This is a genomic window from Hydrogenophaga sp. (genome assembly GCF_965657535.1).
Taxonomy (GTDB): domain Bacteria; phylum Pseudomonadota; class Gammaproteobacteria; order Burkholderiales; family Burkholderiaceae_C; genus Hydrogenophaga.
The window spans coordinates 137693-368378 of sequence record NZ_CBFHOP010000005.1 but is presented as its reverse complement, the minus strand read 5'-3'; the positions used below and the strand labels follow the sequence as shown (position 1 = coordinate 368378).

The window sequence follows — 230686 nt, the reverse complement described above, 5'->3', positions numbered from 1 at the left end:
GCTGGAAGTGAACGACGTGGGCCCGGTGGTGGCGCAAAGCATTCGCACCTTTTTTGACCAACCCCACAACCGCGAGGTGGTGGAGCAACTGCGCGCCTGTGGCCTGCACTGGGAAGAGGGCGCACCCGCTGAACGCGCCGCCCAGCCCCTGGCCGGCAAAACCTTCGTGCTCACCGGCACCTTCCCCAAGCTCAGCCGCGACCAGGCCAAAGACCTGCTGGAGGCCGCAGGGGCCAAAGTGGCTGGCTCAGTGAGCAAAAAAACCGACTACGTGGTGGCCGGTGCAGAAGCCGGCAGCAAGCTGGACAAAGCGCAGGCGCTGGGGGTGGCGGTGATTGACGAGGCGGGGATGATGGGGTTGCTTGCCTAAGTTTGCGGAAAAACTGCACCGGCTTGTGGATACGAATCGTTGCACTGAAAAATCAGCCCAAGCCATTTGTGATGATGGGTTGGTACTGAAACGTATCGGCTGATTGCCAGTTTCTGCAAAAGCTGCGGACCCTTGGCGCCCTGCTTGCACCGGCACCAGCGCGGCAAACTCAACACCGCTTCTGGTCGCCCTCTGTGGCCATTCCACGAGGCACGCCTCCAAGAACTCGCTAAAACGCGCTTCCGCATCTCGGTCAGTCCATGCGCCCACAGCCATCTCCAGATGGCTCGTTATTTGAACTTGTAATGGTCGCGGTTGAGTACCGCCGCCACGTCGTTCACTTCTTCGGGAAACAGGCCCAGATTCATGCTGGTGTTGCACATCTCAACCATGCCGCGCAACAGGCCGGCGGTATTGATCTTGCCCAGCGGCTTGTACATGGCGCTGCCGTCGCCGCCCACTTTGCTGACGTGGCAGGCCACGCACTTGTGTTCGGCGATGAGTTTTTCACCAAGTGCCAGGTTGGCGTCTTTGAAGATTTCGGCCCCTTGGGCGCTGGCCTGGGGGCTGAAAAAAACCAGCGATCCGCCCAGCAGCAAGGCGGTGGCGACCCAGCGCAGCCGGTTAGAAAGGGGGAACAGCGATCGAACGCGTGTTTGCATGGAAAATCCTCCGAAGCGGTTCAAAACTGCACTTTATAGCGGCCTGGCCCAACACCCCACGGGGTAATCCATAACCCCTCATGCACCTCCATGACCATTCACACCATCTTGAAAATGGGCGACCCGCGCTTGCTGCGCGTGGCCCAACCCGTGGCTAACTTCAACACGCCCGAGCTGCACCGCCTGGTAGCCGATTTGCTGGAAACCATGGCGGCCGCCAACGGCGCGGGTCTGGCGGCGCCGCAGATTGGGGTGGACCTGCAGGTGGTGATTTTTGGCACCGACGCACCCAACCCGCGCTACCCAGATGCACCCGTGGTGCCGCGCACGGTGTTGGTGAACCCGGTGATCACGCCGCTGGGCGACGAAGAGGAAGAGGGCTGGGAGGGCTGTTTGTCTGTGCCGGGCCTGCGTGGTGTGGTGCCGCGGTTCAGGCGCATTCGTTATCAGGGGTTTGATGCGCTGGGCCAGGCCATTGATCGCGAAGCCGAGGGCTTTCATGCCCGTGTGGTGCAGCACGAGTGCGACCACCTGTGGGGCAAGCTGTACCCCATGCGGGTGCGAGACTTCACCCGCTTTGGCTTTACCGAGGTGCTGTTTCCTGGGCTGGATGCGGGTGACGATGATTGACGGGAGCTGAAAAGGGGCTGTGGCTCCGGTTCCGAGGTGTTGGAAGACCCTCACCCCGGCCATCCCCCGCAAGCGGGAGAAGGCGTGCAGGCAAAACCGGGCCGAATGCCTGGCAAGCCGGAAGGGCTCAGCCTTCCAGCGTCTCCAGCAGCTCGGTTTCAATCTCGATTTGCCGTTTGTTCACCTGCAACTGCGATCCGCTGATGAGGAAGGTGTCTTCCACGCGCTCGCCCAGGGTGGTGATTTTGGCCAGTTGCACGCTGATGTCGTAGCGCGCCAGCACCCGTGAAATGCAATACAACAGGCCGGCGCGGTCGCTGGCCGACACACTGAGCAGCCAGCGTTGCGCTTTGTCGTCGGGTCGCAGGTCCACCCGGGGCGTGACGGGGAAGCTTTTGACCCGGCGCGACAGGCGGCCTTTGCTGGGGGCGGGCAGGGGGCCGCGTTCGTCAATGGTCTGCGCCAGGTTGTTTTCAACCATGGCGATGAGTTCGCGGTAGTGCTCTGACAGCGTGGGCGCCACGACCTGGAAGGTGTCGAGCGCGTGGCCGTTTTGGGTGGTGTGGATGCGCGCGTCCAGAATGCTGAAACCCGAGGTGTCGAAGTAACCGCAGATGCGGGCAAACAGGTCGTGTTGGTCGGGTGCATACACCAGCACCTGCAGGCCTTCGCCTTCGGGTGAGAGGCGGGCGCGCACGATGCAGTGTTCGCCCGGCACGGCGACCGACGTGTCTGCATCGCCTGCACTTGCTGGCGGCGCGGGTCGTTTGGCAGCGGCGCGGGCATTTTGCGTGGCCAGTTGGGCGCTGGTTTGCGCGGCGCTTAGAGCCAGCTGTTTGGTCAGCACCCGGGTGTGCCAGGCAATTTCGTCGGCCTGGTGGCGCATGAAGTAGCTCACGTCCAGCGTGTCCCATAGCGCTTTGTGCGCCAGGTGGGGCAGGGCGTGCAGCGCCAGCAGAGACAGGGCTTCGCGTTTGCGGGCTTCCACCACCGCGCCGGGGTCGGGCGCGCGCCCGCCGAGTGCGCGCAGTGTGTAGCGGTACAGGTCTTCCAGCAGCTTGCCTTTCCAGGCGTTCCACACCTTGGGGCTGGTGCCGCGTATGTCGGCCACGGTGAGCAGGTACAGCGCGGTCAGGTAGCGTTCGTTGCCCACGCGTTGGGCAAAGGCGTTGATCACGTCTGGGTCGCTCAGGTCTTCCTTTTGCGCCATGCGGCTCATGGTCAGGTGCTCAGACACCAAAAACTCGATGAGCTGGCTGTCTTCGCGGGCCATGCGGTGCTGGCGGCAGAAGGTGCGCACGTCTTTGGCGCCCAGGTCGGAGTGGTCGCCGCCACGGCCTTTGGCTATGTCGTGAAACAGCGCGGCAACGTAGAAGATCCACGGCTTGTCCCAGCCGGCGGCCAGCTGCGAGCAAAACGGGTATTCGTGTGAGTGCTCGGCAATGAAGAAGCGGCGCACGTTGCGCAGCACCATCAAGATGTGCTGGTCCACGGTGTAGACATGGAACAGGTCGTGCTGCATCTGCCCGACGATGTTGCGGAACACCCAGAGGTAGCGCCCGAGCACCGAAGTCTGGTTCATCAGCCGCATGGCGTGGGTGATGCCTTCGGGCTCTTGCAAGATGCGCAAGAAGGTGGCGCGGTTGACCGGGTCGGCGCGGAACTGAGCGTTCATCAGCGGCCGCGCGTTGTACAGCGCGCGCAGAGTGCGGGCCGACAAGCCCTTGATGCCCACCGTGGTCTGGTAGATCAAAAAGGTTTCCAGGATGGCATGGGGTTGCTGCACATACAGGTTGTCGTGCGCCACCTCCAGCATGCCACCTTTGTCAAAAAAGCGTTCGTTCAGCGGGCGGCGGCGGTCCACGCCGGCGTCGTCGCTGCTCAGGCGCTCTTCAATGTTGAGCAGCAAGATCTGGTTGAGCTGGGTGACCGCTTTGGCTGCCCAGTAATAGCGCTTCATCAGCGCTTCGCTGGCGCGGCGCATCCCTCGGGCTGCGGGTGGCGTGTGCGTGCCTGGCCCGCTGGGTGTGATCACGGCGGGTACTTGCGCCTTGAAGCCAAACGACTCGGCCACGGCGGTTTGCAGGTCAAAGACGAGACGGTCTTCGCGGCGGTTGGCCAGCAGGTGCAGGCGGGCGCGAATCAGGCTGAGCAGGGCTTCGTTGGCCTTGATTTGCCGGGCCTCCAGCGGTGTGGCCAGCCCTTTGCGGGCCAGTTCGTCCCAGCTGCGGCCCAGGCCGGCTGCTTTGGCCACCCACAAGATGATTTGCAGGTCGCGCAAGCCGCCGGGCGACTCTTTGCAGTTGGGTTCCAGCGAATACGGCGTGTTTTCAAACTTGTTGTGGCGCTGGCGCATTTCCAGTGTTTTGGCCACAAAAAAGGCTTTGGGGTCCATGGCTTCGTTCAGCTGGCCCACCAGGGCATTGAACTGCGCCTTGCTGCCGCAAATGAGGCGGCATTCGAGCAGCGAGGTTTGCACCGTCACGTCTTTGGCTGCTTCTTCCAAGCAGTCGGCGCCGGTGCGCACGCTGGAGCCAATTTCTAGGCCCACGTCCCAGCAAGACCCAATGAAGCCTTCCAGCCGGGCTTTCAGGGTTTCGTCTTGCTCGGGCTGGCTGCCGTCGGGCAGCAGCACCAGCACGTCCACGTCGGAAAATGGAAACAGCTCGCCGCGCCCGTAGCCTCCCACGGCCATCAAGGTGTAGCCGGGGCCAAAGCCAGCTTGGCTCCAGAGCGCGCGCAGGGTCTGGTCGGTCAAGCGCGTGAGGCGCTGCAGCGCGCTGCGCACGCCGCGCGACGACGAGCCCTGCACACCGAGGCGTTCTAGCAGGGCCGATTTTTCACTGCGGTAATGGAGGCGCAGCGCCCCAACGTCGCCTTTGGGGTCGCTCATGGCGTTCTCCTGGTGGCCGGGTAGCCGGTCAGACGGTGGCTGGGGTCTGCGTCACAAAGGCCGGTACCGGCGGGCTGCCCGCCGACAGCGTGAGCACCTCGTAGCCCGTGGGCGTGACCAAAATGGTGTGTTCCCACTGGGCAGAAAGCGAGCGGTCTTTGGTCACGATGGTCCAGCCGTCGCCCATTTCCTTGATGTCGCGCTTGCCCGCGTTGATCATGGGCTCGATGGTGAAGGTCATGCCGGGCTTGAGCTCTTCCAGCGTCCCGGGGCGCCCGTAGTGCAGCACCTGCGGGTCTTCGTGAAATTTTTGCCCAATGCCGTGGCCGCAAAACTCGCGCACCACGGTGTAGCCGTTGCTTTCGGCAAAGGTTTGAATGGCGTGGCCAATGTCGCCCAGGCGCACGCCCGGTTTGACCATGGCAATGCCTTTCCACATGGCTTCAAAGGTGACGTGGCACAGCCGCTTGGCCTGGATACTGCAGGCAGCTTCGCCACCAACGAGGAACATGCGACTGTTGTCGCCGTACCAGCCCTCGGGCGTGATCACGGTGACGTCAATGTTCAGGATGTCGCCTTTTTTCAGCGGCTTTTCATTGGGAATGCCGTGGCACACCACCTGGTTGATGGACGTGCACAGGTGACCAGGGTAGGGCGGGTAGCCGCTGGGCTGGTAGCCAATGGTGGCCGAACGGGTGCCCTGCTGCTTCATGTATTCTGCCGCCAGCCGGTCGATTTCCAGCGTGGTCATGCCGGGCTGGATCAGCGGTGTCAGGTAGTCCAGCACTTCGGAGGCCAGTCGGCCCGCCACGCGCATGCCTGCTATGCCGGCTTCGTCTTTGTAGGTGATGCTCATGGGGCTGGATTATCCCACCGCAGATGGCGCCCCTCAGGCAGAACAGGCGGGTAGCCCGGGTAAAATCGCGGGTTTCCACCCACTCTCTGGGTTCACGCACCCCAGGCTCCCACCGTGTCCCTGCACCTGCGCTTTTTTGATGGCGGCAACGCCATCAGCGACTTCAAAGTCCAGCAAATTTTGCCCCGCCTCATGGCGGTTTCCGACAAGATCAACGGGCTCACGGCGCGCTTTGTGCACCTGGCGTCGTTTGACGCCGAGCCCGACGCCGCCACGGTGGAGCGCCTGGGCCAGCTGCTGGCCTACGGCGAGCCTTGTACCGAGGCACACCAGAAGCTGGTCGACACCGGCGTCCCGGCCCTGGTGGTGATGCCACGCATGGGCACCGTGTCGCCTTGGGCGTCCAAAGCCACCGACATCGCGCACAACTGCGGCCTGGCGCTGCACCGGGTGGAGCGGTTGGTTGAATTCCGTCTGCATCTCAAAAGCGGCCTGTTGGGCAAAGCCAGCCTCAGCGCCGAACAGCTGCAGGCCGTGGCCGACAACCTGCACGACCGCATGACCGAAAACGTGTCGCTCGACCGGAGCCAGGCCAACGCCCTGTTTACCGAGCTGCACGCCGCGCCCATGGCGCATGTGGATGTGCTGGCGGGTGGCCGCTCGGCCTTGCTGGAAGCCAACACCACCTGGGGCCTGGCCCTGGCCGAAGACGAGATCGACTACCTGGTCAACGCCTTCACCGGCCTGCAGCGCAACCCGACCGACGTCGAGCTGATGATGTTCGCGCAGGCCAACAGCGAGCATTGCCGCCACAAGATTTTCAACGCCCAGTTCACCATTGACGGCGTGGCGCAGGACAAGAGCCTCTTTGGCATGATCCGCCACACGCACCAACTGGCGCCACAACACACCGTGGTGGCCTATTCGGACAACGCCTCCATCATGGAAGGCAACCCGGTGGAGCGCTTCGTGGCCCGCGCGGGCGGCAATGCAGCGCCAGCCTACGCCGCCGAGGCTGCCACGCACCACATTTTGATGAAGGTGGAAACCCACAACCACCCCACCGCCATTTCGCCGTTTCCCGGCGCGTCCACCGGCGCGGGCGGCGAGATTCGCGACGAGGGGGCCACCGGCCGGGGCTCCAAGCCCAAGGCCGGCCTCACCGGTTTCACTGTGTCCAAACTCTGGGGTGGCCTCTCCGACCAGCCGGGCGGCAAGCCCGAACACATCGCCAGCCCACTGCAGATCATGACCGAGGGGCCGCTGGGCGGCGCCGCGTTCAACAACGAGTTTGGCCGGCCCAACCTGCTGGGCTATTTCCGCGAATACGAGCAGGCCGTGGACGGCGTGCAGCGCGGCTACCACAAGCCCATCATGATTGCCGGCGGCCTGGGTGTGATCGACGCCGGGCAGACCCACAAGATCGAATTCCCTGCGGGCTCGCTGCTGATTCAGCTGGGTGGCCCCGGCATGAAGATCGGTATGGGTGGCAGTGCCGCCAGTTCCATGGCCAGCGGCACCAACGCCGCCTCGCTCGACTTTGACAGCGTGCAACGCGGCAACCCCGAGATTGAGCGCCGGGCGCAAGAGGTCATCAACCACTGCTGGCAGCAGGGCGACAAGAACCCCATTCTGGCCATTCACGACGTGGGCGCAGGCGGCTTGTCCAACGCCTTTCCCGAACTGACCAACGACGCCGGCCGCGGCGCCCGCTTCGACTTGCGAGCCGTACCGCTGGAAGAAAGCGGTCTGGCGCCCAAGGAAATTTGGTGCAACGAAAGCCAGGAACGCTACGTGCTGGCCATCGCGCCCGAGTCGCTGGCGCAGTTCCAGGCGTTTTGCGAGCGCGAACGCTGCCCGTTTGCGGTGGTGGGCGTGGCCACCGAAGAGCGCCATCTGGTGGTGGGCGATGTGGATTTGCCCCTTCCTGTGACGCATGGGGAACCGGACACCAGCGGCGTGCGCAGCGCAGGGCCGTCCCAAGCAAGCACAGCCCCCCTGGGGGGCAGCGACGTACACGAAGTGACGAGCGTGGGGGCACCAGTCAACATGCCCATGAACGTGCTTCTGGGCAAGCCGCCCAAAATGCACCGCGATGTGAAAACGGTGCAGCGCGCTGAAAAACCCATGGACCTGACCGGCGTGGATCTGCAAAAGGCCGTGATCGACGTGCTGAGCCACCCCACGGTGGCGTCCAAGCGTTTCCTGATCACCATTGGCGACCGCACCGTGGGTGGCCTGAGCCACCGCGACCAGATGGTGGGCCCGTGGCAGGTGCCGGTGGCCGACTGCGCCGTGACGCTCGCCGACTTCTCTGGCTTTGCCGGCGAAGCCATGGCCATGGGCGAGCGCACGCCGCTGGCTTCGCTCGACGCCGCTGCTTCGGGCCGCATGGCGGTGGCCGAAGCCATCACCAACCTGCTGGCCGCGCCCATTGAGCTGCCCCGCGTGAAGTTGTCCGCCAACTGGATGGCCGCCTGTGGCGAACCCGGCGAAGACGCCGCGCTGTTTGACACCGTGAAAGCCGTGGGCATGGAGCTGTGCCCGGCGCTGGGTATCTCCATCCCGGTGGGCAAAGACAGCCTGTCCATGCGCACCCAGTGGCAAGACGGCGCCGACAAGCAGAAGGTGACTTCGCCCGTCAGCCTGATCGTGACCGCTTTTGCCACGCTGGCCGATGTGCGCGGAACGCTCACCCCGCAGCTCGACCGCACCACGGAAGACACCACCCTGGTGCTGATTGACCTGGGCAAGGGCCAGCACCGCATGGGCGGCAGCATGTTGGCACAGGTGCTGGGCCAGCCTGGCGGCGCCGTGCCCGATCTGGACGACCCGCAAGACCTCGTGCGGCTGGTCAACGCCGTGAACGCGCTGCGCGCCGAGGGCAAGCTGCTGGCCTACCACGACCGCAGCGACGGTGGCCTGCTGGCCGCCGCCGCTGAAATGGCCTTTGCCGGCCATGTGGGCGTGGCGCTGAATGTGGACATGCTCGTGACCGAGGGCGACGGCATTGCCGACAGCCGCATGGACAGCGGCGATGCCAAGAATTGGGCGACGCAGGTCAGCGCCCGCCGCCAGGAACTCACGCTCAAGGCCTTGTTCAGCGAAGAGTTGGGTGTGCTGTTGCAAGTGCGCACCGCCGAGCGCAACGCCGTCATGCAAACCCTGCGCGAACACGGCTTGAGCAAGCACAGCCACTTTGTGGGCAAAACGCGCCCCGAGTCGTCCGGCATGGACGTGGGCAAAGGTCAGCTGCAGGTCTGGCGCGACACCAAGGCCGTGTTCAGCGCCAGCCTGTTTGACCTGCACCAGGTGTGGGACAGCGTGAGCTGGCGCATCAACCAGCAGCGCGACAACCCCGCCTGTGCCGACAGCGAGCACGCGGCCGCCGGCCTGCCAGCCGACCCAGGCATGCATGTGTCGCTCAGCTTCGACCCGCTGGACAACGTGGCCGCGCCGTTCCTGAACCTGGCGCGCCCCAAGGTCGCCATCTTGCGCGAGCAGGGCGTGAACTCGCATGTGGAGATGGCCTACGCCTTCACGCAGGCGGGCTTCGAAGCCTATGACGTGCACATGACCGACCTGCAGACCGGCCGCGCGAAGCTGGAAGATTTCCAGGGTGTGGTCGCCTGCGGTGGCTTCAGCTACGGCGACACGCTGGGTGCCGGCATTGGCTGGGCGCGCTCCATCACCTTCAACCCCTTGCTGTCCGAGCAATTCCAGGGTTTCTTTGCCCGCAAAGACACCTTTGGCCTGGGCGTGTGCAACGGCTGCCAGATGTTTGCCGAGCTGGCCGACATCATCCCCGGCACCGACGCCTGGCCGCGCTTTACCACCAACCAGAGCGAGCGCTTTGAAGCCCGCCTGTCGATGGTCGAGGTGCTCGAATCGCCCAGCCTGTTCCTGCAAGGCATGGCCGGCAGCCGTTTGCCGATTGCTGTGGCGCACGGCGAAGGCTTTGCCAACTTCAAGCACCGCGGCAACCCCGCGCAAGCCATTGCAGCCATGCGCTTCGTGGACAACGCGGGTGGTGCCACCGAGCAGTACCCGTTCAACCCCAACGGCAGCCCCGGTGGCCTCACCGCCGTGACCACCGCAGACGGCCGCTTCACGGCCATGATGCCGCACCCGGAGCGGGTGTTCCGCAACATCCAGATGAGCTGGGTTGATGTTGACAAAGCCGGTGGCCAGAGCGCAAACAGCCCCTGGATGCGCATCTGGCGCAACGCGCGCAAGTGGGTTGCCTGACAGGCGGGCCATGTTCATGCCCCGCCAGCACCCGTTGTCTAGCGACACCGTCGCGGCCTATGCCCTTGACGGTGCGGTGGTGCTGCGCGGTGTGCTCAGCGCTGGCGAACTGGGCACCCTGGAGCGGGGGATTGAGCACAACCTGACCCATCTGAGCCCGCTGGCGCTCGTGGCCAGCGAGCCAGACGACCCAGGCCGCTTTGTCGAAGACTTTTGTACCTGGCAAAACAACCCCGCTTACAGCGAAATTCTGCGGTCATCGGCACTGCCCCATATTGCCGCGCAGCTCATGCAAAGCGAGACCGCGCGGGTGTACCACGACCACCTGCTCGTCAAGGAGCCGGGCACCCGCCAGCCCACACCTTGGCACCAGGACCAACCGTATTACAACGTGGCAGGTCGGCAAAATGTGAGCTTCTGGATACCGGTGGATCCCGTGCCGCTGGCCAGCACGCTGCGCTTTGTGGCTGGTTCCCACAGCGGGACCTGGTACATGCCCCGCACCTTCCGCGACAGCCAGGCCAAATGGTTTCCCGAGGGCGCACTGGCTGAGTTGCCTGCCATCGAAGCCGAACCCGACCGGTACGCACAACGGGCCTGGGCCTTGGAACCGGGCGATTGCGTCGCTTTTCACATGCTCAGTCTGCACGCCAGCAGCGGCGTGGGGCCTGGGGCCCGCCGAAGGGTGTTTTCCGCCCGCTACCTGGGCGACGATGCCGCGCACGCGCTGCGTCCCTGGCGCACCTCACCGCCATTTCCGGGCCTCGAACAGCGTCTGCCCGACGGCGCACCCATGGACGATCCCTTGTTTCCGCTTGTGTGGCCGGCCGGTGCCTGAACGCAGGTTGCGCGGGCGCCTTGCGGTGCAGGCTGCCACTGTCTGTTGAATCTCTTTTTAGAAAGCCGCCATGGCCACCAGTCTTTTGATGCTGCTCGACGACATCGCCACCGTGCTGGACGATGTGGCTGTCATGACCAAAGTGGCCGCCCGCCAGGGCATGGCCGCAGCCGACGACGTGGCCGCGATGACGCAGCTGGCGGCCAAGAAAACCGCCGGTGTGCTGGGGGACGACCTGGCACTCAATGCGCAGCAGGTCACTGGCGTGAAGGCCGACCGGGAATTGCCCGTGGTCTGGGCCGTGGCCAAGGGCTCGCTCTTGAACAAAGCCATTCTGGTACCGGCAGCGCTGGCCATCAGCGCCATTGCGCCCTGGGCCATCACACCCTTGCTCATGCTGGGCGGCTTGTTTCTGTGCTTTGAAGGGGCAGAAAAACTGCTGCATGCCTTTTTGCACAAGAAGCCGGAAGACGACGCGCGCCACGTCGAGCTGGTGAAAGCCGTTGCCGACGAAAGCGTGGACCTGGTGGCGTTTGAAAAAGAAAAAATCAAAGGCGCGGTGCGCACCGACTTCATCTTGTCGGCTGAAATCATCGTCATCACGCTGGGCACCGTGGCCGCCGCGACGTTTGCCAAACAGTTGTCGGTGCTGGTGGGTATTTCCATCGTCATGACCGTGGGCGTTTATGGCCTGGTGGCCGGCATCGTGAAACTGGATGACGCCGGCCTGCACCTGAGTCGCCAGAATGCCACCTGGAAACAATCGCTGGGCCAAGGCATTCTCACGGCTGCGCCCTGGCTGATGAAAGCCCTGTCGGTGGTGGGTACCGCCGCCATGTTTTTGGTGGGCGGTGGCATCTTGTTGCACGGCGTGCCTGCCTTGGGCCACGCGGTAGACGCTTTTGCCGGCGGCCTGGGCTGGCTGGGCGCTGTTGTGCCCAGCTTGGCCGGCGCCGTCGCGGGGTTGCTGGCCGGCGGCGCTGTGGTGTTGCTGTTGACCGGCTGGCAGCGCCTGCGCGGGCGCAGCGCTGCGGTCGCGCATTGATGGACAAAGCAGGCAGGCTTGACCTGCATCAAGGCCAACGCGCTGGCAATCTCTAGACTGGCATCCATCAATCGTGAGTGTGCTGATGGTTCTTCGGACACTCTGGTTGAACACCCACAACAGGAGCCAGACCATGTCCGCCACCCCCACTGCCGCTGCAACGGTTGCTGCAGATGCCCCGCTGACCAACTTCACCAACTGCCACAGCGGCATCATCAAGCGCCTGAACGCGCTGGACGAATTGCCCGCCTTGCTGGCGCCCGCTGCCCGGGCGCGGCAAATCGCAGAACAGTCGCTCGAATTTTTTCGCGAAGCGATTTTTGAACACCACCTTGAGGAGGAGCGCGAGCTGTTCCCCGCCGTCATTGCCAGCGCCACCCCGGGCGAAGAGCTGCTGAAAGTGAAGGCCATGACCACCCGGCTCACGCAAGAGCACCGCATGGTGGAAGCGCTGTGGAAGACGCTGGAAAGCGGCTTGAAACGCGTGGCCAAAGGCCAGAGTACCGACCTGGATGTGTCAGAAGTCCAGCGCTTGGTGAGCGAGTACACCGCCCACGCGGCCTACGAGGAGGCCGAGTTTTTGCCGTTGTCCGAAAAAATCTTGAGCCGCAACAGCAACCACATGGCCGCACTCGGCCTGAGCCTGCACATGCGGCATGTGAAGCCGGTCAACGCCTACATCTGAACGGCTGAGCCGTCTCACTCGCCTACCCACACGCTCGCCGCTCTGGGCAGTGGTGCCATGCCCACACGCACCGCAGAGCTCAGCGGCAAGCACCAATGGCCCCGCAGCATTGCCGGCAACAGCCCCGGCCAAACCCCCGGGCTGGACGACCACCGCCGCCGCGTGCGCCCGGAAGCCAAGCACGCTCTGAGCATCTGGCCGTCGCTGGTGGCGGCGCGGGAAGCGTTGTAAAACGGCAAAACGCTGCTGCCTCCCTGGTGTGGCGGGTGTGGGCAAACCCCACCACGCAGCAGAGCCGGGCAGGGCAGGGCAGGGCAGGGCACGCTACCCCGTATGATCCTCTTCAGAAACGGGGAGCCAAAATGAACCACAGCGCAGAAGCGGAAAAGCGCGTCGCCGTCTTGGTGGACTGCGACAACACAACACCCGAAATACCCGAATACGCGCTGCGCGTCGTGGCCCAGTTTGGGCGGGTGGTTTTGAGGCGTGGCTATGGCAACCACACCACCTTGGCCAACAAATGGCCGGAGGCTCTGGTCAGGCAAGCCTTCACGCCCTGCTTGCAATACCAATACGCGTCAGGCAAAAACACCGCCGATATCGCGCTGGCGCTCGATGCCATTGAGGCCCTTCTTGACAACCGCGCCGATACCTTTTGCCTCGTCACCAGCGATTCCGACTTCGCCTACCTCTGCCGCAAGCTGCGAGAGCGGGGCGCCACGGTGCACATCGTGGGTGAGGCGAAAACGCCGGACGCCTTGCGCAACGCGAGCGACCAGTTCTTTGAATGGCAGAAGCCTCAACCAGCGGCGGCGCTGGCGCCCGAGCCAGCCGTCGAGCTGGCGGGAGCGACCAGGCAGGCCACGCCCAAGCCAGAGCCGTCCAACAAAGCGGAACCCGCCAAGCCTGCGCCCAAGCGCCGGCCCAAGTTCGTCATTGAAGCGGTGGACTTGCTGGCCGGTGATACGCCCGAAGGCAAAGTCGGCCTGGGGCCATTGGACGCCTACCTCAAGCGCACCGACCCCGCCTTTTCGCCGCAAACCTACGGCCACTCTGGCTTGCTCGACATGATCAAGACCTACGATCTGCTGCTGGCCAAGCAAGAAAGCGGCGGCCATTGGTCGGTGAGGATCGTCCCCAAGCCTGACGAAGCAGCAGGGCAAAATGCCCCCGGGGCTGCCGACCACTGAAGCACAAAAGCCACAACAAGAAGCCCAACAAGACAACCAACAAAAACGCATGCTCGACGACATTAAGAAAACACTCTGGGCCACCGCAGACAAGCTGCGCGCCAACATGGACGCCGCGGAATACAAGCACCTGGTGCTCGGCCTCATCTTCCTCAAATACGTCTCTGACACCTTCACCGCCCGCCGCGTCGAAGTCGAGGCCCGGCTCAAAGACCCGGCCGACGATTTCTTTTTTGCCGATGCCACGCCCGAAGACCTGACCACCGAGCTGGAAGACCGCGATTACTACAAGAGCGCCAACGTCTTCTGGGTGCCAGAGGGTTCGCGCTGGGAAACTATCCGCTCCATGGCCAAGAGCCCGGAGATTGGCAAGTTCATCGACAACGCCCTGACCCTCATCGAGGCCGAGAACCCCAAGCTCAAGGGCATTCTGGATAAGCGCTACGCCCGCGCCCAGTTGCCCGACGGCAAGCTCGGCGAGCTGGTTGATTTGGTCTCCACCATCGGCTTTGGCGACAACCCCTCAGTGGCCCGCGACATTCTGGGCCAGGTGTACGAATACTTCCTGGGCCAATTCGCCAGCGCCGAAGGCAAGCGCGGCGGGCAGTTCTACACCCCGGCCAGCATCGTCAAAACCCTGGTGGCCGTGCTCGCTCCGCACCAGGGCAAGGTGTACGACCCGTGCTGTGGCTCGGGCGGCATGTTCGTCCAGTCTGAGAAGTTCATCGAAGCCCATGGCGGCAAGCTGGGCGACGTGTCCATCTACGGCCAAGAAGCCAACCCCACCACCTGGCGCCTGGCCGCCATGAACCTGGCCATCCGCGGCATCGACTTCAACCTCGGCCGCGAACCCGCCGACACCTTCACCCGCAACCAGCACCCCGACCTGCGAGCCGACTTCATCCTGGCCAACCCGCCCTTCAACATTTCAGACTGGTGGCACGGCAGCCTGGAAGGCGACCCGCGCTGGGTACACGGCGACCCGCCCCAGGGCAACGCCAACTACGCCTGGCTGCAGCACATGCTGCACCACCTCAAAGACAGCGGTCGCGCCGGTATCGTGCTGGCCAACGGCTCCATGAGCTCCAGCCAGAACAACGAAGGCGTCATCCGCGCCGCCATGGTCGAAGCCGACGTGGTGGAAGTGATGATTGCCCTGCCAGGCCAGCTCTTCTTCAACACCCAGATACCGGCCTGCCTGTGGTTCCTGGCCAAGCAGAAGCGGCGCAAAGGCGAGGTGCTGTTCATCGACGCCCGCAAGCTGGCCAAGATGATTTCGCGCGTGCAGTGTGAGCTGGACGACGAAGCCATTCAGCGCATTGCCGAAACCGTGGCTGCATGGCGCGGTGAGGTGGAAGCCGGCGCAACCATCACCGACTACCAGGACCAACCGGGTTTTTGCCGCAGCGTGCCCCTGGCCGAAATCGCCCAACACGGCCATGTGCTCACCCCCGGCCGCTACGTGGGCGCCGAAGAAGTGGAGGACGACGACGAAGCCTTTGACGAAAAGATGCGCAAGCTGACCGAAAAACTGGGCGAGCAGATGGCCAAAGGCGCGGAACTGGACTCGCTGATTCGGCAGAAGCTGGGGGGGCTGGGGTATGAGTTCTGAGCGCTCTTTGGAGTCCAGAACAGGTGGTCGTGCTGCGACTACTGGTGTTATTCCTGGCGAGTTCGCTATTTCAGTAGGTAATCCTGGGTCGCCACTTCCTGTTGGTTGGAATTGGACGCTGTTGACTGATGTGGCAAGGTTGGAAACTGGGCATACACCAAGTAGAAAGCAACCAGAGTATTGGGATGGGGATGTTCCATGGATAGGCATCAGGGATGCAACAGGCAACCATGGTCAGACCATCTATGAGACTGCTCAATACACAAACGAGCTGGGCATTAGAAATTCTTCAGCCCGGATATTGCCCGCACACACCGTTTGCTTGTCGCGCACAGCATCCGTCGGTTATGTTGTAGTCATGGGCGTTCCCATGGCGACGAGCCAGGACTTCGTGAACTGGGTATGCGGTCTCGATTTGGACTACAGGTATCTGAAATACATCCTATTGGGGGAGCAGAACAGTTTCTTACGTTTTGCCTCAGGGACCACTCATCAGACGATTTACTTTCCTGAAGTCAAAGCCTTTCACGCCGCGCTACCACCGGTTGAGGTGCAAAGCGGAATAGCTGATGTGTTGGGAGCACTAGACGACCGCATCACCCTCCTGCGCGAAACCAACGCCACCCTCGAAGCCATCGCCCAGGCGCTGTTCAAGTCGTGGTTCGTTGATTTCGACCCCGTGCGCGCCAAGATGGAAGGCCGCGCCCCCGAAGGCATGGACGAGGCCACAGCGGCGCTGTTTCCGGATGCGTTTGAAGAAACGGAGTTGGGGTTGGTGCCGAGTGGGTGGCGGGTCATGCAAGTTGGCGATGCGGTCGATGCAGTTGGTGGGGCAACGCCGGACACGAAGTCTCCGGCTTTCTGGGAGCCCGCGACTCACTGCTGGACAACCCCCAAAGACCTTTCCGGCATACCTGCTCCCGTGCTGCTGGACACCGAGAGAAAGCTGAGTGACTCGGGGCTAGCAAAGATTGGTTCTGGCTTGCTACCGGTGGGTACCTTGCTGCTTTCGTCGAGAGCGCCTATTGGTTACTTGGCTCTGGCCCAAGTGCCTTTGGCCATCAATCAAGGGTATATCGCCATGCCGCCGGGTGGCGTGTTGCCTCCGCTGTACATGCTGTTTTGGTGCCGCGAAAATATGGAGGGTATCAAAGGCCGCGCCAACGGCTCGACGTTCATGGAGATCAGCAAGAAGGCGTTTCGACCAATTCCCGCTTTGGTGCCCCCTCCCGAAGTTGTGCAGGTTTTTGCTGAGGCCGGTGGTGCTTTGTTTGAGCGATTGATTGAAAACGAAAAGCAAGCCAAAACTCTCATCACCCTCCGAGATACCCTGCTACCCCGCCTCATCTCCGGCCAGCTTCGCCTGCCCGAAGCCCAAAACCAACTGGTGGCAGCTCTCGCATGACCAATGACCTTACCACCTCGGCGGTGGCTCGCAGCAATGTCCTCAACAACCGCTACGCTCTGAGCAAGCTGGAAGAGCATTTGGCGCTGGGCGGCTTGCGCATCGAGGGAGAAGTCGTTTTCTTCAAGGTGCACGTGGCCGAGTTGTTGGACATCGACGAGCGCACCATTGACCGTTACCTGGCCAGCCATGAGTCAGAACTCAAACAGAACGGTTACCGTGTCCTCAAGGGAAAGTCTTTAAAAAACATGAAGTTAGCTCGAGTCGACGACATCAATGTCGTCGACTTGATCGGTGCCAAGGTCCCTGCTCTGGGGGCGTTCTCGTTTCGGGCTGTTCTCAACCTAGCCATGTTGGTGACGGAGAGTGAGCGGGCCAAGGCCATCCGAAGCCGTATGCTGGACATCGTGCTGGATGTGGTGGCTGAGCGCACGGGCGGCCACACCCGCTTCATCAATCAGCGTGACCAGGATTACCTGCCCTCGGCCTTCATGGAGGACAGCTACCGAAAGCAGTTCACCAACGCCCTGCGTGACCACGTCGACATGGGCAACCACAAGTACGCGGTGTTCACGGACAGGATCTACCAGGCGGTTTTTTGCGAAAACGCCCGTGAGTACAAGCAGGTACTGCGCCTGGCCGATGGCGACAGCACGCGCGACACCATGTATGCCGAGGTACTGAATACCCTGGCTGCCTTTGAGAGTGGCCTGGCCGCCAGCATTCAGCAGCGGGCGCAGCAATTGGGGCGCAAGCTCAAGTCAGCAGAGGTCGATGCGTTGCTGGCCGAGGCCGCCGCCAGCCCTTATTTGAAACCGTCAATCGAAAATGCCCGCACCCGCATGGCCAGCCGTGATCTGGGCTTTCGCGAGGCGCTTCACCAGAAACTGGAGGCCTACGTTCAAGCCGTACCGGAAGCGGACTTCGAGCGCTTTCTGGGTGAGCGCAGCCAGGCACTCGAAGACCGACTGTCAGACCCCAAGCTGCTGGCGGTGCTCAAACGGCTGAAAGACCGTTGACGCCATGGCAGACCTGACGCTGTATTTCGATGCGCAGCATGCGGTGGATGTGCACGACTGGATCATTGAACACTCTGGCGGGCTGCCGGGGTTGAAGGACCTGGGGCAGCTGGAAAGTGTTCTGCAGCACATTCAGAACGATGACTACTACCCGACCTTCGATGCCAAGCTGACGCATTTGATTTTTGCCGTCAACAAGTTCCATGCGTTCAACGATGGCAACAAGCGATCCAGCCTGACATTGGGGGCCTATTTTTTGACCCTGAATGGCTATGACTACTGTGTGCAGCAGTACATGCTGCAGATGGAGAACATTGTGGTGGCCGTGGCTGAGGGTTCCATCAACAAGGACTTGCTGCACCGGGTTGTCGTGTCCCTGATCGAGGACGATGACTTTTCGGACGGACTCAAGCTGGACCTGCTTCAAGCCATGGGACGCGGCAATTTTCCGGATGATCCGGGCGGTGAATGAACAACAACATGACCGAAGACCAACTCGAACAGGAAGCGCTGGGCTGGCTGGCCGAGTTGGGCTATGCGGTGCACTTCGGCCCCGACATCGCCCACGACGGCGCCAACCTGCAGCGCGCGAACTACCGCCAGGTGCTGCTGCCGTTTCGCTTGCGCGAGGCCATCCAGCGGCTGAACCCCGATGTGCCCACGGCGGCCCGCGAAGACGCGCTGCAGCGCGTGCAAGACCTGGGCATTCCGGCGCTGCTGTCGGCCAACCGGGCGTTTCACAAGCTGCTGGTGACTGGGGTGCCGGTGCAGTACCAGCGCGATGGCGAGACGGCGGGCGACTTTGTGCGCCTGGTGGATTGGTCTAACTCGGCGCGCAACGAGTTCTGGGCGGTCAACCAGTTCACCATCCAGGGGCCTCAGCACAAGCGCCGGCCCGACATCATCCTGTTCGTCAACGGCCTGCCGCTGGTGCTGATTGAACTGAAGAACCCCGCCGACGAAAACGCCGACATCTGGAAAGCCTACGACCAGATTCAGACTTACAAAGAGCAGATTCCGGACGTTTTCCAGACCAACGAGCTGCTGGTGATTTCCGATGGGACGGACGCTCGGATGGGCAGCCTGTCAGCCAATGCCGAACGCTTCATGCAGTGGCGCACCATCGATGGCGTGAACCTGGACCCGCTGGGCGAGTTCAACGAACTGCAGACGCTGGTGCGCGGCGTGCTGGACCCGAAGGTGCTGCTGGACTACCTGCGCTACTTCGTGCTGTTCGAGGACGACGGCAACCTGGTCAAAAAAGTGGCGGGGTACCACCAGTACCACGCGGTGCGCTCGGCCATCGAGCATGTGGTGGCCGCTTCGCGCACAGACAGTGCGGCGAATGTGCGCGGCAAAGGCGGGGTGGTATGGCACACCCAGGGCAGCGGCAAGAGCATCACCATGACCTGCTTTGCCGCCCGTGTGATGCAAGAGCCGGCGATGGCGAACCCGACCATAGTCGTCATCACCGACCGCAACGACCTGGACGGCCAGCTGTTCGGCGTGTTCAGCCTGGCGCAAGACCTGCTGCGCGAACAGCCGGTGCAGGCCAGCACCCGGCAGGAACTGCGCCAGTTGCTGGGCAACCGGCCCTCGGGCGGCATCGTGTTCGCCACCATCCAGAAGTTCATGCCCGGGGAAGATGAAGACATGTTCCCGGTGCTGTCCGCCCGGCACAACATTGTGGTGATTGCGGACGAAGCCCACCGCACGCAGTACGGCTTTGAGGCCAAGCTCAAGACCCGAAAGGTCTCGGGCGCAGCTTCAGGCTCGGCCAGTTTCGGGGCGCTGACCAGCAGCGATGGTGAATACGTGGCGCCCGCAGGCACGGCCGACCTGGCCCTTCCCGAATACAAGACCAGTTACCAGGTGGGCTATGCCCAGCACCTGCGCGATGCATTGCCCAACGCCACCTTTGTGGCCTTCACCGGCACACCGGTCAGCAGCACCGACCGCGACACCCGGGCTGTGTTCGGCGACTACATCCATGTGTATGACATGCAGCAGGCCAAGGAAGATGGCGCCACCGTGGCCATCTACTACGAAAGCCGCCTGGCCAAGTTGAAGCTGAAGGAGGCCGACCTCTCGCTGATTGACGACGAGGTGGACGAACTGGCCGAAGACGAGGAAGAGGGCACTCAGGCCCAGCTCAAAAGCCGCTGGGCGGCGCTGGAAAAGGTGGTGGGTGCCGAGCCGCGCGTGGCCAGCGTGGCGGCCGACCTGGTGGCGCACTTTGAAGAACGCAACAAAGCCCAGGACGGCAAGGCCATGGTCGTGACCATGAGCCGTGACATCTGCGTGCACCTCTACAACGAAATCGTCAAACTGCGGCCCGATTGGCACAGCGACGACCCGGAGCAGGGCGCCATCAAAATCATCATGACCGGCAGCGCCAGCGACAAGGCACTGCTGAGGCCGCACATCTACAGCGGCCAGGTTAAGAAACGGCTGGAAAAGCGCTTCAAAGACCCGGCCGACCCGCTGCGTCTGGTCATCGTGCGCGACATGTGGCTCACCGGCTTTGACGCGCCCTGCGTGCACACCATGTACGTAGACAAGCCCATGAAGGGCCACAACCTGATGCAGGCCATCGCCCGCGTCAACCGGGTGTTCAAAGACAAGCAGGGTGGTCTGGTGGTGGACTACATCGGCATCGGCAACGAGCTGAAAGCCGCCATGAAGGAATACACCGCCAGCAAAGGCAGGGGGAAGCCCACCGTGGACGCGCACGAGGCGCTGTCTGTGCTGCTGGAAAAGCGTGACGTGCTGCACGCCATGCTGCATGGCTTTGACTGGAGCGACTTCAAAACCGGCGGCCACAAGACACTGGCCGGGGCGGCCAACCACGTGCTCGGGCTGAAGTCTGAGACCAAGGACAAAACCGGCAAAGGCCAGCGGGACGGCAAGAAGCGTTTCGCCGACACCGCGCTGGCCATGAGCAAGGCCTTCAGCCTGTGTTGCACGCTGGACGAGGCCAAGGCTGTGCGTGACGAGGTGGCCTTTTTGCAGGCGGTCAAGGTCATCCTGACCAAGCGCGACATCAGCAGCCAGAAACGCACCGACGAACAGCGCGACCTGGCCATCCGCCAAATCATCAACCAGGCGGTGGTGAGCGAAGCGGTGGTCGACATCTTCGACGCCGTGGGCCTGGAGAAGCCCAACATTGGCCTGCTGGACGACGAGTTCCTGGCCCAGGTGAAAAACCTGCCCGAAAAGAACCTGGCCGTGGAGCTGCTGGAGCGCTTGCTGGAGGGAGAAATCAAGAGCAAGTTCGCCACGAACGTGGTGCAACAGCGCAAGTTCAGCGAGCTGCTCAGCAGCGTCATTACCCGGTACCAAAACCGCAGCATCGAGACGGCGCAGGTGATGGAAGAACTGGTCGAGATGGCCAAGAAGTTCCGCGAAGCGGCAGGCAGAGGAGACCAGTTGGGCCTGTCCGATGACGAGGTGCGTTTCTACGACGCACTGGCTAGCAACGAGTCCGCGGTCATTGAGCTGCCGGACGAGACGCTCAAAAAGATTGCCCACGAACTCACCGAAAACCTGCGCAAGAACATCACTGTGGACTGGGCCCAGCGCGAGAGCGTGCGCGCTACCCTGCGGCTGATGGTCAAACGCATTCTGCGCAAGTACAAATACCCGCCCGATTTGCAGGAGGCTGCTGTGGAGCTGGTGCTGCAGCAGGCGGAGGTGTTGGGCAGTTCTTGGGGTTGAGCCCATCTATTGATGCTTTGCGCCCCGCCATCAAGCCCCGGCCACCGGGCGTGTCCGGTAAAACTTCAGCGGGCTGCTTTGCCCGGCTTTCAATACCGACGGCTTCATCTTGCCGACCACGTGCATTTCGCAGGGTTTGCAGTCAAAGCGCAGGGTGAGTTTTTCGTCGCCGTGCACCAACGACATGGGCTCGGCGCGCACCGTGCCTTGCACACCGGTGACGCCTTTGGCCTGTTTGGGGCACAGGCTGAGCGAGAAGCGCACGCAGTGCTTGGTGATCATCAGGCTCACTTCGCCCGCTTCTTCGTGGCTCTCGTAGGCGGCGGCGATCACCTTTACCCCGTGTTTGGCGTAAAAGTCGCGCGCCTTCTGGTTGAACACATTGGCCAGGTAGGTCAGGGTGTCTTCGGGGTAGGGTACTGGCGGTTGCACCGCCTGGGCGCGCGGCAGGCGATGCCAGGCGGCGGCGCGGGCGGCTTCCAGCTTTTCAATGGCTTCGCGGCGCAGCGGGTTGAGCTGGGATGCGGGCACGAACCAGGGTTGTGAGAGGTTCAGCGACACGTCGAGGGGCTCAAAAATCGTGTCGCCCAGCCGGGCCAGGGCTTCGCGCAGTTTTCTCTGCGCCTGGGTCGCGTCTTTGGCGGGTTCCAGGGCGCAGGGCAGGGTGGCGGTGGCGCTGTGGCCGTCTTCGTCGGTGGCGGTCAGGCTCAGGCCTTGTGGCGTTTCGCTCAGGTTGAGCCAGGCGCCGATGCGCCGCTCGGCCGATTTTTTCTCCAGGTTGCGCACCCAGTCCATGTCGCGGTTGCGGTTGACCACGGTGTTCTTGCGCAGGTCCTTCAGGGTGTCGATGGCGTCTTTGGGGTAGACGCGCCAGCGGTTTGGCGCGGGCAGGCGTTCGGCGCGGTTGATCTGCAGGCCGGTCAATTCTTTCTGCAGGTCCAGGTAGCACAGGCCGTCGCCGTTGTGGATGACGGTGGCCGGGTCGTCGGTTTCCAGTTCAACGAAGTTGGTGCCGACCTGGGTGACGTAGCCAATGGGGCGGCCGGGGTTCTTGGGGGTGTCAAAAGCGCCGATGTCTTCTTTGCGGCCCTGCACAAAGTAGTCGGTGAACTCGCGGTTGAAGTTCTGGTCCGGGTCGGGTGTGAAGCCGAAGGTGCAGCGGCCGCTGGATGAGCGGGCCAGTGGGTTTGCCGAAGATTGGCGGTCTTCCAGGATCTCGTCGAGCAGCACGCGGTAGTGGGCGGTGATGTTTTTCACGTAGCCCATGTCCTTGTAGCGGCCTTCAATCTTGAAACTGCGGGCGCCCGCGTCAACCAGGGCGCGCAGGTTGTCGCTCTGGTTGTTGTCTTTCATCGAAAGCACATGTTTTTCGTGCGCCACGATGCGGCCTTGGCTGTCTTTAACCTCATAGGGCAAGCGGCAGGCTTGCGAGCAGTCGCCCCGGTTGGCGCTGCGCCCGGTGTGGGCGTGGCTGATGAAGCACTGGCCGCTGTAGGCCACGCACAGGGCGCCGTGCACAAAAAATTCAAGCGTGCAGCGCTCGGGATCGGTGGCGGCGCGAATGGCGGCGATTTGCTGCAGCGTGAGTTCGCGGGCGAGCACTATCTGGCTCAGGCCAGCGTCTTGCAGAAAGCGGGCTTTTTCGGGCGTGCGGATGTCGGTTTGTGTGCTGGCGTGCAGCTGTATGGGGGGCAAGTCAATTTCCAGCAGGCCCATGTCTTGAATGATGAGCGCGTCCGCGCCGGCATCAAACAGCTGCCAGGCCAGCTTGCGCGCGGGCTCCAGTTCGTCGTCACGCAAAATGGTGTTCATCGTCACAAAAATGCGGCTGCCAAAGCGGTGCGCGTACTTCGCCAGGCGAGCAATCTCCTTCACCGAGTTGTCGGCACTGGTGCGGGCACCAAACGATGGCCCGCCGATGTACACGGCGTCGGCCCCGTGGTTGACGGCCTCAATGCCAATGTCGGCGTCGCGGGCGGGGGAGATCAGTTCCAGGTGGTGGGGCAGCATGGGCGGTGTCCGGGCAAAATCGGTGGCGGCGAAAAAACCAACGCGGTATTGTCCAGGAGAACACCCATGCATGCACCTGCCCCTTTCAACGAAAGCGCCCCACCGGCTGTGGTGCTGGTGCATGGCGCGTGGCACGGCGCCTGGTGCTGGCGGCGGGTGCTGCCCTGGCTGCGCGGTGCGGGGGTGGAAGCGCATGCGGTCACCCTCACGGGCGTGGGCGAGCGGGCGCACCTGCTGAGCCCCGCCATTGACCTGCACACACATATACAAGACGTGATTGGACTGATTGAGGCCGAAGAGTTGCCGCGCCTGGTGCTGGTGGGACACAGTTATGCGGGCATGGTGATCACCGGCGTGGCCGACCGGCTGCAGCGCGAGCGCCCGGGTCTGCTGGCGCACCTGGTGTACCTGGACGCGGCGCTGCCGTACCCCGGCGACAGCTGGAGCAGCCACCACACACCTGAAACGAAGCAGGCGCGCATGGACGCTGCCCAGTCCAGCGGGGGCCTGAGCTTTCCACCACCCGACGCGGCGCTGTTTGGGCTGCAAGGCGCCGACCGCGACTGGGTCAATCGCCGCCAGACGCCGCAGCCGTTCAAGCTGTACCAGCAGCCGCTGGACTTTGACGCCGAGCGTGTGGCCATGGTGCCGCGTACCTTCATTGATTGCACGCAGCCTGCGCTGGCCACCATCGCACCGTCGCGCGTGCGGGTGCGCAGCGAGCCGGGCTGGCAGGTGCTGGAGCTGGCCACCGGCCACGACCCGATGGTGAGCGAGCCGCAGGCGCTGGCTGACCTGTTGCTGGGCATCCAGCGCCGGGCGGTTTGAGCATGGGTGCTTTTGTGCATACCGGCGCAAGCGGGCGCCTGAACCGCATCGATCTGCTGCGAGCCGCCGCCATGCTGTGGATGACGGCTTTTCATTTCAGCTTTGACCTGAACCACTTTGGCCTGATTCAGCAGAATTTTTACAACGACCCGTTCTGGACCTGGCAGCGCACCGCCATCGTCAGCGGATTTTTGTTCACCGCCGGTTTGTCGCAGGCGGTGGCGCTGCACCAGGGCCAAAGCTGGCCGCGTTTCTGGCGCCGCTGGGCGCAGGTGGCTGGGGCGGCGTTGCTGGTCACGGCCGGCTCGGTGCTCATGTTTCCCAACAGCTTCATTTACTTTGGCGTGTTGCACGGCATTGCGGTCATGCTGATCGTGGCCCGGCTCACCGCCGGCTGGGGTGTCTGGCTGTGGCTGCTGGGCGCGCTGGCTGTTGCGCTGAAATGGGCAGCGCCCTGGCTGATAGGCGCCATGCCCGCGCTGGAGGTGTTCAACACGCCGTGGCTCAACTGGCTGGGTTTCATCAGCCGCAAGCCCATCACCGAAGACTATGTGCCGCTGCTGCCGTGGCTGGGCGTGGTGTGGTGGGGTCTGGCGGCGGGGCAGTGGGCGCTGAAGCACCGGCCGGCCTGGCTGGGTTCGGCCGATGCACCCACAGGCGGTTTGCGGCGCGGGTTGGTCATGCTGGGGCAGTGGAGCCTGAGCTACTACCTGCTGCACCAGCCGGTGCTGATGGGCCTGGTGGGCGCGTTTGTGTGGCTGCGCGCGGGCTGATCAAGCCGCGCAGAACGGCCGCAAAAATTGCCCGGCCACAAACAGATCGCACTCAATCGCGCGTCGCACCCCCGCGCTGTCGCGCTGCTGCAGGGCGCTCATCGCATCGCTGTGGGCATGGTTGAGCACCCGCGCTGCGCCCGCGGCTTCAAACAGCCGGTTCGACAGCGGCCCCACCTTGAGCCACACGGTTTCAATCAGAGCCATGAGCGTGGGCGAGGCGGCGGCCTGGTACAGGCGCAGGTGAAACAGCTCGTTGGCGTCCAGGTAGGCTGTGGTGTCACCGGTGGCCAGCGCTTCGCCCATGCGCTGCTCCAGCACGGCCAGCTCGGCCAGACCGGCTGCGTCGATGCGGTGGGCGCCGCGTTCGGCGGCTTCGCCTTCGAGCAGCAGGCGCATTTGCAGCACATCGTCGAATTCGGCCACTGAGAGCCTGGGCACCAGCATGCCGCTGTGCGGCACATTGACCAGCGCGCCTTCGGCGGCCAGGCGCTGCAGCGCGGCGCGCACCGGCATCACACCGGCGCCCAGCTGCTGCGCAATGTCGTGAATCTTCAACCGCTCTCCAGGTAGAAACCGGCCCACGGTCACCCACTGGCGCAGACGTTGGTAGGTGCTGTCTTGCTGGGTGGTGGCAGGCGGGCTTTTCATGCGAATGGGGCCACCGCTGTGATCTCGCTCAGCACCGCGTCCAGCGCAGCCAGCAGCCGGGCCACGTCGGCCGGGGTGGTTTGCGGGCACACCAGCATCATGTTGTGGAACGGCGTGATCATGACGCCCCGGTTGAGCAGGCCCAGGTGGATCAAGTGCTCCAACTCGCCGTCGAGCGCACGGTCGGCCTCGCTGCCGTTGGTGGGCGGGGTGGTGCAAAACTGGAACTCGGTGCGCGCGCCCACCTGGGTGACGCACCAGGGAAGGTGGTGCTTTTTCAAGACGTGTTCCAGCCCGCTCGCCAGCGCACTGGCCTGGGTGAGCATGTGGGCATGAGCGCTGGGCGTCATCACCTCGGTGAGCGTGGCGCGCATGGCAGCCATGGCGAGCATGTTGCCGGTGAGCGTGGTGCCGATGCCGCTGTGGCCAGGCGGGGCGTCTTGCTTGGCCTGCATGGCGCGCGCGGCCAGGCTAGCGCTCATGCCGTACACCGCGCACGGCACACCGCCGCCCACGGGTTTGCCCAGCACCAGGGCGTCGGCTTGTATGCCGTGGGCACGCGCGTAGCCGCCGGGGCCGGTGCTGATGGTGTGGGTCTCGTCCATCACCAGCAGGGCGCCGTGTTGTTTGATCAGGGCCTGCGCGGCGGCCCAGAAGCCGGGTTCGGGGAGCACCATGCCGATGTTGGTCATCACCGGCTCGGCCAGCACACAGGCCACGTCGCCTTGCTGCAACGCGGCTTCCAGCGCAGGCAGATCGTTGAATTCGACCACCACGGTGTGTGCGGTGAGGTCGTGCACCTGACCCATCAGGCTGTTGCGCTGCACCGGCTGGCCGTTCACCAGGTCCACAAACACGTCTTCAATGGTGCCGTGGTAGCAGCCGTTGAACACCAGCAGTTTTTTGCGGCCAGTGGCGGCGCGAATCCAGCGCACGATGTAGCGGTTGGCGTCGGTGGCGCTCATGGCGAACTGCCAATAGGGCAGGCCAAAGCGTTCGCTCAGGGCCTCGCCCACTGCGGCTGCGTCTGCCGTGGCCAGCATGGTGGTGTAGCCTTTCGCGGCCTGGTTCACCAGGGCTTCCGCCACCGGTGCCGGCGCATGGCCAAACATGGCGCCGGTGTCACCCAGGCAAAAATCCACCAGCGTGTGGCCGTCCACGTCGGTCACCAACGCGCCCCTGGCGTGGGCCACGTGCAGGGCGAAGGGTGTACCCCAGTCGCTCATCCAGTGCAGCGGCACGCCAAACAGGAGGTGCTGCTGCGCCTGTGCCGCCAGCGCTGCCGATTGCGGGTTGCGCGCGGTGAAGTGGGCACGTTCACGGATTAGAAAGGCCTGGGCGCGGGGCCAGTCAATGCCGGTGCGGGGATGGGTTTCGTTTTGCATGGGACTTCAATCGTGGTTTCAAGCGGGCATACCGTTTGGTTTCAGGCGCACGTGCCTTCGTTCCAGGGCACCCGTGGAACCGGCTTCGCCAGGCCACCAGGTGCGTCCCCCTCCCGCCGAAGGCGAGAGAGGGGGAAGCCGCGCAGCGGCGCAGGGGGTGATCCTCAACTCACACCAGCAGCAAGAGGTGCTCGCGTTCCCACGAACTGATCACGCGGTTGTAAGTGGCGTATTCCAACTCTTTCACCGCCAGGAACGCATCGACAAACGCAGCGCCCAGCACCTCGCGCAACGGCTCGCAAGTGCGCATGCGGCGTATCGCGTCTTCCAGGTGGTTGGGCAGCTCGTGGTCCATGTCCCAGGCGCTGCTGCGCATGGGTTCGGTGGGTTCCAGCGCTTGTTCCATGCCCAGGTAACCGCAGGCCAGTGTGGCCGCCATGGCCAGGTAGGGGTTCACGTCCACGCCGGGCACGCGGTTTTCCAGCCGGCGGTTGGCGGCGTCGGACTCGGGCACGCGGATGCCGCAGGTGCGGTTGTCAAACCCCCATTGCACGTTGATGGGCGCCGACATGTTTCGCGACAGCCGGCGGTATGAGTTCACATAGGGCGCCAGCATGGGCATGACCAGCGGCACATAGCGCTGCAAACCGGCAATGTAGTGGCCAAAGGCCGGGCTCACCGAGCCGTCGGGCAGGCTGAAGATGTTGTGGCCCGTCTCAGCGTCCAGAATGCTCTGGTGGATGTGCATGGCGCTGCCGGGCTCGGCTTCCATCGGCTTGGCCATGAAGGTGGCAAAAATACCGTGGCGCAGGGCGGTTTCGCGCACGGTGCGCTTGAACAAAAACACCCGGTCGGCCAGGTCCATCGGGTCGCCGTGGGTGAAGTTGATCTCCATCTGGCCCGCGCCGGCTTCGTGAATCAGCGTCTCAACGCCCAGCCGGTGGACTTCGCAAAAGCGCGACAGCTCCAGAAAAAAGGGGTCGAAGTCGTTCACCGCGTCGATGGAATACGACTGCCGCCCGGCCTCGGGTTTGCCGGTGCGACCGAGTGGGGGCTGCAGCGGCTCGTGCGGGTTTTGGTGGCGGGCCACCAGGTAAAACTCCATCTCGGGCGCCACCACCGCTTGCCAGCCACGCGCCTGGTAACGGTCCAGCACGCCACGCAACACGCTGCGCGGCGACAGCGAAACGGGGCTGCCGTCAAACTCTTCGCAGTCGTGAATGATCACCGCCACCTGCTCCGCCGCCCAGGGCACCACCCGCGCCGTGCTCAGGTCGGGCACACACACCATGTCGGGGTCGGTGTCGCCGACAAAGGCGGTGTTGTCGGGTTGCTGGCCGTTCACGGTGTTCAGCAACACGCTCTTGGGCAAGCGCATGTGGCCCGACTTCAAAAACAGGTCTTTGGGCAAAATTTTGCCGCGCGCGATGCCCGTCATGTCCGGGATCACGCACTCCACTTCCTGGATGCGGTGCTGGGTGAAAAAGTCTTTCAGCGAGTCTGTGCTCATCGGTGGCCCCTGGTTTGGCTGCACAACCCATAGGTTGCACATATTTGATCAAACATATGGTTGATTATGGCTTGTTGGCCATTATGTTTTTGTATTTGATCAAATATGAGAGGCTGTGAGCGCCTTCAACGGGCGAAAAAAAACGCGGCCAGGCCGCGTTCTTGGACGGTGCAAAGCGCTGCTTGGCAGCGCCAAGCTCACTCCACCTTGGCTTTTTCGCGCAGGTTTTGCTGAAATTCAGACAGTCTCTGCTGCTGCATTTGCTGTGCAATTTGCGGCTTGACTTCGTCAAAGGCCGGCAACTGGGCCTGGCGCACGTCGTCCACCCGGATGATGTGCCAGCCAAACTGGCTCTTCACCGGGGCGTCGGTCATCTGGCCCTTGTCCAGCTTCACCATGGCCTCGGAAAACTCGGTCACGTAGCTGCCAGCAGCCGCCCAGTCCAGGTCGCCACCGTTGGCGCCGGAGCCAGGGTCTTTGGACTGCTTCTTGGCAATGTCTTCAAACTTGGCGCCGCCCTTGATGGCCGCAATGATGGCCTTGGCTTCGTCTTCCTTTTCCACCAGGATGTGGCGGGCGCGGAATTCCTTGCCCGCGTTGGCGGCGGCAAACTTGTCGTATTCGGCCTTGATGTCGGCGTCGGTCACTGGATTTTTCTTTTGATGGTCGGCAAACAGGGCACGAATCATGATGGATTGGCGGGCCAGTTCCATCTGGGTTTTGTATTCTGCGGTGGCTGCAATGCCGCGCTTCTGGGCTTCCTGCATGAAGATTTCACGCAGCACCACTTCCTCTTTCAACTGAGCGCGCACCGTATCGTCCACCGGGCGACCCGAGGCAGCCACTTGCTGGGCCAGGGCCTCCACGCGCGCGATGGGCACGGCCTTGCCATTCACGATGGCCACGTTTTGGGCTGCAGCCCAGGGTGCCGTTGCAATCAAAGCGGCCGCGGTCAGGGCCGACAGGGAAAATTTCATGGTGATCCTCGGGGTGAAAAAAGATTGGAGCCGCCGCACAGGGCCGGGTTTCAGCAAACAGGTATCCAAACGTAGGCAAGCATTTCAGACCATGGAGCGCGTTTAAAAGCCCCGCTGGCCATGGCCAAAACAGGGCTCAGGCCTTGATTTCAATCGCCAGCGCGTGCAGGCCCGCATCGGTGAATTTTTGCAGCGCATCATACACAAGGCGGTGCTGTGCCACGCGGCTGCGCCCGGCAAACGCTGGGCCCCCAATGCGTACCCGAAAGTGGGTGCCGTAGCCCAGCCCGTTCGCGCCTGCATGGCCGGCGTGGGCAGCGCTTTCGTCCAGCACTTCCAGCAGCGTGGGCGACAGTGCTTCACGCAGGCGGGCTTCCAATGCAGGGGCCGTTGGAACGAAGTCTTGATCGCTCATGATTTTTTGGCCTCGTTGCTGTCGTCTTTGATGTAGCGCGCAATGTAGAGGCCCTGGCCAATGATGAACACGACCGGGAATATGTAACCCCAGAGCTTGAAGTTCACCCAGTCTTCGGTGGAATAGTAGGCCGCTACGTAGCCATTGATCGCCGCCATGAACAAGAAATAAGCGACCCAGATCACCGTGAGCCGGCCCCACACCGCCGTGGGCAGGGTGAGCTGGCTGCCGAGCAAAATTTGCAGGAAGTTTTTCTTCCAGCCCCAGAGCGCTGCGCCCAGCACGATGGCCATGCTGGCGTAAAGCACCGTGGGTTTCCATTTGATGAAACGCTCGTCTTGCAGCACCAGCGTCAGCACGCCAAACACCAACACCAGCACCAGCGTCACTTTCTGAAGCGTTTGCAGCTTGCGGTCAATGCCGTAAATGATGCCGGTCTGCAGCACGGTGGCTGCCATGAGAACCGCGGTAGCGGTGTAGATGTCGTGCAGTTTGTAGGCTGCGACAAACAGGGCGATGGGGAAAAAGTCAATAAGGAAACGCATGGCTGGATTATCGGGCTTGCGCGGTTGGCCGCATGTGGCGCCCAAGATGGGCCCACAGTTTGCCCAGACGCTGCCGATAAGAAAAGGCATTGGAGCCCGTGTCTGGCCGAACGCCGGCGCACGGCACATTTTTTGTTCCCTTGTGTAAAGGCTGTTTATGAGCGACGACGACCAGTTTGAGAGTTTCAAAGTGTCCCTGGCTGGCTTTCTGGGCCAGACCAATGCCTTGGTGGACCGGGTGCTGTCAGACGAGGCGAGCAAGTCGCACCTGATGCCGCTGGTGCCCTGGGTGAGCGAAGTCATGTCGGCTTCGCTGGAGACCGACTTCATGGAAAAGGTGGCGCTGGCTTACTGGTCGCGCATGGGCATGACGTCGACGTCGACCCCGGCACGCCTGAAGATCCTGGAGCTGGACGGTCTGGCGGTCGCCATTCGCCAAAGCCTTGCACCGGCGGTTGAGTCGGCCGACGGCACGTCCACCTTTGCCCAGATCCACCTGCTGAGCGTGTGCAGCCTCACGGTGGGCAGCCTGCTGGACGCCATTGGTGAGATGTTTCCGCTGGTTCGGGGCATTTTGCGCTCCACCCAGGACGCGATTGACGTGGCTCGCAGCTGAAAACCGACCCATAACTCGGCCCTGCGGAACTTGGTAACGCGGCTGGGCTCAACTGCACAGTTCGTCAACCCAACACCACCGCAAACATGAATACCCAGGAACAAAAAGCGATTCTTTCTGTGGCCTTGCTGGCCGCATTTGCCGACGGCCACAAGGCCGACACCGAGCGAGAGGCCATTCGCCGACTGGCCGACACACTGGGGCACGAGTCGGGTGGGGCTGGGCTGGCCCAGCTGTACCAGGACGTGTTGCTGCAGCGCGTGGCGCTGGCCGACGCCGTTGCCGGCCTGAATGGGCCGGGCCAACGCCAGCTGGCTTATGAAATGGCGGTTTGCGTGTGCGACGCCGATGGGCGCCAAAGCCCGGCCGAGGCCACTTTTCTGGCCGACTTGAAAGCGCGCTTGAAGTTGGATGCGGGTGAGGCGCAGGCTTTTGAAGCGGAGGAACACGCCTTGCTGAGCGCCACAGATGCGGCCGTGCCCGTGGTGGTTCAAACAGCGCCCGCAGCGACCAGCACGCCCTTGGCACAGGCACCGGTACAGCAGGTGCAGGCCGCTTTGGACGCCGATCTGGACAAGTCCATTCTGAAATACGCCATGCTCAATGGCGCGCTGGAACTACTGCCGCAGTCGTGGGCGTCGATGGCCATCATTCCGCTGCAGGTGAAGATGGTCTACGGCATTGGAAAGGCCCACGGCGTGGAGCTGGACCAGGGGCACATACGCGAGTTCATCGCAGCGGTGGGCGTGGGCCTGACATCGCAATACCTGGAGCAGTTTGGCCGCAAGCTGCTGGGTGGGCTGCTGGGCAAAGCGGCGGGCCGCACGGTGGGCCGACTGGGTGGCGCGGCCACCGGCATGGCCTTTTCGTTTGCCACCACCTACGCGCTGGGCCAGGTGGCCAAGCGCTATTACGCGGGCGGTCGTGTCATGAGCACGGCATTGCTGCGGGAAACCTTCCAGGGCCTGCTCGGGCCAGCGAAGCAGATGCAAGCCCAGTACTTGCCGCAGATCCAGCAAAAAGCCCAGACACTGGACGCGGCCCAGGTGCTGGCCATGGTGCGGGGTGCCTGACAAACACCGAGGCGCTGGCGGTGCCAACCGCCGGCTTCGTTGTCAAGCGCTTCAGTGGGCCGCCACCAAGGCCTCGCCCGCCATGGCGGCAGCCGCAATGCTCAGCGAGCGCAGCCGCAAAGCGGGTTCATACACGTCGCTCACCAACATGAACTCGTCGGCTTCGGTCGCTTGCGCCAACGCGGTGAAGCCTTCGCGCACCGTGTCGGGCCCACCAATGACGGCGGCGGCCAGAAAGTCGGCAATGCCGGCACGCTCTTGCGGGTGCAGTTGCTGCATGAAGCCATGCACCGGGGGCGGCAGCTGGCCGCGCCGCCCGGTGAGGATGCCCAGCACGCGCTGGTAGGTGCTGCTGGCCAGGTAGTCGGCTTCGTCGTCGGTGGGGGCGGCAATGAGCGGCACACCCACAACCGCGTATGGCTGGGCGAGCGTTGCCGAAGGCCTGAACTGGCTGCGGTACACATCGAGTGCCTGCAGCAGCAAGCGCGGCGCAAAGTGCGACGCAAAGGCGTAGGGCAAGCCGCGCTGGGCCGCCAGTTGCGCTGAAAACAGGCTGGAGCCCAGCAGCCAGATGGGCACGTTGGTGCCCGCGCCGGGCATGGCAATGAGGCGCTGACCGGGTTGTGGCGGGCCAAGCAATTGCTGGAGTTCGGCCACGTCGCGTGGGAAGTCGGCTTCGGTTTCCACCCGGTCGCGGCGCAGGGCACGCATGGTCAGGGGGTCGGTGCCGGGGGCACGCCCCAGCCCCAGGTCGATGCGACCCGGGTACAGCTCGGCCAGGGTGCCAAAGGCTTCGGCCACCACCAGCGGCGCGTGGTTGGGCAGCATGACGCCGCCCGAGCCCACGCGGATGCGCTGGGTGCCGCCCGCAATGTGCCCCACCAGCACGGCAGTGGCCGAGCTGGCAATGCCGCTCATGTTGTGGTGTTCGGCCAGCCAGTAGCGCTTGAAGCCCAGCGCTTCGGCGTGCTGCGCAGTGCGCAGCGCCACGGCCAGGGCGTCGGCCACGCTGCGGCCCTCGCGCACGGCCACCAGGTCGAGCATGGACAGGGAAATATCAGCCAGTGTTTTCATCTTCAAATCTCCATGGCTCCGGAGAGCCGCCCGCCACGCACGAAAAAACGCCACCCAAGGGCACCGCCGGGCTGGCTTCGCCAGACGGCCAGTGCCGCCCCCCTTGAGGGGGGTGACGCGAAGCGGCGCGGGGGGTGCATCTTCACCCTGGCAGGAAGCCGTCCACCGACAGGTAACGTTCGCCGGTGTCGTAGTTGAAACCCAGCACCACGGCGTTGGCCGGCAAGTCGGGCAGTTTTTGGGCGATGGCGGCCAGTGTGGCCCCGGACGAAATGCCCACCAGCATGCCCTCTTCGCGGGCGCAGCGCCGCGCCATCTCGCGGGCGGGTTCGGCGTCTACCTGGATCACGCCGTCGAGCAAGCTGGTGTTCAGGTTGCCGGGAATGAAGCCAGCGCCAATGCCCTGAATGGGGTGCGGCGCCGGGCTGCCGCCAGAAATGACGGGAGATGCCACCGGCTCCACCGCATACACCTTGAGCTGTGGCCAGTGGGCTTTGAGCACCTGGGCGCAGCCGCTGAGGTGGCCGCCGGTGCCCACGCCGGTGATGAGGGCGTCGACGCCCTCGGGAAAGTCGGCCAGGATTTCTTGCGCGGTGGTGCGCGCATGCACGGCGGTGTTGGCGGGGTTGTTGAATTGCTGCGGCATCCAGGCGCCGGGCGTGGCGGCCACGATCTCTTCGGCGCGGGCAATCGAGCCCTTCATGCCTTTTTCGCGCGGCGTGAGGTCAAACGAGGCACCGTAGGCCAGCATGAGGCGGCGGCGCTCCACCGACATGCTGTCGGGCATGACGAGGATGAGCTTGTAGCCCTTGACGGCGGCCACCATGGCCAAGCCAATACCGGTGTTGCCCGAGGTCGGCTCGACGATGGTGCCGCCGGGCTGCAGGGCGCCGCTGGCTTCGGCGTCTTCCACCATGGCCAGGGCGATACGGTCTTTGATGGAGCCGCCGGGGTTGCTGCGCTCGGACTTGATCCACACCTGCTGGGTGGCGCCGGCAAACAGCCGCTGCAGGCGCACATGGGGCGTGTTGCCAATGGTTTGAAGGATGTTCTGGGCTTTCATGGGGGTGTCCTGTGTGGGTTGGCCGCTTATTCGCCGCTGATGGCCTGGTGTTCCAGCGAGGCCGAGTTCATGCAGTAGCGCAGGCCAGTGGGGGCAGGGCCGTCTTCAAACACATGGCCCAGATGAGCGCCGCATTGGCTGCACACGGTTTCAACGCGGGTCATGCCCAGGCTGCGGTCGGTGATTTCGGTGATGGCGCCGGGAATGGCTTGCGCGAAACTGGGCCACCCGCATCCAGCGTCAAATTTGGTGCCGGCGTCAAACAGGTGGTTGCCGCAGCAGATGCAGTGGTAGCTGCCGTCGGCCCAGACCTGTTCGAACTTGCCGGTGAAGGGGCGTTCGGTGGCGGCTTGGCGGGTGACTTCAAACGCGTGGCGCTCGGCGCCCTTGCTGGACAGCAGCTCGCGCCATTCGGCTTCGGTTTTTTGAATCGGGTAGGTCATGTCCATGTCCTTAGGGGAATCGGTGCGGGGCGCAAAGGGTCAGGGTAACGCAAGGGCGGGGCCGCTTCAAGACGAGCAACTGATTTCAATCTGTGCGGCCCAGTCGGGCGGAAAGTCGGCCAGGTCGTCGCAGCCGGGCAGGGCGTCAAAGGGTTGTTCCAGCGCCGCCTGCAAACGCTGCAGGCGGGAAAAGTCGCCCTCGCGGGCGCGCTGAATGGCGATTTCGCCCAGGTGGTTGCGCAGCACCACGTGCGGGTTGGTGCGCAGCATGCTGGCCTGGGTGGCCAGTGGGTCAAAGCCAGGCTGGCCCTGCAGCCGGCTGCGCCAGGTTTGCGCCCAGGCATTGAAAGCGTCACGCTGTAAAAACAGGTCTCGCACGGGCTCCAGGGCGCGGCGCGCGTCGGCCTCTGCGGCACCCGGTGCCGCAAAACCCGCCACCGCTTGGCTCAGGCGGCGCCAGGCGATCGTGAAGTCCACCGCGTCTTTCGCCATGAGTTGCATGAACGCCTCGGTCAGCGCTTCGTCACCCGCTTGCACTTGGGCCAGGCCCAGCTTGGCGCCCATGCGCTGCTGCAGCGCCGCCGGGAACACGGTCTTGAACGGCTCCAGGGCGTCGAGTGCCTGCTGCTGGTCGTCCATCAAGGGCAGCAGCGCCTGGCCCAGGCAAAACAGGTTCCAGTACGCAATGTTGGGCTGGCGGTGGTAAGCGTAGCGTCCACCGCTGTCGGTGTGGTTGCAGATGTGGGCGGGGTTGAAGGCGTCCATGAACTGAAACGGGCCGTAATCGATGGTCAGGCCCAGGATGCTCATGTTGTCGGTGTTCATCACACCGTGGCAAAAGCCCACCGCCTGCCACTGCGCCACCGTGTGGGCGGTGCGCTCGCTCACGGCTTCGAGCAGGTGGGCATAGGGGTTGCCGCCACGCTCCAGGCAGTGCGGGTAGTGGTGGGCGATGACGAAATCGGCCAGCTGGCGCAGCTGAGCGTGTTGTCCGCTGTGCGAAAAATGTTCGAAATGACCGAACCGGATGAAGCTGGGCGCCGTGCGCGTGACCACGGCGGCGGTTTCGATGTCTTCGCGGCGCACAGGCGCGTCGGACCCCGTGATGCACAGCGCCCGGCTGGTGGGAATGCCCAACGCGTGCATGGCTTCGCTGCACAAAAATTCGCGAATGGAGCTGCGCAGCACGGCGCGGCCGTCGCCCATGCGGGAATATGGCGTAAGCCCGGCGCCTTTGAGCTGCACCTCCTGCGGACCCAGGGGTGTTTCGAGCTCGCCGAGCAAGATGGCGCGCCCGTCACCCAGCTGGCCGGCCCAATGCCCAAACTGGTGACCGCTGTACACGCTGGCCAACGGGCGCATGCCGGGCAACACTTGGTTGCCGGTGAAGGTGTGCAGGGCTTCGTCGCTCTGCAGCCAGGCGGGGTCCAGGCCCAGCGCGCCCGCCAGGCTCGGGCTGGTGCCCACCCAATAGGGCGCGGGTAAGGGGGTAGGGCGCAGTTCGGTGTGAAAGTCGGGGCCGAGTTCGGCAAACCGGTGAGACCAGCGGCTGGGGCGCTCAGCAAGGGGGTTTTTCATCGGTTTATTGTCCCCGAGACGACTTGAGCCCACACCTGGGCGGGCTATCGGGGGCAACCCGGGTGCAGCCTAAAGGCCCGGTGCGGCATGATGGCAACCGCCGCTTTTTTTCGTTGTTGCCACCCAAGGAGACGCCCCATGCTGGGACAAATGCAAAGCCAACCGCTGCTGATTTCGTCGCTCATTACGCACGCTGAACGCCACCACGCCACCGGCGAAATCGTATCGCGCCGGGTCGAGGGCGACATCCACCGCAGCAACTGGGGCCAGATCGCGAAGCGCTCGCGCCAGGTGGCCAACGCACTGGACAGCCTGCACCTGGCCTTTGGCGACCGCGTGGCCACGCTCGCCTGGAACGGCTACCGCCACCTGGAGCTGTACTTTGGCGTCAGCGGCACCGGCCGCGTGCTGCACACCCTGAACCCACGCCTGCACCCCGAGCAGCTGGCCTGGATCATCAACCACGCCGACGACCGCGCCATTTGCTTTGACATGACGTTTCTGCCGCTGGTGCAGGCGGTGGCCGGCAAGTGCCCTGGCGTGAAACACTGGATTGCGCTGTGCGACGCCGACAAGCTGCCAGCTGACAGCAACATCCCCGGCCTGCTGAGCTACGAAGCCTGGATGGGCCACCAGAGCGACGCCTACCTATGGCCCGATCTGGACGAAAACAGCGCATCCAGCATGTGCTACACCAGCGGCACCACCGGTAATCCCAAGGCTGCGCTGTATTCGCACCGCTCCACCATCTTGCACGCCTACAGCGCTGCGTTGCCCGACTCGCTCAATCTCAGTGCGCGTGACGCCGTGTTGCCTGTGGTGCCCATGTTCCACGTCAACGCCTGGGGCCTTCCGTACTCTGCAGCGGCCACGGGCTGCAAGCTGGTGTTTCCCGGCCCGGCGATGGACGGCAAGTCCATTTACGAACTGCTGGAGGCGGAGAAGGTCACGATGGCAGCCGGCGTTCCCACCGTCTGGCAAATGCTGCTGGGTCACATGCAGGCAGGCGGGCTGAAGTTCAGCACCATGAAGCGCACCGTGATCGGTGGCTCCGCCTGCCCGCCGGCCATGATCAACACCTTCAACAACACCTACGGCGTGGCGGTGCTGCACGCCTGGGGCATGACGGAAATGTCGCCACTGGGCACGGTGTGCACGCTGAAAAACGCGCAGCTTGCGCTGTCGCCCGAGGCGCAGACCCAGGTGCTGCTCAAGCAAGGGCGCGCGGTGTACGGCGTGGACATGAAGATCGTGGACGAGGCGGGCGCGGAGCTGCCCTGGGACGGAAAAACCTACGGTGACTTGCTGGTGCGTGGTCCGTGGATCATTGCCAGCTACTTCAAAGGCGAGGGCGGCGACCCGCTTCGCTACGACGCCGCCGGCAAGGGCTGGTTCCCCACCGGGGACGTGGCCACCATCGACGCCGACGGCTTCATGCAGATCACCGACCGCAGCAAGGACGTGATCAAGTCCGGCGGCGAGTGGATCAGCTCGATCGACGTTGAAAACATCGCCATGGCCCACCCTGCCGTGGCGATGGCGGCTTGCGTGGGCATGAAACACCCCAAATGGGACGAGCGCCCGATTGTGGTGGTCGTGAAAAAGCCCGGTGCCGAGGTGTCGCGCGACGAGCTGCTGGCGTTTTATGAAGGCAAGATCGCCAAGTGGCAGGTGCCTGACGACGTGGTGTTTGTGGACGCGATCCCGCTGGGTGCGACCGGGAAGATGCAAAAAATGACCCTGCGTCAGCAACTCAAAGACTACGTATTGCCCGGACTGTGAACAAGCCCGGCCTGGGTTGGGCCGACAATGTTCCCATGACGAAACCCGCACTGCTTTCGCTCCCACACACCCTCTCGGCCAGCCAGGCCCGCCCAAGGCAGCTGCCCTGGTGGCGCTGGGCGGCTGCCGTGTGGCTGGTGCTGGTTTCCCTGGGTGCGCAAGCGGCCAACCCGCTGCCGCTGCAAGGCCAGACGGTGCGTATTGCCTTCATCGATCCGCTCTCAGGCCCGGCGGCTGACATTGGCCGCAACAGCCTGCGCAGCTGGCAGTTCATGGCAGAGCACAAAGGGGGCGCAGCCAACCCGGCGGGCGTGCGCTTTGTGGTGGCGGGCTTTGACAACAAGGGTTCCCCACAAGAAAGCTTGAACGCCCTGAAGGCGGCCATTGACCAAGGCTTTCGCTACATCGTGCAAGGCAACGGCTCGGGTGTGGCGGCTGCCCTGAGCAACGCCGTTGCCCGGCACAACCTGCGCAGCCCCGAGCGCTCGGTGGTTTTCATCAACTACGCGGCCATGGACCCGGAACTGACGAACGAGAAGTGCAATTTCTGGCACTTCCGTATCGACGCCGACACCGCCATGAAAATGCGAGCCATGACCGGCTTCATGGCGGTGCAGCCCGACTTGCGCCGGGTGTACCTGCTCAATCAGAACTACGCGCATGGCCAGCAGTTTTCGCGTTATTTTCGGGACACCATGGCCCAACAAAGGCCAGACGTGCAGATCGTCGGTGATGAGTTGCACCCGCCCTTTCAAGGCCACGACTTCACCGCGCACGTGCGCAGCATTCAGGCTTCGGGTGCACAGGCGCTGGCCACAGGCAACTGGGGTGCCGATCTGCGCGATTTGGTCAAAGCCCTGCACAAGCAGGGGGTCTACCTGCCAATCTATGCGTATTACCCGGCGCTCAAAGGTGTGCCCGAGGCGCTGGCCGAAACCGGTGGGCGCATGCCGGTGTACCAGGTCGCCTACAACCACAGCAACCAGGCTGGGCCCATCCATGCGCTGGCGACCGCCTTTCGCAAGCAGCACGGCGAGGATCTGACGATTTACGCCAGCTACGACGGCATCGAGATGCTGAGCCACGCCATGGCCCACGTCGGCTCAACCGACCCCGCGCAGGTGGCCGGGCGTCTCAGCGGCATGATCTTTAAGGGCTTCAACGGCCCCGTGCACATACGCGCTGACGACCACCAACTGCTCAAGGGCCTGTATGTGTCGCGCTGGCAAAAAGTCGATGCAGCCCACCCCAGAAGCGCCGGGGACACGGGTTACACCTTTGCCCCCGTGCAGTACATGGATGCGGCCCAGATCAGCGGCCCCACCAGCTGCCAGATGCAACGCCCCTGAGGCGCCGGCCGACCGCCTCAGTTGTATGCAAGTGCTACGGTTGTTCTAGCGTCCAGTCACTTGCGCGATAGCGTCTAGGGGCAATCCCTGAGCCCCACGCCACCTCAAAAAGGTACGCTGACGGCTTCCTTACTCAACGGAGACCGTCCATGAATTTCGCTCTCAAATCGATGGCTGTTGCCGCGCTGTCCCTCACGCTGACCAGCGCGTTTGCCCAAAAGGGCGAGACGGTCAAGATCGCGTGGATTGACCCCCAGACCGGTTTGATGGGGCCAGTGGGCAACAACCAGCTCAAGAGCTGGCAGTTCTTCGCTGAAAAGTACTCGCAAAAAAACCCCGCCGGTGTGAAGTTCGAGGTGGTCGGCTTTGACAACAAGCTCAGCCCTGCCGAGAGCCTGACTGCCATGCAGGCCGCCATAGACCAAGGCGTGCGTTATCTGGCCCAGGGCAATGGCTCGTCGGTGGCTGGCGCGCTGATCGACGCGGTGAACCGCCACAACACCCGCAACCCGGGCAAAGAGGTCATCTTCCTCAACTACGCGGCCGTGGACCCGGATTTCACCAACAGCAAGTGCAGCTACTGGCATTTCCGCTTCGACGCAGACACGTCGATGAAGATGGAAGCCATGACGACTTACATGAAAGACAAGACCGACGTCAAAAAGGTCTATCTGTTTAACCAGAACTATTCGCACGGCCACCAGGTGGCGAAGTTTGCCAAGGAAAACCTCAAGCGCAAGCGCCCCGACATCCAGATCGTGGGCGAAGAGTTGCACCCGCTGGCTCAGGTGCGCGACTTCGCTCCCTACATCGCCAAGATCAAGGCTTCGGGTGCGGACACCGTCATCACGGGCAACTGGGGCTCCGACCTGGCGCTGCTGGTCAAGGCGGCCAACGAAGGCGGCTACGACGGCAAGTTCTACACCTATTACACGGGCGTCACCGGCACCCCCACCGCGCTGGGCAAGGGCGGTGAAGGCCGCGTTTACCAGGTGGCCTACAACCACTACAACATGGGCGAGCCCATGAAGGGCTGGATGGCCGAGTTCAACCAGCGCTTCAAGGACGACATGTACACGGCCGCCATCCCCAACATCTACGCCGCGCTGGGCGACGCCATGGCCAAAGCCAAGTCGACCGACCCGGTGAAGGTGGCTGCCACGCTGTCGGGCCTCAAGTTCAAAGGCTTCAACGGCGAAGTTGAGATCCGCAAACTGGACCACCAACTGCAGCAACCCTTGTACATCACGCGCTGGCAAAAAACAGATGCCAAGAACCCCTACAGCGCTGAAAACACCGGCATGACGCTGGTGCCCGTGCAGGAGTACCCGGCCTACGTGGCCAGCACGCCCACCAGCTGCCAGATGAAGCGCCCCTGACGGGCCGCTGCTGACACATGGCCTTCAGGCCGCTTGCACCGGCGGCTCGAAGGTATGCTGTGCTGCTGCACCTGACGCGTGATCCTTTGGCGGGACACGCTCCATCTTCTTTTTTCTTTTGGACCCTGCATGGTGGTCCGGAAAGTCATACGCCGTGGAGTTCTTCATCATCTCCATGCTCAACGGGTTGAGCTATGGGCTCCTGTTGTTCATGCTGAGTTCAGGGCTGACCCTGATCTTCAGCATGATGGGCGTTCTCAATTTTGCCCATGCTAGTTTTTACATGCTGGGCGCCTACATCGGCTATTCCATTGGGCAGGTGATGGGCTTCTGGCCGGCGCTGCTGATAGCACCGCTCGCTGTGGGCATGTTGGGCGCTTTGTTTGAAAGGCTCAGCCTGCGCAAGGTGCACAAGTTCGGCCACGTGCCCGAACTGCTCATCACCTTTGGCCTGTCCTACATCATTCTGGAACTGGTCCAGCTCGTTTGGGGCCGCACGGCGGTGCAGTTCCGCCCGCCCGAGGTGCTGCAGGGCTCGGCGCTGACGCTGGTGAGCCACGCCACCGACGGGCTGAGCCTGGTCTGGGGCCGGGCGCCGGCCGAGCTGTGCGGTGCAGCGGTGCAAACCATTTGCTCGCCGTTCCCCGCCACCCGTGCCTTCATGATGCTGGTGGCGGTGGTGATGTTGGCCGGCGTGTGGCTGCTGCTCACCCGCACCCGTGTGGGGCTGGTGATACAGGCCGCGCTCACGCACCCCGAGACGGTGGAAACCCTGGGTCACAACGTGCCGCGTGTGTTCATGCTGGTGTTTGGCGCTGGCACCGGGCTGGCCGGGCTGGCCGGGCTCATCGGCGGCAGTACCTTTGTGACCGAGCCGGCCATGGCCGCCACGCTGGGTTCCCTCATTTTTGTGGTGGTGGTGGTGGGCGGGCTGGGGTCGCTCTCCGGCGCGTTCCTCGCGTCCATCATCATCGGCGTGGTTCAGACCTTTGCGGTGGCGTTGGACCATTCGCTCATTGGGCTGTTCCAGGGCATGGGGCTGCCACTGTCCGATGCCTGGCAAGACAACTCGGTGCTCAAACTCACCATCTCGCAGGTGGCGCCGATCCTGCCCTATCTGTTCCTTGTCCTGGTGCTGATCTTCCGGCCCAAGGGATTGTTGGGCACCCGGGAGACCTGACACCATGGCATCCACTCACTACAGTTTCAAACCTTACAACGCTGGCCGTTGGGTGATCTGGTCGCTGTTTGCGCTCGTTCTCCTGTTTGCGCCCAAGGTGTTCACCAGCAACCTGTCGGTGTCCATGCTGGCGCAGATGGGCATCGCCATCATTGCCTGCCTGTCCTACAACATGTTGCTGGGGCAGGGCGGCATGCTCAGTTTCGGGCACGCGGTCTACACCGGGCTGGGTTCGTACATGGCCATTCATGCCCTGCTTCGGGTGTCTGAAGGCGCGCTCTCTTTGCCGGTGAGCATGGTGCCGCTGGTGGGCGGCTTGGCCGGCATGTTTTTTGCCGTCCTGTTTGGTTATGTCACCACCAAAAAAGCCGGTACCACCTTTGCCATGATCACGCTCGGCATGGGTGAGCTGGTGTTTGCCATGTCGCTCATGTTTTCCGAGTTTTTCGGCGGTGAAGCCGGCGTGACCGCCGACCGCGTGGTGGGCGATGCGGTCATGGGCATCACCTACGGCCCAGGCGTGCAGGTGTACTACCTGATCGCGGTTTACACCTTTGTCAGCGTGGCGCTCATGTTTGCCTTCACGCGCACACCGCTCGGGCGCATTCTCAATGCCGTGCGCGACAACCCGGAGCGCGTTGAGTTCATCGGCTACAACACGCAAATGGTGCGCTACCTGGCGTTCATCATCGCGGGCTTCTTTGCAGGCATTTCCGGCGGTCTGGCCGCGATCCAGTTCGAAATCGTCACCGCCGAGGTGGTGGGGCCGATCCGCTCTGGCGGCTACCTGCTGTTCACCTTTCTGGGCGGCGCCACCTTCTTTTTCGGGCCCATCATCGGCGGCATTTTGATGGTGCTGGCCTTTGTGCTTTTTTCGGAGATCACCAAGGCCTGGCTGCTCTACCTGGGGCTCATCTTTTTGTTCATGGTGATGTATGCCCCGGGCGGCATCGCCAGCCTGATCATGATGAACCTGCGGGTGGCCGCCTTTGGCAGGCTGCGCGAGCTGTGGGTGAGCTACCTGGCCTTGGCGCTGACCGCGCTCGTGGTGCTGGCCGGCGCGGGTGCGCTGATCGAAATGGTCTACCACCTGCAGCTGAGCACCGCCATGGGCGATACCGTGAGGTTTCTGGGCGTGACCCTGCACACGCAGGCGGCCGATAGCTGGTTTGGCGGTGTGTTCGTCATGCTCACGGGCATGGGTTTGTTTGAACTCACGCGGCGCATGTTCATGCAGCAGTGGTCGGCGATTCAGACCGACATTGAAAAAGAAATCAAGCGCCGGGAGACGCAATGAGCAACCAAGACGCTACATCGGCAGCGCCCGTCGCTGCGCCGTTCGACCAGTCCATGAGCCACGTCCACGCCGGCGGCTACGCACTGGAATTGCGCCAGTTGCACAAGAATTTTGGCAAGACCGAGATCATTCGCGGTGTTGACCTGGCGGTGCGCAGCGGCGAGCGGGTGGCCATCATCGGCCCCAACGGCGCCGGCAAGTCCACCTTGTTCAACCTGGTTTCAGGCCGTTTTGCCCCCACCAGCGGCGATATTTTGCTGGGCGGTCAGCGCATTAACGGCAAAAAGCCGTTCGAGATCAACCGCATGGGGTTGTCGCGCAGCTTCCAGATCACCAACATCTTTCCCAAACTCAGCGTGTTTGAAAATCTGCGCTGTGGTGTGCTCTGGAGCCTGGGTTACAAGTACAGCCTGTTCCGCTTTCTGGCCGACCTGGACGACGCCAACGAGCGCGCGGAGGAGCTCATGCAAATGATCCGCCTGGACAAGAAGCGCGACGTCCTGGCCATGAACCTCACCTACGCCGAGCAGCGCGCACTGGAGATTGGCATCACCATCGCGGGCGGTGCGGGCGTGATCTTGCTCGACGAGCCTACGGCCGGCATGAGCAAGAGCGAGACCAGCCGCTTCATCGACCTGATCCGCGAGGTGACGGTGGGCAAAACCCTGCTGACGGTGGAGCACGACATGGGCGTGGTGTTTGGTCTGGCCGACAAGATTGCGGTGGTGGTCTATGGCGAGGTGATTGCCTTTGACACGCCCGAAGCGGTGCGCGCCAACCCGAAGGTTCAAGAGGCCTACCTGGGTTCGGTGCTGGCCGATGAGCAAGCCGCCTCGGTCGGACATTGAGGAGGACCGCACCATGCTGAACATTGAAAACCTGCACGCTTATTACGGCAAAAGCCACGTGCTCCACGGCGTCTCGTTTGAAGTGGGCAAGGGCGAGATCGTGGCGCTGCTGGGGCGCAACGGCTCGGGCCGCTCCACCACGGCCAAGGCCATCATGGGTCTCGTGGACTGCAGCGGCACCATCACCTGGAAGGACAAGTCCATCCAGGGCAAAAAGCCGTTTGAGATTGCCCACACGGGCCTGGGCTACGTGCCAGAAAACCGCGATATTTTCCCCAAGCTCACGGTGCATCAGAACCTGCTGCTCGGGCAAAAAGGCAAGGGCAAAGGCTCGCGCTGGAGCTTTGACGACATGTACGCCATCTTTCCCCGCCTGAAAGAGCGCGAACACACCGAAGCGGGCGTGCTTTCAGGCGGCGAGCAACAAATGCTCACGCTGTGCCGAACCCTCATGGGCGACCCGGACCTGATCATCATCGACGAGCCCACCGAAGGCTTGGCACCGAAAATAGTCGAGCTGGTGGGGCAGTACCTGCAAACCTTGAAGGCGCGTGGCGTGTCGGTGTTGCTCATCGAGCAGAAACTTACCATCGCCATGGCCATTTCAGACCGCGCGCTGGTCATGGGCCACGGCAGCATTGTTTTTGAGGGCACACCCGACGGTCTGCGAGCCGATCCGTACACCCGAAAAGAGTGGCTGGAGGTCTAGGAGACTCCCCCGCGCCGCGCCGCCGGAGGAGCCATGCCAGCGGCCCGGCGAATCTCGTTCCACAGCCTCCCGGGTGGGGGCACGCCTCAGGCGCCGTCACCGAGACTCGCAGGGGACAAGTGGACCTTGCCACATCGCACAAATTACCTAAAATCGCACGACCGTTCTTTTTTCGAGCGTGCACCCTTTCCCGATCCACACAGAGGAGATTCCATGACCGCTGAGTACCAGGTCCACGGCGACGTCGCCGTCATCACGCTGAACAACCCGCCGGTCAACGGTCTGGGGTTGTCCACCCGCCAGGCTATCGTTGAGGGGCTGGACAAGGCACAGAACGATGCTGCCGTCAAAGCCATCGTGCTCACGGGCGCTGGCAAGGCGTTTTCGGGCGGCGCAGACATTCGCGAATTCGGCTCACCCAAAGCGGTACAAGAACCCAACCTGTTGAGCGTGATCCTGGCGGTGGAAAACACCAGCAAGCCCGTCATTGCCGCCGTGCACAGCGTGTGCATGGGGGGCGGTTTGGAACTGGCGCTGGGTGCGCATTACCGCATCGCCGCGCCCGGCTGCAACGTGGCCCTGCCCGAAGTGAAGCTGGGCCTAATCCCCGGTGCCGGCGGCACGCAGCGTCTGCCGCGCGTGTTGGGTGTGGAAGCCGCACTGAACATGATCGTCAGCGGCGAGCCGGTCAAGAGCGAGATGCTGGCGCAGCTGCCGGGCCAGCAGCTGTTTGACAAACTGTCCGCTTCTGCCGAGTCGCTGGCCGAAGAGGCCTTGGCCCTCGCCCGTGAAATGGCCGCGAAACACGCCGATGGCTCGGCCTTGCCGCTGGTGCGCAACCTGCCTTGCAAACACAAGAACGGCGACGCTTATTTCCAGTTCGCCCGCAACATGGTGAAAGGCATGGCCAAGAACTTCCCGGCGCCCGCCAAGTGCGTGGACGCGGTCGAAGCCGCGACCCAGAAGAAGTTCAATGACGGCATGGTGTTCGAGCGCGAGATCTTCATCAACCTGATGTGGACCCCCGAGTGCAAGTCGCTGCGCCATCTGTTCACCGCCGAGCGCGCCGCGAGCAAGATCCCCGACGTGCCGGAAGACACGCCCAAGCGCGCCATCGAGTCGGTGGCCGTCATCGGCGCCGGCACCATGGGCGGTGGCATTGCCATGAACTTCCTCAACGCCGGCATCCCGGTGAAGATGCTGGAGATGAAGCAGGAAGCGCTGGACCGTGGCATCGCCACCATCCGCAAGAACTACGAAGCCCAAGTCAGAAAGGGCAAGCTCAAGCAGGACAAGTATGAGCAGCGCATGGCCCTGCTGTCCACCACGCTGAGCTACGACGACCTGGGCGCGGCCGACCTGGTGATCGAGGCCGTGTTCGAAGAGATCGGTGTGAAGGAAGCGGTGTTCAAGGAACTCGACCGCGTGACGAAGGCCGGTGCCATCTTGGCCTCCAACACCTCCACGCTGGACGTCAACGCCATCGCCAACTTCACCAAGCGCCCGCAGGACGTGGTGGGCATGCATTTCTTCAGCCCGGCCAACGTGATGAAGCTGCTGGAAGTGGTGCGCGGCGACGCCACCGCCAAAGACGTGTTGGCCACGGTGATGGCGGTGGCCAAGAAGATCAAGAAAACGGCGGTGGTGTCCGGCGTCTGCGACGGCTTCATCGGCAACCGCATGATTGAGCAGTACGGCCGCCAGGGCGGTTTCCTGCTCGACGAAGGCTGCACCCCCGCGCAGGTGGACAAGGCGATGGAGAAGTTCGGCATGGCCATGGGCCCGTTCCGCATGGGTGATCTGGCCGGCAACGACATTGGCTGGGCGATCCGCAAGCGCCGCTACCAGGAAAAGCCGGACATGAAATACAGCAAGACCGCCGACCTGTTGTGCGAGAAGGGCCGCTTCGGCCAGAAGACCGGTGCCGGCTGGTACGACTACGTGCCCGGAAAGCGCGACGCGATCCCGAACGCCGAGGTGGTGCAGATGATCGAAGAGCACCGCAAGGCCCTGGGCATCACACCGCGCAAGATTTCGGACGAAGAGATCGTGCAGCGCCTGGTGTTCTCACTGGTGAACGAGGCCGCGCACATCCTGGAAGAGGGCATCGCCAACAAGGCCAGCGACATCGACGTGGTCTACATCTTCGGCTACGGCTTCCCGGTGCACCGCGGCGGCCCGCTGAACTACGCCAACGAAGTGGGCCTGTTCAACGTGGTCCAGGCCATGAAGCGCTTTGCCAAGAACCCGCTGGACGACGCGAAGTTCTGGGAGCCGGCGCCGCTGCTGGCCCGCCTCGCCACAGAAGGCAAGACCTTCTGATCCGCCCCGAACGAACACCGAACCAGATTAGGAACCAACCATGACCAACGCCGTCATCGTTTCCACCGCCCGCACGCCCCTGGCCAAGAGCTGGAAGGGCGCCTTCAACATGACCCACGGCGCCACACTCGGCGGCCATGCGGTGCAGCACGCCGTGCAGCGCGCCGGTATCGACGCCGCTGAAGTCGAAGACGTGATCATGGGTTGCGCCAACCCCGAGGGCGCGACCGGTGCCAACATTGCGCGCCAGATCGCCCTGAAAGCGGGCCTGCCCATCACGGCATCGGGCATGACCGTGAACCGCTTCTGCTCGTCTGGCTTGCAGACCATCGCCCTGGCCGCGCAGCGCATCATGGCTGGTGAAGGCGACGTGTATGTGGCCGGTGGTGTGGAGAGCATTTCTTGCGTGCAGCAGGAAATGAACACCCACATGCTCAAAGACTTGGCGCTTGAAAAACAGAAGCCCGAGATTTACTGGAACATGCTGCAAACCGCCGAGCAAGTGGCCAAGCGCTACGGTATTGGCCGCGACGCGATGGACGAATACGGCGCTGCCAGCCAGCAGCGAGCCTCGGCCGCACTCGAAGCCGGCCTGTTCAAAGCCGAAATCGCGCCCATGACCGTGACCGCCGGCGTGGCCGACAAGGTGATGGGCCTGATGACCAAACAGGTCACGATCGAGAACGACGAAGGCATCCGCGCCGGCACCACATTTGAAGGCATCCACGGCCTGCGTTCGGCGCTGCCGGGCGGCCTCATTTCGGCTGGTAACGCCAGCCAGTTTTCAGACGGCGCCGGCGCCTGCGTGTTGATGAACGAAACCCTGGCTGAAAAGCGTGGCCTGCAACCGCTGGGCCGTTTTTTGGGTTTTGCCGTGGCCGGTTGTGAACCCGACGAAATGGGCATCGGCCCGGTGTTTGCCATCCCCAAGGTGCTCGCACGCCTGGGTTTGAAAATGGACGACATTGACCTGTGGGAGCTGAATGAAGCCTTCGCGGTGCAGGTGCTGTATTGCCGCGACAAGCTGGGCATTCCACACGACCGCCTGAACGTCAACGGCGGCGCCATTGCGGTGGGCCACCCCTACGGTGTGTCGGGCCAGCGCCTGACCGGTCACGCGCTGATCGAAGGCAAGCGCCGCGGCGCCAAGCGCGTATGCGTCACCATGTGCATCGGCGGCGGCATGGGCGCTGCCGGTATCTTCGAAGTGCTCTGAAGGCGAAGGCCATGGCCGAGGTCACCGTCAGCCCCGAGGCCTTTCTCGCCATGGGGCGCGAGGTCTTGGCGGCACAACCCTTCTCGCGCCTGATCCGTGCCGAACTCGCTGCGTTCTCCCGAGGGCGTTGCGAGTTGCATGTGCCGGTCAGCGAGTCGGTGAAGCAGCAGCACGGCTTTGTGCACGGGGGCGTGGTGAGCTACGCCGCCGACAACGCACTGACCTACGCCGGCGGCAGTGCCCTGGGAATGCCCGTGGTCACCGCTGAGTTCAAGATCAACTACCTGCGCCCGGCCATTGGTGATCGACTGATTGCGCGTGCCGAGGCCGTACACACCGGCAAAACACAATCGGTCTGCCGTTGTGACGTGTTCATTCTGAAAGATGGCGAAGAAAAGCTCTGTGCCGTGGCGCAGGGCACCATCGCTGCACTGTCGCCCAAGACCTGAACCGAAGAGAGCACCATGAGCCTTCGCCCCACTGTCGATTTCCTGCTGTATGACTGGCTCGATGTGCCTTCGCTTAGCGAACGCGAGCGCTTTGCCGACCACAGCCGTGAAACGTTTGATGCGGTGCTTGACACCTGCGAGCGCATTGCCCGCGAAAAATACGCGCCGTTCAACCGGTTGGTGGACACGCAAGAGCCGCAATTCGACGGCGAGAAAGTGATCCTGCCGCAGGCCACGCACGAGGCCAACCGCGCCTATGCCGAGTCCGGCATGCTCAGCGCCGCGCAGGACTATGAAGAGGGCGGCATGCAGCTGCCCTACACAATTGAGGCGGCGGCCAACGGCTTCTTTGGCCTGGCCTCGGTGAGCATCGGCTCCAGCCTGCTGACCAAGGGCAATGCCAACCTGCTGCTGGTGCACGGCACGGAGGTGCAGAAGGCCGTGTTTGCTCGCAACGAATTCAATGGCCGCTTCTCCGGCACCATGTGCCTGAGCGAGCCGCAGGCCGGTTCTTCCCTGAGCGACATCACCACCCGCGCCGTGCCCGACGGTGCCGACTTTGAGGCCGACCCGCTGGGTGCGCGCTACCGGCTCAAGGGCAACAAGATGTGGATCTCTGCGGGCGAGCACGAGCTGACCGAGAACATCGTTCATCTGGTGCTGGCCAAGACCCCCGGGCCGGACGGCAAGCTGATCCCCGGCACGCGCGGCATTTCGCTGTTCATCGTGCCCAAGAAAATGGTGGACGCCCAAGGCCAGCTGACTGGCGTGCGCAACGACGTGGCGTTGGCGGGCCTGAACCACAAGCTGGGGTGGCGCGGCACCACCAACACGCTGCTGAACTTTGGCGAAGGCAAGTTCCCGGTCAACGGCGAAGCGGGTGCCGTGGGCTACCTGGTGGGCCGGCCGCACGAAGGCCTGCGCTGCATGTTCCACATGATGAACGAGGCACGCATCGGTGTGGGCACAGCCGCCGTGATGCTGGGCCTGGCGGGTTACTACGCCTCGCTGGACTACGCGAAGAACCGGCCGCAGGGCCGACCCGTGGGGCCGGCCGGCAAAGACCCGACGCAGCCGCCCGTGCGCATCATCGAACACGCCGACGTGAAGCGCATGCTGCTGGCGCAGAAGAGCTACGGCGAAGGCGCACTGGCGCTGGAACTGTATTGCGCGCGCCTGGTGGACGAGCAACACACCGGCACGCCCGAAGCGGCCGACGATGCGCGCCTGCTGCTGGAGGTGCTCACCCCCATTGCCAAGAGCTGGCCCAGCGAGTGGTGCCTGGAGGCCAATTCCCTGGCCATCCAGATCCATGGCGGCTACGGTTACACACGCGATTTCCCGGTGGAGCAATACTGGCGCGACAACCGCCTCAACATGATCCACGAAGGCACGCACGGCATTCAGGCGACCGACTTGCTGGGCCGCAAGGTGCTGATGGAAAACGGCAAGGGCCTGCAGTTGCTGGCCGGGCGCATCAACGGGACCATTGAACGCGCCATGCAGGTGCCGGAACTGGCGGCCCACGCCAACGCCCTGGGTCAGGCGCTGGCGCAAGTGGGCGGAGCCACCAAGGCCGCCTGGGCCACTGGCGAGCCGACCGACGCACTGGCCAACGCCGTGCCCTACATGCAGGCCTTCGGCCACACGGTACTGGCCTGGATCTGGCTGGATGTGGCCCTGTCCGCACACATGGCAACCGAAGGTGCAGCCCGCACCGGCCGCTTGGCCGCCATGCGCTTTTTCTTCCACTACGAACTGCCCAAAATTGGCGCCTGGCTGCAGGTGGTGAGCAGCCGCGACCAGACCTGCGCCAGCTTGCCCGAGGAGGCTTTCTGATGCTGCACCACATCGTCATGTGGAAACTGAAAGACCACGCCGAGGGCGCCGACCGCGCCACCAACGTACGCAAGGCGCAGGCGCTGTTGCAAGGATGCGCCGCACTGGTGCCGGGCGTGGTGCGGTTTGAGGTCGGCACGGCACAGCCCGGGCTGGAATGCACTTACGACCTGGTGCTCAACACCAGCTTCACCGACCACACCGCGCTGGCGGCCTACCAACACCACCCGGAGCATGTGGCCATCAAGCCGTTCATGAAGGCGGTGGTGCAAGAGCGCCAGTGCATGGACTACCTGGGTGAGTGACGCAGTCGCCGCCCTGACCCCCACCTTCCCGACGACGGGAAGCCTTACACATTCAACAGGAGACAACATGACCCGCAACATCCAACAACTCTTCGACCTCAAAGGCAAAACCGCCCTTATCACCGGTGGTTCGCGCGGCCTGGGCTTGCAGATGGCCCACGCGCTCGGCGAAGCCGGTGCCCGTGTGGTGATCAGCTCGCGCAAGGCCTCTGATCTGGAAGAAGCCACCGCCGAGCTGGAGGCCGCCGGCATTGATGCCCGCTGGATTGCCGCCGATTGCTCGCTGGAAGAAGACATTCGCCGCCTCACCAGCGAAACGCTGCAGCGCGTGGGCGACGTAGACATTTTGGTGAACAACGCCGGTGCCGCCTGGGGTGCACCCGCCGAAGACCACCCGCTCGAAGCCTGGGACAAGGTGATGAACCTGAACGTGCGCAGCTACTTTTTGCTGAGCCAGCTGATCGCCAAGGGCAGCATGATTCCGCGCCGCAGTGGCAGCATCATTAACACCGCCAGCATCGCTGGCCTGGGCGGCAACCCGTCGGGCATGAAGACCATTGCCTACAACACGTCCAAGGGCGCGGTGATCAACTTCACCCGTGCGCTGGCGGCCGAGTGGGGCGCCCATGGCATCCGCGTCAACGCCATCTGCCCGGGTTTTTTCCCTAGCAAAATGACACAAGGCACGCTGAAGGCCATGGGTGAAGAGAAGCTGGCTGCCCACGCACCGCTGGGCCGTCTCGGCGACGACGAAGACCTGAAAGGTTTGACCGTGCTGTACGCCTCCGATGCCGGCAAACACATCACCGGGCAATGGCTCGCCGTGGATGGGGGCGTATCCGTGATCACCGGAGGCTAGATTGACCCACCCCGGGCGCGCGCTGCCCGGGGTTGCCGGCACCTCTCTCGTTCGGTTGTAGGTTTTCCCCATGAATTTTTCTGTCCACATCCCTTTCGTCGAGCTGCTCGGCTTTGAACTGCAGAAGTTCGAAGGCGGCGAGGCGGAAATCGCTTTTTCGCCCAGGTCCGAGCACGAGAACTCGTTCAACGTGGTGCACGGCGGCGCCAGCATGACCCTGCTCGACGTGGTCATGGCGCACGCCGCGCGCACGGTGGAGCCGGCCATGGGCTGCGTCACCATTGAGATGAAAACCAGTTTCATGCGTGCCGCCAAAGGGCCGCTGCTGGCCAAAGGCCGGCTGCTGCACCGCACCGCCACCATGGCGTTCACCGAGGGCAGCATTTTTGACGCAGCCGGCAAGCTCTGCGCCCACGCCACCGGCACCTTCAAGTTTGTGGCCCGCCTGCCCGTGGGTGGTAAAGCCACCCAATCTCTCAACACCATCAAGACCGACTGATCCCACGGATCGGCCTTTTACCCACCCACCCGGAGACCCAAACCATGCCCACCAACCACCAGATCGTGCTCGACAACCGCCCCCAAGGCGAGGCCACCGTGGACAACTTCAAGCTGGTCACCACCGAAACCCCGGCCTTGGCTGAAGGCCAGGTGCTGGTGAAGCACCACTACCTCAGCCTTGACCCCTACATGCGCGGGCGCATGAACGACAGCAAGAGCTACGCGGCGTCGCAACCGCTGGGCGAGGTCATGATCGGCGGAACCGTGGGTGAGGTGGTCGAATCCAAGCATCCCAAGCTCAAGGCCGGCGATCAGGTGGTCGGCATGGGTGGCTGGCAGGAATACAGCGTGGTGGACGCCACGCAACCCGGCGCGCTGCGCAAGGTGGACACCACCCACGTGCCGCTGTCGTATTACCTGGGCGCGGTTGGCATGCCGGGTGTGACCGCCTGGTACGGCCTGGTGAAAATCATCAACCCCAAAGCCGGTGAAACCCTGGTGGTGAGTGCTGCCACGGGTGCGGTGGGCAGCGCTTTTGCCGCCCTGGCCAAGGCGCGCGGTTGCCGCGTGGTGGGCATTGCCGGCGGGCCAGACAAGTGCGCGTACGCGGTGAACGAGCTGGGTTTTGATGCCTGCATTGACTACAAGCTCCACAAAGACATGTATTCGCTGGCCAAGGCCCTCAAGCAGGAGTGCCCGAATGGCATCGACGGCTACTTTGAAAACGTGGGTGGCATGGTGCTGGACGCCGTGTTGCTGCGCATGAACGCGTTTGGCCGCATCGCGGTGTGCGGCATGATCGCCGGCTACGACGGCGCACCCCTGCCGCTGACCAACCCCGCGCTGATTCTGGTGAACCGCCTGAAAATTGAGGGCTTCATCGTCAGCGAACACATGGAAGTCTGGCCGGAAGCGCTGACCGAGCTGGGCACGCTGGTGGCCACCGGCAAACTGCGCCCACGCGAAACCGTGGCCGAAGGCCTGGCGGCAGCCCCCGAAGCCTTCATGGGCTTGCTCAAGGGCAAAAACTTTGGCAAACAGCTGGTGAAGCTGTAACACCCCCGCCGCGCTGCGCGCGACCCCCTCAAGGGGGCGCCGCTGGCGGCCCGGCAAAGCCGGTTCCGCGGCGGCCTGGGTTGAAGACACTGCTTCTGTTCAAGGAGTTCTCATGAGCGCTACCCACGAAGTGTTCAACCAGCCTGCGCCGCTGGTGGATGTGAATCTGTATGACGGCAACCGGGCCATGCAGGATGCGCTTCGCTTCAACGCGCCTGCGCTCGACACCGCGCCGCTGCATGCATTGGGCCAGCAGGTCGGCAGCGCCGACATGCAAACCCACGCCCGGCTGGCCAACGTGTTCACGCCGCAGCTCAAGAGCTACAGCCGCTTTGGCCACCGCATCGACCAGGTGGAGTTCCACCCGAGCTACCACGCGTTGATGACCGCGGCCACGGCGGCGGGCTTGCACGGCACGCCGTTTGCCGACGCCGAACAGGCCACGGGCACCGCCCATATGAACCGGGCCGCCGCCTTCATGCTCTTTACCGAGCTTGAGCCGTCGATGTTGTGCCCGATTTCCATGACCTACGCGGTCACGCCGGCGCTGCGCGACAACGCCGCCATTTACCGCGACTGGTCGCCGGGCCTCACCAGCCGGGCCTACGACCCCGCGCTGAAGCCCTTCAACGAAAAAGCCGGCCTCACCACGGGCATGGGCATGACCGAGAAGCAGGGCGGCTCGGACGTGCGGGCCAACACCACGCAGGCCGTGCCCGATGGAGCGGACGGCTGGGGCCAGCGCTTCAGCGTCACCGGCCACAAATGGTTTTTCTCGGCGCCCATGTGCGACGCTTTTTTGATTCTGGCGCAGACGCCCAACGGCCTCTCATGCCTGTTTTTGCCGCGTGTGCTGCCCGACGGTTCGCTCAACCAGCTGTTCATTCAGCGCCTGAAAGACAAGCTGGGCAACAAGGCCAACGCCAGTTCGGAGGTGGAATTTGTGGGTGCCACCGCCTGGCTGGTGGGCGAAGAAGGGCGGGGCGTGCCCCAAATTCTGGCCATGGGCACCATGACGCGGCTCGATTGCGCGCTGGGCACCAGCGGGCTCATGCGCCACGCGCTGTCCATTGCGCTGAACCACACCACGCAGCGCAGCGCGTTTGGCAAAAAGCTGATCGACCAGCCGCTGATGAAAAACGTGCTGGCCGATCTGGCGCTCGAATCCGAAGCCGCCACCGCGCTGGCCCTGCGCCTGGCGCGCAGCTTTGACCGCACCAGTGACGCGCACGAACAGGCCATGCAGCGCCTGCTCACGCCGGTCGCCAAGTTCTGGATCTGCAAGCGCGGCAGCTATTTTGCGCAAGAAGCCATGGAATGCCTGGGCGGCAACGGCTATGTGGAAGAGGGCGGCGAGGGCATCATGGCGCGCATTTACCGGGAAATGCCGGTGAACAGCATTTGGGAAGGCGCCGGCAACATCATGGCGCTGGACCTGTTGCGTGCTGTGCGCAAAGCCGACGCCGCTGCAGCGCTGGCCCACGAACTCGCACCCGCCAAAGGCCTGCACCCCGCGCTGGACCACCTGGCCGCCAGCCTGCCCACCCGCGTGGAGCTGATGGCCACCGAAATGGAAGCCCGCCGCCTGGCGCAAGACGTGGCCCTGGCCGTGCAGGCCGCGCTGCTGGCGCAAACCGCACCTGCGGCCGTGTTCAGCGCGTTCTGCGACAGCCGCCTCGCTGGCCACTGGGGCCACAGCTTCGGGTCGCTCGGCGCAGGCTGCGATTTCGACGCCATCATTGCCCGCGCACAACCCCGCTGAACGCGGTTGTTGCTCCGTTCAACGCTTACCGCACAACACCATGGCCGACCTGATCCTTCACCACTACCCCACCTCGCCCTTTTCAGAAAAAGTGCGCCTGATCCTGGGCCACAAGCAGCTGGCCTGGCAGAGCGTGGTGATCCCGCGCATCATGCCCAAGCCCGACGTGCTGGCACTCACCGGCGGCTACCGCCGCACGCCGTTTTTGCAGATCGGTGCCGACGTGTACTGCGACACCGCGCTGATTTGCGATGTGCTGGAACACCGCCAACCCGCGCCCACGCTGTACCCCGAACACCAGAAAGGTGTGGCGCGCGTGCTGGCGCAGTGGGCCGACAGCACCCTGTTTTGGGCTGCCATGGGCCACAACCTCAGCCCCAAAGGCGCGGCTGCCCTGTTTGCCGGGCAACCGCCCGAAGCCGCACAAGCCTTTGCCGCCGACCGCGGCGCCATGCGCGCCGGCATGACCAGCCTGCGCCCCGGTGACGCCACGGCGGCCTACAAGAGCTACCTGCGCCGCCTGGCCAACATGCTGGACGACGCGCCATTTCTGCTGGGTGCCGCCCCCTGTGTGGCCGACTTTGCCGCCTACCACCCGCTGTGGTTCAGCCGCGTCATCAACCCCGCCATGGCCAGCATTCTGGACGCCACGCCCGCCGTGCTCGCCTGGATGGACCGCATGGCTGCACTTGGCCACGGCCACCTGAGCAAGCTCAGCTCTGCCGAGGCCATTGCTGTCGCAGCGGCCCATCAGCCGGCACCGCTGGGTGACGAAGCCTTTCAAGACGAACACGGCATTGCCCTGGGCAGCCGTGTGACCGTGGCCGCCGAAGCCTTTGGGCAGGAGCCTACCGAAGGCATCTTGCGCGCCGCCACCCGCACCCGCTACACGCTGGAGCGCACCGACGAGCGCGCAGGCACCTTGCATGTGCACTTCCCGCGCATTGGCTTTGTGTTGCGGGAAGTGCGCGCTTGAGCTCAACCGCATTGAGCCCATCCGTTGCCCCCCCGGTGGCTTGGCGCTGCCTGCCGTTTGGCGCCTTGCTGCCGCGCACGCTGTATGCCCTGCTGCAACTGCGCAGCGCGGTGTTTGTGGTGGAACAAGCCTGCGCCTTTCAAGACCTGGACGGCGCCGACCCGGCTTGCATGCACCTCTTGGGCGAACGCCTGAGCGCTGACAACGAACCCGAATTGCTGGCCTACACCCGCCTGGTGCCGGCCGGGCTGAAATACGCCGAGGCGAGCATTGGCCGGGTAGTTACCGCGCCCGTCACCCGCGGCACAGGCCTGGGCCATGTGCTCATGGCCGAGTCCATTCGCGCCCTGCACAGCCTGTGGGGCGTGCAGCCCATTCGCATTGGCGCGCAGGCGCATCTCCAGCATTTTTACCAGCAGCACGGCTTTGAAGCCGTGGGCGACTTGTACGACGAAGACGGCATTGCGCACACCGAAATGGTCCGGCGCTGAACAACCACAGGAGACAACATGATTGATGATTTCAAAGGCAAAACCGCTGTCCTCACCGGCGCGGGCTCGGGCTTCGGGCTGGAATGCGCCCGCATTGGCGCCAGCCTGGGCATGAACCTGGTGCTGGTGGATGTGCAGCAAGACGCACTGGACCAAGCCGCCGCTGAAATGACCGCAGCAGGCGCACAGGTGTTGGCGCGTCGGGTCGACGTGTCGAACAACACCCAAATGGAAGCGCTGGCTACCGAGGTGCAGCAGCGCTTTGGCGCCCCGCACGTTGTGTTCAACAACGCGGGTGTGGGCTCGGGCGGCCTTATCTGGGAAAACTCGGTGAAAGACTGGGAATGGGTGCTGGGCGTGAACCTGTGGGGCGTCATCCACGGTGTGCGCCTCTTTACCCCCATGATGCTGGCCGCTGCCAAGGCCGACCCGGCTTACCAGGGCCACATCGTCAACACCGCCAGCATGGCCGGCCTGCTCACGCCGCCCAACATGGGCATTTACAACGTGAGCAAACACGCCGTGGTGAGCCTGACCGAAACGCTGTACCAAGACCTGAAACTGGTGAGCGACCAGGTGAGCGCCAGCGTGTTGTGCCCGTATTTCGTGCCCACCGGCATCAGCCAGAGCCACCGCAACAAACCCGCCGAACTGGCCGATGAAAAAGCCACCCAGAGCCAGCTGATTGGCCAGGCAATGAGCGACAAAGCGGTGAGCTCCGGCAAGATCACCGCCGCCCAGGTGGCCAGCATGGTGTTTGACGCCATGCGCGCCGACCAGTTCTACATCTACAGCCACCCCAAGGCCCTGGGCAACGCCCGCCAGCGCTTCGACGCCATCGTGGCCGGCACCAACCCGGCCGACCCGTTTGCCGAACGGCCGGAGATTGGCGAAAGCCTGCGCCAGGCGCTGCGCGCAGGCTGATCATGGCCATGGCCATGGACAGCGGTACGGGCCACACGCTGTTCGACACCGCCATCGGCACCTGCGGCCTGGCCTGGGGGCCGGGCGGCATCACCGCGGTGCAACTGCCCGAGCAACACCTTGAGGCCACCCGCGCTCGGCTGCTGAAACACGCAGGCCCCAGCATTGCGATGGACGAACCGCCCGACCTGGTGCGCGCCGCCATCACCGGCATCCAGGCCCTGCTGAACGGCGAACCCCGGCAACTGCTGGAGCTGGAACTGGATATGGCGCGCCTCACCCCCTTTCAGCGCCGGGCCTACGCCAACACCCGCGCCATTCCGCCGGGCCAGACCCGCACCTACGGCGAAGTGGCCGCCGAACTGGGCGACCCCGGGCTCGCCCGCGCCGTCGGCCAGGCCATGGGCGCCAATCCCTTTGCTCCGGTCGTGCCCTGCCACCGCGTGCTGGCGGCGGGCCACCAACCCGGCGGCTTCTCCGCTCGCGGCGGTGCGCTGACCAAACTGCGCATGCTGGCCATTGAAGGGGCGGTGCCCGGCGGAACACCCGACCTGTTCACCGGCCCGTGAACCTTGAACGCACCTTTGACCGGAAACCCCACACCCACAACGAAGGAGACAACCCATGAACGCTCGCGCACGCTTCACCAGCATGGAAGACAGCACCCGGGAAGACTGGCAAATCATCGTCCCTGAGGCCATGCAAATGGCCAAGGCATTGCCGGACCGCATCCTCGACCACCTGCGCCTGCTAGACGGCGACTTTGGCGGCTTCCCAGTGGACCGGCTGACCCATTCCCGCCAGACCGCCACGCTAGCGCTCAAAGACGGGCGGGACGAGGAATATGTGGTGTGCGCGCTGCTGCACGATATAGGGGACACGCTGGGCAGCTTCAACCACCCCGATATCGCCGCCGCCATCCTCAAACCCTTCGTCACTGCAGAAAACCTGTGGATGGTCCAAAACCACGGCATTTTCCAGGGCTACAACTTTTTCCACCACATCGGGCTGGACCGCAACATGCGCGACCAGTTCAAGGCCCACCACAGCTACGAACGCACGGCCGAATTCGTCGAGCTGTACGACAACCGGGCCTTCGACCCCGCGCAGGAAGCCCTGCCGCTGGACCATTTCGAGCCCATGCTGCGCCGCCTCATGGCAAAGCCCCGCAACAGCATCTACAAGGCTGCCATGGAGCCTGCGGCGAAGGCGCAGTGAACACTGCGCTGCGGCGCGTTCAGGGTACCGGTGGCGCCTCACCGCCCGCCAAGCCCTCCGCCAGCGCCCGCGCCGACAGCGGCGCGCAGCCCTCGGCCTTGTTGCTGATCGTGACAAAGGCGTTCTGCCCCGCACCCGTCACGCCGCGCACCGTGCGCACGATCAGCGCGCGCGTCTCGGCGTCCACGTCGTGGATGCGGTCGTAGGGTTCGTAGGAGCGCTGCGCGTCCTCGTAGCCGTAGGCGCCGTGCAGCGGGTTCAGGTTCCAGCGGCAGACCAGCGGCCCCGGCCAGAGCGCGCGCAGCAGCGGCAGCTGCTCGGCCATGGGCGGCATCTTGGCGTGCAGGCCCAGGCAGTAGGTGGCGCCGGTCTCCTTGAGCACCGCCGCCAGCTGCGGCGCGATGGCGGGCGAGAGCCACTCCGGGTCGCGCACCTCCACCGCCACCACGCCGTCGGGCGTGGCGCCGCGCACATCGGGCAGCGCCCGCAGCAGGGCGCGCAGCCGCTCCAGCAACAGCGGCAGGCGCTGCAACTGCGAAAAGGGCAGCGGGCTGAGCTGGAACACCAGCGCGCCCACCTTGTCGCCCAGCCCCGCCAGCGCGGGGGTGATGAATTCCTGTGTCGCCAGCACAGGGTCCAGAAAGGCCGTGTTGGGCTGGCGGCCCTGGCCCTTTTCGCCGCGCACCAGCGCGTCCGTCACCAGCGCCGGCGCCTTCACCACAAAGCGGAAGTCGTCGGGCACCTGGCCCGCGTAGCGCGCGTACTGCGCCTCCGTCAGCGGGCGGTAGAACGACCGGTCAATGCCCACGCAGCGCAGCAGCGGGTGCTGCGCGTAGGCGCTCAATCCGTTCTTGGCCAGCACCGCCTCGCTGGTCGGCCCCTCGTCCCACACGATGCTTGCCCAGCCCGGGTAGCTCCAGGTCGAGGCGCCCAGGCGGATGTGTGGGTTCAGGCGGGCGGCCAGCGCCTGGGTTGCGTCGTCGGAGGGAAGGGGGAGGACTTCACTGGAGCGGCGGCGGGGCGGGGTGGGCGCGGCGGCGCAATCGTACGCCGGATCGAGGACAGCGTTGGGCGGCTTCGGTCGGGTGGGGGGTGGTGCGGGTGATGCACCAAACAGGTCGTCCTGCATATCGCCCTAAACGAACTCGAACCGTGACGCATGAGCTTCCAGAAAACTGGGATTCGGCCTGAACCGCTCCGGCAACGCGATGCGCTGACCGTGGTACTTGGACAAGGTCAGCTTGGTGAACTCATCCAAATCCACATCCTGCAAGCGCTTCGACACACAAACAGTGAAATCGGGCAACACGGTGATCAATCCGATGTCATAGGCCTTGTCGTGCAGCGCCGACAAACATAGCCCGTTTTGCGGGTTCAGGCGATTCTTCGTATCCATGCTCCATGGAACGATGTGACTTGCAATCAAAAGCTGAGGTATTGCAAGTCCGCTGACGCAACAGCATCCGTTGTAGCTTGCGAGCACGGCGCGCCGAAAGCGCGCCTGATTCACCCGCACTTTGACCAACGCAGTCACGATTTTTCCCTCTTCAATCTCTGGAACCTCCTCGGCAACATCTGCGCCGGGCACTATGCCGTGTTGGCTGCCGTAGTGCTCGTATGTATAAGCGGCCTCGTCTGCTACAAGATCCCAATTGCTGTTCAGCTCAATCCAGATCGTCTTATCAAGTTGCGACGCATTGCTCATTCCGGCACGCCCACTCGCAAGCACTTGCGGATCGAGACTCGCGAAGTTGACCAACTTGAGAGCGACTGACCCGGGAGTCCGACCGATCCACCCGGATAGCTGTCGAATCAAGGGGTTGCGCTGATGCAGTTGACCAAACGGCAACTGGAAATAAACATGCAGCGCAGCCAATGTCTGTTCGCGCGTCCAATCGGTTGGTCTCGGCATCAATTCTCCCTATGGGCATCAAGGTGTTGTGCTCCCTTTGTATGGCTGTGCCAATGGCACACATTGGCCCGTGGCTTGACACGAAAGGAGTCGTCAGGACGTCGGCACCCTTCGGGCGCCACGAAGAACAGGGTCCAGTCGCCATAGTAAGCTCCGTCGAAAAAAATCATGTCTTCCACTACCTCCAAGTCAACATCAAGATGCCCTGAGTTGCAGCAGACGCGTGCGCCTTGTTCGGTAGCGAATCGCAGGCGCACATAGGCCATGTAGGTGGTGTGGCAATAAGTTAGTGGGCCGAGTACCGGGCCAGCAAAGCCCCAGTCGTTCATGCTCTCATTGCGGCTACTCCGGCCGTGAAACAGACCGATGTACATGCCGGGTTGTGTCGGTCGCTCTCCGTACTGAATGCGCTTTGTGGTCGGATCTGTCGAGGCCATCGCATCCTCAAATGTGAAAGAAAAACCAAGGCTACTCAAAGTTTCCAAACCGGTCACCCAGGGAATTGCCTGGGTGACAGCAGTCGGCCAAGCGTGCGAAACCGATGCTCGGAATGCGGGGGCCGGATCCCTTCGACCCCCTGTGGCAAACTCACCCGCTTCGTTTGAAACCGGGCCGCTGGAGCCCCTTGGGACATGCAAAAAATCATCGCGCAGATCGCGCAAGAGATCCGGGTTGAACAGCGGCAGGTGCTGGCCGCGGTGGAGTTGCTGGAAGGGGGCGCCACCGTGCCCTTCATCGCCCGGTACCGCAAAGAAGTGACCGGCGGGCTGGATGACATCCAGTTGCGCGAGCTGGAGTACCGCTTGGGTTACCTGCGGGAGCTGGAAGACCGCCGCGTGGCGGTGCTCAAGGCCATTGACGAGCAGGGCAAGCTGACGGACGCGCTGCGCGTCGCCATTGCCCAAGCGCCGACCAAGCAGGAGCTGGAAGACCTGTACCTGCCGTTCAAACTCAAGCGCCGTACCAAGGGGCAGATCGCCCGGGAATTTGGTATTGAGCCGCTGGCCGACAAGCTGTTTGCCGATCCGACGCTGGACCCGCTGGCCGAAGCGGCCGCCTTCACCAAGCCACCCGAGGTGCTGGACGATGGCAAGCCGGGGCCGGATTTTTCCACCCCGCAGGCGGTGCTGGACGGGGTGCGCGACATTTTGAGCGAGCGCTGGGCAGAAGACGCTGCACTGCTGCAAAACCTGCGCGAATGGCTGTGGGCCGAGGGCCTGCTGAAAAGCACCCTGGTGGCTGGCAAAGACGAAAACCACCCGGATGTGGCGAAGTTTCGCGACTATTTCGCCTACGACGAACCCATTGGCCGAGTGCCATCGCACCGCGCGCTGGCGGTGTTTCGCGGGCGTTCGCTGGAAATTTTGGATGCCAAGCTGGTGTTGCCCGAGCCCGAACCGGTGCTGATGGCCAGCGGGCGCCCGGCGCCCACCGTTTCGCTGGCCGAAGGCCGCATTGCGCTGCACCTGGGCTGGAGCCACAAGGGCAGGGCGGCCGACGACCTGCTGCGCAAGTGCGTGGCCTGGACCTGGCGGGTGAAGCTCAGCCTGTCCAGCGAACGGGACCTGTTTGCCCGCCTGCGCGAAAGCGCCGAGGCGGTGGCGATCAAGGTGTTTGCCGACAACCTGCGCGACCTGCTGCTGGCCGCACCGGCCGGCCCGCGCGTGGTGATGGGGCTGGACCCCGGCATTCGCACTGGCGTGAAGGTGGCGGTGGTGGACGCCACCGGCAAGTTGGTGGACACGTCCACCGTGTTCCCCCACGAACCCCGGCGCGACTGGGACGGCTCGCTGCACACGCTGGCCAAGTTGTGTGAAAAACACGGCGTGAACCTGATCGCCATTGGCAACGGCACGGCCAGCCGCGAAACCGACAAGCTGGCGGCCGACTTGATCAAGCTGGTGCAAAAAGGCACCGAGCCCGGCCACCCCTGCCACGGCCTGCAAAAAGTGGTGGTGAGCGAGGCGGGTGCTTCGGTTTACAGCGCCAGCGAATTTGCCAGCCAGGAGATGCCCGACGTGGACGTGAGCCTGCGCGGCGCCGCCAGCATTGCCCGGCGCCTGCAAGACCCGCTGGCCGAGCTGGTGAAGATCGACCCCAAGAGCATTGGCGTGGGCCAATACCAGCACGACGTGAACCAGAGCGACCTGGCCCGCACGCTGGACGCGGTGGTGGAAGACTGCGTGAACGGCGTGGGTGTGGACCTGAACACGGCCAGCGTGCCGCTGTTGTCCAAGGTGTCGGGCCTGTCGCCGAGCGTGGCCAAGGCGGTGGTGCGTTGGCGCGAAGCCAACGGCGCGTTCAAAAGCCGCCAGCAGCTGATGGATGTGGCCGGTCTGGGTGCCAAAACTTTTGAGCAGAGCGCGGGCTTTTTGCGCATACGCGGTGGCGACAACCCGCTGGACATGACCGGGGTGCACCCCGAAACCTACCCGGTGGTGGAGCAGATCATCGCCAAAACCGGCCAGCCGGTGGGCGCGCTCATGGGTCGGGCCGACATGCTCAAGACGCTGCGCCCGGAGTTGTTTGCTAACGAGAAATTCGGCGTGATCACGGTCAAAGACATCTTGGCCGAGCTGGAAAAACCCGGCCGCGACCCGCGTCCGGACTTCCAGGTGGCCCGCTTCAACGACGGCGTGGACGACATCAGCGACTTGCGCGAGGGCATGATTCTGGAAGGCACCGTGAGCAACGTGGCGCAATTTGGCGCGTTCGTTGATCTGGGCGTGCACCAGGACGGCTTGGTGCATGTGAGCCAGCTGGCCCACAAGTTTGTGAACGATGCCCGCGAGATCGTCAAGACGGGCGACATCGTCAAGGTCAAGGTGATGGAAGTGGACGTGGCCCGCAAGCGTATCGGCTTGTCGATGAAACTGGGGGACGCGCCCGCCTCTTCGGGGCGCGAAGGCGGCGCACGGGACAACCGGTTTGAACCCGCTCGCCAAGGCCAGCGACCGGGTGCCCGGGGCACCCAGGCACCCGCACAGGCCGCGCCTTCGGCCATGGCGTCGGCGTTTGCCAAGCTGCAAGGCAAGCGCTGAACCCGCTACGGCGTACGCGGCAGAAATGGGCCTTTGAGGGCTGTTTTCGCGGTGTAGAAAAGCGATTGGCAAGGTGCCGGCGAGGGCTCAAGTTGCTGCGGTCTGGGTCGATACAAAGGGGAGAGTCAATCCGAGCCACCTTTGCGGACTTCAGCCCCATGCAACTCGAAGCCCTTCTGAACTACCCCCGGGCGCTGCCCACCATGCCGCGCAGTGTCTCTGACTTGCTGGGTGAAATGAACAAAGAAGACCCCAGCCCGAGGCGGGTGGGCGAGCTCATTGGCCGCGACCCGGCACTGACCACCCGCGTGCTGCGCCTGTCCAACTCGGCTTTTTTCAGGGTCAGCCGCAAGATCGGCAGTGCCGATGCGGCCGTGGCGCTGCTGGGCATGACCCATGTGCGCTCCCTGGTCATGGCGGCAGCGCTGGGCGCGAGCTTCAAAAACGTTCCGGGTGTCGATCTCAAACAGTTCTGGCGCTACAGCCTGCGCGTGGCCGAGATCTCTCGTTCACTCGCGGGCCTGCTTCGTCAGCACGAGGGCAATGCGTTTACCGCCGGCCTGATCCATGCCATTGGCGACCTGGTGATGCACATTGCCATGCCCGACGAAGTGGGGCCGATCGATCTGCGAGTGACACCGCTCGACCTGCAGCGTGCAGCGGCGGAGAAGGCCGTTTTTGGCTATTCCTATGCCGAGGTGGGCGCCGGCATGATCGAAAAATGGCAGTTCCCCACCACCATGGTGTCGGCGCTGGCCAATCAGATAGAGCCCTTTGAAGGTGCCGCGTACGACCCCCTGGGCGGCGTGCTGCACCTGGCTTCGTGGCGTGCGCGTGCCGAAGAGATTCAGCTGGACAACAACGGTCTGGTGGCCACATTTCCCGACATGGTGGGCCTCACGCTCGGACTCGATCTGGACAGCGTGCTCGGCAAAGATCCCTCCGAATGGTCGTTCAGTCATGCGATCAGTGCCTTTACCGACTGAACTGAGAAACGGCCGTTGGACGGTCCCGAGTGGGCGGCCAGCGCGCGCCCCGGCAGCTCAATCGGGGTACAAGCCCTGCCATCCCCAAGGTGCGCTTGCTTGTGGGAAAGATGCTCGGCCTTGAGAGGTATCTCCAGCGGATAAAGCGCGGTCAGCTGCTGTTTCCATGCAAAAGAGCTAAAAAGTCTCAAGTCTTGCAACCCATAGACGAAATACCACTTAGCGTATATCCGCTGACCCAGAAACCACCGATTGGCAGGCCCACCATGCACCTCGACAAGCTCCTGAAACAGCCCAACGCACTCCCGACCGTACCGAAGGTGATTCGCAAGCTGATCGAGACCTTTGAGCAGGAGGAGGTCGACGTGCTGCAGGCTGCGGCGTACGTCGAGTCCGACCCGGTGCTCACCGCCAAGCTGCTGAAAATGGCCAATTCGGCTTTTTTTGGTCTCAACCGCTCGGTCACCAACGCGCGTGACGCCATCCAGGTGATGGGACTCATCAAGGTGCGGGCGCTGGTGATTGGTGCTGCGCTGGGTGACAGTTTTCACTGCGTGGGCAGCGTCAACCTCAACCAATTCTGGCGCTACAGCCTGAATTCGGCCAACCTGTCGCGCTACATCGCGCTGCCCATCAAGGTCGACGAAAACACCGCCTTCACCTCGGGCCTGATCCATGGCATTGGCGAGCTGATGATGCACATGGCGATGCCCGAGGCCATGATCGACCTGGACCGCAGCATCCCCATGCTGGACCTCAAGCGCGCCCGGGCTGAAAAAGGCCTGTTTGGCTACAGCTACGCCGAAGTGGGCGCTGCACTGGCCCGGGAATGGAGCTTCCCGAAAAAGATGATCAATGCCATCGAGCACCAGACAGCACCCTTTGAAAACGATGTCTATGAACCGGTGGCCGGGGTCATCCACATCGCTTCCTGGCGTGCCCGTGCCGAAGAGATGTCGATCGGCAGCCAGGGCCTGATCAACACCTACCCGGACCCGATTGGCCTGGTGCTGGGGATCGATCCGGACACGGTCATCGGTGAAGAAATTCCGTCGTTGACCCGGCAGAAAGAAGCGTCCGAGACTTCGGAAGCGAGTTGAGTGGCGGCGGCCCCGCCGCGCTGCGAGACAATCGCAGCCCTATGTCTCCTGCACATCCAGCGCTTCGCCTTTACGCCGGCCCCAAGGCCCGCCAACACATTGAACAGCACGGCCTGCGCCCGCAAGACGTGGGCGTGATGCCTGCCGCAGCAGGCGGCCCCAAGGGGCTGATCCTTGGGGCGCTGGACCGCTTCATCTTTGGTCAGTGGCTGCCGCAAAGCCAGCAAGCGGTGGATCTGGTGGGGGCGTCTATCGGCGCGTGGCGCATGGCCACGGCGTGCCTGGGCGGCTCGGTGGCCGCCTTTGAACGGCTTGAGCGCGACTACATAGCCCAGCACTACGCGCTGCGCCCCGGCGAAAAGCGGCCCAGTGCCCAGCAAGTGAGCGAGCAGTTTGGCCAGAGCCTGCAGCAGTTTTACGGCGGGCGCGTTGACGAGGTGCTCAACCACCCGCGTTTTCACCTCCATTTGGTCACGTCCCGCGGGCGCCATGTGCTGGCGCAAGAAGGCGCTTTGCGCACACCGCTGGGCTACCTGGGCGCATTTGCCGCCAATGCGGTGAACCGCAAGGCGCTGGGCGGCTGGCTGGAGCGGGTGGTGTTTTCATCAGCCCATGCACCGGGCGGGCCGGCGGTGGCGTTGCCGTTTGCCACCGCCGACTTCCGCACCCGCCAGGTGCCGCTGCGCAGCGACAACTTCATGGACGCCCTGCAGGCCAGTTGCTCCATTCCGTTCGCGCTGCGCGCAGTTCACGGCATTGCTGGCGCACCACCCGGTGCCTATTGGGACGGTGGCATAACCGACTACCACCTGCACCTGCGCTACCAGCCACCCGCTCAGTCACCCCTTGTGCTGTACCCGCATTTTCAGCAAGCGGTGGTGCCCGGGTGGCTGGACAAGGTGTGGAAGCACCGCCACCCGGCCAGCCCGGCACTGGACCAGATGCTGTTGCTGGCGCCCGACCCGGCCTGGGTCAAGACCTTGCCCAACGGCAAACTGCCCGATCGGAACGACTTCACCCACTACGGGCAGGACTTGGCCGCGCGTATGCGGGTGTGGCAGGCGGCCACCGCTGCCAGCCAGCAACTGGCCGACGAGTTTGCACAGTGGCTGGAACGGCCCGACCTGTCTCGGATCGAAGCTTTGTGAACCGAAGCCTTGTCGTGCACGATGCAACCGCCAACGGGGTGCGCCACGGTGCACCGTCCGGAGGATAATTCCCCTATGACTTCTGTGACTACTTCTCTCTCCACCGACACACCGACGGCGGTGGCCGCCAACACGCGCTACCTCACGGCCGCGCTCTACAAGTTTGTAGACCTGCCCGATTTCGAGGCGCTGCGCGAGCCGCTGCAGGCCTGTTGCGATGCCCACCACGTGAAGGGCACACTGCTGCTGGCCAGCGAAGGCATCAACGGCACCATTGCCGGGCCTGAAGCGGGCGTGCGCGCGGTGCTGGCCCATTTGCATGCCGACCCGCGCCTGGCCAGCCTGCAGCACAAAGAAGCCTGGGCCGACAAGCCCCCTTTCTTGCGGATGAAAGTGCGGCTGAAAAAAGAAATCGTCACCCTGCGGGTGCCCGAACTGGACCCCAACAAAACGGTGGGCCAGTACGTGAAGCCGCAAGATTGGAACGCCTTGCTGGCCGACCCGGACGTGGTGGTGATCGACACGCGCAACGACTATGAAGTGGTCATTGGCACGTTCAAAGGCGCCATCAACCCCAACATCAAGACCTTCACCGAGCTGCCGGCCTGGCTGGACGCGCAGCCTGCACTGCAGGCCGGTGTTGGCAAAAAGACCAAGGTGGCCATGTTTTGCACTGGCGGCATCCGCTGCGAAAAGTCCACCGCGCTGATGAAAATGCGCGGTTTTGACGAGGTGTACCACCTGGAGGGTGGCATCCTGAAATACCTGGAAGAAGTGCCGGCCGAAGAGAGCACCTGGGAAGGAGAGTGCTTCGTGTTCGACGAGCGCGTGAGCGTGGGCCACGGCCTGCAGCCTGGCCCTTACGGCTTGTGCCGCTCGTGCCGGTGGCCGCTCAGCGCGGAAGACAAGGCGTCACCGCACTACGTCAAAGGTGTCAGTTGCCCGCAGTGCCACGACAAGCGCAGCCCGGAACAAAAAGCCCATTTGGCGGAGCGCCAGCGGCAGGTGGAACTGGCCGAAGCGCGGGGCGACGTGCATGTGGGCGCACGGCTTCACAACCACGAGCATTGAAGCTCGGCGCAAGGGCCAAGCCCAAGGCTGCTTACATCGACGCTTCGAGCATCGCCCTGTAATCGGCCACGCTGGCCGTGCGCGGGTTGGTCTTGTGGCAGTGGTCGGCCAGCGCGCCGGTGATGATTTTTTCAAACCAGTCGCGCTCCACATGCAAGGCGGCCAGGCCGGTGGGCAGGCCCAGGCGGGCGTTCATGTCGCGAATGGCTTGCGGTATCTCGCTGCCACTGCGCAAGCCCATGGCATGGGCCATGCGGTCCAGTCGGCGCTCTTTTTTCATCGACTCTGCTTCGGCGTTGAACGCGATCACGGCCGGCAAAAACAGCGCATTCAACGTGCCGTGGTGCAAGCGCGGGTTCACACCACCCAGGCTGTGGCTGAGCGAATGCACGCAGCCCAGGCCTTTCTGGAATGCCATGGCGCCTTGCATGCTGGCGCTCATCATGTTGAGCCGCGCTTCGCGGTCTTGCCCGTCGTGGGTGGCGCGCTCAATGTGCGCCCAGCCGCGCTCCAGGCCGTCCAGCGCAATGCCGTCTGCGGGTGGGTTGAAGGCCGGGGCCATGAAGGTTTCCATGCAGTGGGCAATGGCGTCCATGCCGGTGGCGGCGGTCAGCAGCGGCGGCAGGCCCAGCGTGAGCTCGGGGTCGAGCAGGGCGGTTTTGGGCACCAGGTGCCAGCTGTGGAAACCCAGCTTGCGGCCATCGTCCACGATCACAATGGCGCCGCGCGCCACTTCGCTGCCCGTGCCAGCGGTGGTGGGTACCGCAATCAGTGGCGGCACGCGGTCGGTGATTTTGGGGGACCCACCTTCGATGGTGGCGTAGGTTTTCAGCGGGCCTTCGTGTGTGGCAGCAATGGCCACGCCCTTGGCGCAGTCGATGGAGCTGCCCCCGCCGAGGGCGATCAAGCCGTCGCAGCCTTCGCGCTGGTACACCTCTACGGCAGCGCGCACCGCTGCTTCATTTGGGTTGGACGGCGTTTCATCAAACACCGCCAGCGGCACGCCTGGCAGGGCGGCCCGGGTTTTCTCCAGCAGGCCCGCCACGCGCACGCCGGCATCGGTCACGATGAGTGGGCGGGTAATGCCCACCCGCTTGCATTCGGCCTGCAGTTGCGCAAGGGCGCCGAACTCGATCAGGATGTTGGTCACATACAGAATTTGGGCCATGCGGGTCTCGTGTGGTGATGGAAAAACAAAGCAAAACTATACGGCCGCGCCCGCCCGCTGCCAATGCCGCCAGCGCGACGACCGGTCCCGCAAAAGACAGCCACAATGCCCACCCATGTCGCACCACAAGAACCCCAGGGCTCTGCTCACGCCGCTGATGCGCGGCTTGCTGGACCGCATGGCCCGTGCCGGGCACCCACCCCTGCATGCGCTCTCGCCGGCGCAGGCCAAACTGTCCTACGAAGCGGGGGCCACCGTGCTCGACATAGCGCCCCACAAACTGGCGCGCGTGGAGGACCTGAAGCTACCGGCACGCGATGGGTTTGAGCTGTCCGCCCGGCTGTTTGCACCGCATGCCGACCACCCGCTACCGGTTTTGCTGTACCTGCATGGGGGCGGTTTTACCGTGGGCAGCGTGGCCACCCACGAACGGCTGTGCCGCCACCTGGCCCACCTGGGCCGCTGCGCGGTGGTGTCGGTGGACTACCGGCTGGCGCCCGAGTGGAAATTTCCAACCGCAGTGGAAGACACCTGGGACAGCCTGGCCTGGTTGCGTGAACAGGCTGAAGCGCTGCGCTTGGACGGCTCGCGCATCGCCATAGGTGGCGACAGCGCGGGCGGCACACTGGCGGCCGTAACCGCCATCGCCGCGCGCGATGCCGGCTGGCCGCTGGTGCTGCAGTTGCTGTTTTACCCCGGCTGCGCCGGCCACCAGAACACGCCTTCGCACCACCGCTTTGCCACCGGTTTTTTGCTCGAAGAACCGCACATCACCTACTTTTTCAACCACTACGTGCGCAGCCTGGCCGACCGCGACGACTGGCGCTTTGCCCCGCTGGACGGGGTGGATGGCAGCGGACAACTGCGTGAACTGGAAGGCGTGGCCCCCGCCTGGGTGGGGCTGGCCGAATGCGATCCGCTGGTTGACGAAGGCCTGCAGTACGCCGACCGCCTGCGCATGGCCGGGGTACCGGTGGACCTGGAAATTTACGCCGGTGTGGTGCATGGTTTTATCAATTTCGGCCGCGCTATCCCGCAGGCGCTGACCGCCCACAACGACGCCGCTCGTGCGCTGCGTCATGCCTTTGGAGACACCTGAATGACCCCCTTGAAACGCGCTGACTTCCGCTTTTTTCACCGCATGCGCGTGCGCTGGGCCGAGGTGGACATGCAAAAGATCGTGTTCAACGCGCACTATCTGATGTATTTCGACACGGCCATATCGGACTACTGGCGTGCCCTGTGCCTGCCTTACCAGGCCACCATGGACGCGCTGGAGGGTGACTTGTACGTGGTGAAAGCGACGGTTGAATTCCATGCCTCGGCTCGGGTGGACGACCAGATCGAGGTGGCGATGAAATGCAGCCGCATCGGAAGCTCATCCATGACCTTTACGGGCGCCATCTTTCGTGGCGATGAGCACCTGATTACCGGCGAGATCGTCTATGTGTTTGCCGACCCGGCCACCCAGACATCGAAGCCGGTGCCGCCGGCATTGCGGGAAATCATGATGGGGTTTGAAGCGGGTGAAGCCATGAGCACCGTGCAGGTGGGCCCCTGGAGCGCGCTGGGACCCGACGCTCAAAGCATCCGCACCGAGGTGTTTGTGCACGAGCAGCGCATTCCCAAAGAACTGGAAAGGGATGCGGCCGACGACACCGCCGTGCACGCCGTGGCCTACAACCGCCTGGGCGTGCCGGTGGCCACCGGGCGCTACCTGAGCGCGCAAGCTGGCACGGTGAAGGTGGGCCGTATGGCCGTGACGCGTGTGCTGCGCGGCGGCAACCTGGGGCGCGACGTGCTCCACGCGCTGATGCATGCGGCCCGCGAACACGGCGCGGCTGAGGTGGTGCTGCACGCCCAGCGCAGCGCCGAGGGTTTTTACAGCCGTCTGGGCTACCAGCGCCGGGGGGCGCCTTTTGTCGAGGCAGGCATTGATCACGTGGAGATGTTCACGAAACTTTAACGCTGGCCGGGCTGCTCGAACGGTCCGCACCAAGGATCAAGCGACAATAGAGAACTTTGGTATTGGAACGCCCGCCCTGGCGGCGCCCACATGCCCACACCGCGTGCGCAGTGGATTGTCCAGCTCGCCACAAACCCAAACCACAGTTCCATGGCCAAGAAAAAGCGCAGTGCGCCGCCCGCCTCGGGCGCCAGCAACCCCACCATCCGTCCAGCCAGTGCCGCAGCGCCCAGCCCGGCTTCGGCTGCACAAATGCTGCCCTCCCTGGGCGCGCTGGCCCTGCCGGGCGAAGCCATCAAGGGCGACTGGACGGTCGCCATCCTGGCGCTCATGATGCTGCTGGCACCTGCGCTGGGTGTTCCCAATGAGGAAATGATCCAGGACACGCTGAAATCCATCATCGTGTCCTTTGCTGCGCTGGGTGCGGCGCTGTTCTTTTTCTGGAACCAGCGCAACCGAGACCAGGCGCTTCGCTGGCACGCGGTGGTGTGGCTACCGCTTTTGCTCACGGCCTATGCCCTGGGCAGCATGGCCTGGTCACACACCTACTTGGCTGGGGTTGAAGCCATTCGGTGGTTTGTGTTTTCCATCCTGCTGTGGCTCGGGCTGAACACGCTGGACCGGGAGCGCCTGCCCACCCTGGCCTGGGGTATCCACGCGGGAGCATGCTTCGCGTCGCTCTGGACCGCACTCCAGTTTTGGGCCGACTTCGCATTTTTCCCGCAAGGCCCCAACCCCGCCTCGACCTTCGTCAACCGCAACTTCTTTGCCGAGTTTGTGGTGTGTACGCTGCCTTTTTCGGTGTACCTGCTGACCCGGGCGCGCAACAGTGCCACCGTGGCGCTGCTGTCGTTTTCCATCGGGTTCAATCTGGTCGCCATGTTCATGACGGGCACCCGCTCGGCCTTGCTGGCCTTTGTTGCACTGCTGCTGGTGACCCCGGTGCTGCTGTGGCGCTACCGCCAGCACCTGGCTGTGTCCAGCTGGGACGCTGGGCGGCGCATTTTGGCCGTTGGCTTGCTGGTGGCCACGGTGCTCGGCCTGGGGTTGATCAGCACCGGCAACCCGAAGATGGTGTCAGAGAACGTGGGGAACAACGCGCTGGAGCGTGCCTTTGCCAGAGCACTCACGGTGGCAGAACAAAAAGAGTACGAATCCGGTTCGATCTCGATCCGCATGGTCATGTGGCAAGCCACGGGCCGGATCATTGCGCAGCGCCCCATGAGCGGCGTGGGCGCTGGCGCCTGGGAGGTGGATTTGCCGCTTTACCAGACCCAAGGTTCGCAGCTCGAAACCGACTATTACGTGCACAACGAAATACTGCAGTTGCTGGCCGAATACGGGTTGGCGGGCTGGGTGTTCTTGCTGGGTTTGTTGGGTTACCTGGCGCGCGCAGCCTGGCGCACCCTGATGCTCAAAGGCGAAGACGCACAAACAGAGGGCATGTTGCGTGGCTCTACCCTGGCGGCCCTGATGGCTTTTTTGATCGTCAGCAACGCTGGCTTCCCCTGGCGCATGGCCAGCACGGGTGCCTTGTTTGCCGTGTGCCTGGGCATTCTGGCGGCGTCTGACGCTCGCCTGGCCCAGCGCGGCTGGACGGCCGCTGCCCGGTTGCCCTGGAAACCGGCCTTTTCGCAGGCTGGTGCCATGGTCAGCATAGGTTGCCTGGCCCTGGCGGCTTACATCACCCAGCAGGCCGTGGCCTGCGAGCGCCTGATCGTCAATGCCACCAAGATTGCGCTGTCGGTGAGCCAGTCGGGCGACCACGACAACCCGAAGTGGATCAAGCCACGCAAAGACATGCTGCGCATGATCAAGGAGGGCATCGACATCAACCCCCACTACCGCAAGATCACCCCGATGGTGGCCGACGAACTGGCCAAATGGGGCGACTGGAAAAATGCGGTGTGGATTTGGGAATCGGTGCTGGGCTCACGCCCTTACGTGACCGCCCTTATGAGCAACGTGGCACGGGGCTATGCCCAGATGGGCCAGCCTGAGCAGGCCATGGCCATGCTGGAGCGCGCCAAGGTGTTGCAGCCCAAGGCCCTTTCTGTGCGCTCGCTCGAAGTGATCTTGCTCAGCCGCAATGGGAATGAGCCCCTGGCGTTGGCGATGGCGCGCGAAGACATCACCGCTGGAAAGTACGACTACGACATGGTCAATACCGGGTATGTGCTGGGCATGCGTGCGCAAGACTGGGACCTGGCCATCCGGTCGATAGAGCTGCGCAACCAAGGTTGGCCCGGCAGCAAGCTCGACGGCGATGCCAAGCTGGGCAACGCCTGGGTGGGCAAGGGTGACGTGGCCAAGGCGATGGAATATTTCCGCGCGGCGATGGCCGCCACACCGCCTGGCCAGCAGCAAAACACGCTCAATATGATTCCACAAGGCTTGTGGCCGCAGCTGCAGCAACCGCCAGCCGCTGGCCAGTAGAGCGGGGCTGTAGATCAGGCAGCAGTGCCTGAGCTCACCACACCAAGGTTTCGGTGCGGTGTACCGACTGCATGGCGGCAGACCCGCAGCGCCCATCTGGCGTCTCCGGGGCGTGGTCGTGGGTCCATTCATCCAGGCTGACCCACCAGGACCCCACCGCCTGATCTCGCGGCTGAACCCGCACAACCAGGCTGCTGCGTGTGCCATAGCCCCGTTCGGACATGCGTACAAACGGGCTGGACAATTGCCGCTCAAGTGCCGGGTCCACCCCGGTCTGCGGCAGGTCGGCATCTGCGGCCTTTTGGTCATCCACCAAAGCCTGATGCAGACCGGACCACCAAGGGGTGCCGGGCTCGGGTTCTGCCGCTTTGTCAAGCGATGCCTGCAGCGCTTGTGTGAGGCGCTGCGTCTTGGGCCAGGGGGTGTTCAGGGTCGCATTGGACAGGCCGTAGACACCGGGTTTCAGGCGCAGGGTGTGCAGCTGGTTTGCCTGGGCGTCGTGCGGCCGTGCGGGGTGGCGGTTGCCCAGCCAGGCCCAATGGCCCTGGTGAAGATCCCCCACCACCAAATTGAAACCACCGTACGCAGCTGGGTCGATGCTCGCCTGCAGGCCGTGCCAGTCCAGATCGCCTGCGAGCCAGCGCGTGGGCAGTTCGCCCCGGCTGCGCAGGCCAACGCCCGACTGGCCATCGCGCACGTTGGTCAACATGGCCACACGCCCACCGGCGCTCACCCCGAGCCAGGTGCCGCCCTCGCGCAGGTCGCGTCCAGCCACCACGTCGGTGCCCTCAGGCAGCTTCCAACGGTGCAGACTGGCGGTCGGGCGGTCAAAGAACTCATCGCGGTTGGCCGCAATCAGCAGTGGGCAGGCCGCGTGGGCGTCAATCGCAAAGGCGATCAGGCACATGGGTTCGCTCGGTCAGCGTCGGGTCAAATGTCGTCGAGCAAAGGGTAGGGCAGTGGCAGCACGGTCAGCGCCGTCCCTTGTGCGCTCCCTGCGTGAAGCCCGCCTCCTTCTGCGGCACGGGTCTGCATCGACACCAGCGCATGCCAGCCGCCGTCCGGGTTCGCGGCCGCTGCGGCCACAGTGCCACAGGGTTGCTCAGCATCGCTCTCGTGGAACACTTCTTGGCCCACGGCCAGGGGTGCGGAGGCTTGCACCAGGTAAGCCCGGCGCTTCAGCGTGCCTCTGAACTGGCTGCGGGCCACCACCTCCTGGCCGGGGTAGCAACCCTTTTTAAAGTTCACGCCGCCTACCGACTCGTAGTTCAGCATCTGCGGCACAAAGGCTTCAACGACGGGTTGGGTCAGGGTGGCCACGCCGCTCATCACGTCTAGCCAGGCCCAGTGAGCGGTGTCCAGCAATGGGCCGCTGGGCTGAGGCGCCACACCGTGCGCCACCGGCGCCACCCACAGGGCACGCGCCACGCCAGCAGCCGGGTACAGGCGCACCCAATGGGCGCCATCGGCTGTTGTGGTGGTGCTCCACGGCTTTTCGGGAAGGTTTGCGGGTGCCGCTCCCGCCACACCCCACAGCGCAAAAGCATCGCTGGCATCGCTCAGCTTGACCTGTGCTCGCAGCACAAACATGGACAAACGCTTGAGCGTGGCTGCCAGCAGGTCGCGGCTGCACACCAAAAAAATGTCGTCGTGGCTGCGTTTGAAGGCCACAAAACTGGCTTGCATGCGCCCTTTGGCAGAACAAAAGGCCGCCAAACGCGCTTCAGACAGACCCAGCAGCGAAAAGTCTTGCGTAAGCTGACCATGGAGAAACTTGGTGGCGTCGGCGCCCTGGGCGCGTATCACGCCCCAATGGGGCAGGTGGGCGGCACCTTGCAGCCGGGTGGCATCAAACGCGGGGTCCTGGGCGGTGACGTGGCTCATGTCGGGGTCTGCTTTCGATTCATTCGGATGCCTGGATTATGATCACCGGCCCATCAAAGCGCGCCCCGCCGTGCACTTGTCCCCACTCTTTTCCCAGACGACCAACCCGCTGTGATACGCCTGCTGAAACTGCTGCTTGCGCTGATGCTCTTGGGTCTGGCCGTAGCTGCTGCGGCTGCCTGGTGGCTGCGTCAGCCCTTGCAGATGCCCGACACGGTGAGCGCCGAGACCCCGCTAGACGTGACCATTGCACCCGGCGCATCGGCTCGCGCTGTGGCTGACACGCTGGTGAACGCGGGTGTGCAGGCGCCGTCCGTGCTGCTGTACGCCTGGTTTCGCCTGTCGGGCGATTCGCGCAAGATCAAGGCCGGCAGCTACGAACTGGCTCCTGGCACCACACCAACCAGCCTGCTCTCCAAGCTTGTGCGCGGCGAACAAGCCCTGCGCAGCCTCACCTTGCTGGAGGGGTGGAACATCCGCCAAGTGCTGCAGGCGGTGCGCAGTTCACCCGACCTGAGGCAAGACCTCGATGGCGTGAGCATGGCCGAACTGATGGCCCGCATTGGCTACCCTGGGCGCCACCCCGAAGGCCGGTTTTTCCCGGACACCTACCGCATGGTGAAGCACACGCCAGCGTCTGCTGTGCTGCGCCAGGCCGCCCAAGCCATGGAGCAGCAACTGAATGCCGCCTGGTCCCAGCGTGCGCCCGGCAGCCCACTGCGCTCGCCCGATGAAGCCCTGATTCTGGCCAGCATAGTTGAAAAAGAAACCGGCCTTGAAAGCGACCGCGCCATGGTGGCAGGCGTGTTCAGCAACCGGCTGCGCATCGGCATGCGGCTGCAAACCGACCCCAGCGTCATTTACGGCATGGGCGAACGCTTCGACGGCAATATTCGGCGATCGGACCTGCAAACCGATACCCCCTACAACACTTACACCCGCGCCGGCCTGCCGCCCACACCCATTGCCATGCCGGGGCGCAATTCGCTCCTGGCGGCTGTGCGGCCTGCATCCACCAAAGCCATGTACTTCGTCGCCCGGGGGGACGGTGCCAGCTATTTCAGCACCACGCTGGACGAGCACAATGCGGCGGTTCGCCGTTACATCCTGGGCCGTTGAACGGCTCTTTTTGCGAACCATACTTCCTTCACCTCCATGGCACAGCCCGGTCTTTTCATCAGCTTTGAAGGTATTGACGGCGCGGGCAAGTCCACCCACATCGCCGGCTTGGCCGAGGCCTTTCGCGCGCAGGGTCGCCCGGTCGCTCTGACCCGGGAGCCGGGCGGTACGCCGCTGGCGGAAAAGCTCCGAGCCCTGGTCCTCAACGACGCCATGGACCCACTGTGCGAGGCCTTGCTGATGTTTGCTGCCCGCCGTGATCACCTGCTGCAAGTGATTGAACCCGCGCTGGCCCGGGGGGAGGTGGTGTTGTGCGACCGCTTTACCGATGCGACCTTTGCTTACCAGGGCTACGGCCGCGGATTTGACCTGGGCGTGTTGCGCCAGCTGGAAACGTGGGTACAAAGCCTGCCTGAAAACCCGGTTCAGCTGCGCCAACCCGATCTCACCGTCTGGTTTGATCTGCCGCCCGAAGTGGCGGCGCAGCGCCTGGCTGGCGCCCGGGTGCCAGACCGCTTTGAATCCCAACCGGTTGCTTTTTTCACCCGCGTCGCCGCGGGCTATGCCCAGCGTCTGGCAGAGCAACCCAGCCGCTTTGCCCGCATTGCAGCCGACCAGCCGGTCGACGCCGTATGGCTCAAAGTGCAACAAGCGTTTGTGCAGCGCGGCTGGCTTACACCTCAAGGTCAGTTATGAACGCCGTCCCCGAAGCGCTGCCCACTTCTGCGCCAGCACCCTGGTTGCAGCAGCAACTGCGCAGCCTCCTGGCGCAAAGGGGCCACGCCTTGCTGCTGTCAGGCCCTTCAGGGTTGGGTCAGTACGAACTGGCGCTGGCGCTGGCGCGCACTTGGCTGTGCGAGCAGCCCACCGCGCAGGGCGCCTGCGGCCACTGCGGTAGCTGCCACGCCATTGATGTGCGGACCCATGCCGACCTGTGCGTGCTGATGCCCGAAACGCTGAGCCTGGAACTTGGCTGGCCGTTGGACGAGGGCTCGCAAAAAGACATCGACGACAAAAAGCGCAAGGCCAGCAAGCTGATCCGCGTGGAAGCCGCACGCGAAGCCGTCAGCTTCACGCAGTTCACCCGTTCGCGTGGCAGCACCAAAGTGGTTTTGGTGTACCCCGCCGAGCGCATGAACGTGGAAGCGGCCAACACTTTGCTCAAAACGCTGGAGGAGCCCGTGGGCGAAGTGCGTTTTGTGCTTGCCACCGAAGCCGCCCACCAGCTGCTGCCTACCATCCGCAGCCGCTGTCAGGGGCATGCCATGGTGTGGCCGTCGCCCGACGAAGCCTTGCATTGGCTTCAGGCGCAGGCCAGCGCCATGGTCAAGCCCGGTGCTGAAGCGGCCACGCGCGAACAGGCTCAGGTGTGGCTGCAAGCTGCCGGCGGGCGCCCTGCCGATGCACTAGACTGGGCACGCAGCGGTCTTAACGCACAGGCCTGGACTCAATTGCCACAAGCGCTGGCCCGTGGCGACTGGACCTTGCTGGCCGACTGGCCTGCGGCCCGACAGCTCGCGGTATTGCAGAAGCTGTGTCATGACCTGATGGCCGCAGCAGCAGGTGCAGCGCCCCGATTTTTCCCTGCCAGCACGCTGCCCAAAGCACCGCGCTGGGCGGTACTTGCCACCTGGTCGCGCGAACTCATGGGCGCAGCGCGCACGGTGGAGCACCCGTTCAATGCGGGTTTGATGCAAGAAGCCTGGGCCGCCCGCACCCGGCAGATACTCAGTTCGGACGGCGGCGGCTGATTGGCCGGGCTGGCTTGGGCGAAGCGGGCAAAAAGTCGTGTCCTTTGCGGCCTTATTGCCGCCGCCCCATCAACCGAATGCCGCTAAACTAGCCGCTCATGAGCACCGCCCCATTGCCTTCGGCCAACGCCGCACGTCCCAGCGTCATCCAGCTGTCCATCAAGGAAAAAGCGGCGCTTTACGCGGCCTATATTCCCTTGTTTGCCGACGGCGGCATTTTTATACCCTCCTCACGCGACTACCGCCTGGGTGACGACGTTTATGTGCTGCTCAGCCTACCCGATGACCCGCAGCGTTATCCGGTCGCAGGCAAAGTGGCCTGGATCACGCCAGCTAAGGCCTCTGGCTCACGCACGCAGGGCGTGGGCATTCGCTTTCCGGCCGACGAAAAATCGCGGCACTTGAAAATCAAAATCGAAGAAATTCTCGGAGCCAGCCTCGGTTCCGACCGCGCCACACAAACCATCTGAGCGTTCGGGTCAGGCTGCGTCATGCCAGGCCAGGCCTGAACGCGTAGCCACTTCATAGCCCCTCACGCATGTTTACCGACTCCCACTGCCACCTGAATTTCCCCGAGCTGCGGGAAAACCTTCCCGCCATCTTGGCCTCCATGGCTCAAGCCCAGGTCAATAGGGCGCTGTGCATTTGCACCACGCTGGAAGAGTTTGAAGGCGTGCATGCGCTGGCCAGGGAAAACGCCCACCTGTGGTCCACCGTGGGCGTGCACCCCGACAACGAAGGAGTGCAAGAGCCCACACTCGACGATCTGCTGACCCGTGCCAAGCGGGCCAAAGTGGTTGGCATCGGTGAAACCGGGCTGGATTACTACAGGCTGAATGGCCGCACCGTGGAAGACATGGCTTGGCAACGCGAGCGGTATCGAACCCATATCCGCGCCGGGCGCAGCACAGAACTTCCGCTTGTGATCCACACCCGCAGCGCGTCTGACGATACATTGGCAATCTTGCGAGAAGAGGGCGGCTTCGCCAGTGCCACCGATGGGCATGGGAGCCAGTCCCGTTCCCGCGGTGTCTTTCACTGCTTCACCGAAACCGAAGCCGTGGCGCGTGCAGCGCTGGATCTTGATTTCTACATCTCGTTTTCAGGCATTCTCACGTTTCGCAACGCTGCGGACTTGAGGGAAGTAGCGGCGTTCGTACCCATGGACCGCATCCTGATAGAGACCGACAGCCCTTATCTGGCGCCCGTTCCCCACCGGGGGAAAACCAATACACCGGCTTACGTGCCGTTCGTGGCCAAGCAGATTGCCGATATCAAAGGCCTGTCTGTCGAACAAGTGGCCAAGCGCACCAGCGACAATTTCGAGGCATTGTTCAACCGGACCGTTGCCTGATCCATCATGTCAAATTACTTTAAGAAGAACACAAAGAGCTTTGTTTTTACATTGTTTTTGGCTATCTCCTGTAGTGCATTTTCAAGCTCTTTCAACGATTACTTCCGGGCCATCCAGCAAGACAACGAGTCACAGGTCATTGCGCTCACCTTGCGCGGATTCGATCTGAACACCCGCGATGAGAAAAGTGAACACGGCTTGACGCTCGCACTGCGCGACGGCTCACTCAAGGTCGCCAACTTTCTGCTCAGCCAGCCCAATGTGGACGTCGAGGCTCGCAATGCACAAGGCGAGAGCCCGCTGATGATTGCATCGCTGAAAGGCCACCTGGCCCAGGCACAACGCTTGATAGAACGCCGCGCTGAAGTGAACAAGCCAGGCTGGACACCACTTCATTACGCCGCATCCAACGAAGCACCCAGCAGCATCGCCATGGTGCGCCTGTTGCTGGAGCACCATGCATACATCGATGCCGAGTCGCCCAACAGGAGCACGCCTTTGATGATGGCTGCGCACTACGGCAACCCGGCTGTGGTCAAGCTGTTGCTGGAAGAAGGCGCAGACAGCTCGGTGAAAAATGAACAAGGGCTGACCGCCATCGACTTTGCACACCGCGCTGGGCGCACCGAGGCCGCGAACACGATCGCGGCCTACGTGCGCAGCCAGCAGCCCAAAGGACGCTGGTAACGTGGGTAGGTGGCTGCTCAGGAACGAGGGCCAAAGCTTCTCGTTCGGATAGGCTGCGCTGCCTTCTGGTCGTCATTTGAGGCTCTAAGTCGACATTTTGCAGACAGGAAAAATATTCCACGATGTATATTATGTATAGTTAATGCATCCAGGACCAACGGGTGTGAATATTGCTCTGAAACGAAACCAACCTGCGTCCCATGCGGGGAAACACCAGCATGGTGCGTGCCGAGAATTGGTCTGCCCCAGCCTACAATCGCGGGGCTTGCCAACAACCACTTTGGCAGATCACACATTTCAAAATTGTTTAAGGACTTCCATGAAGAACTTGTTTTTGTCTTTGAGTCTTGTTGGTGCGGCCACCTTGGTGGGCTGCGGTAAAACAGAAGCCCCTGCACCTGCCGCACCAGCGCCCGAGAAGGCTGCAGCGCCAGCACCCGTCGAACTGCCTGAGCTGAAGGTGGCGATTGACCCAACCTACGAACCGTTCACTTTTAAGACGCCAGACGGTAAACCCACGGGCTTTGACGTGGACATTGCCGAAGCACTTTGCAACGAAATCAAGCGCAAATGCGTCTACGTCGAACAAGTTTGGGACAGCATGATTCCTGGCCTTCAGGCCAAGAAGTACGACGTGATCATCAGCTCGATGTCGATCACCGACGACCGCAAAAAGGTGGTTGACTTCACCGACAAGTACTACAACACCCCCAGCCGCATTGTGGTCAAGGCAGACACACCCTTCGCCGACCTGAGCTCGCTCAAAGGCAAAAATATTGGTGTGCTGAAAGGCTCGACCCAAGAAAAATACGCCATGGGCGACTTGAAGCCCGCCGGCGTGAAGGTGGTTCCTTACGAAGCGCAAGACCAGGTCTACCTGGACATCAAGTCGGGCCGTCTGGACGGTACCGTGGCCGACTCTGTCGAAGTCACAGGTGGCTTCTTGAGCAAGCCCGAAGGTCAAGGCTACGGCTTCGTGGGTCCGGTGCTGAACGACGTGAAGTACTACGGGTACGGCGTTGGCATTGCCATGCGACAAGGTGAAACCGTGCTGCGCGACGAACTCAATGGAGCGATCAAATCCATCCGTGCGAACGGCGTCTACGAAACCATCAGCAAGAAGTATTTCGACTTCGACGTGTACGGCGAATAAAGCTTGACCGGGTATTACGCGTCCATTCTGCAAGGCGCCCTCCTCACGGTGGGCGTCTCTTTGGCCGCACTGTTGGTAGCCGTCTTGTTGGGCTTGGTGGGCGCAGCTGCCAAGCTCTCCGGCCGTCCAGTGCTTGTTACCCTGGCCACGGTTTACACCACTTTGGTGCGCGGCGTACCCGAACTGGTGCTGATGCTGCTGATTTTTTACGGTGGCACCATTGGTCTGAACAACCTGCTGGAAGCGCTGGGCAGCAAGGCCACGGTGGATATCAACCCGTTCCTGGCCGGTGTGCTCACCATTGGGTTCATTTATGGCGCGTACATGACTGAGACCTTCCGTGGCGCTATTTTGTCGATTCCGAAAGGCCAGATGGAAGCGGCCTGGGCTTTTGGCATGGGCCGCGTACGTACGTTTTTACGCATTACCGCACCGCAGATGGTTCGTTACGCCCTGCCCGGCTTCACCAACAACTGGCTGGTGTTGATCAAGGCCACGGCCTTGATCAGTCTGATTGGCCTGCAAGAGATGACCTACCTCGCCAAGCAGGCAAGTTCTGCCACGCGCGAGCCCTTTACCTTTTTCCTTTTTGCCGCAGGCCTGTTCTTGGTTTACACATCGGTGTCCCTGTGGGCGCTGCGAAAGCTGGAGCGCCGCTTCAGCATGGGTGTGAAGCGCGGCCATGTGTAAGGTGGCGCGAGCATGAAATGGCAAGTCATCTTTGAGCCCGACACCCTGGCCCTCTACGGCGAAGGTGTTGTGACATCTCTCACGCTGCTGCTGTCATCGCTGGGCGTGGGCGCCGTGCTGGCGGTGGTTTTCGCGCTCGCACTCACCAGTTCGGTGGCGCCGCTGCGTGCGCTGGTAGGGGCTTACACCTATGTGATTCGTGGCACGCCGCTGTTGATTCAGGTCTACCTGATCTACTACGGTCTGGCCCAACTGGAATGGATACAGACCCGCTGGGACGAGGTGTGGCCGTGGACCCATTTCAAGGAACCGTTTTTCTGTGCCTTGCTGGCCTTCAGCCTGAACACGGCGGGTTACACGGCTGAAATGCTGGCTGGCACCATTCGGGAAACCGCCGCTGGAGAAATTGAAGCGGCACAGGCCATGGGCATGAGCCGTGTGCAAGCCATGCGCCGCATTGTCTTGCCTAGCGCCCTGCGCCGCACCCTGCCCGCTTACAGCAACGAGGTGGTGATGATGCTGCACAGCACCAGCCTGGCCAGTACCGTGCCGGCGATGCTGGACGTGACCGCAGCCGCCAGCCGCATCTACTCTGACTTCTACCTGCCCTTTGAGGCCTATCTGTTCGCGGCGGCGATCTACCTATGCATCACGTTCACCCTGGTGGGCCTGTTCAGGCTTGCAGAGCAACGCTTTCTTGCCCATCTGGCCCCACGGCGCCACTGACGGCACGGACTGACTGTTTTTCCGGAACCCATGCACCGCACCGAACATCCCTTGTTGAGCCCCAGCCTGGGTAGCCAGAAAACCCTGGTGAGCTTTCAGTTTGGACCCGCGAGCGCACGGCCTAAGGTGTACGTGCAGGCCAGTCTGCACGCAGAAGAGTTGCCAGGCATGCTGGTGGCACACCACCTGCGCTCGTTGCTGGAGAAGGCTGAACAAGACGGGCGCCTGTTGGGCCAGGTGGTGCTGGTGCCCGCTGCCAACCCGATTGGTCTGGCGCAACGGTTGGACCACAAAGCCATGGGCCGGTTTGAGCTGGACACCGCGCAAAACTTCAACCGCAACTACCCCGACCTGGCCCTGGCCGTGTGGGAAGAGGTGAAACCCCACCTAGGGAACGACGCGACTGCCAATGTCGCAACAGTCCGTCAAAGCGTGGGCGCATGGCTGGCCGCCTGGCAGCCGCTGACCGAATTGGATAGCCTGCGGCGCCAGTTGTTGCTGCTCTCACACGACGCTGACGTGGTGATCGATCTGCACTGCGACTGGGAAGCTGCGCTGCATCTTTATAGCGAAGAAGCCTGCTGGCCACCGCTGGAGCCTTTGGCGCGACTGCTCGGCTGTGAGGCCGTGCTGCTCGCCTGCGAGTCAGGGGGTGGCCCTTTCGACGAGCGCCTCTCGGGTCTGTGGTGGCAGTTGGCCGCGCATTTCAAGGCGGCCGGACTCAGCGTTGTGCTGCCACAAGCCTGCGCCAGCACAACGGTGGAGCTTCGCGGGGAATCTGACGTGAGCCACGAACACGCCACTCACGATGCTGTCGCGTTGCTGGCCTATATGGAGCACCTGGGCGTTGTGCGGACTGACGCAGCCAAAGAGCTGCCCACCCTGCCCTGCACACCCACACCCCTGGCGGGTTCCCAAACCTTGAGGTCTCCGGTTCCCGGTGTGCTGGTTTTTCTGGCAAAACCGGGTCAGGCCATGGCTGTCGGTGAGGTGGTGGCCGAGGTGATCGACCCGACCGCAGTGGGCCAATCCCGCATTCACGCTGTGCGCACCGAGGTCGCGGGCGTCCTCTACGCCACGGTCAAAGAACGCTATGTCATCGCCGGTGGCGAGGTGGGCAAGATCGCAGGCAGTGTGCCATTCCGGTCTGGTGACCTGTTGGGTGCATGATGCCCGTGACCACCTGCATCACCCATTTACACACCTGAATTCATGAACGCTGAACACGCCGCGACCACGCCCACCGCCAGCCCGTTGCTGGAGGTGGAGAACATTCACAAGCGATTTGGCCCGAATGAAGTGCTCAAAGGCGTGTCGCTGCAGGCACGGGCGGGCGATGTGATCAGCCTCATCGGCAGTTCAGGCTCGGGCAAAAGTACCTTATTGCGCTGCATCAATCTGCTGGAAAAGCCCAATACCGGGCGCATTGTGCTGGCCGGTGAAGAGTTGCAACTCAAAACAGACCGCCATGGTGAATTGCAGGCCGTCAATACCGCTCAGCTGCAGCGCTTGCGCACCAAGCTGGCCATGGTGTTCCAGCATTTCAACCTTTGGGCACACATGACGGTCCTCGAAAACATCATTGAGGCACCGATCCATGTGCTCGGTATCTCGCGTGACAAGGCCGTGGAGACTGCCCGGCGCTATCTCGAACGGGTGGGGCTGCGCGGTGTGGAAGACCGCTACCCTGCACACATGAGCGGCGGTCAGCAACAGCGCGTGGCTATTGCCCGCGCGCTGGCGGTTGAACCTGCCGTCATGTTGTTTGACGAGCCAACAAGTGCGCTCGACCCCGAGCTGGTCGGCGAGGTTTTGCGTGTAATGAAGTTGCTAGCCGAAGAGGGACGCACCATGCTGGTAGTAACGCATGAGATGGGCTTTGCGCGCGAAGTGTCGTCGCACTTGATCTTTCTGCACCAGGGCAAGATTGAAGAGCAAGGCATACCGGCCGAGGTGCTGGCCCATCCGAAAAGCGAGCGACTCGCCCAATTCCTTTCTGGCAACCTCAAGTAAGCATGAAAACGGTGGTACGGTGCGCCTGAGTGGACCACCAAGGTGAGGCGACGAAGTGCCAACGAGCGATCAACCGCCGTTTTATGCGGTCGCGCTGCCTTTCAGGACCGGATCGTACTGCGCCCCAGCGTCATGCTGCCTTCCACCAGCTTGAAGCTGACGGTGGGTGCACTGAAGTCGGAAAACGGAGCGCCCATGGCAATTTCCCCATTGCTGTGGAGCAGGCACTCTTGGCGCCTGAGCGCGATGGCATTTTCAGCGCCCTCAAACCGAACCCAGGTGCCGTAGCTGCTGATGTCCTCCAGCACGTAGTTTCCCGAACGGATGTCTATGCTGGCGTGAAGGCGGGAAACACGGGGGTCGTTCACCACAAAGTCGGCCTCCGGGACGCGACCAATTTTCATTGGCAGGTCGGTCAGGTTGAACGCTCTGCTGGCATCCAGCCATTCCAATTCAATGCCGCCAAAAACGGACTCGCCGGACATACCCAGCTGGTGAAGATCCGATGGCAGGGTCAAGAATTCAGACAGCATCTCGGGCTGCCATTCGATGCGGAACACCTCGCAGGGCTCTGCACGGCCTTTGATGCGCATGGGCCCCAGCGTGCGGCTGCGCACGCCATGGCGCACACCCAGTTTGCGTATTACCTGGTCGGTGACCAGAATCTGCTCTGGACCGGCCAGATCGCTTAGGCGAGAAGCCACGTTCACCGCGTCACCAAAACAATCACCGTCAATCTGCACCACCTGGCCGCGAGCCATGCCGATTTGCATCATGAGCTTCAGGCGGTTTGGCCACTGTGCGACCCGGTTGGCGTGCTCTTGCTGTATCTGGATGATGGTTTCGACGGCATGGCGGTTGTTGCTAAAGGAGAGCAAAACGCCATCGCCAAGCATCTTGACCACCTTGCCCCCGTTTTCTAGACCCACTGACCCAATCCACTGGGTCAATTTCGTGACGGCTTTCGTCGCACGGTCGTTGCCCAGTGTTTCAAACACGGACACGCTACCGGTCAAATCTACGAATGCAATTGTCAGTTCGGCCATATTTCAAGGTGGAAACACTGTGGATTACAACACAGTGTGGCGCATAGAGTATTTCCGTTGATTGCCCGCTATTTTGCACACGCAGCGACATGCCGTCCGAAGCATCCAATCACTGGCGAGATGACCCGCTAAGAAAAAAACGGCAATCCACCCCGAACCGAGTTTCATTGAAAGGAGAGGAACAACGCCAAGCCAAATGCCCAGTCACATGCTCAGAAGAAGCGTGTGAATACATGATGTGACTGTTGTTTTTTTGCTTTATGGTGGAGTTCTCTATTGCAACCGGAAGGACTATTGTTGAACTTGCAGCAATACATATCAAGTCATTGAGGCCGTTGCCAAGCGCTGGGCGCATTCAAACCCGGTCGTCAAAAGATGTCAGTCCCGTTGGGTTAAGAGGCGGGCTCAGGACGGCCCGTAGTGTTTGAGCCGCTACGAAAAGCGATGCTCGCCGCGTTGGATGAAGAGGGGACAGAAATGATGGCAGGTCTTGGCGAGTGTGCAGCGAGACCGAAGCGATCGACACGGCGCAAAGCCTCTCCACCGTGTTCAGACTTGCGCCCCAAAAGATTGATTGATGTCAGCCCGCGCACCGCTGCACCAATGACTAGGGAGCCAACTCCAACAGTGGCCCCTTCGCCAACCGGTCATCCCCAATACAGCAGGGCGTCACGCCCTTGCACCATCAGCTCCACCTGCTGTCCGACGGGCAACAATACCTTGGTGGGTACGTGCCCAAACGGCAGGCCCGTGAACACGGGCGTACGGGTTTGTGAGCGCAGCCAGTTGACCACCGTCTGAAGCTTGAAACCTTTGTCGTGCGGGCTCGGTTGGTAGCGGTTGAAAGAACCTAGCAATACCGCTTTTTGCTGCCCGATGATGCCCGCATGCAGCAGCTGGGTGAGCTGTCGCTCAATGCGGTAGGGGTGTTCGTTCACATCTTCCAGAAACAAAATACCGCCCTTGGTGGCTGGCAAAAAGGGTGTACCGACCAGCGAGCACAAGACGCTCAGGTTGCCCCCCCACAGCGTGGCCTTGCGTACCCGCAGCTCGGGGCCATCTGCGGCAACGGTTTTGCCTTGCTGCTGCAACAGCGCCGTCAAGGCCGGGGCGTCGCTGCTGGGTAAACGCCAGCCAGACCCCTCACCGTGACCACACAACAGGTCGTCAAAGCAGGCTTCCATGATGTCGTCCGGGCCTGCTTCGGCGCCGAAGTCCTCGCCCAAGGCTGGGCCGGCCCAGGTGATCGCACCGGTTTTGGCGTACACGGCGCATTGCAACGCGGTGAAGTCGCTCAAACCCACAAACTGCGTGCCCCGCTCGATGGCCTTGGCCAACGGTTTGTAGGGCAGCGACCCCAGCAGACGCGTCAAACCATAGCCGCCGCGTGAAATCAGCGCCACGTCGGCAGCACTGGCCGCAGCCCGGCCAATGGCGGCCAAGCGGGTGTCATCGTCGCCAGCGAAACGCTGGTGGCTGCTCAGCGCCGCTTCATCAATTTCCACTTCGTGCCCCAAAGCCTTGAGGCGGGCCACGCCCCGGCGAAAAGCGGCCTTGTCTCGCACGGCACTGGAGGGGGAATAGATGTAGATGTGGCTCATGGGATCTGGCGGCAGACAAAGAATCCCATTATCCTGGAAAGACCCGCAAAACAGTCCCGGGCCGGGTGTCAGCGCGTGAAGTGCGCGAGCGCCATCTGGGCAATGGCTTTGCCGTGTTCTGGCACAAAATGTCCCGCTTCGGGCAGCAGCACGGGCTCAGGGCACTGGCGAATGCGTCGGTGCAGTTCCCACATCGCCTGCTCACCCAACACCGGGTCTTGCTGACCAATTGCCATGAGACTTTGCCCATGCCATTCGTCTTGCCAGAACGCACGGGCGCGTCTGGCCACATCGGCCCCATCGTCGTGCGGGTGCTCTGGCACCAACATCGGAAAGGCCCGCAGCGCAGCGCGGTGCCCTTGGTCGGGAAAAGGGGCACTGTAGGCGGCGCTCTCGGCTGCGCTCAGCTGCGGGATGCCCCGTGCAAAGAGGCGCGCAATATCAAAAGCCGGTTTTTCAGTGCACATTTTTCGCCACGCCTGAAAGCCGGGCGACAAGGGTGCGTCGCCCGTGGCCAGCGTGGTGTTCATCACCAGCAGAGCGCTGAAACGCTCGGGCGCTTCCATGGGTAAGGTCAAGCCCAGCAAGCCGCCCCAATCTTGTACCACCAACACCACATGGCGCAGGTCCAGCCGTTCGATCAACTCCAACAAGACCTGGCGGTGCCAGCTGAAACTGTGCGCGGCTTCCCTCTTGGGTTTGTCACTCTTTCCAAATCCGATCAGGTCAGGTGCGACCACGCGGTCCCCTGCTGCAATAAACACCGGCAGCATCTTGCGGTACAGGTAGCTCCAGGCCGGGTTGCCATGCAAGCAAAGCCAAGTACGGGGGGCATCGCGCGGGCCCTCGTCCAGGAATTGCAGGCGCAGGCCAGCTAGCGAAGGCAGATCGCTCACGTAGTTGGGTGACCAAGGGTAGTCAGGCAACCCCGCAAAACACCCGTCGGGCGTACGCAGTGCGTCTTCACGCAGCGGGTGGCTTTGGCGCTTATGCAATTCGCGCCGTTGCCGAAAAAAGCTGCTCAGCAGGTCCCCACACGTTTGAGCCAGAACGCCACCCTGCACCGCTGTCTGGTGGTTGAGCCGGCGCTCTGCAAACAAATTGAGAACCGAACCTGCAGCGCCGGTCTTGGGATCAGCGGCGCCAAACACCACGCGCTTCAATCGGGCATGCAGCATGGCGCCGCTGCACATGGCACAGGGTTCCAGCGTGACAAACATTTCGCAGTCATCCAACCGGTAGTTGCCCAGCACCTGAGCGGCAGCCCTCAGCGCCACGATTTCAGCGTGGGCCGTTGGGTCATGGGTGGCCAGGGGGTTGTTGCGCCCAGCCGCAATGATCTCACCGTGGCGCACCACCACCGCGCCCACCGGCACCTCACCGTTTTTGGCAGCTTCACGCGCCTGCTCAAGTGCTGCGCGCATGAAAGTCTGGTCGCAGGCGCTCATGCCTCAGCGCCCCGTCTCGTCGAGAGCGTCCAGCTTGCGCTGGTTATGCTTCAGCCCATCGTCCATCGCATCGCGGTACTGCTGCTGAATCTGCTGTGGAGCAGGTGCTTTGCCTGGCACCTCCGGGTTGGGCAGCCCATCGTCCACCTGCTGCTGCATCAGGGCGAGCACCAGCAACAAACCCATCATCAAAGAAACGATACTCAGCAAAGTTCGCACGGGCGTCCGCTTGTGGCTGTTCGATTCAGCTAAGCAGGATCACTCCCACTCAATCGTGGCCGGCGGTTTGCTGGACACGTCGTAGGTCACACGGTTGATGCCGCGCACCTCGTTGATGATGCGGCTGGAGACCTTCTTGAGCAAGGCATACGGCAGCTCGGCCCAGTCGGCGGTCATGAAGTCGCTGGTCTGTACCGCGCGCAGCGCCACCACGTAGTCGTAAGTGCGGCCGTCGCCCATCACGCCCACACTCTTCACCGGCAGGAACACGGTGAAGGCCTGGCTGGTCAGGTCGTACCAGCTCTTGCCGCTGTTGTGGTCGATGGTGGATCGCAGCTCTTCAATGAAGATGGCGTCGGCCCGGCGCAGCAGATCGGCAAATTCTTTCTTCACCTCTCCCAGAATCCGCACGCCCAGGCCCGGGCCCGGGAACGGATGGCGGTAGACCATATCGTGCGGCAGGCCTAGCGCCACGCCGAGTTCGCGCACCTCGTCCTTGAACAAATCGCGCAGCGGTTCCAGCAGTTTCAGGCCCAACTGTTCGGGCAGGCCACCCACGTTGTGGTGGCTCTTGATGGTCACGGCCTTTTTGCTCTTGGCACCGCCGGATTCGATCACGTCCGGGTAAATCGTGCCTTGCGCTAACCACTTGGCGCCTTTTGTTGATGCTCCACTTGAAATGAGTTTGGCGGCTTCGGCCTTGAAGACCTCGACGAATTCGCGGCCGATGATCTTTCGTTTGGCTTCCGGCTCGCTCACGCCGGCCAGGTGGCCCAGGAATTGGTCGGCCGCATCGACACGGATCACCTTCGCGTGCAGCTTGCCGACAAACATGTCCATCACCATGTCGCCCTCGTTCAGGCGCAAGAGGCCGTGATCGACGAACACACAGGTGAGCTGGTCGCCGATGGCGCGGTGGATCAGGGCAGCGGCCACGGAAGAGTCGACGCCACCCGACAGGCCGAGGATCACCTCTTCGTCGCCCACCTGCTCGCGGATCTTCTGCACCGCTTCTTCGATGTGGTCGCGCATGACCCAGTCGGCCCGGGTGCCGCAGATTTCCAGCACGAAACGCTCCAGCAGCGCCCTGCCCTGCACCGTATGCGTTACTTCAGGGTGGAACTGCACCGCGTAGTAGCCACGATCCACGTCAGCCATGCCGGCAATGGGGCAGCTGTCTGTGCTGGCCATGAGTTTGAAACCGGCTGGCATTTCCGTGACCTTGTCGCCATGGCTCATCCAAACCTTGAGCATGCCGTGGCCTTCCGGGGTGTGGAAGTCGGCAATGTCTTTGAGCAGCGGCGTGTGGCCGCGGGCACGGACCTCGGCGTAGCCGAATTCACGGGTGGTGCCCGCCTCCACCTTGCCGCCCAGCTGTTGCGCCATGGTCTGCATGCCGTAGCAGATACCCAACACCGGGATGCCCAATTCGAACACAGCGTCAGGCGCCTTGTCGTCTACCTCGTAGACGCTGGCATGGCTGCCCGAGAGGATCACGCCCTTGAGCTGGCCGTCGGCTGCGAACTCGCGGACCCACTCGCTGCTCACATCGCAAGGGTGCACTTCGCAGTACACATGCGCTTCGCGCACGCGGCGCGCGATGAGCTGGGTGACCTGGGAACCGAAATCGAGTATGAGGATCTTCTGGTGCTGCATGGCGTGACGATAGGACTTCAGAAAAAGAAAAAGGCCGTCAAAACAGACAGCCCGAAGAGCGAAATGCCCCAAACCCAGGGCGCCGCGGAACTGGCTTTGCCAGGCCGCCAGCGCCGCCCCCTGGGGGGTGACGCCGCAGGCGGCGCGGGGGGAGATTCATTCAGCGCGGTAGTTGGGGGCTTCTTTGGTGATCTGCACGTCGTGCACATGGCTTTCGCGGATACCGGCCGAGGTGATCTCGACGAACTCAGCCTTGTGGCGCATGTCTTCAATGCTGGGGCAGCCGCAATAGCCCATGGAGGCTCGCAGGCCGCCAGCCATCTGGAAGATGATGGATACAACCGAGCCCTTGTAAGGCACGCGGCCTTCGATGCCTTCGGGCACCAGCTTGTCGGCGTTGGGGTTGCCAGTGCTGCTTTCCTGGAAGTAGCGGTCGGCACTGCCCTGCTGCATGGCACCGATGGAGCCCATGCCACGGTAGCTTTTGTAGCTGCGGCCCTGGTAGAGCACGATTTCGCCAGGCGCCTCTTCGGTGCCGGCAAACATGCCGCCCATCATCACCGTGTTGGCGCCGGCTGCAATGGCCTTGGCAATGTCGCCGCTGTAGCGGATGCCACCGTCGGCGATCATGGGCACGCCCGTGCCTTGCAGGGCGGTCGCCACGCTGTCAATGGCCATGATCTGCGGCACGCCCACGCCCGCCACAATGCGGGTGGTGCAGATGGAGCCGGGGCCAATGCCCACTTTGACAGCGTCGGCACCGGCTTCCACCAATGCCAAGGCCGCGCCACCGGTGGCGATGTTGCCGCCAATGACATCAACATGCGGGTAGTTGTGCTTGACCCAGCGCACCCGGTCGAGCACACCTTTGCTATGGCCATGGGCCGTGTCGACCACGATGGCATCCACACCGGCTTTGACCAGTGCTTCCACACGCTCTTCGGTGCCCTCGCCTACGCCAACGGCTGCCCCTACGCGCAGGCGGCCAGCGGCATCGCGCGCGGCATTGGGGAAGTTGAGCTGTTTGGTGATGTCCTTCACCGTGATCAAGCCCTTGAGCTCAAAGGCATCGTTCACCAGCAGCAAGCGTTCCAGCTTGTGCTTGTTGAGCAGGGTTTTGGCCTCGGCCGGCGTGGTGCCATCGGGCATGGTGATCAGGCGCTCGCGCGGCGTCATGATCTCGCTTACTGGGAGGTCGTAGCGCGTCTCAAAGCGCAAGTCGCGCCCGGTGACGATGCCAACCACCCGCCCCGCATCTACGACCGGGAAGCCAGAAACACCCAAGTCGTCAGACAGCTTCATGACTTGGCGGATGGTGGTCTGCGGCGTGATGACCACAGGGTCGCGCAGCACGCCCGACTCGTAGCGCTTGACCTTGGCCACCTGGGCGGCCTGCTCTTGCGCCGTGAGGTTCTTGTGAACAATGCCGATGCCGCCTTCCTGTGCAATGGCGATCGCCAGGCGCGCTTCGGTCACGGTGTCCATGGCCGCTGAAACCAGGGGAAGGTTCAGCTTGATGTTGCGTGAAAACTGGGTAGCGAGTGAGGTGTCCTTGGGAAGGACCTGGGAGTACGCTGGCACCAACAAGACATCGTCGAAGGTGAGCGCTTTGCCGAGTAGGCGCATGGGTAAAGCTCCAAAAGCAATATTGTATCCGGCCAACATCTGGGCAACCCCCTGTAGCGGTAGCCCAACTGGGCAGGGAACCCACGAACAAACGGCGCCGACGTGCAACTTGTGCACCGCAGTGACACAAACTCAACATCGACGCACCTCAGCGGCGCTAAACTTCGCCCATGGTTTTCAAAAATGCTTCTTTCATGACATGGCGTCAATGCGTTGTGGTGGCATTTGCCGCGCTTGCCAGCAGCGCTGCGATGGCGCAGTGGCAATGGGTTGATGGCACCGGTCGCAAAGTCTTCAGCGACACCCCTCCGCCCAGCACCGTGCCGGAAAAGAACATTCTCAAGCGCCCCGGTTTGCGCGCGCCGGCTGTGGCTGCTGCCACAAGCCCGACGCAGACCGAGGCCACTGCCTCCACCCGCACAGGTGCAGCCCCCAAACTGAGCGGGCGAGACGAGCAATTGGAAGCCCGCAAGAAACAGGCTGAAGAAGCCGAGCAAGCCAAAAAGAGGGCCGCAGAAGAACGCCAAGCAAAGGCGCGCGCTGCAAACTGCGACAGGGCCAAGCGGGCCAAGACCACGCTGGACTCGGGCATCCGCATTGCCACCACCAATGCCAAAGGCGAGCGGGAAATCCTGGACGACAGCGGCCGGGCTGCTGAAACCAAACGCCTGGACGATTTGATCCGTTCAGAATGCAGCGGTAGCGTGGACTGATCGTCACCACGCGGGATGGCTACACCGGTCTCCCCTGTGGGTGGTTGAGGACGCTCAGGTGCTTGGTCACGCTGGCACAGTGGCAGTCGGTGCCTCAATAGCCCGCTTTTGAGCCGGGGCGGCGGCGGTTGAACAACCCGGTTCCACGCGCGCCCTGCCCCACGAAACGCTCCCTGCGCGCCACTTTGGGGTCTACGCGCAATGCACGGTAAACCTCAAGGCGGTCTCCCGCACGAAGCTGTGTATGGGTACTGGTCTTGCTGCCCCATACGCCCAGCGGCAGTTCTTGAGCTTGGATTTCTGGAAAACGGACCAGCCAGCCGGACTGCTCCAGCGCTTGCAACACGGTGGTGCCAGGGGCGATGTCGAGCACGGTTTCATGCACCGTGCGTGGTGCGATGGCGTAGACCAGTGAGATGCGCAGGCTGTTGCTCATGGCATCTCGTCAGACACTGCCGTAGACCTGGTCGGCGCGCTTCACAAAAGCGTCCACCAAGCTACCTGCAATTTTTTCAAAGACGGGCCCCACCAGCTTGGCCAAGGTGGCGCTGTTGAATCCGTAGCTCAAGGTGAATTCCACCTTGCAGGCCCGCTGGCTGCCATCCCCGAGCGGGGTGAACACCCAGCAACCATCAAGATGCGAAAACGGACCGTCAACCAGCTCCATGCTCACCTTGCGGTCGAGTTCGTGCACGTTGCGGGTGGTGAAGCTGTGGCGCAGACCGCTGATGGCCATCCCCACTTTCGCCACCATGGTGTGGTCTTCTTGCTCCAGCACTTCGCCGTGCTCGCACCAAGGTAAAAACTGGGGGTAATGTTCGATATCGGTCACCAGCGCAAACATTTCGTGGGCGCTGTGCCAAAGCAAAACAGATTTGTGAATGGTTTTCATACAATGGACCTGCGTGCAAGCGGGTTTGAAGCCCGCCGGTCAGCCGGTTGGTCTTAGGGCTGTCTATGCCGTGTGCAACCAGCGCCTGAGCTCCGAACCCCATTGTATGGGCCTTGTATGTTTCACCATGCGGCCCCACCTGAACCCCCATGGCCACCAAATCCAGCAAATCGACCACTGTTAAAGGCGCAGACAGCCGCATCGCTGACAACAAGAAAGCCTTTTTCAACTACGCCATTGAAGAGCGCTTTGAAGCGGGCATGGTGCTGGAAGGCTGGGAAGTGAAAGCCCTGCGCGAGGGCAAAGTCCAACTCACCGATGGGTATGTAGTGATCCGGGAGGGGGAGTTGTTCTTGATCGGTTGCCAGATCAACCCGCTCAATACCGCATCCAGCCACATATCGCCCGACGCCGTGCGCACCAAGAAGCTGCTGCTGCATAAAGAACAGATTCGCCGGCTGATCGGAAAAATTGAGCAGAAAGGCTTCACGCTGGTGCCGCTGAACCTGCACTGGAAAAATGGCAAGGTCAAATGCGACATGGCGCTGGCCAAAGGCAAGGCCGAACACGACAAACGCGACACCATCAAGGACCGCGAGGGCAAGCGCGAAGTGGAGCGCGCCATGAAGAGCCGCCAGCGCTGAGCCGCTTCCGCCACGCAGCCCCGCCAAGCGGTTGCGCTTGGGGTGGGTTCAGGCCAGTGCGCGAAGCGGGTGCGCGTGATCGGGCCAGGGGCTGTCAAAGAATGCGCTCACCTGCGCTGGCGTGACATCTTCAACCCGGGCCGGATTCCAGCGAGGCTGGTGGTCCTTGTCCACAGCCAGCGCACGAATGCCTTCCACCGTTTCGCTGGCGGTCCCGGGCCGCAGCTGAAAACAACGTCGAACCAGACCCCGCTCCATGCGCAAATCGTCGGCCAGGCCCATGCCGCGCGCGCGGCGGATGTGTTCCAGCACCACGTGCAACATCAGCGGCGAGCGCTTGCGCAGAGTGGCCAGCGTGTTGCGTGCCCACTCTGAGTCGGTGCCCGCCAGCGCCGTCGCGATCTCGCGCACGCTGGGCAGGCTGAAAATGCGGTCTACCTCGGCGGCTGGCCATGTGCCGGGCGCCGCAGTGGTGTTCAGGTGGCTGGCACACCAACGTTCCACCGAAGCACCGTTTTCAAACGGTGTCTGCTCCAGCGAACTCCACAAGCCTGCCAGGCGCCCCGAGTCGATGAAGCCGTCGGCAAGACCTGCCGCCATGGCCTCGCGCCCGCCCAACACCAGACCGGTGAGCGCCAAGTATTCACCTACGCGGCCTGCACACCGGCTCAAGAAATACCCACCGCCCACGTCCGGAAACAGGCCAATGCCCGTCTCCGGCATCGCCAACTTGCTGCGCTCTGTCACGATGCGCAAGCTGGCGCCTTGGCTGATACCCATGCCGCCGCCCATCACGATGCCGTCCATCAGGGCGATATAAGGCTTGGTGTAGGTGTGAATCAGATGGTTGAGCGCGTACTCCTCGGTAAAGAAGTCTTCCAACTCGGGGTTGCCACTCAAGGCAGCCTGGTGAAAGAACCGGATATCGCCTCCCGCGCAAAAGGCGCCAAACGGACCGTCCTTGTTGACACCGCGTACCACCACAGCCAACACGCGCTCGTCGTCTCGCCAGGCGAGTAATGCATGTGTGATGGATCGGATCATGCCGAGCGACAGTGCATTCAGCGCCTGCGGTCGGTTCAAAGTGAGACAACCCACCCGGCCACGCCGTTCAGCGACAACGTGGTTTTCTGAAGAAAGCGTGCTCATGGTCATGATCCTTGGTGGAAGGTGGGCGAAGTCAGGTCAGAGCCTGGGCGGGTTCAGGGTCTGTATGCGCGGGGTGCCCGTGCGGGAGCGCCAGCCCAGCAACTCGTTCACGAGCAAGGCACCCATCACAAGGCTCCCGCCCAACAACACCTCGGCTGCCGGCTTTTCATGGGCCCATAGCCAGGCCAGCAGAATGCCAAATACGACTTCCAGCAGCGCCAGCAGCGAAATTTCAGGGGCTTTAAGAATTCGGGCACACACCACAGACAGCGTGCAAGGAATGGCCAGCTGGAACAGACCAAGCAAAGCCAGCCAGCCCACGTCCGAGGCGGTGGCCGCAAACGGCAATGCCAGAGGCAGCGTGAGCAGCGCCGAGATGACGGCACCCAACAAAACCGAAGGCACCAAGTCGATCTTTTCGCCCTGCGACTGGCTGCGTTGCACCACCGTCCAGTTGATGGCTCCCGCCACCGGCACACAGAGTGCCACCAGGGAACCCAGTACCAGGTCCGAAGCACCAGCCGATGCATCGCTGAATGCCGCGACCATCTGGCTACCGTACATATACACAATGCCAGCGCCAGCGACCACAATCGCCAGCCAGGTGCGCAGCGGCAGGCGCTGGCCAATGGTGAAGCGCGCCACCAGCGCGGTGAACAACGGCCCCGCAGCAAGGATGATCAACACATTGGCCACGCTGGTGAAAGTCAGGGCCAGCATGAAGGCGGTGAACATCACGCTCCAGCAAGCGCCTGAAAGCCAAAACGCACGGGATTCAGGCAGCACACCCCAATGCCGGTGCGTGAAGCGTCCAACCAACGATCGCTCGGCCAGCGGCTGCGCAAGGCGGGACCCGCTGGCGTGGCGCCAGATCGGGAGGATCAGAAAGAGCGACAGCACTGTGAAAGCGCTGCGCCAAAACGTGACTTCAAAGCGGGCCGCAGACTCCAGCTGACGTGAAACCACGCCAGCGGTAGACCAGAGGAATGCGACCAAAACCATCAACACCACGGCCTGTGTGTGGCTCAGCTGGCGAGAAGAGGGCATGTCGTTACTCTGGAAAAACAGGCACCAGCGAACAAGCGCCACAGGATGCGCCGCCCATCCAGGGCGACGGTCCCTAGCGTCGATCACTTGTTGCGCTTGCGATCGCCTTCTTTCAGGAAGCGCTTGCGCAGACGGACGGACTTGGGCGTGATTTCCACCAGCTCGTCGTCTTCAATGAACTCGACGCCGTATTCCAGGTTGAGGTCGATCGGCGGCGTGATCTTGATCGCATCTTCCTTGCCCGACACACGGAAGTTGGTCAGCTGTTTGGTGCGAGTGGCATTTACGATCAGATCGTTGTCACGGCTGTGGATACCGACGATCATGCCTTCGTACACAGGGTCACCAGCTTTCACAAACATGCGACCGCGGTCGTCCAGCTTGCCCAGGGCGTAGGTGAATATTTCACCGTCGTCCATGGATATCAGCACACCGTTTTTGCGGCTGGCGATGTCGCCCTTGTGCGGCTCGTAGCTGTCGAAGATGTTGGAGATCAAGCCCGAACCACGGGTCAGGTTCAGGAATTCGTTGGTGAAACCGATCAGACCACGCGCAGGGATGCGGTACTCCAGGCGCACGCGGCCACGACCGTCCGGCTCCATGTTAGCCAGCTCACCCTTGCGCTCACCCAGCGCCTGCATCACACCCCCCTGGTGCTGCTCTTCAATATCGGCTGTTACCAGCTCGATGGGTTCGTGGCGCACGCCATCCACATCGCGGAACACCACACGCGGCTTGGAAACGGCCAGTTCGTAACCTTCGCGGCGCATGTTTTCCAGCAAAATGGTCAGGTGCAATTCGCCGCGACCCATCACCTCGAAGATGCCCTCTTCGTCGGTTTCCTTCACACGCAGAGCCACGTTGGACTGCAACTCTTTTTGCAGACGGTCCCAGATCTGGCGGCTGGTGACGAACTTGCCTTCACGGCCAGCCAGTGGGCTGGTGTTGACGCAGAAGTTCATCGTCAGGGTGGGCTCGTCCACCTTCAACATGGCCAGTGGTGCCGGCGTCAGCGGGTTGGTGATGGTCACGCCAATACCGATCTCGGCAATGCCGTTGATCAGCACAATTTCACCTGGACCGGCTTCGGTGGCTTGCACGCGGTCCAGACCCTGGAAGGTCAGCACCTGGTTGATGCGGCCTTTGATGGACTTGCCATCGGGACCTTCCATGACAAGCACGTCCATGTTGGGCTTGATCGTGCCCTGGCTGATACGACCCACGCCGATACGGCCCACGAAAGTCGAGAAGTCGAGCGCCGAGATTTGCAGCTGCAACGGTGCTTCTGGATCACCTGTCTGAGCGGGCACGTGGTTGAGCACGGTTTCGAACAAGGCCGACATGTCAGGCCCCCACTGCTCGCCGGGAGCGCCTTCCACCAACGAAGACCAGCCGTTGATACCGGAGGCGTACACGACCGGGAAGTCCAACTGCTCGTCGGTTGCACCGAGCTTGTCAAACAGGTCGAAGGCAGCGTTGACCACCTTGTCTGGGTTGGCGCCGGGCTTGTCCACCTTGTTGACCACCACGATCGGCTTGAGACCCAGAGCCAAGGCCTTTTTGGTCACAAAGCGGGTTTGTGGCATGGGGCCTTCTTGGGCGTCGATCAGCAGCACCACGCCGTCCACCATGGACAGCGCACGCTCAACCTCGCCACCGAAGTCCGCGTGACCGGGGGTATCGACGATGTTGATGTGGGTGCCTTTCCAGCTCACGGCACAGTTTTTGGCCAGAATCGTGATGCCACGTTCTTTTTCGATGGCATTGTTGTCCATCACCGTGTCTACGACCTTTTCGTGTTCGGCGAAGGTTCCAGACTGGCGAAGCAGTTGGTCCACCATGGTGGTTTTGCCATGGTCAACGTGGGCGATGATGGCGATGTTGCGGATTTGTTTGCTCATGATGTGAGTTCCGGTGAGGTTTCCAGGATTTGCTGTATTTCGATGGGGCTCAGCAGCCGCCCCGGGACCAATTCGCCGCCTTCGGTGTGGGCACTGCCCAGCAACACGCGGTCGGTTGTTGTTTCGTTGGATGCGCCCGGAGCAGGTCCGAAAACAGCTACCCGCGCTTCGTTCGGCCAGGCGCCCCGGCGGCGCACACCGCTCAAAAAGCGCCCTGCACTTTCCGCTTCGAGGGACACCGGGGTGTAGCCTTCCAGCAAGGTCTGCACCGGCAGCAACCTGCCCAGACGCTGTGCTTCGGTGGCAGCTTCCAACGCCTCCAGCGTGGTGCACTGGCTGGCGTCAAATGGGCCGGTCGCCTCTCGGCGCAGCATGGTCAAGTGACCACCACAGCCCAGAGCTTCGCCAATGTCTTCGCCCAGCGTACGAATGTAGGTGCCTTTGCTGCAGCGCACCCGCAAACGCAGGCTGGGATTTTCTCCCGTGAGCTGCATGTCCAGCAACTCCAGATCATGGATCACCACGTGGCGCGCTTCGCGCTCAAGCGTTTCACCCTCACGCGCATATTCGTAGAGAGCTTTGCCGTCCTTTTTGAGCGCGCTGTACATCGGTGGCACTTGGGCAATGGGACCCATGAAGCGGTCAAGCACCTCGACCACCTGGCCTGGCGTGCAGGTCACCAGCCGGGTTTCAATCACCTCGCCCTCGGCGTCGCCCGTGGCCGTTTTCTGCCCCAGACGTACCGTGGTTTCGTAGGTTTTGTCGGCATCCAGGTGGATCTGGCTGAACTTGGTGGCTGCACCGAAGCACAGGGGCAGTACGCCCGTGGCCAGCGGGTCCAGCGTGCCGGTGTGCCCGGCTTTTTCGGCGCGCAGCAACCACTTGGCCTTTTGTAAAGCCTGGTTGCTGGAAAGCCCCAGCGGTTTGTCAAGCAACAGCACCCCATGCACAGGGCGCCGCTGCACCCGTGTGCGTGGCGCGTGCATGGTCAGTCCTCCTGGGCGCGAGAAGACACAGCCTTGGCGATCAAGGCGTTCATGTCGGCCGCACGCTCGGTGGTGCGGTCAAATACGAAGTGCAAGGTGGGCACCGTGTGGATGTGCAAGCGCTTGAACAGACCGCTTCGCAGGAAACCTGCAGCGGTGTTCAGTCCCTGCAAGGTTTCCTGGGGGTCGCCTGTGAGCAGACTAAAAAACACCTTGGCATGGGCGTAATCGGGCGTGACCTCGACCGCATTGATCGTGACCATGCCCACCCGCGGGTCTTTAAGCTCGCGCGCGATCAGCTCCGTCAGATCGCGCTGGATCTGATCGGCCACGCGAAAACCGCGGTTGGGAGTGGATGACTTCTTGCGGGTTGCCATGGTGCTTGTGTTGCCAGTGCGCGCTTACAGCGTGCGGGCCACTTCCTTGACTTCGAAGAACTCCAGCTGATCACCTTCTTTGATGTCGTTGTAGTTCTTGAGCTTGATACCGCACTCGAAGCCTTCTTTGACTTCGCGCACGTCGTCTTTCAGGCGCTTGAGCGTGTCGATTTCGCCGGTGTAAATCACCACGTTGTCGCGCAGCAAACGGAAGTGTGCATTGCGGTTGACCATGCCCGAGGTGACCATACAGCCCGCCACGGTACCAATCTTGGTCGCCACGAATACCGTGCGAATCTCGGCAGAACCGATGACTTCTTCGCGCTTTTCAGGCGCCAGCATGCCGGACATGGCCGCTTTCAATTCATCCACGGCGTCGTAAATGATGTTGTAGTAGCGCAGGTCAACGTCATTGCCTTCGGCCAGCTTGCGCGCGCCCACGTCGGCACGCACGTTGAAGCCGATGACAACCGCCTTGGAAGCGATGGCCAGGTTGACGTCGCTTTCGCTGATACCGCCGACACCGGCAAACACCAGCTGAACCTTGACCTCATCGGTCGAGAGCTTGAGCAGTGATTGCGCCAGCGCTTCTTGCGAACCCTGCACGTCGGACTTGACGATGATGGGCAACACCTTGACTTCACCGGCAGAGATGTCGGTGAACATGTTTTCCAGCTTGGCGGCCTGCTGACGCGCCAGCTTGGTGTTGCGGAACTTGCCGGCACGGTAGGTGGCAATTTCGCGAGCACGGCGCTCGTCGGTCATTACCATAAAGTCGTCGCCCGCTTGTGGCACTTCGGACAGACCCTGAATTTCCACCGGAATCGAAGGACCTGCAGATTTGATGGTTTTGCCGTTTTCGTCCAGCATGGCGCGCACACGGCCCGAGGTTTGTCCCACGAGCACCACGTCGCCGGTTTTGAGCGTACCGCTCTGCACCAGCACGGTGGCCACCGAGCCGCGGCCCTTGTCCAGACGCGCTTCAATCACCAGGCCCTTGGCCATAGCTTCTACAGGGGCCTTGAGTTCCAGAACCTCGGCCTGTAGCAGCACCTGTTCCAGCAGGGCGTCAATGCCTTCACCGGTTTTGGCTGACACGCCCACAAAGGGCACGTCACCGCCGAACTCTTCGGGCACGACCTCTTCGGCCACCAGCTCGGAACGCACGCGCTCCAGGTTGATGCCCGGCTTGTCGATCTTGGTCAGTGCAACCACGATCGGCACACCAGCGGCTTTCGCGTGCTTGATGGCTTCCTTGGTCTGGGGCATCACACCGTCGTCAGCAGCACACACCAGAATGACAATGTCGGTCGCTTGTGCACCGCGGGCTCGCATGGCGGTGAACGCCTCGTGACCGGGGGTGTCCAGGAACGAGACCATGCCGCGTGGCGTTTCCACGTGGTAGGCGCCAATGTGCTGCGTGATACCGCCGGCTTCGCCTGCGGCCACTTTGGCCCGACGGATGTAGTCCAGCAACGATGTTTTGCCGTGGTCAACGTGACCCATCACGGTCACAACAGGCGCTCGTGGCAGCAGCTCGCCTTGCAGCTGGGTCGAATCATCGTCGGTAAAGGCTTCTGGATCGTCCAGCGCCGCCACCACCGCTTTGTGGCCAAGCTCTTCCACCACGATCATGGCGGTGTCCTGGTCCAGCGGCTGGTTGATGGTGACCATCTGGCCGAGCTTCATCAGTTGCTTGATGACCTCAGACGACTTCAGGCTCATCTTGTGCGCCAGCTCTGCGACCGTGATGGTCTCGGGCACATGCACCTCGATGATCTTGAGTTCGGTCGGGGCCACAAAATTGCCCTGGCCATGGTCGCTGCGTGAATCGCGGTCACCACGGCGACCACCACCACCTCGGGGACCACCGCGCCAGTTGGAACGACCGGCACTGGTGTCGCCACGGGTCTTGATTTCCTTCTTCTTGGCGGCGTCGTCTTTCCAGGTGGAGGACAGATTCTCGGACTTGACTTCCTTCTTGCCCGCAGCGCTTGGCGCCGCAGGAGCGCCAGCTACTGCGGCGGGCTTGCCAGGCGTACCGGCAGGCTTATGCAGCGTGCCCTTGATACCGGCTTTGGGATCGGGTGTAGGCTCTGGCTTTTTGGCCACCATGGTTTTGGCGGGAGCCGCCATCATGGCGCGGATGTTCGCCGCTTCAGCCTCGGCTTTGCGGCGGCGCTCCACCAGATCTTGCGCACGCAATTCTTCGGCGCGCTTCACTTCGGCGTTCTTGTCGGCCAGCACGCGCGCGGCGGATTCGCGCTCCAGCGTTTCCGTTTTCACTTGGGCGCGCTTTGCGGCATCGGCAGCCAGACTTTCCTCGGTCGGCGCGCTCGGTGCCTCGATCACGGCGGCAGCCTTGGCGGCGGCAGCAGCTTCCGCAGCAGCTGCGGCCTGTGCGGCTTCGGCGGCTGCGCGGGCTTTTTCAGCCTCGGCCTGCCGGCTTTCTTCTGCTTCGCGGTCGCGGCGCTTCTGGGCCAGTTCCTCTTCCTGGCGACGCAGCAACTCCGCCTGTCGGCGGGCATCTTCCTCGCGCCGCGCCAGCTCGGCCGTGTCCACCACCGAAACGGGTTGCACCGCTTCAATCAGTTCTGCAGTCGCCTCTGGCGCCACGATTTCATCGTCACGTTTGATGAAGGTACGCTTTTTGCGCACTTCCACCTGAATGGTGCGCGCACGCCCGGTGGCATCGGCTTGTTTGATCTCCGAAGTGGACTTCTTCACCAAGGTGATTTTTTTGCGCTCGGCACTGGCCGTGCCGTGGCTGGCCTTGAGGTGCCCCAACAGCATTTGTTTGTCCGCTTCTGAAAGCGGATCGGCTCCCGAGGTCTTGGGCACCCCGGATGCGGAGAGTTGCTCCAGCAAAAGGGAAGTGGGCTTGTTGAGCTCGGCAGCCAATTCGGCGACGGTGGTACTGGTCATAAGTTCTTTTCTCCGCTGGGGCCTCCGCTGGTCAGGTCGTGGGTTGCGCTTCGTCACCGGCGAACCAGTGAGCGCGGGCCAGCATGATCAGCGCGGTAGCCTCTTCAGGCGTTTGTCCGGTGATGTCGGTCAACTCGTCGGTGGCCAGGTCGGCCAACTCGTCACGGGTGTGGATACCGCCGTCGGCGAGCTTGGCCACCAGCTCCAGGGTCACGCCGCTGAGGTCGCGCAGGTCTTGCGAAACTTCTTCAACGCTTTCTTCCCGGGCGAGTTCCATGGTGAGCAAGGCATCCTTGGCACGGGTGCGCAGCTCGCTGACGGTGTCCGCATCGAACGATTCGATTTCGAGCATTTCCTGGATGGGCACATAGGCCACTTCTTCAAGGCTGGTGAAACCTTCCTCGATCAAGATGTCCGCAATTTCCTGGTCTACATCCAGCTTGGCCATGAATATCTTGCGAATGCCGTCGGACTCTTCGGCCTGCTTTTGCGCTGACTCGTCAGCAGTCATGATATTGATGCGCCAGCCAGTCAGCTCGGACGCCAGCCGCACGTTTTGTCCACCACGGCCGATGGCAATGGCCAAATTTTCCTCATCCACCACCACATCCATGGCGTGGCGTTCTTCGTCCACCACAATGGACTGGACGTTGGCGGGCGCCAGGGCACCAATGACGAACTGGGCCGGGTCTTCGCTCCAGAGCACGATGTCAACACGCTCACCAGCCAGCTCGTTGGTCACACCGTTAACGCGCGAACCGCGCACACCCACACAGGTGCCTATCGGGTCAATGCGCTTGTCCAGCGTATGCACGGCAATCTTGGCACGCGAACCGGGATCACGGGCGCAGGTTTTGATCTCCAGCAGACCCTGCTCAATTTCAGGCACTTCCAGGCGGAACAGCTCAATCATGAACTCGGGCGCGGAGCGCGACAGCAAGATCGGCGCACCGCGCAGCGTCAGGTCCACCTCCATGATCATGGCGCGCACACGGTCGCCGCTGCGGAAGTTTTCTTTCGGGATCATCTCGCTGCGACGCAGACGCCCTTCGACACGGCCACTTTCCACAATAAGATCGCCCTTGTCCATGCGCTTGACGGTGCCGACAAAAATCTTGTCGCCACGCGACATGAAATCGTTCAGCAGCATCTCGCGCTCGGCATCGCGAATCTTTTGCAAGATCACCTGTTTGGCCGCCATGGCACCTATGCGGCCAATCGGCACGCTTTCCACGGGCTTCTCGATGAAGTCACCCTCTTCAATGTCCGCAAGTTCGTCGCGCGCATCGGTCAGCAGCTCTTCGGCATCGGGATTTTGCAGACCAGCCTCGTCAGGCACGACCAGCCAGCGGCGGAAGGTCTCATAGGAACCATCGTCCGGATTCATGGCCACGCGGATGTCCACGTCGCCCTTGTAGAGTTTCTTGGTGGCCGAGGCCAGCGCCAGCTCCACCGCACCGAGCACCACGTCGCGCTCGACGTTCTTCTCGCGGGAGATGGCATCAATCAGCATCAACATTTCGCGGTTCATTTACTCGCCACCTTTCCGGATATCTTTTTCAGAATCAACACAGTTTTTTGCATTCGTTTGCGCGCAGCGCACAAGTCATTCGACCTCAGCAGCACCCGGAGCCTGCCGACCCTTGAAACTCACAATGGGTGCTAGCCGTGCCTGCTGGATATCCTCCAGCGCGAACACCAGCGCCTGCAAAGGCGGTGGCACACGCTTCTTGCTCACGCGCACACCCGGCTTGACTTCAGGCGCATCACTCCAGACCACCTGCCACTGCACACCATCTTCAGCACGCTCAAGCGTGCCACGAAATTTTTTCCGATTGGCCGATACGTCGGAAGCGGTCACGCCAATCGGCGCCTTCAAGGTAAGGTCTACCACGTGACCTTCGAACCGCATATAGTCGATTTCACGCTTGAGAGGTCGATCGATACCCGGGGAGCCCACCTCAAGCCGGCGGTACTCAAGCCCCTCCACCTGCAGCAGGTACTGCAACTGGCGTGTGATTTTTTCACAATCCTCAACAGTGACAAAACGCTCCACCGGAGCATCTTCACCCACCTGCGGCGCCTGCCAAGGCCAGTCAATGGTGACGCGCAATAAACCACTGCCGGAGCGATCAAGCTCCACCAGGTCAAAACCCAGCCCAGTGACGGTTTGCTCTACGGTTTCTTGCCAAGCCATTGTGTGTGGTGTCTGCCCTAAGGGTTTGCGTGGGTGTAAAAGCGTTCGGCCAAAAAAAATGGGCCGGTAGTAACCCGCCCATTTGGTCGTGAAGCTCGCATTGTAACCCGGTTAAGGGCCAGTTTGCAAGATTCGCGGAGGTTCTGCGAGCGTGTGTTGTGCCGTTCACCACGGCGCGGGCTGCCGCCATCTGAACCCCCGCATTCGCTGAGCGACGGGCACCGAACTTTTGGCACCGACCAGGCTAAAAACCTTGGACAACAGATCACATGCCCAGAACCCATTGAATGATGTTCTTGGCCACGAATCCCAGCATGCCAAATGAGAGCACCAAAAACAAAATGAAGGTGCCGAACTTGCCTGCCTTGGATTCCAAAGCCAGATTGAACACGATGAACAGCATGTACAAAATGAAGGCGCCCACACCGAAGGTGAGGCCGAATTGGGCGATCTGCCCTTCCGTGTAGCCGAACAGGGTGGTTTCCACGGCTCAGCCCCCCCGCATGGGTTCGCTGCCCATAGGCAGCGAGGGGGGGCGCTGCGTGAGGTCGCAGTAGGCGTGCCAACTGGCATGGGCGATGAGCGGAATGACCACAACCAGACCCAGCAGCGCGGTGAACATGCCCACACCCACCAGCGCTCCGATCAGCACGGCCCAAAAAGCCATGGGCGCCGGGTGGTTGGCCACGGCGCGCCAGCTCTCTGTCACTGCAACGCCAACGGGCACCGGTGTGTCCACCAACATGGGGATGGCCACCACGCTGGATGCAAACACCGGCGCCGCCAGCAAGGCGCCCAGCAGCAACCAAGCCTCAAACAGGCCAATTTCACGCACCAGCACCACATGGCGCAGGAAATCGATGGGTTTGTGGATGGGCTCAGGCGACCACAGCGTGATCAAACCCGCCGAGGTGAGCACCCAGCCGGTACCGGCCAGTCCAAGCAGCAACCCAAAGCGCACGAGGCGCCCGTCGCCCGTGCGCCACAGGGCAATCACCTCTGGCATGCCCACGCAGCGCCCGCTGTTGCAAGCCCGACTCACGTGGTACAGGCCGGTAGCCAAAATGGGCGCGACAATGAGAAAGCCCGAGAATGCGCCGGCCAGTAGCCAGAACTGGTCGCGCGCGCCCCACATCAGGACCCAGCCACCGACGGCCAGAAGCACCCCGTGCCAAAGCCCCGGCGCTGGGTTGCGGCGCAAGTCGGCCCAGCCCCGCGCCAGCCAGCGCAGGGGTGATCCCAAGGAAACAGGGGCGGGCATGTTGGGCGCAGAAGATGGGTGGTCGTTCATTCGAATTTCCATGGGGCACATTGGCCAAGCGGAACCCGCTTTTATAGTGGGTTGGCGCCGGCTGGGGGTTGATAAAAGTCAAGTATGACCTCGACACTGGAACAACCTTGCGCGGTTGAGGCCGCGCTAGCAGGCTGCTGAAATACTGGTTTCGAGTCCTAATTTCGAATGCTGTAACGGTGGCTGGCCCCTTGAGGGTCTCGAAAAAATCGCTTGCCGTTCGTTTTCAGCGGTCAATAATTTTTCGTTCTGGGCTGCTCGGAGGTATTTCAGCGGCCTGCCAGGGGCCTGCGCGGCAGAGGGCATTAGAGCGAAACGGGTGCATAGACCCGGGTAAGGGGCAAGCGCGGGCAGCCAGCCGTTCAAGCTGCGGCTTGAACCAGCGTGCATGTGTAGGGATGGGCCGGCCGCTCAAGCACCTGCTGTACCGTGCCGTGCTCGACCACCTGCCCCTCTTTCATGACGAGCACATCGTGGGCCATGGCGCGAATCACGCCCACGTCGTGCGTGATCAGCAAATAGCTCAGCCCGCGCTCGCGCTGCAAGCGTTGCAGCAGCGCAAGCACTTGTTTTTGCACCGTCACGTCGAGCGCGCTGGTGGGCTCGTCGAGCACCAGCACTCGCGGGCCGACGATGAGCGCGCGGGCAATGGCCAGGCGCTGGCGTTGCCCACCTGAAAACTCGTGCGGGTAGCGCTGCAACCAGTCACCGGCTTGGCTGGGGTCTTGCACGAGCCCCACTTCGGCCAGTGCGGCCACCACGCGTTGGCGGCGCTCGTCTTGCTGCAGATCGGGCTCGTGAACGAGCAGACCCTCACCCACGATCTGTTCGATGGTCATGCGCGGAGAGAGTGATGAAAATGGGTCTTGAAACACCACCTGTATGCGTTGGCGCAGCGCTCGGCTCTGCCCTTTTCGCTGTGCCTCGGCCCAATCGGTACCCGTGACTTGCAGGCTGCCCTGGTGAGGCAGCAGGCCCAGTGCAGCCAGCGCCAGGGTGGACTTGCCGGAGCCGGACTCGCCCATCACGCCCAGCGTCTGACCGGGCGCCAGCTCCAGATCGGCGCCCTGCACCGCCACATAAGCCCCCTTTTTGAACCAGCCTTTGATGCCCGGCACCGGTACGGGATAGCTGACCCGCATTTGCCGGGCCTGCAGCACCGGCGGCGCAATGGAATCGGCCATGGCTTCCACCACATCGCGTTCGGGGGTGCTGGCCAGCAACATCTGGGTGTAGGGGTGTTGCGGCGCGGCAAACACATCAGCCACAGCGCCCTGCTCCACCAGCAGCCCGCGCTCCATCACCGCCACGCGGTCGGCGAAGCGCCGGACCAGATTCAGGTCGTGGGTGATCAGCAATACGGCCATGCCGTGCTGGCGTTGCAAGTCAGCCAACAAATCCAGTATCTGGCCGCGCAGGCTGACGTCGAGCGCCGTGGTGGGTTCGTCGGCCAGCAGCAGCTTGGGCTGGCTGGCGAGCGCCATGGCAATCATGGCGCGCTGGCGCTGACCGCCGCTGAGTTGGTGCGGGTAAGCGCTGGCCCGGCGACCCGGCTCGGAGATGCCGGTGGAAGCCAGCAGCTCCACAGCGCCGGCGAGTGCCTGGCGCGGGGTGAAGCCTTTTTTGAGCTGCAGTACCTCGGCAATCTGGTCTCCCACGGTGTAGAGCGGGTTGAGCGCCGTCATGGGCTCCTGGAAAATGATGGCCACCTCGTCACCGCGTACACCGCGCAACTGGTGTTCGCTCATTTGCAGCAGATCGCGCCCCTGCAACAGGGCCGAACCGCTGACTTGCGCGTTGTGAACCAGGCGCAGCAGCGAAAGGGCTGACACGGTTTTGCCTGACCCAGACTCACCCACCAAGGCCAGCTTTTCACCGGCAGCAATGGAAAAGTCGATGTTGCGCACCACAGTGTGCTCGCCGAAGGACACGCTCAAGCCGCGGACCTGAAGCAGCGGTGCCTGGGCCACCGTGTTTGTGGGAATGCTCATGTGTCGGCCTTTCGCGGATCGAGTGCATCGCGCAGCGCGTCGCCCATGAAGGTGAGCAACAGCAGCGTGATCACCAGCACCGCAAAGGTGGACATGGAAATCCACCAGGCGTCGATGTTGTTTTTGCCCTGGCTCAGCAGCTCGCCCAGCGACGGTGTGCCCGGTGGCACGCCCAAGCCAAGAAAGTCCAGCGAGGTGAGGGCCAGGATGGCCGCACTCATTCGAAACGGTAGAAAAGTGACCACCGGCGTGAGGCTGTTGGGCAGGACGTGGCGCCAGATGATCTGCCAGCTGGACAACCCCATAGCCCGGGCCGCGCGCACGTAGTCGAGCTGGCGGTTGCGCAAAAATTCGGCGCGCACGTAGTCGCTCAGGCCCATCCAGCCAAACAGGCTGAGCAAGATCAGCAGCAAACTGATGCTGGGCGCAAATACAGCCGAAAAAATGATGAGCAGGTACAGCTCGGGCATGGAGCCCCAGATCTCAATGAACCGCTGGAAGGCCAGGTCGGTCTTGCCACCAAAAAACCCCTGGATGGCACCGGTGACCACGCCCAACAGCACACCGATGACGGTGAGCGCCAGCGCAAACAGCACGCTGACGCGAAAACCATAGATCAGCTGCGCCAGCAGGTCACGGCCCCGGTCGTCGGTACCCAGCCAGTTGTCGCGCGTGGGCGCTGAAGGGTTGGGCTCTTTGGCGAAGTAATTGAGCGTCTTGGGGCCGTAGGGGTTGGGCGCGTACACGGCCCAGTTGTTGCCCCGGGTGATTTGCTCACGGATGTAAGGGTCCAGGTAGTCGGTGGCGGTTTCAAAGTCACCGCCAAAGGTCGTTTCAGGGTAGTCCTGCACAATGGGAAAGTAGGTTTTTCCCTCGTAGTGCACCACCAGCGGTCGGTCGTTGGACAGCAGCTCGGCAAACAGGCTGGCGATGACCAGCACGCAGAAAATCACCAAACTCCAGTAGCCCAGGCGGTTGCGCTTGAAGCGCTGCCAGGCCCGGCGGGAAGGCGAAGCGGAAAGGGTATTGGCCATCAGTCGAACTTCACGCGCGGGTCCACCCAGACGTAGCAGAGGTCAGAAATCAGTTTCGTCACCAGCCCGATCAGCGTGAACAGAAACAGCGTGCCCAGCACAACCGGATAGTCTCGCCGTATCACGCTCTCAAAGCTCAACAGACCCAGACCATCGAGCGAGAACAGCGTTTCGATCAGCAGTGAGCCTGCAAAAAAAGCACCGATGAACGCACTGGGAAAACCGGTGACGATGGGGATGAGGGCGTTGCGGAAAATGTGTTTCCACAGCACCTGGCGCTCGCTCAGACCCTTGGCCCGCGCCGTCATCACGTACTGCTTGCGGATTTCTTCGAGAAAGGCGTTTTTGGTCAGCATGGTGGTGACCGCAAAACTGCCCAGCACCATGGCGGTGATGGGCAGGGTGATGTGCCACAAATAGTCCACGATCCGTGCCGCCCAGCTGAGCTCTTCCCAGTTGGATGAGGTGAGCCCACGCAGCGGAAACCACTGCAGCTGGCCGCCAAAGATCACCAGCAAGGCCACGCCGAGCACAAAGCCGGGAATGGCGTAACCAACGAGTACCAGCAAGGTGGTGACCAGATCAAACCGGGAGCCCGCGCGCACCGCTTTGGCTACGCCCAATGGCACGGCCACCAGGTAGCTGATGAAGAAGGTCCACAAACCCAGGCTGATGGACACGGGGAGTTTTTCCACAATCAGCTCGGACACCGCCTTGTTTTGGAAAAAGCTGGTACCCAGGTCAAACCGCGCAAACTGCCCGACCATCTGGAAAAAACGCTCATGGGCTGGCTTGTCAAACCCATACAGCGCCTTGATTTGCTCCAGTCGCTGCGGGTCCACCCCTTGAGCGCCGCGGTACACCGAACCGCCTTCGGCCGAACCGCCCTGCCCGCTCCGCGCCTCGGCCAGGTACTGTTCCACCGGGCCACCGGGCACAAACTGGATCACCACGAACGTGAGCAACAAGACCCCGAACAAGGTCGGGATCATGAGCAGAAGGCGCTTGAGGATGTAGACCCACATGGATGCTTTCAACCGATCAACATCAAACAGCGGTGGCGTGAAAGATATACACGCGCCAGCAACACTGCGGAATTGGCAAGGCCGGGCCACCAGTGTCGCGCCTTGGTGGGTGGAGCGTCTGGGCGCAGCGAGTTGGCAGTGGGTACCTTCATGGCTTGCTCCACCAGGTGTCGATCGCCCAGGTTTCACCGGCCGCATAGGGCGGCATCTCTGCTGGCTGGGCCAGCCGCCAGCCGTTGTACACCAAACGGTGCGTGGTGGCAGACCACTGCGGCACCAGGTAGTGGCTGTGGCTGATCACGCGGTCCAGCGCCCGGCAGGCGGTCAAAAAATCGGGTTTTGATGGCGCATTTGACATGCGGGCAATCAGGGCGTCCACCGCCCGGCTGGACACACCGGCAAAGTTGCCCGAGTCTTCCGTTTTGGCGGCCTGGCTGCCAAACAGGTCGGCGTATTCCGCGCCGGGGTTGTGGGTGCCACCGTAGGCGATGGAAATGATGTCGAAATCAAACGTGCGCAAGCGCTGCTGGTACAGCGCAAAGTCCACTGGGCGGAACTTGAGTTCGATGCCAAGTTTTTCCAGGTTGCGGGCCCATGGTGTCACCACGCGCGCGCCGGTTTCGTTGCTGTCCAGGTATTCCAGCACCATCGCTACGCCCTGGGCATTGCGCAGTTGACCGCCCTGCACCGTCCAGCCGGCCTCGCGCAGCAAGGCCTGCGCCCGCCGAAGGTTGGCCCGCAGCGAGCTGTCACCGTCGGTGCGGGGGGGCACCAGCATTGGGCCAAAGGCGGCCGGTGGCAGCTGTTCGCGCCAGGGGGCCATGAGCGCGAGCTCTTCGGGGCTGGGGGTGCCGGTGGGAGAGCAGTCGGTATTACCAAACAAACCCTGCACGCGTTGGTAGGCGTTGTAGAACATCTGGCGGTTCATCCACTCGTAGTCCATCGCCAGACCCAGGGCCTCACGCACGCGCAGGTCCTGCAAGGGCGCACGCCGGGTGTTCAACACGTAGCTTTGAAAACCGGTGGGCAGGCGGTGTTTGAGCTCTGCTTTGACGAGTTCACCGGAATCAAACCGTTTGCCGTTGACGCGGCGCGCCCAGTCGCCGGCTGAAAAGAAGCGCATCAGATCAAATTCACCGGCTTTCAGCGCTTCAAGTTTGGCGGTGTTGTCCCGGTAAATTTTGACCAAAATACGGTCGAAATTGGCACTGCCTCGGCGCACGGGCAGGTCGCGCGCCCAGTAGGCCGGGTCGCGCACATAGGTGATGTCTTTGCCAAACTGCACCGGGCCAATTTTGTAGGGACCGCTGCCAATGGGCGGGTCCATCACCACCTGGTCAAAGGTCTTGCGTTGGCCGGTTTTAGGGTCGGTGGCATTGCCCCAGTCCCGGCTGAAAACCGGTAAGCCGCCCACCGTCAGGGGCAGCTCACGGTTCGCCTTTTTGAAACGGTAGCGCACCGTGCGCTCATCGAGCACGTCCAGCCCCGCCACATCTTCCAGGATGGTTTTGAACGCGGGCGAGGTGTGCGGCCCCATGAGCGTGTCAAAGCTGTGCTTTACGTCGGCCGCCAGCACCGGGTCCCCGTTGTGAAAGCGCGCGTTGCGGCGCAGCCGGAACGTGACGGACAAGCCATCGGCTGCGGCGCTCACATCTTCGGCCAGCAAGCCGTAACCGGCACCGGTCTCGTCCAGCGCGCCCACCAGCAAGGTGTCGAACATCAGGTTGGACAGGTAGGCTGGCGCGCTGCCCCGCAGGGTAAACGGGTTGTATTTGTCGAAGGTGGATACCCGCAGGTTGCTCACCAGCCTGAGTTCGCCCCCTTTAGGCGCTGCGGGGTTGACGTAGTCAAAGTGAGCGAAGCCGGCGGGGTATTTCAGGTCGCCCCAGAGCGCGTAACCATGGGCTGCCCATGCAGCAGGACTCGCCACCGCCAACCATGCGGCAAACACAGCCGACGTGGCACGGGGGGAGAGAAACTGGCGGATGAAGCACATGCGACAATTCTGCTGGAATTTTCTTTGGAGATTGAACAATGGGTTTTCTCGCAGGCAAAAAATTGCTGATCACGGGCGTACTGTCCAACCGCTCGATCGCCTATGGCATCGCCAAGGCCTGCCACCAGCAGGGCGCCGAACTGGCGTTCAGCTATGTGGGCGAGCGCTTCAAGGACCGCATCACGGAATTTGCTGCCGACTTCGATTCGAAACTGATCTTCGATTGCGACGTGGGTTCCGATGAACAGATCGAAAAAATGTTCGCCGACCTGTCGCTGGTCTGGCCCCAGTTTGACGGCTTTGTGCACAGCATCGGTTTTGCCCCGCGCGAAGCCATTGCTGGTGACTTCCTGGACGGCCTCTCGCGCGAGAGCTTTCGCATCGCGCACGACATCAGTGCGTACAGTTTCCCGGCGATGGCCAAAGCGGCGCTGCCGATGCTGAACCCAAAATCCGCCCTGCTCACCCTGACCTACCTGGGCGCTCTGCGTACGGTGCCCAACTACAACACCATGGGCCTGGCCAAAGCCAGCCTGGAGGCGTCGGTGCGTTACCTGGCCGAATCGCTCGGTCCCAAAGGCATGCGCGTCAACGGCATCAGCGCCGGCCCCATCAAGACCCTGGCCGCCAGCGGCATCAAAGATTTTGGCAAGCTCTTGGGCATGGTGGCCAGCGCGTCGCCACTGCGCCGCAACGTGACCATTGAAGACGTGGGCAACGTGGCCGCGTTTCTGATGTCCGACCTGGCGGGTGGAGTCACCGCCGAAATCACCTATGTGGACGGTGGCTTCAGTCACACCGCGGGCGTGAGCCGCGACAGCGACGCGGTGGCCTGACCCACAAGCAGACCGCAGCCATGAACTTCCTCCTGGCTGCACAACAGTTTTGGGCAACGTCAGCTTCCACAGCGCGAAAACGAAGCTTTGTGGGTCATCGCGTGCTGCTGCTTGCCGGGCTTGCCTTGGCACTGGTTTGGCCTGCCGCCCCAAGCTGGGCCAACCCAGCCCAGGCGCCAGCGCTCATGCTGTCGGGTGTGTACCGGCCAGGCACACCGCTTGAAGCCTACTGGCTAAGCGAAAAATACGACGGCCTGCGCGGCTACTGGGACGGACAGGCCCTGCTGACACGGGGTGGTCAGACCGTGCAAGCACCCAGCTGGTTCACCGCCGACTGGCCAACGGTACCCATGGACGGCGAGCTTTGGGCAGGTCGTGGCCGGTTTGAACATGCGCTGTCCACCGTGCGCCAGCAAATACCCGACGACGAGAGCTGGCGCACTATCCGCTTCATGGTGTTTGACCTGCCGGCGCACCCCGGCACATTTACCCAACGCATCAGTGCCTACCAGCAACTGGTGGGCCAGCTGGCTCAACCATGGGTGCAGGCGGTGCCGCAAGAAAAAGTCAACACCCATGCCGATCTGATGAAACGCTTGGACCGCATGGTGCGCGATGGCGGCGAAGGCCTGATGCTGCACCACGGCGAAGCGCTGTACCGCGCGGTGCGCAGCAACGACCTGCTGAAAGTGAAAACCCACGAGGACGCAGAAGCGCGGGTGACGGGCCACCTGCCCGGGCAAGGCAAATACGCCAACAGCCTGGGTGCGCTGCAGGTGCAAACACCCGACGGCCGCCGGTTTCGGCTGGGGTCCGGCTTGACCGATGCGCAGCGGCACAACCCACCCGCTGTGGGCGCCTGGGTGACTTACCGCTTTCGCGGCCTGCACGCCAGCGGCCTGCCCCGATTTGCCAGCTTTGTGCGCGTGCGGGACGACATGAACACGCCCCAACCCGATACGCCCTCAACACCTCGCCAGCCCTGACGGATGAACGCACCCCTCAGCCGCCGGACTGAAGGCGCAAAAAAAGCCCCTGAAGCCGCCGGTGGTACAGCTTCAGGGGCCTGGGGCCCTATGCGGCCTGTTTCAGGCACTCGCCTTGCGCAAAATGCCATAGAGCTCGTCTTTGAGCAGCAGCTTTTCCTTCTTTAGCTGCTCGATTTGCAGCTGGGAGCCGCTTTCAATGCCGGACTCCATGTTCTTGATGGTCTGGTCCAGCCCGTTGTGTTTGTCAAACAGCCGGGTGAAGTGGTGGTCGTGCCCTTTGAGTTGCGTAATCAGGTCGCGGTATTCGGGAAACATCCATGTTCCTTTCAGTAACGGGAAGAAGCTAACAGGTTACCCCGCTTTGACGCAATCGGCAAAGTAACGCTTGCGGCCTTCTTCATCCTTCACCTCGACCAGGCCGTGGATGTCAGTTTCAAAACCGGGACACTGGGCGTTGAATTCGCGGGCAAACTTCAGGTAGTCCACAATTTTCTTGTTGAACACCTCGCCAGGAATCAACAGTGGAATGCCCGGCGGGTAAGGCGTGACCAGGCTGGTGGTGATACGCCCCTCCAGCTCGTCAATCGGCACGCGCTCGGTGGTGCGCTGAGCAATGTGCGCAAACGCGTCCGTGGGCTTCATGGCGGGCGTCAGATCGCTCAGGTACATCTCGGTCGTCAGACGTGCAATGTCGTATTTGGCGTACAGCATGTGCACATGCTGGCAGAGGTCTCGCAGACCCATCTGCTCGTAGCGCGGATGTTTCTGACAAAACTCGGGCAGGATGCGCCACATCGGCTGGTTCTTGGCGTAGTCGTCCTTGAACTGCTGCAGCGCGGTCAACAACGTGTTCCAGCGGCCCTTGGTGATGCCGATGGTGAACATGATGAAGAAGCTGTAGAGCCCCGTCTTCTCCACCACCACACCATGCTCGGCCAGGAACTTGGTGACGATGGACGCCGGGATGCCTTCGTTCTCGAAACGCCCGTCCAGGTTCAGGCCAGGGGTGACGATGGTGGCCTTGATCGGGTCCAGCATGTTGAAGCCCGGCGCCATATCGCCAAAGCCGTGCCATTCCTTGGCCGTGGCCTGTGAACCCGCTGGGTCTTGGTTGAGCACCCAGTCGGTCGCCTCGCCCATACCTTCTTCGGCCAGATCGTCGGGCCCCCAGACCTTGAACCACCAATCGTCATCCCCAAACTCAGCGTCGATCTTGCGCATGGCGCGGCGGAAATCAAGCGCTTCAAAAATGCTTTCTTCTACCAGCGCGCGCCCGCCGGGCGGCTCCATCATGGCCGCAGCCACATCACAGCTGGCGATGATCGCGTACTGCGGGCTGGTGCTGGTGTGCATCAGGTAGGCCTCGTTGAAGAGGTGGCGGTCGAGCTTCACGTTTTGCGAGTCCTGCACCAGCACATGGCTGGCCTGGCTGATGCCGGCGAGCAGCTTGTGAATGGACTGCGTGGCGTACACCACCGACTCCATCGGACGCACGCGCTTTTTGCCCATGGCGTGGAAGTTGCCATAGAACGGGTGAAAAGCCGCGTGCGGCAGCCAGGCTTCGTCAAAATGCAGGTTGGCCACATAGCCATCGAGCATCTGCTTGATGGCTTCGGTGTTGTAAAGCACACCGTCGTAGGTGGACTGGGTGAGCGTAAGAACGCGCGGTTTGACCGCGTCGGCGTCCACGCCGGCCAGCAGCGGGTTGGCGCGGATCTTGGCCTTGATGGCATCGATCTCGAACTCGCTTTGCGGGATCGGGCCGATGATGCCGAAGTGGTTGCGCGTAGGCTTCAAAAAGACAGGAATAGCGCCCGTCATGATGATGCTGTGCAAGATGGACTTGTGGCAGTTGCGGTCCACCACCACCACGTCGCCCGGCGCCACCGTGTGGTGCCAGACCATTTTGTTGCTGGTGCTGGTGCCGTTGGTCACAAAGAAGCAATGGTCGGCGTTGAAAATGCGCGCCGCGTTGCGCTCGCTCGCGCCGATGGCGCCGTTGTGGTCGAGCAGCTGTCCCAGCTCTTCCACCGCGTTGCACACGTCCGCACGCAACATGTTTTCACCAAAAAACTGGTGGAACATCTGGCCCACCGGGCTTTTCAGAAACGCCACGCCGCCCGAATGGCCCGGGCAATGCCACGAGTAGGAGCCGTCCTCCGCGTAGTCGAGCAAGGCCTTGAAGAACGGCGGCTGGATGCCTTCGAGGTAGCTCTTGGCCTCGCGGATGATGTGGCGCGCCACGAACTCCGGTGTGTCCTCGAACATGTGGATGAAGCCGTGCAGCTCGCGCAGGATGTCGTTGGGCAAATGCCGGCTGGTTTTGGTTTCGCCGTAGATGTAGATCGGCACGTCCGAGTTCTTGCGTCGCACCTCGTCAATGAAGTTGCGCAGGTTCAGCACCACCGGATCGAGGTCGGCGCCGTGGCTGAACTCTTCATCGTCGATCGACAGGATGAACGCGCTGGCCCGGCTCTGCTGCTGGGCGAACTGGCTCATGTCGCCATAACTTGTCACGCCCACCACCTCAAAACCCTCGGTTTCAATGGCCTGCGCGAGCGCCCGAATGCCCAGACCTGAGGTGTTTTCAGAGCGGAAGTCTTCGTCAATGATGACGATGGGGAAACGAAATTTCATGGCAATCTCCGGCCTTGCTAGGGGCACTCAGGTGAGCAAAAAGGGCAGGCAAAAAACACAACGCAGCCAAAAGCGGCAAAGCAGGCGCGAAGTGTACGGAAATCAGCAGGCCACTCCCGGTGCGGGCAGGCTTTTGTCGCAGAATGTGGCGCAAGCCTGACATACCAACCTGGGGGTTTTGTTTTCATGGCGCCCGCTTATTTTCGTTCCACAGGAAGGCTGATGTATGTCTGATTCAACACTCTGGTGGCTGCTCGCGGGCTCGGCTGTGGCCCTGGAGCTTTTCACCGGCACGTTTTACCTGCTGATGCTGGCCGTGGGAATGGCTGCCGCCGCCCTCGCCGCCCACGCAGGCGCAGGCACGGCGGTGCAACTGGTGTGTGCCGCTGTTGTCGGCACGGCAGCCGTGGTCGGCTGGTATGCCATCAAAAAGCGCAACCCAGCTGACCCATCGGTCAGATCCATGCGCAGTGTCAACCTGGATGTGGGCGAGATTATCCAGGTCGATGACTGGCTGCCGGATGGCACGGCCAGCGTGAAGTACCGCGGTGCGCAGTGGAGCGTGGTCCAGCGCCCCGGCAACGCTCCCGTGCCTGGTGCCTACCGCGTCGCCGAGCTGGTGGGGAACCGACTGCTGGTCGAAAAGGTCTGACCCTCGCCCGGTTGAGCGCCACCTGATTCAGAATTCGGCTACCCTGCCCCTCTTTAAACACAAAAAAGAATCCGCACACCATGGAAATTGCTGTCCTCCTGTTTGTCATTGCCGCCATCTTCATCACCCGATCCATCAAGGTGGTGCCACAACAAAATTCGTGGGTGATTGAGCGATTGGGCAAATACCACGGCTCGCTGGCGCCCGGGCTCAATTTCCTCGTGCCCTTCATTGACAAGGTGGCCTACAAGCACAGCCTGAAGGAAATTCCGCTCGACGTGCCCAGCCAAGTCTGCATCACGCGAGACAACACCCAGCTGCAGGTGGACGGCATTCTGTACTTTCAGGTGACAGACCCCATGCGCGCCAGCTACGGCTCGTCCAACTACATCATGGCGGTCACGCAGTTGGCGCAAACTTCATTGCGCTCGGTGATCGGCAAACTCGAACTCGACAAAACCTTTGAAGAGCGCGACATCATCAACGCGCAAGTGGTCCAGGCCATCGACGAAGCTGCGCTGAACTGGGGCGTGAAGGTGCTCCGATACGAGATCAAAGACCTGACCCCGCCCAAGGAAATTCTGCACGCCATGCAGGCTCAGATCACCGCCGAGCGCGAAAAGCGCGCGCTGATCGCAGCCTCCGAAGGTCGCCGCCAGGAACAGATCAACATCGCCACCGGCGAGCGCGAGGCTTTCATCGCCCGCTCCGAAGGCGAAAAGCAGGCCGCCATCAACAACGCCCAGGGCGAAGCCGCGGCCATTACCGAGGTGGCCAACGCCACCGCCATGGCCATTGAGCGGGTGGCTGCTGCCATACGCCAGCCAGGCGGTGAGCTGGCGGTCCAGCTCAAGGTGGCCGAACGCGCGGTCGACGCCTACAGCAAAGTGGCCGCCGATTCGAACACCACCCTGATCGTGCCGGGCAACATGACCGAAGTGTCTGCCCTGATCGCCTCAGCCATGAAGATGATCGGCACCGGCAAAACCACCTGAATCCCCCACGTCCAAGCACCATGAACCGCAACGTTTTGGGCGAAGAACTGCTGCCCTGCTCTTACGACCCCCTGACCGGGTATTTTCGCGACGGCTGTTGCCGAACCGATGACAGCGACCTCGGCACCCACGTGGTGTGCGCCCGCGTGACCCAGGCTTTTCTGGACTATTCGCTGAGCCGTGGCAACGATCTGATGACACCGAACCCTGAATGGCGGTTCGCCGGTCTGAAGCCCGGCGACCGCTGGTGCCTTTGCGCCCTGCGCTGGCTTGAAGCCCTTCAAGCCGGGGTAGCACCGCCGGTGGTGCTGAGCAGTACCCACGAAAAGGCGCTGGACCATGTACCGCTTGACGTGCTGCAGCAGCACGCCTGGCAAAAGGCCGCTGACGGCCCCTCCATACGCTGAAATTTCAGGTTTTGGGCTCTGTGCCGGGCGCCACTACAAAAAAACCAACTGCTGCGCCTGCTATAATTCAAGGCTACCTGGAGAGGTGGATGAGTGGTTTAAGTCGCACGCCTGGAAAGCGTGTGTGGGTTTATCCCCACCGCGGGTTCGAATCCCGCCCTCTCCGCCAAAAATAAGTCCCAGAGCGTTCCAAGACGTTTCGCAAGACACCCTGAAAGCCCCGGTTTCCCTAGTGTTCCGGGGCTTTTTTGTTTCTGGACGTCCCGTAACGGTTCTTGCCATCCTAGGATTTTTGGGGGTATCTTTAAGGGTTCGTACCCCACCAGTTGGGGGTGTTTCACCTTCGGGGTACGGTTGGGAGCACGAAATGGCGCTGACCAACACCAAAGTCCTGAAGGCAAAACCGTTCCATCTCCCATCAAGATGGCTGACGGGCGAGGCTTGTACCTGTTGATCACGCCGGCAGGTTCCAAGCTCTGGCGCTGGAAATACCGGTTTCTGGGCAAAGAGAAGCTGATGGCGATCGGCGCTTACCCAGACGTGTCGCTCGCCCAGGCCAGGGACAAGGTGGACGAAGCCCGCAAGGAGCTTGCAACGGGCTCCGATCCAGTGGTGGGAAAGCTGGAAGTCCGCGCGCAGCGACAGCCACACTGTCTACGTATGGCGCCGCCTGGAGGCCGATGTGTTTCCGGCCATTGGCTTTTGCCCTGTTGCAGAAATCGAGGCGCCTGAACTGGTCGCGATGATGAAGTCCATCAAAAAACGTGGCGCCCTCGACATCGCCAAACGCGCCCTGCAGACCTGCTCTCAAATCTTTCGCTACGCCATCGCTCACGGTTTGGCCAAGCGCAAACCGCGCCGTCGAGATTCGGCCGAGCGATGTGTTGGCCTCGCGCAAGAAGGAGAACTACGCAAGGTTGGAAGGCAAGGCGCTGCCCGAGCTGTTGCGCAAGATCGAGGTCTACAACGGCAGCACCGTCACCCGTGTGGCCATCAAGTTCATGGCCATGACCTTTGTGCGAACCAGCGAGCTGATCGGCGCGCGCTGGGAAGAGTTTGATCTCGACGGCGGGGGGAGTGTCAGGATTCCCGGCGTCCGACGGAATCAGAAATGCGACCGCCCCCCAAAGTTGTCAAGCTGCTTGACAACTTTGGGAGTCTGGCCGAAACGTGGCGCTGGAGGCCCTGCGCGATGGCTGGGCACAACGCAAGCTCACGATGGATGCGCTCTGGCACTACGCCACGGTCAATCGCGTCTCCAATGTGATGCGGCCCTACCTGGAAAGCGTCACTGCATGAGCCGGAACCTCGCTGCGTCGATCCGCGCTCGCCTGAAGCAACGGGCCGATGCCACCAAGCAGGACTTCAACCTGACGCTCACCCACTACGGGTTGGAGCGGCTGCTGTACCGCCTATCCATCTCACCTCATGCCGGCAACTACCTGCTCAAAGGGGCGCTGCTGTTTTCGCTCTGGTACGACCAGCCGCACCGACCGACACGCGATGTGGAAATGCTGGGATTTGGTCCGGACGACATCGACACCGCTGTGGCGGCCTTCCGTGACATCTGCTCGATAGCGGTGGAAGACGGCATTGTGTTCGACTCCGCATCGGTCGAGGGCTCTGTGATCCGCAAGGACGCTGGCTATGGCGGCGTGCGGATCGACCTGCGGGCAACGCTGGATGGAGCACGCATCGTGCTGCAGGTGGACATCGGTTTCGGCGATGCGGTCACACCGGCGCCGGAATCGGTGCTGTACCCGGTTCTGCTCGGCGACCTGCCCGCACCCCGGTTGCGCTCGTATCCGAACTACACGGTTGTGGCCGAGAAGCTCCATGCGGTGTGCCTGCTGGGCATGGCCAACACCCGCATGAAGCACTATTTCGAAGGACTATTTCGATCTCTGGGTGCTGCTCACCGAACGCGACCTGGACCCGGCAGAACTGCGCCGAGCCGTCGAGGCCACATTCTCAAGGCGGCGACTGGCCGTGCCCGACACCATTCCCTCAGGGTTGAGTGATGTGTTCGCACAGGACGGGGTGAAGCGGGCTCAGTGGGCGGCCTTTCTGAAAAAGAACCGCCTGCAGCCACTGGAATTGATCGAGGTGGACGGGCGCGGTCTCCAGCTGCACATCACGTCTCAGGGCTCCAGGTTGTGGCGCTGGGCTTATCGCCGTGAAGGTCAACAAAAACGCTTGGCGGGGCATCAGGATCGTTGCGATCGCTATGGCACTTGATACGTCGAAGGGCTGTAACTCGAGCCCACCATCTGCTTTAGTGTTTCTACCAACGTTTCACGCATAGCCTCCAAAGCCGGTTCATGGGCCAGTTCCGCACGGATCCAGACGAAGAGATCACGTCGGGCAGTGCCCGAGGGTGGCTGAATTTCGACCATGGGGTATTCACCGCGAAGCAGGGTCACGGGCAACCTTGGCAACACCGCCAGATGTTGGCCTTTGGACAACGTTTTTAACAGGATCACTGCATCATTCGCGGTGGCGAAATGGGTGCGCAGACGCTTGATGCCACTGCGATGCAGCATGTCCAGTTCCACATTTTGAAATGGTGATGCAGCACCCACGTTCATCCAGTCGCATTGGTTGAGTTCCTCAACACTGTGGCTGGTCCTGTTGGCCAGGGCATGGGAGGGGGCGCAGAAGATTGAGATTTCGTCTTCGCTCAGCAGCTCACGGCTCACGCCCAGCGGCACCTGGGCATAAATGGCTGGGGCGATGACGGCGTCGAGCTCTCCATCGATGAGTTGATCAAGCAGATGCAGCGGTCGTCCGGTGGTGATGCTGAGCGCCATGTCGGGATAACGCCGCATAAAAGTCTCGCTAAATTCACCCATCAGTGCCATGCCGATGAGCGGCCCAACACCCACGCTGAGTTGGGTGTGCTGGCCCAGTTTGTGGCGATAAACCGTCTCAGCAGCTCCCTGCATTTGCCTCGCAATCACGCGACCATGCCGGGCCAGATTTTCACCCAAGGGGGTGCTGCGCACACCAAAACGGCTGCGCTGAAAAAGCGACTCTCCCGCTTGCATCTCCAGCGTGGCCATGTTGCGGGTCAGTGTTGACTGGGTGAGCAGGAGGCTTTGGGCTGCCCCGGTCACGGTACCTTTGTCCAAGATCACCGCCAGTTGCATGAGATGCCTTGGATCCATCGACTTTTGCTTGTTTGGATTGTCAAAAAAACATTTTACTCACCTTGCATGGCACTCTAAAGTGCGTCTGGCTCCGGCAAAGTGACATGTCGAAGCTGTACGTCCAACACATTTCCCGTATGAAAAAACCCAACATCATCTACATCGTCTCCGACGATCTTGGCTACGCTGACCTCGGTTGTTACGGTGGCCGTGAAGCCCAGTTCGGGCCGGTGTCCCCCAACATCGACCGCCTCGCCGCAGAGGGCGTCAAGTTCACCCAGGGCTACGCCAACTCGCCCGTCTGCTCGCCCACACGCTTTGCGATCATGACCATGCGCTACCAGTACCGGTTGCGAGGCGCCCTGGAAGAGCCGATCAGCAGCCGCAGCAAGGGCAGCACCACGCTGGGTTTGCCGCCTGAAATCCCTACGCTGCCATCGCTGTTGCGCGACGCGGGCTACAACACCGCCCTGATCGGCAAGTGGCACCTGGGTTACCCGCCCACGTTTGGTCCACAGCGTTCGGGGTATGACGAGTTTTTCGGCATCATGGCTGGCGGGGTTGACTACTTCACCCACTGCTCTGGCAAAGGAGACCACGACCTCTATCTGGGTGAGGACGAGCACATGGAGGTGGGATACATCACGGACATTTTCTCCAAGCGATCGGTGGACTACATCGGTCGAATGGCTGCAGATGCCAAGGCTGGTAAGCCGTTCTTTCTGAGCCTGCACTACACCGCACCCCACTGGCCGTGGGAAACACGCGACGACGAACACCTGGCGGCGGGCGTGTCCCAAAACCTGTTTCATCTCGACGGCGGCAACGTGTACAGCTACCGCAAAATGATCCACCACATGGACGAGGGGATTGGCTGGGTGATGGACGCGCTGCGCGCCCACGGGCTGGACGAGGACACGCTGGTGGTGTTCACCAGCGACAACGGCGGTGAACGCTTCAGCGACAACTGGCCCCTGGTGGGTGGCAAGATGGATCTGACCGAGGGCGGCATACGTGTGCCATGGATCGCGCACTGGCCAGCGGTGATTCCGGCCGGCAGCACGTCAACGCAGCACTGCATGTCGATGGACTGGTCGACCACCATGCTGGATATCGGTGGTGGAAAAGCCCATTTGGACTACCCGCTCGATGGCGTGTCCTTGTTGCCCGTCTTGCAGGAACCCGCGCAGTGCTTCCAACGAGAGCTCTATTGGCGCATGAACCACCGCCAGCAACGCGCCTTGCGTGTGGATGAGTGGAAATACCTCAAGGTGGACGGCAACGAATACCTCTTCAACGTCGTGGCAGATGAGCGCGAGCGAGCCAACTTGGCTGCGCGTGAACCCGTGCGCATGGAGCAGATGCGACAGCAATGGCTGGACTGGAACAGCACCATGCCCGCCATTCCCGCGGATGCTGGCGTCAGCCTGGGCTATTCCAGCCAGGACATGCCGCAGCGCTGATTGACCGCTTGCGCCCCGGCGTGCAAGCGACCCAAGCAAAAAGCCACGCTCGTCACCGAGCGTGGCTTTTTTTCATAAAGAGGACCTGACGGCGTCAGTCGATGGCAGCAGAAACGATGCTCACGAGAACCACTTCAGCGTCACCAGGGCGATGTCGGGCCAGGCGATGAGCATTCCCACCGCGATCAGGTTGGCGATCACAAAGGGCATCACGCCGCGGAAAATGGTGGACAGCTTCACGTCTGGCAGCAGGGACTTGACGGTGAACACGTTCATGCCAACCGGCGGCGACAGCATGCCGACCTCGATCATCATGACCACGAAGATACCGAACCAGATCGGGCTGACACCCATCTCGACCGCAATCACGGTGAACATGGGTGCGGTCAGCAACAGCAAGCCCATGGCTTCCATCAGTGCGCCCAGCACCAGGTAGATCAGCACCATCGCCAACAACACCTCAACCACCGAAAAGCCGCTGTTCTGGATCCACTCGACCAGCTGAAAGGTGAGCCCGGACAGGGTGATGAAGTTGGCAAACACGAGGGCGCCGAACACGATCGCAAAAATCATGGCGGTGGTGGCGGCCGTCTCCTGCAAACAAGACACCACGCCAGCGAAGCTGATCTTTCGACGTGCGACGGCAATCAACAGCGCCCCTGTTGCGCCCATGCCGGCGCACTCCGTCGAGGTGAATACCCCGCCGTACAGCCCGCCCATGACAAAGGCAAACAACAGGATCGTGGACCAGACACCTTTGAGGGCGGTGAAGCGCTGGCGCAAGGGCACGCGCTGGCCACTGGGACCCAGGCTCGGGTTGATCAGCAACGACACCCAGACCGCGCCCAGGAACAGCAGCAACAGCAGCAGGCCGGGCAAGATGGTCGCAATGAACAGCTGGCGAATGTCGGTCTCGGTCAACAGACCAAAGATCACCAACGGCACCGAAGGTGGAATCAGCACCCCGAGCACCCCGCCGGACGCCACGGCGCCCGTGGACAAGCGATCGTGGTAGCCCAGCCGCCGCATAGGCGGCATGGCCACCTTGGTCATGGTCGCGGCCGTGGCAATGGAGCTGCCCGAAATGGCAGCAAACAGGCTACATGCCACCAAGGTGGCATGGGCCAGCCCGCCTCTGAGGTGGCCCAGCCAGGCGTTGGCGGCTTCGTAAAGCTCACCACTGATATCGGCTTTGTGGACGAAGAGGCCCATCAAAATAAACATCGGCAAGACCGACATGCCGTAATTGGTGGACGCATCCACCACGACCTGACCCAGCATGTGCAACGAGGGGTCGACACCCCGCAGGGCCGCATAGCCACCCACGCCGGCCAACAGCATGGCAAAGGCCAATGGGACGCCGGCGAACGCCAGCAAGAAGACGGCTGCAAAACCGATGATCGCAGCCGTCATGTTGCCGCTCCTTTGTGGGTGAAGGCATTCCAGATCAACACCAGCACGGTCAGGGTTGATATACCTGCCAATGCGGTGAGAACAAAACTCAACGGCGCATGGGGCAGACCCAGCACGATGGTGGCGGTTTCAGCGTCGAGGTCTTCGATACCCTGCAGCACCAGGCGCCAGGTCAACATGCCCAGCGCCAAAGCGCTGACGGCGTCGCAAAGCAGGTTCTTGATGCGGCGCCCTGTCCCGGTAAAAAAACCGTCGATCAGGCTGACCGTGACATGCTCGCGGTTGCGCGTCACCAGCGGAAGGGCCGTAAAAATGACCAAGGCCATGGCAAATTCAATCATTTCCACGCTGCCACGAACCGGGGACGAAAAGATGTAGCGCCCCAGAACATCGGCAAACGTGAGCATCACGATCAAAGCGACCGGCAGGGCACTCAAAATGCCCAGTAGCCAGAAGGCACCCGCCGGGTCTTTCTTGGCGTCACTTGGTTCTATGTTCATGACAGGTACTTTCGAAGAAAAAGTGGTGAGCATGGCGCGGGAACAAGGGGGCTCAAGGGCGCACCTTCATCCTGCGGGTGCGGTACGTGCTGGCTGGGAAACGGCCCAGCGAGGCGCTCATGCGGCCATGCGCAGCACCGGTTTCACGGTGGCACCCGACAGCGAATCGGCAATGGCTTCGTTGATGGATTCGAAAGGATAGATTTTCATCATCTTTTCGAAAGGAAAAAGGCCTTGTGCCTGCATGCGCAAAATAGCAGGAATGAAGTCGTCGGCGTTGGAGTCGCCCTCCACAATGCCGCGAAGCGTCTTGCCGTTGAGCATCATGTCGCGCACATCCACATCCAGCATGGCGCCCACTGGCGCTCCACCGACAAAGCCGCACCGACCCAGCGGAGCCAGGCAGTCCAAGGCTTGACGCAGCACGGCGCTGACGGCTGTGGTGTCGAGGCTGCAGTCCGCGCCCCCGGCGGCGATCTCGCGGATGCGTGTCACCACGTCCACGGTGCCGTCTGCCAGGATGGCGTGGGTGGCACCCAGTTCCAGTGCCAACTGAAGACGTTCGGCCACTTTGTCCACCGCAATCACGGTGGCGGCGCCCAATGCCTTGGCTGCCATGATGCCGGCCATGCCAACGGCGCCGGCGCCAAACACGACAAGCGAACCACCGAGCTGAGGCTTGAGCACGTTGATGACCGCGCCAGCACCGGTCTGTATGCTGCAGCCCAGTGGGCCCAGCAGCTCAAACAGCTCGTCAGAAACCGTGTCCGGCACTTTAACGACGTTGGTTTCGGTGCACAGACAGTGCGAGGCAAAAGAAGATTGCCCGAAGAAGTTGTGGCGCACCGGCTGGCCCTGGCGCGAGAGGGCCGTTGAACCATCGCGGCGCTGCCCCAGAAAGTTGGTGCCAAAGAAATACTGGCAATAGCTGGGGGCTTGTCGCTGGCAGCTGGGACACTGGCCACAGAAGTTGTAGCTCAGCACCACCCGATCGCCCACTTTCACCTTGGTCACCGAGGAGCCGATGGCCTCGACCACACCCGCACCTTCGTGGCCCAACACGATGGGCTGCTCCACCGGGAAGGGCCGACGCATGACAGAAATGTCCGTGTGGCAGACACCGGTGGCCACCAGGCGCACGCGGATTTCCAGGTCGCGTGGGTCTTCCAGCTCCAACCCTTCCACCGACAGCGTGGCGTTGGGCTTGTTCAGGACAGCGGCAATGATCTTCATGGTGTTCAAAATTTCAGGACTCAAAAGGGATGGCGCCTGGGCGGGGCCGGTGCGCGCACCCAGGCAGTGCCAGGGTCCAACAAGGCGGCCCAGCCCCTGCCGAGCCGCGAAGCGGTTGCGCTGTTTCCGGGCGCTTGGCAAAGCCCCGGATCAGGGGCGCTCAGCAGGGCTGTTCAGGCTGTCCGAGCGATTGGAATGGTGCGGGTTTCCGCGGCTTCAGCCGCTTCCTGCTCCAGCAGTCGATCAACCATGTAGCGCACGCGGCCCAATGCCGCGTCGCTGCGGACGGCTTTGGTCTTCACATCCGGGTTGCTGTTGATGACCTGCTGCTGGGCTTCAATGATCCAGCGGTCCTCGGCAAACGCTGTCGCGATGCCCTGCCCCACTTTCTCGATCATGCTGAGGTCGTCGTGGGGAAACTGGCAAGGCTGCACCCAGAAATAGTGGGTGGATTGCTCAGTTTCGGGCGTCAGCAAGGAGAAGTGGCGCAGATGCAAGGCGCCCGCGCGCTCGTGCGGTTCGTCTTCGCCGCCGGCGGGCACGGAGCCGGCCCAGTTCTCGAAGATCGAGGGGAGCCACCACGCTTGACGGTTCCAAAAATCCACCTTGCCGGTGAACTTGCCCGCCATGCCGTGCAGGGGCGAAGCATCGCAGTCGCGGATCACGCGGTTGAGCCGGATACCCCGCTCGAACGGCACAATCTCGGGCCGCGCGTTGGGAAACGCATTGTTGGCCAGCGTGGTGCGGTGCACAAAGGTGAGGTGGGTGAAGTCCAGCAGGTTGTCGGCGATCAGCTGATAGTGGGCCTGGTAGTGGATATAACCCGTGGCCGTGGGCCAGCCAGGGGCACCGTTCCAGTGCACGTCCACGATCTCGTCGGCATTGGCGCGGGCCGGGTCACCCATCCAGATCCAGAGCAGGTTGTGGCGTTCTACCAGCGGAAAGCCGCGCACACACATGCCAGGCGGAATCTGGTCCTGACCGGGGATTTCAACGCATTGGCCTGAAGCATTGAAGACCATGCCGTGGTAGCGGCAACGGATACCTGCGGCCTCGACGTCGCCCAGCGAGAGCGGGGCCAAGCGGTGACAGCACCGGTCTTCCAGGGCAACGGCTTTGCCCTCGGCTGTGCGGAACAGCACCACTTTCTCATTCAACAGCGTTCGGGCCAGTGGCTGCTGGGTGCATTCCGCAGCTGTGCCTGCCACATACCAGGCATTTTTTACAAACATGGGGTTCTCCAGAAAAAAAGGCCGACCGGGACAACCCGGTGGCCAAAGCAAGCGCTCAGCGGTTGGACACCGCCTGGGTCCGGTAAAAGTCAAGCGCTTGCGGGCCGTTGACACCGGCTTTTTGAGCGTCTTTCAGCCATTCCTCGGTGATGGGAGCCGCCAGCGCGCGGAGGTCTTTCTGGAAGGATTCACTGGCCATGTGGAACTTGATGCCCTTGGCTGCAGCGTCTGCACGGATCTTGGCTTCCAGATCGTCGTACATCTTCATGTTTTGGGCGAAGGCTTCGCCACTGATGGATTCAATCGCCTTGCGGTCTTTTTCAGACAAGGCATCCCACCGCTTTTTGTTGATGAAAAGCACAAAGGAAGGTGCTGTCAAATTGCCAGGCAGGTCGGTCACGTCGGTGGCATAAGACAGCGTCTTGAGACCATTCGCATCCGACACGGAATAACCGACAAAGGCGTCCACCGTCTTGCCGGACACGATTTCGTGGCTGCGCGCAGCAGGCGCAGCCACAACGCCAGCGCCAGCGGCCTCAAGCAATTCAGCCGGTACGCCGGGCAGCGCGTAAATCTTGCGCCCTTTGAGCTTGTCAACGCCGTCGATGGAACCTTTCATGCCGTACATGACGCCAGGCGGCAGCACGAACATGGCCAGCACGTGCACGGAGCCCAGTTCGTTGGCTTTCACGAAGTGCTTCTGATAGGTGCGCCACAAGGCGACCGAGCTGCCCTTGGCCGTGCTGTTCACAAACGGCAGGTGAGCGATCTGGTTGAGCTTGACCTGCTCAGCCATCAGGCCGTGGAACTGGTAGGCGATGTCAAAAACACCTTTGTTCACACTGGCCATCTGCTGGTTGGGTGCCGCCAGACTGGAGGGGGCCACGTCGACCTTGACGCGCCCTTCGGTGACTTGGCCGATTTTCTCAGCCCAAGGCTTGATCACCATATTGGTCACAGGGTGCTGCGGTGCCAGGAAGCTGTTGAGCAGCAAATTGCTGCTCTGGGCCATGGCGCCGATGGGCAAGGCCATCAGCAGTGCGGTTGCGCACAGGGTGCGGCGAAAGATCATGCTTGTCTCCTGTTATTTGATTGAGCTGGGATGATATGCAGCGGCTCGTGCAAGTTGGAAATCACTTTTTTGCGCTGTTGATCGGAAAAACAAATAACACTTGGCCATTGCCGAGCCCGGAAACAACAATGCCTCAGAGCCACAGGTGTCGGGTGAGAGAAAGTCCGCTGACCATGAGCAAGCCTGCGATCAGGCGCCGCATCAACGGGGGCGGTATCTGGCGTGCGAGCTTGTTGCCCAAGATGACACCCAGTGCGGCTATCGGCAGCGCCACGATCCAGCGTTGAAGGGTGTGCGCGCTGTCGATCTGACCCGAACTTCCCAGCACCACAATGGCGACCGAACCAGCCACCACCATCACCACGGGTACCGTGGCCCGGATGTCTGCCACCTCGCTCAGGCGGCGCTGCAGGACGGCCAGCACCACAGGACCAGCCGTGGCGAACATCACCTCAATGATGCCCACCAGGGTGCTGCCTGCGTGGTACCCGAGCGGGGAAATCGTCTGGGCCTGCCGGTGTTTCTGGCGCAGCGCCCGAAAGCCAACCACGGCGATATAGACCCCCAAAATAAAAAGGGGCCAGCGCTTGTCAAGTTGCCCCAGCAACCAAAGACCCACCAGCGAGCCGGCGGCCATGCCGGGCAGCATCCCCAGCATGTCCCGCCAGCGCACTTGCCTGAAATTCAGGCCGCCATGCAGCATCGAGGCCGGAACGTCCAGCAAGATGGCCAGAGCCACCACTTCCGGCAGTGGCCACTTCCAGGCCAGCAGCGGAACGGTCACGAGCGCGGAACCAAATCCCGTGATGCCCAGCACCAAGTAGCCCGTGAGGATGACGAGGGCGGGATAAACCCAGTCTTGTACGTTCATACCGCGGTGGTGAGGTGGTGGTTGAGTGTGTGGTGCTGGATCCAGCGGATCAGGCCAGCGGCGGCGGGCGTCAACGGCACGTCGTGGCGGCGCAGCACATAGATGGTCGGGCTGGGCAATTCGTCTTCAATCGGCAGGCTGCAGAGCTGGTCCTTGAATGCGTTGCGCAGAAACAGGGTCCGGGGCATGGTGGTCATCAGATCGGAATGCGCCACGATGCCCGGCAGGGCGAGAAACGATTCGCACACCAGACCCAGCTTGGGTTCTGGCAAGCCGTGCCGTGCAAACGCGTCGCGGATGATGGCGCCAGGCCCGCGGGGCGCACTGGAAAACGCCCAGCGACAGTCCTGCAGCTCGGCCAGCCGCGTGGCACGCGCCAGCGGATGCTGGCTCTGGGCCACGATCACCACGTTGCTCACCAGCAAAGCCTGTGCTTCCAGGTCGGCGTCCAGATCGTGCTTGTGGGCGGCTGTGAGTGCGAAGTCCAACGTGCCATCTCGCAACTGCGGCGAGACAGCGGGATACAGACCGTCGCGCACATTGACGGTGACCCCGGGATGCTCGCGAGAAAAACTGGCCAGTGCGTGGGGCAAGGCTCCCAACGCGACAGCAGGTGAAGCGGCGAATGTGATGTGCCCTTCCCAATCACCCCGCAACTGGCTGATTTCTTCGTGAGCCCTGCGACTCTCCGAGACGATCAGGCGGGCGTGTTTCATGAAGGCTTGACCAAAGGGCGTCAAGGTGACCCCTCGCTTGGTGCGAACCAACAAAGGGGCCTTCAGTTCTTCCTCAAGCTGCTGGATCGCGGCCGACAGCGCCGGTTGGGACTGGTGCAGCAACTGCGCGGCCGCACGCAAGCTACCAACCTCTTCAATAAAGATGAGGGCTTGCAGAGTCTGAAGCTTCATGGCATCGGCGTTGGTGATTTGAAAAACAGATCATATCGTCGAAAAATCGAATTGTGGCGTTCAGTGATGCTCCGTAGCATCTCCCCTGACACAACAAGGAGACGTTTTCATGTTCATTCGCAATTGCTGGTATGTCGCCGCCTGGGACATCGAAGTCCCCCAAGATGGCTTGTTCCACCGCACCTTGCTCAACGAGCCGGTGTTGCTGTACCGCGATACGCAGGGCCAGGTGGTGGCGCTGGAAAACCGTTGTTGCCACCGCGCCGCACCGTTGCACATCGGCCGCAAGGAAGGCGACTGTGTGCGCTGCATGTACCACGGGCTGAAGTTCGATCCGACGGGCGCCTGCGTTGAAATTCCAGGCCAGGACCAGATTCCGCCCAAGACCTGCATCAAGCGCTACCCGGTGGTCGAGCGCAACCGCCTGGTTTGGATCTGGATGGGGGATCCGGCACTGGCCAAGGAAGAGGACATCGTCGACTATTTCTGGCACAACTCACCACAGTGGCGCATGAAGCCGGGCTACATCCACTACAAGGCCCACTACCAGCTCATCGTGGACAACCTGCTGGACTTCACCCACCTGGCCTGGGTGCATCCCACCACGCTGGGGACCGACAGCGCGGCCGATCTCAAGCCCAAGATTGAGCGCGACACCAGCGGCAATGGCACCTTGACCATCTCCCGCTGGTACCACAACGATGACATGCCCAATCTGCACAAGAGCGTGGCCAAGTTCGAGGGCAAGGTCGACCGTTGGCAGGTTTACCAGTGGTCACCCCCTGCCCTGCTGCGCATGGATGCGGGCTCCGCGCCCACGGGCACCGGTGCGGCAGACGGCATCCGCGTGAAAGAGGCCGTGCAGTTCCGGCACACCTCGATCCAGACGCCAGAGACCGAGACCACCAGCCATTACTGGTTCTGCCAGGCGCGCAATTTCGAGCTCGACGACGAGGCCATGACCGAGACCATCTTCCAGGGCGTGGTGAAGGCCTTTGAAGAAGACCGGCTAATGATTGAAGAGCAGCAAAAGATCCTGAGCCTGGTGCCCGACCGGCCCATGATCCCGATTGCCGCCGATGCGGGCTTGAACCAGGCCCGCTGGCTGATCGACCGGATGCTCAAGGCTGAAGCAGCACGGGTCCAGTCATGAGCGCTGACATCGACGTGGTGGTCAGCGGGCTGCGGGCCGTGGCCCGCGATGTGCTTGCACTGGAGCTGCGCCACAAGTCGGGCCAGCCCCTGCCGGGTGCCAAGGCCGGCGCGCACATCGATCTGGCGCTGCCCAACGGACTGGTGCGCCAGTATTCGCTGGTCAATGCCACGGGCCAAGCCGGCATGGACAGCTATGTGGTGGGTGTGGGCTGGGACGCCAACAGCCGCGGGGGCTCGGTCTGGATCCATGAAAAACTCAAAGTGGGCCAGGCGCTGCGCGTGAGCGCGCCACGCAACCTGTTCGAGATGGCACCCGAACACCGCCGCGTGCTGCTGCTGGCCGGTGGCATTGGCGTGACCCCAATCTACGCCATGGCTCAAACCTGCGCCCAGCAAGGCATCGCGTTGGAGGTCTGGGTCAGCGCCCGCTCGGCGTCCCGGCTGGCCTACCTGGACGAGCTCAAGTCGCTCGTGGGCAAGCAACTCGTCACCCATTTTGACGACGAACAAGGCGGCCCGATGAACCTGGCCGAGCGTCTCGCGCAGCAACGCTGGGATGCCGTGTATGCCTGCGGCCCGGCACCCATGCTCGATGCTTTGACGGCTGCCACGCCGCACTGGGCGCCAGGCTCGGTGCGCATGGAGCGATTCAAAGCGGCTGAGCTGCCGATGGGCGAGCGCAAGACCTTCGAGCTGGTGCTGCAACAGGCCGGTGTGACCACAACCGTGAACGCGCACGAAAGCGTGCTCGACGCCATGGAGCGCAACGGCGTGGACTTCCCCTGGTCTTGCCGCGAAGGCATTTGTGGCACCTGCGAGGCCACGGTGCTCGAAGGCGACGTGGAGCACAGGGACTTTGTGCTTTCCCCTGAAGAACGCGCCGAACAGCGGCGAATGATGGTCTGCGTGTCGCGTTGCGGCGGCGGCCGTCTGGTCTTGGACATTTGAAAGAAATACGATGAATCTGAACAAGCAAGTAGCGATCGTGACCGGTGGCGCATCTGGCTTTGGCGCGGCCATTGCGCGGCGCCTGAGCCAAGGTGGTGCCGCCGTGGTGGTGGCCGACCTCAACGCCGAGGGCGCCCAGCGCATGGCAGACGAACTGGTCGCGGCCGGCGGTCAGGCCATCGCCGTGACCTGTGATGTGTCTCAGGAAGCCGACTACCGCCGCATGGTGAGCACCGCCATTGAACAGCTGGGCGGCCTGCACATCGTCGTCAACAACGCCGGCACCACCCACAAAAACAAGCCCGCCCTGCACGTGACAGAAGCCGAGTTTGACCGGGTCTACCGCGTCAACCTCAAAAGCCTGTTCTGGTCGGCGCAAACGGTGTTGCCGTATTTCATCGAGCAAGGGCGCGGCGTGATGGTCAACGTGGCATCGACCACCGGCGTGCGCCCTGGCCCGGGCCTCACCTGGTACAGCGGCAGCAAGGCCGCCATGATCAACCTCACCAAGGGTCTGGCGCTGGAATACGCGCGCGCCGGTGTGCGCATCAACGCGGTCTGCCCCATGATCGGTGAGACCCCCATGATGGCCGACTTCATGGGCATGGAAGACACGCCTGCCAACCGCGAGCGTTTCCTGAGCCGTATCCCGTTGGGCCGTTTTACCCGCCCGGACGATGTGGCATCGGCCGTGGCCTTTCTGGCCTCGGACGAAGCCAGCTTTCTCACCGGCGTTTGCCTGGACGTGGACGGAGGACGCAACATATGAGCACCCGTCCCTACGCGTGCCCCGACATTCTGGTCGGCGGCACCTGGCGCAAAGGCCGCCATGCCCAGCACCTGACGGTGCGCAACCCGGCCACCGGCGAGGTGCTGGACAACCTGCACCTGGCCAGCGCCGACGACCTGCAACTGGCGCTGGAAACCACCCACAAGGCCTTTGACCACTGGCGCCAGGTGCCGGCACACGAACGCTGTGCCCGGCTGGAACGCGGTGTGGCCCGCCTGCGGGAGAACTCCGACCGCATCGCCACCTTGCTGACCCTGGAACAAGGCAAACCCCTGGCCGAAGCCAAGGCCGAATGCGCCATGGCGGCTGACCTGATCAAGTGGTATGCCGAAGAGGCGCGGCGCGTCTACGGCCGCGTGATTCCGGCCCGCCTGCCCAACAGCCGCATGGACGTGCTGAAGTTTCCGGTGGGTCCGGTGGCGGCCTTCTCGCCCTGGAACTTCCCGTTGGTGCTCTCGGCGCGCAAACTCGGCGGTGCTCTGGCTGCGGGTTGCTCGATCGTGCTCAAAGCTGCGGAAGAAACACCAGCGAGCGTCGCGGCCATGGTGGACTGCCTGAACCAGGAACTGCCCGCGGGCGTGCTGCAGCTGGTCTACGGCGTGCCCAGCGAGGTGTCCCAGGCCCTGATCAGCTCGCCGATCGTGCGCAAGGTCACCTTCACCGGTTCGGTGCCGGTGGGCCGTCACCTGGCTGAAATGTCGGCCCGGCACCTCAAGCGCATCACGCTCGAACTCGGTGGTCACGCCCCGGTCATCGTGTGTCGCGACGCCGACCTGAACCGCACCGTCAACATGATGGTGCAGCACAAGTTCCGCAACGCCGGCCAGGCCTGTCTGGCCCCCACACGGTTTTTTGTCGACCGTCACATCTACAACGACTTTGTCGAGGCCTTCGGTGCCGCCACGCAAGCGCTGCGTGTCGGCCCGGGCATGCAAGCCGACAGCCAGATGGGCCCCGTGGCCAGCGAGCGGCGCCAGGCCGCCGTGCGCGACCTGATCGACCGTTCGATCGCCCGGGGCGCTCGCGCCGTGACCGGTGGCGCGCCCGAAACGGGCAGTTTTGTCGCCCCCACGTTGTTGGCCGACGTGCCCCTGGACGCGCCCGTGCTGCACGAAGAGCCCTTCGGCCCCGTCGCCAGTGCCATGCCGTTCGACACCTTGGACCAAGCCATTGCCCAGGCCAATGCCAACCCCTACGGGCTGGCTGGCTACTTGTTTACCGATTCGGCCAAAGCCATCCTGGCGGTATCCGAACGGCTGGAGGTGGGCAGCCTGGCCATCAACGGCATGGGCGTGTCGGTACCAGAAGCGCCTTTCGGCGGTGTCAAAGACAGCGGTTACGGCAGTGAATCGGGTATCGAGGGCATGGAAGCCTTCCTGGACACCAAGTTCACGCATTACGTCGCCTGACCGTGCGCGACGCTGGACCGCATTTGGCAGCGCGCCGGTCTTTTAACGAGCGGTGGCGGCGCCTGCTGCCCTTTTTGAGCTGGCCGCGGCCAGACACACGGCTGCTCAAGGGTGAGGCGCTGGCAGGATTGACCGTCGGGCTCATGGTCATCCCCCAGGGCGTGGCCTACGCAGCGCTGGCGGGTATGCCACTGGTCACCGGCATTTACGCGTCGCTGCTGCCCGCCCTGGTGGCAGTGCTCTTCAGCAGCTCGGTGCGGCTCTCCGTGGGGCCCACGGCGCTAAGCTGCCTGCTGATCAGTGCTTCACTCAATGGCCTGGCCGCTCCGGGCAGTGCCGAATGGGTGAACCTGGCCGTTTGGCTGGCCCTGCTGAGCGGCGCGGTTCAGGTGTTCCTGGGCCTGGCTCGCCTGGGTTGGTTCCTAAATTTGGTGAGTGTGCCGGTGCTGACGGGCTTCACCCAAGCGGCGGCGGTGCTCATCATCGCGTCACAGCTCCCCGATTTTTTGGGCTGGCCAAGGGGTGAAACCCTGGCCTGGCATCCGAGCTCGTGGAATCTCTGGGCAACCGGCTTCGGCTTGGCGTGCCTGGGTTTGCTGGTCCTGAGTCGGCGCTGGCGTCCCGCTTTTCCTTCGGTTTTGCTGTTGGTGCTGGCCGCCGCCGGCCTGAGCTTGCTGCTGCAAGTTGAACAACGCGGGGTTGCGGTGGTCGGTGCCCTGCCACATGGCATGCCGAGTCTGCAATGGCCTGCATGGCCAGGCTGGTCCGTTCTGGGGCAGTTGGTGTTACCCGTGCTGCTGATCACGCTGATCAGCTTTCTCGAAACCGCCGCCAGCGCCAAGGTGGACAACGCCCGCCAGGGCGCCCGCTGGAATCAGAACCAGGACCTGATCGGTCAGGGATTGGCCAAAGTGGCGTCTGGACTGAACGGTGCATTTCCCACCAGTTCATCGTTCTCCCGCTCGGCCCTCAATCTCTATGCTGGCGCTCGAAGCGGTTGGGCCACCCTCTTGGCCGTGGTCGTCGTCGGCCTGTCGCTGCAGTGGTTCCTGCCGACGCTCCACCACGTACCTCAATCGGTGCTGGCAGCCATCGTGATCGTGGCGGTGATTGGCCTGATCAAGCCCGCTGAATTGGTGCGCCTGTGGCGCGTGGCCCGTGTAGAGGCGGTGATTGCGGTGCTGACCTTTGCAGCGACGGTCTTGGCTTCACCTCAGTTGTACTGGGGCGTCTTGTTCGGCTTCCTGCTGGCCCTGGCCTACTTTCTTTATGGCCGGCTCCACCCTCGCATTGTTGAGGTCGGGCTTCATGCCGACGGCAGATTGCGCGACCGGCACATTTGGAACCTTCCAGCCTTGGCACCCAACATGTTGGCCATCCGAATGGACGCCGCCCTTGATTTCGGATCGGCTCATGCCGTGGAACAGGCCATTGGTGATCACTTGTCGGCGCACCCCGAGACCCGACGTGTGTTGCTCTTCGCTCAGTCCATCAATCACATTGACGCCACCGGCGTGGAAACCTTTGTGCGCTTGCGGCAGCAACTGCTCTCCCACCAACGGGAATGGTGGGTGATTGGCCTGAAACTCCCGGTGGAACGGAGGCTGAAGGCAGCCGATGCGCTTGTTCCCGACAACCATTTCCGGTGCATAGCCTCAGAAGTGGACGCGCTGATTGCTTTGAGCCCGGTTAGCACGACCGCATAATTTTTACCGAAATCCCTTGTACGTCCCTCTTGTGAATGGTCCGAGCGACCCGTCTATTGGGTGTAGGGGTGGCTCATGAGCTTGCTCGATCAACGACAAGGACAAGGTGCACGCAGCGCTGGATCACCTCAGCTGCGGGATGCCATGCGACAAAGCGGGCGTGACCCTCACCGGCCCGGCGCCGCAGCCACTCAACCCTGCCATCCAATCCGCCCCGTCAGCATCTGCCACCACATCACCCAGTCGCCCATGAAGGAATACAGCGGCTGCTTGAAGCTGGCAGGCTTGTTTTTCTCGAAGCCAAAGTGGCCCACCCAGGCCCAGACATAGCCTTGCACGAAGCCCACGGCCATGAGCCAAGGCTGCGCGGTGAGTACCGCCGCCAGCAGCAGCAACGCACCGATGCTGGTGCCGATGAAGTGCAGGGTTCGGCAGGTGCGGTTGCGGTGCTCGCCCAGGTAGAACGGGTAGAACGCAGCAAAGCTGCTGAACTTGGGGGCAGGGGAAGCCGGATCGTCGGTCCTGGACATGGGGTCACTCCTTGTAGCTGAGGTCGGCGCAGGCCGAAAGAAAATCCAACCGAATGAAGAATAGCTGGGGAAATCAGGCAGCGCCATCGGTGTTTTGTGCCCATGCAGCCGAACGCTTCACGAGCCCACGCGTACCGGGCGCCTTCTGTGCCAACCGCTCAGCAGCAAGCGCCGTCGGTCGGGTTAACCGCTTGCAGGCACGGCCCAGGGGTTCAAACCCAAAACCACCGTGTGGTGGGCGTCAGCGGAGGGTCTTCTATTCCAGCGGACGGTGCGCCCCGCGGCCCAGCACCGTTTCGGCTCTGCGCGAGCGCCAGAGCGGGTACCCCAACTGCACCCACCAGGACTCCGGTCCATGGCGGCGGTCATCGCTCAGCCCGAAAGCCGGCGGGTAACGCCGGGTGATGTGGGCGGTTCCAAAGAGCACGTCCCACACGAAAAGCAAGTTGCCATAGTTGCCGCTGTAATGGCCAATGCCGTCGTCCTGCACCAGCGCGTGGTGCGCAAAATGCGTGGCCGGCGTAGACAGGGTGCGCTCCACCACCCAGGCCAGCGGCGCCAGCACCCGCCAGCGGTAAAGCCAGCTGTCCCAGCGCACCGAAGAATGGGCGCCAATGATCACGCTGAGCTTCACGACGGTGTAGACCACATAAACCCAGCCAAAGCCCAGGAAAATCAGCGCGCCCGAGAGCCAGATACCCGGCATCAGCGCGTAGTAAAAGGCGTTGTTGCGGTAAACGATGCGCACACTCATGTAGGCGGCCGAGTGGTGTGCCCGGTGCAACGGCCACAGAAACGATGTGTGGCTCAAACGGTGCCAGAGGTACTGGGTCAGGTCGTCGGCCAGCAGCAGCACCAACACCATCTGCCAAACGGGCCAGTGCGCCCAGGCGCCGCGCTGCGCGGGCATCCACCAGGCACACAGGGCGGTCGAGGCGCTGAGCACGCCGATGGAGATGAGCGGAAACAGCAGCGTGACTGCGACATCGAGCCGGTTGTCCTCGCGGTTGGCCTGTTTCGCGAAGAACCGACCCTGCGCCATCTCGGCCAGACCAAAGGCCAGCAGCACCGCAAGGATGGCGAGAATCTGAACGGTTTGTTCGTGCATGCGAAATACCTTTTTTTCAAGACACCAGTGTACGGTTTGAGTGCAACGCGCTGGCTCGGGTTTTCCCGGGTAGACGCTCGGAAGCGGCAACCGTACATTGGTGTATTGTTTAACCCGGCGACCCCAGCCATACCGAGCTTCACATCCGCCAGCATTGAGCCTAGCCATGGCAGTTGAACGCGTTTTATCCGCTGTAGAAACCTGTGCACACGGAGCGTTTGGCCCACGAGCAAGCGCACCTCTTGGTTGAGCGCGCTCCAGGTCCAACGGCGGTTTCTAGGTTCAATGTCCCAGGCCAGACAGGGCTGTGTGGCGCACAACATTCACCCCCAAGGACACCACCCCATGGAAAAAATCTGGCTAAACAGCTACCCCAAGGGCGTCCCCGCAGAGATCGACCTGGACAGCCTGGGCTCGATTGCCGACCTGCTGGAAGACGCCGTGCTTCGCCACGGTGAGCGCCGGGCCTTCATCAGTGGCTCTACGGGCGTGGCGATCCGCTATGCCGAGCTGGACCGGCTGTCGCGCCAGGTGGCGGCGTATTTCCAGTCCGTGCTGTGCCTGCCGGTGGGAACCCGTGTGGCACTCATGATGCCCAACCTGCTGCAATACCCGGTCTGCCTTTTTGGCCTGCTGAGGGCCGGCTACGTGGTGGTGAATGTGAACCCGATGTACACCCCCAGAGAGTTGGCCCACCAGCTCAAGGACTCGGGGGCGAAGGCGATGATCGTGGTGGAGCTGTTTGCCCATACGCTGGAAAAAGCCATCGAAGGCACGGCCCTGGAGCATGTGGTGGTGACCGGTCTGGCCGATCTGATGCCGTGGCCCAAACGCACCTTGGGCAACTGGGTGGTTCGACATGTGAAACGCCTGGTGCCGCCTTACACCTTGAAAAACAGCCTGCGCTTCAACGACATGCTGGCGCTGGGCGCTCGCGCCAGATTCAACAAAGTGCCGATTGAACCGAGCGACCTGGCCTTTCTTCAATACACCGGTGGCACCACCGGCGTCTCCAAAGGCGCCATGCTGACGCACCGCAACGTGATGGCCAACGTGAAGCAAACGCAGGTCTGGAGCGAGCCGTTTCTGGACCCCAAGGTCGAGCTGATCAGCATCACAGCGATACCGCTATACCACATCTTTGCGCTGGGCTCTTGCCTCGCCTTTCTGGGCATGGGCGGCACCAATGTGCTGGTGGCCGACCCGCGCAACATACCGGCCTTTGTCGCCATCCTGCGGCGCTACCGCTTTGTCTCGATGCCGGCAGTCAACACGTTGTTCAATGGCTTGATCAACGATCCCAACTTTGCGAAAGCCGATTTCAGCCAGTTGCGTCTGGCCATTGGCGGCGGCGCCTCGGTGCAGCGCCCGGTGGCTGAGCGCTGGCAGGCCATCACGGGCACGCCGCTGGTGGAAGGCTACGGCCTGACGGAATGCTCGCCCACGGTCAGTGCGAATCCGTTTGATCTCAAGGCCTTTAACGGCAGCATTGGCCTGCCATTGCCCTCCACCGAGGTGTCGATTCGCAACGACGCGGGTGAAGCATGTGCCCTGGGCGAAGCCGGCGAACTCTGCGTGCGCGGCCCCCAGGTGATGCAGGCCTACTGGCAGCGCCCGCAGGAAACGGCAGCCGTGATGACCGCCGATGGCTTCTTGCGCACCGGCGACGTGGCGGTGATGGACGCCGCAGGCTTTCTGAAGATTGTCGATCGCCTCAAAGACATGATTCTCGTGTCCGGTTTCAACGTCTACCCCAACGAGATCGAAGAGGTGGTGATGATGCACGCCGACGTTCTGGAGGTGGCCGCCATTGGGCGCCCCAGCAGCACCACCGGCGAGGAGGTGGCGTTGTATGTGGTGAGAAAGACGGCCACGCTGACCGAAGAGGCGGTCTTGCAGCACTGCCGCCAGCAGCTGACGGCCTACAAGCGGCCTCACCATGTGCACTTCATCGACGAGCTGCCCAAGAGCAACGTGGGCAAAATTTTGCGGCGGGAATTGCGGGACAGGCACGCCAGCGTGCAGGCCGCCTGAGCCATGGGCTGGCTGTTCTCCATGGGCCTGCTGTGGCTGTCGGTGTACCTGCTATTTTGGCGCTGGTACGGCGGGCGCCCGCGCCCGCTCGGTGCAAGCGAGATCGAGCGTTTCATCGCCGACTTGCGGGCCTGCATGCCGTTGGAGGCGCAGGCCGAGATGGTGGAGCAAGTCCACCGCGTGTCACACGGCGATGACGGCAAGGCGTTCGTGATGCACAACCTGGTGCGCTACCGGCCCCAGGCACGGTACCCAGCGGGGCACCCGCTGCAGTCCGAGACCAGCGCCCGCAGGGCCGATCAGCGCTACGCCCGGGCCATCATTTGGCCCCTGCTGCGCCACGGCAGCCTGCCGATCTTCATTGCCCGGCGAAGCGGTGGCTTTGTGGAGCCCGAGGGCGCCGATCCCTGGCACTACGTGGCCATGGTGCGCTACCGCAGCCGCCGCGACTTTCTGCGCTTTGCGCTGCACATTGAGCGCGCCGGTCTGACCGTGCACAAGTGGGCGGCCATCGAAAAAACCCATATTTTCCCGATGCAACCACTGTTCAGCCTGTTCATGCTGCGCAGCCTGGTGGCCGGCTTGTGGCTCGCGCTGGCGGTGACGGCCTGGGCGCTGGTGCGGCTGCTGACGCCGCTCTTGTCCGCGCCTTGAACCAGCCCCGTTGGCGCACAACCCACGCCGTTTATGCAACGCCCGACGCACGCGCACCCGACGCACCGATCCACTCCCCCACCCCAGGTCCTCACCACCATGACAATTGCCTTGATCTCGCTGACCGCACTGGCCTTGTTCCTCTGGCTGGGCCTGCCGCCCACGCTGCGCGCGCTCGGCTTGCACCCCACCTACCAAGGCCCCACCTACACACTGCCGGGCAAACGGGCGCTGATCGTCACCACCAGCCAGGCCAGCCTGGGCGAAGGCGGCAAGGCCACGGGTGTTTTCGGCTCCGAGCTGACGGCCCCCTACTACGCGTTCTTCGATGCGGGCATGCAGGTCGACGTGGCCAGCATCCGGGGCGGGAAAATTCCGATCGAACCCGATTCGTTTCGCTGGTTTTTGGCCGCCGACTCGGACAAACGCTACCTCAAAGACCCTGAGCTTCAGGCCAAGGTGAACGCCTCCCTGAACATCAGCCAGCTCGACTTTTCCCGCTACGACATCATCTTTCTGGCTGGCGGCTGGGGCGCTGCCTACGACCTCGGCACCTCGGCCGTGCTGGGCGAGCAGATCACCCAGGCCTGGGCGGCCGGGCGTGTGATCGGGGGCGTTTGCCACGGCCCGCTGGGTCTGCTGCAAGCCACCGACACCAACGGGGCGCCCCTGGTCAAAGGCAAACGCCTGACCGCCGTCACCGATCGCCAGGTCCGGCAGCTCGGCATCCAGCAAACCCCCCAACACCCCGAGCGCGAGCTGCGCGCAGCCGGCGCGGTGTTCGAAAGCGCCAGCGCCGCTTTCGAGCCGCTGGCCAACCTCACGGTGGTCGACGGCCGCCTGGTCACGGGACAAAACCAGAACGCCGGTCCCGAAACCGCCCAGAAAATGCTGCAAGCCGCAGGCGGCGCCAGCGCACAACGCTGAAGCCGCCCCCAACATGGCACACCCCACAACGCGAAAATGGCCCCGGCGATGGGGTACGGCGCTGCTGCTGCTGGCCCTGGCGGCAGGTGTCCTGTACATCAACCGCCTGCACCTGTTTAAGTACTCGCTGGGCTGGCTCACCGACCTCCAGCACCCGCGTGCACCCAACCGGCCCGTGCCCTGGGCGGCAGGTCCGCTGACGCCCGAGCAGCCGCTGGCGCAGCGTGCGCCCAACGTCATCATCATCATGGCCGATGACCTGGGCTACAACGACGTCAGCACCTACGGCGGCGGGCGCACCGCCGATGGCGTGCCGACCCCCAACATCGATGCCATTGCGCGCCAGGGCGTGCGCTTTGACCAGGGCTACGCGGGCGCTGCGGTGTGCACCGTCTCGCGCGCCGCCTTGTTGACGGGGCGCTACCCGTGGCGCTTCGGTGTCGAGTTCACCCCCACACCCGGCGCCATGGCCCGGGTGGCGGGTGAGATGTTTGCCGATGCCGATCAGCTGCACCCCGTGCGAATCGACAAAACAAAGGCCGCACAGGCCAAAAAATTCAACGCGCTGGGCATGCCCGGTTCGGAATTGACCGTGGCCGAATTGCTCAAAACCGCCGGCTACCACAACATCCACATCGGCAAGTGGCACCTGGGCAGCACGCCCGACATGCGACCCAACGCACAAGGCTTCGACGAATCCCTGTTCATGGAGAGCGGCTTGTTTTTGCCGCCCGATGACCCAAGGGTGGTCAACGCCCGGCAAGACTTCGACCCGATCGACCGCTTCCTGTGGCCCAACATGCGTTTTGGCGTGAGCTACAACGCGGGCGAGTGGTTCGAGCCAGCGCGCTACCTCACCGACTACTTCACCGACGAAGCCGTCACCGCCATCCGGCGCAACCAGCACCGGCCGTTCTTCATGATGCTCGCCCACTGGGGCCCCCACACCCCCTTGCAGGCCGCGCGCGAAGACTACGACGCGCTGGCCCACATACCCGACCACCGCCGCCGCGTCTATTCGGCCATGGTCCGCTCCATCGACCGCAGCGTGGGTCGCATACTGCAGACATTGCGTGAGCAAGGCCTGGACCAGAACACCATCGTGATCTTCAACAGCGACAACGGCGCACCGGGCTACATTGGCCTGCCCGAAGTCAACCAACCCTTTCGGGGCTGGAAGCTGACGCAGTTCGAGGGTGGCCTGCGGGTGCCCTATGTGGCCCAGTGGCCCGGGCGCATTGCCGCTGGCACGCAATACGGCCCCCCCATCACCAACATCGACATCTTGCCCACCGTGCTGGCCGCTGCCGGCGTGGCGCTGCCTGGCGACCGCGTGATCGATGGCGTGAACCTGTTGCCTTACCTGGCGCCCAACACCCAGCTGACCCAGCCAGAGCGCCCCCTGTTCTGGCGCGACGGCCCCTACCGTGCGGTGCGCGCAGAGGGCTGGAAACTGATCGCATCGGAACGGCCCAAAAAAGACTTTCTGTTCAACCTCAACACCGACCCGACCGAGCAGCACAATCTGGCCCAACAAGAGCCCGCCAGGCTGGCGCAGCTCCAGGCCCTGCTCAAGACCCACCATGCCCCCATGCCCGAACCCCAATGGCCGTCGTTCCTAGAATTGCCCATTGCCATCGACAAAACGCTCGACCAGCCTCTGACGGCCGATGACGCCTACACCTACTGGTGGAACTGAACCTTTGAGCGCCCAGCGCCTGCCCACCGTGACAGCACACAAGCCCCAGCACACGCCGCCCCCTGCCCGCCCGCTCAGGCGCTGGGCCCCGGGCGCCGCAGCCCTGCTGCTGCTGGGCCTGCCACTGGCGTGGTACCTGGCGCCGGTTGCGGCCCCTGCCACCGCGCCCCTGCCATGCGAGCTGCCCGGGGAGCCCGCCCACGCGCCCCACCCCGGCATGGTCTGGGTGCCCGGCGGGCGCTTCGAATTCGGCGATCGGGTCTACCCCGAAGAGCAGCCAGTGCAAACCGTGTCGGTGGACGGCTTCTGGATGGACCGCACCGAAGTCACCAACGACGCCTTTGCCGCCTTCGTGCAGGCCACCGGCTATGTCACGGTCGCCGAGCGGCCGGTCGATGCCCAGCGCCATCCGGGCCTGCCACCCGACATGCAGCACCCAGGCGCGGTGGTGTTCAACCCACCCAACGCCACCCATGCACCGGGCCAGCTCACCCAGTGGTGGCGCTACACGCCTGGCGCGCAATGGCGCCACCCGCAGGGCCCTGGCAGCACGCTGGCTGGACGCGGTTCCCACCCGGTGGTCGCCGTGACCTACGAAGACGCCCAGGCCTACGCCCGCTGGCGCGGGCGTGCCTTGCCCAGCGAAATGCAGTGGGAATGGGCAGCCCGGGCTGGCCAGACACGCACCGGCCAAGACCACGCCCAGCCCCTGGCCGCCAACACCTGGCAGGGCCTGTTTCCCGTCATCAACACCCGCGAAGACGGTTTCGCCGAGCTGGCCCCCGTGGGCTGCTACAGCGCCAACGCCTTGGGCCTGTGGGACATGATCGGCAACGCCTGGGAACTCACCACCGATGCCTACACGCCCCACCATGCGCCACCACAGGACGCGGTGAGCGCACCCGCAGCCTCCGACGTGCACCGCGGCGCGCCGGTCGGGCAGCGCGTCATCAAAGGCGGCTCCTACCTCTGCGCCCCCAACTACTGCGCCCGCTACCGCTCAAGCGCACGCCAGCCGCAAGACGACGACCTGGGCACCTCCCACGTCGGCTTCAGAACCATTTTGCAAGCCCCTGGCCCATGACAAACCCCGTCGTGGCGTCCACCGCCCCCAAGCGCCGGCCAACGCCCCGCGTCTGGCTGCTGTCGGGTCTGTCGCTTCTGTTGCTGTTGAGTGGCCTGGTGGGCACGCTAGTGGCCAAGTCGGAACACATCGTGCTCGGTGCCGAGGCCTATATCTACGGCTTCCCCCTGGTCATCATGGACATCACGCGAGCCAACGCAGCGTTGAGCATCGGCCCCGAAAACCAATTGCGGCGGGTGCGCCAATTTCCCGGAGCCGCCTTTCGCGACGTGGTGCGCCCCAACGTGGACACCCTGTACACCACCGCCTTCATCGACATGGACCAGGGGCCCTGGGTGTTCGAGCTGCCGGCCAACCGCCCGCGCTATGAGCTGATGGCTTTCATGGACGCCTGGACAGACGTGTTCGCAGCACCCGGCACGCGCACCACCGGCAGCGCCGGCGGCCGCTTCTTGCTGGTCGGTCCACACTGGCAAGGTGAAACCCCCAGCGGCCTCACGCGCCTGCGTGCACCCACCCGCATGGTGTGGCTGATCGGACGCACCCAAACCCAAGGCACCGCCGACTACCCGCTGGTGCACCAGATGCAAGACGACCTGCGCCTGCGCAAGCTGGCCGACTGGCTCGCCGGGCGCGACCCCACGCCAACCGCCTGGCAAGCGCCAAGCCCCCACCCAGCGGCACCCATGGCTCAAATGGAGCGCATGGATACCGGAGAATTTTTCACCCGCCTGGCCCTGCTGATGGCCGACAACCCGCCCCGGGCAGCCGACGCACCCATGCGCATCAAGCTCCAGCGCATCGGTGTACAGGCAGGCACCGCACCGCAATGGAGCCGACTGGACCGTTGGAGCGTCGCGCTGGGCCGGCGCATCGCCGACTGGAAGGTGGCGCAAGAGCTGGGCCGGGTGCGCAGCCCCGGTGGCGCCTGGAGCACGCCGCCTGCACAGCTCGGTAACTACGGCACCCACTACAACATCCGCGCCGTGGTCGCCATGATCGGGATCGGGGCCAATCTGCCCATCGACGCCATGTACCCCCACACACAGGTGGACGCCGAGGGCCAGGGGCTGCACGGCGACCACTGCTACCGGCTGCACTTCAAAGCCGGGGAGCTGCCGCCGGTCAGCGCGTTTTGGTCGGTCACGGCCTACGGGCAAGACGACTACCTGATCGACAACCCCCTGCGGCGCCACGCCCGTGCAAGCCACGACGACCTGCTCTACAACGCCGACGGCTCGCTCGACCTCTGGATACAGTCGCAAGCGCCGCAGGGCGAACGCCAGCGCAACTGGCTGCCCGTCAAGGCGGGCGCGGGCTTCTTGCTGAACGCACGGCTCTACGGGCCACACACCGACGCACTGGAGGGCCGCTGGCACATGCCCGCGCTGCTGCGCACCGACGGCGTCAATCCGGGGCGGCTTCCCTGCGGGGCGCACCTGGCGGCTCTGGCGCCTGCTGCCGAATCAGGTAGTGGCCAATGATGCCGCTGAAAAAAGCCTTGGCCAGTGGGGGACTCGTCGGTCTGCTCAAGGCCTGGTGGCTGCCAACGATGGCCAGATAAAACAAGGCCGCCAGCTCGTGCGCCGTTTTCGCGTCGTGGGTCAGCGTCAAAAACTTCTGCTCAAACAAAGCCATGCGCACCCGATCCACCTCGACCAGCATGGCCGCCACAGCCGGGTCGCTGCGCCCCAGCGTGCGCAACGCCAGTTCAAAGCGGATGTTTTCCATGTCGGCGCCCCCATGCGCCAAAGCCGCCTCCAGCAGCCGCTCCAAGTCCACCCTCGGATCGCCCGAAGCGTCGGCCTGCAAGCGCAGGTCGCGCGCCATCTCCTGCGTGCGCCAGCGTTCCAGCAGCGCCTGCACCAAGTCGGCGTGGTCGGTGAAATGCCAGTAAAAACTGCCCCGGGTCACGCCCAGCCGGTCGGCCAGCACCAGCACGCGCACCGCATCAAAACCGCCCTCCACCACCCCCTGAAACGCGGCATCGAGCCAATCGTCGCGCGTCAAACGCGGGCTGGCCTGTGACTTGCTAACTTTTTTCATGGGCACAACGACTCCTGCTTTGGTTTTTTGATGAAGCTTAACGGACTGCGCCGCCGCACCGACCGTGTCGCCACCGGCAGAGCGCAAAGAAGACGAGGTCGATTGGTCGCCAAAATGCAACCCACACCAAGGCGGTGTAAACCCTAAAAGACATTTGTGTATGGAAGACCTAAACTTTGCATCAGGATACACCAGTGTCTGGAGGCAGACGGGCCATGAACCGGGAAAACCGAGCCGGCCGAGGCCCCGGAACCCGCGCTGCCAGACTGTGTACCCTGTATACGACCACACCCGTGGCCACGACAAGAAACCCAACGGAGACAAAGAGATGAAACAACACACCTGTCAGTCGCGCCCGAGGTTTGCCATCACCGCGCTGGCCGCCGCCGCGTGTCTGCTCGCCGCCACCGGCGCCCACGCCAGCGAGGGTTTCCGTATGCGCCAGTCGCCGGTGGGCATGTTTGGCGGTGAAATTGCTGCCGCCGCAGACAACCCGGGTTTCTTTGGCACCGCATCGCTCTCGTACATCAACATTTTCAAGGTGACCGACAACAACGGGGATGGCATCCAAATCGATGCGCGAACCATCAAGCTGCCCACCGGTACGCCATCAGGGGGGCTGGTGCCCAATGGCACTTACACCCTCAACGTGCCCGAAGGCACTGTGGACTTTGATCAAAAACAGACCCAGCTCAACCTGGTGGCGGGCTTCATGACCGAGCCTATGTGGGGTGATGGTCGGATGGCTTTTGTGGTCAACCTCCCCCTGATCATGCAAAGCCGCACGGTCCTTGCAGCACAAGGTCTTGGCACGGTGTCGCCCACACCACCACAGCCGCTGGGCCCGTTGGTCGGTGGGGTGGCTGCCGCAGTCAATGGACAAATTCAGGCCGGCGTGGCCGATTTCAACGCCTTTAACAACGCCAAGGTGTCCGGCGTCGGCGACGCCGAACTCTCAGCCGTGTGGCTGCACAACTACGGTGGTCTGAAGGTAGCTGCCGGCGCTTCGCTGTTCGTGCCCACCGGCAAATACGACAAAAACCGCGGCCCCAACCCGGGCTTTGGTGACTTCTACACGCTGCGTCCCGGTGTGGCCGTGACCTACGCGCTCAACCCCAGCGCCGGCAGCGACAGCTGGGACCGGGGCGTCACGCTGGCGGGGCGCGTGGCGTTTGGTATGAACACCACCAACCAAGACACCCAGTACCGCAGCGGCAATTTTGTGTACCTGGAGGGCGCCGTGGCCAAGGTCAGTGGCGACTGGGGCTGGGGCGCCAACCTCGCCCTGACGCAGCAGGTGACCGACGACAAAGACCAGGGTGTCGTGGTGGCCAACAACCGCTACAAGAACTACGCCTTTGGCCCCTTCATCTCTTACAAATTGCCCGGCAAGTCCAGCGGTGTGAACCTGCACTACAGCCGCAACTTCGGCAGCCGCAACGCCATCATGACCCAGGCGCTGCAAGTGCGCTTCATCAAGGCCTGGTAAGTCAGTCGCAGCCCGGTCCAACGCAGCCCAAACGCCCGCCATGTCACTCACGTCCTTGCTGATGCCCATGGTCTCCGAGCACCTGCTCGCAGAAAAGCGGCTGCTGGCTCAGCGGGCGCGGGCCGAGCGCCGGCGCCTGGCGACCGGCCAGGCGCACGAGGTGCACTACTTCCACCAGGTGGACGACCCTTTGTCAGCTCTGACGGGCGCCAGTCTGGCGCGCCTGCTGGCGCGTTACGACGTGGATTTGCGCCCGCACCTGGTGCCGCCGCCCACCGATGCGGTGGCACCCGAGCGGGCGCGCTTGCAGGCCTACAGCCGGGTGGATGCGCAGCGCCTGGCCCAGCGCCTGCAGCTCGACTTCCAAGACCCGGGGCAGCAACCCCAGCCGGCCCACACCGCCTGGGCGCAGGCGGTGTTGGTCAAGGCCATCGACACGGGGGAATTTGCGTCGCTTGTTGGCCCTGTTTCGGCCTGGCTATGGGCGCCCACCAACCGGCAGGCCGGGCCACCGCCCCCGCCCGTTCCCGTGCCTGCGGCGGTCACACCGGCCGAGGTGGCGGCGCACCTGCACGCGTCGCAGGCGCTGCGCCAGCAGCTTGGGCACACCACCGGCGCGAGCTTCTGTTACGCGGGCGAGTGGTATTGGGGCGTTGACCGGCTCTACCACCTGGAACGGCGCTTGCAGGCCCTGGGCGCGCAGCGCGCGGGTGCCGAGCGCGGCTGCCTGTTCCCGCTCATCGAGGACTGGCGCAGCCCGTTGCCGTTGCGACAGGGAACCCCGATCGACTTTTTCTTTTCCCTGCGCAGCCCGTATTCGGCGATTGTGGTGCCCCGCCTGTTTGAACTCGCCCGCCTGAGCGGCGCGACGGTGCGGCTGCGCTATGTGCTGCCGATGGTCATGCGCGGGCTGCCGGTGCCGCGCCTCAAGCGACAGTACATCGTGAGCGATGCTGCGCGCGAAGCACGGGCCCGGCAGATCCCTTTTGGCCGCGTCAACGACCCCGTGGGGCGCCCCACCGAACGCGGGCTGGCCCTCATTGATTGGGCCGAGACCATGGGCTGCGGGCCGGCCTTTGTGCAGTCGTTTGTGCACGGTGTCTGGGCCGAAGGCCTGGACGCTGGCAGCGCCCGCGGCCTGCGCCGCATCGTCGAGCGTGCGGGCCTGAACTGGGCGCAAGCGCAAGCCCCCTTGCAGCGCCAGCAATGGCGCATGGTGGCCGAAGCCAACCGGCTCGAACTGCTGGCGCTCGGTTTGTGGGGGGTGCCCTCTTTTCGGGTCGGCGACACCGCCGTCTGGGGCCAGGACCGGCTCTGGGCGTTGCAGGAAGCCCTGCTGCACCAAGCGCCCGACCACCCGCCACCGTGAACCGCCGCCGTTTACGGCGCCTGCAAAAGCCTCTTTAAACCGCTCCTTTAGCCCCCCACACGCCATGCAAAACATCCTGTTTTCTGCGCTCAAGCTACCGCTCTTGGCCACCTATGCGCTGGCGCTGGCCGCCGCTGGCGGTTGGTGGACCGGTCCCTGGAGCGCAACCCTTCAAAACGCAGCCCTGCTGCTGCTGGCTGTGCACGCCGTCGAACTGGTCTTCACCCTCCAGCACGTGCGCCGCTACCCCGGCCCACTTGCGCTGAGCCTGGTGCTGACGCTGCTCTATGGCCTGCTGCACTGGAAGCCGCTGGCCGATCAGGCAGCCCCCGGTGACAACGGCAAGCCAGCGCCATGAACCGCTTGCTGAGCCGCCAGGCATGGACCCGCCCGACGCTGCCCTGCGCCACCGGCCACAGCGCCTGGCGGCCGGTGCGGCCACTCAGGGCCGCCCTGTGCGCCCTCGCGGTGGTGGCGTGGCTCGGGACCCTGGGCGCCGGGGGTGCCAACGCCAACGCCAACGTCCAGAGCGCGGGCAACCCATCCACCCCAGTGGCACCCAGCGCGGGCGCCACGCAGCGGCCCAATTTGGTTCTGTTGCTGGCCGACGACTGGGGGTTCAGCGATGTGGGCGCCTTCGGCAGCGAAATTCAAACGCCACACCTGGACAGCCTGGCGCGCCAAGGCGTGCGGTTCTCCAACTTCCATGTCTCTGCCTCGTGCTCGCCCACGCGGGCCATGCTGCTCACCGGCGTGGACAACCACCTCAACGGCGTGGGCAACATGCGCGAGTCGATCCCGCAGGCCCACTTGGGCCAACCGGGCTACCAAAGCGTGCTCAACGACCAGGTCGTGACCGTGGCCACGCTGCTGCGCGACGGCGGCTACCGCACCTATGTGGCGGGCAAGTGGCATGTGGGCCACGAGCCCCGTAACCTTCCCCCGGCGCGTGGTTTTGACCGCTCCATCGTGCAGGCCGACAGCGGCTCAGACAACTGGGAAACCGCCAAACGCTACCTCGACCTCAGCGACAAGGTGCACTGGTACGAAGACGGCGAGGTGGCGAACATGCCCGCCGAGTTCTATTCGTCGGCCTATTTTGTCGACCGCATGATCGGCTACATCGACGCGGACGCCCCCGCAGCGCCACCGGGCGAACCGGCCGCACGCGCACCGTTTTTTGCCTTTGTGTCGTTCCAGGCCAACCACATACCGGTGCAAGCGCCACAGGCCTTTATCGACAAATACAAAGGGCGCTACGACGCTGGCTGGTCCGCTTTGCGCCAGGAACGCCGCCAAAGGGCAATTGACCTGGGAATCGTGCCACCCAACACGCCAATGGTGGAGATGCACACCACCGCGGACTGGAACGCACTCAGCCCCGCAGAAAAACGCTACCAAGCCCGGCGCATGGAGGTCTACGCGGCCATGGCCGACGCCATGGACCACCATGTGGGGAGGCTCATCGCCCACCTGAAAGCCCGGGGTGAATACGAGCGCACCGTGTTCCTCTTTCTGTCAGACAACGGTGCCGAGGCCTCCGACCCGTACGCCACCATCAGCGGGCGGCTGTGGCTGGACTGGCAGTACCAGCGCGGCCTGGACCAGTTGGGGGCCAAGGGCGCCTACAGCGTGATCGGACCGAGCTGGGCCTCTGCTGCGGCCTCCCCCTTGAGCACCTACAAGTTCTATTCGGGCGAAGGCGGAATTCGGGTGCCGCTGGTGATCGCGGGCGTGCCCGGCGCACAGCCCAACCAGATTCACCACAGCCTCACCCACGTCAACGACATCGCGCCCACCCTGCTGGCGCTGGCCCAGATCGAGCAGCCAGGCGCCCAGTACCAGGGCCGTGCGATCCACCCCATGACCGGCGCCAACCTGCTGCCCGTGCTGCGCGGCACCGCCCAGCGGGTGCACCCGCTGGAGCGCGCCATTGGCTACGAACTCTCGGGCAACCAAGCGGTGTTCAAAGGCGATCTCAAGCTCATCAAAAACATCCCTCCGGTGGGCGACGGGCAGTGGCGCCTGTTTGATATTGTGAAAGACCCGGGTGAAACCCGCGACCTGCAGCACGAGATGCCCGCCATGTTTCTCGCCATGCAGGCCGACTACGCAGCCTATGCCCAGGCGCACGGTGTGCTGCCCATGCCCGAGGGCTACGACCCGATCAACCAGGTGGTCATCAACGCGCTGATCAACGTCTATGTGCCCCGCCTGCAACGCGCAGCGCCGCCCCTGGTGGCTGCCTTGGTGGTGTTGACGGGGCTGCTGGTGTGGTGGCGCCGGCGCCGCCGTGGCGTGCGCCCCGCATGAGCGCCAGCGGCTACTTTGACAGCCCCTGGCCAGGCGAAGACGGCGGCCCTGCCCGTCTGCAGACCGCCCGCAGCGGCCAGCGCCTGGGGCTCCAAGCCGGCGAGCGCCTGCGCTGCGTGACGCGCAGAACCTGCTTGTCCACCATGACGGTGCTGGGCGCGCCCGGCGAGGTGTACCTGCTCACCCATTCGGCCTTGCGCGCCCAGCTGGGCCTGCCCACCACCGCCTGTGTCGAGCGGGTCGACCCGCATTCCCTGCGCACCCTGGAGCGCTCGCCGCGCCTGGCGGGCGGTCCCATGTGGCCAGGCGGCATGGCGCTGCACCGGGACGGCGACCTGTACGTGGTGTATGGCCGGTTTGCCCACCGCCTGGACCGCCGCTGCCAGCCGCTGGCCCAGCTGGCGCTGCCACAGGCGCAGCCGTACAACGGCTTCGTCGTGCTCGACAACGGGCTGATCGTGACCAAAAACCTCTCGGCCACGGCGCCCGCCGTGCTCAGCGTGATCGAACCCGGCACCCTGCGCTTTGCTGCTGCCCACACCACCTGCCCCGAACCCTCGGTGGCCCGGCTCAGCGCCATCGGCAACACCGTGTATGTGGTGGGCGTGCGCTCCATTTTTCGCTACCACTGGGACAGCCAGCTCCAGCGCCTGCGCGGCGACGACACCTGGCGCCTGGACTACATCGGCGACAGCGCGCAAAGCCACGGCTGGGACGCAGTGCTCGACGGCGAGCACGCGTGGTTCATGGACAACGGGCGGCACAACTACCGCATCCGCATGGTCGGTGCCGGCTGCACCCCGACGCCCAACCAGCTGATCCGGGTCAGCCTGAGCGATGCCCGTGACCACCAAAAATGCCCCATCAGCGGGCTGCGCGGCGGCAGCATCACCAACCCGCCCTTGGTCGACCGGCAGCGCCGCCTGGTGCTTGGCTACGACTCGGCCAACCGGGTGCTGCGCGCCTGGCGTTTTGACGCGGCGACGCGGCACCTCTCCCCGGTGTGGACCCGCCAGGGCTGGGGTTGCGCCAGCCACATGCTGCTGTACCCGGACACCGGCGAGCTGGTGATCAACGACTACCGGCGCTGGGGCGAAGAGGTGGTGGTGCTGGCGGTGGAGAGCGGCCAAGAGATGGCCCGCGTGCGCACCGGCGGCATCACACAAGGCGTGGTCTTCCCCAGCGTGGGCTGGGAGCGGGACTTTTACTGGTCGTCCATGGGACGGGTCGCGCGCGTCTGGGTGGCATGAACCCCGCGCCGCTCCAGCCTGTGCAGCGGCCGGCAACAGTGCTGCAAACGGCGCTCAAACGGCGCTCAGACGTGCAGTTTTCTTTCATTTTTCTTTTTTCGATTTTTTGTGTCTTCGCCCAACCGGGTAGGCACGCTTTTTGACAGGAACACACCATGAAGTTGCGGCGGTTTTTTGGGAGCGTGGTGGGCCTTGGCCTGTTGCTGGCGGCACTGGCTTATGGTTTTCGGGCCGAACTCAGCCTGGCACTGGCGCAGCGGGTGGTGGCCAGCCGCATGGGGGCTGACGGCCTGAGCACCTTGCCCGATGGCCTGCACCTCGGGCTGTGCGGTGCGGGCTCCCCCATGCCCGACGATCTGCGCATGGGGCCCTGCACGGTGGTGGTGGCCGGGAAACGCCTGTTCGTCTTTGACGCCGGCAACGGCAGCACCCGCAACATCGGAAAAATGGGCTTCGTCCACGGCCAGATCGAAGCGATTTTCCTCACCCACTTCCACTCCGACCACATCGACGGCCTGGGCGAACTGCTGATGCAGCGCTGGGTATCCAGCGGCAACGCCACGCCGGTACCGCTGTATGGCCCACCCGGCGTCGAACAGGTGGTGGGCGGCTTCATGCAAGCCTATGCGTTGGACCAGCGCTACCGAGTCGCCCACCACGGCGAGGCCACCCTGCCAGCCCGTGGCTTTGGCGCACAGGCACACACCTTCCAGACGCCCAGCGCCAACGAGCGGCGGGTCTTGCTCCAAGACGACGACCTGGAAATTGCCGCCTTTCTGGTCGATCACAGCCCGGTCACACCGGCCGTGGGCTACCGCATCAGCTACAAAGGCCGAAGCATCGTGCTGAGCGGCGACACCGTCAAAAACGCGGCCGTGCAGCGCGAAGCGGCGGGCGCCGATGTGTTGGTGCACGACGCCATGTCGCCCGCCCTGATGGCCCTGCTCACCCAAGGCGCGCGCCAAGCGGGGCGGCCCGTGGTGGAAACCTTGATGGTCGACATTCAGGACTACCACAGCACACCCGAGCAAGCCGCCGAAACCGCCCGCGACGCCCAGGCGCGCTACCTCCTGCTCAACCACATTGCACCGCCGTTGCCCCCGTTGCCCGGCCTGGAAAAAGCGTTTCTGGGCCAAGCCGGCTCCATCTTCAAAGGCCCGCTCAAGGTCGGCCGCGACGGCGACTTCATCAGCCTGCCCGCCGGCTCCACCGACATCCACACCCACCAGCGCTTCTGAACCGCCCCAACCAAGCCCAGCCACAGCCGCCATGAACCCACTGCCAGCCACACCGCGCGCCGTCTTGCGCACGCCCGAAGCGTGTTTTGCCGGGCTCAGCGACTTTCCCTACCGCCCGCACTACACCGAGGTCGGTGGCCTGCGCATTGCGCACATCGACGAAGGCCCACGAGACGGCCCCACCGTGCTGCTCATGCACGGTGAGCCCACCTGGTCCTACCTCTACCGCAAGATGATCCCCGTGCTGGTGGCGGCGGGCTGCCGCGTGATCGCCCCAGACTTGGTCGGCTTTGGCCGCTCCGACAAGCCGACCCGCGCCGCCGACATCAGCTACCTCGCGCAGGTCCAGTGGATGGGAGCCTGGTTGCAGGCCCAGGGCCTAGAACACCTGACCCTGTTTTGCCAAGACTGGGGTTCGCTGATCGGGCTGCGCATGGTGGCGCAAGCGCCCGAGCGGTTTGACCGCGTGGTGCTGGCCAACGGGGGCCTGCCCACCGGCACCACGCCAACGCCCCGGGCATTCAAACTGTGGCGCACCTTCGCCCGCTACAGCCCCTGGTTTCCCATCGGTCTGATCGTCAAAACCGGTTGCGCCCAAGGCCTGAGCCCAGCGGCGGTGGCGGCCTACAACGCCCCCTTCCCCACCCGCGCCCACAAGGTCGCCGCGCGTGCGTTGCCCACCCGGGTACCCACCGATCCGAGCGACCCCGAGCGCGAGCGCAATGAGCGCGCCTGGGCTTTCTTCAAAACCTGGGAAAAGCCCTTTTTGACCCTCTTCAGCAGCCGCGACCCGATCACCCGCGGAGGCGAAAAAATCTGGCAAACCCAGGTCCCCGGTGCACATGGCCAGCCCCACACCACCATCCGCGGCGCCGGCCATTTTCTGCAGGAAGACCGGGGCCCCGAAGTGGCACTGGCGCTTGCAGCGAGCATGGGCCAACGCGCCCAACCCGGCTGAACCCACCCGGCTGAAGCCCGTGGCGGTGGCCATCGCGGCTGCCTGTTAAACAGGCAATCTGTCCGCATCCCTTGCAAATCAACCACTTGCCAGTGGCGTACAGGGTTCACCCAAGCTTATCCACACCCTTATCCCAGATTCACTGGGACAAATGGTGCCCGCCTGCGTGCGGGTGAAACATGCAGCGCAACGCCGAATCAGCGGTTACCTTGTTGCGCCCCCCCCAACCTCCAAAGCGCCGCCTGCCCTGCGGCCATCCCAACTGCAGCAAAAAGGCAACTCCAGTTACAAATGACAATTTGTTTTTGTTTGTTAAAATAACGATAAAAACAACAGCATATAAAAACAACAGCATCCAAGCACCAGGGGATTTAAAAGCCGCATCAGGCTGGGGCTGCGCCAATACCCGCCACTGCGCTGGCACGACCAGCGCATCAACAGCGCGACTTTTCTTGGTGCAAGGTCCGACCCTTTGCCATCCCAGCCCTCCCTTCCAGGTTTCCACCCGCTCTTATGTCGACACCCGAAACGTCTCCCCCTGCCGCCAGCGCCAGCCCTCCAGACACAGGCGGGGGCGCGAGAAGCGACGCCATGTCCCTTGCGCCGGGACCGACCGCCGGCCCGTTTCTGGAAGACCCGGCCCTCGCGACGGTGCTCTCGCGCCTCGCCGCATTGCAAGGCCAGGCGGTGCCAGCGTTTCGCTTCGGTATGGTGCAGCGCAGCGCCGATGGCGTCGAACTCAGCCAATTGCCGCGTGAACGCAAAGCCGCTGAAATGTGGCTGGCGCGCTTTTCTGCCGGGTCGGTGCGCAACCTGCGACTTGATCAGCTGGACCGCGGGGCGTTTCCGCTGGTGTGGGTATCGGCCGACGGCCAAGACGTGCGCCTGGTTCGGGGGCGCCTGAGCCACGGGCCGTGTGCCACGGAAGATGCCGAGGGCCAGACCAGCGAACTGAGCGCACAAACCCTGCAACGCGGCACCTTGTTGTCGTTACAGACCGACACAGGCCCAGTGGTGAAAGCCGACGGCCCGCGCACCGCCTCGGACTGGTTCGCCTACGCCATTCGCAAACACCGGCGTGTCTTTTTGGACGGCGTGTTTGCCACCTTCATCATCAGCGCCTTGGCTTTGGTGACCTCTCTGTACAGCATGCAGGTGTACGACCGCGTGGTCCCCACCAAGGGCTACTCCACGCTGTGGGTGTTGACCGTGGGCGCCCTGACGGCGATTGCCCTGGAGTTTGTGCTCAAACAAGTGCGCTCGCACCTGGTAGACCGCGCCTCCAAGGCGATTGATCAAGAGCTCTCCGGGGTGTTCTTCGGCAAAGCGCTGAGTATCCGCATGGACGCCCGGCCCAACACCGTGGGTACGTTCGCCTCGCAAATCCGCCACTTTGAGTCGGTGCGCAACTTCATGACATCGTCCACCCTGTTCATCTTGGCGGACGCTCCATTCGCCCTGATGTTCATCGGTGTCATGGCCATGATTGCCGGGCCGGTGGCCTTGGTGCCCCTGCTGATGCTGCCCATCGCGATCTTGACCGGGCTGTATTTCCGCAAGCCCATCGAGCAACTCACCGGTGAGAACATGGCGGAATCCAACCGCAAAAACGGCCTGCTGATCGAGGCGGTGGACGGCATCGAATCCATCAAAGCCGCTGGGGGCGAATGGAAAATGGAGGACCGCTACCGCGACCTCACCAACACCATTGCCGTCAGCGAACTGCGCCTGAAAGCCCTCACGGCGCGGGCGACCAACCTGGCGCAAGGCATCCAGCAGTTCAACTATGTGGCCCTGATCGCTGCCGGCGCTTACGCCATCACCAACGGCGATCTCACCATGGGTGGCCTGATCGCCTGCTCCATCATCAGCGGTCGGGCGCTCGCACCGATGGGACAAATCCCCCAGCTCATCGTGCAGTGGAAACACGCCAAAATGGCCCTCAAATCGCTCGATGCGATCATGGCCATGCCAAGCGACCGGGAGCTCGAACAGCGCTTGGTGGTGCCCGAAAGCTGCTTTGGCCAGCTGCGAATGGACCAGGCCGTTTTTGCCCACCGGGAAGAAAAGTCGACCCTCGAAGTGCCGGCCCTGACGATCCGCCCGGGTGAGCGCATCGCCGTGCTGGGCACCGTCGGTTCGGGCAAGTCAACGATGATCAAACTGCTCTCCGGTCTTTTCAAGCCCAAGAGCGGCACCGTGTTTTTGGACGGCGTGGACATGAACCACCTCGCGCCCGCGTTTTTGCGGGAACACGTGGGCTACCTGCCACAAGACGTGCGCCTGTTCAATGGCAGTTTGCGCGACAACCTCACGCTCGGGCTGCCCACGCCCAACGACAGCCTGATCCTGCGTGCGGCGGCCTTGACGGGCCTCGATCAAATCATCCAAAACCACCCCAAGGGCCTTGAGCTGGAAATCGCCGAGGGTGGCCGCGGCCTGTCTGGCGGCCAACGCCAGCTGGTTGGCCTCACCCGCCTGCTGCTGGCCCAACCCAAAGTCATGCTGCTGGACGAACCGACAGCGTCGATGGACGCCCAACTGGAAGCCCGGGTCATGCGCCACCTCTTCCAAGAAGTGGCCCCCAGCTCCGTGCTGGTGGTGGTCACCCACAAACCGGGCCTGCTGGCCTTTGTGAACCGGGTGATTGTTCTCGACAAAGGCCGCATCGTGGCCGACGGCCCCCGCGACCAGATTTTGGCCAGGCTGCGCCAGCCGGCTGCAGCCCCTGGGGCCACAGCCACAGCCACACCCAACGCACCCGCCCAAGGACACACGGCATGAAGATTTTCTGGTTTCTCCAACCCGCCACATCATCCGGCTCTGCGCCAGAAGACCTGCGCAGCTCACGGCTGTTGCTGCTGATCGTCTTTGGCGTCCTGAGCGTCTTTGTGGCCTGGGCCTACTGGGCCGAAATCGACGAAATCACCCGCGCCCCGGGCGCCGTCATTTCTTCGTCACGCACCCAAGTCATCCAATCGCAAGATGGTGGCACCCTCAAAGCAATGCTGGTGCAAGAAGGCGACACGGTAGAGGCAGGCCAAACCCTGGCACAACTCGAGCGCACCCGCGCAGAGTCCAGCTTTCTGGAAACCCGCGCCAAAGTCGCGGCCCTGGCGGCCACATCTGCGCGTTTGCGCGCTGAAGTGTTTGGGGGATTGCCGCAGTTCGATGCCGAATCGGCCCAGTACCCCGAGTTCAGGACCAACCAGATGGCGCTGTTCAGAAAGCGCCAGAGTGCGTTGGCCGAAGAACTCAACGCCATCGAAGAAAGCCGCGCCCTGATCGCCCAAGAGCTCGCCATGAACCAGCCACTGGTGGCTTCGGGCGATGTCAGCCGCACCGAAGTGTTGAAACTGCAACGTCAGGTAGCCGATCTGCAAGCCCAGAAAACCAACAAGAAAAACAAACACTTTCAAGACGCCCAGGCCGAACTCAACCGCGCTGAAGAAGAACTGGCCAGCATGTCCCAACTGCTGGCGCAGCGCATGAACCTGCTGGCGCAGACCGAATTGGTGTCGCCCATGCGCGGCGTAGTGAAAAACGTGCGCATCACCACCCAAGGCGGCGTCATACGACCTGGCGAAGAAGTGATGCAAATCGTGCCGCTCGAAGACGATTTGTTGATCGAAGCCAAAGTGTCACCCGCCAGCATCGCCTTCCTCACCACCGGCCTGGACGCCAACGTCAAGATCGACGCCTACGACTACACGGTCTACGGCGACTTGCCCGCCAAACTGATCTTCATCAGCGCCGACACACTCACGGAAGACCTCAAGCAGGGTGAAGAACCCTACTACCGCGCCCGCTTTCGCACCACGGGCCGCCAATTCAGCGGGCGGCCCAACGCCAAAATGGACATCTTGCCGGGCATGACCGCCACCGTGGAAATCAAAACCGGACGCCGAACCGTGTTGCACTACCTGACCAAGCCCATCGTCAAAACCCTCAGCGAGTCCATGGGCGAACGCTGATCCGGCACCTCCCCCAACGTCCCCGAACCAGCGGTGCGAAGGCGGTCGCGATCCAGCCCGCTCCCCACAGGGTTGGTATGCCCACCTTGTGCCCACCGCGCTGCGGCCAAGACCACGCCCTGGGGCCTGGGTGGGCACCGAGCATCTGACATGGCGGCTGCGCCACCCACCCCAGCGCGCCCGGCCCGCGTCTAACTTGACGCATTGCAGGGTGCGCTGCGAAACCAACACAGCGGCTGAACGCACCAGCACCCCGCCCCTGTGCTGCGTCCACACAGGGCGCAGCGGCACGGACGCAGTGGTGACCAATAAAAACAACATCCATGGGGCATTTTGGTGCGGTAAATCACACCAAAACCACCCGCACCTTATTTGATGCTTTTGATGGTTTATCGGCTATTAAAGTAATGTATTATTGCTTTTACGTATTTAATACTTTTCAACTTCGGGCTGGCCGGAACACCGCAACCGACCAATGTCGCGCCCCAGCGACCATGGTCTTTCCCTGAGTCCAGGCCAATGGCGAAGCCATGAGGTTCCCTCCCAAAAACAGCACACGGCTTCCCTGTATGTACCGAGCTTTTTTGCCTCTGGTAGCCCGCTCGCAGATGTTGTTCTCTGTGCTTCGGACCTTTTCGTGGCTGGTTGCGCTGGCTGCAGCGCTGGCACCGGCGCAGGCCAGTGCAACGCCCTCCCACTGGTTGCAGATTGCTGGCCTGCCTGGCGTCACCAGCACAGTTGCTGTGGCCGAGGACCCTACGCAGCAACGCAGCTTGGACGAGCTCTTGGCTGCCAACGCTTTTCACATTTCGTCGGGCGACGAACGCGCAGGCAATCGGACACCGGTGCAGTGGTTGCGCCTTGACTTGCAGGTTCCTGAGGCACTCATTGGCGTCGATGCCTGGCTGCTGCTCACACCGGCCCTCATTGGCGAAGCACGGCTTTACCACCCCGACGGCAGCGTGCAGCGCGCGGGCCTGTCGGTTCCGCTGGCAGAACAAACCCATTCAGGCTCTCCGCCACACTTTTATTTAAGGCTCGACCACCCAGAGATACGGGTGTACTTGAGAGTCAGCACCGCGCTGCCCGCACTCACCCATGTGATGCTCGCGTCCGACCGGGAAATGGGCCTGGAGATATTGCGCGACACCTTGCGCAAGGGCGTGTCCGCAGGCGCCTGCACCTTGATGCTGCTCCTGGCCATGATCAACTGGTTCAGCACCCGAGACCCCGTGCACCGCAATTTTGCGTTCTACATCGCGAGTTTCTTGCTGTTGTATTTTTTCATCGACGGCCAGGCCAGCATGTGGCTGTTGCCGGAACGGCCTGAGCTCAACGCCTCACTCGCAGCAATGGCGTTCGGCTTCATGATTGCGGCCACCACCGTGTTTTCGGTTGAAATTTTGAGCTTGAAAACCCGTCTGCCACAGCTGGCCAGCGCCTTGAAACAGATGGCCATGCTGCTGCTGGGGGTTTCGCTGCTCGCGCTGGATCCACAGTGGCTGACACCCGTGAGCACCCTGCTCTGGATCGCTCATTTCATACTGGGCATGCTGCTGCTGGGCGTGAGCCTGCAACAGGCGCTCGCCCTGCGCACCTGGCAAAGCTGGGTGCTTTTCACCAGTTTCTTTGCCTTCACCGCACTGGAAAAAACACCGGTTTTTGTCGTGCTCGGCTGGATCCCGGTCTACCCCTGGATTCTGGCGGTGCCCAAGCTTGGCCTGGTGATTCAGTTGCTGCTGACGCACCTGCACATCGTGCTGAGCCTGAAAGAGCAGCAAGACCTGAAAAACGAGACGCTGGCGGCGCGCATGGAGGCAGATGCCGAACGGGTACAGCGCCACGGCCTGATGCAGTTTTTGGCCATGTTTGGCCACGAAGCGCGCACGCCACTGGCCATCATCGACTCGGCCACCCAGAGCCTGGAATTGCTGCCCGGCGCCGAAGTGCCCGAGGTACAGCGGCGCCACCAGCGCATCCGTGCCGCCGTGGCGCGGCTGACCCACTTGTGCAACGACGCGCTGTCGCGCGAACGCATGGAAGACAGCAGCTGGCTTCCCAAACGGCAACCGGTGGTGTGGCCGCAGTGGTTGGAAGAAACCCTGCGCTTGCACGAGGTGGTGATGGACAACGCACCGCCAGCGCGCCTGCCGCACGGCACCTGGCTGGTGGCCGGCCGACCTGGCACGCTGGTGATGCACGGCTTTGATGCACCCCCGCCCCTCAGCGCCGACCCCGACATGCTGCGCGTGGCCATCAGCAACCTGCTCGACAACGCCCGCAAATACGGCGATTCCGGCAGCACGGTCCATCTCAAGGTCGAGGGTGTGCGCGGTGGCGGGGTTGAGCTCTGCGTGTGCAGCCAGGGGCCCGAACTCAGCGCACTCGATCGAGAAAACATGTTCGTTAAATACTGGCGCCGCGACGAGCACAACAACGTCGCCGGTGCCGGCTTGGGTCTTCCGCTGGTGCAGCAGGTGGCCAAGGCACACGGTGGAACCGTTGAAGTGCAAAGCCATGCCGACCGCTGGACCTGCGTCGCCATCTTTATTCCTGGAGGAGTCGCATGACAGTGGTCGAAGACCTGATCCGTGTCATCTTGGTTGAAGACAACCAGATCTTGCGCGAAGAGCTCAGCTTTCAATTGGACCTGGAAGGGTTTGACGTGCGCACCGCCAACGACGCGCACGAACTGGCGCAGCTGCTCCAGGTCGCGCCCTGCGATGTGCTGATCCTGGACATCAACCTGCCTGGAGAAAACGGCTTCTCCATCGCCCGCCGACTGACCGACCGCGACCGCATGGGCATCATCATCATGTCGGCCCGTGATCAGCTCCAAGACAAGCTCAAGGGCCTGGAAAGCGGTGCCGACCTGTACCTCATCAAGCCCGTGGACCGGCGCGAGGTGACGGCCTGCATCCGCACCCTGGTGCGGCGGGTCAAACCGGCGCAAGACGAGCGCAAAGGCTGGTTGTTTCTGAAACATCTGCGCCAACTGCAAGCCCCCGACGGCCGCAGCCTGATCCTCACGCCCCAGGACGCCCGGGTGTTCACCGTGTTGGTTGAGCGCGCGGGTGAAACCTGCGCCCGCAGCGACGTCGTCGCCGCGCTCGGCATTGAGTTTCTGGACAGCCCCGACGGGAGAACCAACACCACGATCAGCCGCTTGCGCAGCAAGCTGATGGCGTTTGACGACCAGCTCGGCATCGTGGCGTGGCGCAACGAGGGGTACGCCTATGTGGGCCCTGCGGTGCAGATCAAGCCGGCGTAGCGCAAACCAGAATCCACACCTCCCCAAACGCCGCCACCCCTTTGCGCTGCACACCGGGCCCCCCTATTCAAGCCACATGAACATTCTTTTTATTCACCAAAACTTCCCTGGTCAGTTCAAGTTTTTGGCACCGGCCTTGGCCAGCCAAGGCCACCGGGTAGTGGCCTTGATGATGCAAAAGACTACCGTTCGCGAGTGGCAAGGCGTGCAACTCTGGCCCTACCAGGTCGACGGAGTGCAGCCCCCCACCGGCGTGCATCCCTGGTTGTCCGACCTCAACACCAAGGTGTTGCGCGGCCAAGCCTGCTTCCGTGCGGCACGGGAACTGCAGCGCACCGGTTTTCAGCCCGACGTGATCGTGGCCCACCCCGGCTGGGGGGAAAGCCTGTTCATCAAAGACGTGTGGCCCAACGCGCGTCTGGGCATTTACTGCGAGTTCTATTACCAAGCGCAGGGTGCCGACCTGAACTTCGACCCCGAGTTTCCCAACGGCGGCGACCTGGGCAGCGACAGCGCGCGCATCCGGCTGAAGAACACCAACAACCAGCTCCACTTTGAAACCGCCGACCTGGGTATCAGCCCAACCCAATGGCAAGCAAGCACCTTTCCGGCCCCATTCCGAGAAAAAATCACCGTCATACACGATGGCATCGACACCACGCGACTCGCACCACAGGCCGGTGCCAGCCTGGCGCTCAACAAAGCCAACGGCACCGTGCACCAGCTGACCCGGCAAGACACGGTGATCACCTTTGTCAGCCGCAACCTGGAGCCCTACCGCGGCTACCACGTGTTCATGCGGGCCTTGCCCGAGTTGTTGCGCCAGGCACCCCACGCCCATGTGGTGCTGGTGGGCGCAGACGGCGTCAGTTACGGCCCCCCACCCGACCCGCGCGTCCACGGCAAACGCAGTTGGCGAGACATCTTTGCGGCTGAAGTCAAGTCAGCAATCCCGCAAGAAGCCTGGCAACGCGTGCACTTTGTCGGGAAACTGCCCTACGCAGACTATGTGACGCTCATGCAGGTCTCCACCGTACACGTGTACCTGAGCTACCCGTTCGTGTTGTCCTGGAGCCTGCTCGAAGCCATGAGCCTGGGCTGCGCCATCGTGGCCAGCCAAACCGCCCCGCTGCGCGACGTGATTCGGCACGATGTCACCGGTCGACTGGTCGACTTCTTCGATCCCCAAGCCTTGGTCAACGAAGTGTGCCACCTGCTGGCCGATCCCTCCAGTCGCGTCCGGCTGGGCCGCGAAGCCCGGGCCTTCGCCCAGCGCTATTACGACCTGAAAACCGTTTGTCTCCCGGCACAACTGGCCTGGATCGACCGGCTAAGGGCCTAGCAGCCAAGGTGCCTGTGTGCCCCGCCCAGCGGGACAACCCACTTCATCCAACCACCGCCCTGCACCGTATCCACCGCACCCCAAGGGTGTTGCAGGGAAACCCAGCCCCACACGCGCCGCTCTTTCCAAATTGAAAACAGCGGCTTTTGGTAATATTATCCTTTTAAGCATTTTTCTAACACTGCGGGCATGCCAAGAAACGCAGCCTGTTCCTGCTGTAAACACCCATGACCCGTCGCCCTGCCATCCGCTCCATCCCTTTCATGACCCAGGCCGCCAAGCCCGCAGCGACACCGCAAATCCAGCGGCCCGTGGTCCGCTCTACCGCGCAACTGTTGCTGGGCGTTTTTTCGGGGCTGATGATGCTGGGCGGGGTACACGCGGCAGACGCCACGCCGCTGCGCCTCGAAGACGCCCTGCGCGCCGCTGTGGATCAGCACCCCAGTGTGGCCGCACGCCGCAGCGACCGCAAAGCCGCAGAAATGAAGCTCGAAGTGGCCGAACGCCAGCGCTTGCCCGGTCTGGTGGCGCAATCGGGCAGCGACGCCAACGGCGCCCGCAACACCACCGTGCGGGTCAGCCAACCCCTGTGGACGGGCGGTCGCATCACGGGTGAAATCGATCTGGCGCAAGCGGCGATCAGCCAGGCCCAGGCCACCATCGTGCAAGCGCAGCAAGACATCATGGTTCGGGTCGCCACCGCCTTCACCGAACTCGGCCGGGTGCAGGCCCGCCAGCTCGCGGCCCGCTCCAACGTCCTAGAGCATGAGCGCCTGGCCAGCATGATCCAGCGCCGGGTCGACAGCCAGATCAGCCCCGTCAGCGACAGCGTGCAGGCCTCGGCCCGCTTGTCGCAGGCCCGGGCCGAACTGAACCTGCTCGAAGCCCAGGCCCTCAAAGCCCGCTCGGCCCTGGCCCAGGCCACCGGCCAGCCCGTCAGCGACATTGCGCTGCCCGCACAACGCAGCATGGACGACCAAACCCTGGCCGGATTGACCGCCTCGGCCCTGGCCTACTCCCCCGTGCTGCGCCGTCTGGAGCACGAATACCAAGGCGCCTCTGCAGACATGGCCGTGCGCCGCAGTGCAGCGTTTCCCCAGGTGCAAATGCGCCTGGACCACAACCGCACCCGCGTGGGCTCCAACACACAGATCTACCTCGCCATCGACGCCCAGACCGGTGCCGGTTTTTCCGTGATGGCCTCGGTGCGCGAGGCCGAAGCCAAACGCGAAGCCATCGAGTCGCAAATACAAGCCAGCCGACGCGACACCATCGACGCCATCGCCGCCGACTGGGCCGACCTGCGCTCGCAAAACGAGCAATCGCTCAACCTCACCTCCCAAGTGCAAAGCACCACCTCGGTCTTTGACTCCTTTGTCCGGCAGTACGCCGTGGGCCGCAAAGGCTGGAACGATGTGTTGAACGCCCAGCGCGAGGTGGCCCAGGCGCGCTTCCAGCTCGCCGACTCAGACTGGGGCGCGCTGCGTTCTGCCCTGCGCCTGCAAATCGCCACCGGCATGTTGAGTGCTGAACAGATCGTGCTGGCCCCTGCACCCGAAGCCACGCCCACCGCCACCACCAGCCACCCCGTGCCACCGGTCGCAGCAGCAAACCCCCAACCGCTTGCTTCGCCAGCGAGCGAGGCCCCGGCCACAGCCGAGGCATCACCCAAGGCCGAAGCACCGGCAGAGGCCCCCGCCGCAGCCGCAGCCGAAGCATCACCGGTAGCCGAAACCGTGGTCGTAGTAGAGGCACCGGTTACAGCAAAGGCATCACCCAACGCAGAGGCACAGGCAGAGACCCCCGCCGCAGCCAACACATCACCGGCAGCCGAAACCGTGGCCGCAGCAGAGGCTCCCGTTTCAGCAGAGGCCCCCGCCGCGGCAGACGCATCACCGGCAGCTCAAGCCCCGCTCGACGCAAAGGCCCCCGCAATGCCCGAGACGCCGCCCACAGCCGACACATCAGCGGCAGCCGCTGGCGATGCAGCGCCGCACACGCCAGAGGTCGCACCTGCCACCGTGGAGCAAACCGCACAGCCCAGCGAAACCGCAACGGCAATGACACAAGCCCCACCCCAGCAGCAACCAGGCGAGTCCGCCGTGGCCAACCTGGCCCCGCCCAAGGCGTCGTGGAGCAACCCCAGAGAGCTGCCAGCCGCGCACTGAGCACAGCGTCAGGCACCGGTGCGCCAGACGCCCCACAGACGGTGCGCTCCGCCACCCGTGGGCGGTTGGACCCCACAAGCCCACCCAGACATTGCCTGCATTGCGTGATGTAGTTCACACAATGCAAAAGTCCAAAGGGCGCAACAGCAACAATATCACTTTGAGCAATATTGATATTTACCGTTCAGAATGGTAAATTAGTGGTTACAAAATACGAAGGAATTTCCCAATGAAAAAAAGTTTGCTGGCCTTGGCCGCCCTGAGCGCTGTGATCGCGGGTTGCGCCTACCCCTCGCCCGGTGCGGCACCGAGCGACACCCCACCCCAGATCGTGATCCGCAACGACGCCCGAACCTGGGACAACCCCAGCGCCTTTGGGCCCGTGCCAGACAGCTTGCTTGAGCGCGGCCAGTCGGTTTGCAGCGCACTCGACACCGACAAAGTGAAATACCAGGCACGCGGGTACCACCCCAAGGCGATGAACCTCGAAGGCAAGCCTTTCCCCGACGGCGGCTACTACTGCGTCCCTCGCGGCTGATAGCCGGGGCATGGTGTCCATGCCCCGCTCTCACCCACCCCCCGTTGTCCCGGCAGCCGCCGAACGTATCCACACCTCGCCGTCCAGGCTCATCGATCAGGAATCTCTGACATGAAAATCACCACGCAACTGAACCCGTCTTTGCCGGTTTTGTCAAAAAACCCAACCGCTTCGAACTTCTTGCCCAAAGGCCTGCCCACCGACATCCAGGGCGCAGATCTTGAAGCCCTGACGCGGTTCAACCAATCGTTGCCCAAAGTGGTGCCCAAGGTTCTGAAAAAACCCGGTGAAGAAGAGGCGCTGGACGAACTGTCAGAAGTCGTCAGCGATTCACCAGAATGGCAGATGGCGCAGGCAGAGGCGGTTGGCGCGGGCGCGGGCGCAGAAGCTGCTGCTGCAGCAGCAGCTGAAGCCGCCGGCGCGGGTGCGGCTGGTTCTGGCGCAGCAGGCGCCGCTGGTGCTGGTGCCGCCGGCGCAGCAGGTGCGGGCGCCGCCGGTGCGGTGGGCGCTCTCAGTCCTCTCGCCTTCACCCCCAGCCTGTTGCTGGTAGATGGCGGTAGCAATACGGCGCCAGTCGCCACGTTCACCACGGCCCAAAATGCCGTCGAAGACGGGTCCGTGATCAGTGGCCAATTGACTTCCACCGATCCCGATGGCATCGACCTTGGAACCACCTACAGCCTGGTGGGAGACCCGATTCCCGGTCTGACCATCAACGAAAACGGCGCCTGGAGCTTCGACGCCACGGGAAATGCCTACCAGTCGCTGGCACAGGGTGAAACGCGAGAAATCACCGTCACCTATGTGGTCACCGACACCCCTGGCGCAACCGATACCGCGTCGTTTGTGATCACCGTGACCGGTACCAACGATGTTCCGGTGGTATCAAATGCCGGTGCTGCTCGCTTGGGCGGTGTCAGCGAATCCGGTCATGAAGACACCGGCACTCCAGTAGCCGGCACCAGCACGGTCAGCGGCACGCTAAGCGCCACCGACGTGGACAACGGCGCCGTGTTGACCTGGAGCATCGCAGGTGAGCAGTCAGCCACCTACGGCGCCATCGCAATCAACAGCGAGACCGGTGTGTGGACCTACACGCTGGACAACACACTGCAAGCCACCCAGGCCCTCAAGGAAGGCAGCAGCGACACCCAAACCTACACCGCTCGCGTCACCGACGAGTTCGGCGCATACGTCGAGCAAGACATCACCGTCACGATCACCGGCACCAACGACGTGCCTGTGGTCACCAACGAGTTGGTCGAGCTGGCTGGCGGCGTCACCGAAGCCGGTCATGAAGATAACGGCACCCCAGTGGCCGGCACCAGCACGGTCAGCGGCACGCTCAGCGCCACCGACGTAGATCAATCCTCAGGTCATGTGTGGAGCATTCAGGGAACGCCTTCGACCACCTACGGCGCCATCGCAATCAACAGCGAGACCGGTGTGTGGACCTACACGCTGGACAACACACTGCAAGCCACCCAGGCCCTCAAGGAAGGCAGCAGCGACACCCAAACCTACACCGCTCGCGTCACCGACGAGTTCGGCGCATACGTCGAGCAAGACATCACCGTCACGATCACCGGCACCAACGACGTGCCTGTGGTCACCAACGAGTTGGTCGAGCTGGCTGGCGGCGTCACCGAAGCCGGTCATGAAGATAACGGCACCCCAGTGGCCGGCACCAGCACGGTCAGCGGCACGCTCAGCGCCACCGACGTAGATCAATCTTCAGGTCATGTGTGGAGCATTCAGGGAACGCCTTCGACCACCTACGGCGCCATCGCAATCAACAGCGAGACCGGTGTGTGGACCTACACGCTGGACAACACACTGCAAGCCACCCAGGCCCTCAAGGAAGGCAGCAGCGACACCCAAACCTACACCGCTCGCGTCACCGACGAGTTCGGCGCCTATGTCGACCAGACCGTCACCATCACCATCACCGGTACGAACGATGTGCCGGTGGTGACCAACCTGGCAGCGGCTGCTGCGGGCAGCGTCACAGAAGCGGGTCATGACGACGACGGCGATGTGGTCGATGGCACGGTCAGTGCCACGGGCACCCTGACGGCCAGCGACGTGGACGCTGACGCGACCCAAGCCTGGAGCATCGTGGATGAGACGCCGAATGCGACGTACGGCACGTTTGCGGTAAACGCCGAGACGGGCGTGTGGACTTACACGCTGGACAACACGCTGGAGGCCACTCAGGCACTGGACGAGGATGATTCGGTTGAGGTGACCTACACGGTTCGCGTGACCGATGACAAGGGTGCCTACGCAGACCAGCTGGTGACCATCACCATCACCGGTACCAACGATCAGCCTACGCTTACTCTTGAAGAAGACACCGTGTACCTTGCGGTGAATGCTATGGCTGGCGAGATCGGTTGCGCCGTTGCGGAAGCTGATGACGTCGATGCAACTGACGAGCTCAGTTACCATTTTCTGGTGGGTGGTGAGCGACGCGACACCTCCGAAAACGGTTTCTTCAGCATCAACACCTTAACCGGCAATATCAGCCTGACTGAGCTGGGCGAGAGCAAGGCTGGCCTGGGCCAATACGATTTGGCATCGGCCAGCTACCAGGTTGACGTGGTGGCATACGATGGTTCGGTCAACAGCGACATCAAGACGCTCACCATCGAACGTGTGTTGCCGGACGTGCAGGCTGGTACTCCCGATACCTATTACGGCCTGAAGACCATGCTCCAAGAACCGTCTCTCGAGGAACCTTATCCCTACGGCGACAATGTGAAAGTGGCCCCCCCCGATGACGGGAAAGTATGCATCGTTATCAATGACGGCTCCTATGTATACCCAGGCGATGGGACCACCCCCGGCAAAAGCTTTGACATCCTTGACCTGGACGATCTGGGTGAGCTGAATGAGCTGGAAGTTGAGCGGCACCACGACGATCTGGTGATTGAATTCGACCGCCCTGGCATGGACAGCATTGAAGTCACCATCAAGAACCACTTTCTCACCACGCCAGCAGAGGGTCAAGGTCTTGCAGCCATTGAGTATGTACACTTCGACCCCAACTCCAGCTTCGCTGGCTACCAATTGTCAAACAGTGAGTCGGAAGTTCTGGATGCTTGCGACGAAAATTTCTTTCCAGAAAACGGCAGTTACCGTATTGGTTCAACCACGGCAACGGAAGCCAATGGCTTGCTGAATGGAACGAACGACAACGATCTGATCGTTGGGTCAAAGTTTACAAAAACGATTGAAGGCGGTGAAGGCAACGATCTGCTTTTTGCAGGGGCGGAGGGAGTGAACCTCGTTGGCGGTGAAGGCGATGATCTGCTGGTACTTAACGCCAAATACAGCAGCGTGGAGTTTTCTGCGGCCGAAGACAATGGCTACGATACGGTGGTGCATTTTGATGAAGACCACAAAATCGTACTCGATCGCAGCGACGCCCATCCCGAGCTGGACGCTGAAGAGACTTTCTTTATCTCGAATGCACTACTGACCGAAGGCGAAGATACATTGCTCTTGGAGGGCGATGATATCCAAAACGCGGCTGTGATTGCCATGGATGCTGCCACCTTTAATTTGCATACTTGGTTGAATAATCCTGAAAGTACTATCGATGGTATTGCCGGCGTAGCAGAAGGCGCCAAGCTGTTCTTCCTGGTTGAAGAAAGTGGCAGCACCCATCTCTATCATGCTACTGACAGTGGCGACGGTGTGTTGCAAGCCAGCGAATTCACGCACATGGCCCATTTCTACAGCACCAGCATCGGTGAATTCTCAGCTGATAACGTCAGCTTTACCGTCATGCCTGTATAAACCGGTAGACAGTCCCGCTGGCTTTGCCAGCGATCGGCTTTGATCCCAAAGCCCATGCCCTCTGATACTCTGTATCAGAGGGCATTTTTTTGGAATTTTTTCTCCAGCATTTGTCGCTATGACCGCCTCCGATAGACGGGCGGATGTATGGGTATCACAGCGGCACCCAATAGGATGAGGCTCTGTACAACGCAAGAACGCCTGCGTCCCCCCATCCGGCAAGACGATCAGATCAACCAGCGTTTCCCTTTTGTCATTCAGCCCTACGAGCGGGCATTAAGCGACACGTTAGGACTGGCAGTCCGTGTGCATCAGCATCACGGTCTGTGTGAATTGCATAACGTCCATTTATTGCTCGCAAATACACCAGAGACAGGCGGTAAAACAAGCCCAAATGCATAGCTCTCCCACCTTGGGGATGGCTTGCATTTTTGCAAGCTTAGACCATTTTTCAAAGCCCATAAAAAAAGCCGGTTCAGAGAACCGGCTTTTATCGTTTAAAGCTCTAACAGGCTTAGAGGCTTAGAGGCTTAGATCACCACGAAATCGGTACGTGTCAACGTAACCGCATTGTCCAGTGTCGCAAACAAGATTTGCGCTGCACCACCCACGCCATCGGCATCGTAGAAAATCTCGCGGGTCTGGCTGTTGTAAATGATCCGATCGTCGGCATCCACCGCAGCAGCACCCGATCGGAATGCGGCTGCACTCAAAGTACCCGTTTGGGTCAGTGATGTGAACACAGCATTTTCAAGCCGGATCGTGTCATCATTTCGGCGTGCGTTAGAGAAGTCGGTGATTCGATCAACGTTGTCACCGCCCAGCGCAGTATCGAAAACAAAGAAATCGCTACCCGTACCACCTGTCAACACATCGGCACCCAGGCCACCATTGATCACGTCGTTGCCCGTGCCACCGTTGATCGTGTCATTACCGCCATGACCGCTCAGCACATCATTACCGCCGTTACCGTTCATTGTGTCGTTACCGGTATCACCATTCAAGGTGTTACCGCGGTTGGTGCCGGTGAATGTTTGACCCGCGACCGCTCCATTGTTGGGTGCAGGTGGCGTTGGGCCGCCCGCAGCGATCCCAATGAAGTCGGCAGCAGACAACGCGGTAGCACCGGTCAGAGCGATCGAGAACTCAGCACCGCCGTTACCCACGGTATTGCCCTGAATCAACGTCTGACCGCCAGTCGTCTCGTAGCGCAACTGGTTTGCAGCCGTGAAGTTGTTGGTCCCAATGAAAGTGAAGGTCCCAATCCCAGAGAGATCGATCAGATCCTGACCGCGCGTGAAATCGGTGATCACATCTCGGGTACCGTTCGTGGTGCCGCTTTGGTTCACGTTGCTGTAGACAAACACGTCAATACCAGCACCACCGCTGAGGCTGTCCGCTCCCAGGCCGCCAATCATGCGGTCGTTGCCAACGCCGCCCACCAAGGTGTCGTTGCCTGCGCCACCGTCCAGCGTGTCGTTGCCAGCGCCGCCGGTAACCACGTTGGCCCCATCGCTGCCGGTGCCCCTGAAGTTTCCAGTGCCCGTAAAGGTCAAGTTCTCCACGTTGGCCGCCGTGAGCACATAGGTGTTGCGGGTGGACTGCACCGTATCGGTTCCGCCGTTGTTTGCACTCTCAGTGATGATGTCGTCGTCAACCTCGTCACCGATCACATACACATCGTTGCCCGTGCCACCCACCAGAGAGTCGAGACCTGCACCACCCACCAGCGTGTCGTTGCCACCACCACCGTTCAGTGTGTCGGCGCCGTCCGCACCGCTGAGCAAGTTGGCACCCCCGTTGCCGGTGATCACGTTCGCCAGTTCATTACCAGTACCGCTGTTGCCTGCGTTGCCTGAGAGCGTCAGATTTTCCAAATTCGCGCCCAAGGTGTAACTGATGCTGACGTTCACCAGATCGGTGCCTTCGTTGGCGTTCTCTGTGATGACATCTTGGTTGCTGTCGACCGTGTAAGTGTCATCACCCAGACCACCGACCAGCGTGTCTGTGCCCGTACCACCGTTCAAGGTGTCATTGCCCGAGCCGCCGGTAATGATGTTGTTCAATGCATTGCCGGTGCCATCAAAAGCACCGCTACCGGTGTAGGTCAGGTTTTCAATGAACGCCCGGCTGGCTGGCGCCAAGCTGTAGCTGCCCAGGCTGGTTTCAATGCGATCAATGCTCTGCAGCTCAGGCAGCAACGCGATGGTGTTGCCGTCGATGTCCAGCACGGGGTTGCCCAGTACGTCGAGTTCAAGGCCTTCGATGATCACGTCGTTGTTGCTGTCAACCACATACACATCGTTGCCGAGGCCACCGCTCAGGGTGTCTGTGCCGACGCCACCCACCAGGGTGTCATTGCCATCACCGCCGCGCACCATGTCGTTGCCAGCGCCACCGTCCAGCCACATGTCCATGGCCACCAGGCTCTGCCTGCCGTCGGGCAAGGTGGTGACCAGGGGTTCGCCAAACACGTCTTTCACCACAAAGCCCTGGCTCAAGCCGGTGCTGGCCAGCAGGTCGAGCGTGTTGGTGGGCAGGCCGTTAGCGCCGTTCAGGTACACGTTGACGATCAGGGCGCCGCCTTCCAGCGTGTCGTTGTACGTCGTTCCAATGACTTTTTCAACATTGATGAACACGTCGGTCGGGGTCAGGGTGGCCGGTGCCAGGCTCAGGTTGACCCAAATGCCTGTTTGCTGTTGAACACCATTGATGTCCAGCACCAGGTTGGGGTTGCTGGCCGTGTAGTCCACCGTGTCAAAGCCCAGGCCACCGTCCATGACGTTGCCAAAACCGGTGTCCGACTTGTCCATGATGAACGTGTCGTTGCCGGTCCAGCCCACCATGGCGTCAAAGCCGGGGCCACCGATCAGAACGTCATCGCCTTCGCCGCCGTCCAGCGCGTCATTGCCCTGGCCGCCGTACAAGGTGTCGTTGCCTTCACCGCCGGTCAAGATATCGGCGTCGGCAAATCCGTCCACATTGGTGCCCACCAACATGTTGTCGCCGTAGATCACATCGTTGCCGGCACCACCGTCGAGGATGTCAGCGCCCGTGCCACCAATAATCAAGTCGTCGCCGTCGCCACCAAACACGTTGTCCAGCCCGGCGCCTGCGTTGACGGTGTCATTGCCGTCGCCGCTCCAGATCCAGTCGTCACCCTCCTCGTCGGTGATGGTGTCGTTACCAGCTTCACCGTGCAAGAAGTCGTTGCCTCGACCGCCCTCAATGGTGTCGTCGCCCGCTTTGCCCCAAACCGTGTCGTTACCGCCACCGCCGTGAATACGATCGTTGGTGGCGGTGCCACCAATCACTTCACTCGCATTGCCGGAACCGTTGGCATTCAACAAGCCGCGGGCGTCCAGGTAATCGCCCTGGTTGCCGTAGAACGTCCAGCCGGTGGCAGCGGAATACACCCAGCCGGCGGTGCCCACCTTTTGGGTGACACCGTGTACATCCACTTGATCCACCGTTGCATTTTTAAGGTCCAGCTGAAACTGGAAGATCTTGTCGGTCGGTGCTGACATCTCAAGGGTCGCATCGGGCACCGAAAAAATGTCTTTGTAAAGGTTTTCTACACCGGTGGTGCGCATTACCACGTCAGCAAACAGCTGGGCCTCAATCTCGGCCAGCATGTTGGTGCCACCCAGGCGGTTCAGGTAGTAGAAGCGGTCTGCGTTTTGCAGCTCAATCATCTGCAGCGCAAAAATGAAGTCGAAGGTGGAGCCGAGCATGCCGCCCGGCACCTTGGCCTCGGCCAGGCCGCCGAGCCAGAAGTCGACCGCGTTGATGCCCTGGTCGTACTCCATAAAGGCGCCATCGGCGATGGCTTTTTCACCGGCAGCACGCAGACCGACGGCGTACTGCATTTGCTCGGCCTCGACCTCGCTGACGCGCAACGCATCCCAGTCAGCAATGGTGAAGGCACCCCCGTCACCGGTACCGGTCGCTCCATCCGGGGCCTCGCCAAACAGCGTCAACACGGTGTCACGCGAGTAGGCCATCACAAAGTTGACCAGCGTCTCTTCGTGCACCATCTTGCTCTGGAAGTCGAGCCAGCTGTCGTATGGCTTGAGTGCTGCATTGCCCGTTTGCGCAAACAGATCCGCGCGCACACCGTTCAAACTCAGCATGCCGGCATCGCGGGCGCGTGTCATGTTGAGCGTGGCCAGATCCAGCGGCATCCCCACCAGGTTGTTGCGCAAGGCATCGGTCACCCAAATGTCAATGCCGTTACCCACCTGCTGCGAACCACCAATGGCGAACTCACCTGCGGTGGTATCGGTGTAGATCCTGGGGTTCAGGAAGGCCGAAATCAGACCAACGCTCTTGTCTTCGCCCGTCGACAAACCAGTGGTGGGATCAAACTCGGTCATTCCCACCGTATCCGTGAGCATCGAGTGGCCGAAACGGTAGACCGCATGGGCGAACTCGGCCTTGATCGAAGGGTCGATGGTGACGTCGTACACGCCAAACGGGGTGATGTTCGGGCTGAGCTTGCGCGCAAACTCGCCAAAAATCATGTGCTGGTATTCCATCTCGTTGACCAGCTTGGCGGCCTGGAACAGCATCTCGCCTGTCCAAACGTTGCCATGCACGTCGTTGTAGAACTGGGTCAACAGTTCCAGACGCCCGCCGTTGTTGACCGCGGCCACACCCGTTGTCGCATTGGCAGCGTTGACAGCCGCCACCACCTGGTCCAGCGTGGAGCCATTGGCAATCGCGATGGTTGTGCTGTTGAACACCAGGTTACCGCCACGCACGGTTCCGCTACCCACCACAGCCGTACCCAGCACGCCCGACGTGAAAGTGGTGTTTTCAGCCAACCCCAGGTCAGCGATCAAGTTGTTGCCTGAATTACCGACAACGATGCTGGGTGTGTTCACCGCCGTCATGAAACCGGTGATGTCGTTCAGCAGCCGGTTGTGCTCGACGTGAAATACCTCCTGAATGGCGGTCAGGCCAATGTTCTCGTTGATGCGCCCATCGCCCGCGATAAAGTGGTCACCCAAGAGCGCGCTGTTGTAGCTGGGGCTGCTGGGGTTCGCTGAGCGGTCCATGTCGTCCAAAAACGCATGGCCCATGGTTTGCAACACCAACTCACCGCGAACGGTGGCCAGGTTGCCGCCGGCAACAGCCTGGCCGTTGGCCTGCAAAATCACCGTGTTGAGAGCGATGTCCGTGTTTTGCACGAAATACACGGCACCGCTCACCTTGTGGCGCGCAATCAACCAGGCGTCGCCATTGCTGTCAAAAAAGGTGGAGCCGTCGGCGTTCAGACGAACCAAGGGAATGTCCAACACATCCTTGTCGTTGAGCGTGATGCCGATGTTCAACGCGTTGGCCTTCACGTCTTTCCAGGTAGCCAAGGAGCTGGCACCGTCCACGGAACCGCTCACCAGCGCCCCGGTCACCTTGCCGTTCGCATCGTACTCGCGCAGAAAAACGGTGTGGCTGATCTGTGAGCCGTAGGTCTGGCTCAAATCGATAAAAGGCGAAACCGTGTTGATGCTTTCACCCGAGGCAGTCAGGGTCAGATCGCTTCCGTTCACGCTAGCCACAACACCCGTGAGACCTGTCTGGGCATTGATGTCAGCCGCCACATTGGCCAAGCTTCGGTTGTTGGCGATGTTGATCGCCACCTTGTTGATCATCAACACGCCGCCGTCGGCGCCCACCGCGCCCGGGGTCACGGTGACCGGTTCGAAAAAGCGGCCTTCGGTGAGACCCAGTTTGCCCAACAAGGCGTCGCTGCTTTCCACACCGATGCTCACCTGCACCGTGTTGGTGCGAGACGCCGTCATGAAATTGGCGCCGAACCCTCGTGGATCGTTGTACAGAGGGTCGCTGGGCAACAAATCGATTTGAATTCTGCCATCCACGCCTTTGCGCACGAAGTCCAGACCGTGGTCAAAAAACTGACCCAGCATGGTCGTGAACGTGCTGTAAGGCAGCGGGTTCACGTTGCCGGTGAAGGGGTTGAGGCGTCCCTCTGGCGTGGTGCTGGGGTCGTCCAGGACCGCCAGCTTCTGTTCACCAGGCGTCACATAACCGATGGCGGCGAGCGCATCCGAACTCTGATCGACCACCAGATTGCTGATCTCCCGGGGCGAGGTGATGTCCGTGATCGGGATGGTGATGTTGTTGCCACGCGTCAAAAACTGCTCGGAGCCCGGCGCACGCAGGTCCACCGCAGGGAAGGTTGCAGGGTCGATCGGGTCGAAATCGGCGATATTGAAACCGGGAGGGGCCGACGTCACCGGAGGCGTCCCCGTCAAAGGCGACGTGGTCGGCGTGGACGTCGGCAGCTCCACAGAGCCGGTCAGCCGCTCAAAAGGCTGATCGGCCGCGCCCCAGGTGGGGTTGGCGATGTTGTTGCCGATACCCTGCACATCGCGAATACCCGTCGGGTCCAGCACGGTGCCCAGCGGCGCGTTGCGGGGATCGTTGCCCGGCAAGGTGAGCTGGGCAAAGATGAAGTCGAGGTCGGACTGGATCAGTTTCATGGTCGTGAAGGGTTGAATGGTGTTTCGGTTGCTGGGCCAGGGCGGGACGCGTACACGCCTTGTTACCTGTCAGTTTGACATATTAGCTTCATTAACTTGCACTTCTGTTGATTTTAGTCATGAACCGTAATAAACCTCACAATTCCCAACAGGCGTGTAACGGCAAAGGCCCGCCCTCCGGGAGCGCTTGCCGGTGGAGCGGTGTTGTTGGTTAGAAGCCACGCCGACTTTCCGCCCCACTTGGACCGGGTGGTCGCAGTAGCAGGTGTCAAGAAGCACCGGGGGCGCCGCCATGGCACCGCCCATTCGCGAGCGGGGGGCGTCAACGGGGAAGGCGGGCAACGTGTGGCGCACAAAGGCCAAGCACGCGCTTGCGGTGGCCAGGTCACGAATTGACGGGCAAAAGGCGCAAGCCAGCAGGCCCGCAGGCCCGCCACCCAGCGCGTACGCGCCTATTGCTTAGGCGCTTGGGTGTGTGAACCGTTACGGGCCGTTCACCCCAAGCCGGTCGTTGGGTTGCAGGGGCTTCGACAGGCTCAGCCCGAACGGATTCAAGACATCAGTGGGCTGGGGCAATGGAGGGGGGATGGGAGGCGAAGCGTGCGCCTTGTGAACAGCGCTGCCCGCTGAGCCCGCATGCGGCGCCATGCGGGTGTGTTCGTCGCAGCCTACCCCCCGGGGGCTGTGACGCTGGGGAGAGTCAGAACGATTTGAGCTGCCGTGCGGCGGCAAGGGCTGAGAGAAAACCGTTCAGCCAGCGCAAGTCGATGGGTTTTTTCAGCGTGATGGTCTTGGGGGGCAAGCCACCTTTTTCGGTGATGTCTTCTGTGGAGAGTCCGCTCATGGCCACCACGATCAGGGAAGCAAACGTGGGGTTGCTGCGCAGGGTGCGCAGCAACTCGAAGCCATCAACCCCGGGCATGTTCAGGTCGGTCAGGAGCAGATCGGGGCGCAGCGCGCTGATGTCGATCATGGCCTCCAGCCCCGAGGTCATGGTGGTGCAGTCCACCGGCAGGTTCCACGAGGCAATGGCTGCCTTGAACATTTCCAGCGAGGCCGCGTCGTCATCGACGATGAGGATGCGCACCAGGTCGCTGCGGTGATGGGTTTCGGCCTTGCCGTGCAGGCGCTGGTAGGCGCGAATGGACTGCATGGATATGCGCCGATGCCCGCCCTGCGTCTTCCAGGCGTCCAGCTCGTTGCGCTCGACCAGTGCCTGCACCGAGCCCACCGACAAGCCCAGCAGCTTGGATGCATACAAAGTACCACAGACCTCGTCGGAGGTTTCTGGCGCAGATTGGTGAAATTTAGTACTCATAGCACATTGTAAGCAGGACCAATACAAAAAACAATATACCCATGTTTTCCAATCTTTTAGGCGGTAAAATATGCCAAAAACCAAGCATATTTGGTGATTTAGGTATTTATTCCACAAATGTGCCACGCCCTTACAAGGGGCTTGGCGGCCTAACAGAGCGAGCACATGCAAAACCAACTCAGCCAGCAGCCGGCGCCTTCATCCACTTGGCGCGCGGGCTCGGCGCGTGCTGCGCAGGCGAAAGAAGCCCCAACCGTCACGTACCTCCAGGCTTCCATGCTGCTGGCGCAGCGCCCGCGCCACAGCTTGCGCAAAACGCAGCTGGAGAAGCTGGTTGCGCCGAAGCTCAAGGGGGCTTCGCTGGCGGTTTTTGACACCGAACGCGGGTTCAACCCGGTGGGGCAGCAGCGCGAAATGCGCTCGGCCATGATCAAGCTCAAGCTCAATGCGCGGCGGCTCAAACAGGCCGGGCTAGATGTGTTGGTGGTGGACACGCTGGGCGCGCTGTCGCCCGACTGCACCGCCGCATTCACCGCGGCTTTGGAGCATGTGTGGAAAAGCGGCATTGAGGTGATTATTTTGGATCTTCAGCAGCAACCCATTTCCTTCAATGACCTGGGGCAGGTGGTGAGCAACAGCCAATTTATCAAAATCTACATCCGTTCCATCTGGGAAGAAATACAGAGAACGGGCAGCGGCGATCAAAAACCACCGGTTGCCGCCCAACGAAAAGTCCATTAGGTCGCGGTTTTTAGCCCACCAACGCTGTCGCACGTTTATGAATCACCACCAAGCCGCTGGGTTTGCTGTTTGCGAAAGCAGCGTCCGGGATGCCGCAGGCCATCCGATTCGCCGGCGCTACAAAATTGGCGCGCTGCCATTGCAGCATTGGATCACCCTCGACGACATCGACTTTTACCTGGAAGACCTTTTATCGGGTGACGAGGCAGCGCAATGTCTCTTTGGGGTGGCCGGCGGCATTGTGAATGCAACCCGTGGTGAAACGGAAAATTACTATTGGCTGTACGACCCGAAGATGCCGGGCACGCTGGACGTGGTGACCAAGGGCGACAAGCGCGGCGCCATTGACCCCAACGAACTGTTTGGCGCCATTGGCACGACCCAAGCGTAGCCGCCACCGCCATGCCGACGCCAATGAATGCCTTTCAATGCCATGCCTTGGGTTTCTACGGACTGGGCTGCTTAACGGCAAAGGTCAACCGATCATGCGACTTTCATTGAAACTGAACCGGCGAAAAATGCGCGCGGCGGGGCTGGTGCAGCACCTGGGGCACCGCCCCGGGGGCCGAGGCCAACAAAGCCCCGGCGAACGTGTGCAACCGCCGCGGGCGGCTTCGCGCGGCAGCAGCCACAACGACCGCCACGACAACCGCCACAACAACATCCACGACGCTCCCTCGACCGACACCGGTTTTGATGGCATCACCTGGGCCCTCGTGCTGTCGATCCTGGGTGTGCTTTACGCCTTCATTTTGTAGTGGTCGGCGCACGGCTGCGCCCCCCCGCCCCGCCTTCGGCCCCTCGTACGCAACACCCCGTTTTCGCATGACCGTTTCCAGACCGCTGGGCCGCGCCTGGCTTTGCCTGCTCGCTTGGTTGGCTTGGGCACCCACCCCAAGCTTTGCCAATGGCGTGCAGTGCGCCATCTCCAGCATCGACGTGTACTTTGAACCCATCAACCCGGTGGAGGGCGCGCCGCAACACGGCCAGGGCGAGCTGTCGGTGGTGTGCATCAACCCCAGCGCCGAGCACCAACAAGTCGCCCTGGTCGCGTTTGACCCGGCGCCCGCCGAACGCCCCTTGCGCCACGCGCAAGAGAAACAATCGGTGATCCAGCTGGAGCTGTTTCACGACGCCGCCAAGCGGCACCCACTGGGCCGTTCAGCGCACGCCCGGTTTGCCTTGCGGGCGCAACACTGGATCGCCGCCGAAACCGAGACCACCGTCAAGCTGCCCTTTCACGCCCGGCTCACGGTGGGCCCGAACGCACCCGCCGGCGCCTACCGGCGCGAAATGACCATGAGCCTGGTCTACCAATAAACCCCACAAAGCGGCGGCCGCCCTGCCTGGGCAGCCTGCGCGGCTGAGCTTATTGGATCAGCTGGTACTGGGTCGCAATCTGTGCCAGCTCTTGGTGCAACAGGGGTTGCGCGCGCTGAAACAAGCCCCATTCCCCCGCCCCCGCAGCCATTTCAAGGCCGCGGCACAGCCGAATGCCCCGGGCCGCGCCGATGTAGCCCAGACTGGACTGCAGGTTGTGCAGTTCCCGCCCAATGGTGTCGACATCTTGGGTGCGCAGGGCCTGGTCAATGGCGTCGGCGCGCGTCTGGATGTCCTTCAAAATGGCCGGCAGCATGGCCAAAATGTCTTGGGACAAGGTGGCATCGGTGGCGGGCGCTTCGGGTATGGCCATGGCCTTTCGGGGTGCGCCGGGGGCCTGCGTGGACGCGGGTGCCTTGGCCGTTGCGGACGCTTTGGTTTTTGCCTTGGCCTTGGCCTTGGCCAGTGCAGATGCGGGGGCCACCACGAAGCTCTTTTCGCGGCGCTTTTCGCGGCTCGGCTCTGCGGGCTCGGCGCGCTTTTCCTGGCCGTGTTGGCACACCCCCAGCAAGCGCTTCATCTCGTTGATCAACACCGTTTTTTGCACCGGCTTGGTCACATAGCCGTTCATGCCCACCGCCAGGCAGCGATCGCGGTCGCCCTGCATGGCGTTGGCGGTCAGGGCCAAAATAGGCACCGGCGCCACCGCGCCACCGCCCGCGCGCTCCAAGGCCCGAATGCGTTCGGCAGCCGCCATGCCGTTGCATTCCGGCATCTGCACATCCATCAAGATCAGGTCAATACCCCCCTGCTCCCACGCTGCCACCGCCTCCAGCCCGTTGTGTGCCACCGTGGTGTCGCACCCGAGCGAAGACAACACGCGCAGCATCAGCATTTCATTGATCGGCTGGTCTTCTGCCAGCAGCACCCGCACACCGGCAAACACCGCGCCGCCGGCCGCCCCGGCAGGCTCGGCGCTGGCGGGCGCCACCACCGGGAGCGCGCTGGGCGCCGGGTGCTGCACCGCGTCAATAGGAATGGACACAAAGAAGGTTGAACCCTCGCCGAGCTTGCTTTCAACCCGGATGTCCCCCCCCATCAGCTCCACCAGCCGTGCGCAAATGGCCAAGCCCATGCCACTGCCGCCGTAGCGACCGGCGATTGATGCGTCGGCCTGGGAAAAGTTTTTGAACAACTTGTTCAGCGATTCGGGCCGAATGCCAATACCGGAATCGCGCACGGCAAACGTCAGCCGCGTGCTGTCTGCCGTTTGCTCCAGCGCACTGCTCAGGCTAACGCCCCCGCCCTGGCCGGTGAACTTCACGGCGTTCGACAACAAATTGTTCAACACCTGCCCAATGCGAACCGCATCGGCCCGAACCGTGACCGGGAGCGTTTCAGACTGAAGCTGCGTGTACGTCAAACCCTTCGCGCGGGCTTGTTGTTCAAACAACCCAAAATTCTGGTCCAGGAAACGTTTCAATACAAAAGGCTCAATCGAAAGCTCCAGCCGGCCCGCCTCAATGCGCGAAAGGTCCAACAGATCGTTCAAAATCTTCAACAGATTTTCGGTCGATTGCTGCATCAATTCCAGCCAATGGCGCTGGTCTTTGTTGATGTCCGAGTCCAGCAGCACCGAATTCAAACCCATCAGGGCATTGAGCGGTGTTCGAATGTCGTGGCTGATACTGGCGATCAAATCACTTTTCAGTTGGCTGTTTTTCTCTGCCAACAGGCGGGCTTCTGAAAGGCGGGCTTCGTTTTCCACGCGCTGCGTCACATCGGCAATGGTGCCGGTCATGCAAATGGGTTTCCCTGCCGCGTTGCGCTGTGAAACGGTGCCATGCGATTCGAGCCAGATCCACCGCTGCGCCGCCCGAAACCGAAACACCACCACCCCACGGCTGATGTAGCCCGCCATCAGTTTCCCCAGGCCCTTTTCGATCATGGGGAAGTCGTCGGGATGGACCCGCTGCTTCAACTGCTCGGTGCTCCAGGAGCCTTCCAGCGCCACCTCTTGCAAAATCTCGCCCCAGCGTGCCGTGAGGTAGAAGTCGCTGAACGGCTCTTTAAAATCCCACAGGGCCAAGCCGCTGGCTTCAACCGCAATCTCCAGCCGCTCCCGGGTTTCGTCCAAGGCCTCCTCGGCCCGCAACCGGCTGTCGGTTTCGACGCGGCTGGAATTCTTGATGCGGTCAATCTCCATGTTCAACCGCTCAATTTCGTCGACCAGGCGCGACTCGCGCGCCTCCACCTTTTTCACGCGGTCTAGCGCCGTCTGGTAAGCAAACGCGAGCTTTTGGGCTTCAACGGTGAGCTTGTGGGCTTCACCATTGTTCGAATCACGAAACATCAAGACACACTTTCAATTTGGCTGGCCACTCCGAGCGGCCGCATGACACCCGACACCGTTGCATGCACCGTACCCCTGCGGCTTGGCACGCGACAGCACCCCTCTCAACACGCGCAGGCCAGAGGCTCCCGCGCCGCGCGGCACCCGACCCACACCTTGCGCCTACGCAAACACCCCATCGGTCGGCAGATGAGGTCAGTTTGTAGGCAACCCAAGATGGCACAGCACCAGAAACGTAACAAAAAGTACCAATTGAGCACTTTAAATAACATTTGTATACCTTATCATTATCCAAGTATTCACCCAACAGTTCACAACCATTCGTCGGAAATATGGGCAAAGTAAGGGTTATGGAAGCGCGCCATTGAGCGTACTCAACCCAAGCCCCACCAAGGAATGCTTGGCGTTTTGATCAACGGTCAACGGTCAACGGTCAACGATCAACGGTCAACGTTCAGAGGCCAGCGACCTGCTGGCGCGCGCAGACGCCCCCACGCGCTTCAGCGCCAGGCACCACCGGGCAGGCGGCGGGCGCGCGTTGGCCAATAAGCGGGTGAGCGGGTGAGCTGTTGAACTTGCAGAAGAGCAGGCGCGCGGGCGAGAGCGGGCCCTGGCAACAACGCCGTTACAAGCGCGAACCAAGGCAACACCGCCAACACCGTCAAAAATACAAACAGCGTTGAGCCCGTGAAGTCAACACGGTGCGGTGTTCAGACACCGCAGGGCGCACAAACGCCCCACCCCCTCACACCGAGTCGAGCTTGCCCACGTCTTTGGTGATGTAGGCGTCGCAGCCAGCGCGCCCCGCCGGCGCGGGGCCAGCGCCTTTGCGGCGCGCCCGCGTGAGCAGCTGCACAATGCCGCCCAACGAAGCGCTGCTGCCTGCCCGGGCAAACACCTCGTCGCCGTCCAGCCCCGGGACGTTGATGTTCAACAAAATGGCATCTGGGCGCATTTTCTGCACCAGCGCATTGGCCGCCGCCACGTGTTCGGACTCGCGCGGGTCCACCGGGCTGGCGGGAATGTCCAGCGCCGCCTTGATCAGGTCGACCAATTTGGCAATATCGGGCTGGGCATCGATGTGGACAATTCGATCGGACATGGGGTGGTGTTTCTTTCAGTGGGTGGGCGGTTTCAGCCCGGGGCGGCAAGGCTGGGGTCAGAGGCCCGGGCGGGCAGAAGCGGTCACCACCGACCGCCCCAAGCCATCAGCGGCCCTGGATCTGGCGACAGGTCATTTCGCACTCAACCGACGCCCCGGAACCGATGGTGAGCGACAGGTAACTGATCTCGCCTTTGACCTGCGCCGAAGGTGCGATCACCAGCTCGTCGCACACCACCTTGCCCGAGACCCGGCCCTTGATGTTGAGGTTCTTGCAGGTGAGCGTGCCGTCCACCAGGCCGGCGGTCCCGATGTTGATGTCGTCGGCATTCACCACCCCGATGACGCTGCCCTCCACATGCAACACACCGGCCGAATCGATGTCACCGCGCATCACAAAACCTTCACTCACCACCGACGGTTTCTGCGTGGTGGCCAGGCTTTGCACCATGGTGTTGGCGCGCGACCGGGTTTCAGGCACGGGCGGTGATGGTGGTGTTTGTGTTGGTGTGGGTGGTAGGGCCGACGAGCCCATGGGCACCGGGGGCACGAAGGTCTCCAGCTTGGGAGCAGGGGTCTTAGTTTTTGAGATGTTGAACATGCTGCGCTGTCTGAATGACTTTTAAGGGATCGACGGGGTAACCCCCCACCGAAATTTCAAAATGGAGGTGCTTGCCGGTCGACGCACCGGTATTGCCCACCATGCCGAGCACCGTGGCACGGTCCACGTTCTGGCCCTCGGTCACATCGATGCGGTCCAGGTGCGCGTACAGGCTCTCAATGCCGCGGTCGTGGCGCACGATCACCGTTTTGCCGTAGTTGCTGTAGTCCCGCGCCAGCACCACTTTGCCGTCTTTGGCCGGGTACACCCGGTCGTCCGTGTGCGGCACCAAGTCAATGCCGGTGTGCAAACGGGCCTGGCCCTGGATCGGGTGTTTGCGGATGCCAAACCGCGAGGTCAGCCGGTGATCGCTCACCGGCAAGTTCGCTGGCAATGCGAGCATCACGTCGCGCAGCAAACGGTTGTCGGCGGCCTCGTCCAGAAACGAGCCACTCACCACCGGCATCAGCTTCTCCAGCCCCACGTCCACGCCCTCGCGCGGGCCAAAGCCCCCCATGGCCGTGGAACCGTGAATGATTTTTATCGCCTTTTCGGTCAGGCCCGTGCCATCGAGCAGGCTCTTGAAGTCTGCGTTTTCGCTCGACAACTGGGTCGTCGCGGAATCCACCAAGCGCCGAATTTCCTGGTCCCGCTCGCGAATGGTGCGCGCCAACGAGAGCATCTCGTCGGTGCTCAGGCGCTCGCTGTCGGCAAAGCCGACTTCCTGGAAGCTGTCGGCCAGCGCCAGGTAAATCGCCTGGTGGCGGCGCTCCTCTTGCAGCCGGTTCAGCTGCAAGACCAAAGCCGCCACCGTCATCACCAGCAAAGCGCTGCCCAGCACCCCCACCACCACCAAGCTGCCGCGCACCACCAAGCGCTGCAAGCGCCCCGGCACCGCGAAATACTGCAAGTCCCCGCCCTGCTCCACGATCAACCGCGCATCGCGGTAGTCGCGCCGCCACAGGTCCAGCACCATGGGGCCCAGCGCCAGCCCTCTGCGCAGCCAGGCCGCCGGACGTTTGAGCATCTGCATCCTGAACACGCCCAACAATCAGGTGGGGCCCAGCGGCTTGCCGTGTGCTGGCGCAGCGGGCAGCTCCAGGGGCGCCGGCGCCTGCCCGGCCAGCGGCGTGGGCGCATCCACAGCAGCCAACGGCTTGATGGAACCCTGCAAAGCGCCACCGCGCTCCACCTCCAGCTCGCCGTAGCGCGCTGCGCCGTGCACACGCCCGGTGCTGCGCACGATCAGCTTGCCCGTGACGTGCAGGTCTTGGCGGGTTTCACCCAATATCTCGGCCTGCCGCGCATGCACCCGGCCCAGCAACTGGCCATGGCGGCCAATCATCAGCTCGTCGGCGGTGAGATCGCCCTCAAAAAAACCCTCAATCAGCGCCGTACCGGGGACCGAGAAACTGCCCACCGCCCGGACACCCTCGCCCAGGACGATGTTGCCTTTGTTTTTTACTGAATCGTTCATAGGGATCGTTTTTCATAAAAGCGGGACAGGCCCTGAAGCCACCGGGCGCCCCGCGCGGCCTCCACGGCGAGCCGCGCCACCAAGGCCCACCACCCACCGCCGGCCGGTAGCACCAGCCGCGCAACAGACGCAACCGATAGACACAACCGACAGACACCCAACAGACCACCAAGGGACCATCGATACACAACCGATGGCGGCCAGTGGCGCACCGGATTGGGGATTAGTTTAATCATTTTTGCAGGTAGGCGCAATTTACTACTTATGACATCGATTTTTATGTCACATACACCATCCATTTGAAAGTCACTTACACCATCAATTTCAAGGTCACTGACAGCGCCACCTTGATGGCCCACCGCCTTTACGCAGGGCGCTCGCCAATGACCCATGTGCCGCAGAGCCGCCACCGAATCCCAGCCCCGCTGCGGCCTGGAGCGGGCCGCTGGCCCCACAGCCGGCACGCCGCACAGGGCGTGAACTTTGACACGCTATATAGATATTAGAATAAGCATATTCATCATTTTTGTACTTTTAATGATTTTTATAGTGTATTCTACAAACTATCAGTTGTAACAATATGCCTGATCAGGTGGTCTCCCCCCTGCCAGACTCCCGCCAGGAGCACCCATGTACCTTCAGCCAGCCACCATTCCCATGGGACTGCCCCCGCGCAACGCGCACCCACCGTCGCCACCACGGCCCAACCACCTGGGTGTGGTGGTAGGCGGCCTGAGCAGCTGGGCGAAACAACACCATGTGCCCGAAGGCACGGCGCTGGCCATCGGGCTGCAGCGGGCCATGCGAGCGGTGGAATTTTGTTGTGAACAGCGCATCCAGCACCTGAGCCTGTATGTGTTCCCGGCCGAGCTGCGGGTCCCCGCCGGACCCGGGTCCGACAACGTCATGGCCTTGCTCATGCAACACCTGGCCACGGTGGTAGACAGCCTGCGCGAGCAGCGCGTGCGCTTTCGCATCGCGGGGAACACCAACCGGCTCAACGTCCCGCTGCGCCGCTTTTTGATGGGCGCCGAGGCCCAACTCGCCCAAAACACCCGCCTGACCGTCACCCTGTCCATTGACGGTGCCCGCTACTGGGACGTCAACACCGCCTTTCAGCACTGGCAAAAGCAACACGCCAACTGCCGCCTGGTGCTGCCCGACGCCGACGCCTTTCGGCCCTATGCGCTGCAGGCCCAAATGCCCGACCCCGATCTGCTGATCCGCACCGGCGGCGCCATCCCTGGCCGCCAGCCCATGCTGTGGCAAACCGACCAAACCGCCCTGTATTACACCGACGCGATGTGGCCCGACTTTGGCCCGCAAGCCCTCTCCAAAGCCTTGCGTTGGTACGGTCAAAAAGACCGCAGCGCAGGCATTGAGGTCGTGTCGGCACATTGAACAACCCCCAGCGCGGCACACCGGAAACCATCCCATGGGCACCCCCGCCGCCGCCGCCCCACAGCCCTGCCGGTGCAGCGCCACCGGCCAAGCGCCAAACCGCACCGGCTTGAACACCGCACACCGAAAGCGGCCCCACCACAGGCCTGTCATGCGCTGCGCCGCTATGGCTCCCGCGTCCCTGCCGGGCGGCGGTGGCCTCGCTTGGCGCCTCCCCCTTTTGTGACCCCGCCGTCCAGGAGCTCCCATGAACCACGTGGATTCAACACCCCAGCAACCGCTTGCCCACAGCGGTTCGGCCATCACCATCAGCATCATCACCGCCTGCCAAAACAGCGTCGGCTCCATTGACGACTGCCTCGATTCTGTGCAGTCCCAGTGCCACGCGCTGCGCGAGCACATCGTCATCGACGGGGCCAGCCAAGACGGCAGCCTGGAGCGCCTGAACCACCGCCGCGAGCAGCTGACCCTGGTCTATGGCGCGCCCGGCGAGGGCATTTACAAGGCCTGGAACCGGGGCATCGGCCAAGCCAGCGGCGAAATTTTGGGGTTTCTCAACGCCGACGACACCCTGGACAACGACAACGTGCTCGCCCACGTGGCCGACATCTTTGAAGACCCCCAGATCTCGGCTGTGTACGGCAACGTGAAATACGTGCACCACGAAGACCCGCGCCTGGTGGTGCGCCGCCTGGACGCCGGCCCCTTCAGCCGCGACAAACTCGCACGCGGCTGGGCCCCGCCCATCACCGCCCTCTTTGTGCGGCGCAGCTGGCTCCGGCGCATTGGCGGCTTTGCCCGCGACATGCCCCTGGCCGCCGACTACGACGCCAGCCTGCGCCTGTTTTCGCAGCCCTTCTTCAAAAGCGCCTACCTGCCCGAGCCCCTGGTGCGCAAGCGGCTGCACCCCTGGCGCCCCGACGCCGTGGGCCGCTCGGTGCGCCGCCCCCTTGAAGAGTTGAAAGCGCTGCGCCAAGCCAAGCTCGGTGGCCTGGCCACCGTGGCCTGGAAAAACATCGCCAAGGTAAGCCTCTACCTCTGAGCCCCTCCACACGCTACCCCACACGCCGCCCACCCCAGGCGCCCACCCACCCCAGCGGGAGCGGGGCCAGCGCCCCTTTTTCAGCCCCTGCCCGGCCCCTACACACCATGAAAATTGCAGTCATCGACGCTGGCCCGGTGGGCCTGTCGGCCGCCATCATGCTGGCCCACTGCTACGAGGTGGCGTTGCACGACGACACCCCCACCACGGTGCACACCATCAACGCCGGCCTCTCCCCCTACGACGACGCCGACATGGCCCACCGGCTCGAATACCACAGCCCCGGCCTGCGCTCCACGCTCTACCTCAACGACGCCGTTGATGGCGCTTCGCTCGTGCTCGTGGGCACCCCCACCGACTACGACGCCATCCACAAAGTGGTGGACACCAGCCACCTCGACCGCATGCTCCAGCGCGTGTCCGCCCTCAACCCCCAGGCCACGCTCGCCATCGAATCCACCGTGCCGGTGGGCTACACCCGCCGCACGCTGGACCGCCTGGGTCCGCTCAACCTGCTCGTTGCCCCGGTGCTGCTGCGCCCGGGCCAGGTCATGCACGACCGGCTCAACCCCGTGCGGCTGCTCGTGGGCGACACCACCCCACGCGGGCGCGCCTACGCCGACTTCATGCGCCGCGCCACCGAGCACGCCCACAGCGACACCCACCCCCACCCACCCACCCCCGTGGTGCTCACCGGCTCGGACGAAGCCGAAGCGATCCAGCTCTTTTCACAAAAACAGCTGCAAATCGAGCGCCCCATACCGCTGGCCGAGGTGGTGGCCTACGCCCAGCGGCACCAGCTCAACACCGAACAACTCAGCCAAGGCCTCGACTTTGAACTGTTCGCGCCCGGCCACGCGCGTCGTGGCCATGGCGCAGCGCAGCGCCCCAAAGCGCGCCTCATGCTGGCCCACTAGCCGCCGCCCCAGGCTTGTGCGGGGTCGCGCTGGGCGGAGCGGAGCCGAGCCGGGCGGTGCAGACAGCCCCAAACCGTTTCAACCGGCAAAAACTCACACAAATCATTTTTATCTCATAAAATATTTTTGGCGCTTTAAATTCAAATAAAACATACTTGTTAGATCACTGAAATCGACACATTTATGACCGAGCCCACCGAACAACCCGCCGCCGACACGCCGCCCTGGTACCTGGCCTACACCAAGCCCCAGCAAGAGCACATGGCCCACGAGCAGCTGGCGCGCCAGGGCTACCAGACCTACCTGCCGCGCTGCAAAAGCTTCCCCTCGCCCGCGCGGCGCAACAGCGCTGTGGACAGCTTGGTCGACGTGCCCATGTTCCCGCGCTACGTGTTCTTTCGCCCGGGCTCGGTGCGCCAGGGTGTTTCGGCTGCGCGCTCCACACGCGGCGTGTGCAGCCTGGTGTCGTTTGGCAACGGCCCCGCCGCCGTCGACCCCGAACTCATCACCAGCATTCAAGACCTCGAACAGCAGCGCAACCAGACCGAGCTCAAAACCCTATCGCCGTTTCAGCCCGGCACGCGTGTGCGCCTGCGCCGCCCTGGCCTCAAGGGGCTGCAAGGCCTCGTGCTGTCGGTCACCAACGAACGCGTCACCCTGCTGCTCGATCTGTTGGGTCGCCAACAAATGGTCACCGTTGAACACGCCATGCTGGAAGTGCATTGAGCGCCCTCCACGCCGCCCCATCCACCCACCCGCCGTACCCCATGATTCACTACACCGATCTCATCTACGTCGCCGGCCACACCGGCATGGTGGGCGCTGCCCTTGTGCGCCAGCTGATCCGGCTCGGTCACCCGCGCAGCCACATCGTCACCCGCACCCCGGCCGAGCTCGACCTGACCAACCAAGCCGCCGTGCAAACGTTTTTTGAGCAAACCAAGCCCGACCACGTCTACCTGCCCGCCGCCCTGCACAGCGGCCTGCCCAACCAACCCGCCCGACTGGCCCACCACAGCCTGCTGGTCCAAGCCAACGTGCTCGACGCCGCGTTTCAAGCCGGCGTGAAAAAACTGCTGCTGCTCACCGGCAGCGACAGCTACCCCAGCGCCGCCCTGCAGCCCATGGCCGAAGAAGACCTGCTCACCGGCGCCCCAGACCCCCGCTGCGCGTCCACCGCTGTCACCCAAATCGCGGGCATCAAGCTGTGTGAAAGCTACAACCAGCAATACGGCGCCAGCCACGGGCTCGACTACCGCTGCGCCGTCACCTGCAACGCCTACGGCCCCGGCGACACCTACCACAGCGACCCCGAGCTGGCCCAAGACCCCGCCCACGGCCCGCTGATCCCGGCGCTCATTCAGCGGCTGCACACCGCCGCCCAGCAAGGCAGCCCCAGCGTGGTGGTGTCGGGCAGCAGCACCCGCCACGAATTCCTGTTCGTCGACGACCTGTCCGAAGCCTGCGTGTACCTCATGGAACTGCCCCGCGCCGCCTACGCCGAACACACCCTCGCCACCCGCAACCACATCAACGTCGGCTTCGGTGCCGACGTCAGCACCCAAGAACTCGCCCGCACCATTGCCGGCGTGGTCGGCTACAACGGCGCGCTGCTCTTCAACAACGGCCCCACCGACGGCCCGGCCCGGCGCCTGCTCGACGTCAGCCGCCTCAAGTCGTTGGGCTGGGACCCCATGATGGACCTCGAAACCGGCCTGGAACTCAGCTACATGGACTTCCGGCTGCACCACCTGCCCCGCCCCGTGGCCAGCGCCGCCTAAACCCTGCGAGCCCCGCCCGTGAACGTCCTCATCACCGGCGGCACCGGCTACATCGGCAGCCATGTGGCCCTGGCCCTGAGCCAGGCCGGGCACAGCGTGGTGCTGCTCGACAACCTGCGCCACAGCCATCCCCTGGTGGCCACCCGGCTGCAACACCTGAGCGGCCAGCCCATGCCGCTGGAAGTGGGCGACGTGCGCGACACCGCCCTGGTCTCGCGCGCCCTGCTGCACCACGACATCGACGCCGTGGTGCACTGCGCCGGCCTGAAAGGCCGCCAAGCCTGCGCCAAAAACCCGCTCGACGCCTACGCCCACAACCTCCAGGGCACCCTGAGCGTGTTGCAAGCCATGGCCATTTACAACACACCGATGCTGGTGTTCACCAGCAGCGCCGAGGTGTATGGCGAGCCCTTTTACCGCCTGCAAGACGAACGCCACCCCACCCAGCCCACCACCGCGCTGGGGCGCAGCCTGCTGCAAGCCGAAAACCTCATTGCCGACGCCGTGGCCACCCACGCCACCGGCTGGCGGGTCGCCGTGTTGCGCTGCTTTCACCCGGCAGGCGCCCACGAAAGCGGCCTCGTCAGCGACAGCACCGGCCTGCCCGCCACAGCCGAAGGCCTGCTGCCCAAGCTCGCGCGGGTCGCCGCTGGCGAAGCCCACTGCCTGGCGCTGTACCCCCATTACGAAGAAACCCCCGACGGCACCGCCCTGCGCGGCTTCACCCATGTGGACGACATCGCCCAAGGCCACCTGCGCGCACTCACCTACCTGGCCAGCCACCCCGGGCGCCACCTGTTCAACCTGGGCCACGGCCAGCCGGTGAGCGTGTTGCAAACCCTGCGCGCCTTTGAAGCCGCCAGCGGCCAACCCGTGCACTGGACCCCGGCCCTGCGCGACCCCGACGACGTGGCCTGCTCGGCCGCCAACGCCCTGCGCGCCAAAAACCAGCTCGGATGGGAAGCGCAGCGCGGCCTGGCCGACATCTGCGAAAGCAGCTGGAACCACATGCTCACCCAAAAAATGCTCAACGCCAGCGCCCCCACCCGGTCGTCACTCTGAACGCCGCGCCCAGCCTGGCCAGCCCACCCCATTCCACCCCACCCAGCCCATGAACATCCTGATCACCGGCGGCACCGGCTACATTGGCAGCCACACCGCCGTCCTGCTCGCGCAAGAAGGCCACCGCGTGGTGCTGTTCGACAACCTCAGCAACAGCACCACCGGCGTGTTGAGACGCCTGTCCTTGCTGGGCGCCGAAAACATCGTGTTTGAACAAGGCGACGTGCGCACCAGCGCCAACCTCGCGCCCTGCCTGCTGGAACACGAGATCGAAGCCGTCATCCACCTCGCTGGTGAAAAAGGCCCGCTCGACTCGCTGCACGACCCGCTCGCCTTTCACAGCCGCCACCTGCTCACCACCCTGAGCCTGCTGCAGGCCATGGGCGTTATGGAACACCCCACCCTCATCTACGGCGGCAGCGCCGCCGTGTACGGCCACAACCCGCTGCAGCAGCCCCTGGCCGAAAACCACCCCACCGCCCCGCTGAGCCCCTACGCCAGCGCCCACCGGTATGCCGAAACCCTCATGCAACAGGTGGCCGAGAACGAACCCCAATGGCGCCTGTGCAGCCTGCGCATGTTCAATGTGATGGGCGCGCACCCCAGCGGCCTCATTGGCGAAGACCTTGCCAGCACCACCGTGGGCCTGGGCACCCACCTGGCCCGCGTGGCCGCCGGGCGCAGCATGGCCCTGTACCAAAACGGCAGCGAACTGCCCACCCCCGACGGCTCCCCCCTGCGCGACTACGTGCACGTGATGGACGTGGCCCAAGCCCAGCTCGACGCACTCGCCTACGTGCTCCAACACCCCGGCTTCGACACCTTCAACATCGGCTCGGGCCACACCTGCAGCGTGCGCGGCATGGCCCGGGTGTTTGAACACATCAGCGGCCAACCCGTGATGCTGCTGCCCGGCGAAGCCCGCAGCGGCGAGCCCATGCACAGCCAGGCCTGCCTGCAAAAAACCCGCCGCCAGCTCGGCTGGGAGCCCAGCCACAGCCTGGACGACATGTGCCGCAGCAGCTGGAATCACCTGCTCACCGCCATAGAAACCGGCGCCGAAGCCGGCCGCAGCGTCTCACGCTGAGCCCGCCCGCCATGCCCCAACCCACCCCAGGCCCCCAAGAACACCCCATGGACCTCTGGATCGACGACCTCCGCAAAACCTCCGTCACCAAAACCGACCTCTGCACCCGCCTCACCGAACACATGGGCCTCACCATGAAAGAAGCGCGCGAGTTGGTCGAGGGCTTCTTTGACATCTTGGGCACCGAGCTCAAGCGCGGCAACACCGTGAAACTGGCCCAATTCGGCACCTTCCAGATCCGCACCAAAGCCGCCCGCCCCGGGCGCAACCTGCGCACCCAAGAGCCGGTCGAAGTCAACGCCCGCCGATCCGTGCGGTTTTCTACCGGGCCCAAGCTGCGCGCCCAGCTCAAGGCCAGCGAAGCCTGCGCCGCCGAAGCCAACACCCCACACCAAACCTCCAACCCCAAAACCCCCAAACCCCCAACCCCTGAAACCCGAAAACTGACCCCTAAAACCTGAAAACTGCCCCCTGAAACGCGCCAGCGCACACACCGGCCAACACCGCCCAACAACGCCCCAGCCCTGGCCGTGCCACCCGCTCCCCGCCCGCCACCCCAAGCGCCCTGCCCCATGCTCGAACGCCTGCTCTACCAGTCCACCGCACGCCACGCCTTTGGTGCGCTGCACCTCTTCAGCCTGCTCACCACCGCGCGCCTGCGCAACAGCACCCTGGACATCACCGGCCACCTGCTCTACCTGGACGGCAAGTTTGTGCAATGCCTCGAAGGCCCGCCCCACAACCTCGACCTGGTCTGGGCCAGCGTACAGCGCGACCCACGCCACCACAGCATCGAGCTGCTGGCCCGCGGCCCCATCAGCCAGCGCCGCTTCGCGCAGTGGAGCATGTCCGTCTCCAGCGACGAGTCGCTCTACGTGCACGGCACCACCGGCTTCTTTCCGGTCGACAAAAACGGCGTCTCCCCCCTGCTCGCCCACTGCCAGCTGCCCTGAACGGGCCGGGTCGGCTCAAGTTGGGTTGGGGAAGGTTCAGTTGGGTTGGGTTGCCGCTTACCCGCTCTCGCGCTTTCCCGCTGGCCGCAAAGCGCTGGGGTGAGGGGTTGGTGCGCGGCTGGTTAGCAGCTGGTGAAGGCCGGTAAAGGCAGGGGCAAGGGCTGCGGCAAGGGGCATTCGTCAGCCAGGCACCCGCCAGCCCCAACCAGCGCCGCGCCTCAAACCAAGTCGTCAGGCGTTAGCCCATAGCGCCCCATCAGCCCATTGATCTCGTCAATAGCCGCCTGCCGCTGCGCTGCCAACGCTGCCGACGCAGCGGCAGAAGCCTCTGCCGAAACCTCCACCGAAGCCTCTACCGCTGCGGCAAAAAAAGCACTCGCGCGCTTCAAAAGGTCCCCGTAGCGATCGTCTGAAAGCGGCTCCGGGCGCCGGCTGGCAGGCGCCGGGGCGCGGGAACTGGAAAAAGAGGGTCTGAGAAAACGGGTCATGTCATCGAAAGGTTGTCGATTTGGGTTGCGGTTCACGCCCATGCTGGCTGTACCGGTCCCCTAGACCGCCACACCCGAAAAAACTGCGCTATCCACTTTACCCCGCAATCATCTGCTCGCTTGTCTGTACTGCGCAAAGCTTAGATTTTACTTATATTTAATAACATCAATTGCCTTTGTAACTTTTGTTCAAAGAATAGGGACTTATCATTTCTTTATCATTTGATCAATATAATCGATAAGTTAAGATAACTGCTGCTAAGGCTGCGCTTTTCGCGACCGAGCAGCCGTTCGCCCCCTGTCTGCCGACCCATTTGCCGTGCTCAGCCACACCTGCGCACTGCGGTAGCCTGCCCGCCCCTTTAGCGAGCACTTAGCAGGCACGGGCCCAACACATGGCGACAGCCGAGTCGGCCGGCAACATGCGCACCACCCACGGCCCGGCGCATGCACAAATTTCACACAACCAACAATATGAGCGTTTTGCCAGATTCTGAACGGCTTGAGCCGGCTGCAATCGCGCAGCCGCACACGCCAGCCCACGACACCGTCGTGCCGCTGCACGGTCACCAAGACCTTGCAAACAGCCTTTCCGGGTGGGCTTCGCTGGCCCATACGCAGCGCTGGATCAAAGCCCAACTGGTGCTGACCGACCTGAGCGTTCTCATCGCCTGCTTCTTTCTTGGGCGCCTGCCTGCCTGGCTTCAGAGCGACATGAGTTTCGCTTTGTCCATCAGCGCCTGGTGGTCTGCCCATGGCCAGCTGCGTCTTACGCTGTTTGCCACCATCGCCCTGGCCATGGTGGCCTGGATGTGGTCGGTGCAAGGCCACTACACCGCCCAGCGGCGCAAACCCTGGTGGGACGAAGCCCGCCAAATGGTGCTTCTGGTGCTGGTGGCCGCGCTGGTCGACGCCATGGTGTTGTATTTGGCCAAATGGCCGCTCTCGCGCCTTTGGACTGTCACCACCTGGCTGCTGGTGCTGGTGTGTTTGCCGCTGGCGCGCCTGCAAATGCGCCGGCACCTGCTGCGCGCCGGTCTGCTCCGGCAGCCCTATGTGCTCATAGGCCATCCGGCCGACGTTGAAAAAGCCGCCGCTGCATTGGCCAGCGAACCGCTGCTCGACTATGTGCCCGTGGCCGTGGTCAGCCCCCACCCAGTTGAACGCCTGGTTTCGCTGGGCAAGGGCCAGCTCATGGCGCCCACCACCCTCACGCCAGCGGTGCGCTCCCTGCTGGCCCAACCCGGCAGCTACCAGCTGGTGGGCGTGCTCGGCTGCCGAGACAACCAATGGCTGCACGAGCTCACCGAAGAGCTCATGCTCACCCGCGACGACATCGTCATCGTGCCCGCCATCGGCGGCCTGCCCATCTTTGGCATGGAGGTGTCGCACCTGTTCAGCCACGAAGTGCTGTTGCTGCGGGCCCGCAACAACCTCAACCAGCGCGGTCCCCAGCTGCTCAAACGCGCACTCGACCTGGTGGGCGCTGCAAGTTTGCTGCTGTTGCTGGCGCCGCTGTTTGCCTGGGTGGCCTGGCGCATCAAGCGCGACGACGCCGGCCCCGTCTTCTTTGTGCAACAGCGCATTGGCGTTGACGGCAAGCCGTTCAAATTCATCAAGTTCCGCAGCATGGTGATGGACGCCGACGGCGCCCTGGAGCGCTGGAAAACCGAAAACGAAAAGCTCTATGTGCAATACCTGGCCAGCAACTTCAAGCTGGCCAACGACCCCCGCGTCACCCCCATCGGGCGCCTGATACGCCGCACCAGCATTGACGAGCTGCCCCAGCTCATCAACGTGTTGCGCGGCGAAATGAGCTTGGTGGGCCCGCGCCCGCTGCTGCCGCGCGAGCTCAGCAGCTACGGCAAAAGCATCACCGCCTACGGCAAAGCCCGCCCCGGCATCACCGGGCTCTGGCAGATCAGCGGGCGCAGCAGCAGCAGCTTTCAGCACCGCATCGACATGGACCTCTGGTACGTGCGCAACTGGTCGCTTTGGCACGACCTCATGATCTTGATGCGCACCGTGGGCGTGGTGCTCAGGCAAGAAGGAGCCTGCTGACATACCAGCTCGAGCCCAAAGCGACCAGACCGCGCTTTGCGCGGTTTGGCATTTTTAATCCTTCTCAGCTTGGGCTGATTACCTCCCCCACCGCATCAAGCGGGTCAAACCTATCAACAGGGATGTTATGAAAACTTTGTGTGTGTTCGGCACCCGTCCCGAGGCGATCAAGATGGCCCCTCTGGTGCTTGCCCTGGCCGCCGATCAGCGCTTTGAGGCCAAAGTCGCCGTCACCGGCCAGCACCGCGAAATGCTTGACCAGGTCTTGAACCTGTTTTCCATCAAGCCCGATTTCGACCTCAACATCATGAAGCCCGGGCAGGACCTGACGGATGTCACCACCGCCATCCTGCAAGGTCTCAAACTGGTGTTTGCTCAATACAAACCCGATGTGGTGTTGGTGCACGGCGATACCGCCACCACCTTTGCCACCAGCCTGGCCGCTTACTACCACCAGATCCCGGTGGCCCACGTTGAGGCCGGCTTGCGCACCGGCAACCTCTATTCGCCCTGGCCAGAAGAGGGGAACCGCAAGTTGACGGGCGCGCTGGCCCGTCTGCACTTCGCCCCCACAGAAACCTCTCGCGACAACCTGCTGGCCGAGGGCGTGCCGAGTGCAAGCATTGTCGTGACGGGCAACACCGTCATTGACGCTCTGCTTGATGTCGTCAACCGGCTGGAAGGCGACCACAACCTGCGCAGCCAAGCCGCCGCGCCCACCGACTTTCTGGACTTCAACCGCAAGATCATTCTGGTTACCGGGCACCGCCGCGAAAGCTTTGGTGGCGGCTTCGAACGCATTTGCCAGGCGCTCATTGAAGTGGCTCTCCGATACCCAGACGTCGACATCGTCTACCCGGTTCACCTGAACCCCAACGTCAGGGAGCCTGTCAACCGCCTGCTGGCTGGCATCAACAACGTCCACCTGATCCCACCGCTGGACTACCTGCCCTTCGTCTACTTGATGAGCCGAGCGCACATCATCCTGACCGATTCCGGCGGCATTCAGGAAGAGGCGCCCTCTCTGGGCAAACCAGTCCTTGTGATGCGCGACACCACCGAGCGGCCCGAGGCCGTCAGCGCGGGCACGGTGAAGCTGGTCGGCACCGATACCGCCCGAATCGTCGGCGAACTGAGCCGGTTGCTGGACGACGCCGCAGCCTACCGCGCCATGAGCTTCGCCCACAACCCCTACGGCGACGGCAAAGCCAGTCAACGCATCAACGAGGCGTTATTGGCTGCATAACCGCCGCTCTTGCCCACCAGACCTTCCCAACTTTCATCAAAAAATTCAGAGAGAGCGCAGCATGCCTTTTGAAACGATCTCCGTCATCGGCCTTGGCTACATCGGCCTGCCCACCGCAGCAGTCCTGGCCTCGCGCAAGAAGCGCGTCATTGGCGTCGATATCAACCAGAAGGCAGTGGACACCATCAACAGAGGAGAGATTCACATCATCGAGCCCGACCTTGACATCGTCGTCAGGTCTGTGGTCTCGGAGGGCTACCTTCGAGCCACCACCGCCGCCGAACCGGCCGACGCTTTTCTCATTGCGGTACCCACCCCCTTCAAAGGTGACCACGAGCCCGATCTCAGTTACATCGAGGCCGCTGCTAGAACCATTGCCCCTGTGCTCCAGGCGGGCAACCTGGTGATTTTGGAATCCACCTCACCAGTAGGAGCTACGGAGCAGATGGCGGCATGGCTCGCCGACGCACGCCCAGACCTGACATTCCCCCAAACGCACGGCGAAGAGGCTGATATTCACATCGCCTACTGCCCCGAGCGGGTACTCCCTGGGCACGTCTTGCGCGAACTGGTTCAGAACGACCGCGTCATCGGCGGACTGACGGCCAAGTCTTCAGAGATGGCCGTCAAGCTCTACGAGCTGTTTGTACAGGGCGAGACCATCATCACCAACGCACGGACGGCCGAGATGTGCAAGCTGACCGAAAACAGCTTCCGCGACGTCAACATCGCCTTCGCCAACGAACTCTCGATCATTTGCGACAAGCTGGACATCAACGTCTGGGAGTTGATCCGCCTGGCCAACCGCCACCCGCGCGTCAACATCCTTCAGCCCGGCCCGGGTGTGGGCGGCCACTGCATCGCCGTAGACCCCTGGTTTATTGTCAGCAAGACGCCAGATGAAGCCCGCCTGATTCGCACCGCCCGCGAAGTGAACGACAGCAAGCCGGAATGGGTGATTACTAAGGTGAAGCTGGCGGTTGCCGAGTTCCTGCAAGCCAACCCCCGGAAGACGGCCAGGGACGTGACCATTGCCTGCTTTGGCCTGGCCTTCAAGGCCGATATTGATGACTTGCGCGAGAGCCCAGCCCTCGCCATTACTCAAAAAATCGCAACGACCCATCCAGGTGCAGTATTGGCGGTGGAACCCAACATCGAAGAACTGCCAAGCAACCTGGTTGAAAAACTCTATCTAGCAAGCATGGAAAGTGCCCTAGCCGAGGCAGATATTGCACTCATTTTGGTTGACCACAAGCCGTTCAAGGAATTTGCATGGACGCTTCTCGAAAACACGTCAATCGTTGACTGCCGCGGGATTCAGGTGGGTTGATCCAGGAATTCAACCTGCCACATGCGAAACAAAAAAATTCTGAAAAACATCCTGGTGTTGTACATGCGCCAGGTGTTTGTCGTATTTGTCAACCTGTATGCGATGCGTATCGTATTCAATACCTTGGGCATTGAAGACTACGGCATATACAGCGTTGTCGCCGGCTTTGTCACCCTCCTGTCGTTCTTGCCAGGAACCATGGCATCCGCAACGCAGAGATTTTTTTCATATGCGCTCGGGCAGCAAGACCATGCCACACTGAAAAAAACGTTTTCCGCCAACTGGCTTCTCTATGCGGCCATTGCGGTGCTTGCATTCATCGTGCTGGAAACCATGGGTCTCTGGTACATCCGTGAGCATCTCAGCATTCCCCCAGGGCGCTTTGCCGCAGCCGAAATCCTCTATCACCTGACCATTCTGAGCTTTGTCGTCAGCATCTTCGCATCACCCTTCATTGCCATTCTGATTGCACACGAAGACATGTACATATATGCATGGATATCGATCGCAGAGGCTGCCATGAAGCTGGCAGCGGCCATCCTTCTGACGCAATTAAGCCACGACAAACTAGAACTCTATGGCTACCTGCTGCTGGCCGTTGCTGTGTTGAATACGGCCTTGTATCTGATCATTTGTCTGCGCAAATACGTTGAATGCCAGTTTCGCATTATTTATTGGGACAGGCAGCTCGCAAAAAACATCATCGGATTCACCGGCTGGACACTGTTTGGCCAGTTGACAACCGTTTTCAGAGGCCAGGCCATCACCATTCTGATCAACCAGTTTTTCAGCCCGGCAACAGTCGCCGCTCGCGCAATTGCCATGACAGTGGCTGGCCAGGCCCTGATATTTTCTCAACATTTCAATACAGGCCTCTATCCACCCATCATTAAGACCTACGCAGCCAACCAGAAAACTGAGATGACAGGTTTGGTCATCAATGGCTCGAAGCTGACCTTCTTCCTGATGTGGGTTTTTGCCCTACCGATGTTGCTAGAAATGGAAACCATTCTGACGCTGTGGTTGAAAACACCACCGCCGGAAGCTGTATTGTTTACCCAGCTGGCGCTCATTGAATCACTCATCTTATCGCTCAGCTTGCCGCTCGCCACGGCCGCAAGGGCACCAGGACAAATGAGGCGCTATGAACTGACGCTGGGCAGCATTCAGATTGCCATCTTCTTCTGCGCCTGGGTCGCGTTGAAGGCGGGGTACTCAGCCGCATCGGTCTTCATCATCGCCATTGTCGCCAACGTACTCATGTTCAAGATCAGGCTGCTGCTGGTGAAAAGTCTGGTGGATATCCCATTAGCACCCTATTACACCAAAGTTTTCATCCCCGTTTCGCTGATCATCCTGCTGTCTACCACCACAGGCATGGCGGCGAACCACTGGTTGCCAGACACAGTGCAGGGTTCGTTTGGTGTCGTCGCGATTTGCGTCACGGCAGCAAGCATCTGCATGTACTTCATCGGTTTGGACAAACACTGGCGAAAGAAGATTCAAAGCATGGTGACTGAGCGACTGGCGCGAGCGAGGGTTGCCCCATGAAATTACTGCTACTCGGCGGCACAGGCGCCATGGGAACGCACCTGTCTGAGTTGCTGAACGACGGCAACAACCAGATAGCCGTAACCACCCGCTCCCAACATCAAAACCAAGGCAACCTCAGGTACATCACCGGCAATGCCCATGACGACGGTTTTTTGAAAACGCTGCTAAAAGAGCCTTGGGACGCCATTGTGGACTTCATGGTCTACACCACGGCGGCTTTTGAAAGGCGCTGCGGCTTGCTGCTCAATTTTGATGCGCACTATATATATATAAGCTCTGCCCGAGTTTATGCAGAATCCGCATCACCCATCACCGAAAACAGCCCCCGTTTGCTGGATGTTTCTACAGACAAAGACTACCTGGCCACCGACGAGTACGCCCTATCCAAAGCCCGGCAGGAAGATCTTCTGTTTGCCGCAAAGCGGAATAGCTGGAGCATCATTCGTCCCTACATCACCTACAGCAGTGAGAGACTGCAACTTGGCGTTTTGGAAAAGGAAGATTGGCTGTACCGAACCTTGGCAGGCCGGACGCTGGTGGTGTCAAAAGAAATCAACGCCAGAAAGACCACACTGACCCATGGTCTGGACGTTGCCCGTGGCATACAAGCCTTACTGGGCAAAGAGGCGGCCATGGGTCAAGCCTTTCATATCACAGCGTCCGGAAGCATCTGCTGGAGCGATGTGCTGAATGTTTATCTGAAGGTACTACATCAGCATCATGGGGGCAACGTCGAGGTTGAATACCACAACCTGAATGACTTTCTACAATGGCGCGGCGCGAAATACCAGATCATTTATGACCGTCTCTATGACCGCATATTTGACAATTCAAAGATCGATCAATTCATCCACACCTCTGGCTTCACAACCCCCGAAGCAGGCTTAACAGTATGTCTTCAGCGTTTTCTTGAGATTTCCCCACTGCGGTTCAAGAATATCCATTGGAAATCGGAAGCCATCAAAGACCGTATGTTGCAGGAAAGAACCCCACTATCAGCGATACCGGGGTTCAAATCGAAAGCAAAATATTTTATTTTTAGACATTCAAGTCTGACCTGAAGCACCAAGCGAGCCTGTCCATGCCTTACGCCTACACCAACGAAAAAAATGCCCAAATCATCCTGTGTCTATTGAAGGCGCACAACATCCGGCACGTCATTGCATCGCCCGGTACTACCAACACCGCCATCGTTGCCAGCATGCAGCAGGACCCGTATTTCATCATGTATTCGTCAGTGGATGAACGCTCGGCCGCCTACATGGCCTGCGGTCTGGCGGCAGAATTGGGCGAACCGGTTGTCATAAGTTGCACGGGCGCGACCGCTTCCCGCAACTATCTGCCCGGGCTGACCGAAGCTTTCTACCGGAAGCTCCCGGTGCTCGCCATCACATCCATGCAGTCGCTTTCCAAAGTCGGCCACCATGTAGCCCAGGTGATCGACCGCAGCGTCGTTCCCAACGATGCAGTTAGCCTTAGCGTTTCGCTACCCATCGTCAAAGATGCTGACGACCAATGGGATTGTGAGATCAAGGTCAACAAAGCCATTCTGGAACTGAAAAGACGTGGTGGAGGCCCGGTGCACATCAACCTGCCGACGACCTACAGCAAGCCCTACGACGCTAAAGAACTCCCCAGTTACAGGGTCATCGAGCGCATCACCACCAATGACAGCTTCCCGATCCTGAGCGGAAAAGTAGGCGTCTTCATTGGTGCCCACAAACGCTGGACAGAGGAAGAAACACAGGCGCTGGAGCAATTCTGCGCGTCGCACAATGCCGTGGTCTTTTACGACCACACCAGTGGCTACCGCGGCAAGGCCGGGCTGCTGTATTCCCTGGCCGCAGCTCAAACAGCCCTCGACCAGACCGACTACCGCCCCGACGTGCTCATCCATATTGGTGAAGTTTCGGGCGACTACGCCACGCTCAACATGGCTGGTGGACAAGTGTGGCGCGTCAGTGAAGACGGCGAGATCAGAGACACCTTCCGCAAGCTGCGTTACGTGTTCGAAATGCCGGAAAAGTCATTCTTCGAGCGATATACCCAACCAGAACCCGCAGAAAGCACTTACTACCAGGCCTGCGCGTCACGGCTTGCAGCAATCCGCGGGAAGATTCCCGAACTCCCCTTCTCGAATATATGGCTCGCATCGAGTCTGGCCCACAAGATACCCGATGGTGCGACCATCCACTTCGGCATTCTCAACAGCCTGCGCTCCTGGAATTTCTTCGAATTGCCGGAAACGGTTTCCTCCGCGTCCAATGTGGGAGGGTTTGGTATTGATGGGGGCCTGTCATCTCTGGTCGGAGCATCACTTGCCAATCCCAACAAACTTTTCTTCGCCGTGATAGGCGACCTGGCTTTCTTCTACGACATCAACGTACTGGGCAACCGACATGTGGGCAACAACGTCCGCATCCTACTGATCAACAACGGTAAGGGCACTGAATTCAGGCAATACAATCACCATGCCGCCTACTTTGGTGAAGATGCGGACGAGTACATTGCTGCCGCCGGCCATTTCGGGAAAAAATCTCCCACCCTGGTCAAGAATTTTGCGGAAAATCTCGGGTATGAATATCTCAGTGCCGACTCAAAGGAAACGTTTGAATCCTGCTATCAGGCATTTTTGAACCCTACCCCTACCAAACGCCCCATCGTCTTTGAAGTGTTTACCAGCAGTGAGTTGGAGAGCCAATCATTGGAGATCATGCAAAGCCTGGAAGCGAGCCCGAAAGGGAGGGCAAAAGAGTTTGTAAAAGGCCTGCTAACGCCACAAGGTATTGCATCGGTCAAGCGCCTCATCAAAGGTTGACTTCACATGAAAATCGCCATCATGACCCAGCCGTTGGGCAAAAATTACGGCGGCATCATGCAGGCTTGGGCGCTGCAGCAAGTGCTCAAACGCATGGGCCATGAGCCGGTAACCATCGATCGACAACCAGATCAACCGGGCACAGTTTACTTGAGTGCGCGCTTCGCCTACAGGGCTGCGATGAAAGCTTTCGGCAAGCGCAAGGCACCGATCAACTTCGAGAAGCACCTGCCCACCATACTGCAGCACACGCAGAGCTTCATTGATCAGCACCTCACCATGTCCGAACCGCTGTACAGCACACAGCAGTTAATAGACCACTTTGATCGAGAGAACTACGACGCCGTGATCGTTGGCAGCGACCAGACCTGGCGCCCCAAATACTCGCCCAATATCTACAACTACTTTCTGGATTTTTTGGAAGACAAAAAAATCCTGCGCATTTCCTACGCCTCATCCTTCGGTGTGGACGAATGGGAGTTTACCGATGAACAAACCAATCACTGCGTCGAACTTGCCAAAAAGTTTGATGCAATCAGCGTGCGGGAGGACTCAGGGGTTGAACTTTGCCGCAAGTATCTAGGTATTGACGCTGTTGCGGTGCTGGACCCAACTCTGCTTCTCGACAAACATTGTTACGAGGAATTGATTGGCTCAGACAAGTTGAAAAATATACCCGAAGGGGTTTACACATATTTTTTAGACAAGACGCCGGAAAAGCTCGCACTTGCAAAACAAGCGAGTGTTGAACTCGATGAGCCTTTATATTCCTCACAAGCGAAATGTCACATAGGAGAAGATGCGAAAGATTGGCTAACTGACTGGTCTATGCCTGATATAAAGCAATGGCTCACAGGGTTCGCTAATGCGAGATTCATATTGACAGATTCATTTCACGGCATGGTGTTTTCGATTATATTTAATAGACCATTTATTGCAATAGGCAACCAAAGCAGGGGGCAAACGAGATTTGAATCCCTCTTGAAAAATATCGACTTGACGAACAGACTCGCCAGCATGCCCATTGGACCAACCTCCTTTAATGGTTCATTCTTTGACGAACCAATATGGGATATACCAATTCAACGTTTACAAAAGCTACAAAAGCAAAGCCTAGTTTTGATGCAGCGGTTGTCATGAAAATACTCGCAATATCATTGGCTGATTCTACACGGCGGGCTCGCATAACGCTTCAATCAGAAAAAATTAATGCCGAGCTTGTATTTGTTGATGCAATACCTGGCAATTCTATTAGTAAAGAGTTGCGACACCAGGTATTGGACAAAGAAGGCATTTTCAATAGACACAAACGGGAGTTGCTAGACAACGAATTTGCATGTTTTTTAAGCCATAAACGTGCATGGCGTGAAATCTGTGACTCCAAACAGCCAGGAATAATAGTTGAAGATGATGCCGTCTTTACCGCCGAATTTAATAAGGCACTTGAAGTTCTCGGGTTATACACAAGTGTGGACATAGATATTGTGTTACTGGGTCACTCAAAACTGTGTGAAAGCAAGGCAAAATATCATTATTTTAAAAACCCAATTCAAAGCATAAAATTGGCAACCAATTTCAGCATTGGGAAGCCTTTCAAATATTGGACATCTGGCATGGTTGGCTACTATATAACTCCAACAGGCGCCAAAAAGCTTCTTCAGTTAAACTTTAAAATTCGGTCTGTTTCAGATGACTGGTCTTTCCATGTGGCTCATGGATTGAAGGTTTTTGAAATTAGACCATATGTGATATTTGAAGACTTTCAAAACTTGCCTAGTAGTATGGAAGCGGAAAGACGACAAATTGCAAATTATAGAGGCCAAATTTCGAATGCACTTTTGGAGCCATTTAGGATTTTGCGCGCTGTATTTAGACACGCAATAAGTAGGATGTAATAGACGTTCTTGAATGCTCGTAGGTCCGTTGAATGTTTGTTTTCATCAATCTGTCAATCTCACCATGCTCAGGTGATAAGGTCACCGAATGACAATGGACCAGTCATCTGATCATTTACCACCTTCTCCACTTGTAGCGGTATTTCAGTGACCGCTTGAGACAATGTTTTTTAGGAAATCCGACTGCGTATCGCGATACTAGAGAAACATTAATGCAAGCGAAGTTTCAGATGCAGTGTTCTGAAATCGTACCGGCCACCTAGTATTTTATAGGCTCCTAGATGTGGTTAGGTATGGGCACAATTTTGACACCACGAGAATCCACGCTGCAAAATCCACTATCGCAGCAGGAAAGAAAACTCCCCAAATGGCGCAAGTCCCACATATGAAACAAGATCATCATAGTGAGCGCTATCTGTTGGATGTTTGCCGAACTATGAACTGCATGTACTACATGATGTTTCGAATACGTAGCCTGAAAGGCACGAAACGGGCAAAAGGATACTATGTGCGATTTTTCAAAGTCGTCTAACAGCTCATCCATCGTTGAACATTCTAAAAGCTACCTTATCGTGACATACAAGACACACTTCAGGTTACACGGCATGGCTGCCGCAAATTATATTGTAGCAAAAAGAAATGTCGCATTTCAATCCATTGCCTTCTTTCTATTGATACTTCTTGTGGCCATGCCGTTGGCAGATTTTTTGACGGTATATGCCAGAGATGCAGGCATTAGCTCAATTGAAAGATTTTCGATTGTATACCGTGCCGTCATGCTTCTTTTATTAATTATACTAAATTCTTTGTTGATTAGGAAAAGTCAGATACTATTATGGGCTTCGTTCATTTTCTCAGGACTCTCCATTGCAATTAACTTGCTACTAGCCGATGCCTCAATGGAGTCAGTGGGAGAGAATTTTCTCTTATTAATCAAGTTTTATCTCATTTTTCTCTTTTACAATGTATTTGCCGAGATCGTTAAAAATCGATACTTACCCATAAATCGATTGGTAAAAACATTTACCCTTATTATTTTTGCTTATACATTAAGCATCCCCATCGGCGCGATTTTTGATATCTCATCGTTCCAGTTCTATGCAAACGATCGCTGGGGCGTTAAAGGCATAATTATATCAGGCAATGAAATGTCTGGTTTTTTAATAATTGCACTAGCATGGGCATTGCTAGCAAAAAAGAGTATATTCAAGATCATTCTTGTTTTATTAACAGCGTTAGCAATGATGCTATCTGGAACCAAAGCTGCATTCCTTGGCCTTGTTCTGTTGCTTACCGGATATTTTTGGGCTAATGGCGGAATTAAAAGACTCTTCTATGCTGCTCCGACTGCTTTACTGTTTCTATTCATTTGTTCATTACTAGTATATATGAAGTCAGAACGAGTGAGATTGGAAGTAGAGAACACGTTCGCATACTTTAACTATCAATTCAGTAATCAAGCTGAAGGCTCCATTTTGACTCTAGGACTTTCCGGAAGAAATATCAAACTATATAATGTCTACAATGATATTTTCTCCAACCGGCCGTGGACCCTATTTACTGGCGGCTATCCTATTGCCGACTATTCTATTGAGATGGATTTTTTTGACCTTCTGATTCTGGCTGGGCCCGTATCTTTCTTCATTTATGCAGTTTTTTGGGTTAAACAATGGCGCGACAAGAACTCATTTAATAAAGCTGCGGCCAATGCGAGTAGATTCAAGCTTGTTTTCTTAGTTGCATTTATCTCACTATCTTTCTTCGGAGGCCATATGCTTTATTCCGCTGTTGCTGCTCCATTTCTTGCCATGTTAATAATCAAGTTTCAATATTACAACCAAAAAGTTAATGCTTGATGGAATCATAGATAAAAGCATTATAGGCAAAGGGAATTGAGTGCAGTGCCCGTTAAAAATCTACCACCTCTCAGCCAAGAAGGGATCGATTAGATATTCAAGAACAAAAGACTCGACTATTCGAGAGTCACAATATTCCCTTGAATATTACGGTTTGCCGTGTTCGAGCAGATTAGCCATTCTGATTTCTAAATTTGCTCACCAGTTTTCACCTCTTTCAATATCGATGGGCTTATGCTTTTAAAGAGAATTTTCAATATATTAATTGCCAGGCCCTTGGTGTCGATAAAACTAAAGTTTTGTGGAAAAAAATTTAGACTAGGCTATTCAAGTACGGTTTTAAAGCCTGAGCATATATCGATAGGCGATAATTTTTTTTCTGGGCCACGCTGTTACATGTCTGCAAATAGATATGCTGAAATATGCATTCTCGACGATGTAATGCTGGGTCCGGAAGTTATGATTTTGGCCGGGAATCACGATCTATCGTATACGTCCTCACATATGATCAAAAATCAATGTGATAACCCAACTTCAACCAATATTCGTATTGAGACTGGGGCTTGGGTTGGTGCACGCTCAATTATTCTGAGCGGCGCCTGCATTTCGGAAGGATCCGTTCTAGGAGCAGGAAGTTTATGCAATAATTTTATCCCCCCGTATGTTATTGCAGTCGGAAGTCCTGCTAAGAAACTCACAAAGAGATTTTTGAATCCGTTGGACTTAAAAAAGTTGTTAAGCAACGTCAGCTCAGAGTATTCGTTCGAAGAAATTCAAGAGGTCTACATTAAATATGAAATACCATATTGATATTGTCGGACCCTACCCACCGCCTTTTGGGGGTGTATCTGTGCACATCCATAGATTGCATGCGTATCTGAAAACCACCGAGTTGAAATCCGCCATATTTAATCAGTATTATTTTGAAGATTTCGAGCGGAATATATTTGCCACCAAAAAGAAGATAACTTGGTGGCTCAGTTATTTTTTTTCAAAAAACAAAAGCCCAATAGTACACTTTCACCAATTTTCACCTATACAGTTTTTTTACTTCTATATATTCACGCGTACATGTAAAAATAAAGTTATCATAACAATACATAATGAAAAAATTCTTTCGTATTCTATTGTATATAAGTTTCTACTAATAAAGACAATAAAGTACACCCATGCCGAATTGATAATATCCGCATCCAAAAGGGTAAATGAATATCTAATTCATAAGGGGGTCGTAAAAACGAAATGGCTGCCGGCATACGTACCGCCCACACTCAGCAAGCCCATTGAGCAAGATGCGAATTCAATCAACACTGGTCTTATTTTTTTCAATGCATGGAGAATTTCTTGCTCTAAAGATTTTGATCTTTATGGTTGTGATCTCCTATTTCAGTTAGCCAAAGATAGACCTACTTTGAAGTTCAAAATTTTTATAGGGGATATTGGGTCTAAGAGTTATATTGATCATATCTTAGTGTCAGAGTATGTACCCAACGTTGAATTTGTATTTGGGGAGTCACTAGTTGATCAATTGCCCTCAGCAAAACTTTTTATTCGTCCAAGCAGGCAAGATGCTTACGGAATTTCATTGCAGGAAGCGCTAGATTTAGATGTTCCCGCTATTGCTTCTGATGTGTGCAGCAGACCGCAGGGAACGATTTTATTCAAGACTGGAAAATATTCTGATTTTTTGGAGAAAATTGATTTTGCGCTTTCCTCTCCGCGCGAAGCACTTTTATCTGGACGAAATCGGGTCAACTACCATATAGAACTCGTTGATCTATATAGATCCATATTGAGGGAGATCCCCATAGCATGAAACAAGTCACCCAAACCCTGCGCACTGGCGTTATCCAAATCAACGACGTACCCATACCAGCGCTGACGGATAAATTTGTGCTGATCCGCAACAGCACGTCGGTGATCAGCGCCGGTACCGAGAAGACCAAGATTGACATGGGCAAGAAGAGCCTGTTGCAAAAGGCCCGGGCGCGGCCAGACTTGGTCAAGCAGGTGATCGGCAAAATTCGCACCGAGGGTTTGATGAAGACGCTGCAAACCGTCAACTCGCGCTTGGACTCACCTTCCCCTCTGGGTTATAGCTGCGCCGGCACCGTGGTGGCGGCCGGTGGTCTGGTCGAGGGCATCCAGCCGGGGGACAGGGTGGCCTGCGGCGGTGCCGACTACGCCAACCATGCCGAGTTCGTTGCCGTTCCCAAGAACCTGGTGGTGAAGATTCCCGCCAACGTGTCCGACGAAGAAGCCGCCTTCACCACCGTGGGCTCCATAGCCTTGCAGGGCGTGCGCCTGGCCGCGCCGATGCTCGGCGAAACTTTTTTGGTGGTGGGCCTAGGGCTGCTTGGGCAGATTGCTGTGCAGCTGCTCAAGGCCAACGGCTGTACCGTGATCGGTACCGATCTCGATCCGTCGCTGGTGACCCGCGCCGAAGGCTTCGGCGCTGTGGGCGTTCCGTCGGGTGCTGATGCGGCGGGCATCTGCAACGCGCTGACCGGCGGTCACGGCGTGGACGGTGTGCTGGTCTGCGCCGGCACCTCCAGCAACGCCATCATCGAGTTGTGTGGTGCGGCGACCCGAGAAAAGGGTCGTGTGGTGGTGGTTGGCGCGGTGCGCATGGACATCCCGCGCGAGGACTACTTCAAGAAAGAAATCAGCGTCGTCATCTCGCGCTCCTACGGCCCGGGCCGCTACGACCCCTCTTACGAAGAAAACGGCAACGACTACCCGCTGGCCTATGTGCGCTTCACCGAGCAGCGCAACATGGAAACCTTCCTGGCGCTGGTGTCACAGGGCAAGCTGGACATCCAGAGCCTGATCACCCACCGCTTCCCGGTGGACGACGCAGCCCGCGCCTACCAGCTCATCGAAGGCGCCAAGACCGAGCCGTACCTCGGCATCCTGCTGCAGTACCACCCCAAACCGTTCAACGCCGACGACAGCTCGCGCATCAGCGTCACCCCGGCCCAGGTCGTTGGCGACAAGGTCAAGCTGTCCTTTTACGGCGCCGGCAACTACGCCACCGCCAGCCTGCTGCCGCCCATGCAGGCCAGCGGCAAGGTCGCCTTCAGCGGCCTGGTCACCGCCAGCGGCCGCTCGGCGCAGGGCGTGGCCAAACAGTTCGGCTTCGGCTTCTGTGCCGGCAGCTATGCCGAGCTGCTGCAGGGCGATACCGACGCCATCGTCGTCACGACCCGCCACGACACCCACGGCGTGGCCGTCCGCGATGCCCTGAACGCCGGCAAGCATGTCTACGTAGAGAAGCCACTGGCCATGTCGGTGGCCGAGCTGGCCGACATTCACCAGGCTTACGCAAAGTGCGGCAGGGCACAGGTAATGGTCGGTTTCAACCGCCGCTTCGCCCCGGCCACCCGCCAGGTGATCGAGCATTTCGTCGGAGTGAAGAGCCCACTGGTGGTGAACATCCGCATCAACGCCGGTTCCATCCCCGCCAACCACTGGATTCAAGACCCGAAGGTGGGCGGTGGGCGCATGATCGGCGAAGGCTGCCACTTCATCGACCTGGCCTCGGCGCTCGTCGGAGGCCATGTGAAGACCGTGTATGCGGTGGGCAGCAGCAAGGCCGAAAAGTCAGCCCTGCTCAACGACAACCTGTGTCTGTCCCTGAGCTTTGCTAATGGCAGCGTGGCCAACATCACCTACACCGCCGATGGCTCCAAGGCGATGGCCAAGGAATACATCGAAGTGTTCGGCGGCGGCCGCTCGGCGCAGATCGACGACTTCAAGGAAGTCGCGCTGTTCAGCGGCGACAGCGACACAAAACGCAACAAGCTCGGCGTGCAAGACAAGGGCCAGAAACACATGATTACCGCCTGGCTGGAAGGCCTGCGGAGCGGTAAACCTTGTGTCGATTACGACTGCCTCATGGCCACCAGCCTGGCCACCGTGATGGCGGTGGAGTCGATGAGTGTTGGCATGCCGATGGCGGTAGACACGGCCGTGCTCACTGCCGAACAAGCAGAGGAATAACGGAAAGTGGGCTTCAACATCCTGGTTTTCTTATGAACCCGCTGGTTTCCCTCAATGCGCGCCTGCTCGATTCGATTCGCGAAGAACAGTTCGCGGGTCACGATCCCTTTGACCTGTTGAACAGCCGGCTGCTGCAGGCCACCCCGCTCTACCGCAACCAATGGGTCCGCTTGGCCTGGCTGCAGCTGGGCAAGCGTTCACCAGTCAACCTGCGCCCGCTGCTGGGCGTGCCGAAACGGCGCAACCCCAAGGGTGTCGGCCTCTTCATCTCAGGGCTGATGCAGGACTACCGGCGCACCGGCGAGGCGCGTTACCTGCAGCAAGCCCGCGAGCTGTCCGACTGGCTGCTGACCCAGCGCAGCGATGCGCAGCAGTGGCAACACAGCTGCTGGGGCTACCACTTTGACTGGCAGGCGCGGGCCTTCTATGTGCCGGCCGGCAAGCCCAACATCATCACCACCTGCTATGTGGCCAGGGCGCTGCATGAGCTGGGTCAGCTCGCCGGCGACCAGGCGCTGATCGATATGGCGCTGGATGCCGCGTATTTCATTTCCCGCCATCTGTACACCGAGGCCGATGGCCGGCGCTTCTATGCGTACATACCGGGCGAGAAAGCCTTTGTGCACAACGCCAGTCTGTGGGGTGCCGCCTGGTGTGCCTTTGCCGCCCAGCAGCTGGGCGATGCGGCGTTGGTCGAGCAGGCCTTGGGGGTTGCCCGCCAGTCGGTGAGCGAGCAGGCTGCTGATGGCTCCTGGGTGTATGGCGCCCTCCACCACCACCAGTTCATCGACGGTTTCCACACCGGCTACAACCTGGAAGCGCTGCGGCTGTTGCGCGATGCCCTGCAAACCGACGAGTTTGATGCCTGCATCGCCAAAGGCTACCGCTACTACGTGGACAACTTCTTCGAGGCCGATGGCACGGCGAAGTACTACAACACCTCGGTCTACCCGATCGACATGCACAGCTTCGCCCAGGCGATCTTCACCTTGCTCAAGGTGGGCGGCACGCCGGCCGACCTGGCGCTGTGCGACAAGGTGGTGCAGCGCGCCATCGACCTGCTGTACCTGCCGGGCAAGGGGCAGTTCGTCTACCAGAAGACCCGCTGGCTAACCAACCGCATCAACTACACCCGCTGGACCCAGGCCTGGGCTTACAACGCCCTGGCGTTCTACAACCGTTACCGCGCCGAGTTGAACCATGCAAAGAATTGAAATCATGGGCAGCCCCATGGATGTGGCGACCATGAGCGAAACCGTGGAGGCGATTCGCTCGGCGGTGCTTTCCGGGCGTTTCACCCAGCATGTGGTGGTCAACGTGGCCAAGCTGATGCACATGCGCGACGACGCACAACTGCGCGATTCGGTGGAGTCGTGCGACATCATCAACATCGACGGCATGGGCGTGGTGCTAGGCGCACGCTTACTCGGCCATGAAGTGCGTGAGCGAGTGGCCGGCGTCGATCTGTTCCATGAACTGCTGGCCATGAGCGCGCGCGAGGGGTTGGCGGCCTACCTGCTCGGCGCCCAGGACGAGGTGGTGAGCGCCACCGCGCGCAAGGTGCAGGCGCTATATCCCGGCCTAAAAATCGCCGGCCATCACCACGGCTATTTCTGGGACGACGAGGCGGCGATGGTCGAGAAGATCCGCGCCTCCGGTGCGCAACTGCTGTTCGTCGCCATCACCTCGCCGAAGAAGGAAAACTTCATCAACCGGTGGAGAGATCAGCTGGGCGTGACCTTTGTCATGGGCGTGGGCGGCACCTTCGACGTGGTGGCAGGCAAGGTCAAACGCGCACCGCTGTGGATGCAGAAGTACGGGCTGGAGTGGCTGTACCGCGTGATCCAGGAGCCGAGACGGATGTGGAAGCGGTATTTGGTGACGAATTTGAAGTTTTCTTTGTTACTACTCAGAGCCCGGATAAATCGTTTTTTTCAAAGAATTTAATTCTTAAAAACTAAATTCGATCATCGGGATAAAGAATTGTTTTGACTCATAAATTCAAACGGCCTACACCAGAAAGCCAAGCTCTCTGTCCCCTTTGCCTGTGGCAGTTGACCCGGGGACCCTGCGCTAGCACTTGGCTAAGTGTTTTTTTTCAACCTACCCGTGAGAAATCGGTTGTGCTGCGCTGATCTGAACCGAGCTCCGCAGGGCTGTGCTGGGCGAACGCAAATCGATCCACTGTGTGGGCCGACCCGCAAGGGTAGGTTGTAGCGCCGGTACGTGAAAAATTAAACTCAATTCGGGATGAGCATACGTAAGCCGTGTTTCCGATCATCCTGAGCTTGCTGTGGGGCGTGCCCCTATCGCACGGTTAGCGCTTCGTTGGCCCGGCTCTAAGGCAGGCCTACCCAGTGAACGTTGCAAAACTCACGAACCATTACAAAACCCGCACAAACACCGGATACATCAATGTCGATACATTCAACAAATATGCAGCTTGATTTACACTACCGTCAAATTTGTTTTAAGTGAAGCACGCGAAAACATTTTGTCAAATGTTTCCTTAAAATCCTTAACCCGTTTTGAATACCCAGTATTCATATTTTTCAACCAACTTCTTAACGAAATACCCACCATGACACGCTCACACCCCGCTTCCAGCCCTGTTGTTTCCTCTGGCGCTTTGACCGCCACACGCCTGGTGGCGGCCCTGGCGCTCATGGGCCTCACGGCTTCGCTGGCGCAGGCGCAAAGCGCCACACCCAAGCCAGACGGCGCACTGCGCGTGGCCGAGGGTGTGTTGGCCTACCCTTCGGTCAAGCTGTCGGTGGGGCATGACGACAACGTGCGCGCCTCGCAAGACGCGGCCATCAGCGCCACGGTGACCACGCTGGCCCCCACGCTGAAGCTGGAAGCGCAAAACGCGGCCGGCCTGTACAGCCTGACGTATGCCGGCACCTACGCCCGCTACAGCGGCTCTTCAGAAGACAACAGCAACAACCACGACCTGACGGCCGCCGGGGTGCACACCTTCAGCGCGCGCTCACGGCTGAACTGGAGCCTGGCCTACCAAGACCGGGTAGACGCCCGGGGCGACGCAGCGGTGCCCACGGCCGAGCCCGACCAGTGGCGCGGCCAGCGCTTGAACGCGCTCTACACCTTTGGCGCCAAGCAGGCGCAAGGCCGGGTGGAAACCGAATACACCTTCAGCAACAAGCGCTACCAAAACAACCTGGCCAACACCGCCGGCTCTGACGTAGACACGCACCAGGTGGCGGGCCGGTATTTTTGGCGTGTGATGCCGCGCACCTACCTGGTGGGTGAAGCGCGCTTGGCCACCAACGCCTACCGCGTGAACACCACCAAAGACAACACCGACACCCGCTTGCTGGTGGGCGCCACCTGGGAAGCCACGGCCAAGACCACGGGCACCGCCAAGCTGGGCTACCAGCGCAAAAACTTTGACAGCACCACGCTGACCGATGCCACGGGCAACACCTACGAGGTGTCGGTGGAATGGAAGCCGCTGAGCTATTCCAGCTTTACGCTGTCGGCCAACCGGGCGGTGAACGACGCGCTGGGCACCGGCGACTTTGAAAAGAGCAACAACCTGGGCCTGACCTGGGCCCACAAGTGGAGCACCGCGCTGAGCAGCCGCATGAGCGTGAACGGCGCAGCGGTGGACTTTGTGAACAGCACCCGCCAAGACGACACGCTGACCACCAGCCTGGGCCTGAGCTACGGCCTGAACCGCACCTACACGCTGGGCCTGGACCTGGCCCACACCAAACGCGACTCGACCCTGGCCACCTCGAACTACAAGCGCAACACCGTGCTGGTGAGCGTTAACGCGGCGCTGTGAAGGCCGTATTGAACCCAAACGCGCCGCGACACCGTGCCACCGCTGCCGCTACAGCTGCCGCTGGGGTAACGCCCGGCGCAATGGCAGCCCCCGCCACAGCTTCGGCCCGGCCAGCGCCGAGCGCGCAGCGCTGGCCGGGCGCGGGCTGGGCGGTGCTGTGGGCGCTGGCGTGGCTGCTGGTCTTGGTGCCCGGGGCGGGCTGGTCTGGCTTGGCCAAGGCGCAGGGGGTGCCGGCGGACAGCGGTTTGTCCAGCTACACGCTGGGCGCGGGCGACGTGATCTCCATTCGGGTGCTGGGTGAAGAAGAGTTCACCAAGCAAGAGATTCGGCTGACCGACGCGGGCACCATTTTTTACCCGGCGGTGGGAGAAATCCGCATCAACGGCACCACGCTGGGTGAGCTGGAACGCATCATCACCAACGGGCTGCGCGGGCGCATTTTGGTGAACCCGCGGGTGTCGGTGGAAATCAACACCTACCGGCCGTTTTTCTTCACCGGCATGGTGAAGAACCCGGGCAGTTTCCCTTACCAGCCGGGGCTCACGGTGCGCAAGGCGGCCAGCCTGGCGGGCGGTTTTGAAGAGCGCGCTTCGCTGAAGAAGATTTTTGTGATTCGCGAAGGCGACCGCACCCAGACCCCGCAGCGCATAGAACTCGACGCCCCCGTGGGCCCGGGCGACCTGGTGACTGTAGAAGAGAGCTTTTTTTGATGAATTCGCCTTCCATGAACCCGGCCACGGCCGGCCCGGCCAACCGCTGGAACCCGTTTACAGGGCAGCCCACGGGCTCGGCCGACGACGCAGACGACGACAGCCTGGACTTGCTGGAGCTGTGGCGCAGCGTGGCCAAGCGCAAGTGGTCCATCTTGGGGCTGGTGGTGGCGGTGGGCCTGCTGGCCACCGCGCTGGCGCTGAGCCTCACGCCCATGTACCGCGCCACCACGGTGGTGATGTTTGAAACCGGCAAGCAGCAGGTGGTGTCGATTGAAGACCTGTATGTGGGCTCGTCGGGCAACCGCGAATACCTGGCCACGCAGCTGGAGGTGGTGCGCTCGCGCGAAGTGGCGCTGAAAACGGTACAGGCGCTGAAGCTGTGGGACCACCCCGAATACGACCCGCGCCTGCCGCGCACGGGCATGTTGGCCCAGCTGCAGCAAACGGTGGGCGGGGCGCTGGGCCTGCAGGCCGAGCAGGCACCGGTGGACTGGACGCCCGAGCTGCTGGCCGACGCGGTGGTGGGCGGTTTTCAAGCCAACCTGACGGTGGAGCTGCTGCGCAACAGCCAGATTGCGAAGCTGAGCTTTGAGTCGAGCGACCCAGCTTTGGCCGCGCGGGCGGCCAACATGCTGGCCAAGGTGTTTATTGAAAACGACTTGAACGCCCGCTACGAAATGACGCGCCAAGCCACCAACTGGCTGCAAGAACGCGTAACCGACCTGAAAGACAAGGTGCTGCAGTCGGAACGGGCGTTGCAGGCGTTTCGCGAGCGCAGCGGCATTATTTCGGCCCAAGGTGCCACCCAAAGCGGCGCCAGCGGCCAGCTGGACGGCCTGACCGGGCGCCTGCTGGACGCGCGGCTGCGCCGCACCGACGCACAAACCGCTTACGACCAGGTGCGCAACGCGGGCCAGGGTGCCGACCTGAGCACGGTGCCGGCGGTGATACGCGCGCCGGGTGTGGCAGACGCCAAGCGCCTGCTGCAAGAGGCAGAGCGCAAGTTCAGCGAAACGGCGCAGCGCTATGGCTTTGAGCACCCGCGCTATGTGGCGGCCAAAGCCGAGCTGGAAGCCGGCAAAGCCAGCCTAAAGAGCCAGCTGGACACCACGGTGGCGAGCATTCGGCGCGAATTTGAAGCGGCGCAGGCGGTGGAACGCGAGATTGAGCGGGCGCTGGGCCAGGCGCGGGCTTCGGTGCAAACGCTGAACCGCTCGGAGTTTGAGCTGGGGGTGCTGCAGCGAGACGTGGAGTCGAACCGCGAGATGTACAACCTGTTTATGACGCGGGCCAAAGAAACCACCAACACCAGCGACCTGCAAACGCCGATTGCCCGCGTGGTGGACGCGGCCCGCACGCCAGACGCACCGGTGAAGCCGCGCAAAGACCTGATTGTGTTGGTCTCGATGCTGCTGGCGCTGCTGGTGGGGGTGGCGGCTTCGCTGCTGCTCGACCAGCTGGACAAGACCATTAAGAATTCGGACGACGTGGAACGCAAGCTGCAGGTGCCGCTGCTGACCACGCTGCCCCTGCTGAACAAAGGCGACGCGCGGCGGGCTTCTTCGGCGCGGCTGTTTGTGGACGATCCGAATTCGGTGTTTGCCGAGGCGGTGCGCACGGCGCGCTCGGGCGTGTTGCTTTCAGCGCTGGACGAGCCGCACCGGGTGGTGTTGGTCACGTCGAGCTTGCCGGCAGAGGGCAAGTCGACCTTTTCGGTGAACCTGGCGCTGTCGCACGCGCAAACGCAGCGCACGCTGCTGATTGACGCGGACATGCGCCGGCCTTCCATTGCCAAGGCGCTGGACCTGCTGCCCAACGCGAAAGGTTTGTCGACGTTTGTGGCCACCAACCCGGCGCTGACCGACTGTATTCAGACGGTTGAGGGCTCCAGGCTGCACGTGATGCCGTCGGGCCCGCTGCCGCCCAACCCGCTGGAAATGATCAGCTCCAGGCGCTTCAAAGAACGCCTGGCCGAGCTGAGCGAGCACTACGACATGATCATCATCGACTCGCCGCCGGTGGAGCTGGTGAGCGACGCGCTGATGCTGTGTTCGGTGGCCACGGGTGTGATCTACGTGACCAAGGCCATGGCCACCACCACGCCCATGGTGAGCAAGGGCCTGGAGCGCATTCGCCGCGCCGACGGCCAGGTGTTGGGTGTGGTGCTGAACCAGTTTGACTTCAAGCGGGCGAGCAAGTACTACGGCGACTACTCGGGCTACGGAAATTACGGCTACGGCAAGAAGGGCTACGGCTCGGCTTACGGCGAAGCCTACAGCGCCAAGGCGACATGATTGACATGCACTGCCACCTGTTACCGGGCCTGGACGACGGCCCGGTGACCCTGGCCGAAGCCGTGGAGCTGGCGCGGGTGGCGGTGGCCGACGGCATAACCGAGAGTGTGGTGACGCCCCACGTGCACCCCGGGCGCTACGACAACCACCGGCAAAAGATCGATGTGTACCTGCGGGCTTACCGCCTGGCGCTGGCCAAAGCGGGCATACCGCTGGTGCTGCACATGGGGGCCGAGGTGCGGGTGAGCATGGAAAGCCTGGATCTGCTGAAACTGCACCAGGTGCCTTTTGTGGGCGAGCACCGGGGCATGGCGGTGCTGCTGCTGGAGCTGCCACACAGCCATGTGCCGGTGGGCTGCATGCAGCTGGTTGACAAGCTGCTGCAAATGAACATACGGCCGCTCATAGCGCACCCCGAGCGCAACAAGGCGGTGATGGACAACCCGCGCCGCATTGAACCGTTTTTAGCGGCGGGCTGCTGGCTGCAACTGACAGCGGGCTCGGTGACGGGGGCTTTTGGCAAGGCGGCCCAAAAGGTGGCGCACCAGCTGCTGGACGACGACGCGGTGCGGGTGGTGGCAACCGACGCCCACAACCTGACCACGCGCCGGCCCGAGCTGCGCCCGGCCCACACCTGGATCAGCCAGCGCTGGGGCGGCGATGTGGCCAACGACCTGATGCTGCGCAACCCACGGCAGATGCTGGCCCAGCGCACCGAAGCCCAGCCGCTATGAACCAGCTTTGGGGCCGACCGCCGACGGGCCAAGCCTGGCGGGTGGTGGCAGCGGTGGGCGGGGTAGTGGTGGTTGTGGTGGCCATGCTGGCGGCTGCCTGGCAGCTGTGGCCCCAGGCCCAAGCCAACGCGCTGGCCATGGCCCCGCTGGCGCAGGTGCGCGCCTGGCAGGCGCCCCGGGCCAAGCCGCCCAACATGGAACAGTGGCTGCAAACGCGCGCGCAGCTGGCGCGCGCGCTGGCCAAAGCCCCGCAAGACGGTGAGCTGCAAGAGGCCATGGCCTATGTGTACCTGAGCGCGGCCCTGCGCCCGGGCCAGGCCCCGGCGCTGCAAAAGCCTTACCTACACCAGGCGCTGCAACACCTGGCCAGCGCCACGCAGGCCCGGCCCATGGTGCCCAGCGCCTGGGCCAGCCAGGCGCTGGCGCTGCACGCGCTGGCGGTGCTGGAGCCGGCGCAGGCCGCCACAGCGGCACCCGCCATGTGGGACGCGCTGGACCGCGCGCTGGCCTACGGGCAGCGCGAACACGGGGTGCAGCTGGCGGTGGGCGCGGTGGCTTGGGCGCGTTGGGCCGAGCTGAGCCCGGCGCGGCGCGAGGCGGTGCAAACCATGGTGGCCCAGGCCACACCCCGGCAACAACAAGCGCTGCTGCGCAAAGCCCGCCAGCACGGGCTGGACCCGGCCCAAGCCACACCATGAAACACCCCACCCCACCCAACGATGCCCCGCGCGACGGGCTGCTGCTGTATGCGCTGCTTGCCACGGTGTGGCTCGCCACTTTGCCGCTGGGCAGCAAGCGCACCTGGGCGGTGGCGCTGCTGGTGGCCACGGTGCTGGTGGTGGGGTTGTGGGCGCTGTGGCTGTGGCGGCGCCACCTGGACTTGGCGCTGCAGCGCCTGCACGCGGTGCGCTGGCCGCTGGGCTTGCTGCTGGCGCTGGCGGCCTGGACGGCACTGCAGGCCACGCCCCTGCCCGGCCCGCTGCTGCAATGGCTGTCGCCGCAGGCTTGGGCGGTGCAACAAGGGGTGGTGGCCCACCCCACCCTGAGCCTGGACCCCCAGCTCACCCGCACCCGGGCAGCCTTGACGCTGGCCCTGGCCTGGGTGTTTGCGCTGGTGGTGCTGACGCTGCGCGACGCGCGCCGCCTGGACAAGGCGGTGATGGGTTTGGTGCTGATTGGGGTGTTTCAGGCTGTGCTGGCGCTGTTTTTGTTTTCATTGAAGGCGCGCTACACGTTTTTGTTTTTTGACCTCGCGCATGTTCGGGCGTTGGGCACCTTTGGCTACCACAACAACCTGGCGGGGTTTCTGGTGCTGGTGCTTTCGATGGGCATTGGGCTCATGGTGGCGCGCCTGGGCGCCGCCACGCCAGGCCATGGCGCGCACTGGCGCGGGCAGTTGGCGGGGTTTTTGAGCTTTTTGCTGAGCTCCAAAATGCGGCTGCGGCTGATGCTGGTGGTGCTGGTGATTGCGCTGGTGCTGACGCGCTCGCGCATGGGCAACGCGGCATTTTTTGTGGCGCTGCTGGCCACCGGTGCGCTCACGCTGCTGGTGGCGCGGGGGGCCTCGCGTTCGCTGGTGTTGCTGGTGGCGAGCCTGGTGGTGATTGACGTGGTGATTGTGGGCACCTGGGTGGGGCTGGAAAAGGTCATGGAGCGCTTGCAAGGCACAGAGCTGCTGATTGAGCAAGGCGGTAGCCAGGAGTCGGTAGAGCAGCGCCAGCTGGCGGCCAGCTACGCGCTGGCCCTGGTGAAAGACTTTCCCCTCACCGGCACCGGTGCGGGCAGTTTTTATGGGTCGTTCATGCGCTACCGGGCACCGGGTGATGCTTTTTTTGACCACGCGCACAACGACTATGTGGAGCTGCTGAGCGACTGGGGCGCGGTGGGCATGGTGTTGCTGGGGGGTTTTGTGCTGCTGAGCGCGGCCGTGGGGGTGCGCAGCCTGGCCACCCGCCGCTCGCATGTGGCCCGGGGCATCGCTTTTGGCTCGCTCATGGCGATGCTGGGCATGGCCATACACGCCAGCGTGGACTTCAACCTGCAGATACCGGCCAACGCCTTGTTGATGGTGGTGGTGGTGGCGATGGGCTGGGCGGCCGCGCGGCTGCCTTCGGGCGGCGCCCGAGCGCCCTGAGTGCGAACCACCCGAAGATTTCTTGATCAATTTTCTTGATGAGAAGCACCTGTTTTTGTTAGTATGTCAGTAAATTTTTATTTGGAGTTCTAAATGACAAATTGGAAAAAATCGATCATCGCGACGACCGCTTTGGTTTTGAGCTTGAGCGCTTGGGCGCAGTTCAACAGCGGCTTCACACCGGCAGCGCTGCAGCAAGAAATTGCCCGCCAGGTGGCCCAAGGCCTCAAGCTGGACGACATTTTGAAGGCCGCTCAGGCCGCAGGCATTGATGTGGAGAGCTTTGCGGTGGCAGCGGCCAAGGCCGGCGTGCCAGTGGCCAGCATCACCACGGCGGTGCTGACGGCTTCGGCCGACCCAGCGGCTTCGCTGAAGGCACTGGGCAATGCGTTTGCAGGCGACCCGGCAGCGGTGGAGGCGGTGTTTGCCACCGCCGTGACCCTGCCAACGCTGACCCTGACCCCCAGCACGGTGGAAGCGTCGATTGAAGCCGGTTGCGGCAAAGATTGCTTGCCCGCAACGGTGGTGGCTGCCGTGACAGCGACCGCCAGCAGTTCGACCACCGCACCCACGGTGGACGCAGGCCCCACCACCACCAGCTCGACCACCAACAGCGGTGGCGGCAGCGGTGGCAGCAGCCCCATTTCGCCAGCGAGCTGAGCCCCTGAGCCAACAGGTCACCCACAGTCCACCCACAAATCTACAAAACACGTATTTTTTGTAGTTTTATGTTGATACTGGTGTTTATTGTGGTATATTGACACCGTCTCCAGTAAGATGCTCTGGAGACACCCCCTGTCTTCTTTTTTACAAAGAAGTTAACCCCCTCCCCCCACCGGGCCAGGGGGTTTTTTTATGGGTTTTTGGTGCGCACAGGCTGGCCGGCGCGGCTGGGCGCCTGGCCAGCAGGGCACCCAACGGACGCAAATAAAAGCCCGAAAAGAACTGGAAAACAACCTGGAAACAACCCAGAAACAACCCGGAGGGAACCGGGAAGCAACCCGAAAAGAAGCCAGCCGAGCCCCAAACCAGCACCCGGGCCAGGCCAGCTTGGGGCGCTGAACCGGCGGCAAGTTGTCCAAAAAATCACATTCGTTTAAAATTTGATTGTCGATGTCTTATTATCAATAGTGACATTGCAGCATTTTTGATATATTCAATGCAACGTTCAACGGAACGACCAACGCAGAAAGCCCGGCATGAGAGGAAATACCCCGATGAAAGAGACCGAGAACAAAGTGGTGACGCCATTCATGGCGCCCGCAGAACTCAAAGCCCGCCAGGCCAAGGCACTGCAGAGCAGTGAAGACATCCATGTGGGCCCCAACACGCAGCTGAGCGGTGGCTTCACCACCAACGGCATGATGATTGTGGACGGCCGGGTGGATGACGGTGACATCACCGCCGACCGCCTGGTGGTGAGCCACATCGGCACGCTGGACGGCAAAGCGGTGGTGTACCGGGCTGAGATCAGCGGTGTGTTCAGCGGCGAGCTGCTGGCCAGCGACGAGGTGATCGTGCGGCCCACGGCGCGCTTGTCGGGCAATGTGCAGTGCCAGCGCTTGGTGATTCACCGGGGCGCGCGCATTGAGTGCACGTTTTCTTGCACACCCGAGCCGGGGCAGGAAGGTGTGTCCAGCGCGCAAGAGCCGGCCACCGAAAAGCTGGTTGAGCGGCGCAAGAGTGCGCGTCAGCTGGAAGACCGCAAGATATTCCTGGCGGGTGTAGGCTCTGTGTTGGCTGCCTTCGGTGTTCTGGCGCTGCTGGCGGGCCTGAAGGTCTTGCTGACCTGACAACTGCGGGGCGGCGTTTTAGAGAACGACGCGGGACTACCGTTTTCGCGGCACTAGAGCCGGCTGTACCCAAAATTCCCCACGCTTTGCCACGAGATCCCAAAAAACCGGCGCCTGTTCATCTGGCCCGGTTTTTTTGTGCCTGCTGTTTTGTGGGCTGGATTGAGCCTAAGCCGCTGGCGCCCGGGCGGCTGTAGCGCCGGGCACCCTGCTCAGGCGCTGGCATCGGCCAGTTCGACCTTCACCTCCAGCACTTCGTAGGCGCCCTGGCGCTCGAAATGGACCTTGATGTCGCTGGGGTCGATCTTCACGTAACGCCCCACCACGTCCACCAGTTCCCGCTGCAAGGCGGGCAGGTAGTCGGGGCCGGCGCCGGTGTCATCGGCACGCTCCAGCGCCAAGATGATTTGCAAGCGTTCTTTGGCAACGCCCGCCGTGCCTTTGTCTCGCCGCATGAATGAGCCCAGTGACAACATGCTTCAGCGCCCTCCCCTTGGCGGCTTCAGGCAGCTGCGAGACTGAGCTGGCTGGGTTGTGCCCACACCACCTGGGCCCGGGGTGGCGACAACGACTTGGGGCATGGGTACGCTTTCTTGTTTCGGTGTGGTGGCAGGGGTGGCAACGCTGGGCATGGGCGCTTTCATGGGCGGCGGGGCGGCTCAGCCGTGGATCACGTCGACCACCAGGTGGTCGCCCTGGGGCCCTGGCAGCAGGCTCACCTGGGCGGCTTTGCCAAAGGAGGCTTCGTACATGGGGGCGTCGCCGGTGCTGTACACGCCGGCGATGCAGATCAACTCGGAGGCCATGGCGAGCGCAAATATGCGCGCGTCGCCGTTGCCGCGCGCCCCGGCAATGGCCCGGCCGCGCAGGGGCGCATAGACGTGGATGTGGCCGTCGGCAATGACTTCGGCGCCGGCGTTGACCATGGCCATGACGATCAGGTCGCGGCCACGCGCATAGACCTGCTGGCCACAGCGCAGCGGCTTGTCAATAACCAACGCGCCGGCGGGCAGCTCGGGCATGGGCGCGGGACTTGGGCGGGCCTGGGCCGCCGGCGGGCTGCAGGCCGAGGTGATGCCCGGCGCTTGCACCAGGCCAGCGGCCAGGGCGGCCGCCGTCTGGCGCACGCTGGCGCCACGCACACCCAACACACGCAACTGGTAGCCGTGCAGCAAGGTGGTGAGGGCTGCAAAGTCTTGGGGTGCTTCAAACGCCGAGCGGTGGGCTGCGTCCAGCGGCGGGTTCAGCCGGGAGAGATCGACCACCACACCATCGTGGTCGAAGAAGTCGGGCATTTCACCAAAGCGCAGCAAGAGGTCGTGACCCAGCCGCGTCAGGTCGGGCGTTTTGAGCTCCAGCACCAGCACGGGCAGGTTGGTGCTCTTGATCTCGAAGCTGGGTATGAATCGCGACGTGAGCGCAGCGGTCATAGAGGTCTCCTGGTGGATCCGTCCGGCTCGGTAAACGCCTTGCAGCCAGCGCCGACGGGATCGTCTTTTTTTCTTCGACGGCTGGGACCAGGGGACACCCCCTGTTCCAGTTGTGTCGGTATGAACAGTTTTGCCATTTAACTATTTTTTGCATCATAAATAATATTTATGGCGCAGGCAAGCACTTGTTCAAATAAATAACGATACCGCCCCTGCCAGGCCCGGGTCTGTGTGGCGGAGCGGCGTGTGGGCCGTGGGATAGCTCGCGCCTGTGCTGTCGTGGTGCTGTGCTGTCGTGGTGCTGTGCTGTGGTGGTGCTGCGCTGCGGTGGTGCTGCGCTGCGGTGGTGCTGCGCTGCGGTGGTGCTGCGCCACAGCCGAGCCCATACCTGCCATTTAAGCGATTTATCGCAGAACAATGACATAATTTTGGTTTCGCTGGTTTAGACCGCTACCAACAGCATGCAACGGCGGTCGACCGCGATCGACGGCGATATGGCGGCACGTGGTGCTTGTTTTCTTTCAAGGAGTGTTGCGATGAAAGATGAGGCCACCGCTCATCGCCCAACCGATGCCGATTTGCCGGATGTGTGGCAGACGCAAAACAGCGGCCTGCAACCGGGCGATGACCCGGCGTGGGACCGCTACCCCATTTGGGGCGACCACGACCATGCGCACGACCCCGAGGCGTTGGGGGCGGCCTTCACAGGGCTTGTATTGCTGCTCGTTTTGGGTGGCGCACTGATCGCTTGGTGGATCTTTTAAAGAAAAATCACAGATAAATCGTTTTTTATTTTTTTGGTATTTTTTCCAACTATTTGAGCAGTTGTAAAATATTGTCAGATTTGAATGTGTGCGTATTTGCCCACAGACGCACCACCCTGCCGGTGAACAGCCCACCCAGCGAAACATGCCGCCCATGCTCAAAAAAATAGCAGCCTTCCTAGTTTTTGCCATCTTGTCCATGGGCCTTGTGTTCGCAGAGCCTGCCCGACAAGGGCAGCTCACCCCTACCGACAAAGCAGCGACCACCGCACAGGTCGTGAAGATCGGTTTTTATCCGGTTTCGGTCTACGAACTTGAGATGGGAAGCAACACCTACTACGTCGACATGTATGTGTGGCTGCGCTGGAAGGGCGACATCGATCCCACCGCCTCGCTTGAATTCACCAACATGGTTGAAGAATGGGGCAAGCAAATGGAGAGCCTGCACACAGAACCCAAGGTGTTGGCGGACGGCTCCAAATACCAGATCATGAAAGTGGAGGGGCGCTTCGTGCAGGCGTTCAACCTTGCCGACTACCCGCTGGATCGGCAGCAGCTATCGATACTGGTTGAAGACGCTGTCAACCCAGCGGACACGCTCGCCTTTGAAATTGACCAAGCCAGCAGCGGCATAGGCAGCAAACTCAAAATTCCTGGATGGTCGCTCACCGGGTGGTCGGCTGAGACCTTCGTGCACGACTACGCCAGCTCGCTCGGGGAAGATGCTGCGCCGTCCGCCTACTCTGCCGCCCAGTTCAGCTTGAACATTGAACGACCCATGAGCTATTTTTACTGGAAGCTCTTGATGCCGCTCGCCATCGTGCTGCTGGCAGCCTTGTCAGCGCTGGTGTTGTCGCCCCGGAGTATCGACGCCCGAACCGCCCTGCCGGGTGGTGCGCTGCTGACCGCGATCTTCTTGCAAAAGAGCTATTCGGACGGTCTGCCAGACCTGGGCTACCTGGTGTTGATGGATGAGATCTACCTGGTGGCCTACAGTTTGATTGTGCTGACCCTGATGCGCGCGATTTACATCTTCCAGAAGACCAGCGATTTTTCTGCGCAAGCCCTGGAAAAGGCCTTGTCGGACGACCGCAAAGTGATGGTGGTGTTTGCGGTCGCTTTCGTCGCAGCCACTGCAGCCCTGGTGGGCTTGCGCTAGGCGCCTGCGCGGCAGAAGGCATGGGCGCGAAACCAGTGGGAAAAGAGCCGAGACCACAGCACCGCGCTCACCAGCCCGTATGCCTGACATGACCTTGTGCAAGCGTGTGTGGCTGCTCAGCTTGCTTGCCACACTGGCGCTGCTGCTGCTGGGTTGCACACGCGATGGCGCGGCATCGCCTGGGCCGCAATCGCTGGTTTTGTCCAAAGTGTGGTGGATGGACCGCAGCCACCAGGCCGAATTGCCGACGGTATTGACCGTGACAGACTGGCAAGATTTCAAGGACTGGAACAGCCTTGGTTTTGGTGCTGAGCCGGTTTGGGTGCGCTTGCGGCTGGCCGCCAGCCCGGCGACGGTGGGGCAGTCTTGGGTGGTTCGGTCTGGACCAGCGTTTTTGGACCATGTCACGCTGTTTGACCCGGTGGCCAAGCTGACGCTGCAGGCAGGGGATGCGATACCGCCGTCGGGGGACGATTTGATGGCGCTGGATTTCAGTTTTGAAATACCGGCGATGGCGCAGGAAAGGGACATTTACCTGCGTATTGAAAGCAGCAGCGCGCGGACCTTGTATGTGGATGTGCAACCTTACCGGGTAGCCAAACAGAACATGCGCGAAAGGGAATGGCTGCTCGGTTTCATTTTGTCGGCTTCCACCCTCTTTTCGATCTGGGCTGCGGTGCAGTGGTGGCACTCGCGGGAAAAGGTGATGGGCGTTTTTGCCGTCAAACAGCTGCTGTCGACGCTTTGGGCCTTCTTCTTTTTGGGCTTTGCGCGGGTTTACCTTGGCCCGTTGCTGGAACCCGGGGTGCTGACGGCGATGGCATCGGCGCTAATTCCATGGGTGATCGCGTCGGTGTTGTGGTTCATGGGGAGCTTGATTGCGACCTACCATCCGTCAAAAACACTGCTGCGGATGTGCTTTGGCTTGGCCGCGGCGCTGTCCTTGCTGCCGCTGGTTCAGTGGGCTGGGCTGACCCGGGCAACACTGTGGATGTGCAATGTGCTGGTGCCCTTTAGCTTGCTGCTCTTGTTGGTGACGCTGTACAGCGCGTGGCACTCCCAGACCCATGCGCCCATTCGCATGCGGTACTTGCTGGCTTATTTGTGGCTGGTTGGCATGATCAACACCGTGCCGTCGGCCACCTTCCTGGGCTTGATAGAGGGCAGCCCGATCGTGCTGATCAGCAACCTCAACCACACGGTGCTGGACAGCTTGGTGGTGTTTGTGATGTTGCAGCTTCGGTCGGGCGCCATGCAGCGCGCGCAGCATGAAACCGCGCTGCAGCTGGTGCGCAGCCAGGAGCACATGGCGGCCGAAAAACGCCTGCGCGAGGAACAAAGCCAGCTCTTTTCCATGTTGGCGCACGAAATGAAAACACCGCTGGCCACGCTGCGCATGTGGCTGGAAGCAGGACAGCCCAGCTACCCCAAAATGGCGCGAGCCATCACGGACATGAACCTCGTTATCGAGCGCTGTGTCCTGTCGGGTCAGCTGAACGACCAAGGCTTGCAGCCGATGATGGAGCCCTTGGATGCTGCAGCCTTGACGCTGGCCAGCATTCAATCGTGCCGGGAACCCGAACGCCTGAACTTTGTTCAACCACCGGGTTTGGCGTCGATACAGACCGATGCTCAGATGCTGTCGATCGTGCTGAGCAATTTGATTGACAACGCTTGCAAGTACGGCAAGCCCGGCAGCCGCGTGCGCTTGGTGCTGGAACCCTGGGTGCAAGGATCACAGCTCGGATGGCGCTGGCGGGTGACGAATTCGATCGACTCCGCCGACCTGCCAAACGCTCACCGCTTGTTTGAAAAGTACTACCGCAGTGCAAAAGCCCGTCGGCAATCTGGCTCGGGCCTGGGCTTGTTTCTGGTCCAGGGGCTGCTGGGCCTGATGCAAGGCTGCATAGGCTATGAGCCCAGCACCCACGAGGTCAGCTTTTGGGTCTGGCTGCCCACAACACCCGCGCCACAGACCGGCGGCGCTGCGCCCCGCAGGGGCTCAAACAATGCAGCGGGGGACGCGCCTTGGGCAGCGGGCTGAAAACATGGCAGCCAAACTTGAACACCGGAATGAACCGCCCATGACGCCATTTGCACTGAAAATTTTGGTCGTTGAAGACAACGACGAGCTGAGAGAAGCCACATTGGCGTGGCTGCAACAACAAGGGCACGAAGTACGCGGGGTTTTCATGGCTGAAGACGTGCTCGACACGGGCCCAGGATTTTTACCCGACGTGTACGTGATTGACCTCAACTTGCCGGGGGAAGATGGCCTGAGCCTGACGCGGCGTGTGCGAGCGATGCAGCCCGGGGCAGGTATTGTGATCACCACAGCGCGCACCCAGATTGGCGACAAGGTGGTGGGCTACGAATGCGGTGCCGATCTGTACCTGACCAAGCCCGTTCACCCCAGGGAGCTCATCGCGGGTATTGAGTCTTTGGGCAAACGGCTGGGCCAAGACAAGACAACCAGCCGGCAGCTGCAGCTGCAGGTGTCGCGGCGGCTGTTGACGGGCTTGAATGGCACGGTCGAGCTGACCACCGGCGAGGCGATGGTGTTGATCGCACTGGCCAGAGCGCCCGGGCTGACGCTGGAGCGCTGGCAACTGATCGAACTGATAGGCGGCGGAAACACCATGTCCGCGTCGCCAGCATCGCTTGAAATGCGCGTGACCCGGTTGCGGAAAAAGCTGGTCCAGGCTGGGGCAGAGCAGCCGTGCATTCAGACGCTTCACAAAACAGGCTACACCCTGGCTCACCCGGTCTTGCTGCGAAACTGAGTCGTTGAGTCGTTGAGTCGTTGAGCCGTTTCGTTTGGCCAGACTCGGCGAGCCGCAACCCATCGCAAGGCGGATCAAGCATGACGCAATTTCGGGGCTTCACGCCGCCCCTGCCTGCATGCAACTGGCCCCGAAATCTCGGCATTCGATCGGACTGAGCCGGTCTTTCAAGAGGCGCTGGATGATCGGAATGCCGAGGCTCGGGCCATGGTGGGTGCGCGCGTTGCTGAGCGGCGGCCCTCTGTGCGATCACGAACCGGGGTGTCGCCTGACAGGAAAAAGATGGCTGTAGACCATCGTCGGTTGGAACACTACCGGCTCGGTCCAACTGAGCGCTTGGTCGGGCTGTGCGTGTTTGACGTACAAACCTCCAGGCACCGCCACGACGGCGCCCTGCCGGGTACGGAACACCACGGGCATAGAGGCTTGGTAAAAAATCCCTTGTGCGTCAGCGAACTTGGCCCGGTAGGGTGCCAGGGGCAACTCCATCACCACGCCAGGCGCGACCTCTGCCCAACCCGCACCCTGAAGCTGCAGCCAACTGTTGTGCAGTACATCGCCCCGCAGACCAGGTGATGGACCGATAGAGGCACAACCACCAACACCCAAAAGCAACCATGCCCCCACACATGCCAGACCCGCTCGCAAGCCTGGCCGAGGGTGGGGCACAGCCCCATTTGAAAACAGCGACATCGGTTGATCCTGAATGGTTTCAATAGCCAGCGGGAAGACTGGACGCCCCCAGAGCCTGCGAGGTGAGTTGCCCCTTCGGCAGCAGTGTGATGCTGCTGACCTTGAGACTACCGTCCGTAGCACGCAAGACACTGGCGGTGCGTGCGGTGAGACGGCCCAATTGCATGTTGCCCTGGCTCGCTTCGGCATCGACCCCGCCGCTTCCTCCGTCCGCCGTGGTTCCAATCAATCCAAAAGCGGCCTGGGCGCCACTGCCCAGCGCAGCGGCCGCACGAAGTTTCAGGCCGGTCGCTGCCTTGAGCGTGGTGAAACTGATACCGCCGCCACTGCTGACGTCAATACCGAGACCCGTCGAGGTCAAGGAGCCCAGCCAGGCGTTGCGACCCACGGTGATCCCAATCGGTCCCGAGGCGGTGCCTTTGGTCAAGGTGGCATCGGTTCCTGCGGTCAACGTTGCCGGCCCACCGCTGACGGTGAAGCTGTTGATGCCCAGGCTGGTCCCCGCACGCACAGCAAAGTCGGTTTTGGCCACTGCAGTACCGATGCTCACGGTGCCAGCCAAGGCCTCGACGTCGATGCCCGCGCTGCTGCTGGTGAGTGCGCCAAGGGTGACGTTGTCTTGCGCGCTGGCGGTGATGTTGGACACCGCCCTCAACGTGCCGGTGCTCAGCGAGCCCGCTTCTGAGGAGAGGTCGATGCCGCCGGTGGTGGCGCTCAGCGCGCCCAGCACCACCGCGCCCGCTTGCGCGCTCACATCGATGGCGGTG

197 protein-coding genes, 1 tRNA gene and 5 pseudogenes (1 of these 203 only partly in view) are annotated in these 230686 nt (G+C 62.1%); 134 read left to right on the top strand and 69 right to left on the bottom strand.

The genetic code is table 11. The annotated features are described in order from the left end of the window. Window positions 1–370, top strand: partial view of an NAD-dependent DNA ligase LigA gene (gene ligA, locus ACTG4K_RS11280; protein WP_439114302.1) — the 3' end only. The gene continues 1706 nt to the left of window position 1, outside the view; 370 of the gene's 2076 nt are visible here — the last part of the coding sequence; its start codon lies beyond the left edge, outside the window; it ends in the stop codon at window positions 368–370. Window positions 371–660: 290 nt separating this feature from the next. On the opposite strand, the gene ACTG4K_RS11275 is transcribed toward ligA, so the two are convergent. Continuing rightward, window positions 661–1032, bottom strand: a complete 372-nt coding sequence (locus ACTG4K_RS11275; protein ID WP_439114301.1) for a hypothetical protein — start codon at window positions 1030–1032, stop codon at window positions 661–663. 90 nt (window positions 1033–1122) lie between these two features. On the opposite strand from ACTG4K_RS11275, the gene def reads away from it, so the two are divergent. After that, a complete protein-coding gene (def, locus tag ACTG4K_RS11270) occupies window positions 1123–1662 on the top strand; it encodes a peptide deformylase (RefSeq protein ID WP_439114300.1) in 540 nt (179 codons plus the stop codon). Window positions 1663–1789: 127 nt separating this feature from the next. Here the strand turns inward: def and ACTG4K_RS11265 are convergent, their stop codons facing one another. Both ACTG4K_RS11265 and map read right to left on the bottom strand, forming a co-directional pair. Then, window positions 1790–4555: a [protein-PII] uridylyltransferase gene (locus ACTG4K_RS11265; protein ID WP_439114299.1), complete on the bottom strand. Its 2766-nt coding sequence runs from the start codon at window positions 4553–4555 to the stop codon at window positions 1790–1792. A gap of 28 nt (window positions 4556–4583) precedes the next feature. Beyond that, window positions 4584–5411, bottom strand: coding sequence for a type I methionyl aminopeptidase (gene map, locus ACTG4K_RS11260; RefSeq protein ID WP_439114298.1), 828 nt, complete (start codon window positions 5409–5411; stop codon window positions 4584–4586). A gap of 114 nt (window positions 5412–5525) precedes the next feature. Here map and purL point away from each other — a divergent pair, with 114 nt between their 5' ends. The 11 genes from purL to ACTG4K_RS11205 all read left to right on the top strand — a co-directional run bounded on the left by purL (window position 5526) and on the right by ACTG4K_RS11205 (window position 21170). Beyond that, window positions 5526–9659 carry a phosphoribosylformylglycinamidine synthase gene (gene purL / locus ACTG4K_RS11255; RefSeq protein ID WP_439114297.1) on the top strand — a complete coding sequence of 1378 codons (4134 nt, stop codon included), beginning with the start codon at window positions 5526–5528 and terminating at the stop codon, window positions 9657–9659. Between the two features lie 16 nt (window positions 9660–9675). Further along, window positions 9676–10497 carry a phytanoyl-CoA dioxygenase family protein gene (locus tag ACTG4K_RS11250; protein ID WP_439114387.1) on the top strand — a complete coding sequence of 274 codons (822 nt, stop codon included), beginning with the start codon at window positions 9676–9678 and terminating at the stop codon, window positions 10495–10497. Window positions 10498–10567: 70 nt separating this feature from the next. After that, the gene (locus tag ACTG4K_RS11245; protein WP_439114296.1) at window positions 10568–11542 is read left to right on the top strand and encodes a DUF808 domain-containing protein; all 975 of its coding nucleotides are present in this window, start codon (window positions 10568–10570) and stop codon (window positions 11540–11542) included. Between the two features lie 133 nt (window positions 11543–11675). Continuing rightward, window positions 11676–12227 carry a hemerythrin domain-containing protein gene (locus ACTG4K_RS11240; RefSeq protein WP_439114295.1) on the top strand — a complete coding sequence of 184 codons (552 nt, stop codon included), beginning with the start codon at window positions 11676–11678 and terminating at the stop codon, window positions 12225–12227. 57 nt (window positions 12228–12284) lie between these two features. Further along, on the top strand, window positions 12285–12458 hold the full coding sequence (locus ACTG4K_RS11235) for a hypothetical protein (RefSeq protein WP_439114294.1): 174 nt from the start codon (window positions 12285–12287) through the stop codon (window positions 12456–12458). A 131-nt stretch (window positions 12459–12589) separates the two neighbouring features. Continuing rightward, window positions 12590–13417, top strand: a complete 828-nt coding sequence (locus tag ACTG4K_RS11230) for an NYN domain-containing protein (protein WP_439114293.1) — start codon at window positions 12590–12592, stop codon at window positions 13415–13417. A 49-nt stretch (window positions 13418–13466) separates the two neighbouring features. After that, complete coding sequence (locus tag ACTG4K_RS11225; RefSeq protein ID WP_439114292.1) at window positions 13467–15029, top strand: type I restriction-modification system subunit M; 1563 nt, start codon at window positions 13467–13469, stop codon at window positions 15027–15029. After that, window positions 15019–16434: a restriction endonuclease subunit S gene (locus ACTG4K_RS11220; RefSeq protein ID WP_439114291.1), complete on the top strand. Its 1416-nt coding sequence runs from the start codon at window positions 15019–15021 to the stop codon at window positions 16432–16434. The genes ACTG4K_RS11225 and ACTG4K_RS11220 overlap by 11 nt, the downstream gene beginning before the upstream one ends. Next, window positions 16431–17453, top strand: coding sequence for a DNA-binding protein (locus ACTG4K_RS11215; protein ID WP_439114290.1), 1023 nt, complete (start codon window positions 16431–16433; stop codon window positions 17451–17453). Before ACTG4K_RS11220 ends, ACTG4K_RS11215 begins: the two co-directional genes overlap by 4 nt. Window positions 17454–17457: 4 nt before the next feature. Then, entirely contained in the window at window positions 17458–17925 is a 468-nt protein-coding gene (locus ACTG4K_RS11210) for a type II toxin-antitoxin system death-on-curing family toxin (protein ID WP_439114289.1), read from the top strand. Then, a complete protein-coding gene (locus ACTG4K_RS11205; RefSeq protein ID WP_439114288.1) occupies window positions 17922–21170 on the top strand; it encodes a type I restriction endonuclease subunit R in 3249 nt (1082 codons plus the stop codon). Before ACTG4K_RS11210 ends, ACTG4K_RS11205 begins: the two co-directional genes overlap by 4 nt. A 30-nt stretch (window positions 21171–21200) precedes the next feature. On the opposite strand, the gene ACTG4K_RS11200 is transcribed toward ACTG4K_RS11205, so the two are convergent. After that, on the bottom strand, window positions 21201–23180 hold the full coding sequence (locus ACTG4K_RS11200; RefSeq protein WP_439114287.1) for a peptidase U32 family protein: 1980 nt from the start codon (window positions 23178–23180) through the stop codon (window positions 21201–21203). A 66-nt stretch (window positions 23181–23246) separates the two neighbouring features. Between ACTG4K_RS11200 and ACTG4K_RS11195 the strand changes: the two genes are divergently transcribed. Together ACTG4K_RS11195 and ACTG4K_RS11190 are read left to right on the top strand one after the other, a co-directional pair. Further along, window positions 23247–24008, top strand: coding sequence for an alpha/beta fold hydrolase (locus ACTG4K_RS11195; RefSeq protein WP_439114286.1), 762 nt, complete (start codon window positions 23247–23249; stop codon window positions 24006–24008). 2 nt (window positions 24009–24010) lie between these two features. Continuing rightward, complete coding sequence (locus ACTG4K_RS11190) at window positions 24011–24781, top strand: heparan-alpha-glucosaminide N-acetyltransferase (protein ID WP_439114285.1); 771 nt, start codon at window positions 24011–24013, stop codon at window positions 24779–24781. Here ACTG4K_RS11190 and ACTG4K_RS11185 read toward each other — a convergent pair whose 3' ends face one another. The 6 genes from ACTG4K_RS11185 to ACTG4K_RS11160 form a co-directional block, all read right to left on the bottom strand. Next, window positions 24782–25432 (bottom strand): GntR family transcriptional regulator, encoded by a 651-nt coding sequence (locus tag ACTG4K_RS11185; protein WP_439114284.1) that lies wholly within the window; start codon window positions 25430–25432, stop codon window positions 24782–24784. It abuts the gene before it with no gap. Next, window positions 25429–26817: an aspartate aminotransferase family protein gene (locus ACTG4K_RS11180; protein WP_439114283.1), complete on the bottom strand. Its 1389-nt coding sequence runs from the start codon at window positions 26815–26817 to the stop codon at window positions 25429–25431. The genes ACTG4K_RS11185 and ACTG4K_RS11180 overlap by 4 nt, the downstream gene beginning before the upstream one ends. Before the next feature lie 169 nt (window positions 26818–26986). Then, window positions 26987–28327, bottom strand: coding sequence for a glutamine synthetase family protein (locus ACTG4K_RS11175; RefSeq protein WP_439114282.1), 1341 nt, complete (start codon window positions 28325–28327; stop codon window positions 26987–26989). A 197-nt stretch (window positions 28328–28524) separates the two neighbouring features. Then, window positions 28525–29304, bottom strand: a complete 780-nt coding sequence (locus tag ACTG4K_RS11170; protein ID WP_439114281.1) for a peptidylprolyl isomerase — start codon at window positions 29302–29304, stop codon at window positions 28525–28527. 136 nt (window positions 29305–29440) lie between these two features. After that, window positions 29441–29719 (bottom strand): BolA family protein, encoded by a 279-nt coding sequence (locus ACTG4K_RS11165; protein ID WP_439114280.1) that lies wholly within the window; start codon window positions 29717–29719, stop codon window positions 29441–29443. Next, complete coding sequence (locus ACTG4K_RS11160; RefSeq protein WP_439114279.1) at window positions 29716–30264, bottom strand: septation protein A; 549 nt, start codon at window positions 30262–30264, stop codon at window positions 29716–29718. Before ACTG4K_RS11160 ends, ACTG4K_RS11165 begins: the two co-directional genes overlap by 4 nt. 157 nt (window positions 30265–30421) lie before the next feature. Between ACTG4K_RS11160 and ACTG4K_RS11155 the strand changes: the two genes are divergently transcribed. Both ACTG4K_RS11155 and ACTG4K_RS11150 read left to right on the top strand, forming a co-directional pair. Further along, window positions 30422–30880 carry a hypothetical protein gene (locus ACTG4K_RS11155; RefSeq protein ID WP_439114278.1) on the top strand — a complete coding sequence of 153 codons (459 nt, stop codon included), beginning with the start codon at window positions 30422–30424 and terminating at the stop codon, window positions 30878–30880. Between the two features lie 86 nt (window positions 30881–30966). Next, window positions 30967–31953, top strand: coding sequence for a DUF533 domain-containing protein (locus ACTG4K_RS11150; protein ID WP_439114277.1), 987 nt, complete (start codon window positions 30967–30969; stop codon window positions 31951–31953). 51 nt (window positions 31954–32004) lie between these two features. Here the strand turns inward: ACTG4K_RS11150 and ACTG4K_RS11145 are convergent, their stop codons facing one another. The 4 genes from ACTG4K_RS11145 to ACTG4K_RS11130 form a co-directional block, all read right to left on the bottom strand. Then, complete coding sequence (locus ACTG4K_RS11145; RefSeq protein WP_439114276.1) at window positions 32005–33027, bottom strand: LLM class flavin-dependent oxidoreductase; 1023 nt, start codon at window positions 33025–33027, stop codon at window positions 32005–32007. Between the two features lie 142 nt (window positions 33028–33169). Beyond that, window positions 33170–34090 (bottom strand): cysteine synthase A, encoded by a 921-nt coding sequence (cysK, locus tag ACTG4K_RS11140; RefSeq protein ID WP_439114275.1) that lies wholly within the window; start codon window positions 34088–34090, stop codon window positions 33170–33172. Between the two features lie 26 nt (window positions 34091–34116). Continuing rightward, complete coding sequence (gene msrB / locus ACTG4K_RS11135) at window positions 34117–34533, bottom strand: peptide-methionine (R)-S-oxide reductase MsrB (protein ID WP_439114274.1); 417 nt, start codon at window positions 34531–34533, stop codon at window positions 34117–34119. 66 nt (window positions 34534–34599) lie between these two features. Beyond that, on the bottom strand, window positions 34600–36111 hold the full coding sequence (locus tag ACTG4K_RS11130) for a protein adenylyltransferase SelO (protein ID WP_439114273.1): 1512 nt from the start codon (window positions 36109–36111) through the stop codon (window positions 34600–34602). A 138-nt stretch (window positions 36112–36249) separates the two neighbouring features. Here ACTG4K_RS11130 and ACTG4K_RS11125 point away from each other — a divergent pair, with 138 nt between their 5' ends. From ACTG4K_RS11125 to ACTG4K_RS11025, 21 genes are all read left to right on the top strand, one after another. After that, window positions 36250–37893: a 3-(methylthio)propionyl-CoA ligase gene (locus ACTG4K_RS11125; RefSeq protein ID WP_439114272.1), complete on the top strand. Its 1644-nt coding sequence runs from the start codon at window positions 36250–36252 to the stop codon at window positions 37891–37893. 35 nt (window positions 37894–37928) lie between these two features. Beyond that, the gene (locus ACTG4K_RS11120) at window positions 37929–39242 is read left to right on the top strand and encodes a branched-chain amino acid ABC transporter substrate-binding protein (protein ID WP_439114271.1); all 1314 of its coding nucleotides are present in this window, start codon (window positions 37929–37931) and stop codon (window positions 39240–39242) included. 149 nt (window positions 39243–39391) lie between these two features. Beyond that, entirely contained in the window at window positions 39392–40621 is a 1230-nt protein-coding gene (locus tag ACTG4K_RS11115) for a branched-chain amino acid ABC transporter substrate-binding protein (RefSeq protein ID WP_439114270.1), read from the top strand. 175 nt (window positions 40622–40796) lie between these two features. Beyond that, the gene (locus ACTG4K_RS11110) at window positions 40797–41801 is read left to right on the top strand and encodes a branched-chain amino acid ABC transporter permease (RefSeq protein WP_439114386.1); all 1005 of its coding nucleotides are present in this window, start codon (window positions 40797–40799) and stop codon (window positions 41799–41801) included. Window positions 41802–41805: 4 nt separating this feature from the next. After that, window positions 41806–43098, top strand: a complete 1293-nt coding sequence (locus ACTG4K_RS11105) for a branched-chain amino acid ABC transporter permease (protein ID WP_439114269.1) — start codon at window positions 41806–41808, stop codon at window positions 43096–43098. Between the two features lie 53 nt (window positions 43099–43151). Then, the gene (locus tag ACTG4K_RS11100) at window positions 43152–43946 is read left to right on the top strand and encodes an ABC transporter ATP-binding protein (RefSeq protein ID WP_439114385.1); all 795 of its coding nucleotides are present in this window, start codon (window positions 43152–43154) and stop codon (window positions 43944–43946) included. Window positions 43947–43959: 13 nt separating this feature from the next. Next, window positions 43960–44655: an ABC transporter ATP-binding protein gene (locus ACTG4K_RS11095; protein ID WP_439114268.1), complete on the top strand. Its 696-nt coding sequence runs from the start codon at window positions 43960–43962 to the stop codon at window positions 44653–44655. A 213-nt stretch (window positions 44656–44868) separates the two neighbouring features. Then, window positions 44869–46977, top strand: a complete 2109-nt coding sequence (locus tag ACTG4K_RS11090) for a 3-hydroxyacyl-CoA dehydrogenase NAD-binding domain-containing protein (protein WP_439114267.1) — start codon at window positions 44869–44871, stop codon at window positions 46975–46977. A gap of 40 nt (window positions 46978–47017) precedes the next feature. Continuing rightward, the gene (locus tag ACTG4K_RS11085) at window positions 47018–48193 is read left to right on the top strand and encodes an acetyl-CoA C-acyltransferase (RefSeq protein ID WP_439114266.1); all 1176 of its coding nucleotides are present in this window, start codon (window positions 47018–47020) and stop codon (window positions 48191–48193) included. A gap of 11 nt (window positions 48194–48204) precedes the next feature. Further along, on the top strand, window positions 48205–48642 hold the full coding sequence (locus ACTG4K_RS11080) for a PaaI family thioesterase (RefSeq protein ID WP_439114265.1): 438 nt from the start codon (window positions 48205–48207) through the stop codon (window positions 48640–48642). 15 nt (window positions 48643–48657) lie between these two features. Then, on the top strand, window positions 48658–50481 hold the full coding sequence (locus ACTG4K_RS11075; RefSeq protein ID WP_439114264.1) for an acyl-CoA dehydrogenase: 1824 nt from the start codon (window positions 48658–48660) through the stop codon (window positions 50479–50481). Next, a complete protein-coding gene (locus tag ACTG4K_RS11070) occupies window positions 50481–50786 on the top strand; it encodes a Dabb family protein (protein WP_439114263.1) in 306 nt (101 codons plus the stop codon). Before ACTG4K_RS11075 ends, ACTG4K_RS11070 begins: the two co-directional genes overlap by 1 nt. Window positions 50787–50853: 67 nt before the next feature. Next, window positions 50854–51645, top strand: coding sequence for an SDR family oxidoreductase (locus tag ACTG4K_RS11065; RefSeq protein ID WP_439114262.1), 792 nt, complete (start codon window positions 50854–50856; stop codon window positions 51643–51645). Between the two features lie 70 nt (window positions 51646–51715). After that, the gene (locus tag ACTG4K_RS11060; protein WP_439114261.1) at window positions 51716–52144 is read left to right on the top strand and encodes a PaaI family thioesterase; all 429 of its coding nucleotides are present in this window, start codon (window positions 51716–51718) and stop codon (window positions 52142–52144) included. A gap of 44 nt (window positions 52145–52188) precedes the next feature. Next, window positions 52189–53202 (top strand): NADP-dependent oxidoreductase, encoded by a 1014-nt coding sequence (locus ACTG4K_RS11055; RefSeq protein ID WP_439114260.1) that lies wholly within the window; start codon window positions 52189–52191, stop codon window positions 53200–53202. Between the two features lie 112 nt (window positions 53203–53314). Then, the gene (locus ACTG4K_RS11050; protein ID WP_439114259.1) at window positions 53315–54964 is read left to right on the top strand and encodes an isovaleryl-CoA dehydrogenase; all 1650 of its coding nucleotides are present in this window, start codon (window positions 53315–53317) and stop codon (window positions 54962–54964) included. A gap of 40 nt (window positions 54965–55004) precedes the next feature. Next, window positions 55005–55940, top strand: a complete 936-nt coding sequence (locus ACTG4K_RS11045) for a glutathione S-transferase family protein (RefSeq protein WP_439114258.1) — start codon at window positions 55005–55007, stop codon at window positions 55938–55940. 11 nt (window positions 55941–55951) lie between these two features. Beyond that, complete coding sequence (locus ACTG4K_RS11040) at window positions 55952–56431, top strand: GNAT family N-acetyltransferase (RefSeq protein ID WP_439114257.1); 480 nt, start codon at window positions 55952–55954, stop codon at window positions 56429–56431. Between the two features lie 18 nt (window positions 56432–56449). Beyond that, window positions 56450–57355, top strand: a complete 906-nt coding sequence (locus tag ACTG4K_RS11035) for an SDR family oxidoreductase (protein WP_439114256.1) — start codon at window positions 56450–56452, stop codon at window positions 57353–57355. A 2-nt stretch (window positions 57356–57357) separates the two neighbouring features. Beyond that, a complete protein-coding gene (locus ACTG4K_RS11030; RefSeq protein ID WP_439114255.1) occupies window positions 57358–57924 on the top strand; it encodes a methylated-DNA--[protein]-cysteine S-methyltransferase in 567 nt (188 codons plus the stop codon). Between the two features lie 55 nt (window positions 57925–57979). Further along, window positions 57980–58573, top strand: a complete 594-nt coding sequence (locus tag ACTG4K_RS11025) for an HD domain-containing protein (protein ID WP_439114254.1) — start codon at window positions 57980–57982, stop codon at window positions 58571–58573. A 19-nt stretch (window positions 58574–58592) separates the two neighbouring features. On the opposite strand, the gene ACTG4K_RS11020 is transcribed toward ACTG4K_RS11025, so the two are convergent. From ACTG4K_RS11020 to ACTG4K_RS11010, 3 genes are read right to left on the bottom strand one after another with little or no spacing between them, the layout of a single operon-like run. After that, window positions 58593–59702: a DUF72 domain-containing protein gene (locus tag ACTG4K_RS11020; protein WP_439114253.1), complete on the bottom strand. Its 1110-nt coding sequence runs from the start codon at window positions 59700–59702 to the stop codon at window positions 58593–58595. A gap of 6 nt (window positions 59703–59708) precedes the next feature. Further along, a complete protein-coding gene (locus ACTG4K_RS11015) occupies window positions 59709–60485 on the bottom strand; it encodes an HNH endonuclease (protein ID WP_439114252.1) in 777 nt (258 codons plus the stop codon). Then, window positions 60485–60979 carry a hypothetical protein gene (locus tag ACTG4K_RS11010; RefSeq protein ID WP_439114251.1) on the bottom strand — a complete coding sequence of 165 codons (495 nt, stop codon included), beginning with the start codon at window positions 60977–60979 and terminating at the stop codon, window positions 60485–60487. The genes ACTG4K_RS11015 and ACTG4K_RS11010 overlap by 1 nt, the downstream gene beginning before the upstream one ends. Before the next feature lie 138 nt (window positions 60980–61117). Between ACTG4K_RS11010 and ACTG4K_RS11005 the strand changes: the two genes are divergently transcribed. From ACTG4K_RS11005 to trhO, 5 genes are all read left to right on the top strand, one after another. Continuing rightward, window positions 61118–63526 (top strand): Tex family protein, encoded by a 2409-nt coding sequence (locus ACTG4K_RS11005; protein WP_439114250.1) that lies wholly within the window; start codon window positions 61118–61120, stop codon window positions 63524–63526. Between the two features lie 158 nt (window positions 63527–63684). Further along, window positions 63685–64512, top strand: a complete 828-nt coding sequence (locus ACTG4K_RS11000; RefSeq protein ID WP_439114249.1) for an HDOD domain-containing protein — start codon at window positions 63685–63687, stop codon at window positions 64510–64512. Between the two features lie 266 nt (window positions 64513–64778). After that, window positions 64779–65612, top strand: coding sequence for an HDOD domain-containing protein (locus ACTG4K_RS10995; RefSeq protein ID WP_439114248.1), 834 nt, complete (start codon window positions 64779–64781; stop codon window positions 65610–65612). Between the two features lie 41 nt (window positions 65613–65653). Continuing rightward, entirely contained in the window at window positions 65654–66760 is a 1107-nt protein-coding gene (locus tag ACTG4K_RS10990; protein ID WP_439114247.1) for a patatin-like phospholipase family protein, read from the top strand. Window positions 66761–66835: 75 nt separating this feature from the next. Further along, a complete protein-coding gene (trhO, locus tag ACTG4K_RS10985) occupies window positions 66836–67831 on the top strand; it encodes an oxygen-dependent tRNA uridine(34) hydroxylase TrhO (RefSeq protein ID WP_439114246.1) in 996 nt (331 codons plus the stop codon). A 31-nt stretch (window positions 67832–67862) separates the two neighbouring features. Here trhO and ACTG4K_RS10980 read toward each other — a convergent pair whose 3' ends face one another. Further along, the gene (locus tag ACTG4K_RS10980; RefSeq protein ID WP_439114245.1) at window positions 67863–68999 is read right to left on the bottom strand and encodes an iron-containing alcohol dehydrogenase; all 1137 of its coding nucleotides are present in this window, start codon (window positions 68997–68999) and stop codon (window positions 67863–67865) included. Between the two features lie 115 nt (window positions 69000–69114). On the opposite strand from ACTG4K_RS10980, the gene ACTG4K_RS10975 reads away from it, so the two are divergent. From ACTG4K_RS10975 to ACTG4K_RS10965, 3 genes are all read left to right on the top strand, one after another. Continuing rightward, window positions 69115–70098 carry an alpha/beta hydrolase gene (locus ACTG4K_RS10975; RefSeq protein WP_439114244.1) on the top strand — a complete coding sequence of 328 codons (984 nt, stop codon included), beginning with the start codon at window positions 69115–69117 and terminating at the stop codon, window positions 70096–70098. Continuing rightward, window positions 70099–70965, top strand: coding sequence for a YbgC/FadM family acyl-CoA thioesterase (locus tag ACTG4K_RS10970; protein ID WP_439114243.1), 867 nt, complete (start codon window positions 70099–70101; stop codon window positions 70963–70965). A gap of 150 nt (window positions 70966–71115) precedes the next feature. Next, entirely contained in the window at window positions 71116–73401 is a 2286-nt protein-coding gene (locus ACTG4K_RS10965) for an O-antigen ligase family protein (RefSeq protein WP_439114242.1), read from the top strand. Between the two features lie 34 nt (window positions 73402–73435). Here ACTG4K_RS10965 and ACTG4K_RS10960 read toward each other — a convergent pair whose 3' ends face one another. Together ACTG4K_RS10960 and ygfZ are read right to left on the bottom strand one after the other, a co-directional pair. After that, window positions 73436–74308, bottom strand: coding sequence for an NRDE family protein (locus ACTG4K_RS10960; RefSeq protein ID WP_439114241.1), 873 nt, complete (start codon window positions 74306–74308; stop codon window positions 73436–73438). A 23-nt stretch (window positions 74309–74331) separates the two neighbouring features. After that, the gene (gene ygfZ, locus ACTG4K_RS10955) at window positions 74332–75285 is read right to left on the bottom strand and encodes a CAF17-like 4Fe-4S cluster assembly/insertion protein YgfZ (protein ID WP_439114240.1); all 954 of its coding nucleotides are present in this window, start codon (window positions 75283–75285) and stop codon (window positions 74332–74334) included. Between the two features lie 144 nt (window positions 75286–75429). Between ygfZ and mltG the strand changes: the two genes are divergently transcribed. The 11 genes from mltG (at window position 75430) to ACTG4K_RS10900 (ending at window position 84778) form a co-directional block, all read left to right on the top strand. Continuing rightward, window positions 75430–76404 (top strand): endolytic transglycosylase MltG, encoded by a 975-nt coding sequence (gene mltG / locus ACTG4K_RS10950; protein ID WP_439114239.1) that lies wholly within the window; start codon window positions 75430–75432, stop codon window positions 76402–76404. Between the two features lie 36 nt (window positions 76405–76440). Further along, window positions 76441–77100 carry a dTMP kinase gene (gene tmk, locus ACTG4K_RS10945; RefSeq protein ID WP_439114238.1) on the top strand — a complete coding sequence of 220 codons (660 nt, stop codon included), beginning with the start codon at window positions 76441–76443 and terminating at the stop codon, window positions 77098–77100. After that, the gene (locus tag ACTG4K_RS10940; protein ID WP_439114237.1) at window positions 77097–78155 is read left to right on the top strand and encodes a DNA polymerase III subunit delta'; all 1059 of its coding nucleotides are present in this window, start codon (window positions 77097–77099) and stop codon (window positions 78153–78155) included. The genes tmk and ACTG4K_RS10940 overlap by 4 nt, the downstream gene beginning before the upstream one ends. Window positions 78156–78253: 98 nt before the next feature. Continuing rightward, complete coding sequence (locus ACTG4K_RS10935; protein WP_439114236.1) at window positions 78254–78625, top strand: PilZ domain-containing protein; 372 nt, start codon at window positions 78254–78256, stop codon at window positions 78623–78625. A gap of 68 nt (window positions 78626–78693) precedes the next feature. Next, window positions 78694–79509, top strand: a complete 816-nt coding sequence (locus ACTG4K_RS10930; RefSeq protein WP_439114235.1) for a TatD family hydrolase — start codon at window positions 78694–78696, stop codon at window positions 79507–79509. Window positions 79510–79566: 57 nt separating this feature from the next. Further along, window positions 79567–80196: an ankyrin repeat domain-containing protein gene (locus ACTG4K_RS10925; protein ID WP_439114234.1), complete on the top strand. Its 630-nt coding sequence runs from the start codon at window positions 79567–79569 to the stop codon at window positions 80194–80196. Window positions 80197–80515: 319 nt separating this feature from the next. After that, window positions 80516–81349 (top strand): ABC transporter substrate-binding protein, encoded by an 834-nt coding sequence (locus ACTG4K_RS10920; protein ID WP_439114233.1) that lies wholly within the window; start codon window positions 80516–80518, stop codon window positions 81347–81349. A gap of 3 nt (window positions 81350–81352) precedes the next feature. After that, window positions 81353–82039: an ABC transporter permease gene (locus ACTG4K_RS10915; protein WP_439114232.1), complete on the top strand. Its 687-nt coding sequence runs from the start codon at window positions 81353–81355 to the stop codon at window positions 82037–82039. 12 nt (window positions 82040–82051) lie between these two features. Further along, window positions 82052–82765, top strand: coding sequence for an ABC transporter permease (locus tag ACTG4K_RS10910; protein ID WP_439114231.1), 714 nt, complete (start codon window positions 82052–82054; stop codon window positions 82763–82765). 30 nt (window positions 82766–82795) lie between these two features. Beyond that, window positions 82796–83935: a M14 family metallopeptidase gene (locus ACTG4K_RS10905; protein WP_439114230.1), complete on the top strand. Its 1140-nt coding sequence runs from the start codon at window positions 82796–82798 to the stop codon at window positions 83933–83935. A gap of 42 nt (window positions 83936–83977) precedes the next feature. Beyond that, window positions 83978–84778, top strand: coding sequence for an ABC transporter ATP-binding protein (locus tag ACTG4K_RS10900; protein WP_439114229.1), 801 nt, complete (start codon window positions 83978–83980; stop codon window positions 84776–84778). A gap of 101 nt (window positions 84779–84879) precedes the next feature. Here ACTG4K_RS10900 and ACTG4K_RS10895 read toward each other — a convergent pair whose 3' ends face one another. From ACTG4K_RS10895 to guaB, 6 genes are all read right to left on the bottom strand, one after another. Next, window positions 84880–85824, bottom strand: a complete 945-nt coding sequence (locus ACTG4K_RS10895) for an FHA domain-containing protein (protein ID WP_439114228.1) — start codon at window positions 85822–85824, stop codon at window positions 84880–84882. Between the two features lie 647 nt (window positions 85825–86471). Continuing rightward, on the bottom strand, window positions 86472–87425 hold the full coding sequence (locus ACTG4K_RS10890) for an LD-carboxypeptidase (RefSeq protein ID WP_439114227.1): 954 nt from the start codon (window positions 87423–87425) through the stop codon (window positions 86472–86474). Between the two features lie 68 nt (window positions 87426–87493). Beyond that, a complete protein-coding gene (tadA, locus tag ACTG4K_RS10885; protein ID WP_439114226.1) occupies window positions 87494–88873 on the bottom strand; it encodes a tRNA adenosine(34) deaminase TadA in 1380 nt (459 codons plus the stop codon). A gap of 3 nt (window positions 88874–88876) precedes the next feature. Further along, window positions 88877–89092 carry a hypothetical protein gene (locus tag ACTG4K_RS10880; RefSeq protein WP_439114225.1) on the bottom strand — a complete coding sequence of 72 codons (216 nt, stop codon included), beginning with the start codon at window positions 89090–89092 and terminating at the stop codon, window positions 88877–88879. Window positions 89093–89131: 39 nt separating this feature from the next. Then, on the bottom strand, window positions 89132–90748 hold the full coding sequence (gene guaA / locus ACTG4K_RS10875) for a glutamine-hydrolyzing GMP synthase (RefSeq protein ID WP_439114224.1): 1617 nt from the start codon (window positions 90746–90748) through the stop codon (window positions 89132–89134). A gap of 156 nt (window positions 90749–90904) precedes the next feature. Continuing rightward, window positions 90905–92374: an IMP dehydrogenase gene (guaB, locus tag ACTG4K_RS10870; protein ID WP_439114223.1), complete on the bottom strand. Its 1470-nt coding sequence runs from the start codon at window positions 92372–92374 to the stop codon at window positions 90905–90907. 194 nt (window positions 92375–92568) lie between these two features. On the opposite strand from guaB, the gene ACTG4K_RS10865 reads away from it, so the two are divergent. Further along, window positions 92569–93087: a DUF4124 domain-containing protein gene (locus ACTG4K_RS10865; RefSeq protein ID WP_439114222.1), complete on the top strand. Its 519-nt coding sequence runs from the start codon at window positions 92569–92571 to the stop codon at window positions 93085–93087. 94 nt (window positions 93088–93181) lie between these two features. Here the strand turns inward: ACTG4K_RS10865 and ACTG4K_RS10860 are convergent, their stop codons facing one another. Further along, complete coding sequence (locus ACTG4K_RS10860; protein ID WP_439114221.1) at window positions 93182–93523, bottom strand: RnfH family protein; 342 nt, start codon at window positions 93521–93523, stop codon at window positions 93182–93184. A 9-nt stretch (window positions 93524–93532) separates the two neighbouring features. Then, complete coding sequence (locus ACTG4K_RS10855; protein WP_439114220.1) at window positions 93533–93979, bottom strand: type II toxin-antitoxin system RatA family toxin; 447 nt, start codon at window positions 93977–93979, stop codon at window positions 93533–93535. Window positions 93980–94128: 149 nt separating this feature from the next. On the opposite strand from ACTG4K_RS10855, the gene smpB reads away from it, so the two are divergent. Beyond that, window positions 94129–94623, top strand: coding sequence for an SsrA-binding protein SmpB (gene smpB / locus ACTG4K_RS10850; protein ID WP_439114219.1), 495 nt, complete (start codon window positions 94129–94131; stop codon window positions 94621–94623). A gap of 48 nt (window positions 94624–94671) precedes the next feature. On the opposite strand, the gene ACTG4K_RS10845 is transcribed toward smpB, so the two are convergent. The 15 genes and pseudogenes from ACTG4K_RS10845 to ACTG4K_RS10775 form a co-directional block, all read right to left on the bottom strand. Next, complete coding sequence (locus tag ACTG4K_RS10845; RefSeq protein WP_439114218.1) at window positions 94672–95772, bottom strand: enoyl-CoA hydratase/isomerase family protein; 1101 nt, start codon at window positions 95770–95772, stop codon at window positions 94672–94674. A 36-nt stretch (window positions 95773–95808) separates the two neighbouring features. Beyond that, complete coding sequence (locus ACTG4K_RS10840; protein WP_439114217.1) at window positions 95809–96819, bottom strand: DMT family transporter; 1011 nt, start codon at window positions 96817–96819, stop codon at window positions 95809–95811. A gap of 83 nt (window positions 96820–96902) precedes the next feature. Continuing rightward, the gene (typA, locus tag ACTG4K_RS10835; RefSeq protein ID WP_439114216.1) at window positions 96903–98720 is read right to left on the bottom strand and encodes a translational GTPase TypA; all 1818 of its coding nucleotides are present in this window, start codon (window positions 98718–98720) and stop codon (window positions 96903–96905) included. Further along, window positions 98717–99706, bottom strand: a complete 990-nt coding sequence (gene truB / locus ACTG4K_RS10830) for a tRNA pseudouridine(55) synthase TruB (RefSeq protein WP_439114215.1) — start codon at window positions 99704–99706, stop codon at window positions 98717–98719. Before truB ends, typA begins: the two co-directional genes overlap by 4 nt. A gap of 2 nt (window positions 99707–99708) precedes the next feature. Continuing rightward, complete coding sequence (gene rbfA, locus ACTG4K_RS10825) at window positions 99709–100083, bottom strand: 30S ribosome-binding factor RbfA (protein ID WP_304834246.1); 375 nt, start codon at window positions 100081–100083, stop codon at window positions 99709–99711. Window positions 100084–100107: 24 nt separating this feature from the next. Continuing rightward, window positions 100108–102294: pseudogene (infB, locus tag ACTG4K_RS10820) on the bottom strand (translation initiation factor IF-2); the annotation flags it as partial. 410 nt (window positions 102295–102704) lie between these two features. After that, window positions 102705–103008 (bottom strand): annotated as a pseudogene (locus ACTG4K_RS10815) (translation initiation factor IF-2 associated domain-containing protein); the annotation flags it as partial. Window positions 103009–103039: 31 nt separating this feature from the next. Beyond that, on the bottom strand, window positions 103040–104539 hold the full coding sequence (gene nusA, locus ACTG4K_RS10810; protein WP_439114214.1) for a transcription termination factor NusA: 1500 nt from the start codon (window positions 104537–104539) through the stop codon (window positions 103040–103042). A gap of 75 nt (window positions 104540–104614) precedes the next feature. Further along, on the bottom strand, window positions 104615–105205 hold the full coding sequence (rimP, locus tag ACTG4K_RS10805) for a ribosome maturation factor RimP (protein ID WP_439114213.1): 591 nt from the start codon (window positions 105203–105205) through the stop codon (window positions 104615–104617). A gap of 265 nt (window positions 105206–105470) precedes the next feature. Then, window positions 105471–105680, bottom strand: a complete 210-nt coding sequence (locus ACTG4K_RS10800) for a DUF2788 domain-containing protein (protein WP_439114384.1) — start codon at window positions 105678–105680, stop codon at window positions 105471–105473. A gap of 15 nt (window positions 105681–105695) precedes the next feature. Next, window positions 105696–106496 (bottom strand): DUF2189 domain-containing protein, encoded by an 801-nt coding sequence (locus ACTG4K_RS10795; RefSeq protein ID WP_439114212.1) that lies wholly within the window; start codon window positions 106494–106496, stop codon window positions 105696–105698. Between the two features lie 362 nt (window positions 106497–106858). Continuing rightward, complete coding sequence (locus ACTG4K_RS10790; RefSeq protein ID WP_439114211.1) at window positions 106859–108487, bottom strand: ABC transporter ATP-binding protein; 1629 nt, start codon at window positions 108485–108487, stop codon at window positions 106859–106861. Next, on the bottom strand, window positions 108484–109521 hold the full coding sequence (locus ACTG4K_RS10785) for an ABC transporter permease (protein ID WP_439114210.1): 1038 nt from the start codon (window positions 109519–109521) through the stop codon (window positions 108484–108486). Before ACTG4K_RS10785 ends, ACTG4K_RS10790 begins: the two co-directional genes overlap by 4 nt. Continuing rightward, window positions 109521–110546 carry a microcin C ABC transporter permease YejB gene (locus ACTG4K_RS10780; protein ID WP_439114209.1) on the bottom strand — a complete coding sequence of 342 codons (1026 nt, stop codon included), beginning with the start codon at window positions 110544–110546 and terminating at the stop codon, window positions 109521–109523. The genes ACTG4K_RS10785 and ACTG4K_RS10780 overlap by 1 nt, the downstream gene beginning before the upstream one ends. A 148-nt stretch (window positions 110547–110694) precedes the next feature. Then, window positions 110695–112542 carry an extracellular solute-binding protein gene (locus ACTG4K_RS10775; protein WP_439114208.1) on the bottom strand — a complete coding sequence of 616 codons (1848 nt, stop codon included), beginning with the start codon at window positions 112540–112542 and terminating at the stop codon, window positions 110695–110697. A gap of 38 nt (window positions 112543–112580) precedes the next feature. Here ACTG4K_RS10775 and fabI point away from each other — a divergent pair, with 38 nt between their 5' ends. Both fabI and ACTG4K_RS10765 read left to right on the top strand, forming a co-directional pair. After that, a complete protein-coding gene (gene fabI, locus ACTG4K_RS10770; RefSeq protein WP_439114207.1) occupies window positions 112581–113378 on the top strand; it encodes an enoyl-ACP reductase FabI in 798 nt (265 codons plus the stop codon). A gap of 104 nt (window positions 113379–113482) precedes the next feature. Further along, entirely contained in the window at window positions 113483–114364 is an 882-nt protein-coding gene (locus tag ACTG4K_RS10765) for a DNA ligase (protein ID WP_439114383.1), read from the top strand. 102 nt (window positions 114365–114466) lie between these two features. On the opposite strand, the gene ACTG4K_RS10760 is transcribed toward ACTG4K_RS10765, so the two are convergent. Both ACTG4K_RS10760 and ACTG4K_RS10755 read right to left on the bottom strand, forming a co-directional pair. Next, window positions 114467–114682, bottom strand: a complete 216-nt coding sequence (locus tag ACTG4K_RS10760) for a YdcH family protein (RefSeq protein WP_439114206.1) — start codon at window positions 114680–114682, stop codon at window positions 114467–114469. A gap of 36 nt (window positions 114683–114718) precedes the next feature. Continuing rightward, the gene (locus ACTG4K_RS10755) at window positions 114719–117004 is read right to left on the bottom strand and encodes an Orn/Lys/Arg decarboxylase N-terminal domain-containing protein (protein ID WP_439114205.1); all 2286 of its coding nucleotides are present in this window, start codon (window positions 117002–117004) and stop codon (window positions 114719–114721) included. A gap of 226 nt (window positions 117005–117230) precedes the next feature. Here ACTG4K_RS10755 and ACTG4K_RS10750 point away from each other — a divergent pair, with 226 nt between their 5' ends. The 8 genes and pseudogenes from ACTG4K_RS10750 to ACTG4K_RS10715 form a co-directional block, all read left to right on the top strand. Continuing rightward, window positions 117231–117656: an NfeD family protein gene (locus ACTG4K_RS10750; RefSeq protein WP_439114204.1), complete on the top strand. Its 426-nt coding sequence runs from the start codon at window positions 117231–117233 to the stop codon at window positions 117654–117656. Between the two features lie 80 nt (window positions 117657–117736). Further along, entirely contained in the window at window positions 117737–118651 is a 915-nt protein-coding gene (locus ACTG4K_RS10745) for an SPFH domain-containing protein (protein ID WP_439114203.1), read from the top strand. Window positions 118652–118671: 20 nt separating this feature from the next. Beyond that, window positions 118672–119058: a DUF2237 family protein gene (locus ACTG4K_RS10740; RefSeq protein ID WP_439114202.1), complete on the top strand. Its 387-nt coding sequence runs from the start codon at window positions 118672–118674 to the stop codon at window positions 119056–119058. Window positions 119059–119137: 79 nt separating this feature from the next. Further along, window positions 119138–119227: transfer RNA gene (locus ACTG4K_RS10735), tRNA-Ser, on the top strand. A 254-nt stretch (window positions 119228–119481) separates the two neighbouring features. After that, window positions 119482–119613: pseudogene (locus ACTG4K_RS10730) on the top strand (Arm DNA-binding domain-containing protein); the annotation flags it as partial. A gap of 34 nt (window positions 119614–119647) precedes the next feature. Further along, the gene (locus tag ACTG4K_RS10725) at window positions 119648–120118 is read left to right on the top strand and encodes a phage integrase central domain-containing protein (protein WP_439114201.1); all 471 of its coding nucleotides are present in this window, start codon (window positions 119648–119650) and stop codon (window positions 120116–120118) included. Between the two features lie 101 nt (window positions 120119–120219). After that, window positions 120220–120357: pseudogene (locus ACTG4K_RS10720) on the top strand (transcriptional regulator); the annotation flags it as partial. Further along, a pseudogene (locus ACTG4K_RS10715) lies at window positions 120354–121176 on the top strand (nucleotidyl transferase AbiEii/AbiGii toxin family protein); the annotation flags it as partial. The pseudogenes ACTG4K_RS10720 and ACTG4K_RS10715, both read left to right, overlap by 4 nt. 107 nt (window positions 121177–121283) lie before the next feature. On the opposite strand, the gene ACTG4K_RS10710 reads toward ACTG4K_RS10715, so the two are convergent. Continuing rightward, complete coding sequence (locus tag ACTG4K_RS10710; RefSeq protein ID WP_439114200.1) at window positions 121284–122207, bottom strand: LysR family transcriptional regulator; 924 nt, start codon at window positions 122205–122207, stop codon at window positions 121284–121286. 137 nt (window positions 122208–122344) lie between these two features. On the opposite strand from ACTG4K_RS10710, the gene ACTG4K_RS10705 reads away from it, so the two are divergent. Then, a complete protein-coding gene (locus ACTG4K_RS10705; RefSeq protein ID WP_439114199.1) occupies window positions 122345–123670 on the top strand; it encodes a sulfatase family protein in 1326 nt (441 codons plus the stop codon). Window positions 123671–123790: 120 nt separating this feature from the next. Here ACTG4K_RS10705 and ACTG4K_RS10700 read toward each other — a convergent pair whose 3' ends face one another. The 7 genes from ACTG4K_RS10700 to ACTG4K_RS10670 all read right to left on the bottom strand — a co-directional run bounded on the left by ACTG4K_RS10700 (window position 123791) and on the right by ACTG4K_RS10670 (window position 130899). Beyond that, window positions 123791–125083, bottom strand: a complete 1293-nt coding sequence (locus ACTG4K_RS10700) for a TRAP transporter large permease (protein WP_439114198.1) — start codon at window positions 125081–125083, stop codon at window positions 123791–123793. After that, window positions 125080–125583 (bottom strand): TRAP transporter small permease, encoded by a 504-nt coding sequence (locus ACTG4K_RS10695; protein WP_439114197.1) that lies wholly within the window; start codon window positions 125581–125583, stop codon window positions 125080–125082. Before ACTG4K_RS10695 ends, ACTG4K_RS10700 begins: the two co-directional genes overlap by 4 nt. A gap of 117 nt (window positions 125584–125700) precedes the next feature. Beyond that, a complete protein-coding gene (locus ACTG4K_RS10690; RefSeq protein WP_439114196.1) occupies window positions 125701–126816 on the bottom strand; it encodes an NAD(P)-dependent alcohol dehydrogenase in 1116 nt (371 codons plus the stop codon). Between the two features lie 173 nt (window positions 126817–126989). Further along, a complete protein-coding gene (locus ACTG4K_RS10685) occupies window positions 126990–128048 on the bottom strand; it encodes a Rieske 2Fe-2S domain-containing protein (RefSeq protein WP_439114195.1) in 1059 nt (352 codons plus the stop codon). 55 nt (window positions 128049–128103) lie between these two features. Further along, entirely contained in the window at window positions 128104–129120 is a 1017-nt protein-coding gene (locus ACTG4K_RS10680; RefSeq protein WP_439114194.1) for a TRAP transporter substrate-binding protein, read from the bottom strand. A gap of 133 nt (window positions 129121–129253) precedes the next feature. Next, window positions 129254–129991 carry a sulfite exporter TauE/SafE family protein gene (locus ACTG4K_RS10675; protein ID WP_439114193.1) on the bottom strand — a complete coding sequence of 246 codons (738 nt, stop codon included), beginning with the start codon at window positions 129989–129991 and terminating at the stop codon, window positions 129254–129256. Next, window positions 129988–130899, bottom strand: coding sequence for a LysR substrate-binding domain-containing protein (locus tag ACTG4K_RS10670; protein WP_439114192.1), 912 nt, complete (start codon window positions 130897–130899; stop codon window positions 129988–129990). The genes ACTG4K_RS10675 and ACTG4K_RS10670 overlap by 4 nt, the downstream gene beginning before the upstream one ends. A gap of 109 nt (window positions 130900–131008) precedes the next feature. On the opposite strand from ACTG4K_RS10670, the gene ACTG4K_RS10665 reads away from it, so the two are divergent. The 5 genes from ACTG4K_RS10665 to ACTG4K_RS10645 all read left to right on the top strand — a co-directional run bounded on the left by ACTG4K_RS10665 (window position 131009) and on the right by ACTG4K_RS10645 (window position 136907). Next, entirely contained in the window at window positions 131009–132052 is a 1044-nt protein-coding gene (locus ACTG4K_RS10665; protein ID WP_439114191.1) for an aromatic ring-hydroxylating dioxygenase subunit alpha, read from the top strand. Next, window positions 132049–133002, top strand: a complete 954-nt coding sequence (locus ACTG4K_RS10660) for a PDR/VanB family oxidoreductase (protein ID WP_439114190.1) — start codon at window positions 132049–132051, stop codon at window positions 133000–133002. The genes ACTG4K_RS10665 and ACTG4K_RS10660 overlap by 4 nt, the downstream gene beginning before the upstream one ends. 10 nt (window positions 133003–133012) lie before the next feature. Next, the gene (locus ACTG4K_RS10655; protein WP_439114189.1) at window positions 133013–133771 is read left to right on the top strand and encodes an SDR family oxidoreductase; all 759 of its coding nucleotides are present in this window, start codon (window positions 133013–133015) and stop codon (window positions 133769–133771) included. After that, window positions 133768–135201, top strand: coding sequence for an NAD-dependent succinate-semialdehyde dehydrogenase (locus ACTG4K_RS10650; RefSeq protein WP_439114188.1), 1434 nt, complete (start codon window positions 133768–133770; stop codon window positions 135199–135201). The genes ACTG4K_RS10655 and ACTG4K_RS10650 overlap by 4 nt, the downstream gene beginning before the upstream one ends. A 143-nt stretch (window positions 135202–135344) precedes the next feature. Further along, window positions 135345–136907, top strand: coding sequence for a SulP family inorganic anion transporter (locus ACTG4K_RS10645; RefSeq protein ID WP_439114187.1), 1563 nt, complete (start codon window positions 135345–135347; stop codon window positions 136905–136907). Window positions 136908–137098: 191 nt separating this feature from the next. Here the strand turns inward: ACTG4K_RS10645 and ACTG4K_RS10640 are convergent, their stop codons facing one another. Next, on the bottom strand, window positions 137099–137437 hold the full coding sequence (locus tag ACTG4K_RS10640; RefSeq protein WP_439114186.1) for an Mpo1-like protein: 339 nt from the start codon (window positions 137435–137437) through the stop codon (window positions 137099–137101). 256 nt (window positions 137438–137693) lie between these two features. After that, a complete protein-coding gene (locus tag ACTG4K_RS10635; protein WP_439114185.1) occupies window positions 137694–138545 on the bottom strand; it encodes a sterol desaturase family protein in 852 nt (283 codons plus the stop codon). A gap of 345 nt (window positions 138546–138890) precedes the next feature. Here ACTG4K_RS10635 and ACTG4K_RS10630 point away from each other — a divergent pair, with 345 nt between their 5' ends. The 6 genes from ACTG4K_RS10630 to ACTG4K_RS10605 all read left to right on the top strand — a co-directional run bounded on the left by ACTG4K_RS10630 (window position 138891) and on the right by ACTG4K_RS10605 (window position 146427). After that, complete coding sequence (locus tag ACTG4K_RS10630; RefSeq protein WP_439114184.1) at window positions 138891–140579, top strand: AMP-binding protein; 1689 nt, start codon at window positions 138891–138893, stop codon at window positions 140577–140579. A 3-nt stretch (window positions 140580–140582) separates the two neighbouring features. Next, a complete protein-coding gene (locus ACTG4K_RS10625; RefSeq protein WP_439114183.1) occupies window positions 140583–141233 on the top strand; it encodes a hypothetical protein in 651 nt (216 codons plus the stop codon). A gap of 99 nt (window positions 141234–141332) precedes the next feature. Further along, complete coding sequence (locus ACTG4K_RS10620; RefSeq protein ID WP_439114182.1) at window positions 141333–142160, top strand: type 1 glutamine amidotransferase domain-containing protein; 828 nt, start codon at window positions 141333–141335, stop codon at window positions 142158–142160. Between the two features lie 13 nt (window positions 142161–142173). Then, entirely contained in the window at window positions 142174–143859 is a 1686-nt protein-coding gene (locus ACTG4K_RS10615) for a sulfatase-like hydrolase/transferase (protein WP_439114181.1), read from the top strand. A gap of 4 nt (window positions 143860–143863) precedes the next feature. Continuing rightward, complete coding sequence (locus ACTG4K_RS10610) at window positions 143864–144943, top strand: formylglycine-generating enzyme family protein (protein WP_439114180.1); 1080 nt, start codon at window positions 143864–143866, stop codon at window positions 144941–144943. Further along, window positions 144940–146427: a DUF1254 domain-containing protein gene (locus ACTG4K_RS10605; RefSeq protein WP_439114179.1), complete on the top strand. Its 1488-nt coding sequence runs from the start codon at window positions 144940–144942 to the stop codon at window positions 146425–146427. Before ACTG4K_RS10610 ends, ACTG4K_RS10605 begins: the two co-directional genes overlap by 4 nt. Here the strand turns inward: ACTG4K_RS10605 and ACTG4K_RS10600 are convergent. After that, window positions 146351–146989, bottom strand: coding sequence for a TetR/AcrR family transcriptional regulator (locus tag ACTG4K_RS10600; RefSeq protein WP_439114178.1), 639 nt, complete (start codon window positions 146987–146989; stop codon window positions 146351–146353). The genes ACTG4K_RS10605 and ACTG4K_RS10600 overlap by 77 nt on opposite strands. A 328-nt stretch (window positions 146990–147317) precedes the next feature. Between ACTG4K_RS10600 and ACTG4K_RS10595 the strand changes: the two genes are divergently transcribed. The 7 genes from ACTG4K_RS10595 (at window position 147318) to ACTG4K_RS10565 (ending at window position 155606) form a co-directional block, all read left to right on the top strand. Continuing rightward, a complete protein-coding gene (locus ACTG4K_RS10595) occupies window positions 147318–148478 on the top strand; it encodes a SphA family protein (protein WP_439114177.1) in 1161 nt (386 codons plus the stop codon). Between the two features lie 40 nt (window positions 148479–148518). Then, window positions 148519–149847, top strand: a complete 1329-nt coding sequence (locus ACTG4K_RS10590) for a DsbA family protein (RefSeq protein ID WP_439114176.1) — start codon at window positions 148519–148521, stop codon at window positions 149845–149847. A gap of 64 nt (window positions 149848–149911) precedes the next feature. Beyond that, window positions 149912–150205 (top strand): hypothetical protein, encoded by a 294-nt coding sequence (locus ACTG4K_RS10585; RefSeq protein ID WP_439114175.1) that lies wholly within the window; start codon window positions 149912–149914, stop codon window positions 150203–150205. Further along, entirely contained in the window at window positions 150202–152160 is a 1959-nt protein-coding gene (locus tag ACTG4K_RS10580; RefSeq protein WP_439114174.1) for an arylsulfatase, read from the top strand. Before ACTG4K_RS10585 ends, ACTG4K_RS10580 begins: the two co-directional genes overlap by 4 nt. After that, window positions 152157–153410 carry a hypothetical protein gene (locus ACTG4K_RS10575; RefSeq protein WP_439114173.1) on the top strand — a complete coding sequence of 418 codons (1254 nt, stop codon included), beginning with the start codon at window positions 152157–152159 and terminating at the stop codon, window positions 153408–153410. The genes ACTG4K_RS10580 and ACTG4K_RS10575 overlap by 4 nt, the downstream gene beginning before the upstream one ends. A 155-nt stretch (window positions 153411–153565) precedes the next feature. Then, window positions 153566–154648 carry an MBL fold metallo-hydrolase gene (locus tag ACTG4K_RS10570; RefSeq protein WP_439114172.1) on the top strand — a complete coding sequence of 361 codons (1083 nt, stop codon included), beginning with the start codon at window positions 153566–153568 and terminating at the stop codon, window positions 154646–154648. Window positions 154649–154679: 31 nt separating this feature from the next. After that, on the top strand, window positions 154680–155606 hold the full coding sequence (locus tag ACTG4K_RS10565) for a haloalkane dehalogenase (RefSeq protein WP_439114171.1): 927 nt from the start codon (window positions 154680–154682) through the stop codon (window positions 155604–155606). A gap of 139 nt (window positions 155607–155745) precedes the next feature. Here the strand turns inward: ACTG4K_RS10565 and ACTG4K_RS10560 are convergent, their stop codons facing one another. Continuing rightward, window positions 155746–156111, bottom strand: a complete 366-nt coding sequence (locus ACTG4K_RS10560) for a hypothetical protein (RefSeq protein ID WP_439114170.1) — start codon at window positions 156109–156111, stop codon at window positions 155746–155748. 86 nt (window positions 156112–156197) lie between these two features. Here ACTG4K_RS10560 and ACTG4K_RS10555 point away from each other — a divergent pair, with 86 nt between their 5' ends. The 8 genes from ACTG4K_RS10555 to ACTG4K_RS10520 all read left to right on the top strand — a co-directional run bounded on the left by ACTG4K_RS10555 (window position 156198) and on the right by ACTG4K_RS10520 (window position 170703). Further along, window positions 156198–158390 carry a type I secretion system permease/ATPase gene (locus tag ACTG4K_RS10555; protein WP_439114169.1) on the top strand — a complete coding sequence of 731 codons (2193 nt, stop codon included), beginning with the start codon at window positions 156198–156200 and terminating at the stop codon, window positions 158388–158390. Continuing rightward, on the top strand, window positions 158387–159580 hold the full coding sequence (locus ACTG4K_RS10550) for an HlyD family type I secretion periplasmic adaptor subunit (protein ID WP_439114168.1): 1194 nt from the start codon (window positions 158387–158389) through the stop codon (window positions 159578–159580). The genes ACTG4K_RS10555 and ACTG4K_RS10550 overlap by 4 nt, the downstream gene beginning before the upstream one ends. A gap of 569 nt (window positions 159581–160149) precedes the next feature. After that, window positions 160150–162150 (top strand): sensor histidine kinase, encoded by a 2001-nt coding sequence (locus ACTG4K_RS10545; protein WP_439114167.1) that lies wholly within the window; start codon window positions 160150–160152, stop codon window positions 162148–162150. Next, complete coding sequence (locus ACTG4K_RS10540) at window positions 162147–162851, top strand: response regulator transcription factor (RefSeq protein WP_439114166.1); 705 nt, start codon at window positions 162147–162149, stop codon at window positions 162849–162851. The genes ACTG4K_RS10545 and ACTG4K_RS10540 overlap by 4 nt, the downstream gene beginning before the upstream one ends. A 76-nt stretch (window positions 162852–162927) precedes the next feature. Next, on the top strand, window positions 162928–164193 hold the full coding sequence (locus ACTG4K_RS10535) for a glycosyltransferase (RefSeq protein ID WP_439114165.1): 1266 nt from the start codon (window positions 162928–162930) through the stop codon (window positions 164191–164193). A 227-nt stretch (window positions 164194–164420) separates the two neighbouring features. Then, window positions 164421–166361: a TolC family protein gene (locus ACTG4K_RS10530; RefSeq protein ID WP_439114164.1), complete on the top strand. Its 1941-nt coding sequence runs from the start codon at window positions 164421–164423 to the stop codon at window positions 166359–166361. A 229-nt stretch (window positions 166362–166590) separates the two neighbouring features. After that, window positions 166591–166899, top strand: coding sequence for a hypothetical protein (locus ACTG4K_RS10525; RefSeq protein WP_439114163.1), 309 nt, complete (start codon window positions 166591–166593; stop codon window positions 166897–166899). A gap of 111 nt (window positions 166900–167010) precedes the next feature. Then, a complete protein-coding gene (locus ACTG4K_RS10520) occupies window positions 167011–170703 on the top strand; it encodes a VCBS domain-containing protein (RefSeq protein WP_439114162.1) in 3693 nt (1230 codons plus the stop codon). A 530-nt stretch (window positions 170704–171233) separates the two neighbouring features. On the opposite strand, the gene ACTG4K_RS10515 is transcribed toward ACTG4K_RS10520, so the two are convergent. Together ACTG4K_RS10515 and ACTG4K_RS10510 are read right to left on the bottom strand one after the other, a co-directional pair. Continuing rightward, window positions 171234–177209 (bottom strand): peroxidase family protein, encoded by a 5976-nt coding sequence (locus ACTG4K_RS10515; protein WP_439114161.1) that lies wholly within the window; start codon window positions 177207–177209, stop codon window positions 171234–171236. A gap of 700 nt (window positions 177210–177909) precedes the next feature. Continuing rightward, complete coding sequence (locus ACTG4K_RS10510) at window positions 177910–178527, bottom strand: response regulator (RefSeq protein WP_439114160.1); 618 nt, start codon at window positions 178525–178527, stop codon at window positions 177910–177912. A gap of 165 nt (window positions 178528–178692) precedes the next feature. Between ACTG4K_RS10510 and ACTG4K_RS10505 the strand changes: the two genes are divergently transcribed. The 4 genes from ACTG4K_RS10505 to ACTG4K_RS10490 all read left to right on the top strand — a co-directional run bounded on the left by ACTG4K_RS10505 (window position 178693) and on the right by ACTG4K_RS10490 (window position 180588). Continuing rightward, window positions 178693–179268 carry a hypothetical protein gene (locus ACTG4K_RS10505; protein WP_439114159.1) on the top strand — a complete coding sequence of 192 codons (576 nt, stop codon included), beginning with the start codon at window positions 178693–178695 and terminating at the stop codon, window positions 179266–179268. 37 nt (window positions 179269–179305) lie between these two features. After that, a complete protein-coding gene (locus ACTG4K_RS10500) occupies window positions 179306–179659 on the top strand; it encodes a hypothetical protein (RefSeq protein WP_439114158.1) in 354 nt (117 codons plus the stop codon). Window positions 179660–179753: 94 nt separating this feature from the next. Beyond that, a complete protein-coding gene (locus ACTG4K_RS10495; RefSeq protein WP_439114157.1) occupies window positions 179754–180026 on the top strand; it encodes a hypothetical protein in 273 nt (90 codons plus the stop codon). 67 nt (window positions 180027–180093) lie between these two features. Continuing rightward, on the top strand, window positions 180094–180588 hold the full coding sequence (locus ACTG4K_RS10490; RefSeq protein WP_439114156.1) for a spore coat protein U domain-containing protein: 495 nt from the start codon (window positions 180094–180096) through the stop codon (window positions 180586–180588). Between the two features lie 49 nt (window positions 180589–180637). Here the strand turns inward: ACTG4K_RS10490 and ACTG4K_RS10485 are convergent, their stop codons facing one another. The 5 genes from ACTG4K_RS10485 to ACTG4K_RS10465 all read right to left on the bottom strand — a co-directional run bounded on the left by ACTG4K_RS10485 (window position 180638) and on the right by ACTG4K_RS10465 (window position 186121). Further along, window positions 180638–182941, bottom strand: coding sequence for an ATP-binding protein (locus tag ACTG4K_RS10485; RefSeq protein ID WP_439114382.1), 2304 nt, complete (start codon window positions 182939–182941; stop codon window positions 180638–180640). A gap of 745 nt (window positions 182942–183686) precedes the next feature. Continuing rightward, entirely contained in the window at window positions 183687–184043 is a 357-nt protein-coding gene (locus ACTG4K_RS10480) for a hypothetical protein (RefSeq protein WP_439114155.1), read from the bottom strand. A gap of 106 nt (window positions 184044–184149) precedes the next feature. Then, complete coding sequence (locus tag ACTG4K_RS10475; protein WP_439114154.1) at window positions 184150–184524, bottom strand: bactofilin family protein; 375 nt, start codon at window positions 184522–184524, stop codon at window positions 184150–184152. A gap of 97 nt (window positions 184525–184621) precedes the next feature. Continuing rightward, on the bottom strand, window positions 184622–185671 hold the full coding sequence (locus ACTG4K_RS10470; RefSeq protein ID WP_439114153.1) for a M23 family metallopeptidase: 1050 nt from the start codon (window positions 185669–185671) through the stop codon (window positions 184622–184624). 24 nt (window positions 185672–185695) lie between these two features. Then, the gene (locus ACTG4K_RS10465) at window positions 185696–186121 is read right to left on the bottom strand and encodes a bactofilin family protein (RefSeq protein ID WP_439114152.1); all 426 of its coding nucleotides are present in this window, start codon (window positions 186119–186121) and stop codon (window positions 185696–185698) included. Between the two features lie 630 nt (window positions 186122–186751). Here ACTG4K_RS10465 and ACTG4K_RS10460 point away from each other — a divergent pair. The 9 genes from ACTG4K_RS10460 (at window position 186752) to ACTG4K_RS10420 (ending at window position 194364) form a co-directional block, all read left to right on the top strand. After that, a complete protein-coding gene (locus ACTG4K_RS10460; protein WP_439114151.1) occupies window positions 186752–187522 on the top strand; it encodes an undecaprenyl diphosphate synthase family protein in 771 nt (256 codons plus the stop codon). 247 nt (window positions 187523–187769) lie between these two features. Further along, window positions 187770–188564, top strand: coding sequence for a glycosyltransferase family 2 protein (locus ACTG4K_RS10455; RefSeq protein ID WP_439114150.1), 795 nt, complete (start codon window positions 187770–187772; stop codon window positions 188562–188564). A gap of 107 nt (window positions 188565–188671) precedes the next feature. Then, window positions 188672–189481 carry a hypothetical protein gene (locus ACTG4K_RS10450; RefSeq protein WP_439114149.1) on the top strand — a complete coding sequence of 270 codons (810 nt, stop codon included), beginning with the start codon at window positions 188672–188674 and terminating at the stop codon, window positions 189479–189481. A 183-nt stretch (window positions 189482–189664) separates the two neighbouring features. After that, the gene (locus tag ACTG4K_RS10445) at window positions 189665–190207 is read left to right on the top strand and encodes a transcription termination/antitermination NusG family protein (RefSeq protein WP_439114148.1); all 543 of its coding nucleotides are present in this window, start codon (window positions 189665–189667) and stop codon (window positions 190205–190207) included. Between the two features lie 41 nt (window positions 190208–190248). Further along, window positions 190249–191262 (top strand): NAD-dependent epimerase/dehydratase family protein, encoded by a 1014-nt coding sequence (locus tag ACTG4K_RS10440; protein WP_439114147.1) that lies wholly within the window; start codon window positions 190249–190251, stop codon window positions 191260–191262. A gap of 18 nt (window positions 191263–191280) precedes the next feature. Continuing rightward, on the top strand, window positions 191281–192324 hold the full coding sequence (gene galE, locus ACTG4K_RS10435) for a UDP-glucose 4-epimerase GalE (protein WP_439114146.1): 1044 nt from the start codon (window positions 191281–191283) through the stop codon (window positions 192322–192324). Between the two features lie 49 nt (window positions 192325–192373). Continuing rightward, entirely contained in the window at window positions 192374–193411 is a 1038-nt protein-coding gene (gene galE, locus ACTG4K_RS10430) for a UDP-glucose 4-epimerase GalE (RefSeq protein ID WP_439114145.1), read from the top strand. Window positions 193412–193422: 11 nt separating this feature from the next. Further along, window positions 193423–193872, top strand: coding sequence for an integration host factor subunit alpha (locus ACTG4K_RS10425; protein ID WP_439114144.1), 450 nt, complete (start codon window positions 193423–193425; stop codon window positions 193870–193872). 111 nt (window positions 193873–193983) lie between these two features. Continuing rightward, entirely contained in the window at window positions 193984–194364 is a 381-nt protein-coding gene (locus ACTG4K_RS10420) for a BLUF domain-containing protein (protein WP_439114143.1), read from the top strand. 218 nt (window positions 194365–194582) lie between these two features. Here ACTG4K_RS10420 and ACTG4K_RS10415 read toward each other — a convergent pair whose 3' ends face one another. Next, on the bottom strand, window positions 194583–194852 hold the full coding sequence (locus tag ACTG4K_RS10415; RefSeq protein ID WP_439114142.1) for a hypothetical protein: 270 nt from the start codon (window positions 194850–194852) through the stop codon (window positions 194583–194585). A gap of 474 nt (window positions 194853–195326) precedes the next feature. Between ACTG4K_RS10415 and wbaP the strand changes: the two genes are divergently transcribed. The 22 genes from wbaP to ACTG4K_RS10305 all read left to right on the top strand — a co-directional run bounded on the left by wbaP (window position 195327) and on the right by ACTG4K_RS10305 (window position 223090). Further along, a complete protein-coding gene (gene wbaP, locus ACTG4K_RS10410; RefSeq protein WP_439114141.1) occupies window positions 195327–196913 on the top strand; it encodes an undecaprenyl-phosphate galactose phosphotransferase WbaP in 1587 nt (528 codons plus the stop codon). A 127-nt stretch (window positions 196914–197040) separates the two neighbouring features. Beyond that, complete coding sequence (gene wecB / locus ACTG4K_RS10405) at window positions 197041–198159, top strand: non-hydrolyzing UDP-N-acetylglucosamine 2-epimerase (RefSeq protein ID WP_439114140.1); 1119 nt, start codon at window positions 197041–197043, stop codon at window positions 198157–198159. Between the two features lie 61 nt (window positions 198160–198220). Next, complete coding sequence (gene wecC, locus ACTG4K_RS10400) at window positions 198221–199489, top strand: UDP-N-acetyl-D-mannosamine dehydrogenase (RefSeq protein WP_439114139.1); 1269 nt, start codon at window positions 198221–198223, stop codon at window positions 199487–199489. A gap of 21 nt (window positions 199490–199510) precedes the next feature. Then, window positions 199511–201040: a hypothetical protein gene (locus ACTG4K_RS10395; protein ID WP_439114138.1), complete on the top strand. Its 1530-nt coding sequence runs from the start codon at window positions 199511–199513 to the stop codon at window positions 201038–201040. Then, window positions 201037–202104 carry an SDR family oxidoreductase gene (locus ACTG4K_RS10390; RefSeq protein ID WP_439114137.1) on the top strand — a complete coding sequence of 356 codons (1068 nt, stop codon included), beginning with the start codon at window positions 201037–201039 and terminating at the stop codon, window positions 202102–202104. Before ACTG4K_RS10395 ends, ACTG4K_RS10390 begins: the two co-directional genes overlap by 4 nt. Before the next feature lie 20 nt (window positions 202105–202124). Then, the gene (locus tag ACTG4K_RS10385; protein WP_439114136.1) at window positions 202125–203861 is read left to right on the top strand and encodes a thiamine pyrophosphate-binding protein; all 1737 of its coding nucleotides are present in this window, start codon (window positions 202125–202127) and stop codon (window positions 203859–203861) included. A 6-nt stretch (window positions 203862–203867) separates the two neighbouring features. Next, a complete protein-coding gene (locus ACTG4K_RS10380) occupies window positions 203868–205001 on the top strand; it encodes a polysaccharide pyruvyl transferase family protein (RefSeq protein WP_439114135.1) in 1134 nt (377 codons plus the stop codon). Further along, window positions 204998–205756, top strand: a complete 759-nt coding sequence (locus tag ACTG4K_RS10375; RefSeq protein WP_439114134.1) for a glycosyltransferase family 25 protein — start codon at window positions 204998–205000, stop codon at window positions 205754–205756. The genes ACTG4K_RS10380 and ACTG4K_RS10375 overlap by 4 nt, the downstream gene beginning before the upstream one ends. A 605-nt stretch (window positions 205757–206361) precedes the next feature. Then, complete coding sequence (locus ACTG4K_RS10370; RefSeq protein WP_439114133.1) at window positions 206362–207612, top strand: hypothetical protein; 1251 nt, start codon at window positions 206362–206364, stop codon at window positions 207610–207612. A gap of 504 nt (window positions 207613–208116) precedes the next feature. Next, window positions 208117–208422, top strand: coding sequence for an acyltransferase (locus ACTG4K_RS10365; RefSeq protein ID WP_439114132.1), 306 nt, complete (start codon window positions 208117–208119; stop codon window positions 208420–208422). A gap of 82 nt (window positions 208423–208504) precedes the next feature. Continuing rightward, complete coding sequence (locus ACTG4K_RS10360) at window positions 208505–209428, top strand: glycosyltransferase (RefSeq protein ID WP_439114131.1); 924 nt, start codon at window positions 208505–208507, stop codon at window positions 209426–209428. After that, a complete protein-coding gene (locus tag ACTG4K_RS10355) occupies window positions 209425–211614 on the top strand; it encodes a bi-domain-containing oxidoreductase (RefSeq protein WP_439114130.1) in 2190 nt (729 codons plus the stop codon). Before ACTG4K_RS10360 ends, ACTG4K_RS10355 begins: the two co-directional genes overlap by 4 nt. A 32-nt stretch (window positions 211615–211646) precedes the next feature. Continuing rightward, window positions 211647–212828, top strand: a complete 1182-nt coding sequence (locus ACTG4K_RS10350) for an aspartate-semialdehyde dehydrogenase (RefSeq protein ID WP_439114129.1) — start codon at window positions 211647–211649, stop codon at window positions 212826–212828. Then, complete coding sequence (locus tag ACTG4K_RS10345) at window positions 212815–213561, top strand: WecB/TagA/CpsF family glycosyltransferase (protein ID WP_439114128.1); 747 nt, start codon at window positions 212815–212817, stop codon at window positions 213559–213561. Before ACTG4K_RS10350 ends, ACTG4K_RS10345 begins: the two co-directional genes overlap by 14 nt. Window positions 213562–214195: 634 nt before the next feature. Next, window positions 214196–215422 carry an outer membrane beta-barrel protein gene (locus ACTG4K_RS10340; RefSeq protein ID WP_439114127.1) on the top strand — a complete coding sequence of 409 codons (1227 nt, stop codon included), beginning with the start codon at window positions 214196–214198 and terminating at the stop codon, window positions 215420–215422. An 80-nt stretch (window positions 215423–215502) separates the two neighbouring features. Further along, a complete protein-coding gene (locus ACTG4K_RS10335) occupies window positions 215503–216132 on the top strand; it encodes a polysaccharide biosynthesis/export family protein (protein WP_439114126.1) in 630 nt (209 codons plus the stop codon). Continuing rightward, complete coding sequence (locus ACTG4K_RS10330) at window positions 216132–218429, top strand: GumC family protein (RefSeq protein WP_439114125.1); 2298 nt, start codon at window positions 216132–216134, stop codon at window positions 218427–218429. The genes ACTG4K_RS10335 and ACTG4K_RS10330 overlap by 1 nt, the downstream gene beginning before the upstream one ends. Beyond that, entirely contained in the window at window positions 218426–219163 is a 738-nt protein-coding gene (locus tag ACTG4K_RS10325) for a tyrosine-protein phosphatase (RefSeq protein ID WP_439114124.1), read from the top strand. Before ACTG4K_RS10330 ends, ACTG4K_RS10325 begins: the two co-directional genes overlap by 4 nt. Continuing rightward, complete coding sequence (locus tag ACTG4K_RS10320) at window positions 219160–219861, top strand: hypothetical protein (RefSeq protein WP_439114123.1); 702 nt, start codon at window positions 219160–219162, stop codon at window positions 219859–219861. The genes ACTG4K_RS10325 and ACTG4K_RS10320 overlap by 4 nt, the downstream gene beginning before the upstream one ends. Next, complete coding sequence (locus tag ACTG4K_RS10315) at window positions 219858–221297, top strand: O-antigen ligase family protein (RefSeq protein ID WP_439114122.1); 1440 nt, start codon at window positions 219858–219860, stop codon at window positions 221295–221297. The genes ACTG4K_RS10320 and ACTG4K_RS10315 overlap by 4 nt, the downstream gene beginning before the upstream one ends. 93 nt (window positions 221298–221390) lie before the next feature. Beyond that, complete coding sequence (locus ACTG4K_RS10310) at window positions 221391–221957, top strand: hypothetical protein (RefSeq protein ID WP_439114121.1); 567 nt, start codon at window positions 221391–221393, stop codon at window positions 221955–221957. A gap of 557 nt (window positions 221958–222514) precedes the next feature. Next, window positions 222515–223090: a bactofilin family protein gene (locus ACTG4K_RS10305; RefSeq protein ID WP_439114120.1), complete on the top strand. Its 576-nt coding sequence runs from the start codon at window positions 222515–222517 to the stop codon at window positions 223088–223090. Between the two features lie 212 nt (window positions 223091–223302). Here the strand turns inward: ACTG4K_RS10305 and minE are convergent, their stop codons facing one another. The 3 genes from minE to ACTG4K_RS10290 all read right to left on the bottom strand — a co-directional run bounded on the left by minE (window position 223303) and on the right by ACTG4K_RS10290 (window position 225485). Next, on the bottom strand, window positions 223303–223563 hold the full coding sequence (gene minE, locus ACTG4K_RS10300) for a cell division topological specificity factor MinE (RefSeq protein WP_439114381.1): 261 nt from the start codon (window positions 223561–223563) through the stop codon (window positions 223303–223305). 186 nt (window positions 223564–223749) lie between these two features. After that, window positions 223750–224520 (bottom strand): septum site-determining protein MinC, encoded by a 771-nt coding sequence (gene minC, locus ACTG4K_RS10295; protein ID WP_439114119.1) that lies wholly within the window; start codon window positions 224518–224520, stop codon window positions 223750–223752. Window positions 224521–225041: 521 nt separating this feature from the next. Beyond that, window positions 225042–225485: a hypothetical protein gene (locus ACTG4K_RS10290; RefSeq protein ID WP_439114118.1), complete on the bottom strand. Its 444-nt coding sequence runs from the start codon at window positions 225483–225485 to the stop codon at window positions 225042–225044. Between ACTG4K_RS10290 and ACTG4K_RS10285 the strand changes: the two genes are divergently transcribed. The 3 genes from ACTG4K_RS10285 (at window position 225484) to ACTG4K_RS10275 (ending at window position 229226) form a co-directional block, all read left to right on the top strand. Beyond that, on the top strand, window positions 225484–226443 hold the full coding sequence (locus ACTG4K_RS10285; RefSeq protein ID WP_439114117.1) for a hypothetical protein: 960 nt from the start codon (window positions 225484–225486) through the stop codon (window positions 226441–226443). The genes ACTG4K_RS10290 and ACTG4K_RS10285 overlap by 2 nt on opposite strands. A 79-nt stretch (window positions 226444–226522) precedes the next feature. Then, complete coding sequence (locus ACTG4K_RS10280; protein ID WP_439114116.1) at window positions 226523–228487, top strand: sensor histidine kinase; 1965 nt, start codon at window positions 226523–226525, stop codon at window positions 228485–228487. Window positions 228488–228527: 40 nt separating this feature from the next. After that, a complete protein-coding gene (locus ACTG4K_RS10275) occupies window positions 228528–229226 on the top strand; it encodes a response regulator transcription factor (protein WP_439114115.1) in 699 nt (232 codons plus the stop codon). 712 nt (window positions 229227–229938) lie between these two features. On the opposite strand, the gene ACTG4K_RS10270 is transcribed toward ACTG4K_RS10275, so the two are convergent. After that, the coding region (locus ACTG4K_RS10270; RefSeq protein ID WP_439114114.1) for a hypothetical protein at window positions 229939–230686 on the bottom strand (748 nt) is incomplete at its 5' end.

Excerpts from the sequence above, each read along its gene's own strand:
- ACTG4K_RS11275 (WP_439114301.1), bottom strand. The coding sequence starts at position 1,032 with ATGCAAACACGCGTTCGATCGCTGTTCCCCCTTTCTAACCGGCTGCGC.
- def (WP_439114300.1), top strand. The coding sequence starts at position 1,123 with ATGACCATTCACACCATCTTGAAAATGGGCGACCCGCGCTTGCTGCGC.
- ACTG4K_RS11265 (WP_439114299.1), bottom strand. The coding sequence starts at position 4,555 with ATGAGCGACCCCAAAGGCGACGTTGGGGCGCTGCGCCTCCATTACCGC.
- map (WP_439114298.1), bottom strand. The coding sequence starts at position 5,411 with ATGAGCATCACCTACAAAGACGAAGCCGGCATAGCAGGCATGCGCGTG.
- ACTG4K_RS11250 (WP_439114387.1), top strand. The coding sequence starts at position 9,676 with ATGCCCCGCCAGCACCCGTTGTCTAGCGACACCGTCGCGGCCTATGCC.
- ACTG4K_RS11245 (WP_439114296.1), top strand. The coding sequence starts at position 10,568 with ATGGCCACCAGTCTTTTGATGCTGCTCGACGACATCGCCACCGTGCTG.
- ACTG4K_RS11240 (WP_439114295.1), top strand. The coding sequence starts at position 11,676 with ATGTCCGCCACCCCCACTGCCGCTGCAACGGTTGCTGCAGATGCCCCG.
- ACTG4K_RS11235 (WP_439114294.1), top strand. The coding sequence starts at position 12,285 with ATGCCCACACGCACCGCAGAGCTCAGCGGCAAGCACCAATGGCCCCGC.
- ACTG4K_RS11230 (WP_439114293.1), top strand. The coding sequence starts at position 12,590 with ATGAACCACAGCGCAGAAGCGGAAAAGCGCGTCGCCGTCTTGGTGGAC.
- ACTG4K_RS11225 (WP_439114292.1), top strand. The coding sequence starts at position 13,467 with ATGCTCGACGACATTAAGAAAACACTCTGGGCCACCGCAGACAAGCTG.
- ACTG4K_RS11220 (WP_439114291.1), top strand. The coding sequence starts at position 15,019 with ATGAGTTCTGAGCGCTCTTTGGAGTCCAGAACAGGTGGTCGTGCTGCG.
- ACTG4K_RS11215 (WP_439114290.1), top strand. The coding sequence starts at position 16,431 with ATGACCAATGACCTTACCACCTCGGCGGTGGCTCGCAGCAATGTCCTC.
- ACTG4K_RS11210 (WP_439114289.1), top strand. The coding sequence starts at position 17,458 with ATGGCAGACCTGACGCTGTATTTCGATGCGCAGCATGCGGTGGATGTG.
- ACTG4K_RS11205 (WP_439114288.1), top strand. The coding sequence starts at position 17,922 with ATGAACAACAACATGACCGAAGACCAACTCGAACAGGAAGCGCTGGGC.
- ACTG4K_RS11200 (WP_439114287.1), bottom strand. The coding sequence starts at position 23,180 with ATGCTGCCCCACCACCTGGAACTGATCTCCCCCGCCCGCGACGCCGAC.
- ACTG4K_RS11195 (WP_439114286.1), top strand. The coding sequence starts at position 23,247 with ATGCATGCACCTGCCCCTTTCAACGAAAGCGCCCCACCGGCTGTGGTG.
- ACTG4K_RS11190 (WP_439114285.1), top strand. The coding sequence starts at position 24,011 with ATGGGTGCTTTTGTGCATACCGGCGCAAGCGGGCGCCTGAACCGCATC.
- ACTG4K_RS11185 (WP_439114284.1), bottom strand. The coding sequence starts at position 25,432 with ATGAAAAGCCCGCCTGCCACCACCCAGCAAGACAGCACCTACCAACGT.
- ACTG4K_RS11180 (WP_439114283.1), bottom strand. The coding sequence starts at position 26,817 with ATGCAAAACGAAACCCATCCCCGCACCGGCATTGACTGGCCCCGCGCC.
- ACTG4K_RS11175 (WP_439114282.1), bottom strand. The coding sequence starts at position 28,327 with ATGAGCACAGACTCGCTGAAAGACTTTTTCACCCAGCACCGCATCCAG.
- ACTG4K_RS11170 (WP_439114281.1), bottom strand. The coding sequence starts at position 29,304 with ATGAAATTTTCCCTGTCGGCCCTGACCGCGGCCGCTTTGATTGCAACG.
- ACTG4K_RS11165 (WP_439114280.1), bottom strand. The coding sequence starts at position 29,719 with ATGAGCGATCAAGACTTCGTTCCAACGGCCCCTGCATTGGAAGCCCGC.
- ACTG4K_RS11160 (WP_439114279.1), bottom strand. The coding sequence starts at position 30,264 with ATGCGTTTCCTTATTGACTTTTTCCCCATCGCCCTGTTTGTCGCAGCC.
- ACTG4K_RS11155 (WP_439114278.1), top strand. The coding sequence starts at position 30,422 with ATGAGCGACGACGACCAGTTTGAGAGTTTCAAAGTGTCCCTGGCTGGC.
- ACTG4K_RS11150 (WP_439114277.1), top strand. The coding sequence starts at position 30,967 with ATGAATACCCAGGAACAAAAAGCGATTCTTTCTGTGGCCTTGCTGGCC.
- ACTG4K_RS11145 (WP_439114276.1), bottom strand. The coding sequence starts at position 33,027 with ATGAAAACACTGGCTGATATTTCCCTGTCCATGCTCGACCTGGTGGCC.
- cysK (WP_439114275.1), bottom strand. The coding sequence starts at position 34,090 with ATGAAAGCCCAGAACATCCTTCAAACCATTGGCAACACGCCCCATGTG.
- msrB (WP_439114274.1), bottom strand. The coding sequence starts at position 34,533 with ATGACCTACCCGATTCAAAAAACCGAAGCCGAATGGCGCGAGCTGCTG.
- ACTG4K_RS11130 (WP_439114273.1), bottom strand. The coding sequence starts at position 36,111 with ATGAAAAACCCCCTTGCTGAGCGCCCCAGCCGCTGGTCTCACCGGTTT.
- ACTG4K_RS11125 (WP_439114272.1), top strand. The coding sequence starts at position 36,250 with ATGCTGGGACAAATGCAAAGCCAACCGCTGCTGATTTCGTCGCTCATT.
- ACTG4K_RS11120 (WP_439114271.1), top strand. The coding sequence starts at position 37,929 with ATGACGAAACCCGCACTGCTTTCGCTCCCACACACCCTCTCGGCCAGC.
- ACTG4K_RS11115 (WP_439114270.1), top strand. The coding sequence starts at position 39,392 with ATGAATTTCGCTCTCAAATCGATGGCTGTTGCCGCGCTGTCCCTCACG.
- ACTG4K_RS11110 (WP_439114386.1), top strand. The coding sequence starts at position 40,797 with ATGCTCAACGGGTTGAGCTATGGGCTCCTGTTGTTCATGCTGAGTTCA.
- ACTG4K_RS11105 (WP_439114269.1), top strand. The coding sequence starts at position 41,806 with ATGGCATCCACTCACTACAGTTTCAAACCTTACAACGCTGGCCGTTGG.
- ACTG4K_RS11100 (WP_439114385.1), top strand. The coding sequence starts at position 43,152 with ATGAGCCACGTCCACGCCGGCGGCTACGCACTGGAATTGCGCCAGTTG.
- ACTG4K_RS11095 (WP_439114268.1), top strand. The coding sequence starts at position 43,960 with ATGCTGAACATTGAAAACCTGCACGCTTATTACGGCAAAAGCCACGTG.
- ACTG4K_RS11090 (WP_439114267.1), top strand. The coding sequence starts at position 44,869 with ATGACCGCTGAGTACCAGGTCCACGGCGACGTCGCCGTCATCACGCTG.
- ACTG4K_RS11085 (WP_439114266.1), top strand. The coding sequence starts at position 47,018 with ATGACCAACGCCGTCATCGTTTCCACCGCCCGCACGCCCCTGGCCAAG.
- ACTG4K_RS11080 (WP_439114265.1), top strand. The coding sequence starts at position 48,205 with ATGGCCGAGGTCACCGTCAGCCCCGAGGCCTTTCTCGCCATGGGGCGC.
- ACTG4K_RS11075 (WP_439114264.1), top strand. The coding sequence starts at position 48,658 with ATGAGCCTTCGCCCCACTGTCGATTTCCTGCTGTATGACTGGCTCGAT.
- ACTG4K_RS11070 (WP_439114263.1), top strand. The coding sequence starts at position 50,481 with ATGCTGCACCACATCGTCATGTGGAAACTGAAAGACCACGCCGAGGGC.
- ACTG4K_RS11065 (WP_439114262.1), top strand. The coding sequence starts at position 50,854 with ATGACCCGCAACATCCAACAACTCTTCGACCTCAAAGGCAAAACCGCC.
- ACTG4K_RS11060 (WP_439114261.1), top strand. The coding sequence starts at position 51,716 with ATGAATTTTTCTGTCCACATCCCTTTCGTCGAGCTGCTCGGCTTTGAA.
- ACTG4K_RS11055 (WP_439114260.1), top strand. The coding sequence starts at position 52,189 with ATGCCCACCAACCACCAGATCGTGCTCGACAACCGCCCCCAAGGCGAG.
- ACTG4K_RS11050 (WP_439114259.1), top strand. The coding sequence starts at position 53,315 with ATGAGCGCTACCCACGAAGTGTTCAACCAGCCTGCGCCGCTGGTGGAT.
- ACTG4K_RS11045 (WP_439114258.1), top strand. The coding sequence starts at position 55,005 with ATGGCCGACCTGATCCTTCACCACTACCCCACCTCGCCCTTTTCAGAA.
- ACTG4K_RS11035 (WP_439114256.1), top strand. The coding sequence starts at position 56,450 with ATGATTGATGATTTCAAAGGCAAAACCGCTGTCCTCACCGGCGCGGGC.
- ACTG4K_RS11030 (WP_439114255.1), top strand. The coding sequence starts at position 57,358 with ATGGCCATGGCCATGGACAGCGGTACGGGCCACACGCTGTTCGACACC.
- ACTG4K_RS11025 (WP_439114254.1), top strand. The coding sequence starts at position 57,980 with ATGAACGCTCGCGCACGCTTCACCAGCATGGAAGACAGCACCCGGGAA.
- ACTG4K_RS11020 (WP_439114253.1), bottom strand. The coding sequence starts at position 59,702 with ATGCAGGACGACCTGTTTGGTGCATCACCCGCACCACCCCCCACCCGA.
- ACTG4K_RS11015 (WP_439114252.1), bottom strand. The coding sequence starts at position 60,485 with ATGCCGAGACCAACCGATTGGACGCGCGAACAGACATTGGCTGCGCTG.
- ACTG4K_RS11005 (WP_439114250.1), top strand. The coding sequence starts at position 61,118 with ATGCAAAAAATCATCGCGCAGATCGCGCAAGAGATCCGGGTTGAACAG.
- ACTG4K_RS11000 (WP_439114249.1), top strand. The coding sequence starts at position 63,685 with ATGCAACTCGAAGCCCTTCTGAACTACCCCCGGGCGCTGCCCACCATG.
- ACTG4K_RS10995 (WP_439114248.1), top strand. The coding sequence starts at position 64,779 with ATGCACCTCGACAAGCTCCTGAAACAGCCCAACGCACTCCCGACCGTA.
- ACTG4K_RS10990 (WP_439114247.1), top strand. The coding sequence starts at position 65,654 with ATGTCTCCTGCACATCCAGCGCTTCGCCTTTACGCCGGCCCCAAGGCC.
- trhO (WP_439114246.1), top strand. The coding sequence starts at position 66,836 with ATGACTTCTGTGACTACTTCTCTCTCCACCGACACACCGACGGCGGTG.
- ACTG4K_RS10980 (WP_439114245.1), bottom strand. The coding sequence starts at position 68,999 with ATGGCCCAAATTCTGTATGTGACCAACATCCTGATCGAGTTCGGCGCC.
- ACTG4K_RS10975 (WP_439114244.1), top strand. The coding sequence starts at position 69,115 with ATGTCGCACCACAAGAACCCCAGGGCTCTGCTCACGCCGCTGATGCGC.
- ACTG4K_RS10970 (WP_439114243.1), top strand. The coding sequence starts at position 70,099 with ATGACCCCCTTGAAACGCGCTGACTTCCGCTTTTTTCACCGCATGCGC.
- ACTG4K_RS10965 (WP_439114242.1), top strand. The coding sequence starts at position 71,116 with ATGGCCAAGAAAAAGCGCAGTGCGCCGCCCGCCTCGGGCGCCAGCAAC.
- ACTG4K_RS10960 (WP_439114241.1), bottom strand. The coding sequence starts at position 74,308 with ATGTGCCTGATCGCCTTTGCGATTGACGCCCACGCGGCCTGCCCACTG.
- ygfZ (WP_439114240.1), bottom strand. The coding sequence starts at position 75,285 with ATGAGCCACGTCACCGCCCAGGACCCCGCGTTTGATGCCACCCGGCTG.
- mltG (WP_439114239.1), top strand. The coding sequence starts at position 75,430 with ATGCTCTTGGGTCTGGCCGTAGCTGCTGCGGCTGCCTGGTGGCTGCGT.
- tmk (WP_439114238.1), top strand. The coding sequence starts at position 76,441 with ATGGCACAGCCCGGTCTTTTCATCAGCTTTGAAGGTATTGACGGCGCG.
- ACTG4K_RS10940 (WP_439114237.1), top strand. The coding sequence starts at position 77,097 with ATGAACGCCGTCCCCGAAGCGCTGCCCACTTCTGCGCCAGCACCCTGG.
- ACTG4K_RS10935 (WP_439114236.1), top strand. The coding sequence starts at position 78,254 with ATGAGCACCGCCCCATTGCCTTCGGCCAACGCCGCACGTCCCAGCGTC.
- ACTG4K_RS10930 (WP_439114235.1), top strand. The coding sequence starts at position 78,694 with ATGTTTACCGACTCCCACTGCCACCTGAATTTCCCCGAGCTGCGGGAA.
- ACTG4K_RS10920 (WP_439114233.1), top strand. The coding sequence starts at position 80,516 with ATGAAGAACTTGTTTTTGTCTTTGAGTCTTGTTGGTGCGGCCACCTTG.
- ACTG4K_RS10910 (WP_439114231.1), top strand. The coding sequence starts at position 82,052 with ATGAAATGGCAAGTCATCTTTGAGCCCGACACCCTGGCCCTCTACGGC.
- ACTG4K_RS10905 (WP_439114230.1), top strand. The coding sequence starts at position 82,796 with ATGCACCGCACCGAACATCCCTTGTTGAGCCCCAGCCTGGGTAGCCAG.
- ACTG4K_RS10900 (WP_439114229.1), top strand. The coding sequence starts at position 83,978 with ATGAACGCTGAACACGCCGCGACCACGCCCACCGCCAGCCCGTTGCTG.
- ACTG4K_RS10895 (WP_439114228.1), bottom strand. The coding sequence starts at position 85,824 with ATGGCCGAACTGACAATTGCATTCGTAGATTTGACCGGTAGCGTGTCC.
- ACTG4K_RS10890 (WP_439114227.1), bottom strand. The coding sequence starts at position 87,425 with ATGAGCCACATCTACATCTATTCCCCCTCCAGTGCCGTGCGAGACAAG.
- tadA (WP_439114226.1), bottom strand. The coding sequence starts at position 88,873 with ATGAGCGCCTGCGACCAGACTTTCATGCGCGCAGCACTTGAGCAGGCG.
- guaA (WP_439114224.1), bottom strand. The coding sequence starts at position 90,748 with ATGCAGCACCAGAAGATCCTCATACTCGATTTCGGTTCCCAGGTCACC.
- guaB (WP_439114223.1), bottom strand. The coding sequence starts at position 92,374 with ATGCGCCTACTCGGCAAAGCGCTCACCTTCGACGATGTCTTGTTGGTG.
- ACTG4K_RS10865 (WP_439114222.1), top strand. The coding sequence starts at position 92,569 with ATGACATGGCGTCAATGCGTTGTGGTGGCATTTGCCGCGCTTGCCAGC.
- ACTG4K_RS10860 (WP_439114221.1), bottom strand. The coding sequence starts at position 93,523 with ATGAGCAACAGCCTGCGCATCTCACTGGTCTACGCCATCGCACCACGC.
- ACTG4K_RS10855 (WP_439114220.1), bottom strand. The coding sequence starts at position 93,979 with ATGAAAACCATTCACAAATCTGTTTTGCTTTGGCACAGCGCCCACGAA.
- smpB (WP_439114219.1), top strand. The coding sequence starts at position 94,129 with ATGGCCACCAAATCCAGCAAATCGACCACTGTTAAAGGCGCAGACAGC.
- ACTG4K_RS10845 (WP_439114218.1), bottom strand. The coding sequence starts at position 95,772 with ATGAGCACGCTTTCTTCAGAAAACCACGTTGTCGCTGAACGGCGTGGC.
- ACTG4K_RS10840 (WP_439114217.1), bottom strand. The coding sequence starts at position 96,819 with ATGCCCTCTTCTCGCCAGCTGAGCCACACACAGGCCGTGGTGTTGATG.
- typA (WP_439114216.1), bottom strand. The coding sequence starts at position 98,720 with ATGAGCAAACAAATCCGCAACATCGCCATCATCGCCCACGTTGACCAT.
- truB (WP_439114215.1), bottom strand. The coding sequence starts at position 99,706 with ATGCACGCGCCACGCACACGGGTGCAGCGGCGCCCTGTGCATGGGGTG.
- rbfA (WP_304834246.1), bottom strand. The coding sequence starts at position 100,083 with ATGGCAACCCGCAAGAAGTCATCCACTCCCAACCGCGGTTTTCGCGTG.
- nusA (WP_439114214.1), bottom strand. The coding sequence starts at position 104,539 with ATGAACCGCGAAATGTTGATGCTGATTGATGCCATCTCCCGCGAGAAG.
- rimP (WP_439114213.1), bottom strand. The coding sequence starts at position 105,205 with ATGGCTTGGCAAGAAACCGTAGAGCAAACCGTCACTGGGCTGGGTTTT.
- ACTG4K_RS10795 (WP_439114212.1), bottom strand. The coding sequence starts at position 106,496 with ATGAACGACCACCCATCTTCTGCGCCCAACATGCCCGCCCCTGTTTCC.
- ACTG4K_RS10790 (WP_439114211.1), bottom strand. The coding sequence starts at position 108,487 with ATGAGCATTCCCACAAACACGGTGGCCCAGGCACCGCTGCTTCAGGTC.
- ACTG4K_RS10785 (WP_439114210.1), bottom strand. The coding sequence starts at position 109,521 with ATGGCCAATACCCTTTCCGCTTCGCCTTCCCGCCGGGCCTGGCAGCGC.
- ACTG4K_RS10780 (WP_439114209.1), bottom strand. The coding sequence starts at position 110,546 with ATGTGGGTCTACATCCTCAAGCGCCTTCTGCTCATGATCCCGACCTTG.
- ACTG4K_RS10775 (WP_439114208.1), bottom strand. The coding sequence starts at position 112,542 with ATGTGCTTCATCCGCCAGTTTCTCTCCCCCCGTGCCACGTCGGCTGTG.
- fabI (WP_439114207.1), top strand. The coding sequence starts at position 112,581 with ATGGGTTTTCTCGCAGGCAAAAAATTGCTGATCACGGGCGTACTGTCC.
- ACTG4K_RS10760 (WP_439114206.1), bottom strand. The coding sequence starts at position 114,682 with ATGTTTCCCGAATACCGCGACCTGATTACGCAACTCAAAGGGCACGAC.
- ACTG4K_RS10755 (WP_439114205.1), bottom strand. The coding sequence starts at position 117,004 with ATGAAATTTCGTTTCCCCATCGTCATCATTGACGAAGACTTCCGCTCT.
- ACTG4K_RS10750 (WP_439114204.1), top strand. The coding sequence starts at position 117,231 with ATGTCTGATTCAACACTCTGGTGGCTGCTCGCGGGCTCGGCTGTGGCC.
- ACTG4K_RS10745 (WP_439114203.1), top strand. The coding sequence starts at position 117,737 with ATGGAAATTGCTGTCCTCCTGTTTGTCATTGCCGCCATCTTCATCACC.
- ACTG4K_RS10740 (WP_439114202.1), top strand. The coding sequence starts at position 118,672 with ATGAACCGCAACGTTTTGGGCGAAGAACTGCTGCCCTGCTCTTACGAC.
- ACTG4K_RS10710 (WP_439114200.1), bottom strand. The coding sequence starts at position 122,207 with ATGCAACTGGCGGTGATCTTGGACAAAGGTACCGTGACCGGGGCAGCC.
- ACTG4K_RS10705 (WP_439114199.1), top strand. The coding sequence starts at position 122,345 with ATGAAAAAACCCAACATCATCTACATCGTCTCCGACGATCTTGGCTAC.
- ACTG4K_RS10700 (WP_439114198.1), bottom strand. The coding sequence starts at position 125,083 with ATGACGGCTGCGATCATCGGTTTTGCAGCCGTCTTCTTGCTGGCGTTC.
- ACTG4K_RS10695 (WP_439114197.1), bottom strand. The coding sequence starts at position 125,583 with ATGAACATAGAACCAAGTGACGCCAAGAAAGACCCGGCGGGTGCCTTC.
- ACTG4K_RS10690 (WP_439114196.1), bottom strand. The coding sequence starts at position 126,816 with ATGAAGATCATTGCCGCTGTCCTGAACAAGCCCAACGCCACGCTGTCG.
- ACTG4K_RS10685 (WP_439114195.1), bottom strand. The coding sequence starts at position 128,048 with ATGTTTGTAAAAAATGCCTGGTATGTGGCAGGCACAGCTGCGGAATGC.
- ACTG4K_RS10680 (WP_439114194.1), bottom strand. The coding sequence starts at position 129,120 with ATGATCTTTCGCCGCACCCTGTGCGCAACCGCACTGCTGATGGCCTTG.
- ACTG4K_RS10675 (WP_439114193.1), bottom strand. The coding sequence starts at position 129,991 with ATGAACGTACAAGACTGGGTTTATCCCGCCCTCGTCATCCTCACGGGC.
- ACTG4K_RS10670 (WP_439114192.1), bottom strand. The coding sequence starts at position 130,899 with ATGAAGCTTCAGACTCTGCAAGCCCTCATCTTTATTGAAGAGGTTGGT.
- ACTG4K_RS10665 (WP_439114191.1), top strand. The coding sequence starts at position 131,009 with ATGTTCATTCGCAATTGCTGGTATGTCGCCGCCTGGGACATCGAAGTC.
- ACTG4K_RS10660 (WP_439114190.1), top strand. The coding sequence starts at position 132,049 with ATGAGCGCTGACATCGACGTGGTGGTCAGCGGGCTGCGGGCCGTGGCC.
- ACTG4K_RS10655 (WP_439114189.1), top strand. The coding sequence starts at position 133,013 with ATGAATCTGAACAAGCAAGTAGCGATCGTGACCGGTGGCGCATCTGGC.
- ACTG4K_RS10650 (WP_439114188.1), top strand. The coding sequence starts at position 133,768 with ATGAGCACCCGTCCCTACGCGTGCCCCGACATTCTGGTCGGCGGCACC.
- ACTG4K_RS10645 (WP_439114187.1), top strand. The coding sequence starts at position 135,345 with ATGGTCATCCCCCAGGGCGTGGCCTACGCAGCGCTGGCGGGTATGCCA.
- ACTG4K_RS10640 (WP_439114186.1), bottom strand. The coding sequence starts at position 137,437 with ATGTCCAGGACCGACGATCCGGCTTCCCCTGCCCCCAAGTTCAGCAGC.
- ACTG4K_RS10635 (WP_439114185.1), bottom strand. The coding sequence starts at position 138,545 with ATGCACGAACAAACCGTTCAGATTCTCGCCATCCTTGCGGTGCTGCTG.
- ACTG4K_RS10630 (WP_439114184.1), top strand. The coding sequence starts at position 138,891 with ATGGAAAAAATCTGGCTAAACAGCTACCCCAAGGGCGTCCCCGCAGAG.
- ACTG4K_RS10625 (WP_439114183.1), top strand. The coding sequence starts at position 140,583 with ATGGGCTGGCTGTTCTCCATGGGCCTGCTGTGGCTGTCGGTGTACCTG.
- ACTG4K_RS10620 (WP_439114182.1), top strand. The coding sequence starts at position 141,333 with ATGACAATTGCCTTGATCTCGCTGACCGCACTGGCCTTGTTCCTCTGG.
- ACTG4K_RS10615 (WP_439114181.1), top strand. The coding sequence starts at position 142,174 with ATGGCACACCCCACAACGCGAAAATGGCCCCGGCGATGGGGTACGGCG.
- ACTG4K_RS10605 (WP_439114179.1), top strand. The coding sequence starts at position 144,940 with ATGACAAACCCCGTCGTGGCGTCCACCGCCCCCAAGCGCCGGCCAACG.
- ACTG4K_RS10600 (WP_439114178.1), bottom strand. The coding sequence starts at position 146,989 with ATGAAAAAAGTTAGCAAGTCACAGGCCAGCCCGCGTTTGACGCGCGAC.
- ACTG4K_RS10595 (WP_439114177.1), top strand. The coding sequence starts at position 147,318 with ATGAAACAACACACCTGTCAGTCGCGCCCGAGGTTTGCCATCACCGCG.
- ACTG4K_RS10590 (WP_439114176.1), top strand. The coding sequence starts at position 148,519 with ATGTCACTCACGTCCTTGCTGATGCCCATGGTCTCCGAGCACCTGCTC.
- ACTG4K_RS10585 (WP_439114175.1), top strand. The coding sequence starts at position 149,912 with ATGCAAAACATCCTGTTTTCTGCGCTCAAGCTACCGCTCTTGGCCACC.
- ACTG4K_RS10580 (WP_439114174.1), top strand. The coding sequence starts at position 150,202 with ATGAACCGCTTGCTGAGCCGCCAGGCATGGACCCGCCCGACGCTGCCC.
- ACTG4K_RS10575 (WP_439114173.1), top strand. The coding sequence starts at position 152,157 with ATGAGCGCCAGCGGCTACTTTGACAGCCCCTGGCCAGGCGAAGACGGC.
- ACTG4K_RS10570 (WP_439114172.1), top strand. The coding sequence starts at position 153,566 with ATGAAGTTGCGGCGGTTTTTTGGGAGCGTGGTGGGCCTTGGCCTGTTG.
- ACTG4K_RS10565 (WP_439114171.1), top strand. The coding sequence starts at position 154,680 with ATGAACCCACTGCCAGCCACACCGCGCGCCGTCTTGCGCACGCCCGAA.
- ACTG4K_RS10555 (WP_439114169.1), top strand. The coding sequence starts at position 156,198 with ATGTCCCTTGCGCCGGGACCGACCGCCGGCCCGTTTCTGGAAGACCCG.
- ACTG4K_RS10550 (WP_439114168.1), top strand. The coding sequence starts at position 158,387 with ATGAAGATTTTCTGGTTTCTCCAACCCGCCACATCATCCGGCTCTGCG.
- ACTG4K_RS10545 (WP_439114167.1), top strand. The coding sequence starts at position 160,150 with ATGTACCGAGCTTTTTTGCCTCTGGTAGCCCGCTCGCAGATGTTGTTC.
- ACTG4K_RS10540 (WP_439114166.1), top strand. The coding sequence starts at position 162,147 with ATGACAGTGGTCGAAGACCTGATCCGTGTCATCTTGGTTGAAGACAAC.
- ACTG4K_RS10535 (WP_439114165.1), top strand. The coding sequence starts at position 162,928 with ATGAACATTCTTTTTATTCACCAAAACTTCCCTGGTCAGTTCAAGTTT.
- ACTG4K_RS10530 (WP_439114164.1), top strand. The coding sequence starts at position 164,421 with ATGACCCGTCGCCCTGCCATCCGCTCCATCCCTTTCATGACCCAGGCC.
- ACTG4K_RS10525 (WP_439114163.1), top strand. The coding sequence starts at position 166,591 with ATGAAAAAAAGTTTGCTGGCCTTGGCCGCCCTGAGCGCTGTGATCGCG.
- ACTG4K_RS10520 (WP_439114162.1), top strand. The coding sequence starts at position 167,011 with ATGAAAATCACCACGCAACTGAACCCGTCTTTGCCGGTTTTGTCAAAA.
- ACTG4K_RS10515 (WP_439114161.1), bottom strand. The coding sequence starts at position 177,209 with ATGAAACTGATCCAGTCCGACCTCGACTTCATCTTTGCCCAGCTCACC.
- ACTG4K_RS10510 (WP_439114160.1), bottom strand. The coding sequence starts at position 178,527 with ATGAGTACTAAATTTCACCAATCTGCGCCAGAAACCTCCGACGAGGTC.
- ACTG4K_RS10505 (WP_439114159.1), top strand. The coding sequence starts at position 178,693 with ATGCAAAACCAACTCAGCCAGCAGCCGGCGCCTTCATCCACTTGGCGC.
- ACTG4K_RS10500 (WP_439114158.1), top strand. The coding sequence starts at position 179,306 with ATGAATCACCACCAAGCCGCTGGGTTTGCTGTTTGCGAAAGCAGCGTC.
- ACTG4K_RS10495 (WP_439114157.1), top strand. The coding sequence starts at position 179,754 with ATGCGACTTTCATTGAAACTGAACCGGCGAAAAATGCGCGCGGCGGGG.
- ACTG4K_RS10490 (WP_439114156.1), top strand. The coding sequence starts at position 180,094 with ATGACCGTTTCCAGACCGCTGGGCCGCGCCTGGCTTTGCCTGCTCGCT.
- ACTG4K_RS10485 (WP_439114382.1), bottom strand. The coding sequence starts at position 182,941 with ATGTTTCGTGATTCGAACAATGGTGAAGCCCACAAGCTCACCGTTGAA.
- ACTG4K_RS10480 (WP_439114155.1), bottom strand. The coding sequence starts at position 184,043 with ATGTCCGATCGAATTGTCCACATCGATGCCCAGCCCGATATTGCCAAA.
- ACTG4K_RS10470 (WP_439114153.1), bottom strand. The coding sequence starts at position 185,671 with ATGCTCAAACGTCCGGCGGCCTGGCTGCGCAGAGGGCTGGCGCTGGGC.
- ACTG4K_RS10465 (WP_439114152.1), bottom strand. The coding sequence starts at position 186,121 with ATGAACGATTCAGTAAAAAACAAAGGCAACATCGTCCTGGGCGAGGGT.
- ACTG4K_RS10460 (WP_439114151.1), top strand. The coding sequence starts at position 186,752 with ATGTACCTTCAGCCAGCCACCATTCCCATGGGACTGCCCCCGCGCAAC.
- ACTG4K_RS10455 (WP_439114150.1), top strand. The coding sequence starts at position 187,770 with ATGAACCACGTGGATTCAACACCCCAGCAACCGCTTGCCCACAGCGGT.
- ACTG4K_RS10450 (WP_439114149.1), top strand. The coding sequence starts at position 188,672 with ATGAAAATTGCAGTCATCGACGCTGGCCCGGTGGGCCTGTCGGCCGCC.
- ACTG4K_RS10445 (WP_439114148.1), top strand. The coding sequence starts at position 189,665 with ATGACCGAGCCCACCGAACAACCCGCCGCCGACACGCCGCCCTGGTAC.
- ACTG4K_RS10440 (WP_439114147.1), top strand. The coding sequence starts at position 190,249 with ATGATTCACTACACCGATCTCATCTACGTCGCCGGCCACACCGGCATG.
- galE (WP_439114145.1), top strand. The coding sequence starts at position 192,374 with ATGAACATCCTGATCACCGGCGGCACCGGCTACATTGGCAGCCACACC.
- ACTG4K_RS10425 (WP_439114144.1), top strand. The coding sequence starts at position 193,423 with ATGCCCCAACCCACCCCAGGCCCCCAAGAACACCCCATGGACCTCTGG.
- ACTG4K_RS10420 (WP_439114143.1), top strand. The coding sequence starts at position 193,984 with ATGCTCGAACGCCTGCTCTACCAGTCCACCGCACGCCACGCCTTTGGT.
- ACTG4K_RS10415 (WP_439114142.1), bottom strand. The coding sequence starts at position 194,852 with ATGACCCGTTTTCTCAGACCCTCTTTTTCCAGTTCCCGCGCCCCGGCG.
- wbaP (WP_439114141.1), top strand. The coding sequence starts at position 195,327 with ATGAGCGTTTTGCCAGATTCTGAACGGCTTGAGCCGGCTGCAATCGCG.
- wecB (WP_439114140.1), top strand. The coding sequence starts at position 197,041 with ATGAAAACTTTGTGTGTGTTCGGCACCCGTCCCGAGGCGATCAAGATG.
- wecC (WP_439114139.1), top strand. The coding sequence starts at position 198,221 with ATGCCTTTTGAAACGATCTCCGTCATCGGCCTTGGCTACATCGGCCTG.
- ACTG4K_RS10395 (WP_439114138.1), top strand. The coding sequence starts at position 199,511 with ATGCGAAACAAAAAAATTCTGAAAAACATCCTGGTGTTGTACATGCGC.
- ACTG4K_RS10390 (WP_439114137.1), top strand. The coding sequence starts at position 201,037 with ATGAAATTACTGCTACTCGGCGGCACAGGCGCCATGGGAACGCACCTG.
- ACTG4K_RS10385 (WP_439114136.1), top strand. The coding sequence starts at position 202,125 with ATGCCTTACGCCTACACCAACGAAAAAAATGCCCAAATCATCCTGTGT.
- ACTG4K_RS10380 (WP_439114135.1), top strand. The coding sequence starts at position 203,868 with ATGAAAATCGCCATCATGACCCAGCCGTTGGGCAAAAATTACGGCGGC.
- ACTG4K_RS10375 (WP_439114134.1), top strand. The coding sequence starts at position 204,998 with ATGAAAATACTCGCAATATCATTGGCTGATTCTACACGGCGGGCTCGC.
- ACTG4K_RS10370 (WP_439114133.1), top strand. The coding sequence starts at position 206,362 with ATGGCTGCCGCAAATTATATTGTAGCAAAAAGAAATGTCGCATTTCAA.
- ACTG4K_RS10365 (WP_439114132.1), top strand. The coding sequence starts at position 208,117 with ATGATCAAAAATCAATGTGATAACCCAACTTCAACCAATATTCGTATT.
- ACTG4K_RS10355 (WP_439114130.1), top strand. The coding sequence starts at position 209,425 with ATGAAACAAGTCACCCAAACCCTGCGCACTGGCGTTATCCAAATCAAC.
- ACTG4K_RS10350 (WP_439114129.1), top strand. The coding sequence starts at position 211,647 with ATGAACCCGCTGGTTTCCCTCAATGCGCGCCTGCTCGATTCGATTCGC.
- ACTG4K_RS10345 (WP_439114128.1), top strand. The coding sequence starts at position 212,815 with ATGCAAAGAATTGAAATCATGGGCAGCCCCATGGATGTGGCGACCATG.
- ACTG4K_RS10340 (WP_439114127.1), top strand. The coding sequence starts at position 214,196 with ATGACACGCTCACACCCCGCTTCCAGCCCTGTTGTTTCCTCTGGCGCT.
- ACTG4K_RS10335 (WP_439114126.1), top strand. The coding sequence starts at position 215,503 with ATGGCAGCCCCCGCCACAGCTTCGGCCCGGCCAGCGCCGAGCGCGCAG.
- ACTG4K_RS10330 (WP_439114125.1), top strand. The coding sequence starts at position 216,132 with ATGAATTCGCCTTCCATGAACCCGGCCACGGCCGGCCCGGCCAACCGC.
- ACTG4K_RS10325 (WP_439114124.1), top strand. The coding sequence starts at position 218,426 with ATGATTGACATGCACTGCCACCTGTTACCGGGCCTGGACGACGGCCCG.
- ACTG4K_RS10320 (WP_439114123.1), top strand. The coding sequence starts at position 219,160 with ATGAACCAGCTTTGGGGCCGACCGCCGACGGGCCAAGCCTGGCGGGTG.
- ACTG4K_RS10315 (WP_439114122.1), top strand. The coding sequence starts at position 219,858 with ATGAAACACCCCACCCCACCCAACGATGCCCCGCGCGACGGGCTGCTG.
- ACTG4K_RS10310 (WP_439114121.1), top strand. The coding sequence starts at position 221,391 with ATGACAAATTGGAAAAAATCGATCATCGCGACGACCGCTTTGGTTTTG.
- ACTG4K_RS10305 (WP_439114120.1), top strand. The coding sequence starts at position 222,515 with ATGAAAGAGACCGAGAACAAAGTGGTGACGCCATTCATGGCGCCCGCA.
- minC (WP_439114119.1), bottom strand. The coding sequence starts at position 224,520 with ATGACCGCTGCGCTCACGTCGCGATTCATACCCAGCTTCGAGATCAAG.
- ACTG4K_RS10285 (WP_439114117.1), top strand. The coding sequence starts at position 225,484 with ATGGGCCTTGTGTTCGCAGAGCCTGCCCGACAAGGGCAGCTCACCCCT.
- ACTG4K_RS10290 (WP_439114118.1), bottom strand. The coding sequence starts at position 225,485 with ATGGACAAGATGGCAAAAACTAGGAAGGCTGCTATTTTTTTGAGCATG.
- ACTG4K_RS10280 (WP_439114116.1), top strand. The coding sequence starts at position 226,523 with ATGCCTGACATGACCTTGTGCAAGCGTGTGTGGCTGCTCAGCTTGCTT.
- ACTG4K_RS10275 (WP_439114115.1), top strand. The coding sequence starts at position 228,528 with ATGACGCCATTTGCACTGAAAATTTTGGTCGTTGAAGACAACGACGAG.